Source organism: Nocardia sp. NPDC051911 (genome assembly GCF_040681035.1).
Classification (GTDB): Bacteria; Actinomycetota; Actinomycetes; order Mycobacteriales; family Mycobacteriaceae; genus Nocardia; species Nocardia sichangensis.
Window position 1 is genome coordinate 1 of sequence record NZ_JBFAXY010000001.1, and the last position, 221,264, is coordinate 221,264.

Here is a 221,264-nt window from a genome sequence, read left to right on the forward strand (position 1 = left end):
GACCCGAACAACGCACCGTCCTGGAACAACACGCCGAACAACTTCCGGATCTCGTACAGCTCCTTGTTCGAACACGTCGTGATATCCGTGCCATCAATGAAGATCGAACCACGTTCCGGGCGCAGCAGACCGATCAGCGACTTCAAGAACACCGACTTACCGGTACCCGACGGCCCCAGCAACGCACTGACCTCACCCGAAGGCAACGTCAACGACACGTCCTGCCAAATGCGCTGGGAACCGAAAGACTTGGTCACACTCTCGGTCCTGACCTCGACGCCCACGCCAACCTCCACAAATTCTCAGCGAGCTGCCCACCGGCGAACCGCGCGCTCGGTCATCGCGGTCCGTCACGTGTGGGTTCGGTCACTGTAACTCATGGGACAGATCGGGCACACCCCAACCTGACTGCGTAGTAACTCCGCAATCCTTTCGGTATCGGCGATAGCGGCGGGATTGCCAAAAACGCGAACGGGCGATCCCCAAAGGGGACCGCCCGTTCGGCGTGTTCGGTCGTGAATTACTTGACCGAGACCTTGGCGCCGGCCTCTTCCAGCTTCGCCTTGGCGGCCTCGGCGGCATCCTTGGCGACCTTCTCCAGGATCGGCTTCGGGGCGCTCTCGACCAGGTCCTTGGCTTCCTTCAGGCCCAGGCCGGAGACGATCTCGCGGACCACCTTGATGACCTGGATCTTCTTGTCGCCCGCACCCTCGAGGACGACGTCGAACTCGTCCTGCTCCTCGGCGGCCTCGGCCGGAGCGGCGGCACCGCCGACGGCGGCGACGGCGACCGGAGCAGCCGCGGTGACCTCGAACTTCTCCTCGAACTTCTTCACGAAGTCCGACAGCTCGAGCAGGGTCATGTTGCCGAAGGTCTCGAGCAGTTCGTCAACGTTGGCCATTGTTGTGTTCCTTTCGGTAGTTGATGTCTATATGCGGGCGAGTCGTGCCGCACGGGTCTTACTCGGCGGCCGGTGCGCCTTCTTCGGCCTGCTTCTTCTCCTGCAGCGCGGCGGCCAGGCGGGCCACCTGCGAGGCGGGAGCGTTGAACAGACCGGCGGCCTTGGTGAGGTTGCCCTTGAGCGCGCCCGCCAGCTTGGCCAGCAGCACCTCGCGGGTTTCCAGGTCGGCGATCCGCTCGACCTCGGACACGGACAGCGGAGCGCCGTCCATGTAGCCGCCCTTGATGATGAGCGCCTTGTTGTCCTTCGCGAAGGTCTTCAGGGCCTTGGCCGCGTTGACCGGCTCACCCGTGATGAAGGTGATCGCGGTCGGCCCGACGAACAGTTCGTCGAGACCTTCCACGCCCGCCTCGGCGGCGGCACGCTTGACCAGGGTGTTCTTGGCGACGGAGTACGTGGCGTCGGCGCCGAGCGCGCGCCGCAGCTCGGTGAGCTTGCCGACCGACAGGCCACGGTATTCCGTGACGACGGTGGCCGTCGAGCTCTTGAACTGCTCCGCGATCTCCTCGACCGCGGTGACCTTCTCGGGTTTTGCCATACTTCGCCTCCTCTCTGATTGGTCGGTTCGTATACGCGAACTACCGATCAGGGGCCGGCGACAAAACAAACGCCCCGAACGCAGAGCGTTCCGGGGCGCAACAGAAAACCGATCCGGTGCGTATCCGGATCAATTCCCAGCCTCGGCTCTCCCTGCGTGGGCCGCCGGCAATGTCGCCGGACCTTCGACCGAACCCATACGGGATCGGCGACCAACGGTCTTCGGTAGAACGGATTGGGTAGCGATCGAACTCGTCGATAACTGACTTCCAATGTACCTGCATGGGTTCCCATCTGCCAAAACGGGCCCCGGCAGACGTCTGCTCGCAACCACTCGGCCGTCGAATCGTTGTGCCGCGACTCACTTTTCCGCGGTGCACACCCGTGCGCCGCCTGGAATGCGATGCCGCGGTCCGCGTCGGCGAGTGGTGTTTCTCACGAAGTCGCGGTCGCGGCATGCCGCGCGAGACCGCGCAACACGGCCGTGGCGCCGGACCGGAATTCAGGGTCGGCGACCAGTCCGTCCGGGCCGACGCCCTCGCGCGGCACAGGGAGTCGTCGGCAGGCATCCGGATCGATGTCGGCTCCGACGTAACCCAGCACGCTGCGCAGTGTGGCGGTCGCGCCGTCACCGCGACCCTCCGGCGCGACCGTGATCCAAGCGACCGGCTTGCCGTAGAGATCACCGGCGCCAACCGTCCAGTCCAGCAGGTTCTTCAAACTGCCCGGCAAAGTGCCCGCGTATTCGGGCGTGGAGAACAGCACGGCGTCGGCGCGCGAAAGTTGTTCGCGGAGCGCGACTACCGCGGGATGAGCGGTGCCGTCGTCGTCCGGAGCGAAAGCGGGCAGATCCGCGAGCCCGTCGTACCAGACGGTTTCGACACCGTCCGGGGCGATCGCCGAGACGGTTCGTAGTGCGGCGGAATTGGTGGAGGCGGCGCGAGTACTACCGGAGATCAACAGAACGACGGTCACATCCACCCCAACCACGCCGTCGGGCGGATTAGTCCTCGAACGCGCAACGGCGGGAACGCACAATGCGTTCCCGCCGTTGCCGCGGCTCGCTGCTGCTTACGCGTCCTCTTCCAAGAGGTTGCGGGTGCGGTTCGGGTCCACCGGGATGCCCGGTCCGGTGTTCGTCGAGACCGTCACCTTCTTGACGTAGCGGCCCTTGGCGGTCGACGGCTTGGCCCGCAGGATCTCGTCCAGCGCGGCGCCGTAGTTCTCCACCAGCTTGCTGTCGTCGAAGGACGCCTTGCCGATGACGAAGTGCAGGTTGGCCTGCTTGTCGACACGGAAGTTGATCTTGCCGCCCTTGATGTCGTTGACGGCCTTGGTCACATCGGTGGTGACCGTGCCCGTCTTCGGGTTCGGCATCAGGCCGCGCGGGCCGAGGACACGCGCGATCCGGCCGACCTTGGCCATCTGGTCCGGGGTGGCGATCGCGGCGTCGAAGTCCAGCCAGCCGCCCTGGATCCGCTCGATCAGGTCCTCGGCGCCGACGGCATCGGCGCCCGCGGCCTCGGCCTCGGCGGCCTTCTCGCCCGCGGCGAACACGATGACGCGGGCGGTCTTACCGGTGCCGTGCGGCAGGTTGACCGTGCCGCGGACCATCTGGTCCGCCTTGCGGGGATCCACACCGAGACGCACGGCGACCTCGACGGTCGCGTCGGTCTTGGTGGTGGCGGTCTCCTTCGCCAGGCGCGCGGCGGCCAGCGGGGAGTAGAGCTTGGTGCGATCGACCTTCTCGGCCGCGGCGAGGTACGCCTTGCTTCGTTTTGCCATGATTCTCTGTCCTGTTCGATCGATAGTTCAGACGTGGTTATCGGGCCTGGCCGGCCCTCCCACCGGGGAGCGGTTCCGCTCAGCCCTCGACGGTGATGCCCATCGAACGCGCGGTACCCGCGATGATCTTGGCCGCCTGCTCGATGTCGTTGGCGTTCAGATCTTCCTGCTTGGTCTTGGCGATCTCGCGCACCTGGTCCATGGTCACCTTGGCGACCTTGTTGCGGTGCGGCTCCGCCGAGCCCTTCTGCACGCCGGCGGCCTTGAGCAGCAGCTTGGCGGCGGGCGGGGTCTTCAGCTTGAAGTCGAACGACCGGTCCTCGTACACCGAGATCTCGACCGGGATGACGTTGCCACGCTGCGACTCGGTCGCGGCGTTGTACGCCTTGCAGAACTCCATGATGTTGACGCCGTGCTGACCGAGCGCGGGGCCGACCGGAGGGGCCGGGTTCGCCTGGCCGGCCTGGATCTGAAGCTTGATGATCCCGGCGAGCTTCTTCTTCTTGGGGGGCATCTTTCTTTCCTAGGTGTTGGTGTCCCTTGCTCTTTGCAAGTCTGGTGTTGCGATCCTCGCCCGGGGCCGGATTCACCCGGCCGCCGACAGAGCTGGTCTAGATCTTCGCGACCTGGGTGAACGCCAGCTCGACCGGGGTCTCGCGGCCGAAGATCGACACGAGCACCTTCAGCTTCTGCTGCTCGGCGTTCACCTCGGAGATGCTGGCGGGCAGCGTCGCGAACGGGCCGTCCATGACGGTCACCGACTCGCCGACCTCGAAGTCGACCTCGATGACCGGCTTCGGCGCGATCTCGCCGCCCGCGGTCTCGGGAGTCGCCGCAGCGGCTGCCGCGGCGGGCTTCTTCTGCTGCTGTGCGGCCGGAACGAGGAACTTCACCACGTCATCGATGGACAGCGGCGACGGGCGCGAAGTGGCGCCGACGAAACCCGTGACGCCGGGGGTGTTGCGCACCGCGCCCCACGACTCGTCGTTCAGCTCCATGCGGACCAGGATGTAACCGGGCAGCACCTTGCGGTTGACGTGCTTGCGCTGCCCGTTCTTGATCTCGGTGACCTCTTCGGTGGGCACCTCCACCTGGAAGATGTAGTCCTCCAGGTCCAGGTTCTGCACGCGGGTCTCGAGGTTGGCCTTCACCTTGTTCTCGTAACCGGCGTAGGAGTGGATGACGTACCACTCGCCGGGAGCGCGCCGCAGCGCCGCCTTCATCTCGGCGACCGGGTCGGCGGGCTCGGCATCGACGGCGGCGGCAGGGGCGGACTCAGCGGGCTCCGATTCCTCGACCGCGGGCTCGTCGGTCGCGAACTCCTCGACGGAGTCGGTGGACTCGGCCACCGTGTCGTCGGCCGGGAACTTGTCGTGTGTGTCGTTCTCCGGGGTGCTCACTGGGGCACTCGCTTCCTGTGTCGTCACGTACATCCTCTGCGTGCCGGGCCGGGCGCGCGGCGAAATCACTCCACCCGTCTCCGCCCGGGATCGGCTACCGGCGTCGGCGTCGTTCAGCTAGCCGAACAGCCAGTTGACACCCTTGATGAACGCCAGATCCAACCCGCTGATGAACGCGACCATGAAAATCACGAACACCAGAACAACGCTCGTATAGGTGACCATCTGCTTCCGGTTGGGCCAGATCACCTTGCGCAGTTCCGCGATGACCTCACGCAGGAACTTGAGCAAACGCTTGAACGGATTACCCGACTTCTTGCGTTCGGCCCGATCGGTCGCCTTGGTTGCCTTCCGCGACGGACGGTCGAGCGTGGCGATAGCGCCCGTGTCGACCTCCGAAGACCCGGCACGGGCCCGCCGCGCGGACCGCTTTCCGCTCGGCCGTGTCGCTGCGGCGGTGTCGTCGCCTTCGTGGGCGGCATGTGCGCCGCGGCGAGTGTCCCGCTCGTCGCTCACGCCTTCTCCTCGCTGAGCTCGGTGCCGTCGTGCGCGATGCGCGCTGTGCCAATGGCTCGTTCGCTACGCTCGCTCACGTCGATCCTCTCTCGTCGCTGGCATCCAGGGCAGGGGCGACAGGACTTGAACCTGCAACCTGCGGTTTTGGAGACCGCTGCTCTGCCAGTTGAGCTACGCCCCTTTGGTCGGACGATGTTTACTGTCCAACCACTGTTCGATATTCAGTTGTGCCCTGGTGTCACACAACACGCGCGCCGCTCCGGCAGTTGCCGGCCCCGTCGGCGAATCCTCGCGGATCGCCTGGAACCAGCCCCTCAGAGCAGCGCGCAGCGGCTGGCGACCCCAGAAACCTGAGTGTACGTTACCGTCCGCGCCATTAGCCAATCCGGGTCGCTGTGCCTGGTCAGGCCAGCTGCACCGTCGCGGTCGCGCGGCCGAAGATCTTCTTCCCCGCCGCCTTCGCGACGATGGCCACGACCGCGGTCTTTGTCTCCGGATCGACCGACTTCACCTTACCGGTGTACTCGACTTCGGCGGCCTCGTCGGACCCGACGTAGACCGGGCTGGTGAAGCGGACGTTGTACTCCTTGATCGCGCCCGGGTCGCCCAGCCACGAGGTGACGAAACCGCCACCGAGGCCCATGGTCAGCATGCCGTGCGCGACCACGTTCTCCAGGCCGACCAGCTTCACGACCTCGTCGCTCCAGTGGATCGGGTTGGCGTCACCGGAGACGCCCGCGTAGTTCACCAGATCGCCGCGGGTGAGCCGGACGACGCGGGTCGGCAGCTCGTCACCCACCGAGACGTCCTCGAACCCGATGGCGTGCTTGGTGCGCACACCGTCCACGGGCGGCACGACCGGCGCGGGCGCCTGGGTCACCGCGAGCGAGCGCGGACGATGCCCCGGCGCGTCCTCGCCGATGCCGTGCATGAGCACGTTTCGGACGGCGGCGTTGAGGTTCGGGTCGATATCGCCGCCGCTGCGGCCGACGAGGGTGGTGTAAGTGGTGAGCACCAGTTCGTCGTTCTGCGCGGTGACGATATTTTTGGTCACGATGATGTCGCCGCCGAATGCCTGCCGGAACGAGTGCAGGTGGACATCGCAGGTGAGCTGGTCGCCGACCTTGATCGGGCGATGGAACTCGAGGATCTGGTCGGTCTGCATGATCTGGCTGAGGTCGTAGCCGGTGACGACCTCTTCGAACAGTTTGCGCTGGGCGAGAATTCCGACCAGGGAGATGAAGGTAACCGGCGCGAGCAGGTTGTCGTACCCGTACTCCTGCGCCGCGTCCTCGTCCCAGTGCACCGGGTGGTAGTCCTGCACGGCGCGGGCGTATTCACGCACCTTCTCGCGGCCGACCTCGTAGTAGTCGTCGACGCGGTAGTGGTGACCGACCATCGCCGCGGCGTTCGCCGCGGGGTCGAGCGCCTCGCTCGTCTGGACCGCTTCGTCTGTACCGGTGTTGATTGTCACGGGAGGACTGTACCTATCTGACCCCGTCACCCGGAGTCTGTGGAGCGCTCACCACCGCACCCACACCGTGAAATGCGTCAGGGCCGGACAATTGTCCGGCCCTCGCGGTGCCACGGCCCGAGATACCGGGAGCGACTCCCGGCGCTACACCACGCGGTAGTTCACGCGTGGATGACTAGCGGGATTCGCGGTGCGCCCGGTGCGTGCCGCAGTTCGGGCAGAACTTCTTCAGCTCCAGGCGGTCCGGATCGTTGCGCCGGTTCTTCTTGGTGATGTAGTTGCGGTGCTTGCACTGCTCGCAGGCCAAGGTGATCTTTGGCCGGACATCGGTGGACTTCGCGGCCACGATATGCCTTCTTTCCGGTACCTGATGGGCTTGATCGGTTGTGGTAGCGATGGCCGGACTTGAACCGGCGACACAACGATTATGAGTCGTTTGCTCTACCGACTGAGCTACACCGCCACGGCGTCGCATTGCCATGGTGCCGAGCCCGCACTATCGGGAGCGATGCCGAGTCGGTCACCACCGGCAATCCGGCGAGCCCCCTAACGGAATCGAACCGTTGACCTTTTCCTTACCATGGAAACGCTCTGCCGACTGAGCTAAGGGGGCATGACTACTTCCGCACCGAGCCCCAAACACTCGACCTCAGCGCGGTGAAGTCTTGAACGAGGTTACACACTCACCGCTCCCACCACCAAACCGTGTGGTCAGAGACGTATTTTTCACCCGCGGGGACACGGAATTCCACGCGTCGCCAGGGCTCGCACCCACGCCGGCGCCGCTCGCGACCGCGTTGAGCGCACAAACCGACCCCGCAGGGCTGTCGGGTTCACGCAGACCTCGGAGTGCGCGGCCTCGAAATGCACGGCGTATGAGATCGGCCGATCGGCACACACGGGCACCCGAACACCCGTGACCGACGCCAATCCGGCAATCCCAGAATCAAACGAAACGCGTGTGACCAATGCAACCACTGGAAGGGGGTCCCGGGGGGCGAAGCCCCGCCGGGCGGGGCGTGGGGGTTGCACCCCCACAAGACATTACGAAGCGAGCCCTGTACGCGCTTTCTGCGTACAGGGCTCGCCTAGTGAGCGGAGTGGCAGGTGTAGGATTCGAACCTACGTAGGCTTTCACCGACAGATTTACAGTCTGCTCCCATTGGCCGCTCGGGCAACCTGCCTTTCGCGCATTGTTTCGCGCGCTGAGCAGAATACATCGAACCCGCACCCTGAATGCAAACCGGCTGGCTATCGGCCGTGCGACGCGACTACCCTCGGGTCTCCGGGTAGAACTGACGGGGGCTGGAAGCGTCCGGTTCAACTCACCCGTCGGACCATCAGAACAGGAGCGCAGCGTGGCTGATTCGTCTTTCGATGTTGTGAGCAAGGTCGACCGGCAGGAGGTCGACAACGCCCTGCATCAGGCGGAGAAGGAGCTCAACACCCGCTACGACTTCCGCGGCACCGGCGCGTCGATCGAATGGTCCGGCGAGGACAAGATCGTCCTCACCGCGGAGGCGGAGGAGCGCGTCAAGGCCGCGCTGGAGGTGTTCAAGGAGAAGCTGATCCGCCGCGACATCTCGCTGAAGGCGTTCGACGCGGGTGAGCCGGTCTCCTCCGGCAAGGTCTACAAGATCACCGGTTCGCTGGTGCAGGGCATCGACTCCGAGCACGCGAAGAAGATCTCCAAGAAGATCAGGGACGAGGGCCCCAAGGGCGTGAAGGCGCAGATCCAGGGCGACGAGCTGCGCGTGAGCAGCAAGAAGCGCGACGATCTGCAGGCCGTCATCGCCCTGCTGAAGGGCGAGGATTTCGGGATCGCGCTGCAGTTCGTCAACTACCGCTGAGCGCCGGGTCCGCAGCGCGGCCGGGTCGGTCGCGTTCAGCGTGTCCACGAGGGTGCTAGAGGGGACTGCATGTCGACCGAGGAGCGGGCCGGACTCGGCGTGGACGAGGGCATCCGCACGTTGTTGCTGCTCATGCCGCGCGTGGTCGGACGGGCCAAGAAGTTGGGCGTTCCCCCGGAGCTGGAATCCTTCTCGCTGGCGCCGCGGCACCTGTCGTTGCTGGCCAACCTGGTGTTCGACGGCCCGACCACGGTGACGGATCTGGCCGCCCGGCTGGAGGTGGCGCCGACGACGGTGAGTCTCATGGTCGGCGAACTCAGCAAGCAGGGTGTGCTCGAACGCGGCACCGACCCGGACGACCGCAGACGCACCATCGTCGCCATCGCATCGGCGCACGAGCGATCCGTGCACAAATGGCTGGGACGCAGCGCTCGCGCCTGGCGTACGGTGCTCGAGCCGCTCACGGCGGACCAGCGGAAGTTGTTCGTCGATACGTTCCGCGCTTACGAAGACCAACTGGCCTCGGACGACTGAGGCCGCCGGGCTCAGTACCGGCGGGGACCGCCCGCCATCTCCTCCAGCCGGGCGATGCGCTCGTTCATCGGCGGGTGCGTGGTGAACCAGCGGGCGACCCGCTCACCCGGACGGAACGGGTTGGCGATCATCAGATGCGACTGCGACGCCAGCCTCGGTTCGGGCGGTAGTGGGGCGGTGTGGACGCCGCGTTCGATCTTCCGCAGTGCGGAGGCGAGGGCCAGCGGGTCGCCGGTCAGTTCGGCGCCGGATTGGTCGGCCTGGAATTCGCGCGAGCGGGAGACGGCCAGCTTGATCAGCGTGGCCGCGATCGGGCCGAGCAACGACACCAGCAGCACGGCCAGCACGTTCGGCCCCTCGCCGTTGCGGTTGCCGCCGAACATGGACGCGTAGACGGCCAGGTTGGCCAGGCCGGAGATGACGGCGGCGAGCGCACCCGCGATCGAGGAGATGAGGATGTCGCGGTTGTAGACGTGCGACAGTTCGTGGCCGAGCACGGCCCGCAATTCCCGCTCGTCGAGAAGTTGCAGGATGCCGCTGGTGCAGCACACCGCGGCATGGCGCGGATTGCGTCCGGTGGCGAAGGCGTTGGGCGCGTTCGTGGGGCTGATGTACAGCCGCGGCATCGGCTGGCGCGCGATGGTGGCCAGCTCGCGCACGATCCGGTACATGACCGGCGCCTCCAGCTCGCTGACCGGCTGCGCGTGCATGGCCCGCAACGCGATCTTGTCGCTGTTGAAGTACGCGTAGGCGTTCATGCCCACCGCGAGCAGGATCGCGACGACGAGGATCGTCGGGTTGCGGAACAGCGCGCCGATGAACACGATCAGGGCCGACAGGCCCACCATCAGCCCGAAGGTCTTCAGCCCGTTCGCAAACCCGTGCCCGTGCATACGTCTCCCTTGCCGCTCCCCCGTTCACCGAGTCGCCTTACAGCAGATAAACGATAGAAGCTCCAGGCAAAGTTCCGATGAATCCGCGCCCAGCCGAAATCAGCCGGCGGAAATCAATCCTCGCCGACATGCGCCCCGGCTCATGAGCGGCGGACCACTCAACCCACGCGTTCGATGGTGTAGCGGACCAGCCGCTCCAGCGCGTCGTTCGCGGGGCCGCCGGGCAGGGCGGACAGCTCGGCGTAGGCGAGGTCGGCGTAGCCCTGGAGCTTCTCCTTGGCCAGCGCCATGCCGCGGGAGTCGGCGAGCAGGTCGAGCGCCTCTTTCACCTCGTCGTCGGTCTCCAGCGGACGCGCGAGCAGCTTGCGCAGCCGGTCGCCGTCGACGCCCTCCTCGCGCAGCGCGTACAGCACCGGCAGCGTGTGCACACCTTCACGCAGGTCGGTGCCAGGGGTCTTGCCGGACTGCTCGGAGGCGGAGGAGATGTCGATGATGTCGTCGGAGATCTGGAAGGCGGTGCCGACCGCGTCGCCGAGGCGGGCCAGTCGCTCGACGTGCTCGGCATCCGCACCCGAGAAGGTGCCGCCGAAGCGGCCTGCGGCGGCGATGAGCGAACCGGTCTTCTCCCACACCACGCGCAGATAGTGCTCGACGGGGTCCTGGGATTCGCGGGCGCCCATGGTCTCGCGCATCTGACCGGTGACGAGTTCGGCGAAGGTCTCGGCGATGATGCGCACCGCGTCGGGACCGAGGGTGGAGGTGAGCCGGGACGCGTGCGCGAACAAGTAGTCGCCCGCGAGGATCGCGATGTTGTTCCCCCACCGCGAGTTGACGCTCGGCGCGCCGCGGCGCATCGGGGCCTCGTCCATCACGTCGTCGTGGTACAGCGTCGCCAGGTGCACGAGTTCGACGACGGTGCCCGCGGTGACCAGAGCGGGATCGGCGGGGCGCGGGCCGAGCTGTCCGGTGAGGATGGTGAAGAGCGGACGGAATCGCTTGCCGCCGGCCTTGGCCAGGTGCAGCGCCGCCTCCTGGAGGAATTCCGCGCCGTCGGACAGCTCGTCGACGAGGAGTCTCTCCACGTCCGCCAAGCCGTTGCGCACGGTGTCGGCCAGCCCGACGTCACCGAGATCGACCCCGGCCACGACCGTGCCCGCGTCGCTCCCGGCTTCGCTGTGCCCGCCGTGCGCCGTGTCCATGATTCGCTCGCTGCGCTCGCTCATGGCCGATGTGCTCATTCCTTCTCCCAGCGATGCGTCCGACCCCACGGTAGAGAACCTAGCGTGTCCCCGCCGGATGGCCCATGAACACCGTCACTCTGTGGCGGATCGTCCACTGCCGCACCGCCTCGATGGTGACCGTCCACGACGCGAGCGCGACCGCCGTCGACATCGGCGAGACGGCCCTGCGAGTATGGACCGCATGGGTTCACCGGAAGCGAGTCCCGCGCCCGACGAGGACGCGTTGCCCAGCCGGGCCGAGGTGCTGGTCGTCGGCGCGGGCCCGGCCGGATCGGCGTCGGCGGCCTGGGCGGCGCGGGCCGGACGCGACGTAGTGCTCGTCGATTCCGCCGTTTTTCCCAGGGACAAGACCTGCGGTGACGGGCTCACCCCGCGTGCGACCGCCGAATTGGAGCAGCTGGGGCTTGGCGAGTGGGTGCGCGCGCACGTCGTCAACCACGGCCTCCGGATGTCCGGCTTCGGCCGCGAAGCGCTGCTGAACTGGCCGGGCGGTTCCTTCCCCACGTACGGAAGCGCGGTTCCCCGAACCGAACTCGACGACAAGTTGCGCGAGACGGCGGTGAAGTCGGGCGCGCGCATGGTGGACGGGACGAAGGTAATGGATGTCACCCGGGAGGGTGACCGGGTCACGGGTGTGACGGTGCGTACGGCGGGCGGCACGCGCACCATCGCCTGCCGGACGCTGGTGGTCGCCGACGGGGTGCGTTCGCCGATCGGGCGGCTGCTCGGCCGCGTCTGGCATCGGCAGTACGCCTACGGCACCGCCGCGCGGGCCTACATCAAGTCCGGCCGCAGCGACGACCAGTGGATCACCTCGCATCTGGAGTTGCGCGACGCCTCCGGCGAACTGGTTCCCGGCTACGGCTGGGTGTTCCCGCTCGGCAATGGCGAGGTGAACATCGGTGTGGGGTCGCTGGCCACGGAACGTCGCCCCTCGCACATCGCGTTGAAGCCGCTCTTGGCGCACTACACCGCGCTGCGCACCGAGGAATGGCAATTCGAGGGCTCGCTGCGCGCGGTCGCCTCGGCCCTGCTGCCGATGGGCGGGGCGGTCTCGAACGTCGCGGGGCGCAACTGGGTGCTGATCGGCGACGCGGCGGGGTGTGTGAACCCGCTGAACGGCGAAGGCATCGATTACGGCTTGGAGGGCGGCCACATGCTGGCCGGCCTGCTGGACGAGCCCGACTTCACCGCGATCTGGCCGCAGACCCTGCGCGCCCGCTACGGACGCACGTTCTCGGTCGCCCGGCGGATCGCGGGCCTGGCCACGCACCCGCGCATGGTGCCGCTGGGCGGTCCTCCGGTGATGCGGTCGAAGTACTTGCAGCGCACCGCGGTCCGGGTGATGGGCAATCTGGTGACCGACGAGGACGTCGACCTGACCGCGCGGGCGTGGCGGATGGCGGGCCGGGCATCGCTGCGCTTCGACGAGCGTCCGCCGTTCGCTTAGGGACGAGGGCGGCGCGATGGGCGGACAACGAGCGCGCGGCTTGCCCGCGCTGTATCTGCTCCCGCATCTGCGCCGGGCCAGGGACCTCGCGGACCGCCATTACGCCGACCCGCTGCATCTGGAGGAACTGGCGGCGGCCGCCGGGGTGTCGAAATACCACTTCCTGCGCGCGTTCGCCGCGGTCTACGGCCGCACCCCCGCCGTGTACCTGGCCGAGCGGCGCATCGAACGCGCCCAGGACCTGCTGCGCTCGACCAATCTGACGGTCACCGAGGTGTGCATGCTGGTCGGCTACAGCAGCCTCGGCTCGTTCAGCAGCAAGTTCCGGCAGTTGGTCGGGGTCACGCCGTCGGAATACCAGGCGAAGTTCGCCGACGGCGCTCCGCGTATCCCCGGCTGTTTCGTTTTCATGCACGGGCTCTCCGACCGCGAGCCGCCATGCTGACCGAACGGCGCAATTTCGGAGAAGCCGGTGGCCCCGCGCCCGCCATAGCGTGGACCGCATGACGACGATTACGAACGTTTCCCTGGTGACGGTGTACGTGACGGACCAAACCGCCGCGAAAGAGTGGTACGTCGACAAGCTCGGCTTCGTCGAGACCAGCGATGTCACGATGGGCGACAACGGTTTCCGCTGGGTCACCGTCGCGCATCCCGCGCACCCCGAGCTGGAGATCACGCTGATGCTTCCCGGCCCGCCGCTGGACGAGAACTACGCCGACGCCGTCCGGCGGGCGCTGGCCAACGGCACGCACGGCTCGCTCGGCCTGCGGACCGAGAACTGCCAGAAGACCTTCGAGGAACTCACCGCCAAAGGGGTGGAGTTCGTGCAGCCGCCCGCCGAACGGCCCTACGGGACCGAGGCGATCATCCGGGACAATTCGGGAAACTGGCTGGTCCTGGTGGAGCCGAAGGAGTTCTCGCCGCAGGACTTCGCCTAGGCCGCGACGGCGTTGCCCCGGCGCGCTGGGGCAACGCGGGCGCTCACGCGGTCGACTCGGCGGACAGCCAGTCCTCGATGCTTTTGCGCTCGCCCTTCAGCACTCGGTGGAGCAACTGCTCGGCGAGTGGCTCGATCGCGCCGCCGACCACGAGAACCTTCACCCGCACGGTGCCGACGACCTCGATCTCGGAACCTTCCGCGGTGGAACGGATCTCGTAGGACCCCGACATCGCGGTGTTGATGCCGCCGGTGGAGACCTCGAAGGTGCCTTTGGCGACCTCGCCGACCAGCGGCTGCCAGTTGTCGGTGCGGGAGAAGGTGAGTTCGCTCCTGAGCACCTTGCGGACCAGCGCTGGCACCTTGTCCTCGGGAGCCTTCTCGGTCATATGGATGCGAATGGTGCCCGCGCCGTCGGGATGCGACAGGTCGACTGTCGCCGTCTCCGCCTCGGCGAAGCGGGACCGCCAGACGTCGTCGGTGATGAGTGCCCGGTGGAGATCTTCGACCGGGACTGTGTACGGCACGGTGAAGCTGAATTTTCGGGACATGGCCGCCACCGTAGCCGAGCCGATCGGTAGCCTGTGGCGGTGTCGGAAACCAGCCAGTTCACCAGGCGGCCGATCCGCCTGCGACGGGCCAGGATCGGCGTGTTGATCGCCGCGACGGCGGTGAGCGTGCTCGTCGGGCTGCTGGTGCTGGCCGCGTGGCGCAACGATTATCTGATCAGCTCGGACAAGGGCAGCACCACGGCCGAGGTGCTCTCGGCGGGACGGCTGCGCTCGGCGGTCATGTACGTCACACCGGACGGCGAGACACACAATCCGAAGGTCGGCGTGCTCTATCCGACCAACTTGACCGCGGGCGAGCGGATTCGTGTGGAGTACCGCCGCAGCGACCCGGACCTGGTGCGGGTGGAGGGCCGTGACGTGCGCGTCGCCGTTCCGCCCGCGTTGTCGGTGATCGTCGTGGTGTGGCTGCTCGCGCTGCCCGCGCTGTGGTTGCTTTTCCGCGCGGGTAGGCGCGGTCCCGCGCCGGTGGTCAGGCCCGCTCCGCAGGCCTGAGATCCGCGTCACCGGGAAAGCGGTCGGGGTTCCGATAGTTCGCCGGATCTTTCCGTGCGCTTCACTTCGGCGTGGCGGCGTGGCGCGGTGTAGCGGTCACGCTGGGAGCGTGCGTGTAGCGATCGTCGCGGAGTCGTTCCTGCCGAACATGAACGGTGTCGTCAACTCGGTGCTGCGGGTGCTCGACCACCTGGACCGGAACGGGCACGAAGCGCTGATCATCGCGCCGGACACCCCCCGCGGACAGCCCGCCGCACCGCGCCACTACGAGCGTTTCCCGGTCCACCGGGTACCCGCGGTCATGGTCCCGAAGGTCAGTTCGCTGCCGGTCGGGCTGCCCCAGCCGGGCATCGTCTCGGCCATCGAGGACTTCGACGCCGAGGTGGTTCACCTGGCCTCTCCGTTCCTGCTCGGCGCCGGCGGCCTCGGCGCGGCATTGCGGCTGGATCTGCCCACTGTCGCGGTGTATCAGACCGACGTGGCCGGCTTCGCCAAGAGTTACGGGCTCGGGCTGGCGAGCCGTGCCGCCTGGGGCTGGACCCGGCGCATCCACGAGGGCGCCACCCGCACGCTCGCCCCGTCCCGGGCCGCCGCCGAGGACCTGGCCAGGCACGGCATCCCGCGCGTGCACCGGTGGGGGCGCGGCGTCGACATCGCGCGGTTCACGCCGAGCGCCCGCTCCGCCGAACTACGGGACGCCTGGCTCGCGGGCCGGGACCGCCTGCTGGTGGGCTTCGTGGGGCGACTCGCACCGGAGAAGCACGTCGAGCGACTCGCGGTGCTGGCCGCCGACCCGGACATCCAGCTGGTGATCGTCGGCGACGGGCCGGAGCGTCAGCGGCTGGCCCGGCTGATGCCGACCGCGGTGTTCACCGGCGAACTCGGCGGCGGCGAGCTGGCGCGGGCGTACGCCAGTCTGGACGTCATGGTGCACGCGGGCGAACACGAGACGTTCTGCCAGGGCGTGCAGGAGGCGCTGGCCTCCGGTGTCCCGGTGATCGGTCCCGACGCGGGCGGTCCCCGCGACCTGATCGCCCACTGCCGCAACGGCTATCTGCTTCCGGTGGACCGGTTCGGCGAGTTGCTGCCCAGCGCTGTCGGGGCGCTGCACGATCCGGAGCTGCGGACCCGGTTCGCCGGGGCGGCGCGGAAGTCGGTGCTGTCGCGGACTTGGCCCGCCATCTGCACCGAGTTGATGGGCCACTACACGGAAGTGACCGGCGCGCGGATTCGGTTGCCGCATACGGCATGAACCCGGCCGAAGCGTGACGGAGGTATCCACGCGCCGCGCTCGGTTCGTAACAGACCGCGAGTTAGGGTCTTCCCGTGCCGAAAACGCAATCGAACCGGGCCTCGTTGGACAAGCAGCCGCGCGAAGTCGCGGCGATGTTCGATGGCGTCGCCCGGCGCTACGACCTGACCAACACGGTGATCTCCGCCGGACAGGATCGCTATTGGCGCTGGGCGACCCGCAAGGCGCTGGCGGCACGGCCGGGCGAGCGGCTGCTCGACCTCGCGGCGGGCACCGGTGTATCCACCCTGGAATTGCAGAAATCCGGCGCGTGGTGCCTCGCAGCCGACTTCTCCAAGGGCATGCTCAGCGCGGGCCGGTTCCGCGACGTGCCGATGGTGGCGGCCGACGCGATGGCGCTGCCGTTCGCCGACGACTCCTTCGACGCGGTGACCATCTCCTTCGGGCTGCGCAACGTGGCCGACACCGACCTCGCCCTGCGCGAGATGCTGCGGGTCACCAAGCCCGGCGGCAGGCTGGTGGTGTGCGAGTTCTCCGCGCCGGTGCTGCCGGTGTTCCGCACGGTGTACCTGGAGTACCTGATGAAAGCGCTGCCCAAGGTGGCGCGCGTGGTCAGCAGTAATCCCGAAGCCTACGTCTACCTGGCCGAATCGATCACGGAGTGGCCCAATCAGCGCAGGCTGGCGATGCGGATCGCGGCGAACGGGTGGTCGTCGGTGAAGTGGCGCAACCTCACCGGGGGCGTGGTTGCCCTGCACCGCGCCTACAAGCTGGACTGAGCCGGAGATCTGGATCACACCTCACCGATCGATCCGGGAGCGGTGAGGAGGAATGTCACCTGGCGATAACGCGAGGTAAATCCGGCGCAATCGGCGGTCCGCATGATCGGAGACATGACCGATCCAGTGACCGGCCGCGGCGACGGCACCGCCCGAACGGCGTGCTCGTACTGCGGCGTCGGCTGCGGGATAACGGTGTCGACCGCCGCCGACGGCGCGGGCAAGCCGGTGATCGCCAAGGTCAGCGGTGACAAACTGCATCCGGCGAACGCCGGCAGGCTGTGCACCAAAGGGGCGACCCACGCGGAGTTGATGCGCACTCCCGGACGGATGGAGACCGCCTACCGGCGCTTCGAGCGCGGCCAGGTTCCGGTGCCGTTCCCCGTCGACGAGGCCGTCCACGAGGCGGCCACTCGGTTGCGCGCGATTCTCGACGAACACGGTCCGGACGCGATCGCGCTGTATGTCTCCGGGCAGATGTCGCTGGAGGCGCAGTACCTCGCGACCAAACTCGCCAAGGGTTATCTGCGCACGGTGCACATCGAGGCGAACTCGCGGCTGTGCATGGCCAGCGCGGGCACCGGGTACAAGCAGTCGCTCGGCGCGGACGGGCCGCCCGGCTCCTACGACGACTTCGAGCACGCGGACCTGTTCTTCGTCATCGGCGCGAACATGGCCGACTGCCACCCCATCCTTTTTCTGCGGATGGCCGATCGCCTGAAGACGGGCGCGAAGCTCATCGTGGTCGACCCGCGCCGCACCGAGACCGCCGCGCGCGCCGACCTGTTCCTGCAGATCGCGCCCGGCACGGATCTCGCGCTGCTCAACGGGTTGCTGCACCTGCTGGTCGCAGGCGGCCACATCGACGCGGAGTTCATCGCCGAGCACACCGAGGGCTGGGACGCGATGCCGGAGTTCCTGGCCGACTATCCGCCGGAGCGCGTGGCGGAGATCACCGGACTGGCCGAGGCCGACATCCGGACCGCGGCCGAATGGATCGGCGCGGCGGGCGAGTGGATGTCGCTGTGGACGATGGGACTCAACCAGTCCACACACGGCACCTGGAACACCAACGCGCTGTGCAACCTGCACCTGGCCACCGGCGCGATCTGCCGTCCCGGCAGCGGGCCGTTCTCGCTCACCGGGCAGCCGAACGCGATGGGCGGGCGCGAGATGGGGTACATGGGCCCCGGCCTGCCCGGCCAGCGCAGCCTGCTCTCCGCCGAGGACCGCACGTTCGTGGAGACCGCGTGGGAACTGGCGCCCGGCACCCTGCGCACCGAAGCCGGGCCCGGCACGGTGGAGATGTTCCGTGAACTGGCCGAAGGAACGATCAAAGCGGCCTGGATCATCTGCACCAACCCCGTCGCCACGGTGTCGAACCGGAAGACCGTGATCGCGGGGTTGGAGGCGGCCGAACTGGTGATCGCCCAGGACGCCTACACCGAGACCGCGACCAACGCCTACGCCGACCTGCTGCTCCCCGCCACGCTGTGGGCGGAAGCCGACGCGGTGATGGTGAATTCCGAACGCAACCTCACCCTGCTGCAGCAGTCGGTCCCGCCCATCGGCGACGCGCGGCCGGACTGGCGGATCATCGCCGACGTCGCCACCGCCATGGGATTCCCCGGCTTCGACTTCGCCTCCAGCGCCGAGGTGTTCGACGAGATCAAGCGGTTCGCGAATCCCGCCACCGGCTACGACCTGCGCGGCGTGACCTATGCGGCGCTGCGCGAAGGGCCGATGCAGTGGCCGTGCCCGGAGCCGGACCGCAGGCGCAACCCGATCCGTTACGTCAACGACGGCGTCAGCCAGACGCTGTTCATCGACGAGAACGGCCATCGGCCCCGGCTGGCCTTCGCCACGCCGAGCCGCCGCGCGGTGTTCTGGCCCCGGCCACACCTGCTGCCGGAGGAGATGCCCGACGACGACTACCCGTTCCTGCTGAACACCGGTCGCCTGCAACATCAGTGGCACACGATGACCAAGACCGGCAAGATCGACAAACTGACCAAGCTGAACGGCACGCCGTTCGTCGAGGTGCATCCGGCCGACGCCGAGCGGCTCGGTCTGCGCACGGGCGACCAGCTCGAGATCGCCTCCCGCCGTGGCCGTGCGGTGCTGCCGGTGCAGGTCAGCGACCGGGTGCGGCAGGGCGACTGCTTCGTGCCGTTCCACTGGAACGACGAGCAAGGCGAATACCTGACCATCAACGCGGTCACCAACGACGCGGTCGATCCGGCCTCGCTGCAACCGGAGTTCAAGGCCTGCGCGGTGGCGCTACGCCGGGTGGCTTCCGTGCCGCGGCCGCAGGCTCCCGCCGCGCTGCCCGCGGCTCAGGCGGCGCACCCGCTGGCCGCCGTGCTCGGCCTCGACAGCGGCACCGCCCCCACGCTCAGCGAGACCGAGCGGATCTACCTCAGCGGCTATCTGGCGGCGCTGCAAGCGCTTCCGGTGACCGGTCAGCCGGTGCTTCCGGAGACGGCGCCGATGTCCGCGCACACCAGGCTGTGGGTCGACGGGCTGCTGGCCGGGATGTATTCACGTAGTGCGGCGCCCACGACGGACACGGGCGCCGCCGCCCGCACGGTCACCGTGCTGTGGGCCTCGCAGACCGGCAACGCCGAAGAGTTCGCCGCCGCCGTCGCGGCACATCTCGCCGAGCACGAATTCACACCGCGCCTATCGGACCTGGACTCCTGCGATCCGGGTGCGCTCCAGGGCGACGTGCTGGTGGTCAGCAGCACGTTCGGCGACGGAGGGCCGCCGGACAACGGAGCCGATTTCTGGGATCGGCTGGCCGACAGCGTCGTGCGGCTGACCGGTGTGCGTTACGCCGTGTTCGCGCTCGGCGACTCCTCCTATGACGACTTCTGCGGTTACGGTCGCAAACTCGACCAGAAATTCGCCGAACTGGGCGCGACCCGATTGCTCCCGCGCGTCGACAGTGAACCCGACTACCAAGACGCGGCACAGCGCTGGCTCGATGACGTGCTCGCCGCCTTGGGCGACGGCCCGGCCGAGGACCCCGCCGATTCGCCGGTGACCGGTGCGGCCGCGCCGAGCCGACCCACGCCCCGTGGCGGCGGGGTGGCCACAGTGGAGTCGCCGAGCATGGCCCCGGCACTCGGTCGCACCCGCACCGCACCGTTCACCCGGGCCGCGCCGCTGCGTGCCGCACTGGTGCGCAACGAGTTGCTCTCCGCCGCGGGATCACCGAAGGAGGTGCGCCGCTTCGCGTTCGATCTGCGCGGCTTGGACGCCGCGTACGAAGTGGGCGATTCGCTGGGCGTCTGGCCGGTGAACAGCACCGCTCTGGTCAGCGAATGGCTATCCGCCACCGGGCTGGACGGTCGCCGCGTCGTGGAAGTCGACGAGCGCGAAGTTCCCCTGGCCGATGCGCTGCGCACGCACTTCGACATCACCAAGGTCGGTCAGGATCTGCTCGGCTTCCTCGCCGAGCGCAACGCCAGCGGCAAACTCGCCAAACTGCTACGCCGAGACAATCGCAACGAGCTGGCGAACTACCTGTGGGATCGGCAGGCCGTCGACGTGCTGCGCGATTTCCCTGTGCGGGCCGATCTGGTGGAGTGGCTCGGCACCCTGAAAAAACTGCAGCCGCGCCAGTATTCGATCTCGTCGAGTCCGCGGGTCAGCCCGGATGAAGTGGAGCTGACCGTCGGCATCGTGCGCTACGGCGACCCGGCGGCCACCGGCTCGGCGGCGCGGCGCGGCGGCGTTTGCTCGACCTTCCTCGCCGATCGCGCCGACCTCACCGACACGGCGGTGCCGATCTTCCTGCAGCGCGCACCGCATTTCCGTCCTCCGGCCGACCCGACCGCGCCGATGATCATGGTGGGCCCCGGCACCGGCATCGCCCCCTTCCGCGGATTTCTTCAGGAGCGCAGGGCCCTCGGCTGCACCGGACGCAACTGGCTGTTCTTCGGCGATCAGCACGCGGCGCACAATTTCTACTACCGCACCGAGCTGGAGGACATGTTCCGTTCCGGCTTCCTGACCCGGCTCGACCTGGCCTTCTCCCGAGACCAGCGCGAACGGATCTACGTGCAGCACCGCATGATCGAGCACGGCGCCGAGCTGTGGTCCTGGCTGCGCGACGGCGCCCACTTCTACGTCTGCGGCGACGCCAGCCGCATGGCCAAGGACGTCGACGACGCGCTCCTGCGAATCGCCCGCATCCACGGCAAACTCGACGAGGACGGCGCACTGGCCTTCAAGAAGCAACTCATCGCCGAGAAGCGCTACGTCCGCGACGTGTACTGACCGACCGTATCGCCGGGCCCACAGCGCCCGATTCAGTGATCGGCATCACACCATGGAACGCGGTCGCACTCCGCTCCGTCAAGAAACACGACGGGTTCGAAGCGACCGTCACCGACCGCCGGGGGACGAGGCCGCCATGGAAGATCCGACACACGACGAACTGACGGACTCCATCGTTCGAGCCGGGACGTGGGAAGGCTTGAAAATCCAGGTATTGCATGGCGTCCCACACATTGTCGAACGCAACGAGGCGGCGCTGACTCCGCCGATCGCCATGCGGTTCTCGCCCGGCACGCTGCTCGCGTACTACCGGCGTATCGCGCAGGACGGTTCACGAGGCAGCGCCACAACTTCGTGGGACTGGTGGATGGTCCTGATGTCCACCCACCTCGGCGAGGCGATATACGACCTGGACCGCATCGACGGTCCGGCCGTGATCACGATCGGCAAGTTCGGCTTCACCGCGACGCCGATCAGAGGGGGCTGACCGCCCGCCGTCGAATACTTGCTCACACCGCGGGCGGGTTGAGCCGGGTGAAGTCCGGGAGGCGGTAGTACGGGTAGTAGGGGTAGGGCGGGGTGGTGGCGCTGGCTTTGTCCAGGCGGGCGATCTGGTCGGCGTCGAGTTCCCAGCCGATCGCGCCGAGGTTCTGGCGCAGTTGCTCCTCGTTGCGGGCGCCGACGATGACCGTCGCGACGGTGGGGCGGCGCAGCAGCCAATTGAGCGCGATCTGCGGGACCGTCTTGCCGGTTTCGACGGCCAGCTCGTCGAGGACGTCGACCACGTCGTAGAGCTTCGCGTCGTCCACCGGAGGGCCTGCCTCGGCGGTCCGGTGCAGGCGGCTACCTTCCGGAAGCGGTTGTCCGCGGCGGATCTTGCCGGTGAGCCTGCCCCAGCCGAGCGGACTCCAGACCACCGCGCCTACGCCCTGGTCGCGGCCGAGCGGCATGAGCTCCCATTCGTAGTCCCGCCCGACCAGCGAGTAGTAGACCTGGTGCGCGACGTACCTGGTCAGCCCGTTGCGATCCGCCGCGGCAAGGGATTTCATCAACTGCCACCCCGCGAAGTTGGACGCGCCGACATAGCGGATCTTGCCCGCGCGCACCAGATCGTCCAGCGCGGCGACGACTTCCTCGACCGGCGTGCCCGCGTCGAAGGCGTGCAGCTGGAACAGATCGATGTAGTCGGTGCCCAGCCTGCGCAGCGATCCATCCACCGCACCGATCAACCTGGCCCGGCCGGAACCGGCGTCCCGCGGACCCGGTCCGGTCGGCAGCGTCGCCTTGGTGGACAGCAGCACCCGATCGCGTCTGCCCTTCACGGCGGCGCCGAGCACTTCTTCGGAGGCACCGTCGGAATAGACATCGGCGGTGTCGAACATGGTCACGCCTGCGTCCAAACTGATGTCGACCAGCCGTCGCGCCTGTTGGGCATCGGTATCGCCCCATGCTCCGAACAGCTCGCCGCGACCGCCGAAGGTGCCCGCGCCGAAGCTCAATGCCGGGACGTGCAGACCCGACGCGCCGAGCCGCCGGTACTCCATTTGCGTCTCAACCGTCCGAACGTTCACTGGACCACCCTCCTAAAGGGTCTGTTGTTCCATTAACGCTTCGGACGGTACACCCCTTCGCGCGTAAATGAAACTGGAGTACCGTTACGGTCATGGATGACGCGACCCCCGGCTCCGTCCGGCCCGGCGGACGGACCGCCCGGGTCCGCGCGGCCGTACTGCGAGCCGCGGGCGACCTGCTGACCGAACGCGGCTTCGCCAACTTGGACCTCGCCGAAGTCGCCACACGCGCCGAAGTCGGCAAGACCACCGTCTACCGCCGCTGGCGCACACCCACCGGCCTGATCGCGGACCTGTTGGTCGACATGGCCGAGCAGTCGCTGCCGCACGCCGACACCGGCTCGCTCCTCGGCGACCTCACCGCCAATGCCCGCCTGGTCGCGAAAACCCTGTCCGATCCTCGCCAAGGCAGGCTCTTCCGCGCCGTGATCGCGGCCGCCACCTGCGACGAGTCCACCGCAGCCGCCCTGCGCCGCTTCTACGACGTGCGTCTCACCGAATGGTCGGTCTGCGTGGCGGCCGCCATCGCGCGCGGCGAAGCGCCCGAGCGCACCGACGCACGCGCGGTGCTGTCCGCGGTGTCGGCACCGCTGTACTACCGGCTGCTCGCCAGCGGCGATCCGATCGATGACATCGTGGCGGACCGAGCCGCCCGCGCCGCCGTCGATGCCGTACGGGCGGGCACGTTCGTGTCCGCCGCCGACTAGCCGAGCACCGCTCCCCGGTCACCCGCGGTCCAGTCGGCGCGGCGACCGGTGAAAGCGAGGACTCGCTCCAAGGCGGTGGCATCGGGCGCGACCGGCACCACCGGCCCGAACAGACCCGGCACCCCTTCGGCGGGTGTGCCGCGCAGCATGTCCAGCAAGGTCGCCAGATCTTCGGCGGCACACGAAAACGGCTGACCGGTGGCCTTCGCGAGATCCCAGCCGTGCACGACGACCTCGTCCAGCGCGATCCTGGCCATCACCGGGGCGGGCTCGTTCACCCCGCCCGCCTCCGTGTTGCCGTCCCAGGCCGCCGGCTCCCGCCACGCCGCCACCAAGGCATCGAGCTGAGCCGGAATGCGCTCGCGCCAGTCCTCCGCCAAGGCGCGCTCGGCGGGGGCGCCGGGCGCGACGGATCCGCCGACGGCCTCCTTGGTCGCCGACTGACGGAATGCCTCGGTCAGATCGACTACGTGGGCGAGCAGATCGCGGACCGTGGTGTCGGCGCACGGTGTCGGCGCCGTGAGCTGGTCGTCGGCGATGCCGCCGACGACGGTCGCCAGAGTGGCGGCCGCGGGCTCGAAATCGAACTCGGGATTCATCGGGCCTCCTCAGGTGTGGGACGTCTCCGGAAATAGAGACGGAGCGAGACGCCGAAATTGAGCGGCGAGTCGTTCCGCAATCAACCCGTAGCGGCGAAAAGCCCTGGAAAAGCGGATAATTGAAAGATGAAGGGTGATCGGGTGGAGATCGTCGTCGACGTCGGCGACGGGTCCCGCAGTTACGAGATCGCGGCTACCCGAGCTGGTAGGCGGGTCGAGGTGAGGATCGCGCGAGGCGTGGTCGAAGTCAGCGAAGTGACGCGATCGGGGACGGCCGTGCGGACCGCGCGGTTCATGGCCGGGCGCATGCTCGCGCTGGTCGAACACCCCGCGGACGCGACGGCGGCGCGGGTGGGCGAAGCGCGACAACACTGAGCGCCGGATGCTTGCCGTACGCCCGGACCGCGGGCATCCTCGATGCAGTCCGAGTTGATCGTCCGCCTCGATTGCGGCGTGCCACGACGGGTATGCCGATGGAGAGGCCTACGCGGAGAGGAGCGCACGATGTCAGATCCCCTTGCCGACGCGATCCCGGAGGCCGATCTCGCCGAGCAGTCCGTTCCGGCGTATCCGGAGGAGCCAGTGCTCGCCGACGAGCCCGAGCAGGACGAAGCCGTCGGACGGGCGACTCCGGAGCGCGACACCTTCGAGGCGAACCCGGCGGACGTGATCGAACAGTCCATCGCGGTCCCGATCGATGACGAACCCGAGGACGAATCCGGCTACTGACCCGGTCAGGGCTGGATCTTGGCCCGCACCGTCGCGTGCAGTTCCCGCAGGCTGGACCGCTCGGTGGCCACCTCGAGCACCCGTATGCCATGGGCGTGCCCGGTCAGCTCGACGGCCAGCTGCTGCGGATCGACCTGCCGGTGCGGAATGCGATAGGCGGCGCACAAAGCGGCGAGATCCATGCCGTGCGGGGTGCCGAAGACCCGCTCGAACACGCCCGCATATTGCGGGTCGCCCTGCTCGAGCAGTTCGAAGATGCCGCCGCCGTCGTCGTTGGCGACGACGATGGTCAGATCGGCGGGCCGCGGTTCGCCCGGCCCGATCAGCAGGCCGGACGCGTCGTGCAGGAAGGTCAGGTCACCGATCAGGGCGATGGTGCGCCCGTCGTGGTGCAGAGCGGCGCCGACCGCGGTGGACACCGTGCCGTCGATACCCGCTACGCCGCGATTCGACAGCACCCTGATCCCCGGACGCGGATGCGACACCAGCGCCGCGTCTCGCACCGGGTTCGAGGCGCCGAGCAGGAGTTGGTCACCGTCGCGCAGCGCGTCCATCACGACCGCGGCGACGTGCAGCCCCGTCGGCTTGGGGTGCCGCGCGAGTGCGCCACGCACCACTTGGTCGGCTTTCGCGTTCAGTTCGCGGCAGTGCTCGAGCCATTGCGCGCTGGGTGCGCCGACAGTAACGGCGCGGGTACCGGTGCCGACCACGTTGCCGGACACGTCGGGCCAACGCGGACCGGTGGTCAGCGCGTAGACCCGGACGTCCGGGTCGGCGAGCACCTTCGATACCTGCCGGTGCAGGGTCGGGCGGCCGGTGATGATCGCCTGCGTCGGCCGCAACAGCGGCAGCACGAGGGGATGCAGCGCGGGACCGTGCATGGGGGCGGTGGGTTCGGCGACGGTGGGCAGATTCGCCAGCTCCGGCCGCAAGCCTGCGCCGTGTCCGGAGATCACGACCGTGTCGGGCGTGAGGTCGAGATCGAGCGGCACGTCCAAGGTGGCGTATTGGGTGTCGGTCCAGGCGCACTCCCCCGCGCGGCCCGCCGGAGCCGTCTCACCCGGTTTCAAGTCGGGGACCAAGGGCTCGCGCAGCGGGACATCGAAGTGCACCGGGCCCGCGTTGCCGGAGCGGGTACCGCGCGCCGCCGCAAGCACTCGGCAGACCGCCGAGCGCCACTGGCTGTTCTGCCGGCCGTAGGGCGGATGCTCGGCGTCGCCCGGCTCCTCCTCCGCGAGACCGAGCGAGATGGTGGCGCGAACCTGGCTGCCGAACAGGCCGAACTGTTCGACGGTCTGGTTGGCGCCGGAGCCGAGCAGCTCGTATGGCCGGTTCGCGCTGAGCACCACCAGCGGGACCCGAGCGTAGTTCGCCTCCAGCACGGCAGGCCCGAGATTGGCCACCGCGGTACCCGAGGTCATCACGACCGGGACCGGGAGCCGGCTCGCGATCGCGAGCCCGACGGCGAGGAAGCCCGCCGTTCGCTCGTCGATCCGCATGTGCAGGCGCAGTCGCCCGGCCGAATCGGCGGCTTGCAGGGCGAATGCCAGCGGAGCGTTCCGGGAGCCGGGGCACAGGACGACATCCCGCACGCCCCCGCGCACGAGTTCGTCGACGACGACCTGCGCTTGTGCTGTAGACGGGTTCACGCCTCCAGACTGGCAGACAGTCAACTAGAAGTCCGCGCCGGGAGGCTCGCAATCACACTGTGTCGTCGCACACGGGCCCATTCGCGGCCGGGCTCGCGTCCGAGTGCCGCCGCGTACGCGACGAAGTCGCCGGCGGCGGTCGCTCGGACGCGAGTCACAAAATCATCCAGCGTGCTTCTGGATCAGGTCGCCGACCCGCGGCAGCGCCTCGATGACGTTCTTCTTCGCCGAGGAACGCATCGAGGAGTAGACCTTCTGCAGGGCAGGGCGGCTGGAGGACTCGGCCCGGGCGTCGGTGACGGCGAGCAACGCCTCGGCGACCTCATCGGACTTGGCGACGAGCAGATCGGCGAACTTGCCGGAGCCCGACGCCGTGTACTCCTGCCAGAACGGCTCCAGCTGCGCGACCAGTTTGGGCGCCAACGACTCCAGCGCATCGGGCACGATGGACGGGCTGATCTTCTTGACCGCCGCGTAGCCACCCTTCACAGCCAGGCCGGACGCACCACCCTTGTCCGACACCTCGGCGTCGAGAACCTCGACGGCATCGGCAAGGAAAGCCGGGCGCTTCGCGTCGTCGAGCAGGGATTCAGACAGTGCTGCAACCACTTTCAGGTTCCTCCGGATCGGTATCGATGAACGAGCGAGGGCAACTATACGTGCCCGCGCCAGCATTCACCCGGCTACGGCTGCCACGGTAGCAACTCGACCATCAGACCTTCGCAGTCCGCGAGGAGATCGCCCTGCTCATCGAGCAATTCGGCGGTGATAAAAGTTTTTCGCCCTTCGATCCGATCGACCCGTCCGCGAACCGTCAGTTCCGTCTCGAGCGGAGTGATCTTGCGGTAGTTGACGTGAAGATACGCGGTGCGGCTGATCGGCCGTCCGGCGTAATGCACGATCATGCCGAGCAGATCGTCGAACAGCAGCGGCAGCACACCGCCGTGCGCGGCGCCGTTGCCGCCGAGATGGAAGCGGCGGAACACACCCGTCATCTCGATGCCGTCCGGCCCCGCCTCGACCACCCGCCACGGCAACAGCAGAAGGCTTCCCCGCCCGGGCAATTCGACCGCGCGGCCCGCCGGCCCATGCAACTCGGGGGCGCGGTAGGGCTCGAGCAGGTCGATCAGCTCGCGGGCTTTGGCCTGCGCGGCCCCGAAGACATCGTCCGGTGCGTTCGCGCTCACCGCGAGATCCTGCAACGTCCGCATGGCTTCGATGAACCCGCCGAAGTTCGGCCCGACCTTCGCGGGTGTGACCTTCGGAAACCCGCCGTGCTTCTCGTACCGGGATCCGTCCACCGCGCTCCGGTCTATAACCGGTTTCACTCGCTCGCTCATACTTGCACGGTAACGCGTAGTTTTACACCGTCAAATCGAAGTCCGGCCAACCTCGCGCGAATGCCCGGGTTCGCGGGGCCTCGACCGCACCGCTCGCCTCCGCCGCCGCTGGATCGCAAGTCCGGGTCGTCGACGTTTCCCGGGCCCGACCACGACTTTCAGGCGAAGCGAGACCTAGCATTGCCCGGTGACGTTCAATCCGAAGCTGTGGCGCCCCGTTCCGGGATTCGAGAACCTGACCGACATCACCTATCACCGGCACATCGAGCAGGGCACCGTGCGTGTCGCGTTCGACCGGCCGGAGGTGCGCAACGCGTTCCGCCCGCACACGGTCGACGAACTCTACCGGGCGCTCGACCACGCGCGGATGACTCCGGACGTCGGCGCGGTGCTGCTCACCGGCAACGGGCCCAGCCCCAAGGACGGCGGTTGGGCCTTCTGCTCCGGGGGTGACCAGCGCATCCGCGGTCGCAGCGGATACCAGTACGCCAGCGGCGAGACGGCCGACACGGTCGACCAGGCCCGCGCGGGCCGCCTGCACATCCTGGAGGTGCAGCGGTTGATCCGTTTCATGCCGAAGGTGGTGATCGCGCTGGTGAACGGCTGGGCCGCGGGCGGAGGTCACAGCCTGCACGTGGTCTGCGATCTGACCTTGGCCAGTCGCGAGCACGCCCGGTTCAAGCAGACCGACGCCGACGTGGGCAGCTTCGACGGCGGCTACGGTAGCGCGTACCTGGCCAAGATGGTCGGCCAGAAGTTCGCCCGCGAGATCTTCTTCCTGGGCCGCCCCTACACCGCCGAGGAGATGCACCAGATGGGCGCGGTGAACAAGGTCGTCGACCACGCGGAGCTGGAGGACGTCGCGCTGGAGTGGACCGCCGACATCAACGGCAAGTCCCCGCAGGCGCAGCGCATGCTGAAGTACGCGTTCAATTTGCTGGACGACGGACTGGTGGGCCAGCAACTTTTCGCGGGCGAGGCGACCAGGATGGCCTACATGACCGACGAAGCCGTCGAGGGCCGCGACGCGTTCCTGCAGAAACGCAAGCCGGACTGGACCCCGTACCCCTGGTACTTCTGACATGGACATCCTCAGCAGCCGGATCATCCTGCGGCCCGCCGACTACCAGGCCACGCTCGCGTTCTACCGGGACGGGCTGGAACTGGCCATCGCGCGGGAGTATCCGGGCGGCACGGTCTTCTTCGCGGGACAGTCGCTGATCGAGGTGGCCGCGCACGGCGGGTCCGGAGAATCGTCGTCGTTCGAGGGCGCGATCTGGCTCCAGGTGCGCGACCTCTCCGCCGCCGCCGTCGAACTGGCGCTGAAGGGCATCGCGATCGATCGCGCCCCGGTCGAGGAGCCGTGGGGTCTGCACGAGATGTGGATACGCGATCCGGACGGTGTGCCGATCGTTCTGGTGGAGGTTCCGCCTGCCCATCCGATCCGGCGGGATTCCCGCTGGCAGGCGTCGTAGCAACGGTTCCATTCGGTAGTTCGGCGGGCCGCACCGAGTTGCCAACGCGCCGACCGGCGAGGACGATAACGCTCGGATGGCCACCCGACCGCCGACGTCCGGGCCGGCTGTGTCCGTGTCCCGTCCGACGAGTGAATCGCAGTCTCGATGCCTGTCCCACCTGAGCCCCGATCCGACCGGATGGCCGCGCTACGGGCGCGCCACTCCGGCATACCGACCCGTTCCGCACGCGGCGGCGCGGGCATGACACGATCCCTACCGTGAGGGAGTGCAGCGAGCGAGCCATGGGCACAGCGGCTCTGGGCACCACCGAGCCGGGCGAGCGGCGAGGCATGGCATGACCAAGAAACTGCGTACCTTGCCGATGCCGACCGGGTCCGGTCTCGGCGACGTCATGCCCCACCTACGGGAGGCGCTGGAAGGTAACGGGGCCGCCTGGCTCCCCATTCCCACCAGCGATCGGCGCGAGGCGAGGCGCCTGAGCGACGCTTTGTCGCCGGGCGAGCCGATCGACGAGGACATCGCTCTGGTGGTGACCACCTCGGGCACCACGGGCATACCGAAGGGCGCGATGCTCAGCTCGTCGGCCCTGCGCGCCAGCGGCACCGCTACCCACGACCGGCTCGGCGGCCCCGGCAACTGGTTGCTGGCCCTGCCGACCCATCACATCGCCGGTATCCAGGTGCTGTTGCGCAGCATCCTGGCGGGGACCGAACCCACCGTGCTCGACGTGTCCGGCGGATTCCTGCCCGAGGCCTTGGCGGGCGCCATCTCGGGTATGCGCGGGGAGCGGCGCTACACGGCCCTGGTGCCGACCCAGCTGATCAAAGCGTTGGAGTCGCCGGTCGCCGCCACCGCGCTGGCCGAGCTCGACGGTGTGCTGGTGGGCGGCGCGGCCACTCCGCTGCCGGTCTACGAGCGCGCACGCGCCGCGGGCATCACCGTGGTGCGCACCTACGGCATGAGCGAGACCTGCGGCGGCTGCGTGTACGACGGCGTGCCGCTGGAGGGCACGAAGGTCCGTATCGAAGAGGGCCGGGTGGTGCTGGGCGGCGCGATGATCGCCTCCGGCTACCGCAATCAGCCCGACCATCCCGCCTTCGCCGAGCCGGGCTGGTTCCGCACCGAGGACGCGGGCACCTTCGACAACGGCGTCTTGAGCATCACCGGACGGCTGGACGAGGCGATCACGACCGGCGGCCTGCTGGTGATCCCGCAGGTGGTCGAGGCCGTGCTGATCAACCACCCGGCCATCAGCGAGGTGGTCGTCCTCGGCTTGCCCGACGAACGGCTCGGCCAGCGCGTCGCGGTCGCGGTGATCCCCGCCCCAGGCGCCACCCCCAGCCTCCCCGAGCTGCGCGAATACGTCTCCGCCGAACTGGACTCCATCGCGGCCCCCCGCGAACTGGCCGTCCTCGACGAATTCCCGCTCCGCGGCCCCGGCAAGCCCGACCGCGCCAAGCTCCGCGAATACCTCTTGGCCGAGTCGACCCGCTAGCGGATCGCCGGGCAGCGCACGCGTCCGGCGAAGCTCTCTCGTCCATGGCTAGGTGCGCAAGTGGCGGCTCAGATCGCCCGTCAGGTGAATATGAACCCGGCGCTCCACGAATCGCCACTGCCCGTCGACGCGTTCGAAGCGGTCGTGGTAGCGGCCTGCCGCCACGGGTTGTAAGGGAAAGTCCGGGAGAGCCTGGAAGACGGTGACGTCTCGACGCCTTCCCGGCCCCTGATCGTCGTACCGCTGCCGACGAAGACGCCGTCGGCGAACAGCGCGCCGACACCGGCGAAATCCCCGGCGTCGACCAGTTCCGCGTACTTCATGATCAGGTTCGTCACGGCAGTCGTATCACCGGCTGTGCTCACATTCGTGAGGGTAGCGCCGGAAACCAAGCCAGCGCCGTGCAAGAGCCGTGCAAGTCGAGGCATCCACAGTTGTCCACATGACTTCTTTCGCACCAACTTCAGCGCTCGCCGTCGAGGCGGACGGCCTGGTCAAGGTGTTCGGGGAACAGCGGGCCGTCGACGGCGTGAGCCTGGCGGTGCCGCAGGGCTCGGTGTACGGCGTGCTCGGACCGAACGGCGCAGGCAAGACCACGACCATCCGGATGCTCGCGACCCTGTTGCGACCGGACGGCGGCAGCGGACGCATCTTCGGCCACGACGTGGTCGCCGAGCCGACGGCCGTCCGCTCGCTCATCGGCGTCACGGGACAGTACGCCTCGGTCGACGAGGACCTGAGCGCCACCGAGAACCTGATCGTCTTCTCCCGACTGCTCGGCCTGAGTCGCGTCGACGCCCGGCGCAAGGCGGCCGAGCTGCTGGAGGAATTCGACCTCACCGAGGCGGCGAACAAGCCGCTGCGGCACTTCTCCGGCGGTATGCGACGCCGCCTCGACCTGGCGGCCAGTCTCATCGCGACGCCGCCGCTGCTGTTCCTCGACGAACCGACCACCGGGCTCGACCCGCGCACCCGCGCCCAGATGTGGGAGACCATCCGCCGCCTCGTCCGCGAAGGCGCGACGGTGCTGCTCACCACCCAATACCTGGACGAGGCCGACCAACTGGCCGACCGCATCGCGGTGATCGACCGCGGCAAGGTGATCGCCGACGGCACGGCCGACGAACTGAAGGCCTCCGTGGGCGGTTCGTCGCTGCATCTGACGCTGGTCGATCGCGGCCAGCTCGACGAGGCGCGCCGCATCGTCGGCGATTTCCTCGGGGTCGAAGCGCAGATCACCCCGGAGGCCGGGCGGCTCACCGCGCCGTTGACCGACGCCGGAGTCACCGCCGATCTGCTGATCCGCCTGCGCGAGTGGGAGATCGGCATCGATGAGATCACCGTGACCAAGCCGAGCCTGGACGAGGTCTTCCTCACCATCACCGGCCACCCGGCCGAGGACACCACCGACGATTCCGCGAAAAGCGCGGCATGAGCGTCCGGACCGCAGGCAGCAGCCTGCGTGACCACGCCGGATCCCGCGCACGCAGAGAAGGAACACGACCATGACCACCATCACCGCGACCGAGACGCGCCGAACGGCGCCGACGAAGATCCCCGAAGTGAGCAACCACGTTCCGCTCGTCCAAGCGGCGGCGAACTCGTTCACCATGGCCTACCGCGGCCTGCTGAAGATCAAGCACAAGCCCGAGCAGCTGTTCGACGTGACGATCCAGCCGATCCTGTTCACCGCCCTGTTCGCCTACATCTTCGGCGGCGCCATCGGCGGCAGCGTGCAGGACTACCTGCCGGTCCTGATTCCCGGCATCCTGGTGCAGACCGTGGTGCTCACCTCAGTCGTCACCGGCACCCAGTTGCGCGAGGACATGGACAAGGGCGTCTTCGACCGGTTCAAATCCCTCCCGATCGCCCGCGTCTCGGCGCTGGCCGGCGCTCTGCTGGCGGATATGGTGCGCTACGCCCTCGCCACCGTGCTCACCATCGTCGTCGGCGTCGCCATCGGTTATCGCCCGGAGGGCGGTGTGCTCGGGGTCGTCGCGGCGGGTCTGGTCATCGTCTTCTGCTCGTTCGCGATCAGCTGGATCTGGGCGCTGGTCGGGGTCACCGGCAAGAGCGCGGCGGGCGTGCAGGGCATCTCGATGATGATCATGTTCCCGCTGACCTTCATGTCCGGCGCCTTCGCGCTGGTGAGCACGATGCCGGGCTGGATGCAGGGCCTCAATCACGTGAACCCGGTGTATTACATGGTGAACACGTGCCGCGGGTTGATGAACGGCGCCGCCTTCGGCAGCGATCTGGCTTGGTCGCTCATCGGCTCGCTGGTCGTCATCGCGATCTTCGCCCCGCTCACGGTCAAGGCGTACATGCGCCGCGCGTGACCGATCACCGCACCACAGCGGGCCGGGTGACATCGTCACCCGGCCCGCTTTCGCTGTGCTGCCGCGCACGACCGTTCGACTCCTCGCGCAAACCAGATCACCGCCGTCGACTGATCAGCGAGCGTCGACCAGTCCTTGCAGCAATTCCATGATGCGATCCGCGGACCTGTTCCGGCGCAGGTGGCCGAGGCGGCGGCGGGCTTCGGCGACCGGGCCGGGACCGAGCTTCGCGGTCGCCGCGTCCAAGTGCCGTTGCCACCGCATCGAAGGAAAGTCCTGTCGGCAGACGACGTTCGGGGCCAGGATGAGCAAGTCGAGCCCCACCGTGACCTCGCGGTCGACGGCGATGAGATACGAGCCGATCGCGCAGGCGACGCCGCCGATCTGCGGCAGGTCGCGGTACTGGGTCATGGTCGGCAGAGCCGTCTCGGCAAGCTGCGTGTGCAGAGTCGCGTCCGGGTCGGCAGCGCCGTTTATCACCTGCGCGGCGAGCGCCGCCGCGGCCAGCATCAGGGCGCCGGGCCCGGGGCCGAGCGCGTTGTCCGGCCAGCCGAACAGTTCCAGCGCGCGTTCGTAGCGAGTGAACCCGCCCGCGGTGTCACCTTCCGCGAACGCCAACTCCGCCGAGCTCTGCATCACGGTGGACAGCAGCCGGTTCTGTCCGAGGGACGAGTTGTCCAAGTCCGGCGTGCCGAACGCGAGATCGAGTTCCCGCCGCGCCTGCTCCAGCTCGCCGATTCCGACCAGTGAAGCCACCAGCAGGCTGCGGATCTCCACCGTGTCCTCGTAGGCGCCGAGCCGCTGCAACACCTCGAGCGCGCGGCGGTAATAGGTCACCGACTGGTCGTAGCGGGCGATCTGTCCACAGACCTGTCCGAGGTGCCTGCTCACCATGGCCACGCTCCAGACGTTCTCGCGCCCGAGCACCTCCAGCGCCTTGATCGCATCGATGGTGGAGCCGCGCACATCGCCGAGGTTCTCCCGGATGTTGGCTCGCAACAACAGCGCCGAACCCCTGGTCTCCGGATCTGCCGAACGCGCCGCCTCGGCGAGGAGCCTGCTGAAGCCGCGTCCGTCGGCCCTGGTGAGCACGACCCGGGCGATGAATCGGCTGTTCTCGGTGAGTTCGACGGGAAGATGAAGCAATCGGCGCACGCGCCTGCGGAGCACGGCGATCTCCCTGGCGCTGCCGTTGGTGTAAGCGAGATGCAGGAACGTCATCTGGTAGGTGACGAGCACCAGATCCGGACGCGGACCTTCCGGCCCGAAGTCGGCCGGCTCCAATTCGATGACCCGCTGAGCCCAGGCGATCACTTCCAGGTGCGATCCCCGGATGATCCACAGCGTGGCGACGACCGGGAACACCGTGTAGGCCGTCGCGGCATCCCGCCTTTCGATCGCGCAACGCAGCGCGGCGAGCAAGTTGTCCACCTCCGCCGCCACGGAGAGCGCGAGGTGGAACTGATCGCCGGTCATATACCGGCTCGCCACGTCATCGGCGTAGTCCTTGGCCCACCGCATCATCCGGGTATCGACCGATTCCGGCTCTCCCGCCGCGGCGGCCAGCTGCTCTTCACCGTATTCCCGCACCGTCTCCAACATCCGGTAGCGGGTGCCGAGCACTTCGTCGTCCAGCACGGTGAGCAGCGATTGGTTGACCAGGCCGTCGACGGCCGCGGCGACATCGACCACGTCGGCTCCGCCCGCGACCGCCTCGGCCGCCGACAGCGTGAAACCGGCGGGAAATCGGCACAACCGGCGCAACGTGGCTTGCTGTTCGGTGTCGAGCAGGTTCCAGCTCCAGTCGATCACCGCGTGCAGCGTGCGATGCCGTTCGGGCGAACTGCGATCGCCGTGGCGCAGCAGCGCGAACCGATCGGCCAGCCGCTCGTTGATCTCCTCGACGCTCATCACGCGCACGCGGGCCGCCGCCAGTTCGATGGCCAGCGGCAGCCCGTCGAGGGTGTGGCACAACTGGGCGACCACGTCCGGATCCAGCCGGACGCCGGGCCGCACCGCCCTGGCGCGCGCGGCGAACAGCTCGGTGGCGGGCGAGCCCGCCGGATCGATGGTCAGCGGCGGCAAAGGATAGACCGTCTCGGCGGTGATGGTCAGCGGCGAACGGCTCGTGGTGAGCACGGTCAGCCTCGGTGCGACGCCGATCAGATCGGCGACCACCACGGCGACGGCGTCGATCAGATGCTCGCAGTTGTCCAGGATCAGCAGCATCGAGCGCGCCGACACCGCGTCGTGCAGCCGCCCGCGCAGATCGACGATCTGCCCGGAACGCAGCGTGGCCGCGTCGAAGGTGACCTCGCTGAGCCCGAGTACCGCGGCGATCGCCGCCTCGATCTCGACCCTGGCTTCGTCGCCTTCGGCGCGCACCGACGCCAGCTCGACCAGCGCCACCGGACAGGTGGCGGCCGCCTGCCAACCGATCTCGTTGGCAACCCTGGTCTTGCCCGCACCGCCGGGGCCGAGCACGGTCACCACCCGGGCATCGCGGAGCAGCTCGATCAGCTCGGTGATGTCGGCGGCCCGGCCGAGCAGTGCGTTGGGCGCGGCACGCAGGCCGATCGCGGCGAGGTGCGGTGTCGGTACGTCAGCGGCCGAGGGTGTCGCCTCGGCCGCGAGCCCGCTTCGGGAACCGCCGTCTTCGCTCGCCGCGCTGCCCGAGCGCGGCGGCGCGACGCGGCCTATCCGCTCCCCACGCAGGATCGCCGTATGCATCTCGGTGAGCGCGGGCCCCGGGTCCGTGCCGAGTTCCTCGGCCAGCCGGTAGCGGAAAGCGGCGAACGATTCCACCGCCTCGTTGGGCCGCCCCGCCGCCGCCAACAGGCGCATCAGGGTCTGCTGCGCGGGCTCGTCCAGCGGTTCCGCGGCGGCGCGCAGCCGAGCGAGACGCAAGGCTCCATCGACGTCGCCGCCGTCCTCGCGTGCGGCGAGTTCGAGTTCGTCCAGTTCGGCCAGACGCCGCCCGGCCGCTGCGCGAAGCTCGTCGGCGAGGTCGCCCGGCGGCAGATCCGCACCGGGATCCCCGCGCCACAGCCCCCGCGCCCGGGTGATTTCCGCCAGGCACCCCGGAAGGTCTCCCGCCGCGCGCAGCCCGTGCGCCCGCGCCACGCGCTCGCCCACCGAGGACAAGTCGACCTGATCGGCGCCGAGGGTCAACCGATAGCCCGCAGGGCCGATTTCCAGCGCGCCCTCCGGCAGCGCCGAACGCAACCGGGAAACCTGGGTGTGTAGCGCGTTCATCGGCGAGCGCGGCGGCTGCTCGCCCCAGACCTCCTCGATCAGGGCCTGCGCGCCGCGGCTGCGACCCGGCCGCAGGGCCAGGGCGGTGAGCAGCAGCCGGGAGCGCGCACCGGGCAGCGGCGTCAGCGTGCCGTCGCGGCGCAGCGCGACCTCGCCCAGCAAGGCCACCACGACCGATTCGCCTGCGGGCGTCGTCACTGCTCGACTGTGGCCGTGCGGGCCGCTGTGCTCCGGAAACATCCCGCGGTCATCGTAGGCGAGCAGACCCGAGAAGCTCGACACGAATTCTTTGCCGCGACTGCGAGCGGTCGGTCGCATAGTGTGACCCCCATGGCTGAGTTCGAGGTGGTCCGATCGGCCGTGATCACGGCCGACCCCGCGCGCGTGCACGGGCTGATCAACGATTTCCACAAGTGGGTCGAGTGGTCGCCGTGGGAGGACCTCGACCCGCAGCTCCAGCGCAGTTACTCCGGCGCGGAATCCGGCGTCGGCGCGCGCTACGCCTGGAGCGGCAACCGTAAGGCAGGTGCGGGCAGCATGGAGATCGTCGGCAGCGCCGAGCGCGAGATCGGCGTGCGCCTGGAGTTCATGAAGCCCATGAAGGCCACCAACATGGTGACCTTCATCCTGGACCCGGTCGAGACCGGCACCGAAGTGACCTGGCGGATGACCGGCCGGCAGACCGGGCTGATGGCCGTCATCGGCAAGCTCATCCCGATGGACAAGTTCGTCGGCCGGGATTTCGAGAAGGGACTCGCGCGGATGCAGGAGGCGGTGACGGCCGAAACGGCCTGATCGCCGTGCGCGGGCTGAGGACGGACTACGTCCGACTGCGCCGATTATGCGGAACCTCCGCCTTCGCTGCGGCCATGCGCGAGCTGAGGACGGACTCCGTCCGACTCTGCCGATTATGCTGCGAACATGGCTACTGCAGCGCAATGGATCGAGGGCGCGCGACCCCGTACCCTGCCGAACGCGATCGCCCCGGTGCTCGCCGGGACCGGCGCCGCCGCGTCGATCGATGGTGCGGTGTGGTGGAAAGCGATTCTCGCGCTGTTCGTTTCGCTGGCGCTGATCATCGGCGTGAACTTCGCCAACGACTACTCCGACGGCATCCGCGGCACCGATGACGTCCGGGTCGGCCCGCTGCGCCTGGTCGGGCAGAAATTGGCCTCGCCCACCGCGGTGAAGACCGCCGCGATCGTCAGCTTGGTCGTCGGGGCCGTCTTCGGCCTGGTGCTGGTGCTCACCAGCGCCTGGTGGCTGCTGCTCGTCGGCGCGGCCTGCCTGGCCGGCGCCTGGTACTACACCGGCGGCAGCAAGCCCTACGGCTACAGCGGATTCGGTGAAGTGGCGGTGTTCGTCTTCTTCGGCCTGATCGCCGTGCTCGGCACCCAGTTCGTGCAGGCGGGCCGGATCGACTGGGTCGGTGCGCTGCTGGCGATCGCGGTGGGCGCGTTCTCCAGCGCCGTGCTCGTCGCGAACAACCTGCGTGACATCCCCACCGACACCGGGTCCGGAAAGGTCACACTCGCGGTCAAACTCGGCGATCCGCGCACCCGCACACTGCACCTGGCCCTGCTCACCGTCCCGTTCCTCGTGACGTTGGCGCTGGTGGCCCGCACGCCATGGGCACTGGCCGGGCTGCTCGCGATACCGCTCGCCGTCCGCGCCAACGCGCCGGTGCGCGGCGGCAAGGGCGGGCTGGAACTGATTCCCGCGCTGCGGGATTCCGGCCTGGCGCTGCTGGTCTGGTCGGCGGTCACCGCGCTGGCGGTCGGGCTGGGTTAGCGCGGCCCTCGCGGTCGCGGATCGCGCCGACCAGGTGGACTCGATGGCGCGATGCGCGATCGAGCGTCGTCCGTTCGCGGCGGCGCGGACTAATCCTCGTCCGGAACCAGGATGCCGAGCACCCAGTTCACCAGCGAGACGATGATGCCGCCGAACACCGCGGCCCAGAAGCCCTCGACGCGCAGGCCGTAATGGCTGAATGCTCCGGTGATCTCGGCGGTCAGCCACAGCATGAGCGCGTTGATCAGAAGCAGGAACAGGCCGAGCGTCACGATCACCAGCGGTAGCGACAGCAGTTTCACTATCGGCTTGACCAGGGCGTTCACCGCCGTGAACACCGCGGCCACCGCGAGGACCACACCGATCTTGGCGCCGTTGCCGCCTTCCGGAGCGAGAATGTCGATCTTGTCGACCCAGACGGCGGCCAGCCAGATGGCCACCGCGTTGATGATCAACCGAATCACGAGCTGCATGGCCCAATGCTAGGCGTCGGAGGCGGACACACGCCGCTGGAAAACACGAACTCCCGCAGCGCATGTCCGCCTGCTCAAGCCGCACGGTCGAGCAGGGCGTGCACCTTGGGCCGCAATTCACCGATCGCGTCGGAGCCGCCGAGCAGGCGCACCGTCGTCTGGTTCGGGGCGCGCAGGATGCCGAGCAGCATGTGCCCCGACTCGATGGTCTTGTCCTTGCGACCGAGCGCCTCACGCAGGGAGAGCTCGAGCACCTTCTTCGCTTCCTTCGTGAACGGAATGTGCCCGTAGTACCCACCGCGGCTCCACGGGAACGGCCCACGGCGCGGGTCCGGCGCGGCGCGGTCGAGCGCGTCCTCGCCGAAATGCGTGTCCAGCGACTCCCGGACGGCGTCCAGATCAATGCCGATGGAGCGCAAGGCCTCGGCGTCCTCGGGGCCGAGCGGTATCCCGTTGCCCTGCTCGGCGAGCGCGCTGCGCACGCCGTCGCGAGTGAGTCCCGCGTCCGCGAGCAACGCTGCCAATTCCGGCTCGGCATGCGCGAGCACACCGAGCAATACGTGCTCCACCTCGATATTCGACGCGTGGAGTTCGCGCGCGTCCTCCTGGGCGACGATGATCGCCGTGCGCGCAGACCTGCTGAACCGCTCGAACATCAGCGGATCCTGCCTTTCCGGTTGTACTTCTGGTGGACTGCTTGCCTGCTGACCTCGAGCGCCTCCGCGATCGCTTGCCACGACCAGCCCTGAGCACGGGCGTTGGCCACCTGGATCGCCTCGAGACGTTCGAGCAGCCTGCGTAGCGCGAGCACCGCGCGCAGCCCGACCTTCGGATCGGGGCTGCCCGCGGCCGCCGCGAGTGTGGTTGCTTCCGTCATGACGTCAATTTTGATTGACACATGCTCGCGATGTCAACAAAAATTGACAACCGCGGGCGCGATTCGACCCCGTTCCGCCTCAGGCGAACAAAACCCCTGGCCGGGGCACGAACCGATCAGGCGTCCCAGATTCCGGTCGCCACGAACTTCTCCAGGACAGCGGTGGGCTCCGCGAGCTCCAGCCCCTGGGACGCCACCCACGCGTCGTCGAAATACGTTCCGGCATAGCGATCCCCGCCGTCACACAGCAGGGTGACGACACTGCCGCCGCGCCCTTCGGAGAGCATCTCGGCGATCAAGGCGAAAACGCCCCACAGGTTGGTGCCGGTGGAGCCGCCGACCCGGCGGCCGAGCCGCACGCTCGCGAACCGGGCCGCAGCGATAGACGCCGCGTCGGGCACCTCGAACATGCGGTCCACGATCTGGCCGACGAACGAGGGTTCCACGCGGGGGCGGCCGATGCCTTCGATCCGGGAGGGCATTCCGGTCTGGTAACCCGCATCGCCCGTCTCGTAGCCGCCGTAGAAGGCGGAGTTCTCCGGATCGACCACGGCCAGCTTGGTCGCATGCCTGCGATACCGGATGTAGCGGCCGATCGTGGCGCTGGTGCCGCCCGTGCCCGCGCCGACCACGATCCACTCCGGCACCGGATTGGTCTCCAACGCCATCTGCTGGAAGATCGACTCGGCGATGTTGTTGTTGCCGCGCCAGTCGGTCGCGCGCTCGGCGTGGGTGAACTGGTCCATGTAGTGACCGCCGCACTCGGCCGCCAGCCGCGCCGCCTCGGTGTACATGTCCGGCGGGCGTTGCACGAAATGACAGCGCCCGCCCTGCGCCTCGATGAGCGCGATCTTCTGCGGAGAGGTGCTCGCGGGCATCACCGCGACGAAGTCCAAGCCGAGCAGTTTCGCGAAATAGGCCTCGCTGACCGCCGTCGAACCCGAGGACGCCTCCACCACGGTCGTCCCCTCGCCGACCCAGCCGTTGCAGATCGCGTACAGGAACAGCGAGCGAGCCAGGCGGTGCTTGAGGCTGCCGGTGATGTGGGTGGACTCGTCCTTGAGATAGAGCTGGATGTTCCACTCGGCGGGCAGCGGGTAGCGCAGCAAGTGGGTGTCCGCGCTGCGCTGGGTGTCGGCGTCGATCAACCGCACCGCGTTGTCGACCCAGTCGCGCGGAGCGGTGTGATCGCAGGACTTCACGAAGAAGTCCCGGACTCCGGCGGAGCGGGCGGCTCGTCGCCGCGCAACCGCGCCCGTAGCTCGGCCTTGTCGCGGCGCCTGCGCTCGTCGACCAGGGCGATGTCCTCGTTCACCTTGGCCCGCAGCCGCTTGAACAGCACCAGCGACAGCGGCATCGCGATGATGAGCGCGAACAAGGCTGCGACCACGATGGGGATGTCCACCGACACCAGTCGCGCGGCCAGCACGATCAGCGCGGCGAGCACTACCACGAGACCCAACCTGGCGACGGTGTAAAGGGCCAGATTGCGGGCCAGACGACGACCAGCGCCAGCCGTTTGCTGTCCGGAAGCACCTTTTGGTGGATTCGCGTCACGCACATCCCTCAGCCTATGCGAAGCTGTTGCCCGCCCCCGGTGCACGCCCAACAGCCGGGGGTGGGGCGCGCATCCGTTTTGTCTATTACCTCCCCTTTACCAACTGTAGGTGGTTCGAGTACCTAGGGGTTTCAGTGCGACGATGGCGCCATCTGATGAGGGAACTGTCGAGAACGGAGAGGTTTGCTATGACTGCGATCACCGTCGGCGGCCAGGACACCCTGCTGACTCCGGGCCAGGTTGCTGCCCTGTTCCACGTCGACCCCAAGACCGTGACGCGCTGGGCTCACGCCGGGCGCCTCGGGTCGCTTCGCACACCGGGCGGACATCGCCGGTTCCGCGAATCGGAAGTACTCCAGCTGCTCAAGTCGTTGACCACCGAAGCGACCGCAGCACGCTGATCGCAGGGCGCGCGGACCTGTCGTGCTCGGGTCCGCGCTCGCCCGCAGACCATTTTCGCGTCTGCGGTGTGCTGGAGTCACGTCCGCGGCTACCCTCGTAATCAGGAGGTGAGCGACGTGACGTACCTGTTGGCACTCATCGCGGTGGTGGCAATAGCGGTGTTGTGCTGGAAGGCGTTCGGCCCCGAGCGGACTGGACCCACTGCCCCGCAATCGCGTTCACCACGGCGCAAGCGCGTCATCGGACCCGACGACGACCCGGAGTTCCTCTGGCGACTATCTCGCCAGCACCGTGACGGCGAGTCCGGTTCCGCCGAGCGTTGATCTTCGAAGTACCCGCGCGATAGCACGCGTCCAGCGGTATCCGGCGTTCGCGCGATTTCATCGCTCTGCCGTGGCGCCGTCCCGGCGGGGGCCGAACCTCCACCCTCGACGAACGCCACGACGATCGACAACCCGGTCCGGGTGCGGCAGGCGCGCTGCGGTGCGCCTGCCGCATCCGATCCGCGCCATCGATCAGGGTTCGCCGTTGACGACCGCCATCAGCGCGTCGGTGAACGGCTGTCCACCCTGAATGGCTCCGCCCGCGATCGCGCCGACGACCAGGCCGATCGGGCCGGTGATGATGCTGAAGAAGCCCAGGCCGATCAGGGCCCCGAGCAGTCCGCCGAGCAGCGCGCCGCCGACCACGCCGACCACGTTCTGGTTCAACTCGGCGATGAGACGGTTCATCGAGCTGATCGGCTGCATCTCGCCGATCTCCTTGGCGCCTGCCACCGGGGTGAGCGCGAGACGCCGTCCGCTGTCGCTGATTTCGTGCGCGACCGACAGCTTGCTGCCGGAAACCTGGAAGGTGAGCGGCACTTCGGCCACCACGGCCCCGGTATCGGAGGTCAGCTTGATCTTGGTGCCGTCGTCGGCCACCGCGAAGGTGCCGTGCTCGACGGCGGTCGAGATGGCTCCGGTCTCGCGTGAGACCGTGGTGTGGTAGTCGACCCCCTGCTCTACCCCGGTTGTCGTGATCTCACGCTCCGGTTCTACGGGTTTCGCGTTCGCGGCCCCCGCTGTGATGCCCACTGCGGCAACCGCGCCGAGCGTAATGGCGGCAATAGTGCCGAACTTCATTCTGGAATTCCTTCTCACCGAGACACCGGCTCCGGAGGCCGGATGGCGTGTGACTGTACAGCGCCCGTGACTAGTTTCCAGACTTGGCGACCGGCACACCTGATCGCGAAGTTCGTTATCCGATCGTGATCACACCGGGCCCGGATACCGACACGTACGTGAATTCCCAGCGCGGATCGCTACGCCTGGGAAGGAAAACTCGACGCGGACGTGCCGCGTAGTGTAAGCATGGCGTGGTCTTCAATCCGCAAGATTCACAACTTCGGGTCGCTAGGTGGGTCGAAGGGTTCACAGCTCTGGAGGACGTACGTGTCGCGCCAACGTGTCCGCGCCGGTATCACCCTGGCCGCCTTCATGGTCGGGACCGGACTGGCGGCCACCATCGTGGTCGTCGCCGCGCTATCGATGTCCGGCCCCGCCGATGAGCCGGCCAAGGCCGCCGCTCAGAACGCCGCCGCGGCAACAACCTCGGCTCCCCCGCCGACCACCGAGGAGCCGCTGCCGACCACCACGGAAGCGCTGCCGACCACGTCGGCGATGCGCGGCGCGTCCAACAAGAGCGCCACCAGCATGCAGGTGAACATCGGCGACTGCGTACAGCTCGGCGGAGCAGGCGCGATCGACAAAACCGCTTGTGGCAGCCAGAACTCCGTCTACAAAGTCGTCGATAAGGCACCGGCGAACGCCACCTGCCCCACCGACGCCGACCACACCTACAACGAAACTTTGCACGGGGCGACACAGGCCGCGCTGTGCCTGGACATCGACTGGGTCGTCGGCGGCTGCATGGAACTGACACCCGGCAGCCCCAAGCGTCTCGACTGCGCCGCCCACACCCCTGGCGCGGTCCGGGTCATCGACATCAAGCAGAACACCGTCGACGTCAACGCGTGCGGGTCGGCCGACAGCGGAATCGTCTACCAGCAAAGGTATTTCGTGGTTTGCGTGGCGCGGCTGTAGGTGCCGTTACACCTCCGCGATACGGACTTTCCGCCCACGAGGGAGCCGCGACTTTGCGGCCGATTAACAGACATTCGAAGTCTTGTGTCCCTTAAGGCGAGGCTCGGAACGTTATTTGTTCTGCCGGTGGGGAATTCGCGTGCTGCCACTCGTGCGTTACAAGCGTCGTAAACCAGCGGCGATCTCACACAATTCGGGCCGCACAGTCTGAAACGTGCGCATTCAATTATTTTCGCGCAATCGCGCCAATAAAAACCCTAGTTTTCCGCGAAATACTCCAGGCGTGCGCTCGTCAGCCCACACCGTCGAGTGGCAGGCCCATGAGCACCGCGTCCCACAGCTCGCCGCTGCGGCGTCGGTAATGCCCGCGCAAGACGCCCTCGACCTCGAAACCCGCTCGGTCGTAGAGCGTCATCGCGCGCTGATTGTGCGGCCATACTTGCAGACTCACCTTGTGGGCGCCCCGATCCCGCGACCAACTGATGACTTGCTCCAGCAGCACCGGCCCGATGCCACGTCCCCGCCGATCCGCCGCGACCATCATGCCGAAGGCCGTGACGCCAGGTGTGCCGAAGTAGACCGTCGCCGTGCCCACGACGCATCCGTCGATCTCCGTCACGAACACACCGCGCTTCTCGTCGCCGAGATTCGCTCGGATCTGCCGTGCGGCGTCTTCCTCGTCCAACGGCGCTTCGGCCCCGATCCATTTGCCCTCCGCTGCCACCGCGACGCGCAGTTGGACGATCCCGTCGACATCGGCTTCCTCGGCGACACGAGCCGTGGGGCCGGTCAGCGACCGCGGTCTCGCCGACGGGCGGCTCGGGGCGAGCCGCGCGTACACGAACATGTCGCGACGACTTTCGCCGACTTGCCGCCACCCGCGCAGCAGCCCCTCACGCCGGAATCCCGCCCGCTCGGCAGTCCGGATGGAGGCGGTATTCCACGGTTCCACGTAGAGCTGCACCCGGGCAACGGCCAGTTGCTCGAACGCCCAGTCCGCGACCGCCCGCAGCGCGTGGGCGGCCACCCCCTGCCCACGAGCGGACCGCACCAGCCAATACCCGACCGATGCCCGGCCCTCTCCGAGATCCTTGGTCCAGACTCCGATACTGCCGAGCGGCTTACCGTCCGTCGCTCGCGCGATCACGAAGGGGTACCCGCTTTCGCTCACGGATCGTTCCCACTGCCGCTCGACGAACTCCGTCGCCGCTTCCTCGGTGTACATCGACGGCACAGTGGTGATCAACGGGATCGTGTCGTCGTCCGACGCTTCCCGAACCAGGTCGAGATCCGCAGACGACATCGACCAAGGTCGAAGAACCAATTCACCTGCCACTGCGATCATTTCCGGCACGCGGCGCATCCGGTCCGTTTCCGAGTTCTTCCCCACCAGACGATGATCACCGTCCGCGGCCCCGGGCGCTAGCGGGTTCGACCGTGCTGGTTCGAGACGAGCCTGACGAGAATCCCAAGGTCCCGTAGCCTCGGGCCATGAGCACAGATCTCGGGGAACGCTTGCGATCTGTTCGCAAGCGGAGCGGTCTGACGCAACGTGAACTCGCACAGAGTTCAGGGGTATCGCTATCTCTGATTCGCAAGATCGAACAGGGCGAGCGCGATGACACTCGCATACAGACACTTCGACGGCTGGCCGTCGCGATGAGCTGCCCGCTCTCGACTCTTCTCGGGCCCACCCCCCGCCGACCCGAGACCGAAAGCGGCGAACTCTGGCTTCCAACTCGGCGAGCTCTCGTGTCGAGCGCAGACGGACACGCGGTCGAAATGCCTACGGAGCGGAGCGTGAACGAGTCGCTTGTCGCAGCGGTGAAGCTCTACCACGACAACGAGTACGACGAATTGAGTCGGCAACTTCCCCGCTTGATACTCGATGGACGCGCCGCGTCGCCGCTCATGCGGTCCCGGATCCTGCAACTGGTCGGGTCGGTGCTGGTCCAGACTCGGCAACTCCAGCCAGCGAGAACCGCCCTCGAGCAGTCACTCCGGGATGCCGAATCGACCGGGAACGCGCTCGATTCCGCGTCGGCAGTGATCACTTTGTGTTGGCTGCTTCTTGTAGAACGGCAGTTCGAGCAGGTCCGCGCCTTGGCCGTGTCGTGGGCTGACCGTGTCGAGCCGCGTCTGTCGGTCGCCACCACACGGGAGCTGTCGACCTGGGGGTGGTTGCTGTTGCGTGGCTCGGCCGCAGCGATACGCGACAACCGGCCAGACGAGGCGGACGAAATGATGCGCCTCGCGAACGCGGCAGCGGCAGCGGTCAAACGGGATTCGGGTAATTATCACCAGTACTGGACGACGTTCGGACCTGCCACGGTCGCCATGAAGCGGGTCGAGAATGCCATCGTGGACGACCGTCCCGACCTCGCGTTACGCCTGGCCCGCGACGTGCCGTCAGGGCTGCGCCCGACCTCCGACAACCGGAACAGGCATCTGCTCGATGTCGCCGCAGCACACATCGAACTTCGAAGCTATGACACCGCGTTCGATGTTCTGGTTCAGCTGTCCCGCGAGGCCCGCCCGTGGCTGATCGAACAACGGTCCGCCAAGGATTTGCTCGGCCGGATCATCACCAGACGGCGCACTCTGACACCTGAGATGCGAGATCTCGCTGATCTACTGCGACTGGAGTACTGAAGCTTCGGCTCTCGATGGCACTTTCGCCGGTCGGTCTGCCGAGAGTGCCATTGTTGACCACGTTCTCGGCCTGTGACGCTTTCTCCGGCCCCGACGCCGGGGTGAGCCGGCCGCTTCGAAATCCCGGCCGCACCAGTACAGCTATCACCGCTGGCGGGTGCTGTGCCCTCGGCGTCGGGTGCTTTCCAATCGGATCGCAGGGAGGCGCAGGGGATGGATGCGAGCAGTCGGCAGGGGTTGTATCGGGCGGGAGTGCCTGAGCTGGAGCGGATCGCGGCGTATCTGAAAGACGCGTCGACGCCGTTGCGTGGCTCGCTCACATATACGCACGGCGCACTGGCCATCGGGATGCGGTGCGCGGCGGTCGCGGGGGCAGACGCCGTGAACGATCGAGCGACGATCGAGGCGCTCGCACGGCGGCACGGTTACACACTGGCCGCGATCTATGTGGTTGCGCCGCACACGGTATCGCCGGTGGCGGCGGCGCGTGTGTTGGAAATGGTGCACGTCGCCCGCGCGAGTGCGGTGATAGTTCCGGGGATGACGCATCTGGGCGGCTCGGTTCCGGCCGACTTCACGCGAGTGTGCAGCGTGATCATGCCGGGACACGTGATGCTCGGCCGCGCCCTGTACCCCACCCCGGCGCCGTCGGGGGACGCGGAGGCTCAGTCATGAGCGCGCCAGGCATCGAAGGCTTCGATCTGGCAACCCCATCCGGGCGGTGCGCGTACTACAAGATGATCTGTCAGCTGCCTGCCGAGGTAGAACCCGAAGCACTCGGCCGAATCGTGGTGCGAGCAGGTTCGCTGGTGTGGGGTGTCTCGGTGCCGGAGCCGTTGGGGCGGGCAGCGACGGACCGGTTGCGCAGCGGCGGATACGGTCTCGGCCCGATCATTACGCACCCGCATTCCCTGACCTGGACATTCCTGGTGCGGCCTGATCTGCCCGACGAACCTCGAATCTTCGCGGGCCTGTTCCGGGATCGCGTGAAGGTGATCCGCGACGGCGGATTGATCGCCCTCCCTTCCCCGGCCGACAGCAACGCCGCATACCGCGCATGGCTCGAGGTTCCCTGCGACACCTACCGGCCCTCAGGACGGCTGGTGGTGGATGCAGTGCAAGCATCCCTGCTCACACGCGCGGTCAGGACAGGCCGATGAACTCGCACGGCGAATCGATCACGCCGCCGATTCGCAGTCTCATGACCGGCCGCACCCAGTCCCCGCACCCAGAGGAACCCGACGTACACCTTTCGGTCTACCTGCACGACCAACGAATGGACTTCGCCGCATGCCTGACCGCCGCATTGGTATTCGTCCAGGACTGGAACGCCCGCCACCGCCCCGGCGCGGTAACCGTCCTCCCCGGCGACCCCACCGGCCTCCCCCGCCTCCCGAACGAACGGCTCTACCTCGAATGTTGACAAGGCCAGCCGGTGCCCGTCGACACAGAGAAGGGATCGAGTCACTCAAGGGAACCGAAGTCGTGGCTGGTGCGTCAAAGCATGTTGAAAAGCAATGAAGTTGGCAGTCAGGACTGCGCGCTACCACCACCCGCTGGAGGCGATGGAGCCGTATCGGGCCGCTGACGCGCCATCACCGAGAGAGGCAAGATCATCACCGCCTACCCAGGAGGAGCCTGTGGTGGAAAAGTCTGATCCGAATCTGGCTGAACTCACCGATTCGGTGATTCGTGCCGGTAACGAGTGGGGATACCAGATCGGCCGCGACAACGCAGGTCGGCTGCTACTCACGGCTGTAGGCGAATCACCGGTGGTTCCCCCCGTAGAGTTCCGCTTCACCGACCAGGAACTTCATGACTACTATTCGCGCCTCGCGGCGAAAGCTGGAACTCCCAATGGCGAGAGCACGCCGTGGAAGACGTGGATGGTTCTGATGTCGACTCACCTCAGCGAGGCCGTCTACAAGGCGGGGGTGCTCAACCGGCCATGCGCCATCGTGATCGATAGGGCTGGATTCTGGGCCGAACCGGCGTAGCCAGCGGATCGAGCTACCTCACGCATCACCGAGCAGGAACTCGATGGATCGCAACTCTTTCCATGCCGCCAGTTCCTCTGTCGTCAAAGCATACCGAGCGGCGAGCTCCCCGATCTCCTCTCGTATCAGCCCTAGACGCCGCAGGGCCTCTCGATGGCGCGAACGAAGTCCTGCGGCCGTGCTGGGTTCAATCGTGACTGTCATCAGCGAAACACCGTCCTTGCTTCGTCGACCGTCTCCGCTCACTATGCCCACACCTCATTCTCTGATCAGATCGAAGAAACCCTTGGGATTACCGCGACAGCAGGCTCTATATGAGCGCACGAACGTGATTCCGGATGGGTGGGTGGAACACTTCGTCGACCAAGGAGGTAACTCGGTGCCCGATCCAGACGCCGACGGCCGGTTCGATCTGCTGCTGTACCGCACGATTCCGTTGGTCCTCGCCCCGGCCGGTACTGCAGTCGGCCCCCGGGTGCGGGGAGTGGTACGCGCCAACTCCGGACATGCCCGGATCGTGCTGTCGCCGACCGCGACGATTGTCTCAGGAATCGCCGTGGATTACGAATTATCTTCCGGCACAGGCCTGCTCGATGTTCCTGGCGCTGTCGACCACGCCCGGTTCACCGTCGCGCCCGCTGTCACACAGCTACTGGCTGACCACGAGGACCAACCGCGTGACAGCCACGGCAACACCGTCCTCGCCGCGGCCGATACCGGGTTCGACTACACCGCCGAAGCCGATTCCGGTGACCAACGCCTGTTCAGTCTGTTCAGCCTCTTGGTCGGTGGCGGCCTGCCCTGGTTCGCCGACGACTACACGTTCGCAGGATTCCTGTACACCGACGCCGACACCTGCCGCATCTACATCCATGTCACCCGCACGGACCGCACCTACGGCATCGACCTGGCCGTCAGCGGCACCGACGGCCGCCCGACCGGATACGCCTACCTCGCCCAAGAACTGGCACCGCTGGTGCGTACCGGCGACCTCGCTCGACAGCCGGTTCTCGACGACACCGACGACTACTGCGACAGCGTCGTGGACCTGCGCGCCTGGATGGGACCGGCGGGGTCCGGAGCCTCCAGTACTGTCTGACCACTGAGTGTGAGCGGAATGGGCGAAGCATCACGGCTAAGGCCGCGTGGCCCTCGGCCGTGCCCCGGTCGAGTTCGTCCCGGACGATCTCCTTCGCCCGTTCCGCAAGGTCGGGTTCGGCGAAGGCGATGCCATCACTGTGGAACGTGCAGGTCCGGCCTCCTCCTGCACCAGGGCGATCGATGATCAATGATCGCGGCTGCCACCGTGATGGGGCGAGCCGACCTGACGTCAGAATTCGAGTTCGGTCCATGGGATAGCGATCGCGAACGGGCGGTCGAACTCGATACCGTCTCGGTTCTGGTGGGTCCATTCGGCCGCGAGGATGTAATTAGCGGCACGGAGCGGATGGACTCCGTCCGGGAGTTGCGCATGGCCGATGTCGAGACCGTAAGCGCGAACGGTGGCGATCGCGCTGACCTCACGGGCCAACGTCACCTCCCAGTACCAAGGGATGCCAGCGCTGGCGTACCGACCTTTCTTGGCTTCGATGTCCGTCTGCGTGTTGGACGGGGACAAGACTTCGCCGACCAGGAGGACATCGCCTCCCCGTACGTCCTGATAGGGCGATTCGAGACAGCGGTGAACGAGGAAGTCCGGGGTCAGGAAGTTGGACTTGCCGGTGCGTCCCAGGAAGACGTTGGTTTCGAAGTTGACGCGCCAGCAGTGTTCCGGCCGGTCCGCCATCGACTTTCGCGCACAGCGCTCGAGGGAGTTGGTCAGCCGACGGGTGAAGACCTGGTGTTCGCCGGGCCCGCGTCGTACCCAGACCACGCGACCGTCCCACAACTCGATCTGCTCCGCGATCTCCTCGGGGAGTCGCTCCAACTCCTCCCAGGTCATCGACTCAGGGAGGTCCGGCCGTTGGATGTGTGGCACCGACATGCCGCAATGGTAGCGGCCTATGCAGGGGTCAGAACGCCCCTCAGTTCAACCCCGCATACGAATGCAACCCGCTGATCACCATGTTGATGATGAACAGGTTGAACAGCATCGCGACGAAGGCGGCGATGTTGATCCAGGCGGCCTTGGTGTCGCGCCAGCCCGAGGTGGCGCGGGCGTGGAGGTAGGCGGCGTAGAGGACCCAGGCGATGAAGGAGCAGGTTTCCTTCGGGTCCCAGCCCCAGAAGCGGCCCCAGGCGGCTTCGGCCCAGATGGCGCCGAGGATGACGCCCGCGCCGAACAGCGGGAAGCCGATGATGGTGGCCTTGTAGGCGAGCCGGTCGAGGGTGCGGGCGTCGGGCAGGCGGCGGGCGATGGCGCCGAGCACATTGGCCGACTCCTGGCCGTCCGGCTGACGCAGGCGGTAGAGGAAGAGCATGCTCGCCACGCCCGCGAACAGGAAGACGCCGCTGCCCACGCTGACGATGGTGACGTGCACCGGCAGCCAGAACGACTTCAACGCGGGCACCACGGGTGCGGCGTCGGCGTAGAGCACCGTGCCTGCGAGGAACAGCAGGATCAGCACCGGCACCAGCAGGAAAACCCACATGGCGCGGTAGCGCTGCTCGCGCAGGAGCGCGATCCCGACCAGCACGGCGGCCGCCGTCGCCATGGTGACGAACTCGTACATGTTGCCCAGCGGGAAGCGGTGCGTCGCGAAGCCGCGCAGCACGATCGAGCCCACGTGCAGCGCGATAGCCACCATGAGCACCGAGAACGCCATGTTGCCCAGCCGCTCCGACAGCGGCCGCCCCTCGGGCTCGCTGACGCGGCCGGGTCCCTGCGGTGTCGATCCGCCGCCCACCGTCACCAGCTCGCGCTCGGAGACCTGGCGGCTGCGCGCCGTCGCGTACTGCCAGATCAGCAGCACCAGCACCAGCGCGTACACCACGATCGCCGTCTTGAAGGCGAAATCGCTGTACCTGGCGATGGTCTCGTCGATCGGCATCGTCACTCTCCCGTGGTCTCGGCGTGCTCATCGAGCAGGCGCGCGCGTAGCCGGTCGAACTCGCCGCCCCAGCCCGCCTGGTCGGTCCTGGCGAGCCCGCCCATCTCTACTACAGTGCGTCGTTGGTCCACGGTACCGGCTGTGTCCTCGGCCGGGTAGACCCGCACCCAGATCCGCCTGCGCTTGATCAGCAGCGAGACCAGCAGGCCCGCCATCATCAGCAGCGCGCTCACCAGCACCCACTGCTGGGCCGGGTCGTGCGAGACCTGGAGATTCACGAACTCCTGCGCGCCGTCGAAGGTGACCTTGGTGCCGTTCGGCAGCGTTGTCGACTCGCCGGGGCGGAGATTGACCCTGGCCTCCTTGGCGAGCCTGCCCTGCTTGACCTGCTCGGGATCGAGGGCGAACAACGATTGCGGCTTACCGGTGTCCAAGCCGGTGTCGCCGCGATAGATGTCGACCGCGACAGCGGGATCGTTCATCGCGGGGTACGCGGAGGACAGCAACGATCCGTGGAACATCGCCGTGGGCGCGAACAAGCCCTCGATCGCGATCTGGTTCTTGCGGCGCTCCTCGTCGGTGGCGTACATCCCACCGGGCGGGTCGATCCGCAGCACGCCGCTGGACAGGAACGTCGAGGCGTCGTCGGGCCGCCACTGAATGGACTCGGTGCGGGTCTGGCCGTTGGGGAAGGTCACCGTGAAGGTCGGCGCGTAGCCGTGTCCTTGCAGGTAGAGCCGGTCACCCGCGACGCGGAGCGGATGGTTGACCTGCACCCTGGTGTCGCGCCAGGTGTTCGTCCGCAGATCGTCGCCCGCCTGGTAGGAGAGGTTCGCGGTGAACATCTCCGCTTGCCCGTTGGTCAGGTAGTCGGCCTGGAAATCCTTCACCCGCACACAGACCGGGGTCATGCCGGTGCCATCGTTGACGTTGCCCGCCTTGAACGAGTCGAACACCGCGGGCGAGGTGGTGCAGAAGCCGGGGCCGTTGTTCGCCAGCACGATGACGCTGCCCTCGTAGCCGAACAGCTTGCCCATCGCGATGGCGACCAGCAGCCCGACCAGCGCGAGGTGGAACACCAGATTGCCGAGTTCGCGGGTGTAGCCCTTCTCCGCGGACAGCGCCAGTTCACCCTCGCGGGGGCCGGGGCGGACCTCGGTGCGCCAGCCGCGCAGCTGGGCGCGGGCGTGGTCGATCAGCTCCTGCGGCGACCGCTCGACCCGGGCCGCGTAGTGGTGTGGAAGCCTCGTCAGGTTGCGCGGCGCGCGCACCGGCGGTGTGCGCAGAGCGCGGTAGTGGTCGAGCGTGCGTGGCAGGATGCAACCCACCAGTGAGATGAACAGCAGCACGTAGACGGCCGTGAACCAGAAACTGGAGAACACGTCGAACAGCTCGAAGCGGTCCATCCACGGGCCGAGCGTGGGCCGGCTCGCGATGTACTGCTCGACCTTCTGCTCGTTCAGGTTCCGCTGCGGCAGCAGCGCGCCGGGAATCGCGGCGAGGGCGAGCAGGAACAGCAGCACCAGGGCGGTGCGCATGCTGGTGAGCCCGCGCCAAGTGTTGCGCAGGAACGCCCAGGCCCGCCCGATCAGCGATTGACGCGGCGGACGCTCGGGGCTTTCGATCGTGGGGTGGTCGGTCACGGTCATATCGGCAGGGTCACCTCGGAGACGAACGCGTCCCGCACCCAGGCGACGAACTGGTCCCACGCCCCGGTGACCAGCGCGGCGCCGACCGCGACGAGCAACATGCCCCCGATGATCTGAATGGTGCGGGAATTGCGGCGCAGCCACCCGACCCCACGCAGCGCGCTCGCCGACCCGAACGCCAGCACCACGAACGGCAGACCGAGGCCGAGACAGTAAGCGATGATCAGCGCGACCCCGCGCACCGCCGTGGTCCCGTCGGTGCCCGCGGCCACGGCCATGACGCCCGACAACGTGGGGCCGAGGCACGGCGTCCATCCCAGCGCGAACACCCCGCCCAGCAGCGGAGCGCCCATGAGGCTGGTGAGCCTGCGCGGTTCCATCCGGGTGTCGCGCTGCAACGCGGGCACCAGGCCGATGAAGACCAGGCCCATCAGGATCGTCACCACACCGCCGATGCGTTGCAGCAGTTCCCGATTCACGTTGAGGGTCTGGATGACGCCGAACACGGTCGCGGTGGCGAGCACGAAGACCACGGTGAAACCGGCGACGAACAAACCGGCCGCACCCGCGACCCGCATCCGTCCCGACCGAAACGGCCGCGCGGCAGTCGCGACGCGTCCGCCGGTGGCCTCCGCCACCGTGGCAGGCGGCGCCTCCGCGCCGACGAGTCCGGCCAGATAGGACAGGTACCCCGGCACCAGGGGCACCACACACGGCGAGGCGAACGACACCAGACCCGCGAGCAGGCACGCGCCGAGCGCCAGCAGCAGCGGCCCGGAGGCCGCCGTCTGCTGGAACGAATCACCGACTGCGGCGAGCACCATCACAGGTCCTCCCCGGTACGCGGCGCGGTGCGCGCGAGGGTCACACCGAGTCCTCCCGCGTGTCCTCGGACGATCGTCCGGCGCCGCGGCGTGGCGCTACCGTGCGCTCGGTGGCCGCGGGTTCCTCGGCCGCGTCGAACGCCGGGAAGTCCAGCAACGACTCGGCCGCGACGCTGCGCGGCACGGTGGCGATGCCCGCCCACCGGTCGTCGACGGCCCATCCGCCGCCGATTCGTCGGGCGCCCTGCCGTGGCCGACAGGCACGCAGGTGGCGGGTACGACGGTCGCGATTCACTGTGATTCCTCCGCGGCGATACTTTCGACCACTGACTGCAGATCTTCGGCCAGCAGGGACCGCAGGAATACCGCGGCGACCCGGTGTTGCCGGTCGAGGACGAGCGTGGTGGGGATGACACTGGTAGGGAAATTCCCGCCGAGCGCCAGGAGCGTGCGCATCGACGGGTCGTAGACGGACGGGTAGCCGACCTTGTTGTCGACCACGAAATCTTGGGCCTTGTCCTGTTGCGGGTCGCGGACGTTGATGCCGAGGAAGGCGACGCCTTTGTCCTTGGTCGCTTCGTAGACCTTTTCCAGGGCGGGCGCCTCGGCGCGGCACGGACCGCACCACTGGCCCCACAGGTTGAGTACCACGACCTTGCCCGCGTAGTCCTCCACCGAGGTGGTCTTGCCCGCGGTCATCAGGTCCGGACCGGCGAGTTTGCCGATGGTGCCGCGCGCGGCGGGCGGGTCGTAGCGGATGTCGGTCTTGCCGCCGGGCGAGACGAATTCGAAGGTGCCGCCCGAGGCCACCGCGTCCGAACCGGTCGAACAACCCGCGAGCGCGGCGATCAGCGCCACGCACGCGAGCAGAGCCGGCAGCACCCGCCCGGCGCGCGCCGAAGGCGGGATGGGGAACGCGGTGCGGTGCGTCATGCGCCGTGCACCGAGGGGTCCGAGCCGCCCGCGGGCTCGGAGTAGACGATGTCGACCAGCGTGTCGCCGTGATAGACGAGCGAGGTCAGCGAGGCGAGCGAGCACTGCCGTTGCCGGGGGTCGTGCCATAGGCGCTGGCCTTGGAGGAAACGCCGAAGCGTCCAAACGGGTAGCTGGTGGGAGACGAGCACGGCCTCCCGCCCGGCCGCTTCGACCCGGGCTTTGTTCACGGCCGCCAGCATGCGGTGCGCGATCTGGAGGTACGGCTCGCCCCAGGACGGGGTGAAGGGGTCGCGCAGCTTCCACCAGTGCCGCGGCTTGCGCAGCGCGCCGTCGCCGACCGAGACGCGCAGGCCTTCGAAGGTGTTGCCCGCCTCGATGAGGTTCTCGTCGGTGCGCACGATGACGTCGTGCTGCGCGGCGATCGGCTCGGCGGTCTCCTGAGCACGCTGCAGCGGCGACGCGATGACCACGGCGATGTCGTGATCGGCCAGGGTCCGCGCGACAGCGGCGGCCTGCGCACGGCCCGCCACCGAAAGGCTGAAGCCGGGCAGGCGGCCGTAGAGGATGCCGTTCGGGTTGTGCACCTCGCCGTGGCGCAGGACGTGCACGATCGTCTCGATCGCGGCGGCGCCGCCGTCGTGCACCCGGTCGGTGGCGCTGGTCCGCGCGTCGGCGTGCTCCGCCGCCTCGGTTCCATTGGTCTCGGTCTCGGCCGGAGCCGGCTTGTCCCCTTTACGCGCCGCGACGACCTGCGCGTCCGACGACGCGGCAGCCGCGAACTGGGCGCCCGCGTCGACCAGGCTGGATTCCTCGGATCCTGGCTCGGCGGTCTGCGTCCCCGCGCTCGCGGCGGCGAACTGCTCACCAGCGTCGATCACGGTCGCGTCCGCGGCCGGATCGACCGCGACGGCGGTCGCGCCGTGCGTCGCGGTCACCTCCGGCGCGGCGGACGGCTTGGCCGGCTCGCGCCGGTCGGCATCGGGCTGATCGAGGTCGGAGGTCACGCGCGGGATCCTTCGGGGGTGGCGGCCGCCGCCGCGTGCGCGGCGGCGGGCAGGGCGGCAGCGATACGGTCGAACGCGTCCTCGTCGAGCGCCGCGGAGACGAACCACGCTTCGAACGCGCTCGGCGGCGCGTACACGCCACCGTCGAGCAGGGCGTGGAAGAACGCTGGATAGCGCCAGGTCTCGCTCGCCTTGGCGGCGGCGTAGTCGGTGACCGGGCGTTCGGCGAAGAACACGCTCACCATATTGCCTGCGAACTGGACCTGGTGCCCGACCCCCGCGGCGGTCAGCGCCGAGGTGAACAGCTCGCCGAGCCGCCGCGCGTTGCAGTCCAGCGCGGCGTACACCGCCTCGTCGGCCGCGCGCAGTGTGGCGAGGCCCGCGGCCACCGCGACCGGGTTACCGGACAGCGTCCCGGCCTGGTAGACCGGCCCGAGCGGCGCGAGGTGGTTCATGATCTCGGCGCGACCGCCGAACGCGGCCGCGGGCAGACCGCCGCTCATCACCTTGCCGAAGGTGTAGAGGTCGCCCGCGACGCCTTCCCGGCCGAACCAACCCGCGGCGCTGACCCGGAATCCGGTCATCACCTCGTCCATGACGAGTAGCGCCCCGTGCTCGGCGGTGAGCGCGCGCAGTCCCGCGTTGAATCCGGGCAGCGGCGCCACCGCGCCCATGTTGCCCGCCGCCGCCTCGGTGATCACGCAGGCGATCTGACCCGGGTTCGCGGCGAACGCGGCGGCGACGGCGTCGATGTCGTTGTAGGGCAGCACGATGGTGTCGGCGGCCTGCGCGCCCGTCACGCCGGGCGAGGTGGGCAGCCCGAGCGTGGCGACGCCGGAGCCCGCGTCGGCGAGCAGCGCGTCGACGTGGCCGTGATAACAACCGGCGAACTTGATGATCTTGGTGCGTCCGGTGTAGCCGCGGGCCAGCCGGACCGCGCTCATCGTCGCCTCGGTGCCCGAGTTCACCAGCCGTACCCGCTCCACCGGCGTGACCCGCCGCACGATCTCCTCGGCGAGTTCGATCTCGGCTTCGGTCGGCGCGCCGAAGGACAGACCCCCGCTCGCCGCGCCGCGCACCGCCTCGACTACCGCCGGATGCGCGTGGCCGAGGATCATCGGCCCCCAGGAGCAGACCAGGTCGACGTACTCGTTGCCGTCCGCGTCGACGAGCCTCCAGCCGTCGGCCGAGGCGATGAATCGCGGTGTGCCGCCGACGGATCGAAATGCCCGCACCGGAGAGTTGACGCCACCCGGAATCACCGAACTCGCCCGGTCGAAGAGCTGAGCGGAAACCGGCACAGCTGCACTGGTCACGCGCGGAGAAGAACTCACGAGTTCCAGTCTCTCAGCACCGGAAAATCGGCTTGACGACAGGGTGTAGTGCAGTGATGCAGGCCGCAGCCGCCCGGCAACACGCCGAGGTGGGGTTCGCGCGAATTTCGATCGCTGAACGGTTGCCGGTGCGTAGTCTCAGCTCACATTCGTCCATCGTTCGGGAGGGTCTGCATGCGGATTGCCATCGTCAGCGTGGGTGTGCTCGCCGTCGTCGCGGGGGCCGCAATGGCACTCGGCGCCGGATCCGCCGCCGCGCAGCCGCTCGATCAAATCGACGACGTGCGGCTGGCCATCCCCTTGGACCACACGGCGACCGCAGCGCTGGCCGGCGGGCCGATTCCCGCCGTGGTCACCATGTTCGTCCCGCCCAGCCGGATCGGCGCCGGACTGAAGAACGACTCCGCGATCTACCGCGACGACCGCGGTGCGGTGCACGCCACACTGCGCCAGGTGGTGCTGGAGGCGGCGGGCCATCCGGACGGCACGGTGACCGTCTACCTGAACGCCCCCGGCACCCGCGACGGCCGTGTGCTGGACATCTACCAGCACTGGAACTGAACGGGCGCCGGGCCGCCGCCGTCAGGCGTACATGCAGGGGACCTGCGCCGACATCGTGTGCAGGAAGCACATGAACCCGTTGTAAGGGCCGGCGGATCCGGAATCCGGCACCAGGATCGGCGCATCGACCGGGTTCGCGTCCTCCAGTGGCAGTCCCAGGGTCGCGCCTGCGGGCGCGGCCCCGAGTCCGAGGGCGGCGGCCACGGCAAACGCGGCACAAATCTTCACGGCGAACCGGTTCATCGAACACTTTCCTTCATCGACGCACGTACCAGATACGGCCGAAATACTAACGGCCCCAGGGCCATTCCAACCAAAGCGCACGGTCGGCGGGCGTCGGGCGCCGAACCGGGGGCGGTAGCACGGTAACCCGCCTGCGCGCGGTCCGCAGCGGTTAGCAGGCAATCCGTGGCTACGTGATGCCCAGACAGAACGCGGCGAAGCCGGTCGTCACCAGGCACGCCAACGGCGTCGGCAGCGCGTGCAGCAGCGGTGCCGGCGGCGTGGCCGCGAAGGCGGGTGTCACCGGAACAGGCTCTTGCGGAACGGTTTCGGCGGACGCGGTGGCTGGTACGGCTGCGGCCGCGCCGATCACACCGGCCGCCACCGCACCGAAAAGTGTTCGCTGGACAGTTGGTTTCATGTGATCGGCGTTCCCGCTACGCGCGGCATGAAACGACCGCAGACGAATTCGCGTCGATCAGCGCACGGCTCCGGCGCCACGCAGTCCACGCGCGAGCCGGGCCGCGGCGTCGATGGCGAGCACACCGGCCACCGCGACGAGCAGCGTGGCCAATAGCCACCAAGGCGCGGCATAGCGGATCGCGGTGAAACCCGGGGCGTCGCCGGACGGCGGGAAATCGGTGGTGCGCATGCCCGCGCGTGCGCTCAACGCCGCCCCGATCAGCGCGAGCACGAACAGATCCACTTCCACCAGCACCGCGACCAGCCAGCGCCTCATCGGTCCACTCCGTCCGAACTGCGTTGAACGGCCTCGGTCAACGCCGCGCGCAGCGCCTTGTGGTCTCTGGCCCAGGCCTGCACCAGGCTGCCGTCGGCCAGCCGCAGCCCGATGCCGGTACGGCGGCGCGGCACGCCGCTCAGCTCACCGAGCGCCCTGGCCGACTCCCACTCTTCGTCGTCCCAGGAGTTCTCGTCCCGTTCCGGCATGACCTCCGCGATCGAGCTCAGCGGGAGCGACTCGGTGCCCGAACGCAGCGTCTCCGCGGTGAGTTCGACGCCGACGTGCCGTTTGCCCGCGACCACTTGCAGTGCGACGAAACCGGCGATCAGCGCGGCACAGAACAGCAGGGCGAACCAGTGCACGTCACCACCGGTGACGAGTTCCAGGACGAGAACGGCCAGGCACAGGATCGGCCCGTAGGCTACGGCGCGCCAGCGGGCGCCCGGCTCGGTGAACAAGACGGCTTCGGCGGTCACGCCGGAGCCCCCGCGGCAGCGTGGACCAAGGCGGAGAGCGGAATCAGCGACTCAAGCCGGGCAGCAACAGCACGGCGACGGTCAGCACGGCGAACAGAATCAGCAGACTCAAGACGGCCAGATCCCGCCGAATGCTGTGCGGCTGCTGGATCACCACTCGCATCGATGCCTCCGATCCTCCGGAGCCATTTGCCGAGTTCGCGCGCGTAATAAGCGCCAACGAACGGCAGACGACTACCGGTTTCCACGTCCACTGTGACAACCCTCACCATACATGCCGGACTGTCTCGGACAAATTGGAAACCTGTTCCATTCAGAGCCTCAACGCCTGCCCGGCTGGAAGTAAGCGGTGGCTTCGGGTCGGTGGGACAGATAGATGGCGCCGACCGCGAGCACGCCCTGCACGATGGAAGCACCGCCCGCGACGAGCGAGGCCGTCCCGGTCACCGCGTCGATGGCCAGCAACGCGCCGACGCCGATCACCACGGACCAGGCGCCGAGGACCGTCAGCACGGTGCGCGCCCACGGTTTGCCACGCCCGAACTGGTGCACGATCACCAGAGCGAGCGCGGACAGACCGAGCCCGATCAGCACCACGACTACGTAGACCAGCGACACCATGAGCTCGGCGCTTGCCATCGTGACCTGCGGATCTTGCGTCCTGGCCTGCTCGAAGACCTGCTCGGCGAACGTGCGCCGCTGATCCAGGGCAGCGACGATCGAGGCGATCAACTGCACCACGCCGAATCCGACGACACCCCACCACAGCTGCCGCGCGGTACCGACATCCTCCGGCATCGGGGGCCGGGCCGAGCCCGCGGCGAACGGTCCCGCCATATTCGTCACGACAGCCAGTTCGCGGCCTCGGTCGCCCAGTAGGTGAGCACGAAGTCCGCGCCGGCCCGGCGAATGCTCAGCAGCGACTCGAGGACGGCGCCGCGGCGGTCGATCCAGCCGCGCTCGGCGGCGGCGGTGATCATCGCGTACTCGCCGGAGATCTGGTAGGCGGCGACCGGGACCGTCGAGTGATCGGCGACCTCGCGGAGAATGTCCAGATACGACATGGCCGGCTTGACCATGACGATGTCCGCGCCCTCGGCCAGGTCCAGTTCGAGCTCGCGGATCGCCTCGCGCCGATTTGCCGGGTTCTGCTGATAGGTGCGCCGGTCGCCTTCCAGCGAGGAAGCGACCGCTTCCCGGAACGGTCCGTAGAACGCCGAAGCGTATTTGGCGGAGTAGGCCAGGATGCCGGTATCGATGCGCCCGGCCGCGTCCAGACCGCGCCGGATCGCGCCTACCTGGCCGTCCATCATGCCGCTGGTGCCGAGCAGGTCGGCGCCCGCCTCGGCCTGGGCGAGCGCCATCTCGACGTAGCGGTCCAGCGTCGCGTCGTTGTCGACCGCGCCATCGGCCGCGAGCACACCGCAGTGCCCGTGATCGGTGAACTCGTCCAGGCAGGTGTCGGCCATGACCACGGTCGAGTCGCCCACCTCGTCGGCGAGGGCGCGCAGGCCGCGGTTGAGGATGCCGCGCGGATCGCTGGCCGCGCTGCCTACCGCGTCCTTGTCCTCCGGACGCGGCACGCCGAACAGCATGATGCCGCCGACACCCGCCGCGACCGCCTCGACCGCCGCCTTGCGCAGCGAGTCGAGCGAATGCTGCACCACGCCCGGCATGGAGCCGATCGGACGCGGCTCCGCCAAGCCGTCGGCCACGAACATCGGCAGCACCAATTGCCGTGGTTCGAGCGTGGTTTCGGCCACGAGACGGCGCAGAGCGGGAGTACGGCGCAACCGCCGTGGGCGGTCCATTCCGGTCATGAATCGCACGATACGCCCGGCGCGATCCGCTGTCGCGAGCGCCCGTGGCCCGCTCCGCGACGCGGGCCCGACCCTCTGGGACAGCTGCCGCGCGTTACCCGGCGATCACTCATGCCATCCGAGTGATAACAGTGTGCGAAATCACACATTACCCCCCTGACGAAGGCGCATACTCCGACTAGGCGAGACCCGCTGGGGGACAAGCATGACCGATCCGCACATCGACATCTCGCTGGCCAGAGCCGCCGACTTCGAGTCGTGGGCGGCGGTGTTGCTGGCCGACTGGTGGCCCGTGCTCACCGACGGTCTGCCTCCGCCCGCGTTCATGCTGCGGGTCTGGCGTGCCACCGACGCCACCGGCCAGAACTTCGCCGTGGAGTTCGTCGCACGACAATCGGCCGCGCCCGAGGTGATGCCGGGCGCGCACGTCGCCTTCCGGATGCTCGGCATCCGGCCCGACGAGCCCGAGTGGATACGCAGCCGGGGGACGCACCTGGCCGGCGGCACCGAGGACGCCATCGTCCAGTTGCGCTTCTCCGACACCGCCCGCTGCGTCTTCCTCCGCCTGCAGAGCAGGCCGTGCCAGGTGACGGAGGCGGCGGGCCGACGACTGTGCGCAGGGGCGGAGACCAGCCTCCGGTTTCCGGACACCACTTCGGGGCCGCTGGACGTGCGCGTGGCCCGCAACAGCGCACGGCATCTGCTCGCCCAGCACAGCGCACGGCACGCCACCCCGGCCGACCCCTTACAGCTCGGGCCGCCGCAGCGGGTCGCCGACATCGGCTGGGCCTTCATCTTCCCGTGGTCGACCACATCCTGGTACCTCGACGGCTCGGTACCCACGCTTCCGCCGGGCAGCCGGGGGCCGATCGTGGTCGTCAAGGACACCGGACACACCTGGCTGCTGGACAGCCTCCGCAACTACGACGCGCAGCTGACCGCGTACGCGCACGCCAACGGGTACCGCGTCCCGATGGAACAGGCGCGATGATGGACGGCGTGGTGTTCCGCGAGACGGGCTGTTGAGATGACCGAGCCGCCGAGCGAGGTCGAGTTGGTCGCCATGCAACGGCGCGCCGAAGCGCTGTGGCACGCGGGCGACGCGGCGGGCGCCGAACGCTGGCTGCGCCGGGCCGCCGCGGGTGGCAGCGCGCCGGCGATGGGCATGCTCGGCGCGCTGCTGGGAGCCGACGGGCGGATCGGCGAGGGGATCCACTGGCTGGAGACCGCCGCCGGCCGCGGCAACGAAGCGGCGGGGATGCAGCTGGGCCTGCTGCACACCGAGCGCGGGAATATCGATGAGGCGGAGCGCTGGTTGCGGCCGGCCGCCGAGCGCGGGTTGCCGGAAGCCCTCTGCAATATGGGCGTCATCGCCAACCGGCGTGGACGCGACGAAGAGGCCGAGCAGTGGTACGAACGAGCTGTCCGCGCCGGAAACCCCACGGCCATGCGCAGTCTCGGCTTGCGCTTGGCGCGCCGCGGCGAATTCGACCGCGCGATCGACCTGCTCACCGAGGCCGCGCGGCGGGGAAGGACCGATGCGATGGCGGTGCTCGGCGCCTTGCATCTGGACCGCGGCGAGCCGATCGAGGGTGAGCGGTGGTTGCGCAAGGGCGCCGAAGCGGGCGACCCGGACTCGATGTTCCACCTCGCGCTATTGCTGCGCGCCGCCAACACCCCCTACCTCGCAGGCGATTTCGCCGACCCCGAGGTGCTGCGGACCGCCGCCGCCATCGCGACCGGCCGCACGCCGGCGCAGCGGGAAGCCAGGCAGTGGCTGGAACGCGCGGCCGCGCTCGGCCATCCGCAGTCGATGCGACTGTTGCACGATCTGTGAGCCACTGGACGCTCGAAAACCCTTCTGGCCAGCCAAGTTTGTCGGTCCCCCCGGGTACAATCGAAGGTACGTTCGAGGGGGCTCGCCCGCCCCCGATCGCCACGGGAGGGATGCCAATGCGCACACCACAAACCGTTCTCATCGATCGCCCCTACACCCCTTTGCAGAAGCGCCCGCTGCCTCCGGGCCGCCCCAAGGCGTGGTACGTCCTGCACAACCGGCGGCTCAAGGCGATGCGCCTGGCGATCGCACTGCTCGACTCCGGCGTCTACGCACCGAGTTACGCCACGAACAAGCGAATCAGGCACACCGCCGAGGTGATCGGCATCCGCCCACCCTCCGACGCCACCTGCTCCATGGTCCGCACCTTGATGCGCAGACGGTACTGAGATCCGATCGCTGGTTCGGGTCGCGGTCGCGAAGCCGCATAAGCGAGCCTTCGCGACCGCGAATCACCCCTGACGCGCCCAGCGCACCGCAACCACGTCTTTCGAGCGAAGCGAGACCGGGCCGCGAACACCCAGCGCCGCAGGCGCTGGAAAGACCGACACAGCAAAACTACCTACTGCGGCGGCTCTTCTTGCGCGGCGGCGGCAGGAGTCCTTCGGCGCGCAGCCGGGCCGCGTGCTCGGCCAGCGCTTCGACCAGGGGACCGACCTGGGCCACATCGGGCTGCACGTCAACGCGCAAGCCGAATTCGATGGCGGTTTCGGCGGTCTTGGGGCCGATGCAGGCCACGATGGTGCGGGCGTGCGGCTTGCCCGCGATACCGACCAGGTTGCGCACCGTGGAGGACGAGGTGAACAGGACCGCGTCGAAACCGCCGGTCTTGATCATCTCGCGGGTCTCCGCGGGCGGCGGCGAAGCGCGCACCGTGCGGTAGGCCGTGACGTCGTCGATCTCCCAGCCGCGATCGCGCAAGCCCTCGGCCAGCGTCTCGGTGGCGATGTCGGCGCGCGGCAGCAGCACCCGGTTCACCGGGTCGAACACGTCGTCGTAAGGCGGGAAGTCGGCCAGCAGGCCCTCGGAGGACTGCTCGCCGCTGGGCACCAGCTCGGGGTTGATGCCGAACGACCGCACCTTGTCGGCGGTGGCCTCCCCCACGCAGGCGATCTTCACACCGGAGAACGCCCGCGCGTCCAGACCGAATTCGGCGAACTTCTCCCACACCGCGCGGACCGCGTTGGTGGAGGTGAACACCACCCACTGGTAGCGACCGTCGACCAAACCCTTGACCGCGCGCTCCATCTGGGCGGGGCTGCGCGGCGGCTCGACCGCGATGGTCGGCACCTCCATCGGGATGGCGCCGTGCGTGACGAGCCGTTCGCTCATCTCCGCGGCCTGGTCCTTGGTGCGCGGCACCAGCACGGTCCAGCCGTACAGCGCGCGCGACTCCCACCAGGACATCTTCGAGCGCTGCGCGACCACCTTGCCGATGGTCACCACCAGCGGGCCGACCAGTTCGGAGGCGGCGCTGTTCAGCGTGGCCAGAGTGGCCTCGATGGTGCGCTGCTGACGGGTGGTGCCCCGTACCGTCACCGCGACCGGGGTCTGCGGCGCCATGCCGTGCTCGACCAGGGCGCTCGCGGTCTCCGCGAGATGACCCGAGGTCGAGTGCAGGACAAGCGGGCCGGGCGCGGCCGCGAGCGCGGCCCAGTCGACCTCGCCGCGCACGTCCGCCTCGGTGTGCCCGGAACCGAGCGCGATGCCGGCGTAGCTGGGCACCGCGGAGCCGTTGGGCAGGCCGGGCAGCACCTCGAAGACCATGTGCGAGCGGGTGACGGCGTTGACCTCGGCGATCACCGAATCGGTGGTCAGCGGGTCGCCCGCGACCACGCGCACCACGTCGTGCCCGGCACGCGCTTCGGCGATGAGCGTCTTGGCCACCTCGGCCGGCTCGCCGAGCGCGGGCCGCACGTCGACGGGACGTTCGCCGTCGGGCCCCGGCTCGACCGAGGTGCCGATCAGGGCGAGCACACCCTTGTCGACATCCGGGTCGGTGAACGCCAGCGTCGCCCGCCCGATGACCTCACGGGCCCGCACCGTGAGCAGCGCCGGGTCACCCGGACCCGATCCGACGAAAAGGATGCGACCGGGGTGCTTCTTCGTGGCTCGGCTCATGCCTGCACCTCGCTTGCGCTCGGCTCCGGCATACCCGAAGGCACGGTGCCTATGCTTCCGCTCATCGGCTGTTCTCCATTGGGCTGGGGTTGGGCAAGTCTGTGGCGGGCGAACTCACCGCCCGGGTGGGGGAACCGTCGTCCGGTTCGGTGGCGAGCAACTCGCGCGCACCCATGTCGAGCAACTCGCGGGCAAGTGCGCGGCCGAGCTCGGCGGCGTCGTCCGGGGCGCCGACCACCGATGCGCGCAGCACGTCGGATCCGTCGACGGCCGCCGCGCACGCGCGCAGCGACAGCTCGTCCACGATCCGCCCTTCGTCGTCGAGCGATTCGACCACCTCGGCGAGCGCACCGATCGGTGCGGTGCAGCCCGCCTCGAGTTCGGCCAGCAGCGACCGCTCGGCGACGACCGAGGCGCGGGTGGCCGCGTCGTCGAGGCCGGAAAGGATCTCCACCAGCGCGGTGTGGTCGCTGCGGCATTCGACCGCGAGCGCGCCCTGCGCGGGAGCGGAGAGCATCTGCACCGGCTCCAGCGACTCGGTGACCGCGTCCAGCCGATCGATGCGGGCCAGTCCGGCTCTGGCCACCACCACGGCGTCCAGCTCGCCCTCGCGGACCTTGCGCAGCCGGGTGTCCAGGTTGCCGCGCAGCGGGACGATGTCCAGACCCAGCCCGAGCGCCCGCAACTGGGCGGCGCGACGCGGCGCGGAGGTGCCGACCTTGGCGCCCGCGGGCAGCTCGCCGAGGACCAGTCCGTCGCGCGCGACCAGCGCGTCACGCGGGTCCTCCCTGGGCGGGATGGCGGCGATGGTGAAGCGCGGGTCCTGCGCGGTCGGCAAATCCTTGTAGGAGTGCACGGCGATGTCGATCGCGCCCGCCGCCAGCTCGTCGCGTAGCGCGGAGGTGAACACGCCGACGCCGATCTTCTGCACCGGGTCCGACGACAGGTCACCGGCGGTCTTGATGACGACCAGCTCGGCGGGTTGCCCGGCCGCGATCAGCGCGTCGCGCACCGTGCCCGCCTGGGTCAGCGCGAGCAGGCTCCCGCGGGTGCCGATCCGCCACGGGGCACGAGTGCCTTCCGCGGTGGCGTTGCCTTCTCGGTGAACCATGGTCATGCCGTCTGCCCCTGTTCCTCGCCGCGATGGCCCGCGGTGAAGTCGTCGGCCAGCGCGATCTCCCCGTCGGCCAATGTGATCTCGGCGCGGTCGTCCGCGAGCGCGGTGATCTCCATCGGCGCGGCGACCGCCTGGGCCGCGCCCGGCTTCAGTTCGAATAATTCGCGCAGCGCCTCGGCGTAGCTGTCGCCGCCCGGCGTGGAGGCGAGCTGCTTGACCCGCACCGTCGGCGCGTGCAGCAGCTTGTCGACCACCCGGCGCACCGTGCGCGCGACCTCGTCGCGTTCCGGGTCGGCGAGGCCGGGCAGCCGCGAATCCAGACGCAGCAGTTCGGCCTCGACCACCTCCGCCGCACGCTGGCGCAGCGCCGCCACCGTCGGGGTGACCTCGGCCATCCGCTGTCCGGCGAGATACTTCGCGAGCTCGTCGGCGACGATCGATCGGGCGGCCGCCGTGTCGTCGGCGGCGGCGCCCGCGGCCGGATCGCGCTGCAAGGTCTCGATGTCGATGAGTGTGACGCCGGGCAGTCCGGCCACGGCGTGCTCCACATCGCGCGGCAAGCCGAGATCGCAGAACACCAACGGCCGGTCCACCGTGGCGAATTCCTCGCCGCGCTCGCGGTCGGTGAGCGCGCGGTGGGTGTCGGCGAGCGTCACGACCGCGCCGACCGCGCCGGTACAGGTGACCACCACGTCGGTCGCGGACATCGCCTCGGTGAGCCGGGACAGCTCCATGGCCTCGGCCTCGACGCCGTGCGTCCGCGCGGTCTCGGCGAGCCTGCGCGCCCGCGCGATGGTGCGGTTCACCACGATGATCCGGCCGATCCCGGCTCGGGAGAGATGCGCGACCGCGAGACCGCCCATGGCCCCGGCTCCGACCACCGCGGCGGTCCGGCCGGCCAGGGGGCCGAGCACCTGCTGCGCACGATCGAGCGCGACCGACACCACCGACGCGCCCGCGCGGTCGATGCCGGTTTCGGCGTGCACCCGCTTGCCGACCCGCAGCGCGTGCTGCGCCAGCTCGTGCAGGGTCCGCCCGACCGCGCGCTGCGCGTCGGCGGAGGCGTAGGCCCCGCGAATCTGGCTGAGCACCTGCTGCTCGCCGACCACCATCGAGTCCAGGCCACTGGCGACCGCGAACAGATGCTCGGCGGCGGCCTCGGAGTAGCGGACGTAGGCGTGCTTGGTCAGATCCGGCATCGGCAGGCCGGAGTGCTTGGTCAGCAGATCGCCGATCTCGGCGAGACCGCCGTGGAAGGCGTCGACCACCGCGTAGACCTCGACCCGGTTGCAAGTGGAGACGATCATCGCCTCGGACACATGACTCGAGGAGATCAGGCGGTCGATCAGCTTCGGCCGGTCGGTGTCGGTGACGGCCACCTTCTCCAGCACGGGAACCGGCGCGCTGCGGTGCGAGATGCCGACGAGGAGAACGCTCATGCCGTCACCGTCCCGGCACGAACGGAATCCTCCGCCGTGCTGTACTGCATGATTCGCTCGCTGCGCTCACTCATGGTGTGACCACCGATCCCTTGCTGCTTGGCTCCGTTGCCGTATGCGAGGTTGCCGTATGCGGGGTTGCCGAGTGCTGGAGTGCCGGATGCGAAGTCGGCAGGCGGTGCGCGATGCGACCCGACCCGGCGTGCGCGACCGGCAGCGGAGCCTGCTCCGCGTTGCGCACCCGTTCGAACGACAGCATCTGCATCTCGACGGCCAGGTCGACACGACGGACCTCGACCGTGGCCGGTGCGACCAGCTCGCAGGGGGCGAAACTCAGAATCGACTGCAGTCCGAACGCGACGAGCCGATCGCACACGTCCTGGGCCGCGTCGTCGGGAACGGTGATCACCGCGATGGTCGGCTCCAGCTCGGCGACCGCCGCGGCCAGCTCCGCGACGTCGCGCACCACCAGTCCGGCGACCGGCATGCCGATCACCGCGGGGTCGCTGTCGAGAATGCCGACCACGGTGAAACCGCGCCGCTGAAACCCGCCGTAGCCCACCAGTGCCCGGCCGAGGTTTCCCGCGCCGACCAGCACGACACGGTGGCCCTGCGACAGACCGAGCACATCCTCGATCCGGGAGCGGAGCTTGGCCACGTCGTAGCCGACGCCGCGAACGCCGTTGGGGCCGAGGAAGGATAGATCCTTGCGCAATTTGGCCGAATTGACACCCGCCGCGACAGCCAGTTCCTCACTCGATACGATGGCAACACCGTCGTCGGCCAACATGGCGAGGACCCGAAGATAGGTAGCCAGCCGCGCGACGGTTGCCTGCGGGATGTCCTTCTGCAGAGCCCTGCCGGAGACGCCGCCTGGCGCCTCATGCTGCTCTGTCACGTCGTCGGCTCCTCGTCCCGGGCCTCGGGCTCCGGTTCGTCGCTCGACCCTTCTGACCCGGGGGCGGTCCGGTGCCATGGTGTCGAAGTTTCGGATTTCGGGGCGGCTCCGCAGCCTCGGCATGCGGGTCGCGTTGCCACCACCGTAACTGCTTGTGAAGCCCTGCACAAAGTCGGTGAAATTGGCCTCATTTTCCGCTGCGACCAGCACAGTGGCCGAATCGGACGGAAAACGGCGCGCTCAGCGCTCCAGGTCGGCCCGCAATCGAGTCTCGTCGACATCGAAATAGCTGTGTTCGCGGCCGTCGAGCAGGACGACGGGAAGCCGGTCGCCGTACTCCGCGCGCAGGCCAGGGTCGGTAGCGGCGGCTTCGTCGACGTCGACGGTCGCCGGTTCGAAACCGAATTCGGCGCAGATCACGCGCAGCTGTTCCAGTGCCGTCGCACACAGTCCACAGCCCGCGCGAGTCAGCAATGTCACCGAATGTGTGTGATTGGTCATGACCGGAATTCAATCAGCGGCCGGAACGCCATGCGGGCTCGGTGCGCGCCACGCGATTGTGTCGCGCGCCGCCTTCTGCCGTGACTGTCGGCCGATCCGGCTACTGTTGACATGGTTCGCGCGACGGGCGGAGGTACTGGTGCCGGAACGATCGAAGGTGGCGAGGGCCGGATTCATCGCGGGACGATTCGGTGAGTTTCCGGCGCGGTGGAATCTGAGCCAGATGGGCCAGGGTCTGCAGGACCAGCTCGCCCGCATCTCGCGCAGCCCCTTCGGCCCGACTGAAGAGGAATTGCGGGCCAATCTGGCCGGTGAGGCGAGCGCGGACGCGGCGCTGACCCTGCACGACGCCGAGCTCGCCGCGGGCGAGGTGGAGGCCGCTGGTCCCGAGGCGCCGCGGGACCTGACCGCGGCGGCGTTCTTCGACGTCGACAACACGATGGTGCAGGGCGCCTCGATCGTGCATTTCGCCCGCGGTCTGGCGGCACGCAAGTACTTCAAGACCTCCGATCTGGTGGATGTCGCCTGGAAACAGGTGAAGTTCCGGGTCACCGGCAAGGAGAGCAGCACCGACATGGCCAGCGGCAAGGAGAAGGCGCTGGCGTTCATCGCCGGGCGCTCGACCGCCGAACTGGCCGCGCTGGGCGAGGAGATCTACGACGAGATCATCGCCGACAAGATCTGGCCCGGCACCCGCGCGCTCGCGCAGATGCACCTGGACGCGGGCCAGCAGGTGTGGCTGGTGACCGCGACCCCGGTGGAGCTGGCGCAGGTGATCGCGAAGCGGCTCGGGCTCACCGGAGCGCTGGGCACCGTGGCCGAGAGTGTCGACGGGAAGTTCACCGGCCGCCTGGTTGGCGACATCCTGCACGGACTCGGCAAAGCGCATGCGGTGCGCACCCTGGCGATCCGCGAGGGCCTGAACCTCAAGCGGTGCACCGCGTACTCCGACAGCCACAACGACGTGCCGATGCTCTCGCTGGTCGGCACCGCCGTCGCGATCAACCCGGACTCGGATCTACGCGAGGTCGCCAAGAACCGCGGCTGGGAGATCCGCGACTTCCGAACCGGCCGCAAGGCGGCAAAGATCGGCGTACCCACCGCCCTGGCCCTCGGCGCAGCGGGCGGTGCCGTAGCGGCGGCGGTAACCCGCCGCCGCGACGGTCACTAGCGCATCCGCTACCCCGTGAAAACGTTGCGGCGTTTGGTGAGCAGTTTGTAGAGCGTCTGCTGGATGGTCTCGCGCACTTGGTCGGTGACCTCGAACATGGTCATCGGGTCGTCGGCGGCCTCGGGCTCGTACGGCGCGGTCGGGATGGGGGCGCCGAATTCGATGTACCACTTCGACGGCAGGGGCACCGCGCCCAGCGGGCCGAGGTGCGGGAAAAGCGGCGTCACCGGGAAATACGGGAGACCCAGGAGCCGGGCCAGCGGCTTGAGGTCGGCCAGCTTCGGGTAGATCTCCTCGGAGCCGACGATGGAGCACGGGATGATCGGCACGCCGGTGCGCACCGCGGCGGCGACGAAGCCGCCGCGACCGAAGCGCTGCAGCTTGTAGCGATCGGTGTACTGCTTGCCGACGCCCTTGAACCCTTCGGGGAACACGCCGGTCAGCTCGCCGGAGCGCAGCAGCCGTTCGGCGTCCTCCCGGCAGGCCAGCGTGTGGCCCGCCCGGCGAGCCAGCACCCCGAGCACCGGCGTCTCGAAGATCAGGTCGGCCGCCAGCAAGCGCAACGCGCGCTGCTTGGGATGCCGATCGTGCACGGCCAGCTGCAGCATCAGACCGTCGATCGGCACGGTGCCCGCGTGGTTGGCCACGATCAGCGCGCCGCCGGCTTCCGGGAGATTGTCCATGCCGCTGACCTCCACCCGGAACCACAGGTCCGACAGCGGACGCAGGGCGGGCAGGATGACCGACTCGAGCAGATGCTCGTCGAAACCGAACTCGTCGACCTGGTAGTCGCCGGTGAGCCTGCGGCGCGCGAAATCCGCGGTCTTGGAGATCTGCTTGCCGAGCGCGCCGCGCAGCATGCCCGACAGCGACTGGGGCGCGGCGGGCGCGACCGCCGCGCGCCGCTCCACCAGCGACGTCACCGGACTCGAAGCGGCCAGCCTGCGTGGCGCCGGCCGCTGGCGCGCCTCGATCTGGAGGTCGTGGAGTCGGATGACTTTCGCTACGTCGTTCATTGGTGTGCTCCCGTACCGGCCCCGAGCAGGCCGAGCAGTTTGTGTTCTGCGGCGTCGATCCACGCTGGATCGACCACGGGCCGCAACGCTGCGCCCCCGATGAAGTCGTCGAATGCCTGCACCGTCGTCCAGCGCGGCACGAACCCGAATTCGGTGCGCATGCGCGTGGTGTCCAGGCCACAACCGAAGTGGAAATAGTCGAGCTGTTCGGCGGAGAACTCCCGCAGCACCGGGCCCATGAGCAGGCGACCCGCGGTGCGGAACACCGTGAAGGGAACGGGCAACTCGATCCGGCCCGCCCGCCGGACCGCCTGCGACAGCGAGAGCGCGCCGTCGCCCGCGATGTTGTACGTGCCACCTGCCGCGCCGCGCGCCGCGTGGGTCAACGCGGCCACCGCGTCCTCCTCGTGCAGCAGCTGCATTCTGGCGTCCCGGCCGAATACGGTCGGGGTCACCGGCGAACGCAGATATTGCGCGCCGCGGGCGGCCAGCCGCGGGCCGACGATGGGGGCGAATCGCAGAATTGACGTGGCGATATCGGGGCGCCGCCGGGCCAGCCCGCGAACATAACCCTCTATATCGATCATGTCCCGCGCGAAGCCACCGCGCGGCGGTGTACGCGCGCTCATTTCCTCGGTGAATTTCGCGGGATCCTTGGCGCTGCAACCGTAAACCGCCGACGAGGAGCGCAGCACCACCCGGCGCACCGAAGCCACCTTCTGGCACACCGCGAACAGCTGCATCGCGCCGAGGACGTTGTAATCCTTCATCACCGCGCGACCGCCGCCCGCGGGCGGGCGCGTCAGCAGCGCGGTGTGCACCACGGTATCCACCTCGCCACCATCGATCACCTTACGGATCAACGGATTTCGAATGTCCGCCCGGACGAATTCCGCGCGGCCCATGCGCCGCTGCAACTCTCGGCTCGGCGTCATCGTGTCGACGGCGAGGATCCGCTCGATCGCGGGTTGCTGGGCGAGGCGGGCGACGACCGTGCCGCCGAAGAACCGGCTGGCCCCGGTGACCAGCACGACCTTCGGCGCGTACACTTCCCGACCCTCAGAACTCACCGGCACCCGCTTTCCCTTGCCAGCCGCCCTTGTGATTATTCCCAGTGCCCAGCGTAGCGGTTACCTACCCGCGCACCGAGAGTATTAACCAGGATCTAACGATGACTTCAGTCACGTGATACAAACGGTGATTCCAAAATTTCAAGTTTCAAATAAAAGAGCCCGTCACCTATTGGTGACGGGCTCGCGCAGCTACCACGCAGCGATGCCTACTTGCCGAGTTTGCGCCGCTGAACACGCGTGCGGCGAAGCAGCTTGCGGTGCTTCTTCTTCGACATGCGCTTGCGGCGCTTCTTGATCACAGAACCCATAGGGTTGTCCTCGCGTTCTCTCTACTCGGCGCGCACGCTGCCCGTGCGCGATTGCCGGACGCCCGTCTGCCGCGCCCCGGCCGACGGGCCGGGGTCACTCGGCAAGCCTCACGCCCCGTGTTCGCGCCGCCGGATACCACGGGGCAACGAACAACGATGCCACCGGCGGGCGAACACGAACCGAGGAGCTATCGTACCGTCACGCCCCAGCGGTACCGAAACCGCCTCATCCGGCGTCGAAATAGGACGTTTCCAGATAGTCGTGCACCGCCTTGGCGTGCACCCGGAACGATCGTCCGACGCGCACGGCGGGCAACTCGCCCGAGTGCACGAGCCGGTAGACCGTCATCTTGGACACCCGCATCAGACTCGCCACTTCGGCGACGGTGAGAAACTGGGTGCCGCCGCCGAGTACAGGTTGCCCCTGTGTCGCGGCCTCACGCTGTGCGCGGGAATTCCCCCGACCTGCTGCGGGACCGGAGCCGCCGGACGCTCCGGAATTCGCAGACATCTTGTTCGCAGACATCATTGCACCATTGACCTCCGGCACGTCCGCGCCGCCGGCTTCCCCACCGGCGGAACAGACACGCACGTGCTCCTTGAAGCTTAGCGGGACCAGTGGTGTTACTGCGACGGGTGTGAGAAATCGGGTTTTCCGATTTCGAACAGACCGGTCACTCCGCTGATGCGCCCTGTTCGACCGACCGTTCCTTCGATGCGAAGAGGGCTTCCCAGAATGCCGAGCGTAGTCCTCCGCGCTCGAGTTCGCGGATCGCGGCCGCGGTGGTGCCCGCGGGCGAGGTCACCGCGGCGCGCAACTCCGCCGCGGTCTGGGTCGAACTGTCCAGCAGGGCGGCCGAGCCGACCATGGTCTGCACGACGAGCTGGGTGGCCACATCCCTGGTGAGCCCGAGGCCGACGCCCGCGTCCACCAAGGCCTCGACGACCAGGAAGAAGTAGGCGGGCCCGGATCCGGACACCGCGGTGACGGCGTCCATCTGGCTCTCCGCCACGGTGACCACCTTGCCGACCGCGCCGAGCATCTCGGTCACCAGTTCCAGATGCCGCTCGCGCGCATAGCGCCCCGGCGCGATGACGCTCATCCCCTGCCCCACCAGCATCGGCGTATTCGCCATCACCCGCACCACGGGGAACCCGGCGGGCATTTTGCCCTCCAGTCGAGCGGTCGGCACACCGGCCGCAAGCGACACCAGCACCTGATCGCGGTCGCTGCCGATCTCCGCCTTGCCCAGCGGCGCGAGCACGGCGTCCACATCGCCAGGTTTCACCGCGATCACCAGCAGATCCGCGCCGACCGCGGCATCGGCGAGGTCGTCGGTGACCCGGACGCCGAAGCGGTCGGCGAGCTGATGGGCCCGTTCCCGATGCGTCTCCACGACGACCAAATCCTTGGTCAGCCGCCCGGACTCCAGCAACCCGGCGACCAACGCCTCCCCGATGCGCCCGCCACCGATCACCGCAATTCTCGTCATGGGCCTCAAGGCTAGACGGCGCGCGCGGCGGCTCAGCGCTGGGGAACGAGCGCCAGCTGACGACTCTGCGCGACGACCGCGCCGGTCGAGTCCAGCACCAGCTGATCTTCGTCGAACATGCGCTCGCCCACCTCGTGCGTGGTGGCGACGATCCGCAGCCAGCCCGGCGCGGGCCTACGACGCAGGTAGGTGGTCATCTGCACGGTGGGCGCCCAGCCGAAGTGGCCGAGGTTCATCGGGACCGGCGGGCTCATGTCGGCGCTCATCATGGCGAAGTACATCGCGACGTCCGGGTCCTGCTCGTCGCCCGGTCGCGGACGAATCCACAGCCGCAGGCGCGGCTCGCCCTTCGCGCCCGCGAGGAAGCGGGCCCAGTCGCGGTCGAGATAGATGTCGGCGCCTCGGCCGACGTGCACGATGTCGCCCATCTGGGAGCCGGGCTCGTAGCCGATGGCATCGGCGGGCGGCTCCGTGGGCATGTCGGAGTGCTCGGGCGCGTAGATCGGGTTGGCGTCGTCGAGGCGGCTGAACGTCAGCGCCGTGCGCACCAGGACGCGGCCGTTCTGGACGAGGTCGGCGTCGGCCAGGCAGATCTGGCGACCGATCTTCCGCAGGCGCACCTCGTATTCGACCTCGCCGGGGTTCGGCGCGCCGAGGAAATCGGAACTCGCGGCGACCGGCGCCATCCCGACCAGCGCTGGATCGGCGGCACGCAGCCAATTCGTCGCCGCGGCCGCGCTGCCCGCGACCATCGTCCCGCCGTGCACCTTCGGGCCGATGGTCCAGATGTCGTCGATGAAGCCCAGGTAGCGGCCGGTGTCCGGGGTCCGCGGCGGCGCCGGTTCCAGCGCGCACACCTGGCTGAACGGTGCGTCGGTCGTGGCCGCCGGGCCGAATTCGGCCGTCAGCTCCGTCGTCATCCTCACTCCTGTCCTGCGTCGACCGCACCCGATGGCGTCGTTCGCGGCCTCGCGACCACACTGTCGGCAACGGGTTCGTACAACGTACAACGCAACCGGCGACCGACCCCATGGCCGCATACCGGAGTAGCGACGAGCGTCACATCGGCGGTTCGGGCGAGCTGTGCCGCGCGCCGGCGGGAGTGGGCGCGGCGGCCTCGGTCAGATGCTTGCGGGCGAAGGCCAGCGTGCGATGCAACATCTCGGCCCGCTCCTTGGTCGTGCGCGCGTTCTGCGTGTTGATCTCGGCGACGACCTGGCCGGTGAAACCGCTGCGGACCATGCTCGCGCACACTTCCACGCACGGCTGGGTGCCATCGCCCGGAACGAGATGTTCATCGTGCGCGGCGCCTCGGCCGTCGGCCAGGTGCAGATGGACCAGACCCGCGCCCATGCGGGCCGCCAGCGCCAATGGGTCGGCTCCCGCGGTGGCGGTATGGGACAGGTCCAGGGTGTAGTGGCGGAACCCGGTGTCGGTCGGGTCGTAGGAGGGGCTGAAGGCGGTGAGCGCCGGACCCGGGCCACGGCGCTCCAGGCGGCGCACCGCGCCTTCGCGTCGGCCGAACAGCGTGTCCGCCCGCATCGGGAACATGTTCTCCACCGCCACGATCACCGGGCTGCTCTCCTCGAGCTCGGCCACCTGCGCCGCGAACCCGGCCGCATAGCGGCGCTGCCAGCGGAACGGCGGGTGCACGACGACAGTGCCCGCGCCGAGCGCCTGGGCGGTGTGCACGCTGCGCTCGAGCTTGGCCACCGGATCCGAACCCCATACCCGCTGCGAGATCAGCAGGCACGGAGCGTGCAACGCGAGCACCGGAACGCCGTATCTGCGCGAATACGCCTGCACGGTGGCGATGCTCTGGCTGGCGGGCTCGGCCCAGACCATCAGCTCGACGCCGTCGTAGCCGAGTTCGGCGGCGTAACGGAACGCGGCCTCCGTGTTCTGCGGGTACACCGAGGCGGTCGAGAGCCCCACCCGGATCTCCCTCGGCCGGGAGGCGCCCCCGGTATCTCCTGGCGATCCCTCGCCTGTACGCGACCCGGTCTCGTTCGCCTGCCCGATATTCGCCACGACTTGCTCCATGCTCAGTTCGTGCTGAGAAGAAAGGCCAGTGGCCCCAGGGTGACGAAGATGCCCACGACGACGGCGATCACCGTGCTGAGGATGTCGTCGGTCCTGCGCAGGATCCGCACGAGGGCCACCAGGCCGAGAATCACGATCATCGCCAGGGCCAGCGCGACCCAGGGGAGCATCTCCCACATCCGCTCGAAGCCCTTGAACAGCAGCATGCCCGCGACGGCGGCGCCGGTGCTCTGGCCGCCGAGGATCATCCACTGGCGCCGGTTCTCGTCGTCCTCCGCCTTCTTGACGGCCCGGGACCGGCGCGAGGTGGCCCGGCTGGTGACGCGAGGTTCGTCGACGATGTCGTCCTCGTCGTCTTCGTCCTCGTCCAGCGCGATCGGCTCGTATACGTCGGTGACGCCGTCCAGTTCCGCGGCCTCGGCCGCGGCACGCCTACCGCGACCGCCTCTGCCGTTGCGCGCCGCCGCGCCGCGTTCGGCCCGGTCGACGCCGTCGCGCAGCAGGTCGCCCGCGACCGTCTGGCCGGAGAGCAACTGCTGATCCTGGCTGGCCAGCGACCACGCGGCGGTCGGGATGCCGACGGATTCCGGCGCGGAATCGGCCTGCGGCTTGTGCCGGCGGGCCGACCAGGCCGGTAGTCCGTTCTCGCCGACGCCCTCGCGGCGGGCTGATCTTCGATGTGCCTCCTGCTGCGGCTCGGGCGGAGCGGGCCTGGTCGGCTTCGGTCTCGGATCGGGCGGCGGCGGAAGGGGCAGCGGTTCCGATTCCGGGGCGAAACCGCCGGTGGACGGGGACCAGGCCGCGGTGGACGGACCGAGATCCTCGGCGGCTTCCGCGGCCTCCGCCGCTCTGCGCCTGGCCGCGCGCCCGCCCCTGGCGCCGTTGCGTTCGGGCAGCGGCGAACGGCCGAAGCCGGGTGCGTCCCGCTCTCCGTGGCCGTTGCGGGCCGGTTCACCGACCCCGCGGTCGGACAGCGCGTCCCGGCCGAACGGCTCGGGCGGGGCCTCGTGCCAGGACCGTACCTCGGTGGCCTCTTCTTCGGGTTCCTCCCGCCTGCGCCTGCGCCCCGAGCGCGGGGGCGTCTCGGGCACACCCGCCAGTGGGTCGGGGGCGTACGGACCGGGCGCGACCGAGAACAGATCGGACACCGGAGTATCCGGCGACAGCGGATCGAAGGACGTGCCGTGCCGCGAAGAGGGCATCTCCCGGCCGGGCATGACCCGGTTGGATCGCCCGGGCGGCGGATCGGCCTGCGGCGGGTCCGGCTGCGCGTAACCGGCCAGCGGGTCGTACATCGAAATCGGGCCCGACATGGGCGAATACGACGACGGATCGGGCTGCGGCTCGGGTGAGTAGGAAACCGGTTCCGGCGCGGGCGGATCGAACGAGGGGGCCGCGTAGGCGGGCTCCTCCGCGTCGGAATCCGGCGCCGCGTGCGCGGAGTGGCCACCGCCGTCCCGGATGACCGGCAGGTCGCCGGTCAGTTCGGCGACGGAGATGCCACGGCCACTGCGGCGACGTCTGCCACCGCCGGACGAGCCTCCGCTCTGCTGGCCGTTACGCGCCAGCAGTTCCGCGACCGACAGCTGTTTGGAATCCTCGCTCATGACGACACCGTCCCGATCGAGCCCGGCGAAGGCGCGCCGCCGGGCGCGGGCCGACCGTCACCGGTCGCCGTGCCCGCTGAGTACGTTGCTTCGGGTCCACCATTCATATCGGTATCCAGTTTGCGCAGGATCAGCCCTTCACGCAGCGCCCACGGGCAAATCTCCAAAGTATCGAGCGAAAGTGCCCGCATACTCGCCTCCGCGACCAGTGCGCCGGCCACCAATTGCTGTGACCGATCGGAACTTACGCCTTCCAATTCTGCACGGTCCGCCGCCGTCATCCGCGAGATGAACGCAATCAGTTGGCGCAGACCCGAGCTCGTGAGTGTACGACGCACCCGCGGACCCGCCGCGGAGGGTGCCGCTCCGGTGAGCCGTGCCAGCGACCGGAAGGTCTTCGAGGTGCCAACGGCGAGATCGGGCTTGCCCGGCTCGAGCAGCTTCTTCGCCGGTACCACCAGCTCGGCGTCGAGCCAGTCCCGCAGCACGGCGACCCGGCGCTTGCCCGGCGGGTCCTCGCGCAGCCACTCCCTGGTCAACCGGCCCGCACCCAGCTGCAAGGACAGCGCGACGTCGGGTTCCTCGTCGCCGCCGTTGGTCATCTCGAGCGATCCGCCGCCGATGTCCAGGTTGAGAATGCGCCCGGCGCTCCAGCCGTACCAGCGGCGCACCGCGAGGAAGGTCAGCCGCGCCTCGTCGACGCCGGACAGCACCCGCAGGTCGACTCCGGTCGACTCGCGCACGCGACCGAGTACCTCCTCGGAATTGGCCGCCTCCCGCAGCGCCGAGGTGGCGAACGGCATCAGTTCGACGCATCTGGACGTCTCGGCGATGCTGGCGAATTCGGCCACGGTGTCGATCAGCCGCTGCGCGCCCGCCTCGGTGATTCGACCGGCGACGTCGATGTTCTCCGCGAGCCGCAAGGTGGCTTTCGTCGAGCTCATCGGCAGGGGGTGACCGCCACGATGCGCGTCCACCACGAGCAGGTGAACGGTATTGCTTCCGACATCGAGTACCCCAAGCCGCACATGAACACGGTACTGGGTGGTGTGGCACTTCAGCCCAGGCGACTGAACTGTTAGCGTCCTATTTCGTGACGGTAGGCGCATCACCGAGCAGCCCGACCCGGCCCCGACCAGCGGGGAAGATCGACCCGGCCCCGGAAGTCGATCCGGACTTTCCCCGTGAGTGGATCGAGTTCGTAGATCCGGCAAATGACGAGCATCTGATCGTCGCGGATCTGACTTGGTTGCTGTCGCGGTGGACGTGCGTGTTCGGCACCCCGGCCTGTCAGGGCATCCTGGCCGACCGGCCGGACGACGGCTGCTGCTCGCACGGCGCGTTCCTCTCCGACGAGGACGACCGCAAACGACTGAGCCGCGCTGTGAAGATGCTCACACCCGAGGACTGGCAGCTGCGGGACGAGGCGACCAACGCGCAGGGCAAAGTCACCAAGAGCGGCTACCTGGAACTCGACGAACTGGACGACGAGCCCGCGCTGCGCACGCGCCGGTTCGACGGCGCGTGCATCTTCCTCAACCGTCCCGGCTTCGCGGGAGGCATCGGCTGCGCCCTGCACTCCATGGCGCTGCGGCGCGGCATCGAGCCGCTGGAGGTGAAGCCGGACGTGTGCTGGCAGCTGCCGATCCGCCGCACCCAGGACTGGGTGGACCGGCCCGACGGCGTGCAGATCCTGCGCACCGTGATCACCGAATACGACCGCCGCGGCTGGGGGCCGGGCGGCGCCGATCTGGACTGGTACTGCTCCGGCTCTCCCGACGCCCATGTCGGCAGCAAGCCGGTGTGGCAGTCCTACGCACCGGAGCTGACCGAACTGATCGGCGCGCCCGCCTACGCGGAGCTGGCCAGGCACTGCAAGCGCCGCGAGGGCCTCGGCCTGATCGCCGTCCACCCGGCGACGGTGCACGCCGAGCGGATGCGCGAATCCACGGATCCGTTCGCCTGACCAGTTTGCCGGTCGGGCGCTCGGTCGGCCGCGGTCGGCGGACCGATTCGCCGGGCGGTTCACCCCGTCGCCATGCGAGCTTTACCCGGATCGGGTTTGATGTGCCGTTATGTCCAAGAAAGTTCTCACCGCGGCCACCATCGCCCTGGGCGCCGCCCTCTCGCTGACCGGAGTAGCCCACGCCGAGCCGAACGGCGACCCGCACAAGTTCTTCGACTTCACCACGGAGTTCGTGTCGGCCACCGATCCGGCCGCGGTCAACGCCAAGGCCGCGGGCAAGCTCCTGATCGCGAGCCCGTACGGCACCTCCCACACCATCGCCTGCCGCGGTACCAACACCGTCGATCTCTACGACTGCATGCAGGAAGACGATCTGGGCTGGATCACCCTGCAGAAGACCGAGACCCCCCTCGGCACCACGTGGATCTACGTCCCCTGACACACCGCTGAACGCAACGGCCGAGAGCACCGCAGTGCTCTCGGCCGTTGCGGGTTCTCGCCGCGCGGAGCGCTCACGCCTCCAGTTTGTAGCCCAAGCCGCGCACGGTGACCAGGTGTTCCGGCTTGGCCGGATCCGTCTCGATCTTCGAGCGCAGCCGCTTGACGTGCACGTCGAGGGTCTTGGTGTCGCCGACGTAGTCGGCGCCCCACACGCGGTCGATCAGCTGGCCGCGGGTGAGCACCCGCCCGGAGTTGCGCAGCAGGTATTCGAGCAGGTCGAACTCCTTGAGCGGCAAGGTGACCGGCTTACCGTTCACCATCACGGTGTGCCGGTCGACGTCCATCCGGACCGGACCCGCTTCCAGCACGCCGCTCTCGTTGGAGCCCTCCAGCTCGTCGCCGGCGCCTCGGCGCAGTACGGCGCGGATGCGCGCGATGAGCTCGCGGGCGGAATACGGTTTGGTGACATAGTCGTCGGCGCCCAGCTCCAAGCCGACCACCTTGTCGATCTCGCTGTCGCGCGCGGTGACCATGATCACCGGGACGCCGCTGCGGGTGCGCAACTGCTTGCACACGTCGGTGCCGCTCATGCCGGGCAGCATCAGGTCGAGCAGGACGATGTCCGCACCGGACCGGTCGAACTCGGCGAGCGCGGACGGCCCGTCACCGACGACGGTGACCTCGAAACCCTCCTTGCGCAGCAGGAACGCGAGCGGATCGGCCAGCGACTCCTCATCCTCGACGATCAGAACACTCGTCATCTGCGTGCCTCCACACCATTCGGTCGGCCCGGTCCCAGAGGACGCGGGCTTGTTTCATTCGTGCCAACCACGGCGTCGTCGTGGTCGTCGTCGGCGCCTGCTTCGTGATGGGCGGGTATGCGCAAGGTGAACGTCGATCCGGTGCCCAACTTGCTCCACAGGGTGATTTCCCCGTTGTGGTTGGCGGCCACGTGTTTGACGATAGCCAGGCCTAGACCGGTGCCGCCCGTCTGGCGCGAACGCGCCTTGTCGGACCGGAAGAATCGCTCGAACACCCGCTCCTGGTCCTCTTTGGCGATGCCGATGCCGCGGTCGGTGACCGCCATCGCCACGTGATCGCCGCGCAGTGAGCGGCTCACCGACACGTGGGAACCGGCCGGCGAGTAGGCGATCGCGTTCTCCACCAGGTTGGACAGGGCGGTGACCAGCAGGGTTTCGTCGCCGAGCACCTCGAGCCCGCTCGGGCGGTCGGTGCTGACCGTGATCCCGGCGGCTTCGGCGGCGGTGCGGGAACGGTCGACCGCCTGCATCACCACGGTGTCCACGTCCACCACCTCGAGTTCGGGCAGTTTCTCCGCGCCTTGCAGGCGGGAGAGCGCGATGAGCTCGGTCACCATCTTGCCGAGGCGGCGGGATTCACCGAGCACGCGCTGACCGAAGTGTCGCACGGCGTCGGGGTCTTCGGCGGATTCCAGCAAAGCTTCGGCCAGCAGGCTCATGGCGCCGACCGGGGTCTTGAGTTCATGACTGACGTTGGCCACGAAGTCGCGGCGGGTGGCCTCCATGCGCGCCTGTTCGGAATCGTCGTCGGCGAACAGCACGGTGAAGGTGGTCTCCTCGCGCGACAGTTGCCTGGCGACCCCGCGCACCGCGATGCGGCCGCGGCCGGGGACCGGATTCTTGGCGGTGAGGTCGAACTCCGCGGATTCGCCGGTGGCCAGCACCTTCTCCACCGCGGCCCAGGCCCGCTCGTCGAGCAGGCGATTGCGGACCAGGCCGAGTTCCTCCGCGCGCGGATTGACCAGCACTACGTCGCGGTATTCGTCGACGACCGCGATCCCGCTCTCGGAGGCGAGCACGATCAGGTCGAGAACCTGGGACATGGTGAGACCGGAGTCGGCCTGCCTGCGCGCGGCCTGCCTGGCATTCACATACGGGATCAGTAGCCCGCCGACTGCCAGGCCGACGACAGCCGCCAAGATGGCCAGCAGCACGGCCTGGGGAACACTCACACTTGAATCGTACGGTCGCCGACCGGTCGGCCAACGCGGGGTACACGAAGTTTCGCGCAGGTCATAGGCCCTTCCGGCCCCGTTAGCCGCATGTTTACGCGCTGTTCGACGTCACGTATCCGCCTCGTATTCACCGAGCGGCCGGTTTTCTTCGTCGTCGGCCTCGGCCTGGGCCGCGTTCACCGACGCACCGTGCTTGTCCACCCACTCGCCCAGGGCGTAGATCGGGGTCAATAGGTCCACGCCCGCCTCGGTCAGCTCGTATTCGACCCGCGGCGGGGCCTCGGCGTAGCGGTGCCGGCGCACCAGCGTCATCTGTTCCATCCGGCGCAGCGTCTGCGTCAGCATCTTCTGACTGATGCCGCCGATGGCCGCGCGCAGCTCGCCCGGACGCATCGGCCCCCCGCGCAGCAGGTAGACGAGCACCGGTAGCCAGGAGTTGCCGAAGATGTCCACACCCATCCGGGCCGGGCAGTCGGATTCGAAGTCGCCGTAGGGCGCGTATTCCACCCGCTCGGCGCTGACCGGGTCGATCGGTACTGCGTTCACGGCTCCAGCTTGCCAGCGCCGTTGCGCACCTCCGGGTGCCTTTCGGATTTCCTAGCGTCGTCGTCGAACACATTTCGAGTCAGGAGTTCGAATGCGAATCGGAATCATCGGCGCGGGCGCGATGGCGCGGGCGCTCGGCGGCGGCTGGAGCGCGGCGGGGCACGAAGTACTCATCGGCGCCCGCACCGCCGCCGCCGCGGCGGAATCGGCGGCCTCGATCGGCGGGCGCGCCGGGAGCATCACCGACGCGGCGACGTTCGGCGACGTCGTGCTGCTCGCGTTACCGGTGCCCGCGCTGTCGGAGGTGCTGCACGCGACCGGAGAGCTGCTGGCCGGACGCACGGTGGTCGACTGCACCAACGCCTTCGCCCCGGATGCGGCGGCGCCGGAAGGAGCCACCGCCTTCGTCCTGGCAGAAGACGCTGTCGCGGAACGGGTCGCTGCGCTGGCGCCGGGAGCGCACGTGGTGAAGGCCTTCAACCTGTGCGCCGCCGAGGTGTGGCAGGCGAAGGCGCGCGTCTTCGACGAGCGCCGCCTGGCGGTGCCGCTGTGCGGTGACGACGAGGCCGCGCTGCGGGTGGTCGCGGGGCTGGCGGAAGACCTGGGATCGCGGGCGCTCCCGGCGGGCGGGCTGCACCGGGCCCGGTACCTGGAGGCGATGTCGGTGTTCACCGTCGGTCTCTGGTTCGCCGGGCACGACGCCCGCGCGATGTTCCCGCCCGTGGAGGCCGCGTTCGCCGTCGTCGACTGACCGCACGACGATGAGGCCGGAGCGTGCACCCTCGCCCATACCCCGCGACGTCGATGCGCGGGGTGCACGCCCGGACCCGCCCCGGATCTACCAGCCCGGATTGCCGCTGACCGGGATGTTGACGAAGCTCGGACGGCCGGGGTCCAGCTCCAGATGCTGAGGCCGCAAGCCGGTGTCGATCAGCATCGGCAGGATCGGCAAGCCCTTGGGGAAGTTGCCCGCGTAGACGTCGACGCGCAGGCGGTGACCGGGTTGCAGGATCGCCTCGGTGGCGGGCAGCGCGATGTCCAGCGTGGTCACCTCGCCGGGGACCGTGGGCTGCCGCTGCTCCAGCGAGGTGTACGGCCGCGGATCGGTGTAGTCGCCGTTGGCCGACTTGCTGCTGTTCGCCTCATCGATCGCCCGCAGCGAAGCCATGAGCTGACCGGACGACAGCACGCTGGACTGCCCGTCCGGCGCGACATCGTTCACCGTGACCACCCAGTACCCATCGGCGGCATCTTGAACGGTGTTGAGCCGCACCGCGATCCGCCCCGAAATCGTGGTCGGCTCGCCGACCGGGGCGCTGGTGAAGGTCAGCCCGTTGAGTTCCTCGACCCTGGAGTCCTTCGCACAGCCGTCGATGACCGAAAGCACACCGGCACTGCCCTGGGCGGCGTCGTTGGAACACAGGCTGGTCAGGCCGGGCGCCACGGTCAGACGCGCGGGCTCGCCGGTGCCCGTGGCATCGAGCGAACCGTCGTAGCGGCTGTTCGCGGTACCGCTGGCGGCGGCGGACAGGTACATCCTGCGATGCACCGCCTGCCCCGGATTCGCGGCGGCGGTCGACGCGGCGAACGAGTCGGTGGTGATCCAGCCACCGCCCTGCTGACGCAGGGTGATCGGGCCGTACTGCTCGATGCCGTTGTCGATGTCTTTGAGCCACCGGTCGAACCACGCGCGCTGCAACACATCCAGCCGCGGCGGCAGGCCCGGCTTGCCGTACTCGTTGCCCGAGTTGAGGTGATAGGTGTTGCCCATCAGCAGCTGCTTCTGGCCCGGCGGCAGCGGAATCTCGTTGTAGATCTTGGATTCCGAGTAGGTGAACAGGTCGTGCCAGCCGCCGGTGACGAAGGTCGGCGTCCGGATACCGCTGGGATCACCGAGCCAGTCCTGGCGCGGGCCGGAGCCGTCGGTCAGCAGTTCCTTGGCGCGCGGGTCGAGATCCTCGATGCGCGCGGTGGTGTAGACGTTGAGCAGGACGTCCATGAAGGTCAACGGATCGCGGGCGCGGTCGGCCAGCCACGTGGTGTCCAGTTGCCCGTTGAGCACCGAGGCGAGATCGGGAATCAGCTTGAGCCCGTTGACCGCGGTGAGCCACAGCGGGATGAAGTTGAAGCCGAAGCCGCCGCCGGGTGCGAGCACGTCGTTGACCAGGTCGCTGCCCGGCACGACCGGGAAGATCGCCTGCAAGGCGGGCGGGCGCTTCTGCGCGACCTGCACCTGATTGATCCCGGAATAGGAGATGCCGTTCATGCCGACGCGTCCGTTGGACCACGGCTGCCGGGACGCCCAGTCGATCACCTCGAGCGTGTCCTGTTGTTCGCGTCCGCGCAGCATGTCCCAGACGCCCTGAGAGAAACCGGTGCCGCGCACGTCGACGACCACCTGCGAGTAGCCGCTCTTGATCAGTTGCCGGTCGACGGTGAAGTTGCGCAGTTCGCCCCCGCCGAACGCCTTCGTCAGGTCGGTGACGCCGGACAGCGGCGTGCCGCTCATGTCGATCTGCCGGAAGAATTCGATCAGCGCGTCGGACAGGCCGGGGATCGACTGCGCGTGATCGGCCAGATTCGACACCAGCTTGGTGTACGGCGTGAGATTGACGATCGTCGGCGTAGGGGTGTCGACGGGGCGGCCGGAGGCGTCCGCGGGCCGGTAGACGTTGCCCTTCAGGACTGTTCCGTCACTCATCGTGATGGGGACGTCCCACTGGATGTTGATGTTCGGGTACTGCTGCGGATCATCTTGGGTGGCAGTCCAAGCCGCTCCGGCAGCGCCGCCGTCCGGGCCGGTGGGCGGCGCGACGGCATCGGCGCCGGCGGCGAGCAAGGGGACGAGCATCGTGACGGCAACCGCCGCCACCGTGGCCCGCAGCGCGTTCTTCATCGGACGTGATCCACCTCTCGGCTGGTCGAACGACCAGAGTGTACCTACTTACTTGCCGGTAGAAATAGTGGGTAACTTAAATCGCCGACATAGCGCCGCGGATCGACCGGCATCCCTCCGGCGTGTCGCACGGCAACACCTCATCGAAACGACGACGCGCTGCCACCCGGGCGGGTGACAGCGCGTCGAGAGTGCTCGGTATGCGGGTTACTTGCCGCCCTGACCGGCGACGGCGGCGGCGCCCGCGGCGGCCGCCTCCGGGTCGAGGTACTCGTGCGGGCGCACCGGGCGCAGGTTCTCGTCCAGCTCGTACCGCAGCGGGATGCCGGTGGGGATGTTCAGGCCCGCGATGTCCTCGTCGGAGATCTGGTCGAGGTGCTTGACCAGCGCGCGCAGCGAGTTGCCGTGCGCGGCGACCAGCACGGTCTTGCCGGACAGCAGGTCCTTGGAGATGGTCGACTCCCAGTACGGCACCATCCGGTTGACCACGTCGAGCAGGCATTCGGTCTTCGGGACATCGATGCCCGCGTAGCGCGCGTCGCCCTCTTGGCTGTACTCGTTGGCCGGGTCGATCGGCGGCGGCGGGGTGTCGTAGCTGCGGCGCCACAGCATGAACTGCTCGTCGCCGTACTTCTCCCTGACCTGCGCCTTGTTCTTGCCTTGCAGCTCACCGTAGTGGCGCTCGTTGAGCCGCCAGTCCCGGATCACGGGGATCCAGTGCCGGTCGGCGGCGTCCAGCGCGATGTTCGCGGTGGAGATCGCGCGACGCAGCAGCGAGGTGTAGACGACGTCCGGCAGGATGCCGTGCTCGGCCAGCAGTTCCCCGGCACGCTTGCCCTCGGCGATGCCCTTGTCGGTCAGGTGCACGTCCACCCAGCCGGTGAACAGGTTCAGGGCGTTCCATTCGCTTTCGCCGTGGCGCAGCAGCACGAGGGTGTACGTCATGCGGCCATCCTCCCATGCGCGCTGCGCCGGGTCGCATCGGTTCCCGCCTCCGCCGCCCCGGTCCTGGCGCGAAAGCGCGATGTCAGACCGGTTCGTCGGCGGTGTGCTCCGCGGCGAGCACGCCCGCGCCCGCCAGGGTGGCCCCGTGGGTGATCTCGGAGAGTTCCACGCGCAGTCCGCGCAGGAATTTCAGCCCGGCGTGCGCGTCCACCGCGGCCCGCAACGGATCCCACAGCGGCGCACCGGATTGCGCGAACCCGCCGCCGATCACCACCCGGTCGACGTCGAGCAGGGCGGCGGCGGAGGCGACCGCCGCGCCGAGCGCGGTGCCCGCCCGGTGCAGCGCGGCGACGGCGATCTCGTCGCCCGCGTGCGCGTCCGCGGCCAGCCGCACCCCCGTGGCGCCGGGCCAACCCTGCTCGCGCGCCCAGCGCACCGACGACATGCCACTCGCGACCGCCTCGACGCAGCCGCGGCCGCCGCAGCCGCAGGGCGTGTCCCACCCGGGCACGACGATGTGACCCACGTGCCCGGCGTTGCCGGTGCGCCCGAGCAGCACCTTGCCGCCCGCGACGATCCCGCCGCCGATGCCCGACGACACCGTCATGGCCAGCGCGTCGGGCACCCCGCGCAGCGCGCCGAGGCGATGTTCGGCCAGCGCGAGACAAGCGCCGTCGATGGCGAAACGAATCGTGGCGGCGGGAAAGAGTTCCCGCACGGCGGCGACGATCGGGAATCCCGTCTTCCACTCCGGGATGTTCAACGGACCCGTGACGCCGGTGCGCACATCCACCGGCCCGGCCGCACCGATACCTACGGCGCTGACGCGTTCCGGCCCCGCGACCGTGCGCAGCAGTTCGCGACAGACGTCCCACACACCCGCGTCCGGCACGTCCACCCGGCGCACGTCGCGCACCTCGGCACCGGGGCCGACCACCCCGGCCGCGAACTTCGTCGCGCCGATGTCCAGAGCGAGAATCGCCAATGCCGTCCCTTCGCCGATCCGAGCCACCTGCGATTGTCACCCGGGAACCGGACGGGGCGACGACCGGCTACGGCTTGTCGGCGGAATCGACCAGATGCTCGAAGGCGCGCAGGTTCTGCAGCGACTCGCCGCGCGAGACGCGCCACTTCCATTCCCGCCGAATGGATTCGGCGAAGCCGAGTTCCAGCAGCACGTTGAAGTCGGCGTCGACGGCCTCGAGGATCTGGCCGAACACCCGGTCCAGTTCGTCGGCGGTGACGGAGTGCGCGGACATCCGGCCCACCAGATAGATGTCGCCGACCCGGTCGAGGGTGTACGCGACGGCGTAGAGCCTGCGGTTGCGGCGCAGCAGGAACTTGTACACGCCTTCGAAGTTCTCGTCGGGCTTGCGGCAGACGAACGCTTCGAAGCGGACCCCGTGCTTGCCCACCGTGACCATCACCGTGGTCTTCAGTTTGCGCTCACCGGGCAGGACGACGACGAAGGTCTCCTCCCCCGGCCGGGTGTATTCGATCTCCCTGTCCCGCAGCGTCTCATCGATGAGCCGCGCGGTCGTCTGTACCTCGTTCACCGGCGCACTCCCATCCGGCGCCGCCACAGCGCCCGCGATCTCGCCTGACTGTTCTCGCCGAGCAGGGCGGCCGTCCGCTCCGCGGCGAGACCGGTGTGGTCGTCGGACACCCGGTCGTAGGCATCCTCCCGCACAGCGCTGTGCGCCAGGCCGCGTCCGCCGAAAGCCGCCCGCTCGTCCCGGAAACCGGCCATGGCCGCGGCGTAGCTGGCGAGCAGCCCGTCGGCCGTGTGCGCCCAGGAGAAGTTGGCCGCGTGCGCGACGGCCTGCTCGCCCATCCGGTGCAGCCGGTCCGGGTCGTCCAGCAGGTGGCGCAGCGCGTTCGCCCAGTCCACGGTGCGGTGGCCGGGGACGAGCAGGCCGGACACCTCGTGCCGTACGGCCGTGCCGAGACCGCCCACGTCGGCGGCGAGCACCGGGGTGCCACTGGCCTGCGCCTCGATCGCGACCAGGCCGAAGGACTCGTTGTAGCTCGGCACCGCGACCAGATCGGCGGCGCGGTAGACCAGCACCAGCCGTTGCGGCGGCTGCGGGGGCAGGAAACTGACCCGCTCGGCGATGCCGAGTTCGGCGGCCAGATCGATCAGCGCGTCCGGCCGCTCCAGCCCGCTGCCGGACGGGCCGCCCACGATCAGCACGCGCAGTTTGCGCTCCGGGTCGGCGCGCAAGACCTCGGCCGCGGCGCGCACCAGCACATCGGGCGCCTTCAGCGGCTGGATCCGGCCGACGAACGCGACGATCCGCTCGTCGGCGGCCAGCCCGAGCGCGGCGCGGGCGGCGGCCTTGTCACCGGGGCGGTAGCAGGTCAAGTCGGCACCCGGCGGGACGACATCGATGCGCTCGGGGTCGGCGCCATAGAGTTCCACCAGCTGGCGGGCTTCCTCAGCGGTGTTGGCGACCAGGCGGTCGGATTCGGCGATCACCTGCTTCTCGCCGATCTCGCGGGTCGCCGGTTCGGGACAGTCGCCCTCGGCCAGCGCGGCGTTCTTCACCGCCGCCAGGGTGTGCGCGGTGTGCACCAGCGGCACCCGCCACCGGTCCCTGGTCAGCCAGCCGACCTGGCCGGACAACCAGTAGTGCGAGTGCACCAGGTCGTAGTGGCCGGGCAGGTGCCTGGCCTCCTGACGCAGCACCTCCGCGGTGAAGGGGCACAGCTGGGTGGGCAGATCGTGCTTGTCCAGCCCCTCGAACGGGCCTGCCACCACGGTGCGCACCAGCACGCCGGGCGCGGCCTCCTGGACCGGCGGGACGTTCGACGCGGTGGCCCGGGTGAAGATCTCCACCTCGGTGCCGCGCCGGGCCAGCTCGACGGCCGTTTGCAGGACGTAGACGTTCATGCCGCCCGCGTCGCCGGTGCCCGGCTGAGCGAGTGGTGAGGTGTGCACCGATAACACGGCGATACGGTTCGGCCGTAGGTCCAGGCGCTGACTCACACTATCCATAGTGCACGTTGCGTTCCCCGGCCCAGACACGCTATCCGCGGCAAGTGAGAGCTATCACAGAGCAGACATGAATCCGATCACAGACTCTCGATGAACGCGCGCACCTCGGCGACGAACCGGGAACGGTCCTCGATGAACAGGCCGTGCTGGGCGTCCTCCCAGAACGACACACGCGCGTCCGGCACGGCCTCGGCGATGTAGCGGCCGTTGTCGACGGGAACGACCCGGTCGGCGGTCCCGTGCAGGACGAGCACCGGAACGTCCAGTGTGCGCAGGGTCTCGGTGTTGTCGACGGTCCGGTAGAACAGCGCTTTGCGCACCGCGGGCGGGGTGGCGAGACTGGCCCCGAACAAGCGCTGCGCGTCCGGCCCCTTGTCCGCGCCCGGTCCGGTGTTCGCATTGCCGAACACACCGAAGGCGCGCACCGCCCGCCCCGCGCTCTCCTCGAAGACGCCCGGAATCGCCTCCCGCATCATGCTGCCGGTCGCCGCGCCGGGCACACCGGGGCCGATATTCGCCATCGAGCCGGTGTAGACGACGCCCGCCACGGCGCCGGTGCCATAGGCGGTCAAGTAGTCGGTCAGCACGATCCCGCCGTAGGACCAGCCGAGCAGCACCGCCCCGGACGCGATGCCCTCGGCCGCCAGCACCGCCGCGACGTCGGCCGCCCAGTTCTTCGGATCGTCGTAGCCCGCCGCGGGCGCGTCGGAGTAACCGTGGCCACGCAGGTCGACGGCGACCACCCGCATGTGCGCGGCGAGGTCGTCGGCGGCTCCACCCCAGCAGCGCAGATTCGCCGACCAGCCGTGCAGCAGCACCAGCGGCCTGCCGTGCGCCGGGCCGCTCACCCGGTAGACGATGTTGGTTCCGTCCGCGCTCACCACGTCCCGAATAGCCATGCACCGAGGCTAACCGTGCTCGCGGGACCGCCAGGACCCGGCAAACCTCGCGCACCTAGGATCTGTTCGCATGAGCACTCGCACCGCCGTCGTGACCGGAGCCAGCTCGGGGATCGGGGAGGCCACAGCCCGTGAGCTGGCCGAGCAGGGCTATCACGTCTACGTCGGTGCGCGCAGGCTCGATCGCCTTGGCCGCCTCGCCGACGAGATCGGCGGCACCGCACTGGAACTCGACGTCACCTCGGACGAGTCGGTGCGGGCGTTCACCGAAGCGGTCGAGCGCGTCGACGTGCTGGTCAACAACGCGGGCGGCGCGAAGGGCCTGGCTCCGGTGGCCGAGGCCGACCTGGACGACTGGCGCTGGATGTGGGAGACCAACGTGCTCGGCACACTGCGCGTCACCAAGGCGCTGCTGCCGAAGCTGATCGCCTCCGGTGACGGGCTGATCGTCACCGTCACGTCGGTGGCCGCGTTCACCGCCTACGACAACGGCGCCGGGTACACCTCCGCCAAGCACGCGCAAGCCGTGCTGCACCGCACGCTGCGCGGAGAGCTGCTCGGGCAGCCGGTGCGTCTCACCGAGATCGCGCCCGGCGCGGTGGAGACCGAGTTCTCGCTGGTGCGTTTCGGCGGCGACGCCGAACGCGCGGCCAAGGTGTACGAGGGCATCGATCCGCTGGTCGCCCAGGACATCGCGGAGGTCATCGGGTTCGTCGCGTCGCGACCGGCGCACGTCGATCTGGACCAGATCATCATCAAGCCGCGCGACCAGGCCGACGCGGGTCGGTTCGCCCGCCGCACTTCATAGCTGAAGCGCATTACTCGTTCGGCAGCGCCGGCCCGGCCGCGAATCGCTGGGCCTTCGCTGTTCGCCCGTAGCCGTTAACATCCGAGAAGCCGCACGCGTAAGGACATCGGATGGGAGTGATTCGGCTCATGTTCAAGGGCTTCAAAGAGTTCCTGATGCGCGGGAACGTCATCGATCTCGCGGTCGCCGTCGTCATGGGCACCGCGTTCACCTCCGTGGTGACCTCGGTGACGAAAGGTGTCGTCAATCCGCTGCTCGCGGTGTTCGGCAGCACCAACCAGCTGGGCCTCGGCGTGCAGCTGATCCCCTCCAAGCCCGCCACCTTCATCGCCGTCGGCCCGATCATCACGGCCGCCATCGATTTCTTCATGGTCGCCGCGGTGCTCTACTTCGTGCTGATCCTGCCCATGAAGACGATCAAGAATCGCTTCGGCACGCCGAAGGCGGCCGAGCCCACCCAGATCGAACTGCTGACCGAGATTCGCGACCTGCTCGCCGAGCGGCACGAGGCGGTCCGCGCCCAACGCCAGGCCGACCGAGAGGTCGAAGAGGAACACGCCGACGACGCGACCGAAGAACAGAACGTGAAGGTGCGCTAGACCCGGTCAGCGCGCCCCCGCGGGCTGCGGGGGCAGCGGTGTGGCGGAGACCACGGCGGACGGCGCGCCCCGCAACGCCGACATGGTTTTCCAGGTGTCCCAGTCGATGGTCCAGTCGTAGAGGTCGCCGTCGGCGGCCGAGAGCGGGATCGAGGTTCCGGTCACCTCGACCGGATCGCCGTACAGGGACGTGGGGAAATACGCCTGGGCATCACCGGGCGACAGATTGATGCAGCCGTTGGTGACGTTCGCCGAACCTTGCGCCGACAGCGATTCCGGGTTGGCGTGGATGAATTCGCCGTTGTTGGAGATGCGTACCGCCCAGCGTTCGCGAACATTGGTGTAGAACGGCGGGTTCGACATCATGAAGTCTTCGTACTTCTCGGTGACCACGTGGACACCGGAACGAGTCACGTTGCGCGCCTCGTTGCCCTCGCCGTAACTGACGGCGAAATCGAAGACCGTCCGTCCGTCGCGGACCACCTGCATGCGGTGACTCGGGGCGCTCGCCTTGACGATCTGGCTGCGGCCGATGCGGAAATCGGTGGTCAGATCGGAATCGCCGTAGTTGCCGCCACCGAGGTCGAGGCCGTAGAGGCGGGCCGAGACGTGCACGGCGGTCCCCGGTGTCCAGTAGTTCTTCGGACGCCAGTGCAGGCGGGAGCCGCCGTCGTCCGGGAACCAGGCCCACGCGCCCTCGGTGGGCGGGTCGGTGGTGATCGTGAGCGCCTTCTCCACCGCCGCCTTGTTCGTGACGGACGACTTGAACTGCAGGATGATCGGCGCCGCGATGCCGACCTCCTGGTTGTCGCCGATGTTCAGGGTCGCGGGGACGGTGCTCTTGGGCTTCAGGGTGTGGAACGAGCCGTCGATCGGGATCGGCTTGCCGTCGGCGCCGACGGCGGTGCCGGACCAGGCGTAGGTGGCGTCGTAGCCGAGCGGCTCGGTGATGGTGTAAGCGCGCCGGTCCGGCGCGAGTTCGCCGCGGACCTGCTTGCCCGCGACGTTGGTCAGCGCGACCTGATCGATCGTGCCGTCGCTGATCGTCACCGAGACCGGCGTTGTCGGGTTGACGTTCGTGGCGTCGGCGGCGGGGGTCAACGTCGCTTTGGCGATCGGACCGGCAGCGGGACGCGGCTTTCCGGAGCCGCGGTCTATCGTGCAACCGGCCACCAGAGCGACGACCACGAGCAGGAGGGCCGACACCACGGCAACCGATCGGCGGATCATCGTGCGGTGGTTCACTTCGTCGAATCTACGCGCGGCGCGCGCGCCGACCCGTCGACGCAGCGTGTGGTGTCGGCCTCAACGGGTCAGAGGGTGAGACCCACCGTGACCGGTTCGGGTTCCAGCCGGATCCCGAAACGCTCGGCCACCCCGTCGCGGACCGTCCTGGCCAGCGCCACCACATCGGCCGCACTGGCGCCGCCGCGATTGGTCAGCGCCAGTGTGTGTTTCGTCGACAGTCGGGCGGGCGCACCGTCGCCGGGGAAGCCCTTGGCGAAACCGGCCCGCTCGATGAGCCAGCCCGCGGAGAACTTGACTCCGTCCGGCGCCGGATAGGTCGGGACCGCGACGTCGCCCAGATGAGCGGCGATCGCGGCGCGCACCTGGGCCACCCGCTCCGGCGCGACCACCGGATTGGTGAAAAACGAACCCGCGCTCCAGGTGTCGTGGTCGGCCGGATCGAGGACCATGCCCTTGCCCGCACGCAACCGCAGCACCGCTTCCCGCACCTCGGCCGCGGGGCGGGACTCGCCGTCCGCGGCGCCCAGCGCCGAGGCCAGCTCGCCGTAACGCAGTGGCACGCTGGAACCGTCTGCGCGCAGCGCGAAATCGACCGCGAGCACGACGGCGTCGTCACGGTGTTTGAGCACGCTGGTGCGGTAACCGAAACCGAGTTCCGCGGGCTCCACCCACCGGATCTCACCGCTGGCGCGATCCAGCAGGCGCACCCGGCGCAGCAGATTCGCCACCTCCGCGCCGTAGGCGCCGACGTTCTGCACGGGCGTCGCACCCGCCGAACCGGGAATGCCGGACAGACACTCCAATCCTCCGAGACCCGCCTCGACCGTCGCCCGCACCACGGCGTCCCAGTCCGCGCCCGCCTCGGCGACCACGCCGCCGTCGCCGATCTCGACGCCGCCGGTGGCGATCCGCACCACGACGCCGTCGAAGCCGTCGTCGCCGATCAGCAGATTCGAGCCACCCGCGAGCAGCAGCACCGGGACACCCGCCGCGTCCAGCGCACGGACCGTCGCGACCAACGCTTCGGTCGTCGCGCATTCGGCGACCTGGGCGGGTCCACCCACTCGCAGCGTGGTCAGCTCCGCCAACCGCACGTCGGCGCATAGCCGCGCGCCGGTATCGGCGAGGAGATCCGAGGGCACCACTCGTGAAGTTCGCACGATGCTAAACGGTAGCGTGCGCGCCGACAACTACACGCTGGTGTATCAGCCCGCGAGCGGATCGGATAGCACCGCTCGGGCAGCTCGAATGCCGAACAGCAGCGGGTGCGCTGACAGCTACATGCTGGCATTCTCCGCCCGCGAGCAGATCCGACAGCATGACTCGTGTGACTCGAGCGCCACACGGTAGCGTGTGGACCCATGGCTACACCGCTGGCGTACACGGCCCGCTACACCCATCCGACCGCCGCGGTGCGCGCGGCGTTTGCGAACGACCAGTACTGGAAGGATCGCATCGCGGAGGTCGGCGGCCCCAATGCCCGGCTGGAGTCGGTCACCATCAGCGGTGACGAGGTGCGCGTCGAGATGGTGCAGGCCATCCCCGCCGAACAGCTCCCCGCCGCGATCACCGCGGTGCGGCCCGGCGATCTGATCATCCCGCGCGTCGAGCACTGGACCGGGGACCAGGCCACCTTCGAGGCCCGCGTCGAAGGCGCGCCCGCCGAGGTCCGCGGCGCCATCGCGTTGGCCGCCGACGGCTCCGGCGCCGTCACCACGGTCGACGGCACCATCGAGGTGAAGATTCCGCTGTTCGGCAGCAAGATCGAGAAGGCGATCGCCGAGCACCTCACCGAACTGCTGAAGAACGAGGCGGAGTTCACCGGCAAGTGGCTCACGGCGCACTGACCGGTCTCGAGATCACGGTCACTGTTCGACGTCACATCGTGCGGTCCCGGCCTTCGTGTCAGTTCCGCACTCCACCCGCCCATCGAGGTCGGCGCCGCCGGACCCAGTAACGTGTGAGCCCATGGCACGCCGATTGGACTACTCCGCCCGCTATCCGCTGCACACCACAAAAGAGCTGTACGCGGCGCTGTCGAACCGCGATTACTGGGACGCGCGGATGGGCGAGATGCGGAAGTACACCCCCGGCAACGAGGTGGTCCGGCTGGAGGCGGGCGACGACGGGATCACGGTCGAGCTGCACCACGTCCTCCCCCGCGACATGCTGCCGGAAATCGCGCAGACGGTGATGCGCAAGGACATGGTGATCACTCGCAAGGAGTTCTACAGTCCGTACGCCGCGGAGGAGACCACCGGCAAGTACTCGGCGTCCATTCCCGCAGGCCCCGGCAGCCTCGGCGGCACCATCCGCCTGTTCCCCACCGACACCGGCTGCACCATGCGCTTCTCGTCGGAGGCGAAAGTTTTCATCCCCATGGTGGGTCCGCGCCTGGAACAGCTGATGCTGGTGAACCTGGTCGACCTGTTCCGTGGCGAGGCCGAGTTCACGGTTCAGTGGCTGGAAGAACAACACCCCACTCGCTGACCAAGCCGGTCGGCAATATCACTCGTGGCACCACCGCCGTCAATCGTCTCCGCCGCAGCGACCGCTGGCTGATCAACGACGAATTCGTCGCCGACCGGTTGCGCGGTGCGCCCGATCCGCTGGTCGTCGATCTCGGGTACGGCGCGAGCCCGTGGACCACGTTCGAGCTGGCCGCTCGGCTGCGCACGATCCGCGCCGACGTGCGCGTGGTCGGATTGGAGATCGACCCGCAGCGCGTGGTGCCCGGCCGCGACGGCGTCACCTTCGCACGGGGCGGATTCGAATTGGCCGGGCTGCGGCCGGTTCTGGTGCGCGCCTTCAACGTCCTGCGGCAGTACCCGGAAGCGGCGGTCGGCGAGGCATGGTCGACGGTGCTGGCCGGGCTGGCGCCGGACGGGGTGCTGGTCGACGGCACCTGCGACGAATTGGGCAGACGCTGCGCATGGATCCTGCTCGACCGGGACGGGCCGCGCTCGCTCACACTGGCCTGGGATCCTTTCACCGTCGAGCGTCCCTCCGACCTCGCCGAACGCTTGCCGAAGGCGTTGATCCACCGCAACGTTCCCGGTGAACCGATTCACGCGCTGCTGACCGCCGCCGATCGCGCGTGGGCCCACGCCGCGCCGATGGCACCATATGGCCCCCGGGTCCGCTGGCGCGCGGCGGCGCGGGCGCTGCACGCGGAAGGCTTCCCGATCCGCCACTACCGCCGCCGCCTGCGCGACAGCGTGCTCTCGGTGCCGTGGTCGGCGGTCGCGCCGCTCGGTACGAGCTAGCGCGGTTTCGTCACGCTACGGCAAGCGCCTGATATACCCGTCGCGCGGCGCGCGGCGACAAGCGCGCACCCGCGTCGGTGATCTCCTCGCCCGCGCACCGGTGGATCGCGACCGCGTCGGCCACCACCTCGTTCAAGGCGGACTGCCCGATATCGGCCTCGGCCAAGTCGAGCACCGTGCGGACCGGCGTCGTCACCAGGAACGCACCCGCCGATTCCACGTCGGCGCCTGCCAGCGTTCGGCGCACGACCACCAGCCGCGGCGTCACCGGCGGACGTCCCGCACGCGCCGACAGGTGCAGGAACCGCGGGCACAGGCTGCCGAGCCCGTGCAACTCCGCCGCACTCTGATGGGAGACGACCGCGGCGCCGTCGAACCAGGCCGCCCACATCGCGTACTCGTCGAGCGGGCCGTCCGGCCACCCGGCCAACCGGAGCATGCCGACTCCGGCCCTCGTCACCGAACCATCGCCAAGGGCTGCTCGCACCCGCGCTCCGCACCCGGTGCGCAGCACCTGGCGAGTCGTGAAGAAACCGGCGTGCCGACCGGCCCAGCGGCGCAGAACACGCCATCCTTGTTCCGCGGATCCGATCGCGCGGCTTGCCTCATCGCCGGCCATGGGCATCAGGCTACGCTCGATTTTTGTGCTTCATGTCACATTCGAACCCCTCACGACCTCCTCAGAGACGGCACAGAAAGGTCGGGAAGAATTTTGGCCATGAGTACGAACGCAACCTCGCCCTCGACGATCAACCGGCGGACCCTGCTGATCGCCCTGACCGTGGTAGCGATTCTGCTCGCCACGGTCTTGGTCGGCGGCGAGGCCTACGCCAGGCACACGGTGTCGAACTGCATCAGCTCGCAGTTCGAGAAGGAGATGGGGTCGAAGATCGACGTGAGCTTCGGGCCCAAGCCGATGCTGCTCACCTGGATCGACGGCAAGGTGCCGACGGTCAAGGTGAACAGTGCCGACACCAAGTTCGGTCCCGCCGTCGGGATGGTGGTGCACGCCGTCTTCCGCGACGTCGACGTCGCCGACCAGAACGGCAGCGAGATCGGCAGTTCCTCGGCCGACGTCACCTGGAGCAACGAGGGGATCAAAGAGACCCTCGGCGGCATGGTCAGCGGGGTGAGTTCCTCGGCGAGTACCGGCATGCTCACCCTGTCGGTGCTCGGCGGCTTCGCCGAACTCCAGTTGAAGCCGCAGATCGTGAACGGCATGGTCAAGGTGGAGACGATGTCGGCGGAGTTGCTCGGCATCGGCCTGCCCTCCGACCTGGTGCAGAGCATCGTCGACCTGTTCACCAAGAGCCTGCAGAGCTACCCGCTCGGCATGGCGGCGACCGACCTGAAGGTCACCGACTCCGGCGTCGACGTCCACCTCTCCGGCGGGCGTACCCAGCTCGAGCAGGCGGGCAACGGCTCCGACACGCGCTGCTGAACGCGCACCGCCGCACGGCCTCCGGGCCTTGCGCTTTGACGGTCAGCTCGGGAAACCATCGAGCACTTCACGCGATTTCGACAGCCCGAGCCGGGTCGCGCCCGCCGCGATCAGCTCCGCGGCCGCCTCGGCGGTCCGGATGCCGCCACTGGCCTTGACGCCGAGCCTGTCGCCGACCGTCTCGGCCATCAACCGCACCGCGTGCGCGCTCGCGCCGCCCGCGGGGTGAAATCCCGTGGAGGTCTTCACAAAATCGGCGCCCGCGCGTTCGGCGACCCGGCACACCTGCACGATCGCTTCGTCCGGCAGCGCGGCGGACTCGATGATCACTTTCAACAGCGCCCGATCCCCGATCGCCTCGCGGACCGTGACGATGTCGGACAGCACCGCCGTGTAATCACCCGCGCGAGCCGCGCCGACATCGATGACCATGTCCACCTCGGCGGCGCCCTGATCCACCGCGAGCCGCGCCTCGGCGCCTTTGACCAGCGAATGATGCTTCCCCGAAGGGAATCCGGCGACCGTCGCGACCACCAGTCCGGGCGCGCGCACCGGCAACATGGACGGCGACACACAGATCGCCAGGACGCCAAGCGTCCGTGCGTCTTCGATCAACGCGCCGACCTGCGCGGGCGTCGCCTCCGGAGCGAGCAGCGTGTGATCGATCATGGCGGCCACTTCGGCCCTGGTCAGCGACGTGGAACTTGCCATGGGGTGAGAGTCTGGCACACCGGAATCGAATTCCGTTGCGCGCCTGGCGGCAGTTCGCGCACACTCGTAGCTGATGGCGCATCGGACAACGTGACGCCACGGTCGCTGACTAACGTGTGCGGATGGGCCCTACTTCGTTCGGGAGGAGACGACCGTGCTGATCCGTCGCGAACGCGTCGACGACGCCGCTGCCATCGCGGCGGTGCATCGCAGCGCATTCGCACCGCGCTATGCCCCCGCCGCCGCGTCCGGTGGCCGCCCCGGCGCCGACCCGCCCGAGGTCGACCTGGTCGCCCAGCTGCGCAGTGACGAGGGTTGGATCCCGACGCTCTCGCTGGTGGCGATCGAGCACGACAGCGTGGTCGGCCACCTATGCTTGACCAGAGCCGCCGTCGGCCCGTTCCCCGTGCTGGCGCTCGGCCCGATCGGCGTTCTCGCCGACCATCAGGGCGCCGGAGTCGGCTCCGCCCTCATGCACGCGGCGCTCGGCGCCGCGGACGCCCTCGACGAACCACTGATCGGCCTGCTCGGCAGCCTGGAGTTCTACCCGCGCTTCGGTTTCGTCCCCGCCGCCCGCCTCGGCATCACCCCCGACGACCCGTCGTGGATCAGCCACTTCCAGGTCCGCTCCCTCTCGGCCTACGACTCCCAGATCGCCGGCGAATTCCACTACGCCGAACCGTTTTACAACCTCTGAGCACCACCGCTCGACTCGGACGCATACGGGACAGGCGACCTGCGCCGCAGACGAACGGCCCGGGCGCTAGGCCCACGGGTCGATGACGGGCACCCCGGCAGCTCGGAACGGCGCGGTATCGCGAGTGGCGACGGCCATTCGAGCGGCGCTGGCCGTCGCGGCGATATAGCCGTCGGCAGTCCCGATCGCCGCACCGGTGGCGCGCGCAGCCGCCATGAGTTCGGCGTACACCGCAGAGGTGGTCAGGTCGAAAGCGAGTATTCGCTCGGCGAACAGAGGCAACACGCGTGTTTCGAACCTGTCGCGCAGTGTGTCTCGCCGCCTGCCCGCAGGCATCGCGGCAATTCCGAACCGGAGTTCGGCCACAGTGACAGCTGACAGGTACAAAGTGCGCAGAGGTTGAGCATTGATCCAAGCGACTACACGCGAGTCCGGAGCCTTGCGCAGCGGTTCGGAGATGACGTTGGTGTCGAGAACGATCACTCGAACTCCATGGGAGGGATCGGCCGTCGGTCACGGGCGTTCAGGGCGTCGAACTCGTCATCGGTGAGTTCGATCTCACGACCGATCTCCGCCAACAACGACCCGAGTTCGACCTGTGCCACAGGCGTGACGGCTTCGATGAGGATCGCGCGGACTTCCGCCTCGGTACTGCGTCCATGCTGGGCCGCGCGCACACGCAGTGCCTCGCGTACCTCGTCGGGTAGATCACGAACGGTCAGCCTGGCCATATCCACTCACCCACTCCGAGTCGACGGCAATAGCGTCATTGCCTTCATTGCCTTCAATCATAGACGGCGATCGCACTCGGAGACACCTTGTCGAGCGCTCGGCGAAGGCGCGGCGAATGCCCGGCGGTGCACCTGGGAGGATGAACCCCATGAGTTCCGCTCCACCCGTCTCGGACGAACGCCGCTACGTGCTGACTCTCGGCTGCCCGGATCGGCCGGGCATCATCGCCCGGATCACGTCGTTCATCGCCGAGTTCGGCGGCTCGATCGTGGAGGCGGGGTATCACTCCGACGCGGATACCGGCTGGTTCTTCACGCGTCAGGCGATCAGGGCCGCGACGGTGCCGTTCGGCATCGCGGAGCTGCGTGACCGGTTCGCCGGAGTGGCGGCGGAACTGGGGCCGGAGAGCGAATGGCAACTGCTGGACTCCGGCGCGCGCCGTCGCGCGGTACTGCTGGTCAGCAAGGACGGCCATTGTCTGCACGATTTGCTCGGACGCGCCGCAAGCGGTGAACTGCCCGCCACCATCGAGGCGGTGATCGGCAACCATCCGGATCTGGCGGCGATGACCGAGGCGCACGGGGTGAAGTTCCATCACGTGCCGTTCCCGAAGGACCCGGCCGAGCGCGGTCCCGCGTTCGAAGAGGTCCGCGCCCTGGTGGACGCGCACGATCCGCACGCGGTGGTGCTGGCGCGGTTCATGCAGGTGCTGCCGGCCGAGTTGTGCGAACACTGGGCGGGCAAGGCGATCAACATCCATCACAGCTTCCTGCCCTCGTTCGTCGGCGCTCGCCCGTACCACCAGGCTTTCGCCCGTGGCGTGAAGCTGATCGGAGCAACCTGCCACTACGTGACCCCGGAACTGGACGCGGGCCCGATCATCGAGCAGGACGTCATCCGCATCGACCACGCGGACGAAGTGCGCGACATGGTCCGCCAAGGTCGCGACATCGAGCGGGTGGTTCTGGCGCGCGGGCTGCGCTGGCATCTGGAGGGCCGCGTCCTGGTGCACGGCCGCCGGACGGTCGTCTTCTCCTGACCGGCGCGAGCGGCTGGGCGCGTCAGCCCGCGAGGTCGGCGCGGCTGGACTTGCGCGTGGCGGCGAGGACGCGCGCGAGTTCCTCGTTGAACCGCACGTAGGCCTCGGCGTTGCCGAGATGCCCCGTGGGCAGCACCTGATAGCGCGCGAGACTGCCGGTCTGCCGGAGCATTTCGACGATCCGCTCGGAGTGCACCGGCGGCGTCATGTCGTCGAACTGCCCCGAGATCACCGTCGTGGGGACCACCAGATTCCGGGCCGACTCCCCGACATCCATCGTGGCCAGCAGGAATCCGAACTTGGCGCGCACCCGCGCGGGACACGACCGCACGATGGCCATGCTGAAATCCAACAGCTCGCCTTTGGCCGCGGTGCTGAGGATCTGACGCGCGAACAGCCAGCGCACCGGCGCGATGGGCGGGAAGACCATCGGGGCGCCGAGCCCGAGCCTGCCGAACAGGAACGGCAGCGGCACCTTCAACTGCAGCAGCCGCAGCGGACGGTTCAGCAGCGGCACGACCGTCGTCTCCAGGATCAACCGGTCCGCCGCGGTATTGGTCAGCAGCACCGCGAGCGCCTGATGCGCGACCCGCTCGGGATAGCGTCCCGCCCAGGCCTGCAGTGTCATGCCGCCGAGGCTGTGGCCGACGAGCACGGCCCGCTGCCCGGGCGCGAGCGCGGCGTCGAGCACGGCGGCCAAGTCGTCGGCCAGCAGCTCCATGGTCAGCTCGCTCGACCCGTATTCGCTCTCGCCGTGACCGCGCTGGTCGTAAGCGATCACCCGATAGTCACCGGCGAACGCGTTGATCTGCGGATTCCAGTATTCCAGGCAGCAGGTCCACCCGTGGACGAGCACGATGACGGGGGCATCCGACGGGCCGTAGGCGTGTACGCGCAGCCGGACGCCGTCACCGGTCTGGACCGGAATCACCTCGCGAGGCGCGGTCGGCGGGTTGAACGCGGCGGTCTGGTAGGTACGCGACCGCAAGTCGGCGCTGTGCGCGTCGCGCCAGCTCCGGAGCAGGCCCCGGAAGCTCGTCAACGCGGTCGGCAGCATGGCACGCATCGGACACTCCTTTGTGTTACTGCTAGATACAGTAACCCCGATTTGCGCCGCTTGCTAGTGCAAGCACCCTTACCTGTCGGCGAACTCCGCCCTCACCAGCGCGGACCCCGCTGCACCTCGTCCACCTTGGGCCGGACGTCGGCCAAGTAGACGCCCGTGGCGATGATCGCCGCGAAGGAGAGCAGGCCCAGACCCGCGGGGGAGAGCAGGAGCACGAGCACAGCCGCCCCGAGAATCGCCAGCCAGATCGGCTTGGTCAGTTTGTCCACCGCGGTGAACGCGTCCGGACGCTGACGCACGGCGTGGATCAGCGCGAAAATCGTCGCACCGAGCGCCGCCAGCCACAGCACCAGCAGGATCATCCCGGTCAATCCGTGCACCATATTCACCTCACCCATCATAGAAGCAACGCCCTCGCACACCAGGGGTGCGCGAGGGCGTCGAATCGCTTCAGCCGCGGGCCGTTCAGGGCTTCTTGGGAGCGGCCTTCTTGGCCGGAGCCTTCTTGGCCGCGGGGGCCTTCTTGGCCGGAGCCTTCTTGGCCTCACCGTTCACGACCGGAGCCGGGGTGGCCTCGGTGGTCACCTCGACGACCTCGGCCTCGACGACCGGCGCCGGGTCGATCTCTTCGTCGGCCGCGAGCTCGGCCTCCTTCGCCGGGCGGCCGATCAGTCCGTTGACGCGCCCGAGCACGTCCTCGGCGCGGCTGACCGCGTCGCCGTACAGCGTCTCGACCTTGCCGATCCGCTCGTCGACGACCTGGTTGGCGCGCAGCCGCTCGATCGTCTCCTCACCGCGGACGGCGAGGTCGGCGTAGATGTCCAGCGCCTGCCGGTAGTACTTCTCGGCCAGCGCCCGCAGCTCCTCGGCGGTGAACCGCTCGCGCAGTTCGGCGAGGTCGTCCGGCAGCTCCGACGGCAGGCCGGACAGCCGCTCACGCAGCGACTCGAACCGGTCCTGGACGTCGGCGGGAACGTTGGCGAAGCGCTCGCGCGCCTCCTCCACCCGGGCCTGCACCTCGGTGGCGGCCGCACGCTCGCGCACCTGCGCGAAAACGTCGTTGACGGCGGCGTAGAGGGCGTCACCCGCGCCGACGGTGGCGAGCAGGGGCTTGGTGACGGTGGCGTTCTTCTCGGTCATGGTGTTTCGTTCTCCTGGCGTGGCGGAGTTTCGGTTGTCGTGCGCGGAACGTCGCTGTCCCATACGTCCCCCCCTACCTCGTTTCCTCCGTTTTCCCGGCGAAACGATTCATAGATGTCCAGCAGCACCTGCTTCTGCCGCTCACTGATGAACGTGTCGGCGAGCAGTGCGTCCCGGACCGGACTGTGCGGCCGCTGCTCGAGATAGCCAGCCCGTACGTACAAGACCTCCGAGGAGACCCGCAGCGCTTTCGCGATCTGCGTGAGCACTTCGGCGGACGGATTTCGCAGTCCGCGCTCGATCTGGCTGAGATACGGATTGCTCACCCCCGCCAGCTGGGCGAGTTGACGCAACGAGACTTGCGCGGCTTCCCGCTGCGCCCTGATGAAGCCTCCGATGTCGTGCGCCGCACTGACGACGCGACCCCCTCGTTCGCCGATGCCGGACGAATGCTCGTCCGATCTCTCGGTGTACTCGGCGGAAACCTCGGGCTGGTCAGCCATCACTCACCTTCTGGCGGTTGTACGAATTCGATTCTAGGTCAGGGTGCTAGCTATTGCAAGCAGTCTGCTAGCAGCGTTTCGGCAAACGTTCCGCACGCCGCGGATCAACCGCCGAACATCAAGTGGGAAATCGTGTAGATCGTCAGTCCGGCAAGCGAACCGACGACGGTTCCGTTGATGCGGATGAATTGCAGATCCCGGCCGACCTGCAATTCGATCTTCTTGCTGGCTTCCTCGGCATCCCACCGGGCAACCGTGTCGGTGACCAGGGTGCTGATCTCACCGGCATAGTTTTCCACCAAGTAGCGCGCGCCGCGATCGATCCAGTTGTCGACCTTGGCCCGCATGTCCGCGTCGTCGCGCAAGCGCTCGCCGAGCTGCTGCACGTTCTCGGCGACCTTGCGCCGCAGCGTGCTGCTCGGATCGTCGGCGGACTCCAGGATCAGCCGCTTCGCCGCGCGCCAGGTGGCCGACGCGAGTCCGGTGATCTCCTCCCGGCCCATGATCTGCGCCTTGATCCGCTCCGCCTTTTTGATCATGGCGTCATCGAATTGCAGGTCCTCGGCGAATTCCTCCAGGAACCGGTTCGCGGCGAGACGGACCTCGTGCTCCGGATTGGAGCGGACTTTCCAGGTGAACTCGACCAGTTCCCGGTAGATCCGTTCGGAAAGCAAGATGTTGACGAATTTCGGCGCCCACTGCGGCGCGTCCCGCAACACGATCCGATCGATCGTCTCCTGGGATCCGAGCGCCCACTGGTGCGCGCGCTCGGCGAGCAGATCCAGCAACGCCAACTGCCGGTTGTCGGCGAGCAGTTCCGCCAGCACCCGTCCGATCGGCGGACCCCACAGCGGCTCGGCGATCCGCTTGACGATGGTGTTGTCGATGACCTGCTCCACGTCCTCGTCGCGCAGTACGCCGACGACGGCGCGCAGGATGGTCGAGCTCTCCTGCGCCACGCGCGCGGCATGACCCGGATCGGCCATCCAGCGCCCGACCCGCCAGGAGATCTGCGCCGAGTTCACCTTGGCCGACACCACCTCGGGCGCCAGGAAGTTCGTGCCGACGAACGTACCGAGACTGGCGCCGAGCTGGTCTTTCTTCCGCCGGATGATCGCCGTGTGCGGGATGGGCAGGCCGAGTGGATGACGGAACAGGGCGGTCACCGCGAACCAGTCCGCCAGGGCGCCGACCATGCCCGCCTCCGATGCGGCCCGCAGGTAGCCGACCCAGTCGCCGCCCGCCCCGCGCGATTCGGTCCAGCGGCAGAACAGATAGATCGCGGTGGCCAAGGCGAGCAGCCCGGTGGCGAACGCCTTCATCCGCCAGAGGTCACGACGCTTGGCCGCCTCGTCGAGCACGGCGGCGAAGCCGAGGGGCGCGGCGGCGTCTCCGGCGCGGTCGCCCCGGGCGTTCAGCACCGCGGTGTTGCCGGGAGCTTTCTCCATGCCTCCCATTCTGCTGTGCGCGGCGAAGTGAGCGAGCGGGGTGAGTGCCTGCGCACAAACCGGACGGGCCGGGCGCCGGACACGCCCGGACTGTGGTTCCTACCGCATCCGGGCTCAAAAGCGCATATCACGGGTATCGGGGACCTAAGCTGGTAGCTACCGGAGCACTTACGAACGAGGGAGCCCACGCTGTCCACCGAAGACCTTGTCGATGTCGGCGAGCGACCGTCGGCGGTGCGCGGCGGCCGGATGGACGGCCGCAAGCGCCGGTGGCGGCAACACAAGATCGACCGCAGGGAGGAACTCGTCGACGGCACTCTCGCCGCCGTGCGCGCCCGCGGCAGCAACGCGGGCATGGACGAGATCGCCGCGGAGATCGGCGTCTCCAAGACCGTGCTCTACCGCTACTTCTCCGACAAGAACGACCTCGTCCACGCGACCATGCAGCGGTTCATCGAGACCACGCTGATGCCGCGGGTGTACGGCGCGATCAGCCTGGACGCGGACGAATACCAGCTGGTGCGCTCGGCCCTGGCCGAGTACGTCGGCACGGTCGACGAGGACCCCGAGGTCTACCGCTTCATCATGGGCAACGGCTCGGCCGACCAGTCCTCGCTCGCGGAGTTCGAGAAGCTTTTCGCCGAGGTGGTGTGCGCGGTGATCACCGATCGCGCCAAGGACCGGGGCGTGGCGACCGAGGGCGCCGCGCTGGCGTCGTACGTGCTGGTCGGTGGCATCCAGCTGGCCACGCACTGGTGGACCACCAACAAGTCGCTGTCCCGCGAGGACGTGATCGATTACCTCACCATGCTCGCCTGGAGCGCCATCGAGGGCATGGCCCGCGCGGGCGGTTCGCCCGCCGCGTTCAACGCGCAGCAGCATGTGCTGCCCGCCCCCGAGACGCCGGCGCAAGACTGAATCGAGCCATCGGCCCTGGTGCTAGCTGGAGCGCTTGCAAAAGTTCACCAGCACTCTCGACTTTGCCGAATCCTTGGCTAGTCTGAACCCGAGCGGTGCGCCGAGTGCGTTGCGTCACCGCAGGCGCCGTACTCGACGGCGGTCCGTGCGGGTGTCCCGCACGCTGCCGCCCGCGTCCGTCGCTCCGACCGCGGCACCAACGGAGGTACCTCGATGGCGAAGCAAGTACCGACCTCTCGGCTTGCTCGTGGCACGAAGCTGGGCGCGGTGGCAGCCAGTTCGGTGCTTCGCACCCAGCGCGCGCGGTTGACCATGCGGGGCAGATCCGAGGCCGTCCGGGCGAAGATGGCCGAGGAATCGATGATCCGCACCACCGAGCAGGTGGTCACGGTGCTGGGCACCATGAAGGGCGTCGCCATGAAGCTCGGCCAGATGATGTCGGTGCTCGATCTGGATCTGGTGCCAGAGGACCATCGGGAGCGGTTCCAGAAACGCCTGGCCGTGCTGCGCAACGCGGCCCCGACGGTCTCCTTCGCGGCCATGCGCCAGGTGATCGAGGACGATTTCGGAAAGCCGCTCGACGCGGTCTTCGCCGAGTTCGACGCCGAGCCCGTCGCCGCCGCCTCGATCGGCCAGGTGTACCGGGCGCGACTACACGACGGCCGCCAGGTCGCGGTGAAGGTGCAGTATCCGGGCATCGATGCCGCGGTGCGCGCGGATCTGAAGAATCTCGCGATGTTCCGGCGCGTGCTCCAGTCCGCGATGCCGTGGGTGACGCCCGCGGTGCTGGACGAGCTGCGGCTGAACATGGAGGCCGAGCTGGACTACCGGGCCGAAGCGGCCACCCAGTTGCAGATCGCCGAGTTGTACGCCGGGCATCCGTTCGTCATCGTCCCGCGCTCGCTGCCGGAGTTCTCCACCACGCGGGTGCTGGTCACCGAATACGTGGAGGGCAAGGGCTTCGAAGAGATCCGGCAGCTGCCCCAAGCGGAGCGCAACCGGATCGGCGAGATCATCTACCGGTTCTACGTGGGATCGCTGTTCACCTTCAACGAATTCTGCGGCGACCCGCATCCGGGCAACGTGCTGCTGGCCGACGACGGCCGGGTCGGCTTCCTGGATTTCGGATTGTTCAACCGCATGGACGCCGAGCACGTGCAATTCGAGCTGGTCTGTCTGCGTGCCGCGGCAGAAGATCGCGCGGAAGACCTGCGCGAGTTGATGATCCAACGCGGCGTCATCGATTCGCCGCAGGAGATCGGCGCCGAGGAGTGCCTGGAATACGTACTGGCCGCCTCGGAATGGTGTCTGATCGACGAGGAACTGACCATCACTCCCGAGCTCGCCAGCGGCGCCTTCCTGCTCGCGGTCGATCCGAGGGCCAGCGAGTTCACCGGTATGAAGCAGCAGAATCTGCCGCCGGAGCACCTCTTCTCCCGCCGCGCCGACTTCCTGACCTTCGGCATGCTCGGTCACCTCGGCTGCACCGCGAACTGGCATCGCATCTCCAGGGAATGGCTCTACGACGAACCACCGGTCACCGAGCTCGGCCGGGCCCATCACGCCTGGCTCGCCGACCGCCCGCGCGCCGCGCCGCAACGGCCGCGCAAGAAGACCACCAAGTAGCCGCCGAACGGCGGCACGACCGCAGAACGGAAGACCATGGCAGACACACGGGAATTCGACCTAGTGCTCTTCGGCGCGACGGGTTTCGTCGGCAAGCTGACCGCGGAATATCTCACCGAGGCCGCGCCGGAATCCGCGCGAATCGCGCTGGCGGGACGATCGCTGGACAAGTTGACCGCCGCACGCGACGACCTCGGCTCGACGGCCGCGAACTGGGGTCTGGTGGTGGCCGACTCGACAGACCAGAGCGCGCTCGACGAGCTGGCGGCGCGCACCAAAGTCGTGGTCACCACCGTCGGCCCGTACCTGCGCTACGGGATGCCGCTGGTGGCGGCGTGCGCGAAGGCAGGAACCCATTACGCCGACCTCACCGGCGAGCCGCTGTTCATCCGCGACGCCATCGACAACTATCACGAACAGGCCGTCGCCACGGGCGCGAAGATCGTGAATTCCTGCGGCTACGACTCGATTCCGTCCGATCTGAGCGTGTATCAGCTCTACCGCCGCACGGTCGAGGACAACACCGGTGAGCTCGTCGACGTCACGCTGGTGGCTTCGCTCAAGGGCGGCGTCAGCGGCGGCACCATCGATTCCGGCCGCGCCATGATGGAGGCGATCGCCGCCGACCCGGCCAAGGGCAAGGTGATGTCGCACCCGTACTCGCTGAGCCCGGACAGGTCGATGGATCCCGACGTCGGCCGCCAGTCCGATCAGGCGCTGTCGCGGGCGAGCTCGATCGATCCCAGCCTGGACGGATGGGTCAGCACGTTCGTCATGGCCGCGCACAACACCAAGATCGTGCGCCGCAGCAACGGCCTGCTCGGCTGGGTGTACGGCAAGAACTTCCGCTACCGCGAAGTGATGAGCGCGGGGAAGTCCCGGGTGGCGCCGCTGGTAGCGGCGGGCATGGCGGGCGGCATCGTGGCGGGCATGACCGCGGGGGCGCTGTTGTCGCGGGCATCGGCGGGTCGCAAGCTGCTCGATCGCGTGCTGCCCAAGCCGGGCACCGGACCGAGCGAGCAGGCCCGCAAGAGCGGCTGGTTCAGCATGAAGACGTTCGCGCACACCACCTCGGGCGCGAAGTACGTGGCCACCTTCTCCGGCACCGGCGACCCGGGATACCAGGCCACCGCCGTACTGCTCGGCGAGAGCGGTCTGTGCCTGGCGTTCGACACGGAGAAGCAACCCGAACTCGCGGGCATTCTCACCCCGGCCGCGGCGATGGGCGACGCCCTCACCGAGCGACTGCGCGCGGCGGGCATGACGATCACCGTCGACCGCGCCTGAGGGACGCGCTCCGGTGAATCTCGCACGCAAGACGATGAATGCCCCCGCGCTCGCCGCGGTGTACGAACGCGCCTGGCGGCCGGCGCTGTTCTATCTCGCCAGTGGGCGGACGACCGCGTCCGACCGCCGCGACGCGGTCACCGCCCTGCGGCTCGGCGGCGCGCAGAAGGTGCTCGACATCGCCTGCGGACCGGGCAATTTCACCCGATACCTGAGTGAGGCGCTGTCCGGCGAGGGCTATGCGATCGGCGTGGACTACTCGGAGCCGATGCTGGCGCGCGCCGTCGCGGACAACGCCGGACCGCGCGTCGGGTATCTCCGCGGCGACGCGCGCAGGCTCCCGTTCGCGGACGGAACCTTCGACGCGGTCTGCTGTTTCGGCGCGCTCTACCTCATTCCGGACCCACTCGTCGCCGCTCGCGAGATGATTCGCGTTCTCGCTCCCGGTGGCCGGATCGCCATCACCACCAGCCACCGGGCGGCCAACCCCATCGGTGAGATGAGCCGCGTGGTCGGCGGTTTGAGCGGGCTGCGGGTGTTCGGCGCCCGGACCTTTCCCGCCCTGTTCGCCGAGGAGGGTTTGGTGGAGATCGACCAGCGGGTCCATCGCCTGCTCCAGTACGTCAGCGCGACGAAGCCCGCGCACTAGACCTCCGCGGTGACGGCCCGGATCAGGAACTCGAGCTTGTCCACGGTCCGATCGAGCGGAAGGGTGCTGCGCTCCACCCGGCACATCGCCACCGTGCCCTCGACCGCGGCGACGATCAGGGTGGCGGTCCGCTCGGCGTCGGCCTCGCTCGCGCCGTGGTCGCGCAACGACCGCGTCAGCAGGCCGGTCCAGTTCTCGAACGCGGCCGCGGCGGCCCGCTGCGGCTCGTCGTCGTCCCCCGGGCCCTCGATCGCGACCGCGAGCACCGGGCAGCCGGCCTGGAAATCATTGTCCGTCAGAACCTTCCGCCACATGTCGACGAACGACCGCAATCCCGCGACCGGCCCGGCGGGCAGCCCTTGCGCGAGTTTGCGGGCGGCCAGCGCATCGGCGAAGCGCACGGCTTCGGCCGCCAGCTGCGCTTTGCCGCCGGGGAAGTAGTGGTAGGTGGATCCCAGCGGAGCCTGGGCGTGCTTGGCCAGTTCCCGCACGCTGGTCGCGTTCAGACCGCGGCGGCGGATCATGTCGGCCGCGCCTGCCACCATTCGATCCCGCGCCTGCGGCGTTTCGGCCACCTTTCTCCTCCCATGTTCATGACGACTGTCATAGCCTATCGCGCGCAGGCGTGCGCGCGGCCGTGGGCGGTGGAACGTGACCCGCCACGCGCGGTCAGCCGATGTCATGCAATACCCGGCGCTGCGGGTCACCGGTATCGCAGCCGGTTCCGACGACCAACGCGGTGACGGCGGGCGGGTGCGGGCCGTTGAGCAGGATGAGCACCGCGTCGCCGCCCTGGAACGCGATGTCGGCCGAGCCGAGGACGGTGCGGTCGAGCCCGTTCGCGTGGACACAGCGTTGCAGCGCTTCGGGGTCGGAGAGGGAGCCGCTGACGGCGTGGCGGCCCAGCGCGCCGAGGGCCATGGTGGCGGTGACTTCGTCGTTTCCGATGGCGGGTCGCGCGGTGGGGGCTGGGTGGTCACGGCCGTCCATCGCCGAGATGGCCGAGCCGGCTGCGGCAAGGGCGACGATCGCCGCGGCTGCCGCGGCGAGCCAGCGCGCCCTGGCGCGGCGGTGCTCGTCGACAGCGACCGAGGGAGCCGCGCCGCGTTGGGAATATCCGATATCGAGCCGGGCCTCGCCCGCCCGCCCGCCCGCGATCGCGTGGACCGTGGTGTCCTGGGGTGATCGGAGCGCTTCGATGAATTCGGTCAGCCGGGCGGTGACGTCCTCGGGCATGGAGTGGATGACGCGTTCCTCCCGGCTCAGTGCACCCAATTCCGCGCTGATCTCATCCAGCCCGCGCAGATACCGCACCGCCTGCGGATCACGCGAGACGATCGGCCACAACTGCTCGCGCTGCGCGGCCGTCACATTGCCGGCATGCAGATCGGCCAGCAACCCCGGCGGGAACGGAGGCTGCGGCACCGTCCGGGTCGCCATCGCACCTCCGTTGTTCGCGTCCGACATCGCACCGATCCCCTCACCCCCAGGCCCGCCTGTGCATCGTTCAAAAGGTCGTCACTGTTATTGGACGCATCCCGACTGCTCTCGGTTCCCCGGATCGCCGAGAAAATCCAATTGCTTTTTCAACCACTGCCGCGTATGGACGCACCGGCTTCGATCGTCCCATCGGGCACGGCGAGCAACCGCCCGCAAGCCGCTGTAAACAGCTCGGGGACAACGGATCTGTCACGCTCCCGGCGAATGCCAGCTAGCCTCACTCCACAAGATCGCGTATTCCAGCCAGAGGACCCCGCCATGAACAGTCCCCTACCCACGCCCGCGTCCGCCCGAGGAGAGGCCACCGGGGATCTACTCGCGGGAAGGACCGCCGTTGTCACCGGGGCGAGCCGTGGCATCGGCCTGGCGATCGCGATCAGGTTCGCGTCGGAGGGGGCGAACGTCGCGATGATCGCCCGCACCCAGGAGCCGCACCCCAAGCTGCCCGGCACCATCCACACGGCCGCCGCGGAAGCGGAGGCCGCGGGTGGCGCGGTACTGCCGCTGGTGGCGGATGTCCGCGACGACAAGGCGATGGCGGAGGCGGTCGATCGGATCGCAGAGCGCTTCGGCGGCATCGATATCCTGGTCAACAACGCGGGATCGGTCGATCTCACCGGCGCCGAGCAGATCGGCATGCAGCGTTACGACCACATGCAAGCCGTCAATCTCCGCGCGCCGTTCCTGCTGTCCAAGCTGGCGCTGCCGCATCTGCGCGCCTCGGCGACGGCCGGGCGGAATCCACATATCCTCACCCTCTCTCCGCCGCTCAACATGAACCCCGAGCACGTAGGCAACGGCGTGGCCTACACCGTCTCCAAATACGGTGTCAGCATCGCCACCGTCGGTCTGGCACACGAGTTCCGGCCCTACGGCATCGCCGTGAACTCCCTGTGGCCGCGCACGAAGATCGACACCGCCGCGGTGCGCAATCTGCTCGGCGGCGCGGAAGCCGTCGCCGCGTCCCGCAACCCGTTCATCTGCGCGGACGCCGCTTTGCTGATCGTGACCAGCCCCGCCGCGACCTACACCGGCCGGCTGCTCCTGGACGAGGATGTCCTCGCTTCCCATGGCCGCACCGATCTGGACCACTACCGAGTCGTACCGGGCTCCGGCGCGCTCGCCAACGACCTTTTCATCGACGCGTAGAACACAACCGCGGAGATAGCCGAAGCACGCACCCGCACTGACTTTTCGGCCTCGAGATCAGCTTGTTCCGCAGGCGTCGGCAGGAACCGCCGCGACCCACGGTGCGCGTAAGGCGATCCGCCGCGGTGGTGGCTCGCCGATGTCACGGCGCGGACGGGGCGGTCCCGAGATCGACCATGCGGTGCAGGATCGCGGGCGCCAAGGCCAATTCGAATTCGGTTCCGCTGCTTTCGAACACGAAGGCCAGGAAGTCGTCGCGCGGTACCGGGGCCAAGCGGACCGAGCACTGCTCCCCCACGACCACCCAGCCGCCGACGGTCAACTGATCGGACATCGCCCCTCCCACCCTTCGATACTTCCGACAAGTGGACTATGCCAGTTGCGGCACAGGGGTGTCAACGGCGGAAATCGGTCGCTGACCTGGCCGGATACTCGCGCTCCATGATCGGGCGGCCGGGCGGGTGGACGCTCTGGCGGTACTCCAGCGCGACGCCGCGGACGTCCAGACGGATGCGGTGCACGACCAGCACCGCCGCCGGATGCGGGAGCGCGAGACGGCGGCGTTCGTCATCCGTGGCCAGCCGGGCGCCGACGCTCTCGCGCACGACTGCGGCGGCGCGGCCGATCACGGCCTCCAGATACCGCACGACTCCGCCCGGCACGGGCACCGTCCCGTGCACCAGCGTGGCGGCCGCGGCGAATTCACCGGGATACCAGCATGCGACCAGCCGAACCGCCCCGGAGCCGTTCTCGTACAACAGCTTCACACTGATCACCGGACTCGCCGTTGGGAGACCGAGCGATTCGGTGACCTCCTGCGGTCCTTCCACCATTTCAGCTCCCAGCACGGTCACCGAATCGGGCTGGGACGCGGACGGTCCGTATCGGGGCGCGCTCTCGCGCATCAGCGCCGAGCGTTCGGCCACGTAGGTGCCCGACCCACGACGTGACGTGACGATTCCCTGCTGCCGCAGCGTGTTCAGCGCCTTGGCGGCGGTGGGCCGGGCGACCTTCCAGCGGACGGCGAGTTCGCGCTCGGACGGCACCTCGGCGCCGGGAGCCAACTCCCCGCGCTCGATCAGATCCCGCAGATGCCCCGAGATCTGCAGATACTTCGGGACTACGCCATCGATTCCGGCCACCGGTCGCCTTCCCCACACCGCCCCTCGGACCGCTGGTCAGTGTAACAACGGCGGAGACGGGCGCAGAGGCCTTCACACAAGCCCGTACCGAGGCGGTCCGCCGCGCTGAACCGCCCGGTAAAGTGCGAATCCAGTACAGCGCGGTACGAACAGGACCGAGCGGAAGGGGGCTTCCACGTGGCGGTACCCGATACCGGACAGGGGACGGCGCGCGAGCTGTACGCGGCGGCCATCGGCGCGGGCGGGAGCGAAAGGTTCGAGCTGGACACGGCGGTCGCGGAGAATCTCGCCGCCGCGTGCGACCAACTGGTCGACGATCTGGGCCGCGCGATGGCGGGCGAACACCTCGTCACCGAGGTGACCGGCTTCCCCGATCTGCCGACCGGGCACGGCCTCACCCGCGGGTTCTCCGCCAAGGGAAGGCAATACCTGGACACCCTGGCCGCGTTCCAGGAAACGGCGCTGCTGTTCAAGGCCGCGTATCTCGCTGCGGCCAATCGGCTGGCCGACGCCGAGGCGGCGAATCAGGCCGCACTGCGGCTGGTCGCCGACTATCTGGAGCCCCGTTGAGCGCGCACCCGCGCGCCGGGACCGACTGAGGGGGACGACGGATGGCAGACTCCACGGCACGCGCCGCCGCCGACGGCATCCGGCAGGAACTGGCCGGATTCACCGACGACGCAACCGATCCCGCCTACGCGCCGGATCGGGAACTGTTCGGCGCCTACACCCACCAGCAGATCTGGGAGCTGGTGCACGAAGCGCTCGATCCGGCCGCATTGGGCCGGATCGCCGCGGCATGGCAGGCCAACGCGACCGCGGTGGCCGAAGCGTTCCAAGCCTTCTCCGATGCCACCAACCGGGAATTCGCGCGCTGGTCGGGCCGGGCAGCCGACGCCGCGGTGAGCGCGACCAGGCAGTTCGTCCGCGCGGGCGGGGATACGCACGACGTGTGCCGGGCGGTCGCTCGGCTGATGGAGTTGAATAGCGATGCCGCGCAGACGGTCCGGGGCGCGATCGCGCCGCCGCAGCGGTATCGGCCGCTGGCGGACCCGGCCGCAGAAGCGGTTTACGGTGGAAAACGTAGGATGGAACACGATAGTGCGGCGGCAGACATCGAAGCGGATGTCCGGGACACGATGACTTACGTCTACACCCCGACGATGCCCGCCACCGGCGACCGCGTTCCCCGATTCCCCCGGCCGCAGGAAGGTTCGGCGGCCGACAACGCACCCGGCGATCCGGATTCCGCGCGCGGAGGCGGCGCACGGTGAAATGGGTGCTCACCCCGGACGAGTTCACGCATGTCTGGACGAATGAAACGAGCCTGGACCGTAGGCCCTACCCGGTCAACATGGTCCCTTCGGCCACCGCGCGGACCGAGTCGGAGTACCACGCCCTCCATCTGCCGCAGCGCTTCGCCCGCCAAGCCGATCCTGATCTCGCCGCCGCGCTGGTGCTCTGCGCGCGCAACGACGCGACCACCATCACCGTCTCGGGCGAGCGTTCGGCGCTCTCGCGCAACGGCAGCGGGTCCGAGACCGAACGGATCCTCGCGTTCGCCGCGGTGGTGCACAACCACGCGGGCATCCTGGTCGCCACACCGGACCGGGTGACCGTACAGATGTGCCACGCCCGTGCCGTGGGCGAACGCTTGGTGCAGATCATCGGCTCGGCGCGACCGGGCAAGCTCGCCCCGATGCGGGAGCCGCAGGACGCGGTGCTGAATTCGGATCGCACCGAGCCGTTCGTCACCAACGGTCATCGCGGCGCGGCGAAGTTCCGCCAAACCCTGCGTAAGCCGGTGGACGGGCGTGGCTTCATCACCGTCACGGTGGAGCCGGAGAACCCGATGTCCCCGCCCACCCGCCATCGCACCTGGCTGGACTTCACCGGCGACGGTCGCTACTTGCTCACCACCGCGCACGATCTCATCCTCACCCCGGTGGCGGACGAGGAATTCGCCACCCAGTTACTGCGGCTCGCGCAAGTGTGACGTGGCCGAACCGCCACGCGGTTAGGTTGGAGCCATGCCGAAATTGTGGACGGTGCCGCCCACCGAGGCCATGCGAGCCGATGGCTTGCGCGTAGCCGAGCTGGACACCTCCGGGACGCCGGGGTTCACCGGCGGCAAGAAGGCGGGCGTGCCCTTGCTCGCCGAACGCGCCCAGGTGCTGTCGGATCTGCAGGAGAAGCTGTACGCCAACGGCCGGGCCGGCGGCGACCGGCGCAACGTGCTGCTGATCCTGCAAGGCATGGACACAGCGGGCAAGGGCGGCATCGTCCGGCACGTCATCGGATCGGTCGATCCGCAGGGCGTGGACCACGCCGCGTTCGGGGTGCCGACGCCGGAGGAGAGCCGCCATCACTATCTGTGGCGCATCCGGAAGGCACTGCCGCGCGCGGGTCAGCTCGGTGTGTTCGATCGCTCGCATTACGAGGACGTGCTCGTGGTGCGGGTACACAATCTGGTGCCGCCGACGGTGTGGGAGCCGCGCTACGACGAGATCAACGCGTTCGAGCAGGAATTGGTGGACGAGGGCACCTCGCTGGTGAAGGTGGCCATGTTCGTCTCGCTCGACGAACAGAAGCGGCGTCTGGCCGAGCGGCTGGAACGCACGGACAAATTCTGGAAGTTCAACCCGTCCGACATCGACGAGCGCGCGTTCTGGCCCGCTTACCAGGACGCGTACCAGGCGGTGCTGGACCGCACGTCCACCGAGTACGCGCCCTGGCATGTCGTGCCCGCCGACCGCAAGTGGTTCTCCCGCCTCGCCGTCACCGAGTTGCTGATCGCGGCCCTCGAGCGGCTCGACCTCGACTGGCCCCCGGCGACCTTCGACGTCGAACAGCAGAAGCGGCGGCTGGCGCGGGCATAACGTCAGCGGACCAGCGGCCTGACCTCCTCCGCCACGAAGCGGATGAACGCGGCCGGGTCGGTGTCGTCGGCGGTGGTCTGCAGGACGACCGTGTCGGCGCCCGCCTCGGCCAGCCGCGTGACGGCTCCGGCGACCGCGTGCGCGTCACCGGCGACGCCCGCGCCGGGCGCGTGCTCCGGCGTCCGTTCGGCGGCCAGGCGAGCCTCGGCGTCCGGACCGGTCACCGCGAGTAGATTCGCGATCACCTCGTGCCGGTCGGTGCGGCCCGCGGCGGCGCGACCCGCATCGATCAGCGTGCGGGCGGCGCGTACGCCGTCGGCGTCGGTGACGGAATCGAGCAGGGTGCCGTCGGCGTGCTCGCCGGACAGCCGGATCGACCGTGGGCCGCGCGCGCCCGCGTAGATCTTCGGCGCTCGAGCGGGCGGCCAGTCCAGTGCGACGGCGTCGAGGTGCACGTAGCGCCCCGAGGTGGTGACCCGCTCACCGGCCAGTAGCGCGCGCAGCGCGGACAGGTGCTCGCCGAGCAGGGTCACCGGCGACTCCACGCGTGCGCCGACTTGCCCCATCCAGCTCTGGACGCCGTGCCCGACACCGAGGATCAGCCTGTCGGGGAACAGCCGATGCAGCGTCGCCGCTTCCATGGCGGTGAGCGCGACGTTGCGCAACGGTACGGGCAACAGCCCGATGCCGACGCGCAGCCGTTCGGTCCAGGCCAGCGCGGCTGCGGCGGTGGCGATCCCGCTTTCCAGAAAGCAGTCCTCCCACAGCCACAATTCCTCCAGCCCCGTCGTCTCGGCCACGCGGGTCGCCTCGCGGAGCAGTTCGGGGGGATTTTGCGGGCGGAACACAACACCGAGAACAGTCATCCCACCATTCATACCGCCTGCCCCCGGCCGGTATCGGCGCCTTCCGAAGCGCCGCTACGCCCTGTTTTACGGAATCTCTCAGGTAGGCCGACGATGATGGCGGCTGTGGGCCGATCACGCGGGGAGATGGTCGGCGGATCTACGATCGTGGCGGCAGAAACCGTCCGGCGAGCGAAAGGCGTGGTGAGCGCACGGTGAGCAAGAACCAGGGTGGGAAGTCGAACCCGCTGCTGGCGGCGGAACGCGCCGACCGCAACCGCAAGATCTTGATCCAGGTGGGCGTCGCCGCCGTGCTCGTCGCGCTGATCGCGGCGATCGGCATCGGCATCGCGGTGAAGAAGGCGCACAAGGACGATCCCGGCCCCACTCCGTCCATCGCCGCCACCGGCACCGCGAATGCGGGCCCCGTACCCGCCTCGATCACCGACAACGGCGCCGTCCGCGTCGGCAAGCCGGACGCGAAGGTCACCGTGCGGGTCGTCGCCGACCTCCAGTGCCCCGCGTGCAAGGCCTTCGAGGCGGCCAATGGACAGGTGCTCGAGGAAGCGGTGGCCAACGGCACCGCGGTGGTCGAGTACAACATCATCGCCTTCCTGGACAAGGCGTCCACCACGCGCTACTCCTCGCGCGCGGCCAACGCCGCCTACTGCGTCGCGGAGGCCGACCCGTCGAAGTACCAGGCCTGGCTGAAGACGATGTTCGCCCAGCAGCCCCCGGAGGGCGGCGCGGGCCTGACCGACGATCAGCTGGTCCAGATCGCCAAGAGCGCCGGTTACACCGACGACGCGATCGCCCAGTGCATCACCGACCACAAGTACGACAAGTACGTCCAGGCCCGCACCAAGGAAGTGCTGGACAGCGGTATCCAGTCGACCCCGTCGGTGTTCGTCAACGGCAAGAAGGTCGAGTCCAGCCAGCAGGTCTTCGGCGCAGGCGGTCTCGCACCCGTGATCAGCGCCGCCGCGGGCCAGTGATCACCGCGGGGCCCCGGGCCGCGTGGGTCCTGTTGATCGGTGGGCTGGCCGGCTGGCTGGCCGCCGTGGCGCTGACCGTGGAACGGTTCAAGCTGTTCACCGATCCCGGCTACACGCCGTCGTGCAGCATCAACCCGATCCTGTCCTGCGGGTCGGTGATGGTGACCGATCAGGCCGCGGTTTTCGGGTTCCCGAACCCGCTGATCGGCATCGTCGGGTTCACGGTCGTCGTCACGCTCGGCGTGCTGTCGGTAGCCGGGGTCGGCTTCCCGCGCTGGGTCTGGGGCGGGCTGTGGCTGGGCACCCTGCTCGGGGTCGGCTTCATCTGCTGGCTGATCTTCCAGAGCCTGTACCGGATCAACGCGCTGTGCCCGTACTGCATGGTGGTGTGGGCGATCATCACGCCGCTGCTCGCGGTGTGCACCGATCAGCTGTGGGGGCGCTCGCGCGGTCCGCTGGGGGTGCTCGCCGAGTGGCGCTGGACGATCGTCGCGCTGTTCTACGCGGTCGTGCTGCTGCTGGTGTTCCTGCGCTTCCAGGACTACTGGCTGTCGCTGGTCTGATCCGGATCAGTTCGGCGGCCCCGCGACCAGCGCCACCGGCACCGTGCGCGCGCCGCCCGCGCCGGTGACGCCCAATCGGACGGTCTCGTTGGGCTTGCGCCTGTTCAGCGCGATGCGCAGCGACTGCGCGTTGCTGACGGTGTGGTCGTCGAGCGAGGTGATCACGTCCCCGGCGGCCAGACCGGCGGTATAGGCGGGCATGCCGTAGATCGCCATGTCCACACGCGCTCCGGTACCGGCCGGAAGCGCGTTGGAGACGAGCACGCCGAGCGTGGCCGTTGGGCCGATGTGCACGGTGTCGGTCGGGGTGCCGGAGCGAATCTGCTGGACCACTCGCATCGCGGCATCGATCGGCACCGCGTAGCCGTTGGCCGGGTGGTCGGCCGTGCGCGCCCCGTCGCCCGACGCCGCCGCGATGACGCCGACGACGGACGCCTTGTGATCGACCAGGGCTCCGCCGGACTGTCCCGGCGTGACCGCCGCCGCGACCTCGAGCATCCCGTTGAGCGCCTTGCGCGACAGATCGGCGGCGTTGATCGCCACGATCGCGCTGTCCAGGTCGGTGAGCGGGCCGTGCACCGCGGTGGGCGTGCCGCCGGTCCCGCCCGCGTTGCCGATCGCCAAGAGCTCCTCACGCAGCCGCAATCCGGCCGAACTGCCGATGGTCGCGGTCGGCAGCGCGTTGGCCGCGGCCAAGTCCAGCAGGGCGATGTCGGCGTCGGCGTCGTAGCCGAGCACCGCCGCGTCGTAGACCTTGCCGTTGCCCACGTCGGTGACGGTCACGGTGTCCGCGCCCTTGACCACGTGGTGGCTGGTGAGCACCTCGCCGTCGGCGGTGAGGACGATGCCGGAGCCCGCGGCACCTGGCCCGGATCGCTCGGCAGAGGCGTTGATGTTGACCAGCGCCGGGCGCACCACCGCGGTGACGAGTCCCGCGTCGAGCGGCTCGGGCGGGACGAACGCGACCGAGGCCGCCGTCCCGGCGGGGCCGGGCCGGTCGCGGTCCGGGAGATCGCCGCGATACCCGAGGAACGCGGCGACCACGAGCATGAGGGTGACGACCAGCACGAACACCCGGCCACCACCGGGCGCGCGACGCGCCCCGATCCACTGCTGCCGTTTTTCGTCCATGGCTCTCCCGCCTCGGCCGAACCTCCCGAATCCATTGTCGCCGGTGCGCGCCGCCGAAGATCATCGAACCGTGCAGCCCGCCGGAAAAATAGCTCGTGAGCGTGCCTTTTCCGTGTCACAGTTGGCAACCGCACCCATGCGACGGTAGGCATGTCCTCATGAGTACTGCCGCCGCCTATGCCCTGTCCACCGCCGATGGCTCGTTCGAGAAGGTCACGATCCACCGCAGGGACCTGGGTCCACGCGACGTGCTGATCGACATCAAGTTCGCGGGCATCTGCCACTCCGACATCCACACCGCCCGCAACGAGTGGGGCAGAACCCGCTACCCCTGCGTGCCGGGCCACGAGATCGCGGGCGTGGTCGCCGCGGTCGGATCCGCGGTCACCAAGCACCGGGTCGGCGACCGCGTCGGCGTCGGCTGCATGGTCGATTCCTGTGGGGTCTGCGCGCCCTGTCTCGCCGACGAGGAGCAGTACTGCACCGCGGGCGCGACCATGACCTACAACACCCCGGTCGATCCGGCGGTGGAGCCCGGCGGCCATACCCTCGGCGGGTACGCCACGCAGATCGTGGTGACCGAGAACTTCGTGGTCGCCATCCCCGAAGGGATCGGCCTGGACGTCGCGGCGCCACTGCTGTGCGCGGGCGTCACGCTGTACTCGCCGCTGCGGCACTGGGGCGCTGGGCCGGCCAAGAAGGTCGCGATCATCGGCATGGGCGGACTCGGCCACGTCGGGGTCAAACTCGCGGCCGCGATGGGCGCCGAGGTCACGGTGCTGAGCCACTCGCTGAGCAAACAGGACGACGGCAAGCTCTTCGGGGCCACCAACTACTACGCGACCAGCGACAAACAGACCTTCCGCGAGTTGCGCGGCCGGTTCGACCTGATCCTCAACACGGTGTCGGCGAACCTGCCCATGGACGACTATCTGCGCCTGTTGAACCTGGACGGCACCCTGGTGGTCCTCGGCCTGCCCGAGAAGCCCCTGAGCGTCAAGGCGCTCAACCTCGCCGGGTACCGCCGCTCCCTGGCGGGCTCGATGATCGGCGGCATCGCGCAGACGCAGGAGATGCTGAACTTCTGCGCCGAGCACGGCATCGGCGCCGAGATCGAGCTGATCGCCGCCGACGAGATCGACGGCGCCTACGACCGGGTGGTGGCCAGCGACGTGCGCTACCGGTTCGTCATCGACGTCTCCACCATGTGAGCCCGCTCGCTCCACCGGTGCGGCCGCGCGGTGTCGTGCGCGAACCGGTCGTCGCGTGGGTACCTTGGCCTTGTGCCTGCGGAGGACGAAGACGAGACGCCACAACCGGCCATCGCCGCAAGCGGCATGCCGCCGTGGCTGCCGCGCGCGTTCCTGCTCGCCGCGGCGACGGTCACCGGGTTGCTGGCGGCCTTCTGGGTGCTCGAGCGACTGCGGAGTCTGCTGACGATTCTGCTCGTCTCGCTGTTTCTCGCCTTCGCGATCGAACCGGCGGTGAACTGGCTGGCGCGGCGCGGCATGCGGCGTGGTCCGGCGACCGGATTGGTGTTCCTCGTCCTGACCGCACTCGTCGTCGGCTTCTTCTGGACGCTCGGAGCGCTGCTGGTCGAGCAGGTCACCACGTTGGTGCAGCACGCCCCCGAATACGCCGACCGCGGCGTGGACTGGATCAATCACACCTTCCACAAGGACCTGTCCAGTACGGACATCCAGAAGTACGCCACCGACTGGAGCTCGACCCTGGAGGGCTACCTCACCGGATTGGCGGGCAACGTCTGGGGCATCGGCACGGCCGCGATCGGCGCGCTCTTCCAGATCCTCGGCATCCTGCTGTTCACGTACTACTTCGCCGCCGACGGCCCCCGGATCCGCACCGCCGTCTGCTCGCTCCTGCCGCCGCGCCGCCAGCGGCATGTGTTGCGCGCCTGGGACATCGCGGTGGACAAGACCGGCGGCTACATCTACTCGCGCGCACTGCTCGCGCTCGCTTCGACACTCGCGCACTACGTCATGCTGCGGCTGCTGGACGTGCCGTCGGCGTTCGCCCTCGCGCTGTGGGTCGGTGTGGTCTCGCAGTTCATCCCCACGGTCGGCACGTATCTCGCCGGTGCGCTTCCGGTGATCGTCGGTCTGGTGCACGGGCCGAGCACGGCGCTGTGGATCCTCGGCTTCATCGTGCTCTACCAGCAGTTCGAGAACTACGTGCTGCAACCGCGCATCACCGCGACCACCCTGGACATGCACCCCGCCGTGGCCTTCGGCGCGGTGCTGGCGGGCGCGGCGCTGCTCGGCGCCACGGGCGCGTTGCTCGCCATTCCGGTCACCGCGACGGTGCAGGCGTTCTCCGGCGCCTACATCCGCCGCTATGACGTCCCGGCCGACGTAGAGGCCGACATCGATCGCCGGACCGGCTCACCCAAGCGCCGCCGGAAGTTCGCCAGGAAGTTGACCATTCGCCTGGCCGACCGTCACGAGCCGCCCGCGGAGTGAGACCGCGACCGGAGCCGATCGCGGGCGTCGCCGGCCTGTCGAGTTCGTACCCGCCCCATCCCGCTTGCGTCGTGGCATCTGCACTGGCAGGCCATCGGAGGGAACCGGCGACGGCGCGTGGCTAGGCGGCGCGAACGGCGGCCAACGTCCGGGTCAGCGCCTGGCTCACCGCGCCCAGCTGCGACCGGCTGTGCCGTGCGGTGTCGTACTCCACCTGGATGGTCATCCGGTCGCCGACCGTGAACACCGTCAGCTTCGGCGGCATGCCCACCGTCATGGCGAAGACGTCGTCGCGGACGATACGCAGTCCCGGTGGGGTCGAGAACGCGGGCAGGCGACCGATATTGGAGATGGCGAAGGTGTTCGGCGAGGAGAACAGCGCGGCGGTCACCGGGTCGGTGACCCGCTGGGCGGCGAGCATCACCAGCAGTGCTTCTCTGCGCTCGACCGAGGCGCGCATGCCCGACGCCACCGTATGCGCCAGCGCGATCGGATCGGCTTCCGGTTCTACGAGCGCGTAGGTGCCCACTCCCGACACGCAGTTCAGTACGGTGCTCGCGGGCAGCCGCGGCACGAGTTCCGCGCGCACGTCGACCGCGTGACCGCAGATCATCGGCAGCGCTCCCGCCGACGGCTCCAGCTCCGCGCGGAAGGCGGCGAGCGCCGCTCCGGTGACCAAGCTGTTCACCGAGACACCGTGGAGGCGGGCGGCGGCGATCACCGCGGCGGTCTCGCTCTCGTCCAGTTCGATCCGGTCCAGGGTCAACCGGTTCGGCCGGTGCGCGCCGTCGCCGAGCTCGGGCAGGTGCCGTGGCGCGAGATCCGGGCTCATCATGGCCACGCCCGCGCTCATCAGGTCGAGCAGGCCCGCGACCTCCTCGTCGGAGACGATCCGCGCCAGCCCGGTGTCCATTGCCTCGGGCAAGCGTTGATCCGGATTCGCCTGTGGCGCAGGCGCGCCCGTCACCTGCGCGGTGTAGCGCTCCCACAGCTCGGCGAGCAGCGCGAAAGCGGATCTGCCGTCGGCGATTCCGTGGTGGATGACCAGCACGATCCGATCGTGGTCGCCGTCGCGCAGGAGATGCGCGTGGAACAACCCGCCGGTCCAGTCCTGGGGGGTGTTCACCAATTCCAGGTACTCCGGCTCGCCGCCCCCGGTGATCGTCAAGCGCGGCCGATAGGACTCGTCGCGCCGGAAGCATTTCGCGCCTTCGGCGTCGATCACCTGGCTGCGCAGTAGTGGGTGCGCGGCCGCCAGTTCGGCGAGGACGCGGCGCAGCGCGGACACGTCGAGGACGCCTTGCACGGTCGAACCGATGAACAGCGGCATGCCACCCACCGGGATGCTGCCGATTCTGGTGTCGGAGCCGAAGTAGCTGCTTTCGAAGGGGGACAGGGGGCGGTGATCGGTCATCATCTCGTTCCTTCTCGTGCGGACGCACCCCACCATACGTACGTTTCAAACGCTTGTCACATACGTCTGTTTGAAACTTACGTTATAAACGCACGTATGGCCCCTTGCTAAGGTGCTGGAGTGGGAACCCGCGAAGACCTGCTCGCCGCGGCCAAGCAATGCTTGGCCGAGCGCGGCTACGCACGCACGACCGTGCGCGAGATAGTCGCCGCCTCCGGCAGCAACCTGGCCGCGATCAACTATCACTTCGGCACCCGGGACAAGCTGCTCAACCAGGCGATGATCGAATCGAGCGCGGAGGCGGTGCAGCGAATCGCCGAGGCATTGCCGCAGGACGACCTCGTTACGCCCGCGGCGCGCCTGGAAGTCTTCTGGCGCAAGCTCATCGCGTCGTTCACCGAGGACCGGCCGCTCTGGTCAGCGAATATCGAAGGCCTCGCGCAGGCGCTGCACTCCCCCGAGGTACGCGCGGAGCTGGCGACCGCGGAGGAACACGCGCGCCAGCAGCTCTGGCAGTTGTTCGGCCCGAGCCGCGGCGCGGAGGCCGACCGCGCCGTGGGCGCGGTGCTGCACGCGTTGATCGGCGGTCTCATGGCCCAGTGGCTGGTCGATCCCGACCACGCGCCGTCGCCCGACGAGCTGATTGCCGGATTGCGCACGTTGGCCACCGAGATCGGCCCCGACTGAACCGTCTCGCACCGGGCCTATCCCACGCCACGGGTAGCCATGAATCGCGCGCCGATGTAGAACTCTCGGAAAAGGATCCGCACCACTCGGTGCCGAGGCTGGAATGGGAACAATGCTGAAGCGGCCGCCGGACCTGGCCTTCGACCTCGGCAAGATGCACCGCAGGCGCAACGACGTGGCGGCCGCGCGCGAGGCGTTCCAGATCGCGATCGCCTCCGGCCATCCGAACTGGGCGCCGCTGGCCGCCGCGGAGCTGGGCGGACTGCTGAGCGCGGCGGGTGACAAACCGGCCGCGGAAGGCGCCTACCACGTCGCGGTCGATTCCGGCCATGAGGACGCCGGGCCGCGCGCGGCCTACAACCTGGGCCTGCTGCTGGCCGAGCGCGGCGACACGGCGGCAGCCGAGGCGATGTACGAGCGCGCCGCCGAATCCGGCCATCCCGACGCGGCGCCGCGGGCGTGGATCAATCTCGGCTACTCGCGCGCCAAGCGCGGGGACTCGGATTCGGCGCGCACGGCCTACCAGCACGCGATCGACGCGGGCCCCGGCGACATCGCCCGGCTCGCCTTGTCCAACCTGGCCTACCTTCTGCGCTCCGAGGACGATCTGGACGGCGTGAAGGCCGCCTACCGCGCCGTCATCGACGGCTGGCCGGAGGATCAGTCGCTCATCGTCGCGGGCGATCTCGTCCAGCATCTGAGCGAGGCGGGCGATCTGCCGGGGGCCAGGGAGGTGAGCCGGTCCCTGGCCGGTTCGGACGATCCCGCGGTGGCCGCGCGGGCCAGTTTCGATATCGGGGTGTTCAGCGAACAACTCGGCGAGCCGGACGTGGCGCTGGCGGCCTTCCAGCGCGCACTCGATTCGACGGACGCGGAAGCTCGCGTCCGGGCGGCGGCCGCGCTCGCGCCGATCTACCACGAACGCGCGGCGACCGTGCTGCGCGAGACGGACTGGGCCGGGCTGGCGCACGCCCACGGATCCGCGAGCGATGCCCCCGCCATGCTCGCCGACCTGATCAGCGCGGCTGTCGAGGACCAGGCGCGCGGCATCGTCTTCCTGTACTCCGCGGTGCTGCACCAGGGTTCGATCTACTCGGTCACCGCGCCCGCCGCCGAAGTCGTGCTCGGCGCCCTGCTGCACGAGCGCACCGACGTGACCTATGTCCGCGCCTGGCTGCGCGATCCGCAACCGCTGCGCTTGGAGCTGCTCAACTGGTTGCACGAGGTGATCGCCACCGCGGCATGGCAATCCGCCGCCGAGGACGACGCCGAGCTCGCCCCGGCCGACCGTACCGCCGCAGCGGCCTGCTTGGCACTGCTGCCGCGCGTGCGGGCCGCCACGGCGGCCGCGCTGGCGATGGCCGAGGTCGAAGCGGTGGCCAATGCCGCGACCGAGGTGCTCGCGACGCTCAGCGCGCTGCCTGCCGTCAACGAGTGATCGCGCGCAGCACTGCCGTGACCGACTGTTCGGCGAGTTCATCGGTCAGCGGTAAGTGTCCGAACAACGCCCGGTAATAGATCGGCGCGGCGACCGCGTCCAGCACGAAATCCGGATCGATGCCCGGGTCCACTTCGCCGCGCGCGATGGCCGAGCGCAACGCCGTCGCCGTGGTCCGCCGCCGCGGTTCGAAGACCGTGGCCAGGAAGTGGGCGCGCAACCGCTCGTCACCCGCCAGGTCCGCGACCAGCGCGGGCAACACCCGGTGCAGCGACGTATCACGCAGTGCCGCGACCAGATCCCGCATGGCGCGGTTCAGGTCGGCGCGCAGGTCGCCGGTGTCCGGGGTCGGTCGCAAGCCGAGCATTTCGGCGACGACGTCGACCACCAGGTGCCGCTTCGACGGCCATCTGCGGTAGATCGCGGGACGGTGCAGACCCGCACGGGCCGCGACCTGCCCGATGGACAGGTCCGCGTATCCCACCTCGTCGAGCAGTTCCCGCGCGGCGGCGAGCACCGCGGCGTCGATGCGGTCGTCGCGGGTTCGTCCCGCCATCAGAAGACCGGTCGCGGCATCAGCACGACGCGCCAACCGTCCGGATCGGGAAACGTCAAGCCGCCGTTGGCCGCCCAGAACGGATTCTCGGCGGGCACCGGCTCGACGCCGAACTCACCGAGCCGCTGCGCCACGTCGTACATGTGCGACTCGCTTGTGAAGTAGAGCACCAACAGGTTCTCCCGGCTCGGCGCATCGCCGGGGCTGCCGTCCACATGCGTGGTGAATTCCAGGTGGTATCCGGCCCCGGGCAATCCGAGCATCACGCCGTCGTAGCCCGCGTGGTCGCGGAATCGGTAGAGCTCGCGCAGGCCGAGCCCGTCGACGTAGAACCGCACCACTTCCTCGAGCCGGTCGGTCGGGCGGGCGATCCTGACCTGCGCGACGCGCAGTGACTCCGGCCAGCCGTTGTCGGTGTCCATAGTTCAACGATACAGTACGAACTGTACTGAAATATGTCTCGGAAAACACCGAGGGCCGCCCCCGTTCGATCGAACGAAGACGGCCCTCGGCGCGTTCCGCCTCAGCTCACTCGGCGGACTCCACCCGTCTGCGGATGCGGCGCGCCGCCGCGACCAAGTTGCGCAGCGACGGCTCGAGCTGCCAGTAGTGCCTGGTCTTCAGGCCGCCGTCCGGATTCGCCCACAACCGCTGCGGCGTCACCGCTTCGGCTGCCGCCGTGAGCAATTCGTCCAGCTCGTCGATGTCCGGGATACGCGCGGACCGGCTCTCGTACACGCCGGGGCCGACGCCGTGGCTGAGCCCGTGCCCCGAGCCGCAGTCCTCCTTCAACGCACGCAGCACCCATTCGATCGAGCGCGTCGCGACGATGGCGGTGACGTCGGCGTCGAGTTCTTCGATCGCCTCGACCACCTCGGCGCGGCCGGAATACCCGATGTGCGTGTGGATCTGCGTTTCCGCCTGCACCCCCGAGGTGGCCAGACGAAACGCGCCGATCGCCCAGCGCAGGTACTCGGCGCGCCCCTCCGGGCGCAGCGGCAGCATCTCCCGGATCGCGGGCTCGTCGACCTGGATGATCGCGATGCCCGCCTTCTCCAGGTCCACCACTTCGTCGCGGATGGCCAGCGCCACCTGGTCGGCGGTCTCGTGCAGCGGCTGGTCCTGCCGGACGAACGAGCGGGCGATCATGGTGACCGGCCCGGTCACCATGCCCTTGACCGGCCGGTCGGTGAGCGACTGCGCGTAGGTGATCCACTCCACCGACATCGGCGCCGGGCGCGACACGTCGCCGTAGATGATCGGCGGCCGCACACAGCGCGATCCGTACACCTGCACCCAGCCGAAGCGGGTGGTCGCGAAACCGTCGAGCAGCTCGGCGAAATACTGGATCATGTCGTTGCGCTCGTGCTCGCCGTGCACCAGCACGTCCAGGCCGATGTCCTCCTGCAACCGGATCGTCGCCTCGATCTCGGCTTCGATCCGCTTGCGGTACTCCTCGTAGGACAACCTGCCCTCGCCGAGCTCGTAGCGCGCCTGGCGAATCCGGGCGGTCTGCGGAAAGGAGCCGAGCGTGGTCGCAGGCACCGGAGGCAGGTTCAGCTTGCGCTGCTGGGCTTCCCGGCGCACCTCGTAGGGCTCCCGCGAGCGCATGTCCGAGGTGATCGCGTAGACCCGTTGCCGCACCGCGTGCTTCTGCTTGAAGTGCACCTCGGTCGGCCGCTTGCGCCACTTGTCCGACGGGCCTTCGGTGAGCGCCTTGGCGAGCGAGACCACCTCGCCCACCTTCTGTTTCGCGAACGCGAGCCGATCGGCGACATGCCCCTCGATGTCGTATTCGACCAGCAGGTCGTAGGGCACGTGCAGCAGCGTGGTCCCGGTCGAGACGACCAGGTCCGGGCACACCTGCGCCAGTTCGTTCAGGTATTCCAGCGTGACGTAGCGGTCGGCGCGCCACACGTTGCGGCCGCTGATCACGCCCGCGTACAAGCGCTTGCGGCGGATGCCGGGCACCTCGGCCAGATCCTCCGGGCGCATCCGGTGACTGGCGAGGTCGAGGCCGATCGCCTCGATGTTCGTGCTCGCGAGAATGGCCAGCGCCTCACCGAAATCGCCGTACTGTCCGGTGACCAGGATGCGCGGACGCAGCGGGGCCCTGCCCAACCGGTGATAGGCCGATTCGAACGCGGCCAGTTCCGCGGGCGTGCGCTCGCTGGTGAACGCGGGCTCGTCCAGCTGCACACAGGTGGCGCCGCGCTTGGCGAGGATCTCGAACAGTTCCTCGTAGACCGGCAGCAGCTTGTCCAGCAGGCTCAGCGTGTCGAATCCGCCCGACTCGCCGGGGATGTGCCCGGCCTTGGACAGCAGCAGCAGCGACACCGGTCCGAGGACCACCGGCCGCAGTTCGATGTCGACCGCCTTCGCGCGGTCGAATTCGTCGAGCAGCGCCTCGGGGTGCAGCGAGAACTCGGTGTCGGCGTCCATTTCCGGCTGGCGGTAGTGGTAGTTCGTACCCAGGAACCGGACCAGCTCGAGCGGCGGCAGGTCCGGACGGCCGCGCGCCATCAGAAAGTAGAAGTCCAGCGGATGCAGGCCCTCGCGATACGGCTCGAACCGCTTGGGCACCGCACCGAACAACAGCGCGTTGTCGAGCACGTGATCGTAGAACGAGAAGGTATTGCCCGGCACCTGGGTCAGTCCGGTAGCGGCCAGCTCGTTGAACTGGGTCTCCTGGATCTCACGGCCGACCGCGAGCAACTTCTCTCGGTCGAGCGAACCGTGCCAGTAGGCCTCCAGGGCCCGCTTGAGTTCGCGGTGCGGCCCGATCCTGGGATAGCCGAGGATGCTCGACCCGTAGCCGTCGGTCACGTTCACCATGAGCGGGATACCTTCTTTCGATCACCTGCGCGGCCCTTGCCGGGATCGACGGATCGACCCGGCGCTGCGCTCCGGATACCCAGCCGAGCCGTCACCATGGCCCGGCTGTTGTGCAGCTTATGCCGATTGCCGTCAACGGCCCGGCGACACCGATTTCTGGTCGACTCCGCGTCGAGGTTCGCCGGCGCCGTTTCCTACCGGTCGCGGCCCGTCTCACGTCCGAGTGTCCGTTGCGCCTTCGCCACGGGCGCGGGCAACGGACGCTCGGACGCGAGACTTCAGAGATCTAGCGATTGTTGTATTGGTAGAAACCCGCGCCGGTCTTCTTGCCGAGCAGTCCCGCCTCGACCATGCGCATCAGCAGCGGCGGTGCCGAGTACAGCGGCTCCTTGAACTCGCCGTACATCGAGTCGGCGATGGACTTCACGGTGTCCAGGCCGACCAGGTCGGTCAGCGCCAGCGGGCCCATCGGGTGGGCGCAGCCGAGCACCATCGCCTTGTCGACGTCCTCCTTGGTGGCGAAGCCGGACTCGACCATCCGGATCGCCGACAGCAGGTACGGCACCAGCAGCGCGTTGACCACGAAACCGGAGCGGTCGGCCGAGCGCACGACCTGCTTGCCGAGCACGTCGCCCGCGAACGCCTCGGCCCGCGCGGAGACCGACTCACTGGTCTTGAGCGTGGTGACCAGCTCGACCAGCGGCAGCACCGGGACGGGGTTGAAGAAGTGCATGCCGACCACGCGCTCGGGGTTCGCCGTGGCGACCGCGATCTTCATGATCGGGATGGAGGAAGTGTTGGAGGCCAGCACGGCCGAAGGGTCGGTGACGACCTTGTCGAGCTCGGCGAAGATGCTCGTCTTCACCTTCTCGTCCTCGAGCACCGCCTCGACCGCCAGCTGACGGTCGGCGAAGTCGCCGAGGTCGGAGGTGAACCGCAGCCGCCAGGCGGCCTGCTCGCGTTCGCGCTCGGTGATCTTGCCGCTGCTCACGCCGCGATCGAGGGACCGCAGGATGCGCGCGCGGCCCGCCGCGGCCAGTTCCCGGGTCTGCTCGTACACCAGTACGTCGACGTGCGCCCTGGCACACACCTCCGCGATTCCGGCGCCCATCTGGCCGGCGCCGATGACACCGACGCGTTGGATCTTTTCGCTGCTCACGTCCCGCTCCTGCTGGGTTGTCTGGCTCTGGGGTGGCTGGTCTGCGAAGGTGTCGCTCCGGTGTGAGCGCGCCCTTCGATGGTCCAAGGTATAGGGATGCCCTCCCCGCCGGGGCTGTTCAGCGGGGAGGGCAGTACACCCCTACCGGAGTAGAGGATTGTCGGTTTTCACGTCGGGAACCTCACTTCCCTTGGCGAGCACCAGTTGTGTTTTTCGAACGGCTCAGTGGAACTGGCCCTCTTCGGTGGAGCCCTTGAGCGCCGCGGTGGAGGTGTTCGGGTCCACGGTGGTGGCGATGGTGTCGAAGTAACCCGCGCCGACCTCACGCTGGTGCTTGATGGCCGTGAAGCCACGCTCGGCGGCGGCCTTGAACTCGCGCTCCTGCAGGTCGACGAAGGCGGTCATGCCCTCGCGGGCGTAGCCGTAGGCCAGGTCGAACATGCCGTAGTTGAGCGAGTGGAAGCCGGCCAGGGTGATGAACTGGAACTTGAAGCCCATCGCGCCGAGCTCACGCTGGAACTTCGCGATGGTCGCGTCGTCCAGGTGCGCCTTCCAGTTGAAGGACGGCGAGCAGTTGTAGGCCAGCAGCTGGTCCGGGAACTCGCCACGGACGGCCTCGGCGAACTTGCGCGCGACCTCGAGGTCCGGCACGCCGGTCTCCATCCAGATGAGGTCGGCGTAGGGGGCGTAGGCCTTGGCACGCGCGATGCAGGGCTCGATGCCGTTCTTCACACCGAAGAAGCCCTCGGGGGTGCGGGTGCCGTCCAGGAACTCACGGTCGCGCTCGTCCACGTCCGAGGTGATCAGGGTGGCGGCCTCGGCGTCGGTGCGGGCGATGATCACCGACGGCACGTCGGCGACGTCGGCGGCCAGACGCGCGGAGGTCAGGGTGCGGATGTGCTGCTGGGTGGGGATCAGCACCTTGCCGCCCAGGTGGCCGCACTTCTTCTCGGAGGCCAGCTGGTCCTCCCAGTGCACACCGGCGGCGCCGGCGGCGATCATGGCCTTCTGCAGCTCGTAGGCGTTCAGCGCGCCACCGAAGCCGGCCTCGGCGTCGGCGACGATCGGGGCCAGCCAGTTCTGAACCGAGGTGTCGCCCTCGACCTTGGCGATCTCGTCGGCGCGCAGCAGCGCGTTGTTGATGCGGCGGACCACGGACGGAACCGAGTTGGCCGGGTACAGCGACTGGTCGGGGTAGGTGTGGCCGGACAGGTTCGCGTCACCGGCGACCTGCCAACCCGACAGGTAGATGGCCTTCAGGCCGGCGCGGACCTGCTGGACCGCCTGGTTGCCGGTGAGAGCGCCGAGGGAGTTGATGTAGTCCTCGTTGTTGACGAGATCCCACAGGATCTCCGAGCCGCGGCGGGCGAGGGTGGCCTCCTCGACGACCGTGCCCTGGAGCTTCGACACCTGCTCCGCGGTGTAGTTACGGGTGACGCCCTTCCAGCGCGGGTTGGTGTCCCAATCCTTCTGGATTTCCGCGGTGGTCCTCGGGGTGCCGGTGGTCGACATCTGTGACTCCACTTCCTCGTTCGGTGCTGCCGCCCGGTCGAGCTACGAAACAGCTCGTACTGCTGGAGCGGCGATTTGCAGGCTTGCTAGGCCCTTGGGGTGTACTTCCACACGATGGCACATGAAGAAATAGGCGTCTACCTGTTGTTAGTGTGAATCTGAGCTAGGTTTTCCGCCCTCTTTGCTAAGTCTGCAAAATTTGCCCTCGAATTGCAGTAGTGCAATCTACCGGCCGGTAGCTCTGACGTGGGATTTTAGCGTAACGCTCGTACTGTTAGCGATCGGCGAGCGGCCCCCTTATCCCGGCTCCGCCATTCCCAACTGTGAGGACCTTCACAGGACCACTGTGGCCCACGCCACGCGTCGATCACCGGCTCCGATCGCCCGGCTTCCTCGGTTCCGAACCCGGAGCGTGTCTCTCCGCCCGCCATGCGCGCTCCACAGCTGCCCGCCATGCGCGCTTCGGCACCCGACCATGCCCGCTTCGGCACCCCACCATGCGCCCCCAAAAGCCGTCAGTCGGATTCCTCGGACCATCCCCATAGCCGGTGTCGTCGCGCGGAGTCCGGCGTCATCCGCCCGGCCGCGACCAATGCCGCGAAGGCGGCGCGCTTGCGGGGACAGTCGTGTTCACGATGCAACTGCATCGCGCGATGAGCGTCCGCGAGCGTGAATGTTCGCCCCGGCCGGTTACACGTCCACGCCTCGGGCCAGGTCACCGACCGCAACGAACAACGGGCTCGGGTGGCCCCGCGCGCGGGGCCGGGACGGCGTGGCCGGGCGATCGGCCAGACACACGCGATCCCGACCGCGGCGAACGCGCCACCCCCGACCACGGCGAGAACGCTCTGCACTATGTGCCACACGCCCACGGCCGCTCGCCTTCCACGGCGCAGCTGTTGTCTGCGTCCGGTGTAGACAGCGCCGGCCGCGCGAGCCCGTCGAGCACCTGTTGAAAGGTCACCACGTCCGGCGTCCCCTCGAGCGCCGGTCCACGCTCGCTGTGGTCGATGGGGAAGGCGATACCGCGACGATGAGCCCGCTCTCGCGGGCTGAACTGCTGCGGCACCATCCGGCCGCTCTGCACCAACGTGCAGTAGGCGACCCACTTCCAGGCGCACTGCTCGATCCGGCAGGCACGATGACGCTGCATCTGCTGGTGCGCCACCTCGAGATCAGCGGATGCGCAGGCGCGCGGCGGAACGACGATCACGTGTCGATTCATCACGCCGCCCCTGCTCCGACCCTCGGCCCAGCCTGCGCCGACCGCGCCCAAGTGCACTGCGGGCAAACAGTTTCCAGATCGAACCCCGCGTCACAGACCAACGCGGGCCGGTTGTCCACATGCTCGAGATCGAAAACAACGATCACCTCGATCTCTAGCCCGCCCGCGATCGCGAGCACGTACCCGATCGGATCATCGACATCGACCGGTGGACGAACCGTATAGACGTATCGGTAGCCGAGCGCGAGAGCATGCCGCTGCACTGCATCGGCATGCCGTAGTGCGTCCGGGCCGGACACGTCGTTGCGAACGAGCCCGATGGCCTTCGGCTTTCCACTTACCTCGTTCCGTGATGAAACGACGCTACGCGCATGTGTCATGGTGCCCCCAGAACCTCGTCGATGTGTTGACTTCGGGGCGTCCGGATGACCAGTAGTTCCAAAATGTTTCGGCATGGTTGGCACCCGAACGCTGTGATTCAGCACACCATCGCCCGATACAATGAATCGAGCCGATCTGGGATTCCCAAGCGAACTCGTCCCAAGTCGCAGGATCGGTCCCAGATCGCAGCTGCGGAGCGTTCCAACTCCGCCTTCCATCAATCCCGAATCCGCAGGGGGTGCAATGAGTTCGACCGGTGAAGACGAGGCCTCAACCCTGCCCAGGCGACAGCTCGGGCGGTTTCTCCGGGAAACGCGCGAGGGACAGGGGCTCACAATCGACCAAGCCGCGCAGCTGGCCGAACTGAGCAAGAGTGGACTGCACCGCATCGAAACGGCACAGGTAGCAAAAGTGAAGATCCGCGAGGTCAAAGCCCTCTGCGAGATCTACGGTGTGGATCCCCCGGCCACTCGCCGCGCGGTGGAACTCGCCGAACAAGCGCAAGTCAAAGGCTGGTACACAGCTTTCGGTGGTCTGTTCACCGACACCTTCAACATGTACGTAGGACTCGAGGCGTCTGCACGTCGACTGGTTATTTACCACGAGCAGATTCCAAGGCTACTGCAAACGGCCTCCTATGCGCGAGCGGTGATCAGCGCGTTCTACGCGGATGACGCACCAGAACATATCGACCGGCGCGTAGAACTTCGGATGAAGAGGCAGGCGATCGTCACTCGCAAGTCCCGCCCGCTCGAGCTGGAGGTTTTGCTGCACGAGTCGGCGCTGCACCGGGTCATCGGTTGTCCGCGAGTCATGGCGGCTCAGCTGCGGCATCTGGCCGAGATGAGCAAGCTGCCGAATGTCACCGTGCGGGTGCACCCATATGCCGCTGGCATGGTGTGGGGCATTCTGCACGGTCAGTTCGTTGTCCTCGACTTCGGCGTCGATCACAAGGGTAGGCCTGCGGAGCCGCCGATCGTCTTCCTTGAAGGCGGCCCGAGTGCGGACGTTTACCTCGAAAAGGCGGATGAAGTGCGGAAGTACTATGAACTCGCTGCGGCCATCCGGACGTCGTCGCTGGATGAAACCAGATCGCGAGACCTGCTGAGGCGGGTAGCAAGGAGCTACGAGGCGTGAAGACCGACCTATCCGGGGCGAAGTGGTTCAAAAGCAGCCACAGTGAGAGCGGGGGCCAATGTGTCGAGGTCGCCTGGCTGGGCAACACCCATGTCGGTGTCCGTGACTCCAAGAACTCCACTGGGCCAGCGTTGATCTTCACACCCTCCGATTGGGATGCCTTCACGGCAACTATCACCGATGGTGGATTCATTTTCTCTAAGTGAGCACGCTTCCTGCTCGCCGACACGCGGCCCGAACTCTGGCATGCATTCTCAGGTACGGGCCGCTCGGCCCGCCCGACTATTCCGGCTCACGAGTGGCACATGAGCGAGAGCCCCTCTCGCGTTTTGCCGCAGCCTTGTGCCACTCGTGGCGGAAGATGGCCGATCCGAAGGGGGCGTGTTCTCTCGAGGAGTGTTCGGCCCTATGGGCGAATGGCAGGATGGGCATGGTATAGACGAAGCAGTGCGAGGCGCACGGTTGCTGGCCGCTGATATCGAAGAATCCTTGGGGTTATCGGCACAGATCAGCACCGAGTACACCGAGGACTGGCGGAGATTCGGCGAGCAGTCCGATCGCCCGGTACCGAAAGCTTGGGTGAGCATTGGAGTGCCGGATGCAGGCACCTCCGCGGCGCTCGACCCCACCAAGTCGGGCAGCGGCACGGCAGAGGGCTTCGCGATGGAGTTGGTGCGAATCCTTCAGGACGACATTCAGATTCACATAAGCGAGCCGTGGCCGAAGGACCCCACTGCCAGCGGCCGGGCGCTGGAACCGACCGAGCGCGGTTGGCGAAGCCGAACGGATCCCGGGTATCTCGTGCCGTACGGCAGGCTGGGCCGCTGAGCGGGCATGCGCATGGGCATTGTCCCCGACCTGGGCGCAGGATCAGTCCGTCTGCGGCAATGATGTAGCGAGCCGGACTAGGCTCTATCCCGCCAATAACGTGTGGTTCGACAAGATTTCGCCGACCCGCGCGGCCCATCCGGCCGGATGCGTCAGATTCCCGTTGTGCCCGCCGGGAAATTCCACCACCGGCACGCCGCGCAGTGCCGCCAACTCGTGGGCGGCCTTGTAGTCGAAGACGTGCTGTGGGGTGGTGTGCCCGCAGGCCGGGACGACGCGCACTGGCGAGTGGCGCAAGGCCGCGACGTCGAGGTGGTCGGCGCGGATCGCGGCGAAGTCATGTCCGAGGAAATATTCGAAATTCGCGGCGCGCTCGGGGCCGAGCGGCGGTGCGGTGACGCCGGGTTCGCGATCCTGGCTCTCCGGATCGATCCCCAGCGTCCGCACCATCGGAGCGAGCGCTGCCTGCCAGCCGAGCTCGGCGAACACCCGCTCGCAGTGTTCGAGTTCGCCCATTTGGGCGGCGCGGTCGGCGGCGGCGAGCAGCCACGGCGTGACGGGCTCGTGCGCGACGAGAGTGTGCAGCCGGTCCGGGTGCTCGACCGCCAGATGCAATCCGATGGCCGCGCCCATGCTGCACCCGAGCATTGCCACGGGCTCGTCGGTCAACGTGGACAGCAGGCGATAGACATCGTCGGCGTGCGTCGCGACCGAGGCGGGAGCGCCCGGATCGCGAAGGACGCTGCGGGACAGTCCGCGCCGGTCGTAAGTGACGACGGTGAAGCGCCGCTCCAGATGACGGACCAGATCTTCGCTGCGCCGCGCGTCCCCCTCGCCGCTCTGCGAGATCACGAGCATCGGGCCGCTGCCGCGAACTTCGTAGTACAGGTCGGCTCCGGGGACTTCGAGAGTGCCGGTGGCAATCGTGTTCATGCGGACCAGGCTAATCCATCAATTCAGATACATCAACTCTGATGCATCTGAATTGATGTAAAGTTCTCCGTCGTGGACGGAGTCGAACTGTTCCTGCTGGGCCGGACGTTGATGAAGATCGGCGAGGAGGCGCTGCCGACGGCGGGACTCGGCGGCGGACACCGCCCCGTGCTCGTCGTGTCGAGCGACATCCTCGAGCACCCGGACAGCACCGTGGGCGAGATCGCCACCCGCACCGGATTACCGCAAAGCGCGGTATCCACCGCCGTCGCCAGACTCAAGGAGGCCGGTGCGATCACCTCGACGGTCGACCCACGCGACCGCCGGCGCACCCTCGTCCGCGCGGCCGACCATGCCTCACCCCGAGTCGCCGAAATACGAGCAACACCCGTGGACGACGCGGTGGCAGCGGCACTGGCCGACAACGACCCGGCCGCACTACGCGAGGTGCTCGACGCGCTCACGACGCTGACCCGCCACCTCCGACCACGCGAACCCCGCACCGACCTCTGACGCCCGCCACGAGCCGCCCGACGACCGGCACATCAGCGAGAGGTCTTTTCGCGTTTCGCCACAGCCATGTGCCACTCGCGACGCGTCAGGGAAGGTAGACGCAGCCGCCCATGCCGAGGTAGCTACGGATCGAGCAGATCAGATTGTTCACTGTTTCGCCCGAGCCGGAGGATGAACCAGTGCTGAGCGGGTCGGCTATCGCGGCGGGCGCGGTGGCCATGACCGGCAGTGATAGGGCGGCGGTGACCAGCACGGTGGCCGCGATTTTCTTCGTCATGTTTTTTCCTGCCGTCATGAACGCGAGAACTAGTTCCGGCACTCGTCTTCACTGTCGCCACGAAGCATATGAATGACTGAATGCCGGTGATAGCCCCCACTTTTCGCGTCTCACCTCGGCGTGCGCACCTATCGCTTTCCGGCTCTGAAAGCCAACGCTCATATGATGGTTCGGCTACTTCGTTGCTGGGTTGCGGTCCGGGCGAACTCAAAAGGATGCAACCGGTGGGTGCACCGCGCGCCAATGTCGCGCTATGTCGATGCGGCGGGTGATCCAGACCTGGTCGTAGGACTGGATGTGGTCGAGTAGGCGTTCCAAGGCGGCGGTGCGGGCGGGGCGGCCGATGAGGCGGCAGTGCAGGCCGATGGACAGCATTTTCGGATTACCTTCCGCCCCTTCGCGGTAGAGGACGTCGAAGGCGTCGCGGACGTGTGCGAAGAATTGTTCGCCGGTGGGGAAACCGGCGGGCGAGGCGAATCGCATGTCGTTGGTGTCCAAGGTGTAGGGCACCACCAAGTGGTCGCGGTCGAGCACCCGCACCCAATAGGGCAGGTCGTCGGCATAGGAGTCGGCGTCGTAGGCGAAACCGCCGTGCTCGACCACCAGCTCTCTGGTGTTCGGCGAATCGCGGCCGGTGTACCAGCCCAGCGGCGGTGAGCCGGTCAGTTCGGTGAGGACGCGCACCGCCTCGGCCATGTGCGCACGCTCGGTGTCGCGGTCGGTGAGCTGGTAGGACTTCCAGCGCAGACCGTGGCAGGCGATCTCATGGCCCAATTCGCCGAAGGCGGCCACCGCCTCCGGGTTGCGTTGCAGAGCTCGGGCGACCGCGAAGATCGTCAGCGGCAACCCGCGCCGTTCGAAGACGCGCAGCACTCGCCACAACCCGGCGCGTGAGCCGTACTCGTAGAGCGACTCCATGCTCATGTGGCGGTTCGGAAAGGCTTCGGCGGGAGTCATTTCCGACAGGAACGTCTCAGAGAACTCGTCACCGTCGAGGACGTTGTTCTCGCCGCCCTCCTCGTAGTTGAGCACGAACTGGACCGCGATCCGCGCCTCTCCCGGCCACTGCGGGTCCGGCGGACGCGGGCCGTAGCCGACGAAGTCCCTCATCAGCGCGCCTCACGAAAACACTGCTCGGTACGCGCTGCCGATGCCCGCGTGTTCATGTGCCGAGCTCGCCCCGCAGGCGCAGCTCCACACCGTGTGGACGCCCACGCGTACATACGCCGAGCAGGCGCGGCCCGACACACTGCCGACATTCGCCCGCTCATGCGCCGAGCTCTCCGTACAGGCGCAGCCGCGCCAGCCCGCCGTCCGGGTAGATGTCCAGCCGCACCTCCTCCACCGACGCCGCCATCGGCGCGATCGGGAACCGGTGCCTGGTGTCGGGTTGGAGCGGGGTGCGCGGCAACAACTCCAGCTCGGTGCCGTCGTTGGTGCGACCGGTCAGCCGGGCGGCGCCCGGACTGTTGCCCAGGAAGTAGGACGTGTCCAGCTCGGCGAGCCGGATCAGTCCCGGCCCGGCCAGGCGGATGCGCACCCAGTCGTTGCCGTCGTCCCTGCGGCGGGCGGTCTCCCAGCCCTCACCCATGGACCGGGCCCAGCCGGGATACAGCAACTGGTTCGGCGAGCTGTAGAAGCGATTGGAGCAGTCCAGCACCAGCGCGCCGTTCTCCAGCGCGGCCAGGTCCAGCGGACCGAGGCCGAGCAGGCGCGGGTCGGGCCGTCCTTCGCCGTGCACCCGCAGCCTGGCCACGCCGCCGTCGGGGTGCATGGTGAGTTTCACATGCGTCCAGCGCTTCTCGTTCTCGACGGCGAAAGGATTGCGGTGGTCGCCCGCAATCGGCGAGCGATCGACCAGCATCACCCAATCGTCGCGTGCGGCGATGGTTTCCGCGGGCGGATAGTCCTCGACCTCCAACGCGGACACCGAGACGGCGGGCGGGTAATTGCCCTTGAACCACGCCGTGTCCACCACGATCCCGCGGATCACGCCGGGCACGCCGAGCCGCACGATCGCGGCGTCGTCGCCGGGTTGCCCGCGGTGTCGGCGGGTCTCCCAGCCGTCGTAGATCTGTCCTTTGTGCCCGAAGTCGGACGGCCGGTACTGGGCGGGCCCCGGGTTGATCAGATTCTCTTTCTCCGCGAAGAATTCGTCGTTCGCCCAGATCACCGAACCGCCCAGCGGCCGGACCGCCAGGTCCGGCAGCAGCGTGAATTCGTCGTCGTCGCCCCGGTCACGCATCGCGTCTCCTGTGTCGTGCGGGATCGTCCCGTTCGGATGGCCGATCACGGCGCCTCCGGTATCGGCGCGCGTGCCGCCAGGGCTCGCAGAACCGTCTCGGTGAGTTCCGGAGTCCCCGCGTCCGGGCGGGCACCGCAATCGATGCCACGGAGCACCGTGGCGGCCAGCGCTTCCGCGGTGGCGGGCTCGTCGACGATGTCGCCGCCGCGTCGAGCGACGTAGTCCCGCAGGCGCGGCACCGCGACGTCGATCGCCCGGCGGAAGAAGTCGTAGGTGGCCAGCCAGCGGGTGACCAAGTGACCCGGATGCATGTCCCAGCCCTGGTAGTACCCGCGCCGCAACGCCCGGGCAACCAATCGGTGGTGGTTGCGCAGCGCGGCCTCCGGGTCGGCGTCGGGCACGATCTGGGTGGAACCATCGCATACCCACACCCCGGTCTGCGCGGCCGCGACTTGCATGACCGCCTTGGCGTAATCGGCGGCCGGGTGGTCGAGCGCCTGATCCGGTGCGGCGACCCCACAAGCGGCGGTGTAGTCGTACGTACCGAAATGCAACGCGCTGCATCGTCCTTCGGAGAGGGTGAGCATGGCGGCCACCGGCGCGGTGCCATCCGCGGCCAGGATCGCCTGCGGGCTCTCGATCTGTAGTTCGAAGCACAGGCTGCCCTCGGCGATGCCGTACCCGCGTTCCAGCCCTACGCACAGCTGCACCAGGGCGGGAACCTGCTGCGCCGCACGGATCTTCGGCACCGTGAAGACGAACCCCTCGGGCACGCCGCCCGCGCCCTCCAACACGAGGCCGAGCGTGCGCAGCGCGCGGCGACGCTCGCCGCCGCCCAAACCCTTCATCCGGATGCCGCTGCTCGCCGGGCCTCCGGGGCGCCGTGCCCAGGCAGCCAGCACCGCGCCCGCCGCCGTGGCCGCGCGGTCCTCCTCGGCGTCGGCGCGCAGGCCGTAGCCGTCCTCGAAGTCGATGCGCAGATCCTGGACCGGGTCGGCTTCCAGCCGTTTGCGCACGTCGGGAAGCGAATCGGTGCCGTCGAGAGTGGTCAGCAGATCGTGGTGGCGGTCGAGTAGTTCGACCGCGGTCGCGCCCCATTCCCCGGGAGTCTCCTCGGTGACCCGGTCGGCCGGGACGTACACGGTGTGGATCGGTTGCGAGCGACCGTTCGAGCCGGGGTATCGGCGGCGCAGCTCGGTGTCGACCGCGTCGAGCATCGCCTCTATCCGGGCGCGGACGTTCTCCGGCACCTTCGTCATCGTGATCCCTTCTCCCGCAGGGCGGCCCAGACCCGGTCCGCGGTCATCGGCAGCCCGTACAGCCGCACGCCGACCGCGTCGCGGATCGCGTTGGCCAGCGCGGGCGCGACCGGGTTGTACGGCGATTCGCTCATCGACTTGGCCCCCAACGGACCGAGCGAGTCGGACGTCTCGGCGAAGTAGACCTCTGTGCGCGGTACGTCGGCGAATTGCGGTATGTGGTAGTGCCGCAGGGTCTGCGCACCCACCACACCGTGCGCGCTGCGCATGTCCTCGTACAGCGCCGTGCCGATGGCCTGAGCCGCGCCGCCCTCGATCTGCCCGCGGCACTGCACCGGGTTGAGCACCGTCCCCGCGTCGGCGGCCTGGATCGATTGGAGGATGCGCACCGCCCCGGTGTCCGGGTGCACGGCGACGCGGAAAGCGTGCACGTTGAAGCTCACCGACCTGGGACTGCCGTCGTGCTCGGCGCGCGCGGTGAGGTCGCCACCGGTCAGCAGTTCGGCGGCGGTGAGCAGCCGGTCGCCGCAGTGCACGCCGCCGGAGTTCAGCGCGCAGTCCCGCTCGGCGACGCCGGTCAGTTCCGCCGCCCTGGCCAGCAGAAGCCCGCGCAACGCGCACGCCGCCGCGTAGACGGCCTTGCCCGCGACCACGATGCCGGTGGAGCCGAACGCGCCGGTGTCGTGGTCCACCAGGTCGGTGTCGCCGTGCCGGACCACGATGCGGTCCACCTCGGTGTCCAGCGCGGTAGCGGCGAGCTGCGCGTGCACCGTCGTCGTTCCGTTGCCGAATTCCGCCGTGCCGACCCGGATCTCGTAGCGGCCGTCGGGCAGCAGCGCGGCCGTCGCGGTCGACCGGTGACCGCGCGGCGGGACGGTCGCGATCATCGCGGCGGCCATGCCCGTACCCACCCGCCACTCCGGGCCGGGCGCGTGCACGTCGTTGCCGCGCAGCAGCGCTCGTTCGGCGAGGTCGAGGCATTGGTCCAGGCCGTAGCTGCCGAACATGAGGTCGCTCTCGTTCACCGCGGCGCCGACGAACCGGTCGCCCGGCACTACCGCGTTGGTGCGGCGCAGTTCGAACGGGTCCATGCCGAGCGCGTGCGCGAGTTCGTCGAGAGCCGACTCCACCGCGAAGATCACCTGCCCGAGGCCGTATCCGCGGAACGCGCCGGAGGGGACGTTGTTGGTGTACACCGCCTGCGCGTCGACCCGCTTGTTGGCACAGCGGTACAGCTCCACCGACTCACCGACGCCGTGATACATCACCCCGCCGCTGTGATTACCGTACGCGCCGGTGTCGGCGAGCACGTCGACGGCCAAGGCGGTCAGCACACCGCGCGCGTCGGCCCCCGCCGTCACCGCGACCCGCATGGGATGGCGGCAGGTCGCGGCGGTGAATTCGTCGGAGCGCGTGAACTCGTATTGCACCGGTCTGCCGGTGCGCAGCACGGCCAGCGCGATCAGGTCCTCGGCCAGCATCTCCTGTTTCGCGCCGAACCCGCCACCGACCCTGGCCGCGAATACCCGCACCTGCGCGGACGACCGGCCGAACAGGCGGCACAATTCGTCGCGGACCAGGAACGGGACCTGGGTGCTGCACCGGATGACCAGGCGTCCGGCGTCGTCCAGCCAGCCGACGCCGCCGTGTGTCTCCAAGTGCACATGCTGACCCCGCGGCGAATCCCAGACGCCGCGTACGACATGCGCCGCGGCAGCCAGACCCGCGGCGACGTCACCCACCTCGCCGTGCAGTTCGGCGACCAGGTTGCGGCCGGGATCGACGATCCGGGCCGAGGGGGGCTTGTCGCCGTGCAGTTTCGGCGCGTCGGGGCGCAGCGCGTCCTGCGGATCGAACACCGCGGGCAGGACCTCGTAGTCGACCTCCAGCAGACGGCATCCCTCGCGGGCGATCGCGACGCTGTCGGCCACCACCGCGGCCACCCGCTGCCCCACGAAGCGAACCGTGCGGTCGAGCACGTAGGTGTCGTCGGGGTCGTCGGTGCGCAGCTCGTGCCGCGCGGTGGAGAACGGCACGTCCGGCGCGTCGGCATGGGTGAGCACCGCGTACACGCCGGGTAGTGCCTCGGCGGCGGTGGTGCCGATCGAGCGGATTCGCGCATGCGGGTGCGGGCTTCGCAGCACCGCGATGTGCAGCGGCGCGGACGGTGGCGCGGTGTCGGCGTCGCCCGGTCGCGGCAAGTCGAAGGTGTACGGTTCGCGTCCGGAGACGATGCGCGGCCCGGCCGGGGCGCCCGCTCCCACGATCGGCGCGGCCGGATCCGGTGCCACGGCGGCAGGATCGTCCGGAGTGAGCTGCTCGCCCAGCGCGGCGCGGATGGCGCGGTAACCCGTGCAGCGGCAGAGGTTGCCCTTCATCAGCTCGGCGAGTTCGTCGCCCGACACGCCGGCCTGCTCGTCGGCGGCACACCCGAGCCCCGCGGCCGTGACCACCATGCCCGCGGTGCAGAACCCGCATTGGAACGCGGCGTCGGCGACGAACCGGCGCTGCACCGGGTGCGGATGCTCGGGCGTTCCGAGTCCGGCGGCGGTGGTGACAGCGCGTCCGGCGGCGCGAAACGCGGGAAAGACGCAGGAGTGCACCGTCATTCCGTCGACCAGCACCGAGCAGGCCCCGCAATCGCCCGTGTCACAGCCCTTCTTCACCGCCAGGTTGCCGCTGTCGCGCAGCGCCGTCCGCAGGCACTGACCCGGCCGCGCCGCGATGTCGACGGTCCTGCCGTCCACTTCGAATCGCATCAGCTTCCCCGCAGTTCCGCGGCGACCTCGTCGGCGAGCACTCCCGAGACATGCCTGCGCCACTCCGGCGACCCGTGCGGATCGTCGAACCACAACGCCGAGTCGATCGTGTGCATGGCATCGCGCATCTCGCCCTCGGAGGGCGGGGCGGCGAAGTCCAGCACGACGGGCCTGCTCGTGGCGGCCGTGATCGTGACCGCGCTACGGCCACTGCCTTCCCTCCGCCCCATCACGACGGCGCCGGAGCGGCCGAGCGGGGCGAGCGCGATCTTTCGAAAGCTGGTGCGGGCCAACAGACTCGAGCGCGGCAGGCGAATCGAGCGCAGCACGTCGCCGGGGCGCAGCGCCGTACGACCCGGACCGAGGACGAACTCCCGCATCGGAATCTCCCGATCGGCGCCGTCCGCGGCCCACACCAGCGCCGTTCCGTCGAGCGCCACCAGCGCGCCGAGCACCGCACCCGCGGGCAACGCCAGGCAGACGTTGCCCCCGACGGTCGCGGTGCGCCAGATCTTGTGCGAGGCCAGCAGCGCCCGGCAGGACCGGGCGAACAGCGCGGTCCCCGGCCACGGGTCGCGCAACACCCCCGTCCCCAACTCACGGCCCGGCGCGGCTCCGGCGAACTCGGCCAGGGTGCAAGTCGCGGCGATGTCCAGTCCGCCATCCACGATCTCGAACGCGGGCCACCCCAGGCCGGTGATGTCGACCAGGCGCAGCAGCTGATCCTGCGGCTCGGAGAACAGGAAGGTTCCTCCGGCGAGCACCGCGGTGGACGCACCGAGCACGGCCAGGTCTTCGCGCTCGCGAGCGACCACCACCTCGCGAATCGTGTCCAGGTCCACGTCTCACCTCGTTCCTGCCTCTCCGTCACCGTAGAGCCAGTCGGTTGCCGCCGTATTGCGCGCGACGCACGTCAGATTGCGCGGCCGTTACCTCGCCGCGCGACGGGCGCCCGCGCCCGGGAACCGCCCCGGCCGCGCGCTTACGCGGGCGTGCCGTCCGCGACACCACGGCTCGCGCCCGCCTACCGGCCGTCCGAGCCGACACTGCTTCAGTATTGCTCGTCCGGCCTGACCAGGCACGACACCCCGCCCAGATCAGCGTGACGATTCTCCTCGACGAACGGCTGGGCGACGATATCGCCACCGCACCCGGCATTCCCGCCACGCCCAACTACGCGGCTGGGCGAGAGTGCCGCGCGCCGCGGCACCAACTCCCGGCCCGGCCACACCGACAGCACCGCCCGGTTCCCGATGCTGCTCGCGGCACAGTAAGGCAGGTGGGCGAACTCCCCCGGCCCACGTCCCCCGCTTCGACCGGCACAGGCCGTACGGCGACAGCACCCGCTGCCGGTAGGCCGATCCCGCACTCCGGCAGGGCCGCCGAGGGCTGCTGCGCGCGAGTCGCTCACCCCGCCTTCGCGAGCAGCTTCGCCTGCGCCCGCGCCACCTCGGCGGCGACCACGTCGGTGTCGACCGTCCGCACCTCGCCGTCGCGCACCACCTCGCGCCCGTTCACCAGCAGCGCCGCCAGCGGTGGAGGCGAGCCGAGCACCAGTGCGGTCACCGGATCCGCGATCCCGGCGTGCGCGGCGGTGTCCAGCCGCCACAGCGCCAGGTCCGCCAGCTTGCCGACCTCGATCGAACCGATGTCGGCGGCGCGGCCGAGCACCCGCGCGCCGCCCATGGTGGCCAGTTCCAGCGCGGTGCGCACGGTCATCGCGTGCGGGCCGCCCCGATTGCGCGCCCACAGCAAGGCGTGGCGCGGCTCCTCGATCATCGAACCGGCCTCGTTGCTCGCCGCGCCGTCCACGCCGAGCCCCACCGCAACGCCCGCGCGGACCAGGTCGGCCACGCGGGCGATGCCCGCGCCGAGCCGCGCGTTCGACGTGGGGCAATGCGCCACGCCGGTACCGGTCTCCGCGAGGGCGGCGAGCGCGTCGTCGTCCAGGTGGACGGCGTGCGCGTACCAGACGTCCGGACCGAACCAGTCCAGCCCCTGCAGGTACCGCGCGGGCGTACAGCCGAAGGTCGCCAGGCAATAGTCCTGCTCGTCGATGGTCTCGGCGAGGTGGGTGTGCAGCTGGACCCCGAGCTCGCGGGCCAGCGCCGCCGACTCGCGCAGCAGGTCGGGGGTGACCGAGAAGGGCGAACACGGCGCGAGCGCGATCCGCAGCATGGCGTCGGACGACGGGTCGTGCCACCGCGCGACGGCCTCCGCGCTCGCGGCGAGGATGTCGTCCAGGCGTTCCACCAGGTGATCGGGCGGCAGGCCGCCCGCGCTCGCGCCCAGATCCATCGAGCCGCGACAGGGATGGAACCGCAGGCCCACCTGCGCCGCCGCGGCGATCTCGGCGGCGAGCGGGTCACCGCCGTCGCGCGGGAACACGTAGTGGTGATCGGTGGTGGTGGTGCACCCGGTGCGCGCGAGAGTGGCGAGCGCACCGGTGGCGGCCACGCGCACCCCGTCCTCGTCGATGCCCGCCCAGACCGGATAGAGCGTGGTGAGCCATTCGAACAGCGTGTGGTCGGTGGCCAGGCCGCGGGTGATCCATTGGTAGAGGTGCTGGTGGGTGTTCACCAACCCGGGCGTCAGCAGGCAGCCGCGCCCGTCGACGTGCCGCGCGTCCGCGCCGAGGTCCGGCGGATCCCCCGCGCCGACCGCGTCGATCCGGTTGCCCCGCACGACGACGTACCCGCGGGCGTACTCGGTCCCCTGGGCGTCGACGGTCGCGACGGCGCAGTCCGCGATGACGGTCACCTGCTCCACGCGGGACCCGCTTCCGGCGCGTCGGCCCGCGCAACGGTGGCGTGGATCAGCCCGTAGGGGCGGTCGTCGGCGTGGTAGACCTCCCCGTGGTTCTCGATGCCGAAGCGGCCCAAGTCGTAGTCGAAGTGATGCTTGTTCGGCGCCGCGAGCCGGATCTCGGCCAGCACCGGATACGCGGTCAGCGCGGCCTTGCCCATCTCGAACAGCGTCTGCTGCAACGCCTTCGAATGCAGCGTCGCGAAGGTCTCCACCAGCCGCGCCCGCACGCCGGTGTAGACCTCGTCCCAGTCGATGCCCGCGCTGCTCGCGAAACGCCATTCGGCGATCAGTGACGTAGCCAGCATCCGATCACGGGTCGGCGCGAGCACGGTGAACTCGTCGTTCAGGAAGTCGGCGAACTCCGAGCCGGTCGACTTGAGGATGATCAGGTCCTTCACCCCGCCGACGACCCAGGCCCGCCGCTCGGCGCCCTTCCCCGCCACGGTGACCGCCGCGGTGCGCACTTCCGGTCCCTGCCGCACCCAGGTGTGATCATGTTCCACACCGTCGACCGTCACGCGCTGCCAGGCGTATTCGTCGACCTCGATACGCGCGCTGCGCACCGGTTCGATCTCGGCGACGAAATGATCGGCCAGCGCGAGCGCGTAGCCCTCGATGGCCCGCAACCCGGGCCGCTTCGCGAAGGCATAGGCCGTCTGCTTCTGTGAGTCGGTGGGCAGGACCTTCGCCTGGTCGCCCGCGACGTACGCGTCGGCGAAATCGCCGCGCAGCACCGTGGACACGTTCACGTCGCGAATCTCGTGCCGTGCGCTCTGCCGGTGGATCCGGACGACCCGGTTCTCCGCCTTGCCGTATCGGTGGTCGGTCAGCACGATGGGCCCGGTCAGTTCCATGCTCAGCTCCCTCGATAGGTGGAAAAGGCGAAGGGCGACAACAGCAATGGGACGTGATAGCGCCGTTCCTCCGTCACGGCGAACGCGATGCTCACCTCGGGATAGAAGGTCTCCACCCCCTGACCCGCGAAGTAGGCGCCGGTGTCGAACACCAACCGATAGGTTCCGGCTTCGAGCGCTTCGCCCAATGCCCGGATTCGCCCGTCCGCGCCTGTTTCGCCCGAATCGAGCTGCCGCTCCTGCTGGTACAACGTCACCGTGACACCCGCGGCGGGCACGCCGCGCACCGCGTCCAGCACATGGGTGCTCAGCGTGCTCATGACAGCTCCGCCAGCAGCGCCCGCAGCCGGATCCGATTGATCTTGCCCAATTCTGTTCGCACGACCTGCCTTTCGGTCTCGGGATCATTGCGTAACCGGGCAGTGAGCAGCGCGAGCAGCTCCTCACCCGACTTTCCGCTCGCACACACCAGGTAGATGTGCCCGAACCGTTCCTCGTATGCGCGGTTGCCCTCGGCGAGCGCCGCGCGTACCGCGTCGGCCGCACCCGCCACTCCGGCCTGCTCCCGCGCCGAAGCGGCGGAATGCGGTCGTTCGCCGATCCTGGGGTGACCTGCCATGGCCGAGTCGAGCTCGGACTCCGGCAGCCGTGCCAACGCTCCGTCCGCCGCCTCGAGCAGCGCCTCGACACTCCGGTACGGACGGCCCGCGACCAGCGACCGCGCGAACTCCGGCGACGAGCAGCAGCCGAGCGCCGCCCGGTAGGCCGCGTCGGCGGACAGCGCGTCGAACGCCGCGATACCGCGTCGCTGATCCGTCATCGGACCAGCATCGAATACGACCGGACGAGCCGCCACCGGAAGCGGAGGGATCGCCTTCGGCGTGTCGCTCCGGAACCACGCCTGAGCACCGGTTTCCCATCATGCGGCGCAGACCGGCCGGTATTACCTTTGAGGCATGGCCGACCCTGATCGCCCCGCCGTCGCACCCTGCGCGGGCGTCGTGCTCGCCGCGGGCGCCGGAACCCGCTACGGAAAACCCAAAGTGCTCGCCGAGGACGGCGCCTGGCTACGGTCCACGGTCGCCGCGCTGCGCGGCGGAGGTTGCGACCCGGTCATCGTGGTCCTCGGCGCGACCGGCCCGACGCCGGGGATCGTCGACCTGCCGCCGGGCGTACGGCACGTCTGGGCGGCGGACTGGGCGACCGGACTGAGCGCATCGCTACGGGCGGGCCTGATCGCCGCGGCCGGCACCCCCGCGCGCTACGCCGCGATCATGCCGGTGGACACCCCCGATGTCGGCGCCGACGCGGTCGCCCGGGTGCTCGCCGCCGCGCTCGCGGCACCCAGCGGTCTGGCACGCGCTGTGTTCCACGACACACCTGGACACCCTGTTGTTATAGCCCACAAGCACTGGAATGCGGTTTGTGGGTCGGCCGCAGGAGATTCCGGCGCCCGCACCTATTTGACCGGCAGAAACGATATGGTGTGCGTCACGTGCGACGATTTGGCGACGGGCGTCGATCGTGACTTCCCGGCCACGACCGCACGGTGATCGGAGCTAGCTGATGCGGGACATCGTCGACGACCTGTTGCGGGTGTGGTACTCGGGCCGGACCGGCGGACTCGGCACCATCGTGCGCACCGTGGGCTCCGCGCCCTTACCGGTGGGCTCGGCGATGCTGGTCGACCCGGACGGGGGCGTCTACGGATCGGTCGCCGCGGGCGGGCTGGAGGACATCGCCTACGAGTCCGTGCTCCAGGCCGCGCGGACCGGCCGCCGCGCGATGCACCGTTTCGGCGTGGCCGGCGGCGTGGACGGGGGCGCGCACGGCGAGGGAATGATGGACGTCTTCACCGAACCGTTCTCTCGAAGACACTTCCCGGAGTTCCCGGAGGTCGCCGCCGAGATCGCGGCCCACCGCAGGGTCACCGTCTTCACGGTGGTGTGGAACTCCGATGCCGACCTGATCGGCCAGCACCTGATCACCGACAAGCGGCACGCCACCGAATTGGTCGCGCTACCCGATTCCGATGTCTTCGTCGCCTCGTTCGCTCCGCCGCCGCGCCTGATCATCTTCGGCGCCAATTCCTTCGCCGCCGCACTCACCGTGCAGGCCAGGTTGCTCGGTTACCGAGTGACCATCTGCGACTCTCGCCCCAATTTCGCTACGCCGGAATCGTTTCCCGGCGCCGAGGTGGTGGTCGACTGGCCGCACCGCTACCTCAACATCCTCTCCTCGGCAGGTGAAATCGACAGCAGCACAGCCATAGTCGTGCTGTCGCACGATCCCACATTCGAAATTCCACTACTCACCGTGGCGCTGCGACTACCCGAGGTCGGCTATCTCGGCGCCATGGGGTCACGCCAGGTGCACATCCGGCGCATGGAGGACCTGCGCGCAGGTGGTTTCGGCGAGGAGACGCTGTCGCGGCTGCACTCGCCCGCGGGATTCGACATCGGCGCACGCACCGCGCCCGAGATGGCCGTCGCGATCGCGGCCGAACTGCTGGCCGCCCGCGCCGCGCAGCCGGTGCGAGCGGTCGATCCGTACAGCGGCGAAATCCCGATCACGCCGAAAACCGCTGTGGGTCTCTGATCATTTCAGGCCGGGGTGCTCGGCATACACCTCGCGCAATACGGACAGGTCGAACAGTTGCGCGGCCTTGATGTCTATTTTCGCGGCACGCAGCGCGGCGATGTTCTGTTCGATCAGGGCGTCGGTCATCGAGAGCAGTCCGCCCGTGGCGGTATCCGCCGAAACCACTAGATCGTTCTGCGCGACAGCCTCTTTCGTCTGCTCGGCGAGATCGAGCTTCTGATCCTTGCCGTACACCTCGACCGCGAGCCGGGCCGCTTCGGCCGGATCGGCCACCGCGTCCTTCCAGCCCTTGATCTCGGCGGCCAGAAACGCCTTCAACTTGTCGCGCTCTTTGTCGATGGTGGACTGCGCGACCGTGAGCGTCTCGGCGACCAGCGGCAGATTGAAGTCGGCGAATAAGAAGTGTGTGTTCTGGAAGCCCTTGGCCGCCAGCGTGATCGGTTCGTTCGTCACGTAGCTGACCCATCCGTCGACCTCCCCGTTGGCCAGCGGGGTCGGGTCGAATTGGGCGGGCACGACGGTGACATCGCCCGGCTTCAACCCGTTGGCGGTGAGCAGCGCGTTGAAGATCAACTGGTTGGTGTCCTGCACACCGATCTTGCGGCCCTTCATGTCCTCGGGCGACTTGATCGGTTTCGCCGCGGAGGACACGATCGCGAACGGGTTCTTCTGATACGTGGTGGCGACGATCTTGGCGGGCAGGCCCTCCAGGATCGCGGGTGCGGTGGTCTGCGGCGCGGACAGGCCCAGCCACACCTTCCCGGTATCCAATCCGGCCTCTACCGACGTGCTGGCCGCGCCGCCCGCGATCAAGTCGACCGAGCCGAAACCCGCCTCCTTGAAATAGCCTTTCGAGTCGGCGAAGTATTCGCCCGCGAATTCGATGTTCTTCAGCCAGGAAAGCTGCACCGCGACGCCGCCGTATTTCGATCCGTCCGCGGTGGTACCGCCCGGCGAATCACCGGAGCTCCCTCCGCAGGCGGCCAGTGCGCCCGCACCGCCGAGCGCGGCGCCGGCGAATGCGGAGTAACGGAGGAAGGAGCGTCGGTTCAGGTGCCCGAACGTGGAGCGGTGCGCGGGTGTCATGGGCCGAATCTAAGCGCAGCGCGTTTCATTCTCTTTACTTTGGCGTTCCGAGCGAGGAATTCGGTTCGGTCAGAGTCGTCCCGCTTCCGGTCCGAACCGGGCCAGCACCAGGTTCTCCACGACACCGACGATCGCGTAGAGCGCCACCGAGACCAGCGTGACGATGACGATCGATGCCCACAACTTGCTGTACTGGAACGTGGGGATCGCCCGGATCAAGCCGGCGCCCAGGCCGGTGCCGCTGCCGAGCCACTCACCGAGCAACGCGCCGATCAGCGCACCCGGCACCGAGATCCGCGCGGCGGCGAACACCGAGGGCAGCGCCGCGGGCACGGCCACCATGCGCAGCCCGGTCCACCGCGATCCGCCGTACGCGGCCACCAGTTCCAGCGCCTGCCGCGGCGCGTTGCGCAATCCCGCCATGATCATGACCAGCGCGGGGAAGAACACCACGATCGCGGCGAGCACCGCGACCCCGGCCTGGCCGCGGCCGAACACCAGCACGATGATCGGCGTGAGCGCCACCAGCGGAACCGAGCGCAGCAGCATCGCCACCGGCAGGAAGGTCTGCTCGATCGCGGCGAACGACACGAACAGCGCGGCGACCACCAATGCGGCGAGCATGCCCGCGCCGAACCCGAGCGCCGCGTCACGCAGCGTGATCTGCAGGTCGTCCAGGATCGCCTGCCGCGCGGTCGCGGCGTTGGGCGCCGTCACCAAGTAGGTCCAGATATCGCCGGGCGTCTTGCCCACCCGCGGGCCGACCTGCGGAAACGCTTTCAGGAAGACGTACCAGATCACCAGCATCAGCACCAGCGATGTGCACAGCGGGAAAAGGAAGATCCCGATCCGTCGCAGCAGATTCATCGGACCTCCCCCGTGACCTGGTGCAGCGCAACGCGCGTGGAGATCTTCATCGCGCCTCCCGGACGGTCCAGGGCGCGGCCAGGCGGGCGGCCAGCGCCACCAGCGCGTAGCCGAGTCCGGCCAGCGCGGCGGCCGCCAGCGCCATGCCCCAGGTGCGTGGCACGTTGTAGGAGGTCTGGGCGGCGGTCAGCGCCACCCCGATGCCGCTGTCCACGCCACCGAGGTACTCGCCGATGATCGCGCCGAGCACGGCCGACGGCGCGGCGATCTTCAACGCCGCGAACGTGCTCGGCAGCGCCGAGATCGCCTGCACCCGGTACAACTGCTGCCAGCGTCCGCCGCCGTAGGCGCGCACCAGCTCCAGGCTGGTCCGGTCGGCCGAGCGCAACCCGGCGACGGTGCCGACCATAGTGGTGAAGAAGCAGTACATCGCGGCAAGGAAGACCGTCGGGGTGCGTCCGCCGAACACCACAAGGATGATCGGGCCCAGCGCGAGCAGCGGAGTGCAATAGCTCAGGATCGCCAACTGGGTCGCCAGCGACTCGATCGGCGGGACCAGCACGATCAGGACGGCCAGGGCGATGGCCAGGCCGTTGCCCCAGACGAATCCCTGCAGCGCGCCGAGCGCGGTGATCCGGAAATTAGGGCCGTACAGGCCCCATCCGTCGGAGTACATGGTGTGCAGCACCTGCCAGGGACTCGGTATGGTGCCGCCCGCTACCTCGAACGCCGCGAGCGCCCACCACACCGCGACCAGCCCCAGCACGCCGAGCACGCCGCCGAAGCGCTTCACGCCGTATCCCCTGTCCGCCGGACGCACGGCTGCCGCCGCAGCGGCCCAGTGCGCACGCTCGCCCGCTGCCAGCCCGGCTTACGGTGCCGCACACAGCGTTCCGGTTGGTGCTCGTTCATGCGACGCCTCCTTTTCCGGCGGTCCCGAACAGCAGCTCGGACAGATAGTCGTGCAGCTTGTGGAATTCCGGTGTCCGCATCATCTCGGGCAGCCGTGGACGCGGCAGATCGATCTCGACCAGTTCCAGCACCCGCCCCGGCCGCGGGCTCATCACGGCCACCACGTCGGACAGGAACACCGCCTCCGCGATGCCATGGGTCACCATCAACGTCGTCGCGGGCTTCTCGGTCCAGATCCGCAGCAACTCCAGATTGAGCCGCTGCCTGGTCATGTCGTCCAGCGCTCCGAACGGTTCGTCCAGCAGCAGCACGGTGGGCTTCACCACCAGTGCGCGCGCGATCGAGACGCGCTGGCGCATGCCGCCGGACAGCTGCGCGGGCTTGGCCTTCTCGAAGCCGTCCAGCCCGACCAGGCGGATCAGGTCATCGATCTGCCCCGGCTCCGGCGTGATGCCCGCGACCTGGAGCGGCAGCGCGATATTCGACGCCACCGATCGCCACGGCAGCAGCGCCGAATCCTGGAAGGCGATGCCGAACGCGTGCTTGCCGCGCAGTTCGGCGGGCGTCGAGCCGTCGATCAGCGCCTTGCCCGCCGTCGGCGTCTCCAGGCCAGCGAGAATGCGCAGCACCGTCGACTTGCCGCAGCCGGACGGACCGAGCAGCGACAGGAACGCGCCCTGCTCGGTGTGCAGATCGACGCTCGCCAGCGCCTGCACGGTTTTCCGCCCGACCCGGAAGGTCTTGGTCAATCCGCTGAGATGAATTCCGGTCCCCCCGGCGGTATCGCTCTCCGTGCTCATGACGGCCACCATAGGAGCACCCCGTTGCACGGACATTGCGAATGGCGTCGCCAGATTGCGCAATCGTTACGGTCCGCACCGCGCATTTCCGATCGCGGCGATCCGAACGGATGAGATACGCCCCGCCGCGGGTTACACGACAGGTGAACCCGATCCTCACGCTGCTCGACGCCAAGCTGCACATCGCGGGCTCGGAGATCCTCTGGCGCGAGGTGGTCGGCAACGGCTTCGGCTTGGCTTCCGCGATCGGCGGCATGCGGCGGCGGGTCTGGGCCTGGCCCGTCGGCATCGCCGGGAACGCGCTGCTGTTCACCGTATTCGTCGGTGGGGTGTTCCACACTCCGCAGCAGCTGAACATGGCCGGACAGGCCGGACGCCAGCTGATGTTCATCGCGGTCAGCGTGTACGGCTGGTGGAGCTGGTACCGGCACGCGGCACGCGGGACCGCGCTCGAGCACCGCGGCGTCGACCCGCGCTGGGCGAGCACGCGCGAACGCGTCGTCCTGGTGGTGGCGATGCTCGCGGGCACGGCCGTTTTCGCCCAGCTCTTCGAATGGCTCGGTTCCTACGGCCCGTGGGCCGAGGCATGGATCTTCACCGGCTCGGTGCTGGCCACCTACGGCATGGCCAGGGGGCTGGCCGAGTTCTGGTTGATCTGGGTCGCGGTCGACCTGGTCGGCATTCCACTGCTGGTGCGTGCGGGCTACTACCCGTCGGCGACGCTGTATCTGGTCTACGCGGGATTCGTAGCCTGGGGATTCCTCGTTTGGGCGCGAGCCATGCGCCGACCCACCGGCGCCGATACGCCGCTGAATCGATTCAGCACCGCCGATCGGTGACCGGCCGGCACCCGGTCCATCAATCAGTAATTCGTTCGCTACCAGCCTGATCCGGCCTTCACGCCATTCCCAATACTGGGAATATATGCGGTGCCACATGTTTGCCACACTTGCGAAGAAGCCCAAAACCGCACAGAGCCCGAGTTGCTCGACATCCCGATGACCGCGCCGCACCACCGCTGGTAGGAACGATTTCCGGCATGTGAGCGTCAAGATCCGCGGGCCTGAGCACTTCGGCCCGCGGAGGAACAGCCAGCATGACATCGCCATACATCCGCGATATCCGACTGATTGCCAATCATGTACTGGCGGTCCCAGAATGCTTCACACCACACTATGTCTCCTCGGCGTGCGCGATGGAGTTCAGTGCAGTACCCTGCGCGAATCCGTATACAAGCGAATTCGTGGCATCCCCGGACGGCGGGCCGTTCTCGTCAATCGTGTTCCGCGGCCCGCGCACGGGGGCAGTCGGTTCACATGCCCTGGTGATCATGCACGTCGCGATGGACGTCCGCATCACCCGCGCGGATATGGCCGGGATCTTCGAACTCCCGATGGAAAACACACGGGTCGACCCGAGGATTCCGCCCGAAGGAGCGGTTTCGTTCACCTCTGAGCATGGGGCGAGAAAGCTGCGCATCAGATTCCATGCCCGCTCGCAACTCCTCAGAGACATATCCGTACACGAGAACCGTGGACGAGCTCGGAGCCTCGGCAGCGGTAGCCCGGAATGAGACGTCTCCGCGAACTGTTCCTGAACCTGACGACCGGCCTACGCCGCGATCTATCGAGATACGCGAATGCCGCATCGCACAATGTCCATAATCTCAGCGGAGAAGTCAACCTGACCGTCGCCAAGTCAATTGACGCCGATCTCGCCGGTCGGGATGCCATCCGACGGGAAACCCTGGAAATCCCGGAATACCAGAAACGTCTACAGCGGCTCGGCTACTCGACGTCCGTAGAGACCGGGCTGGGCGGAGAAGTCGACGAAATCGCCGGGTTGTCCGAGGACCTCATTCGTCAGATCCAGGACGTACAGCAGTTCGGATGGACCATTCGCTACGGAAAGAGAGGGGACGGAACCTATGCCGACTACGACGAGAAGGCTGTTGTTCTCGATCGCAATATGGAAGGCAACGCCAGAGCCTCCGCCGATGCGCTCGCACATGAGATCGACCATGCCCACCCCGGTAATCCGCATAACGACGCCCCCTCGCCGCCGATGGGCCGAACGCGAGAGCAATGGGTGGTCGATCATGTGGACCGGTCGCTGCGGAACGAGGGCCATGCCGTCATGTCACAGCTCGCCATACGCCGCCAGATACTCGAAAATGGCGGGCCGGACATCAATCACAGCGTCTCGGGGAAATACCGCAGGATTTACGAGAGATATCGCGGTGGAGAGTTCTCCCACGACGAGGCGGTACAACGAATAGCTGATCACTATCGCTTCGAGAGAGGAAGCCACAGCAATATGTCGTACGGCCAGAACTTCCGTCAGTGGTACGAAGATTATTGGGACACTTGGATCGCGCAGACGGCGTGAGCGCCTACACCACGTCGACCCGCACGCCCGCCGCCCGGATCGCCTGCACCGCCCCCGGATCCGCGCCGGTATCGGTGACCAGCACCTGCACCTGCTCGATGCCGCAGATGCGGGCCAGTGCGGTGCGCTCGAGCTTGTCCGCGGTGGCCACCACCAGCACCCGGCCGGAACGCCGCACCATCTCGGTGGTCACCCCGGCCTCGTCGATGTGCCTGCACTGGGCGCCGCCCTCGACGGAGATCGCGTTCACGCCGAGCACGAGATCGTCGAGCCGCAGTTCGGCCAGCGCCCGTTCGGCCAGCGGCCCGTGCAGCTCGTAGGACTCGCGCCGGGCCACACCGCCGAGAACGATCGTGCGCACGTGTGGCCGCAGCACCATCTCCCCCGCGATGTTCAGCGCGTTGGTGACCAGAGTGAGCTGTTCGTCACCGGCCGATCCGAGATCCGTGCGCACGGCCAGCGCCCTGGCCACCGCCGTGGTGGTGGTGCCGCCGTTCATCCCGACCACCGCGCACGGATCGACCAGCGACGCGGCGTGTTCGGCGATGCGCTGCTTGGCCTCGCCCGCACTCTGCCGGTAACGCGCGGGCAGATCGTAGGCCACCGAGGTCGCCACCACACCGCCGTGCGTCCTGGTGGCCAGCTGCTGTTCGGCGAGCGCGGTGAAATCGCGACGCACCGTAGCGGCGGACACACCGAGCCGCTCGGCGGCCTCCTCCACCGAAAGCCGCCCGGATTCGGCGAGCAATTCCAGCAACCGGTTCCACCGTTGCGGACGATCCGACGGCCCGGTCATCTCACACCGCCCCGCTCGCGCGGGCAACCTGCTGTTTCGGCGAACACGCGAACAATATGAACACACGCACCCACCGACCGCGGAAATCCGCACGGCCGACACCGGCCCCGCTCAGAACACATCGGCCTCGACGGTGGGCCGGGCCGGAAGCGCCGCGGTAGCGGGAAGACGCCCGTCTTCCGCACCCGGATCGCGCGCCTGGGAAAGACCGGAATTCACGAAGTAGGCGATCTCTTCGCAGATCTCGTCCAGACTCACCGCCGAACCCGGCGACGTACCCTGCACCAATTCCTGGGCGAGTGAGGTGACCGCGCCGATCACGGCCAGCGCGAAGAGATCGAAACGCCGCGGACCGGTTTCGCCACGGCCGACAGCGCGTTCGGCCTCGCTGATCAGCAGCGCCGACAGCAGACCACGCTGCTGCCTGCGCCACTGCTCCACCGCCGTGCTCACGCCGACCACCTCGACATAACAGACCCGCGCGGACCGGGCGTCGGCGCACGTGACGCTCAGATAAGCGCGGAAACTCGCTACCACGCGGGTGGGCAAGGGCTCGTTCTCGGTGGCCGCCAGTGCGGTCAGCGCGCGTTCCAGCGCACGGGAGGTGATGCGATTCGCCAGGGCGATGAGCAGCGCTTCGCGGCTGCCCATGTCCTCGTAGAAGCTGCGCGTGGAGACGTTCGCCACGGCGCAGAGGCGCTCGATCGAGGTGGCCGCGTATCCCTGGGTGCCGAATAGTTCGAGAGCGGCATCGATCAGGCGGGTCTGCCGCTGGGCAACCCGCTGTTCCTTGGACAGCCCGCCGTAGCTGCGACCGTCCTTGGGTCCGTGATCCCGCCGTGTCACCTCTCGATGCTACCGCGCGGCTACCTTCCATCAGCGCGCCGAACGGTGGCGGCGCGGCGATTCCGTCATCCCGGTGCGCCAGTTCTCGCAGGCTATTTCACGCTTCCCGCGGTCAACCCCGCCACCAGACGCTTCTCGATGAGAGCGAACAGCAGCACCACCGGGACGATGCCGACGGTGGAGATCGCGAACACGTATTGCCACGCGGTGTCGTACTGGCCGACGAACTTGGTCAGCGCCACCGACAGCGGTTGGTTCTCCGGCGTGGTGAGCACGACCAGGCTGGCGGCGAATTCGTTCCAGCACGCCACCACGACGAAGATCGTCGCCGTCACGATGCCGGGCCACACCAGCGGCAGGCTCACCCGGACCAGGATCTGCCCGCGCCCGAGCCCGTCGAGCATCGCGGCTTCCTCGATCTCCACCGGGATCGCGGCGAAGAAACTGTGCAGGATCCACACCGCGAACGACAGGTTGAACGCGGCGTTCACCAAGATCATCGCCAGCCAGGTGTCGTTGATGCCGAGCGCGAAGAACTCCCGGATCAACCCGGTGACCAGCACCGTCGGCTGCAACATCTGGGTCACCAGCACCACGCCGAGAAACACCAGGCGCCCCGGAAAACGGTGCCGCGCCGTGTAATACCCGGCCGGAATCGCCACGGCCAGCACCAAAGCGGTGGCGCAGACCGCGATGATGATCGTGCTGGCCAGGTTGAACGGAAGCGGCGTCTCGGGGGTGTCCCACATCGTCGCGTAGTTGTCCGGATGCCAGGACTGCGGCAGATACGTCGGCGGGATGCGCAGGATCTCGGCTCTGCTCTTCAGCGAACCGAGCACCATCACGACGAACGGCAGCAGGAACACCGCGGCGAGCACCACGCCGACGGCGGTGAGCTCCCAGCGGGGTCGTGCACGCCGCGCGGGCGCCGCCGGGGCGGGCGGCGTCGCCGTGGCCTGCTCGCGTACCTCCACCCGCGTCGTCATCGGTCGATCTCCGCGGTCGGACGGACCAGCTTCACGTAGATCGCGATGACGACGACGATCAGCGCGAAGTTCAGCACGCTCATCGCCGCGGCGGTGTCGACCTGCTGGTTCTGCCGGATCAGCTTGAAGGTCAGCGTCGTCGTGGTGTCCGCCGAGAAGCCTGCGATGCTTCCGGTGATCACTTGCAGGATCGGCAGCGAGTTGAACACGTTGATGATGTTGATGATGGTCGCCACCGCGATCGCCGGACGCAGCTGCGGCAATGTGAGATGGCGGTAGCGCTGCCAGGCGCTCGCGCCGTCGACCCGCCCCGCCTCCTCGATCTCCGCCGGAATGGCTTGCAGTCCGGCCAGAATCGTGTAGGTGGTGAACGGCACCGAGACGAACACCGCGACGCCCATCGCCACGAGGAACGCCTGCGTCGGCTGCTTGGTGAACCCGTATCCGCGGTCGAGCAGGCCGATGTCCACCAGGAACCGATTGGCGATGCCCACGTCCGGATCGAGCATGTAGTAGAAGATCGTGGTCGTCATCACGACCGACGCCGCCCACGGCACCAGGATCGCCATCCGTACCGCGGCGCGGCCGGGGAACTCCTTGTTCAGGAATTGGGCCAGCGCCACGGACAACGCCAGCGTGACCAGCACGACGCCGACCACCCAGACCACCGTGTGGACCAGCACCGAGCCGAGTTCCGAGATGTCGAACAGCGCCCGGTAATTGGCCAGTCCGGCGGCGCCCCGGTCCTGGCCGTAGGCGCTGAGGTCCCTGGTGCTGGTCCACAGCATGTAGCAGGCCGGGAAGGCGACAACGGCCGCGATCAGGACCAGTGACGGCCCGATCCACGGCAGTGCCGCCAGTACTCCTCTGCGCCGCACGCTATTTCGTTGCTTCCTGGATCCGTTGCAACACCTGAGCGGGGTCGGCGCCCTGTGCGATGGTGCCCATCTGCTGGCGGATCACCCCTTGCGCCACGGCCCATTTCGGGTTGTTGCTCGGATAGAACCTCGCGACCGGAAGCGTGGCGGCGAACGCCTTCGTCACCGGGTCCTCGGCGAGGGCGGTGGCGGCACTGTGGGTGATCGGGATGAAGCCCTCGTGCTTGACGAAGTCCGCGTATACCGCCGCCGAATAGAAGTAGTCGAGGAACTTCTTGATCGACTCGGCCTTGGCGCCGTCCTTCTTGAACGCCATCAGATGATCGGCCACCCCGAGCGTGACCGGGTTCCCGGTCTTGGTCGGCGAAGGCGCGGTCGCGTACCGCAGACCCGGATTCTTCGCGGTGATCTGACCGATGGTGGGCGGCAGGGCTTCGATCATGCCGATCTTGCCCTGGATGAAGGCGTTGATCACGTCCTTGCGGTCGGTCGCGCCCGGATTCGGCTGCGTCGCACCGGCGTCGATCAGCTCACGCATGGCCCGCACCCCTTCCAGGTTCTCCGGGGTGTCCACGGTGACCCGGTCGCCGTCGGCCCACGAGCCACCCGCGCCGAAGGTCCAGATGGAGGTTTCGCCTTGCGCCTCCTCGCTGCCCAGCGGGAGCCCGTACCCGGAGACGCCGCCGCCCAGCGCCTGAATCTTCTTCGCCGCGTCGGTCAGCTCGGCCCAGTTCTTCGGCGGCCGGACGATGCCCGCTTTCTCGAACAGTTCGGTGTTGTAGAACAGGGTTCGGGTGGAGGCGAACAGCGGCAGCGCGTATTGCGTGCCGTTCAGCGCCGCGTTCTGCGCGAAAGCGGGCTGGATGTCGGCCAGCACCGGCGCGGAGACGATGTCGGTCGCCGGGTAGAGCAGGCCGTCGCCCGCGAAGCTGGCGTAGGCGTCGATGTTGAGGATGTCCGGGGTGGTCGACTGCGACTGGAGCTTGGTGCGCACCACGTCGTTGATCGAGTTCCACGACTCCATCTGCAGATCGACGGTGATGCCCGGGTTCTGCTTCTGGAATTCGGCGATGATGCCGTCCCACAGCGCCTTGGTGCCCGTGGCGCCGTCGCTGTAGGCGGGAGCGAGGAAATTGATCGTGGTAGCCGAGTCCGCACCACTTTTCGAACCGAACCCACAGGACGACAGGGCCAGCGCGACGCCGGTGACCATCGCGACTCCGGCAAGCACGCGGTGGAATGGTCTTTTCACGAGCAGAACCTTTCAGATTTACCCACCCGGCGCCAGCGGAGCCGCCGATGATGGGAGGACACACCGTCGGTGCACCTCAATCTAGCCCGAATTGTGATCATATGTGACCGTTTTCGTCTGAAATTTGACATAAACGATCATCCAGAGTGAAGCTGGTTGCGTGCCTACGCCTGCCGACCACACGCCGCAGCCGCATCTGGTCACCGAAGTGGCCACCCAGCCGGACGATTGGACGCACGCCGCCGCCGTCGCGGCGGAACATCGCGCCGTACTGCCGAAACCGGGCGAGCGGGTCGCGGTGATCGGTTGCGGCACGTCGTATTTCATGGCGCGCGCCATCGCGGCACTGCGCGAGGGCGCGGGTCATGGCCTCACCGACGCCTGGCCCGCCAGCGCGGTCCGCGCTCGCGAGTACGACCGCTACCTGGTGATCTGCCGCTCCGGCACCACCACCGAAGTGGTGCGCGCGATGCGGGACATCCCGGCGCACGTCCCTCGGACGGTGATCTGCTCCAGTCCCGGCACGCCCGTCCTCGAACTGGGCGACCCGATCCTCATCGACCAGGTCGACGAGCGGTCGGTGGTGCAGACCCGCTTCGCGACGACCACCCTCGCCATCCTGCGCAACCACCTCGGCGAAGACCTCACCTCGGTGATCGCCCGAGCGCGCGCGGTGCTCACCGAGGATCCCGCCGAGTCGCTGGCCGCGGTCCGCCACGCCGAGCAGATCAGCTTCGTCGGTATGGGATTCGCGGCGGCCATCGCCGAGGAGGCGGCGCTCAAGCTGCGCGAATCCTGTCAGTCCTGGACGGAGGCGTATCCGGCGACGGAGTACCGCCACGGCCCGATCGCCATCTCGGCGCCCGGCCGGGCGGTCTGGGCGTTCGGCCCACTCGAGCCGGGCTTCGCCGACGACGTCGCCGCCACCGGCGCCCACCTGGAGCATCGCGACATCGACCCGATGGCGGACCTGGTCCGAGTGCATCGGCTCTGCCTCCTGCGTTCCGCCGACCTGGGATTGGACCCCGACCACCCGCGCGGCCTGAATCGCTCGGTGGTTTTGAAGTCGTGACCGAGGGCCTGCGGTGAGCATTCGCCGTACCGCGCCGGGTGCGGACGGCATCGTCGCGCCCGCAGCCACACCGTCGGCCTCGAGTCGACTCGAACTCGTGACATCACCACAGGCCGCATGCGCACCGTCGCGGGAGCCACCACGAACTACTGTGCCGAGGATGGGAACCGAGCAGCCGCGTGCGCCGTCGGGTGCGTCCGTGTCCGGATCGCGCGGCGCGGAGACGGACCGCGCCTGCCCCGGCGACCGGCCGACCGCGCGGCGAGGTTCGGCCGGGCAGCCCACGGACATACTCGGCGCAGCGGCGCGGGCGCTGCCGGACGACGCGCTCGTGCTCGGCATGGATGTCGGCGGCACCACCATCAAAGGCGAGATCACCGACGCGGGGGGCGCTGCGCTGGCCGTGGGCACCGTGGCTACACCGCATGGTCCGGCCGCGTTCGATGCCATGGGCGAGCTGGGCGATCGGTTACTCGGGGGACTCCCGGAATCCGACCGCCGCCGGGTACGTCGCGCCGCTGTCGTGCTGCCCGGCATCGTCGACACCGCCCGGTCGGTCGCCGTGTTCAGCAGCAACGTCGGCTGGCGGGACGTGCACGTGGGCGACCGCTTCCCCGAGCGCTGGGGTGTACCGACGCTGATCGAACACGATGTCGCCGTGGCCGGTTGGGCGGAATGGCGGTACGGCGCAGGGCAGGGCCACGAGAATGTGTGCGTCGTCATTCTCGGCACCGGTATCTCGGGCACGCTGTCGGTCGGCGGGAGGCTGGTGCGCAGCAGCTACGGCCAGGTCGGCGAGTACGGGCACGTGCCGGTGCGGCGTGCGGGCGGATTGCCCTGCCCCTGCGGCAATACCGGATGCGTCGAGACGGTCGCCTCGGGCGCGGCCATCGCGCGGGCCTACACCCGGCGCACCGGACGCGAGACCGGCGGCGCGGCGGAAGTTTTCGCACTCATGTCCACCGACCCCGACGCCGCCGCCGTCGTGGCGGACGCGGTCGACGCGCTCGCCGACGGTCTGGTCGGCATCGTCCACGCGGCCTGCCCCGAACTCGTCGTCCTCGGCGGCGGGCTCGCCGGAGCGGGCGCGGCGCTCACCGACCCACTGCACCGCGCCCTGTCCGACCGGCTCCGCCTGGTCCCCGCTCCCCGAGTCGTCCTCGGCCGGTTCGGCGCACGCGCGGGCTTGGCAGGCGCCGCCCTCTTCGCCCGCAGCGGAGCGTTGACATGACGTCACCCGCGCGGCCGGCGAACCGAGGACCCCACGTCTCGCCGAGCGTGCCTCTCGACAAGGGCCCCGCGCGGGTCTTCAGGGCCGGATCGTCGTACGAGCGACCGCGCGGCGGCTCGATGGCAGCACAGCCCGGCCACATGGTCGGCACCGCGAGTAGCGCCAGTGATCCTGGGTCCAATCCCGTCGAGACGGTTGCCGCCGGACACGGTGACCACCTGCGCGCCTCGAACCCGTGCGGCGCGGTCCCGCACCCGACGACGTACCGCTTCCGGATCATCCCGGCCGCCCGGCCGTTCGTCGACAGTCGCGCACGGCAAACTTCAGCCAGCACAGTGGACATCCCTATCCAGCAGCCGGTCCGCGCGAGCCGAGGGGCACTCGAATGACAGCACACACACAGCTCATCCGGGGGCGCATCGTCTCGGCGAGCGTCACGGTGGACGACGGCGTAGTGATGGTGTCCGGGGATCGGATCGACGCGGTGCGGTCGTTCGCGCAGTGGCGCGCGACGCATCGCGATTTACCTGAGCCGCCATTTTCGGGAACCGTGCTGCCGGGGCTTGTGGACATTCACAATCACGGCGGGTTCGGGTACCGGTTCGATACCGTGCGCGGTGAGCAGGCCCGCGCGGCGGCGCAATCGCACCATGCGCGCGGCTCGACCACCGTGGTGGCGAGCGTGGTCACCGGCCCCGCCGCGGAAATGGTGGCGCAGACCGCCACCTTGCGCGAACTCGCCGAGGAAGGCGCGCTCGGCGGTATCCACGTCGAGGGACCCTTCCTGTCCGAGGCGCGCTGCGGGGCGCAGGACCCGCGATATCTGTGCGACCCCGATCTCGGGTTGACCGACCGGCTGCTGGAAGCGGGTGGCGCGCACCTGCGCGCGATGACGCTCGCGCCGGAACGTCCCGGCTACGCGGCCGTCGCGCGGCGGCTGACCGACAACGGCGTGGTGGTCGCGCTCGGCCACAGCGACACCGACTACGCGTCGTTCCGGAACGCGCTGGCTCCCAAAGGATCAGGAAGCCTCGTGACGCACTTGGCGAACGGCATGCCACCGCTGCATCACCGGAACCCGGGCCCGGTCGCCGCGGCGCTGGCGGCCGCCGCGGGCGGTGACGTGACGGTGGAGCTGATCGGCGACGGCGTGCACGTGGATCCGGGCTTCGCCGCGCTGGTATTCGCGACCGCGCCGGGGCGAGTCGCGCTGGTCACCGATGCCATGCAGGCCGCGGGGCTCGGCGACGGCGAGTACCAGCTCGGTCCGCAGCCGGTGACGGTCCGTGCCGGCGTGGCGCGCATCGCGGACGGCTCGATCGCGGGCGGCGTCAGCACCCTGCTGGAATGCGTCGCGCGGGCCGTGCGCGACGCCGGCGTCCCGCTGCGCGCGGCGGTCCTGGCGGCCACCTCGGTTCCGGCCGCCGCGCTCGGGCTCGCCGACGTCGGTGACCTGCGGCCCGGCTATTTCGCCGACATATTGACAGTCCGTGACAATCTCCACTTGCGTGGGGTGCTCAGACGTGGACAGTGGTTGAAGTGATCCTCACCGTGACAATGAATCCCGCGTACGACATGACCTATCGCGTCGAACGCTTCGAACGCGGGCAGGCCCACCGAGTCCGGTCGGTGGAGCAGCGCATCGGCGGCAAGGGCATCAACGTGACCCGGGTGCTGAATCAGCTCGGCAAGTACGCCAGGGCCACCGGGTTCTCCGACCACGCCTTCGCGGCCGCCGCCGAACTGGAGATGCCGGTCGACTTCGTGCACGCGCTGCCCTGGGTGCGCCGCACCGTGGTGATCAGCGAATCCGAGGACGGCACGGCCACCGCGCTCTGGGAGCCGGGTGCGCGAGTCTCCAATCCGCATGCCGCCGAACAGTTGTCGGTCCGGGTGGCGGGACTGCTCCCGGAAATCGCCGGATTGGTCATCTCCGGGTCGCTGCCCGGCGGCATCGAACCCTCCCTGCCCGCCGAGATCGCCCGCACCGCCATCGCGGCCGACGTGCCCACCATCTGCGACGTCGACGGCGAAGCGCTGCGCTTGGCCGCCCAGGTGCCCGGCATCGTGCTCACTCCGGACGAGACCGAATTACAGCGCCTCATCGGCACCCGGCCGACGACCGCCGACGACATCGTCATCGCCGCGAAGCCGCTGATCGACAACGGAGTGCGCGCCCTGATCGCGACCCGCGGTCCCGAGGGGATCGTCGCGGTGACCGCCGACGGCGCGTGGACCGGGGCGCTCGCCGAACCGCTCGCCGGAAATCCCACCGGCGCGGGCGATGCCGCGGTGGCTGCGGTGATCGCCGCCCTTTCCTCCGAATCGCGCCCGGACTGGGCCGCCCTGCTCGCCGACGTGGTCGCGACCTCCGCGGCCGCCGTGGTGGTTCCGGTGGCCGGTGAGATCGATCGCTCCCTGCGCACCCGCCTTACCCCCACCGTTCTGGTTCGGGAACTGGACATCTCCACACCGCAGAAGACTTCTCCATGACGGCCGAGCCGGTTCGCCGCTGCGCGCGAACGTGCGGAACGCTCCCGCGATGCGGGCGAGCCGGGCGATCCCGCGACCCTGGTCGCTTACGCGGCTCGCATGGCGAACCACATGCCGCGTTCACCCGCCGACGACCTCGGCATGCGGCGAGCCGGTCACGGACGCACAAGCCGGTCCCCAACGCATCCGGTCGCGCCTCCGCCGTAAACCCTGTACGCCGCTCGCCCTTGAAAGCACGCAACCATGCCGCTGACCTCGATACCGGATCTGATCGCCACGGCCCGCCCCGGCGGACTCGGCGCCTTCAACGTGATAACCCTCGAGCATGCCGAGGCGATCGCGGCCGCCGCGGAATCGGCGAGAAAGCCGGTGGTGCTGCAACTGTCGGAGAACACCGCGCGCCATCACCGCGGCATCGCCCCGCTGGCACTGGCCTGCCTGCGCATCGCCGCCGACAGTGAGGCCGCGATCGCGGTGCATCTCGACCACGCCACCAGCACCGAATTGATCCATGCCGCCGTCGATCTCGGCATCCGCTCGGTGATGTACGACGGCTCGGCCCTCGACTACGCCGACAACCGCGCCGCCACCGCCGCGATCACCGCTTGGTGCCACGAGCGCGGTGTGCACATCGAAGCCGAGCTCGGTGAGGTGGGCGGCAAGGACGGCGCCCACGCGCCCGGCGCACGCACCGATCCCGACGAGGCGGTCGAATTCGTGACCGCTACCGGCGTCGACGCACTCGCGGTCGCCGTCGGCTCCTCGCACGCCATGCACACCCGCACCGCCGAACTCGACAACGACCTCATCGCCCACTTGGCCGCGAAGGTCCCGGTCCCCCTGGTGCTACACGGCTCATCCGGCGTCCCCGATCACGGCCTGCGCGCCGCCGTCGAACACGGCATGACGAAGATCAACATCGCCACCCGCCTCAACATCCGGATGACCGCCGCCATCCGCGCCCGCCTAGCCGCAGCCCCCGACCTCTCCGACCCACGCGAATACCTCACCCCCGCCCGCACCGCCATCCAGTCCGAAGTCGAACACTTCCTCCACCTCCTCGCCGGTTGACCGCCACGAGTGGCACACCATCGAGGCCTCTTCTCGCGTTTTGCCACAGCCATGTGCCACTCGCGAGATTTGTCGGGGGTGGTGGGGAGGATGGGGGTATGGGGGAGATCGGGGAGGTTTTTCCGGGGAGTTGGGCGGTACGCGCGGGGGTGGTAAGCGCTTGGGAGTTGCGGAATGACTTCGAGCGTGTGTTTCCGGATGTTTATGTCCGGAAGGGGATTCGGCTGGATGCGCGGGGGCGCGCGCAGGCGGTCGCGCATTGGGTCAAGGGCACCGGGATTCTGGTCGGGTTCTCCGCGGCGGCTATGCATGGGACGCAGTGGCTGGACGATAAGCCCGCCGAGATCGCGCTGTCGACTCGTGCCCGGCCGCCACGGCACGTGCTGGTCTATCGGGACGCCATACCGGCGGACGAAGTATGCAGCGTCGGCGGATTCCGGTGCACCACACCGGCGCGGACCGCGTTCGACCTGGCCCGACGCCTCGACTTCGACGAGGCGGTCGAAGTCGTCGACGCCCTATGCAACGCGACCCGGCTGACCACCGCGGACATCGAACGGCTGGCCGAACGGCACCCGCGCGCACGCGGCGCCACGAGCTTGCGCCGAGTTCTGCCCTACATCGACGGCGGCGCCGAGTCCATCCAGGAGACGCGTACGCGCTTGCTGCTGCGGCAAGCAGGACTGCCCGCGCCGGAAACCCAGATCCGTATCCATGGCCCGGACGGAATGACCCTCGCACGCCTCGACATGGGCTGGCGCAAATGGCGAGTCGCCGTCGAATACGACGGAGCCCACCACTGGACCGACCGCGACCAGCGCGCCTGGGACATCGACCGCAACGCCGCCCTGGAATCCCTCGGCTGGACCCTCATCCGAGTAAGCGCCGCCCTCCTGACCCACCGCCCCCGAACCATCACCGCCCGGGCCCTGGACGCCCTCCGCCGGCACGGCGCCGACATCTGACGAGTGGCACACCATCGAGAGGCCTTCTCGCGTTTTGCCGCAGCCATGTACCACTCGTGGACATGAGCGGCCGGCGACGCATGCGAGGGGGCTGCGCCGCCGGCCGGTTCCAGTGGTGGGCAGGGCAGTTGCCCACCGGTAAAGCTGTCGATGGATCGCTTCGCATCGACGGGAACACTCTTCCGGATGGAGCTGTGTTATGGGTGTCGTGAAGCTGAGAGTCTGCTGGGAGACGTGTCAGGTGAGGTCGGCGGTGCGGATCGCGGAGGTGAATCCCGCCCACTGGGTCGGCGTGAACGCCAGCGTGGGCGACGCGTCCGGCGCTCCTTGGAACTTACTGTCCCGGACCAGCACCAAGGCCCCGTCGAAACACACTTCGACGCAGGCGGTGCTGTCGTTCGAATGTGATGACTTGAACCAGCAGGCCGCGCTCCCCATACCGATCACGCTACAACGCGGCGAGTCTGCGTTCGATCAACGTTATGGACTCGTTCTGCGAGAGCGCGTGCTCGGCGAGAGTGGTAGCGAACATGGTCGCGAGGTGGCGCACCGGTTCGCTCTCCTCGATCACCCCGAGATGGATCAGCGTCTCGGTCCACGCCACGTCGGGTAGGAGTGCATTCTCGAACCCGAGGAGGTGGAACGACGCACCGCTGAGCAGCACACCGCCCGGCGCGTCGAAGGGTATGACACGAATGTCGATCGTGTCCGCATGCGTCTCGGTAATCGATAGCAAGTGGCGCAACTGGTCTTCCAAGACAGCCTCGCCTCCGGTGCGCTGGGTCAGCGCGGCCTCGTTGACGATCGCGGTGACCTGCAGCGGCTCTGATTCGGTGAGTCGTTTCTGGCGTCGCAGGCGGACCTCTACCCAGCGATCGATTTCCACTTGCCGAATCCGCGCCCGGTCGTTGGCGATCACCGCCCGCGCGTAGTCCTCGGTTTGCAGCAGACCTGGGATCAAGATGCTCGTGTAAGTCCGAATGCTCTGCGCCCCGTGCTCCAACCCGTAGAGGCGGATCACTTCGTCCGACAACAACTCCGCGTACTCCGACCACCAGCCGCGTCGCTTCGCGATGTCGCGGAGCCGCAACATTTCCTCACGTTCGTCCTGGTCGAATTCGAGCAAGCTCATCAACTTTCGCAGCTTGTCCTCGGCCAGGACGCGTTCTTTCTCCACCTTCGACCAATACGACAACGTGAAGCCGAGTTCCTTGGCGATGACGGACGCGGAGACGTCGAACTCGGTGCGGCGGCGCTTGATCCGGAGCATAAGCTCCCAGCGCGCCACCGTGGGCGAGAGTGGTGCCATCGTCCGATGCGTCCTTCCGGCTCCGGCTGTTCGTGCAGATGACCGTACCCGGATCCACAGGCGGTCGAGTTTGTCAAATTGACTTGTCAACTTGACCTATCGCACTGTCGCGCCTACGCTTCTTGTGTTGCGCATCACAGCGGGGGCTTTCGACAGAACCCGCTCCGGCGGGGAGGGGGTTCTGATGTCCGTGCACGTCGTCGACCGCATGTGGATCGTGAGCGATCGGACGCCGCATCAGGCGCGGCGGGTCAGTGACGACGCGTGGGTGGTGTCCTATCTGCGTGGCCGGATGGTGAACACCGAGCAGGCGACGGCGGCTATCCAAGCGGCGGAGATGGTTTCGCTGACGGAGGAGTTGGTGCGCCCAGTCGGGCTCACCGCGCTGGAAGCGGTCGGCCTCGTCGTCCTCGAATCGCCGTGGGACACCGCGCCGTTGCGCACTCGGTTCCGATTGCCGCGTCCGGGCGGGCGGCATCGCCGATGATCCTTCAGGTGACGCCCGGCGCGAAAATTCGATCCAGGGGGTTGACGCAGTGGAACCGCTGCCCACCAAAGAGCTCGTCCTGAAGGCTTGCCGCATGGCGCCGCATCGCGCCCACCCAGTCCTGGAGTCGGCTCACCTACTCGCGGGATTACACCAGCGCCGCCTGCGCTGTGCACCGGGCGGGACGAACGAGATCGACCAGCACCGCGCCCGCCTCGTGCTCGTCATCGACCGCTGGGTCGCCACCGAGACGTCACCGCCGCACGGCGGCGCACACATGCACACCGAAACCGTGGGCATGGTGGTCGATCGGCTCGCGCAGTTCTCCGCCAGCGCGTACGACATCCTCTCCGGCGCGCCGGAATGGGCCGTGCACAACGCCTGGGAGCGCCTCGCCGAACTGTCGCTGGGCTATGAAGATCTCGCCTACGAGGTCGCGGCGGGCGTGCGCCGCCTCCCCTATCTCAGCGGCCCGCGCGAACACCCGTGATCAGTCCTCGCCCGGCCACGCATTGGCCTCGACCCGGGCGCGCACCCGCGCCACGTCGGCTTCGGACGGCATGTCGTTGGTGATCTTGGTGATCATCACCTGGATGTCGGTCTGGTCGATGTCCGCGCCGCCGGAGCCGGCCAGCTCGGCGGCGATCCGGGCCACCTCCGCGTCGGACAGGCGGCGGCGCAGCAGGGCGAGCAGCGGGATGTAGTCGGCTTCCGGGACCCCGTCCGGGTATCCCACCCGCAGCCAGCTGATGATCGCGTGCAGGAAGGGAGGCATCGGCGGCGGCTCGGGTCAGTCGGAATCGGCGGGCGGATCGGCCAGCGGCCAGCCGCCGGCGGCCAGATGGGACGCGACGCGAGCCACGTCATGCTCGTCCGGCTGCTCCTTGGCGAGCCGCGCGATGGCCTCCTCGATCTCGGTGTGCGTGATCTCGCTGCCCGAGTTCGAAGCGACCAGTTCCTCGGCGATCGCGACCACCTCGTAGTCGGTGAGGTGCCGGTGCAGCACGGCGAACAACGCCACGTAGTCCGACTGCGGCACGCCCTGCGGGTAGCCCGCGCGCAGCCAGCCCACGACTTTGCCGAGCAGTTTCGGCCGAACCGGGGCTGGTTTCACTGGATCGGTCACGCTGGCACTCCTTACGCCTGCCCGAACAGATGGATGCCGAATTTGGCCGCCAGGAACGCCTTCGCCGTGTACAGAATGCCGGTGACGATCGCAACGACGACCAGCACGAAGCAGGCAAGCGCGACCGCGAGGGCCGGATAGTTACGCCGCACCGTGCCCGCGTCGGTGGTCGCGGTCATCGACCAGAACCGCACCCCGAGCGCGAAGATCATCGGCAGACCGGCGCCCAGCACCAGCCCGGCCACGATGACTTTCCACAGGGCGTTCAGATTGGTGACGAGAGTGTGCACGCCTGGTCCTCCTACACCTGGGCGGAGCGGTTGGAGTCCGCCGACGTGGTCCGGCCGCCCGTAGGCGGCGCGGTCCGATCGTCCGTGACCGGCGTGACCGCGGACGGATCGGCCCCCTCGCCCGGCCACTCGTTGACGTTGCCGGTGTGCACCGGATCGCGCCGCGACCGCAGGTACATCAGCGTCGACAACCCGACCAGCAGGGCGAAGACCACCAGCACCCCGGCCAGTCCGCCGATGACGTGGGCGATGCCCCAGCAGATCGCCCCGGCGACCGCCGCGAGCGGCAACGTGAGCAGCCATGCGACCACCATGCGCCCCATCACGGCCCAGCGCACCTCGGCGCCCTTGCCCAGGCCGGTGCCGAGGATGGAGCCGGTCGCGGTCTGCGTGGTGGACAGCGGCAACCCGAAGTGGGCCGAGGTCAGGATGATCGCGGCCGAGGCGGATTCCGCCGCGAGCCCCTGCGGCGAGTCGATCTCGACCAAGCCCTTGCCCAGCGTCCGGATGATCCGCCAGCCGCCGAGGTAGGTGCCCGCCGCGATGGCGAGGGCGCACGCGGCCATCACCCACAGCGGCAGGTCGTCGTCCTTGGTGAGCGTCCCGTGCGCCACGAGCGCGAGGAAGATCACGCCCATCGTCTTCTGCGCGTCGTTCGTGCCGTGCGCCAGCGAGACCAGCGAGGCGGAGCCGATCTGGCCCCAGCGGAATCCCTCGGTGACCTTGCCCTCCTCGGCGCCGCGCGTGATCCGGTACACCAGCCACGTGCCGATCGCCGAGATCAGCGCGGCGACGATGGGCGCGAGCACCGCGGGCAGGATGATCTTGGTGACCACGCCGTCCGACCCGGACGCCCAGATCACCCCGCTCCAGCCGAGCGCGGCCAGCGTCGCCCCGATCAGACCGCCGAACAGCGCGTGCGACGAACTCGACGGCAGGCCGAACAGCCAGGTGAGCAGGTTCCACAGGATTCCGCCGACGAGGCCGGCGAACACGATGACGATCAGGTCCTGGCCTCCGACGGCGTCGAGTCGCACGATGCCCTTCGCCACGGTGGCGGCGACGGCCACCGACAGGAACGCGCCGACCAGGTTCAGCGCCGCCGAGAGCGCGACCGCCACCCGCGGCCGGAGCGCGCCGGTGGCGATCGAGGTCGCCATCGCGTTGGCGGTGTCGTGGAAGCCGTTGGTGAAATCGAATGCGAGCGCCGTGACGATGACGATCAGGAGAACCAGTAATTCGACGGTCACGCCTCCAGTGTGCTGCACCCCCGGACGGCACAGTCATGCCGGTTACCGGAACTTCGTCCGGCCTCCGTGCACTAGTCTGATCCGTCCAGGTCAGCCGGTCCGGGTGCAGTGTGGGGCGACGGGCCGACCGGCGAACCGGTCATCGATCCACGAGTTGGCGCCGGGGATGCCGCTGAGTCCGACGAGGAAGTGTTCGCCGAAATGGACCTGGAAATCCACCTGCGTTCCGGCGCCACACCAGTCCGCGTAGAGCTTCTCCGCGCCGGCCAGCGGCACCCACGGATCGTGCGTGGCGTGATACAGGAACACCGGCACCGTCGGCGCGCTCGCACCCAGCCGATTGGCGGCCAGGATCTCCCTCACCATCGGCAGGTCGGTGGGCGCGGCGGCATGGGTGAGCGCCTGCACCGGAATGGGCGCCACGGCGCCGCCGAACTCCTCCGCGGTCATGCACAGGTCCTTGCCGACCTGAGCCAGCCGCCAGCCGTCGTCGTTCATCAGGCCGAGCAGCTCGGGGTACTCTCGCGCCAGTCCGAGGGTGGCGGCCAGGAAGACTCCGGACGCGGCGTTGCGTCCGTTCATGGTGGACAGCAGCATGTCGAAGTCGGCGGGGACACCGCCGAACGCCGCACCCACCAGATTCAGCTCGGGCGCGTATCGCGGGGCCAGTTGTGCGGCCCATCCGCTCGCGATGGCGCCGCCGGAGTATCCGGTGACCACGGTCGGCGCTTCCGGTCGCAACCCGAACTCCGGCGTGTTCACCACCGCCCGGATCGAGTCGAGCACCGCGTGCCCGGCCATCAGTCCCGCCGCGTACGCCTGCCGCGGGCCCTGATGGTCGGGCACGAGCACGGCGTAGCCCTTGGACAGCGGAATCTGGGCGGCCCAGAACTCGGCTGTCGGCTCGTTCCTGAGTTTGTAGGACGGTGCGCACCGATGCCCGAGCGAGTCGATCGCGGCATTGAACGACAGCACCGGACGCGGCCCCGGTCCGTTCCACGGGGCCTGCGGCACGAGCAATGTCGCGACCACGGGCACCGGCAGGTCCTTCGAATCGGTGGACCGGATCAACAGTTCGGTCGACCGCAACGGGAACGCGGTCAGGCCCGTTCCGCCCGCACGGGACGCGAGAATCGCTCCCGGAGGCAGGCTCTCGAAGCCCGGCGGCGGCGTGTAGAAGGGATCGTCCAGCGGCGTGGGCAGGATTCCCGGATACTCGCGCGACGGCGTGAGGAACTGCTCGATCGGATTCGCCCGCACGGGCGTACCGACCGCACTCACCGCCAAGGCGCCCAGGAGTGCCGCCAACAGCAGGACATACCGTCCGCACAGCGATTTTCGCATCATCCCACCCGCCCGCCGATTCCTTGTCCGGAAGCACGAACCGGCCGGACCACTGCGTTGTGGGGGCCATCCGGAACCTTGCGCTGCCCATACTTACAGTGGCTCGACGTGCTCGGCACGCCCGACACGCGCCCGGCGCGGGAGCGACCACGCTTCACATCACGGCAGTAGTGCCCGAATGGTATCGATGGTGTCCGCGTCGGCGGGGTCTTTGTCGGGGCGATACCGCACCACACGAGCGAAACGCAGAGCGACACCGCCGGGGTAGCGGGAACTGACCTGCACGCCGTCCAGCGCGATCTCGACGACGAGTTCCGGCCGCAGGTACACGGTGTGCTGATCACGCGAGCGCTCGTGGCGGGGGAATTCGTCGGTCTGCCACCGCAACAGCGCGTCGGTGAGTCCTTTGAAGGTCTTGCCCACCATGACCGGCTCGCCGCCCTCCGGGTCGCGCGCGCCGAGATGGAGGTTCGACAGATAGCCCGTGCGGCGGCCGTAGCCCCATTCCGCGCCGAGCACGACCAGGTCGAGGGTGTGCGTCGGCTTGATCTTCTGCCAGGCCCGGCCCCGTCTGCCCGCCGCGTACGGCGCGGTCAACGACTTGACCATGACGCCCTCGTGCCCCGCGGCCAGCGCGGCGTCGAAGTATTCCGCGGCCGCATCGGCATCCGGCCGCAGCAGCGCCGGGATGGTGTGCTCGGCGGCCACCTTCGTCAGCGCGGCGCGCCGCTCGGACAGCGGAGCGTCGAGCAGGTCCTGCCCGTCCAGGTGCAGACAGTCGAAGAAGTACGGATGCAGCAGCAGCTCCCTGGTGGAGCTCACCTCGGCGAACCGGCTCATGGTCTCCTGGAACGGACGCGGCCGTCCGGCGTCGGTGAGCGCCAGCGTCTCCCCGTCCAGCACGACGCTCGTGCAGTCCAGGCCCGCGACCAGCTCGACGAGTTCCGGAACGCCTGCGGTGATCTCGCGCAGCGTCCTGGTGAAGATCCGGACCCGGTCGCCGTCCCGGTGCACCTGAATGCGCGCGCCGTCCAGTTTGTGCTCGACGCTCACCTCGCCATGGAACTCGAGCAGCGCCTCGTCCAGCGTCGCACCGGGCGAGGCGAGCATGGGCTGGATCGGACGACCGACTTCGAGCCGGAACTCCGCGAGCGCCGCGGCCCCGCCGGTGAGCGCCGCGACGGCGGTGACCGGCAGGCGGCCCGACAACATGTACGCCCGGCGCACCGCATCGGGCGGCACGTCCGCGGCGACCGCCACGGCTTCGGCGACCAGGGCGGTGAGCGCCCCTTGGCGCAGTTCCCCGGTGAGCAGGCGTACCAGGAAGCCCTGCTCGTTCGCCGTCGCCGCGGACCACAGCGCCGCGAGCAGCTCCTTGCGCCTGGCCGCGGAACCGGCGCCGGAGACAACGGCCAGCTCGCTGAGCGCCGCGTGCACCGCCGACACGGTGAGCGTGGGCACCGGCGCGGGCGCGTGGTCGAGCGTGGTGAGCGTGCGCCACCCCGTACCGATCCGCCCCTGTGCCAGTTCGCCGGACGCCCAGGCGACCACGGGCACGAGCTCCTCCGGCGCGGCCGCGGTCAGCAGCGCGGCGAGCGTCGCGATCTTCGTCTTGCGCGACCTGGTCGCCCGCACGGTCTCCGAGGCCAGCACGACATCCGAGAACAACACCCTGCCGACGGTAGCCGCCGGGTACGACACCTGTCCGCGAGGAGTGTTAATCGGAAATTGGCACGGATGCGAAAGCACCCATAAGCTGGACGCATGGCCAAGACTTACGTCGGCGCTCGGCTGCGTCAACTGCGGACCGAACGCGGACTGAGCCAGGTCTCGCTGGCCCAGCAGCTGGAGATCTCGGCGAGTTACCTGAACCAGATCGAGCACGACGTGCGCCCGCTCACCGTGCCGGTGCTGCTGAAGATCAGCGACGTGTTCGGCGTCGACACGACCTTCTTCTCCGCTCAGGACGACACCCGGCTCATCGCGGAACTGCAAGAGGTCGTGATGGACGAGGAGCTGGGCATCGAGGCCGACGCCCAGGAGATCGCGGACATCGTCTCGGCGCACCCGAGCATGGCCCGCGCGCTGGTCAACATGCACAACCGCTACCGCAACACTTCCGCCCAGCTGGCCGCCGCCACCGAGGACCGGTTCGCCGACGGCGCGGGCAGCGGCGCGATCAGCAAGCCGCACGAGGAGGTGCGCGACTACTTCTACCAGCGCCAGAACTACATCCACGAGCTGGACACCGCCGCCGAGGATCTCACCGCCCGCATCCGTTTCCACGGCGGCGACGTGAACAGCGAGATCGCCAGGATCCTGCGCGCCCACGACGTACGGATCATCGAGCGCATCGACCTCGGCGAAGGCGTGCTGCACCGCTACGACCCGCAGACCCGCACCCTGGAGATCGCGCCGCACCTGTCCGGCGGGCAGCGAACCTTCAAACTGGCCGCCGAGCTGGCCTACTTCGAGTGCGGCGAGCTGCTGGAGAAGCTGGTCGAGGAAGGCAATTTCGCCTCCGAGGACGCCCGCAAGCTGGCCATGCTGGGGCTGGCCAACTACTTCGCCGCGGCGACGGTGCTGCCGTACACGCATTTCCACGAGGTCGCCGAGGACTTCCGCTACGACATCGAGCGGCTGTCGGCGTTCTTCACGCAGAGCTACGAGACCATCTGCCACCGGCTTTCCACGCTGCAACGGCCGTCGCTGCGCGGCGTGCCGTTCTCGTTCGTGCGGGTGGACCGGGCGGGCAACATGTCCAAGCGCCAGTCCGCCACCGGTTTCCACTTCTCCGCCAGCGGCGGCACGTGCCCGCTGTGGAACGTCTACGAGACCTTCGCCTACCCGGGCAAGATCATGACCCAGATCGCCCAGATGCCCGACGGCCGCAAATACCTCTGGGTGGCGCGCACGGTGGAACGCCGCGCCACCCGCTTCGGCCAGCCGAGCAAAACCTTCGCCATCGGTCTCGGCTGCGAATTGCGGCACGCGGCCCGCGTGATCTACGCCGACGGCATCGATCTCGACGAAGTGCAGCCGACGCCGATCGGTGCGGGCTGCCGAGTCTGCGAACGCGCCAATTGCCCGCAGCGCGCCTTCCCACCCCTGGGCAAAGTGCTCGACATCAGCGAACACCGCAGCTCCGTATCGCCGTACGTGCTGAAGTAGTCCCACCGGTTCCGTAGGTTGTCGCTATGGCCGGTGATTCGCGGTACCCCATGCCCGCGTCGATCGTGCTGATCGCGACGCCGGAAGGTTGGCGGCACAGCGTCCTGGACACGCGGGGCGGGATGCTCTGCGGTCGGCTGGCGCAGATCGCCGCTGACGCCGCGCCGGAGCAGGCGCGCGCCGCGGCGGTCGCGATGCTGCGCGACGTGGCCCGGGAATATCACGACACCGAAATCGAAGTGGTCTGGAATGGTCCGGAGCCCGAAAAAATGCTGACAGCTCAGGTGATTTCGTTGCGGCACCGTCCCTGAACGAACATCCGGCCGGTATCGGAGCACCGATACCGGCCGGACATCCTATTCGCTCAGGCGGCCGTCGACCTCTGCATGCGGAGACCGATCCCCGTCATACCCAGTGCGGCGACGAGCAACAGGGCCAGCGTCCAGGCGAGGGTCGCGAAGCCGTGGGGCGCCGCGGCGGCAGCGACCAGCGGGCCGATGGTCGCGCCCACGTAGAAGGAGAACATCGCGACGGACATCGCGGCCGCGCGGGATTCACCGCCCAGTTCACCCGCGCTCTGCAGCACGGCCGGCGCGATGATGCCCAGTCCGCCGACCAGAACGGCGAGCAGCACGGCCAGCACGGCCGGGTGAGTTCCCTCGAAGGTCGCGACCACCATCGCCGCGGCGGCGATCAGCACGCCCAGCGCGATCTGACCGTGCTTGGACAGCCGGGCCAGCGGCACCGCGAGCAGGGGAAGCGCCACCATCACCGGCAGCGCGCCCGCACGCAGCGCGAGCAGTTCGCCCGCGCCTCGAACCACTCCGGTCAGTTCGAGGCCGGTGTACACCCCGACCATCACCGCCATGCTCATCGCGCCCGCGATCAGCATCGGCACCAGCGCCCGGATGCGCAGCACCGCCGGAATGGCGGCGTAGCTGTGCCGCAGCGGCTTGTCCCGGCCGGTGGGCGCGTCGGCCAGCAGCGCGGACCGCAACACCAGCGCGAGCACGGCGAAAGCGATCGCGGAGGCGACGAACACGGTGCGCCACGGCAATGCGGCGACCATCCACTGCGACACGATCTGCGCGACCACCGTCGCCGCGAGGAACGACGTGGCCACGGACATGGTGGCCACGGCACGGTGTGCGGGAGCGATGCGGGTCGCCACGTAGGCCATGATCGCGGGCGGGATCGAGCCGACCACCAGCCCCTGCGCCACCCGCAGGCCGACGGCCAGTGGAGCGCTGAACGCCAAACCGGTCAACAGTGTGACCGCTGCGGCCACCAGCATCCCGGTGACGAGCACCCGGCGGTGCCCATAGCGATCCGACAGCGGCCCGAACAGGACGAAGCCGCCGGCGTAGCCGAAGGCGAACGCGCTGATGATCCAGGTCATCACGGCGGGACCGACGCTCCAGTCGGCCCGCATAGCGGTGAAAAGTGGGATCGGAACGTACATCTGGCCGGTCGCCAGCAGTGCGGACAAGACGAAAAAGGGCAGGGTGCGCCCGGTGTGGGCACGCGACGAGACGACTCGGGTGCGCGTCCGGACCGGAGCCACGGACTGAAGAGTGGGCATTGCCATGGGTCGAAGGTAGGCCCTGGCGAGCCGCGTTGTCAACCAAATAGTTGGTTTAATGGAATGGTAAAGTGTCCGTCATGACCGCCACGATGAAACGCAGTGACGCGACCAGGCAGGCCCTGTTGCGCGCCGCCCGCGACGAGTTCGCGCAGCACGGGCTGGCCGGCGCGCGGGTCGACCGGATCGCGGACGCGGCGGGTGTCAACAAGGAACGCATCTACGGACTGTTCGGCAGCAAGGACAAGCTGTTCGACGTCATCCTGATCGACACCCTGCGCGAGTTCATCGACGTGGTGAAGCCGCTGGCCGACACCGAACCCGGCGCGTACGTCGGCAAGCTGTACGACTACCACCGGGACAACCCCCAGCTACTGCGCCTGATGCTCTGGGAGGCACTGCATCGCGGCGCCGACGCGCACGACATCGACGGCTGGCGCGCCGCGCACTACGTGCGCAAATTCGATCGCGCGCAGGAACAGTTCGACGTGGACTCCGCGAACGCGGGCCGCCTGCTGCTGGCCCTGTGCGGCCTGGCCAATTGGTCACTCGCCGTTCCGCAGACCACCAAACTGCTGCTCGGCGAGGCCGCCGCGGAGGATGGGAACGCCACCCGCGCGTTCCTGATGGAGTTCGCCAGGGCGGCGATGCGCCGCGACGCGGCCCCCGGCGAACGGGAAGCACGCCTGCCCGAGGTCGAGCTGGTCAATGACTTGACCGCCGACGACGAGCCGTCCGGAGTCGACCGAGCCGCCCAGCGTCTCCGCGACGCCCAAGCCGCCGCCGACGCCGCCCGCGAAGAACTCGCTACCGCCCTACGCGCCGCCCACGCCGCAGGCGCGAGCGCCAACCACCTCGCCCGTCAGGTCTCCGGCACCCTATCCCGTCCCGTGGTGCTCAAGCTCCTGTCCCAGCCCGAACCCTGAACGCCGCGAGCGACATCACTCGCCCGAACAGCGGACTCGATGCCGAGGCCCGAGACTCGACGCGCCCAGCGCACCGCAACTACGTCTTTCGAGCGAAGCGAGACCGAGCATGCGCCGTTCGCGGCCCGGCTCGCGTTTGCGGGGCCGTCGCGTAGGCGACGAAGGAGCAAGCGGCGGCTGCGCAACGCGAGCCACAAGAGGGCCGCGAACACGCCGCGACAAAGTCGCGGCCGATTAGAACGCACTTTCTTCGAGGTTCATGATGTCGTTGTCCAGCGTCGCGACGATTCCGCGCACCGCGCTCAGCGTCGGCAGCGCGTTCTTGACGAAAAAGCTCGCGACGGCGACTTTTCCGGCGTAGAAAGCGCGGTCCTTCTCCGGTGCGTCGGCGGCCAGCGCGGCGGCCGCGATCTCCGCCTGGACCAGCAGCCGCCAGCCGATGAGCAGATCGCCGACCGCCAGCAGGAAACGCACCGAACCAAGACCCACCTTGTACAACTCGGTGGGCTGCTGCTGGGCGGCCATCAGGAAGCCGGTGAGCGAGGCGGCCATGGCCTGTACGTCCTCGGCGGCCGTGCGCAGTAGTTCGCGTTCGGTGTCGAACCGCCCGGTCTTGGCGTCCAGGAACGCCGCGATCCGCGCGTTGACGTGGCCGAGCGCCACACCTTGGTCGCGAATGACCTTGCGGAAGAAGAAGTCCTGCGCCTGAATGGCGGTGGTGCCCTCGTACAGCGAGTCGATCTTCGCGTCCCGGATGTACTGCTCGATCGGGTAGTCCTGGAGATATCCGGATCCGCCCAAGGTCTGCAACGATTCCGTCAGGTACTGGTAGGCCCGCTCCGAACCGACTCCCTTGACGATCGGCAGCAGCAGATCGCTCACCCGGTGCGCCAGCTCGGGGTCGGCGCCCGAAACGAGCTGCGCCACATCGGCGTTCTGATGGGCGGCGGTGTACAGATACACCGCCCGCAAACCCTCCGCGTACGCCTTCTGCATGGCGAGCGAACGTCGGACGTCCGGGTGCTGGGTGATGGCCACACGCGGCGCGGCCTTGTCGGTCATCTGCGTCAGATCCGCGCCCTGAACGCGCTCCTTGGCGTAGGTCAGCGCGTTGAGGTAACCGGTCGACAGGGTGCCGGAGGATTTGACGCCGACCATCATGCGCGCGTTCTCGATCACCTGGAACATCTGCGCGATGCCGTTGTGCACGTCACCGACCAGCCAGCCCTTGGCGGGCGTGCCGTGGCCGCCGAAGGTCAACTCGCAGGTGGGCGAGGACTTCAGGCCCATCTTGTGCTCGACCCCGGTGACGTACACGCCGTTGCGGTCGCCGAGTGCCAAAGTCTCGGGGTCGAAGAGGAACTTGGGCACGTAGAACAGCGACAGCCCCTTGGTGCCCGGCCCGGCGCCCTCGGGACGGGCCAGCACCAGATGGAAGACGTTCTCGGCGGTGTCACCGACTTCCGCGCCGGAGATGAAGCGCTTGACACCCTCGATGTGCCAGGAGCCGTCCTCTTGCCTGATCGCCTTGGTGCGCCCGGCGCCGACGTCGGAACCGGCGTCGGGCTCGGTCAGCACCATGGTGCCCTGCCAGCCCTTCTCGAATCCGAGCGTGGCCCAGTGCCGCTGCTGCTCGGTGCCGACCTCGAACAGCACGGACGACATGACCGGGCCCATGTTGAAGAACGACGCCGACGGATTGGCGCAGGTGATCATCTCGGCGACCGACCAGACCAGCGTCGCGGGGGCCGGGGTGCCGCCCATGCCCTCCGGCATGCCGAGCCTGCTCCAGTCCGCGTCGCGCACGGCGGCGACGGTCCTACGGAGCGGCTCCGGAACAGAGATCGAGAAAGTGGCGGCGTCGTAGACGACCGGATCGCGGTCGGCCGCCGCGAAGGAGTCCGCTACCGGCCCCTCGGCCAAGCGCTTCACCTCGGACAGGATCTCCCGGACGGTGTCGGAATCGAGGTCGCCGTAGGCCCCGGTATCGAGCAGCTTGTTCAGCTCGAGCACTTCGAACAGGTTGAACTCGATATCCCTCAGGTTCGCCTTGTAGTGGCCCACCTGGTCCTCCTCGACTCGAGTCCGCGGCCCGCCGCCGCGGCATGGGACGGTTCAGACGTCGTACGAATCGAAGCGTGCCGTATCGCGGCGACGCTACGCAACCGTAGCCACATCCGCCCCGGCCAGCGGGTTTGCCGGGATCTCACAACTGTTCACCATCCGTTCACAGGAAAGGTTCACATCGGCGAAACAGACGAAACGGACTTGTCATCGAGAGATATTCCGGCGCAACAACTCCTGTCTACCGTTCCTTCACGAATACAGCCGTTGTATACAGCCCCGTCTACAGCCGTGAGCGGGGCGAAGACGGCGGTGTTCGACGCGGCGTCCTGCCGACGCCGCCGCGATACCTGATGAGGAAAGGGCTCGCCCCATGCCAAGTTTCCGTGCCACCCATCGCTCCGGGCGTTTGGTGCGAGCGATGGCGGTACCCACCGCGGTCGCGCTCGCCGGCCTGTTGCTGACCGCCTGCGGCGCGAAGGACGACGCCTCGACCACCGGCTCGGGCGCCGCGTCCTGCGTCGACACGTCGAAGGACACGATCAAGGTCGGTTCACTGCACTCCCTGTCCGGCACGATGGCCATCTCCGAGGTCACCGTCGCCAACTCGACCAAGCTCGCGGTCGACCAGATCAACGCCGCGGGCGGCGTGCTCGGCAAGAAGATCGACCTGGTGCTAGAGGACGGCGCCTCGGACCCGAAGACCTTCGCGGAGAAGGCCGAGAAGCTGATCAGCTCCGACTGCGTCGCCGCGGTGTTCGGTGGCTGGACCTCATCGAGCCGCAAGGCGATGAAGCCGAAGTTCGAGAGCCTGAACTCGCTGCTCTACTACCCGGTGCAGTACGAGGGCCTGGAGGACAGCAAGAACATCTTCTACACCGGCGCCACCACCAACCAGCAGATCGTCCCGGCCCTGGACTACCTGAAGCAGAAGGGCATCACCTCCCTTTACCTTGTGGGCAGTGACTACGTCTTCCCGCAGACCGCCAATCGCGAGATCAAGGCGTACGCCGCCGCCAACGGCATCGAGATCAAGGGCGAGGACTACACCCCGCTCGGCTCCACCGATTTCTCCACCATCGTGAACAAGGTTCGCGCCGCGAAGGCGGGCGCGGTGTTCAACACTCTCAACGGTGACTCCAACGTCGCGTTCTTCCGCGAGTACACCAACGCGGGCCTGAAAGCCGCCGAGATGCCGGTGGTCTCGGTCTCGATCGCCGAAGAGGAAGTGGCGGGCATCGGCGCGCAGAACATCGCAGGCCAGCTCACCGCGTGGAACTACTACCAGACCGTCGACAGCCCGGTGAACCGGAAGTTCGTCGCCGACTACAAGGCCGCCTTCGGCGCCGACAAGCCGACCTCGGACCCGATGGAAGCCGCCTACGCGTCGGTCTACCTGTGGAAGAACACCGTCGAGAAGGCGAAATCGTTCAAGGTCGAGGACATCCAGGCCGCCGCCGACGGCGTGACCTTCGACGCGCCCGAGGGCCTGGTCACCATCAACGGCGCCAACCACCACATCACCAAGACCGCCCGTATCGGCGAGATCCGCCCTGACGGACTGATCTACACCGTGTGGGACTCCGGCAAGGCCGTGACGCCGGACCCCTACCTGAAGTCCTACGACTGGGCCAAGGGCCTGAAGTAGTCCGCGGCTGTCCGCGGCCCAGCTACCGGTGCCCGCCCGGCGACACAGTCGCGACGGCGGTCACGCGGAGCGCGTAATGAGGGGGGCCGCGGACAGCATCGGACCGGCGCAGGCATCGCAGGCCCTGCGGCAACACGCCGCGACGAAGTCGCGGCAAATCCAACACAGGAGCCTTCCCCATGGATGTTGTGATCGGACAGCTCTTCACCGGGCTGAGTCTGGGATCCATTCTCTTGCTCGCCGCGCTCGGTCTCTCGCTGACATTCGGTCAGATGGGCGTGATCAACATGGCGCACGGCGAGTTCATCATGGCCGGTTGTTACACCACTTATGTTGTGCAGAAGGTGATCTCGTCGGCGGGCGTCTCGCTCGTCATCTCCTTGCTGATCGGTTTCCTCGTCGGCGGACTGTTGGGCGCCGCGTTGGAGATGGGCCTGATCCGCTGGATGTACGACCGGCCGCTGGACACCCTGCTGGTCACCTTCGGTGTCGGCCTGGTGCTGCAACAATTGGCCCGCGACATCTTCGGCGCACCCGCCAAGAACGTGATCGCGCCGGAATGGCTCAGCGGCGGCGTCACGATCCTGGGCGCGGTGGTGCCGAAGACGAGAATCTTCATCCTGGTCCTCGCGGTGGTCGCGGTGACCGCGCTGGCCGCGGTGCTCAAGACGACGCCGCTGGGTCGCCGTATCCGAGCGGTGGTGCAGAATCGCGGCCTGGCCGAAACCTCCGGCGTATCCAGTCGTTTCACGGATATCAGCACGTTCTTCATCGGCTCGGGCCTGGCGGGCGTGGCCGGTGTGGCGCTGACGCTGATCGGCTCGACCAGCCCGACCATCGGCCAGAGTTACCTGATCGACGCGTTCCTCGTGGTGGTCATCGGCGGGCTCGGTCAGATCAAAGGCACGGTGATCGCGGCGTTCGCGCTCGGGCTGCTCAATTCCTACATCGAATACTCGACCACCGCGTCCATCGCGAAGGTCATCGTCTTCGTCGTCATCGTGATCTTCCTGCAGGTCCGCCCGCAGGGTCTGTTCACCGTCCGGACAAGGAGCCTGGCATGACCACGCTGATACAACGGTGGCGCGCGCACTCCTCGCTCGGCGCGCTGGCCGGATTCGCCGTCGCCGCCGTTCTGTTGTTCGCGGTCGCGCCCGCCCTGCTCAGCGATTTCCGGCTCAACCTGCTTGCGAAGTTCCTGTGCTTCGCGATCGTCGCGGTCGGCATCGGATTGGCTTGGGGCCGAGGCGGAATGCTCACCCTGGGACAAGGTGTGTTCTTCGGCATCGGCGCCTACATCATGGCTATGCACCTGCAGATGGCCGACGCCGCCCGGCTGGGCAACGACGTGCCGGAGTTCATGGAGATCGCGGGCATTCGCGAATTGCCTTCGTTCTGGAAGCCGTTCGCGTCGGCTCCGGTTGCGCTGATCGGCATCCTCGTGCTGCCCGCTCTGATCGCCGCGGTGCTGGGCTACGGCGTCTTCAAGCGCCGCGTGAAGGGCGCCTACTTCGCCATCCTCAGCCAGGCGCTGGCCGCCGCGCTGGCCATCCTGCTGACCGGTCAGCAGAGCATCGGCGGGTTCACCGGCCTGTCGGATTTCCGCGCGTTCTTCGGGTTCAAGCTGTCCGACCCGGTCAACCGGCGCATGCTGTTCTTCTTCGCCGCGGCCGCGCTGCTGGTGGTGGTCGCGCTGGTGCGGCAGTTGATGCACAGCCGCTACGGCGAGTTGCTCGTCGCGGTGCGCGATCAGGAGGAACGGGTACGTTTCCTGGGCTACGATCCGGCGAACGTCAAGATCGTCGCCTACGTGGTCGCCGCGTTCTTCGCGGGCATCGCAGGCGCCCTGTTCACCCCGATCGTCGGCATCATCTCCCCCGCCGATATCGGCGTCGTCCCGTCCATCGCGTTCCTCATCGGCGTCGCGATCGGCGGCCGGACCACGCTGCTCGGGCCGGTGCTCGGCGCGATCGGCGTGGCGTGGGCGCAGACGGCGCTGTCGGAGGAGTTCCCCTCGGGGTGGACGTATCTGCAAGGCGTGCTGTTCATCGTGGTGGTCGGTTTCGTTCCGGCGGGTCTGGCCGGATTGTGGCCGATGCTGAAAGGCCTGCTGGACAGCAGGCGTTCCGCGCCCGCACCCGCGACGGTGGTGGTCGAGGCGCTGCCGGAATCCGCGACGGAGAAGGTGGAATCGCGATGACCGAGACGACGCACGAACCGAAGCTCGGCGGCAACGCCGGAATGTCCAGCGAGTACCTCGAGATCCGCGGTCTCTCGGTGAGTTTCGACGGTTTCAAGGCCGTCACCGACGTCGATCTGACGGTGTTGCAGGGCGATCTGCGCTTCCTCATCGGCCCCAACGGGGCGGGCAAGACGACGCTCATCGACGCGATCACCGGACTGGTCCCGGCGACCGGCTCCGCGCAGAAGACCGGTGTGGAATTGCTCGGCCAGAAGGTACACCGGATCGCCCGGCTCGGTGTCGGAAGAACGTTCCAGACCGCGAGCGTGTTCGAGCAGCTCAGCGTGCTGCAGAACCTCGACATCGCCGCGGGCGCCGGCCGTTCGGCGCTCACCATGCTGCGCCGCCGCAAGACGGTGCTGCCCGCGATCGAGGAGGCGCTGGAGACCACCGGCTTGGCCGACCTGCGCGACAAACCCGCAGGGGTGCTCGCACACGGGCAGAAGCAATGGCTGGAGATCGGCATGCTTCTGGTGCAGAACGCGTCGGTGCTGCTGTTGGACGAACCGGTGGCCGGGATGAGCGCCGAGGAGCGCGAGGAAACCGGCAATCTGTTACGCCGCATCGGCGGCGACCGGGTGGTCGTCGTGGTCGAGCACGACATGGATTTCATGCGCGCCTTCGCCACCTCGGTCACCGTCCTGGCCGGCGGCAAGGTGCTCAGCGAGGGAACCGTCGAACAGGTGCAGGCGGACCCGAAAGTCCAGGAGGTCTACCTCGGCACCGCAGCGGCCGTCGGGACCGAGCTGGAGGACGCGTCGATCGCGCCGAGCCCGGAGTCACCCCAGAAAGGGGACAGTGATGCTTGAACTCACCGATATCCACTCCGGTTACGGCCGCACCGAGGTGATCCACGGCGTCTCGGTGACCGTCCCGGACGACAGCGTGGTCGCCATCATGGGGCACAACGGCGCGGGGAAGACCACGTTGCTGCGCACCGCCGTCGGGCTGATCGGCACGAAGTCGGGCCGGATCGAGTTCGACGGGGAGACCATCACCAAACTGTCGCCGTCGCGCCGGGTGCGCCGCGGGATCGCGTATGTGCCGCAGGGACAGCAAAGTTTCCCGCAACTGACCACGGCGGAGAATCTGCAAGTGGTCGCCGACGGCCGCAAACGGGGCAAGGCGTTGATCGATGAATCGCTGGACCTGTTTCCCGCGCTGCGCGAGCTGCTCACCCGGAAGGCGGGCCTGCTGTCCGGTGGCCAGCGCCAGCAACTCGCCATCGCGCGGGCGCTGATCACCGAGCCGAAACTGCTCATCCTGGACGAGCCGACCGAGGGTATCCAGCCGTCGGTGGTCGCCGAGATCGAGCGCACCATCATCGATCTCACCCGGCGCGGCGGGCTGAGCGTGCTGCTGGTCGAACAGCACATCGGCTTCGCATTGCAGGCGGCGCAGCGCTACTACGTGTTGCGATCGGGCCGGGTGACCTCCACGGGCGCGGGTGGGGCGGGCGCCGAGCGCGAAGTCCGCTCGGCGATGGCGATCTGAGCGCCGCCGTGGCCCGCGACAGGGGCCGGATTCCGTTGCGCGAGCAGGTGTACGACTCGTTGCGCCGGGATCTGGCCACCGGAGCCATCGTGCCGACCGAACGGCTCGGCGAAGAACGCCTCGCCGAGGCGTACGGCGTGTCGCGCACGCCGGTGCGCGAGGCGCTGGCGCGACTGCAAGCGGACGGACTGGTCGAGCGGCTCGCCGACGGCCTCTACCCGTACCGTCCCCGGCTCGACGAACTCGATCACCTCTACGAGTTGCGGCTCGTACTGGAAGCCAGGGGCATGCAACGCGTGGCCCCGCCCGGCGAGGCGCCCACGCACGATCTGGATCTCGTGCGCACGGAACTCGACACCTGGCGCGCACTGCGCGACGCCCCACCCGAACCGGGCCCCGCGCTGGTGGCCGCCGACGAACACTTCCACACCACCCTGCTCACAGCCGCGGGCAACGCCGCGCTCGCCGACGCGCTCACCGCCGTGCACGTCCGGGTGCGTCCGGTGCGCACGCTGGACATGCCGACTCCGGAACGCATCGCCACGATGACCGCCGAGCACATCGCGATCGCCGAACACCTGGTGTCCGGGGCGGTGGACGCGGCGTTGGCGACGCTCACCGCCCATATCGACACCTCGCGAACGCATGTGCTGGCCCGAGCGCAGTACGCCATGCGCCTGACCAAACTGGGCCGCGCCGTGCGGGATTGACCGTTCAGCAGTGCTGCTGGAAGGGGTAGCACTGGGTGGGCCGGTACGCCGGCGGCGACGGCGTCGGACTCGTCGTGCCGGTCGCCGGGATCGGCTGGGCCGAGTCGTGCGCCAACGCGGTGGCGATCACGCCGAGCACGAACAGGACCCCGACAACGGCGATCACGATGACGGACCAGCCCGCATAGGCCTGGCTTTTCGTCGCGACGCCCGCCGTCGGCTCGACTCGCGGCTTCGGTGTGCGCGGGATGGTGGTGACCGGTTCCGGCGCGTTCTCCTCGAAGCCCGCCTCGAGGAGCTCCGCGCGGGACGGCGCGATTTCCGCCAGGCCGAGCGCGCCGCACGCGCCGATCACCCGGTCCGCGGTCCAGTCGCGCGGTCCCGCGGAGAAACCCTCCAGGTAGATGCGTAGTTCGGTCGCGTCGGTGACATTCCCGACGACCACGTCCAACCCCGGACGCAGATTCGTGCGCGCCGGGCGCACCACGGCGCCGCGGAAGGGGACGAGCACGACGGCGCCGCTGATGTGTCCCGGGTCCTGCAACGCGCGCTGGAGCATGTGCTTGACCGCGTAGATGCCGTGTTCCACGCGCTCGGCGGGGCTTCCGTTCTCCGGGTCGTCCAGCTCCACCGGCGCGTCGCTGATCGTCCACGGCCCTTCGGCCGGTGTGCTCAGGATGCCGCTCTGCCTGCGCTGGAACCCGTGCACCTCCAGCACGGTCAACCCGCGCGGGGTCCACACCACCGCGTCGACACGCCGGTTGTCCGGCTCGAGATCTATCACGGCGAGGCCGGTCGTCGGATACGACCTCAGGCACGCGACGAATTCCCGCTCAGCGCCGGACAGCTCCGCTCCCGGCCTGATCCTCACCAGCATCTTTTCCCCTGACGACCTGTTGTCCACACCTGACGCCGCGGAAACGCGCTGCGGCCGCGGCGACCCGCACCGGTACTGATGATGACGGGGTACCCCGCTGAAAACCACTGGAAAGCAAAAGAATGGTGGCGCGCCGGACGGGATACTGCCAAGTAGGCTCTCATCTCGGTCGGCACCGACGCCGGCCGCACAGACCACGCGGAGGTGGCAACCGGCATGGTTTCAGCGCTGCAACCACGCATCTCGCCCGGACGGCTCCGGGAACTCGGGGCGCTCAATTGGGTTGTCTGGCAGGTGCTCTCCCGCGCCGCGGGCACCCACGACGCCCATTTGTTCAGCACGCTGGGCCGCACCCGCGGCCTGTTCCGCGGTTGGCTGCACTTCTCGGGCAAGCTCATGCCAGGCGGGCGGCTGCCCCGCCACGAGTCCGAGCTGGTCATCATCCGGGTCGCACATCTGCGCGGGTGCGAGTACGAGATGGACCATCACATCCGGCTCGGCCGGCGCGCCGGGGTGACGAGCGAAATCCTGGAGCGGCTGCGCAAAGGCCCCGAGGCGGCGGAGTGGTCGGACAAGCACCGCGCGCTGCTGGCCGCCGTGGATCAGCTGGTGGAGACCCGTGACCTCGACGACGACACCTGGGCCGAGCTGGCGAAGCACTACGACGAGCGCAGTCTGATCGAGATCGTCCTGCTGATCAACCAATACGACGGGCTGGCCGCCACGATCACCGCCCTGCGCATCCAACGCGACGGCCTCTAGTCGGACCGGCCCTCGATACGGCGGGCCAGACCGTCCAGCACCAGCGTCAACCCGAACTCGTAGGCATGGTCGGCGCTGTAGGCGGCGTCGTGCGCCTGGCCCGCGGCCGTCCCGACGCGCGCGGCGAGCGGGTACCGCCGCGCGTCGAAGACCTGCGCCAGCACCGGCGCGGCCCGCTCCCACCACTGACCGTCGGACATGGCGCTGTCGGCCGCCGCCCGCGCGCTGTCGATGGCGATGCGGGCGACGGACGTGACGAAGCCGAGCACGAAGGTCAGAGCGGCGTCCATCGCCAGGTCGTCGAGGCCGAGGTCCGCGAAGGCCTCCAGCTCGTGGTCGTATTTCGCGGCGAGGCCCGGCCCGAGCGGTGGCCGGGTGGTCGGCAGATACGCCACCCACGGATGACGGGCCAGCAGGGCGCGGTTCTCGGCGGCGATCCGGGCGACCCGCTCGCGCCAGGGCAGACCGGTGAGGTCGGCGCGCTCCATCCGCGCGTACACCGTGTCCAGCATCAGGTCGATCAGTTCGGATTTGCCCGGCACATAGGTGTAGGTGGCCATGGGAGTCAGGCCGAGCCGGTTGGCGACCGCACGCATCGTGACCGCTGCGATTCCCTCCACGTCGGCGATCTCGATCGCGGCGGCGACGACCGCATCGACGCTGCTGCGCTGTTTCGGCCCCCGGCCGGTGCCCGGCTCCGACGGAATCCGCCACAGCAATTCCAGCGTGCGCACCGGGTCACCGGCGCCGCTGCGCTCCTTCGGCTGTCTCATCGCTCGCCTCCTCAACCGCCTCGCTTCCCCGATGGTATCGATGTGACGCACCTCATAATGCGCAGTGCCCATCAACTCCGTACAAAGTACAGTGTACTTAGTACGGAGTTTTTCCGCCGAGGAGGGCCCATGCACATCACCGCTTCCGCCATCTCGCTCAACGTTCCCGACCCGGCCGCCTCGGCGCGGTTCCTCATCGAGCACCTCGGCTTCGAGGAGAAGATGTCGGCCGACGGGTTCGTCTCGCTGGACCGCGACGACGCCGGACTGAACGTCATCTACCTGCGCACCGGACTGGCGAGCTTCAAACCGCGGAGCGCGGCGGGCAGCGCGGGCGAAGGCCTGCTCGTCGTCTTCGTCGTCGACGACATCGATGCCGAATACGCCCGGCTGCGAGCCGAGGGCGTGCCGATCGTGACGCCCATCGAAACCGAGGAGTGGGGCGAGCGGTACTTCCAGATGAGCGATCCGAACGGGATCATCATCCAATTGGTGCAGTGGGTCTGAGTTGTGTCCGAGCGGCTCGGATGATGTCAGGCGAGCGCAGCGCGGAAGACGTCGACGGCGGGAGTCGCCGGGCGGCCGAGCAGTCGCGCCAGGTCGCCGGAGCGGACGTCGAGGATGCCTTGTGCGATACCGGCGTCGGCGTCGGCGAGCGCCTCGGCGAACTGGGCGGGCAATCCCGCCCCGGTCAAACCAGCCGCGTAGTCGGCCTGCGGAAGGTTCTCGTAGCGCACCGGCTTGCCCGATGCCTCCGAGATCGCCTCGGCCAGTTCGGCATAGGTGAGCCGGTCGTCGCCGCCGAGTTCGTATACCCGGCCCGCGTGGCCGTCGGTGGTCAGCACCCGGGCGGCGGCTTCGGCGTAGTCTGCCCGCGCCGCGCCCGCCACGCGACCTTCACCCGCCGCGCCGTGCAGCACGCCGGACTCCACCGCGTGCGCCAGACCGCCCAGGTAGTTCTCCCAGTACCACCCGTTGCGCAGCACTGTGTGTGGCACAGCCGATTCGGCGAGCACCGCTTCGGTGCCCTTGTGTTCCTGCGCGAGAATGAGCGGATTGTCGGTCGCGCCGGGAATGCTGGTGTAGGCGAGCAATTCCACACCGGCCCGCTCAGCGGCGCGAATGACGTTGGTGTGCTGCGCCACGCGCGCGCCGAACTCGTTACCGGAGACCAGCAGCACCCGGTCGACACCCGCGAGCGCCCGGTCCAGCGCGGCCGCGTCGTCGTAGTCGGCCTGCCGGACGTCCACGCCACGTTCGGCCAGGTCGGCCACCTTCGCCGGGTCGCGCACGATCGCCACGACCGGTGTCGATCCCACCTTCAACAGCGCGTCCACTACGAGCCGGCCGAGCTGTCCACTGGCCCCGGTCACCGCGACGGTCATGACTACCTCCAAGATCGCATCTTCGAATAGCACTAACTATTCGTAAGCACTATGCACCTTGTAGACACTGCCGTCAAGTTGGGTACTATCGAAGTATGTCCACCCAGCGCATTGCCTCGGCGGACGCCGACGATCCCACGCTGGAAGCCGACGTCTTCGCCCGGAACTGCACGTCGCGGCCGGTCCTGCAGAACGTCGCCAGTCGTTGGGGCACCCTGGCGCTGGTCGCGCTGCGCGAGGGGCCGTACCGGTTCAGCGCCTTGCGGCGGCGGGTCGACGGCGTCAGCGAGCGCATGCTGTCGCAGACCCTGCAGGCCCTGGAACGCGACGGGATGGTGCACCGCGAGGTGCAGGAGACCATCCCGCCCCGGGTCGAATACACCCTCACCGACCTGGGTGTCGAGGTGGCCGACCGCTTGGAGGCGCTCATCCGGGTACTGGAAACCAACATGCCGCGCGTGCGCGAGGCGCAGGCCGCCTACCACCGCGACTGACGGGAAGAGACCAGCGTCACCACGGGTTACACGGGCATGGAACTCGCCGCCGCAGTCGATTTCGCCCGCGACCACCGCAGGTCCGTGCTCACCACGATTCGCCGCAACGGACGACCGCAACTGTCCAACGTGCTGCACGTCGTCGGCGCGGATGGCCGCATTCGCATCTCCATCACCGCCGACAGGGCGAAGTACTACAACCTCGTCCGAGACCCGTGGGCGGCGCTGCACGTGACCCGCGACGATTTCTTCGCGTATGCCGTCCTCGAAGGCACGGTCGAACTCACCCCCGTCGCCGCCGAGCCAGACGACCCCACCGTCGACGCACTCGTCGACTACTACCGCACCGCCACCGGCGAGCACCCCGACTGGGACGAATACCGCGACGCGATGGTCACCGACCGCCGCGCCTTGGTGTTGTTCACCCCGACTCACGCCTACGGCATGCTCCCGGCCGCCGGGTAGCCGAACGAATCCTGCGCCACGAACACCGACGCTCCGGCGCATCGCCTCCGTCGGCGCCTGCGGCCGCGCGGGCATAGCCCACTTGCCCCGCACAAGGCGAAGCAGGGCGGCCCGTCCGGCTACCCGAGCCGGGCCGAGAGCGCCCACGACTGGGTGGCGAGACAGACACCGGATCGGCGCGTGGGCGCGCGTAGCAGTAGCGGATACGCCGTACCCCGCCCCACCTCGCGGCGGCTGATGTGCGCCGCCGACCGGACCTCGCCGCGCCGCCGACCGGCTCGGCTCCGCGGTCGGCGCGGGCTGCGAAATCCGCCGTCGCCCGGCAGCCCCGCGCATCGACCGCCGTCGACGACGGCCAGTGCGCCGGGCCGGTCGGATCAGCGGGACATGAGATCGGACACCGTGACGAATTGGTATCCCGCGGCACGCAATTCGGTGACGATGCGCGGGATGGCGGCGATCGAGGGCTCCGCGTTGCCGTGCATGACATGCAGCAGAACGATCGACCCGGGGCGGACCTTGCCGAGCGTCTCGGCGACGATGTCGTCCGCGGTAACGCCGGCCCGGCCGGAATCGGGCTCGACGTCCCAGGTCACGGTGACGCGGTTGTGCTCGGCGAGATAATGCGGCAGCTCCCACAACTTCTTGCCGTAAGGCGGACGGAAGGTGATCGGGCCCACGTAACCCGTCTGCATGATCTCGGTGTCCGTGCGCTCCACTTCGTCGCGGACCGTGCCGGGCGTCACGAAGACCATCCGCCGATGCGAATAGGTGTGATTGCCGATCTCGTGGCCCGCCGCGGCGATCGCCCGGCCGTACTCCGGGTGTTCGGCGAGATCACGCCCGTTCAGGTAGAAGGTCGCCGGAACCTGCGCGTCGGCGAGGACTTTCAGCACCTCGGGCGCGCGATCGGACGGCCCGTCGTCCAAGGTCAGCGCGACTACCCGCGCGTCGGTGTCCACCCGGCTGACCACGTGACCGGCCAACTGGAAGGTGCGCGCCTTCATCAGGTAGAAGGTGCCCGTCCCCAGCAGCACCACCACGACGAGCACCGGCACACTTCCGATCAGCCACCTGCGAAACATGCACGCTGTATAGCAGAACGCTCGCACCGATGCCGACCACCGACGGCCCTACCGGCGCGGAAACCCCTGCCGGATAGCGAAAAAGGGCGTGCGATCATCGACCGCACGCCCTTTCGACGCGAAGGGATCAGAAGTTGATCATGTGGCCGGCCAAGCCGTGGAAGGCTTCCTGGAGGGCCTCGCTGAGCGTCGGGTGAGTGTGGACGTTGCGGGTCAGCTCGTTGACCGTCAGGTCCCACTTCTGCGCGAGGGTGAGTTCGGGCAGCAGTTCGGAGACGTCCGGGCCGATGAGGTGCCCGCCGATCAGCTCGCCGTACTTGGCGTCGGCGACGAGCTTGACGAAACCGGTCGGGTCGCCGAGGCCGTGGGCCTTGCCGTTCGCGGTGAACGGGAAGGTCGCGACCTTCACGTCGTAGCCCTCGTCACGGGCCTGCTGCTCGGTCAGGCCGAAGCTGGCGACCTGCGGCTGGCAGAAGGTGGCGCGCGGCATCATCCGGTAGTCGCCGAGGGGAACGGTCTCCGCGCCCGCGATGGTCTCGGCCGCGACCACGCCTTGGGCCTCCGCGACGTGCGCGAGCTGCAGTTTCCCGGTGACGTCGCCGATCGCGTAGATGTGCGGCACGTTGGTGCGCATGTAGTCGTCGATCCCGATCGCGCCCCGGTCGGTGACCACGACGCCCGTGGTCTCCAGGCCGTAGCCGTCGACGCGCGGGGCGAAGCCGACGGCCTGCAGCACCTTGTCCACGGTGACGGTCTCGATCGACCCGGTCTTGTTGTCCTTGATCGCGACGGTGACCTTGGCGCCGTCGTCCTCGATGGACTGCACGGCCGCACCGGTGGTGATGGTGATGCCGAGCTTCTTGTACTGCTTGGTGATCTCCTTGGAGACGTCCGCGTCCTCGTTCGGCAGCGCGCGATCGAGGAACTCCACGATGCGCACGTCGACGCCGTAGTTCTTCAGGACGTAGCCGAACTCCATGCCGATCGCGCCGGCGCCGACGATGAGGATCGAGCCGGGCAGGTCACGGGTGAGGATCTGCTCCTCGTAGGTGACCACGTTGGCGCTGAGCTGAGTGCCGGGCAGCAGCTTGGTGACGGTACCCGCCGCGATGATCGCGTTGTCGAAGGTGATCGACTCAGTGCCGCCCTTGGTGAGCTCGACCGAGAGCGAGTTCGGGCCGGTGAAGGTGCCCTTGCCGTCGAACTCGTCGATCTTGTTCTTCTTCATCAGGAAGTGGACGCCCTTGACCCGGCCGTCGGCGACCTTGCGGCTGCGGTCGAAGGCGACCCCGAAGTCGAAGTTCACCTCACCGGAGATGCCGAAGGTCTTCGCCTCCTTGGTGAAGATGTGGGCGAGCTCGGCGTTGCGCAGCAGCGCCTTGGACGGGATGCAGCCGACGTTGAGGCACACACCACCCCAGTATTTCTGCTCGACGATCGCTGTTCGCAGGCCGAGTTGAGCGGCGCGGATAGCGGCGACGTATCCGCCGGGACCAGCGCCGAGAACGACGACATCGTAGTGGGAAGTCACGACCCGAGCCTAACTCCGCAGCGGGTAGTTCACCCACCCATCCCCCACCACAGTGAGGCGTGGGCCACACCCGTCAGCTACGCCAGACCTGACGGGCGACGCGGCGGAAGTTTTCACCGAAGATCGCGGCTCGGTCGGCGGAGGTGAAGCCACGCTGGGAGAGGGCCGCGTCGAGGGTGGGGACTTCGGAGGGGCCGAGGAGGTCTTCGGGCGGAGTCCAGTGCAGGGGCCCCCATTGGGTGTACGCCTCGGAGAAGGCCTCGGGGTTCTGCTGTAGTTCGGCGTTGAAGTCGTCGGCGTCGAAGGAGTAGTCCGAACCTATGCCGATGTGTTCGATCCCGACGAGCTCGACGCCGTACTCGATGTGGCGGGCCATCGCCGCGATCCGCTCGGCGCGCTCGTGGGGCGCGTTGCGGCCGAGGAAGATGCCGACGCCGTTGATGCCGATGACACCGCCGGTCGCGGCGCAGGCGCGCGCTTGGTCGTCGGTGATGTTGCGCGGGTGGTCCCACAGCGCGGCGAAATTGGAGTGGCTGTAGATCATCGGGACAACGCTCAGCTCGGCCAGCTCCAGCCCGGTGCGCCGGGAACAGTGCGAACCGTCGGCGAACATGCCGACTTCGTTCAACGCGTGAACGAGATCGCGCCCGTAACCGGTCAGCCCGGTGTCCACGGTGTCCAGGCAGCCGCAGCCCGCGGCGTTGGCGTGGTTGTAGGCGGGCAGCAACGACCGCACGCCGAGGTCGTAGAAGCGAGCGACGTTGTCCAGGTCGCCGCCCAGCGGCCCGGCGTCCTCCAGATCGAAGGCCAGCGCGATGGTGTCCGCGGCCCCGATGTCCGCCACGGTCTCGACGAGGCGGAACCGACCGTCCGCCATGGCATCCCGGCGGAATCGATCCAGCAGCGCCATGGAGTCCGCGGTCGATTGCCGGGAGTAGCCGACGTTCACCGACAGATACGATCCGGCCGGGTAGCGCGCGAGGTCGCCGATGCGCGCGGCGGGCGACAGCGGCAGACAGCAGTGCTGTTCCCAGAGAAAGGGCGGCAACCTCGAACCTCCTGGTCGGATCCAGCCTCGGAGCAGCGATCCTACTGTTGGCGCCGAGCGAGCACAGGCGCGCAGCGAACGCCGGGCCGCCGAGCCGCCGTGCCGTGACCGAGTTGCCGCGACCGCCAACACTTTTCGCCCTCACCCACCGGTAACGAGGCATCCACCTGGACCGATGCATGTTATACATCAATCCCTCCTGTGCCCGAAGGCGGTGCGACCATGCGTCGCTTGCTTCTCCTGTTCGTCTCCTTCGTGACCCTCGCCGGTCTTTTCGTCGCCCCCGCCCCGGCTTCCGCCGCCCCGGCGTGCGCCTCCGGCTGGGGTTCGATACCCAAGGTGAGCCGAGCCCGGATGCTCACGCAGCTGACCGGGATCCGCGCCGGACGGCACGACTGCTTCGACCGCCTGGTGCTCGACATCGCCGGTCCGGTGACCGGTTATCACGTCGGCTACGTCGAGCGAGTGGTCATGGACGGCTCCGGCGCACCCGTCACGCTGCGCGGCGGCGCGTTCCTGAGCATCGCCGTCTACGCCCCGGCCTACGACGACGCGTTCAACCCCACCTACACCCCCGCGAATCGGGCCGAACTCGCCGACGTGCGGGACTACCGGACCTTCCGCCAGGTGGCCTGGGCCGGTTCCTTCGAAGGTCAGACCAACGTCGGATTGGGCACGCGCGCGCGATTGCCGTTCCAGGTGTCCACCCTGGCCGGGCCGGGCAGCGGATCGCGCATCGTGATCGATGTAGCGCACTCCTGGTGACCCCGCGCCGCGCGGCTCGGCAACAATGTGGGGATGAGCGGCGTTGAGCGGAATGTGACCGATCCCTACCTCTGGCTGGAAGAAGTGACCGGCGAGCGCGCTCTGGACTGGGCTCGCGCGCACAACACGGTCGTGCGCGCCCGGTTCGCCGACTCCGATCGCTTCCGCGACCTGGAGCGACGCATCCTCGACATGCTCGACACCGACACCAAGATCGCCTACCCATCCCGCCGCGGGCCCTGGCTCTACAACTTCTGGCGGGATGCCCAGCATCCGCGCGGCCTCTGGCGGCGCACCACGTTCGCCGAGTACGCCGAGGACGCGCCGGACTGGGACGTGCTGATCGACCTGGACGCGGTGGCCGCCGACGAGGACGAGAACTGGGTGTGGGGCGGCGCGGCGGTGCTGCGCCCGGAACAGTCCCGCGCGCTGATCAGCCTGTCGCGCGGCGGCGCGGACGCGAAGGTCGTCCGCGAGTTCGACATGGAGCGCAGGGTGTTCCTCGATCCGGCCGATGGCGGGTTCTTCCTGCCCGAGGCCAAGTCGGAGATCCGCTGGATCGACATCGACTCGGTGTACGTGGGCACCGACTTCGGCCCTGGCACACTGACCGATTCGGGATATCCGCGCATCGCGAAACGCTGGCGGCGCGGTACCGCGCTGGAGGAGGCGACCACCGTCTTCGAGGGCGAGAGCGGCGATGTCGCGGTCTCGGCGGGTTACGACCGCACGCCGGGTTACGAACGGCACTACGTCGGCCGCGCCACCGACTTCTTCAACGAAGAGGTCTACCTGTTGGAGGACGACGGCGCCCTGCGGCACCTCGACATCCCCACCGACGCCAGTGAGTCCTGGTACAAGGACTGGCTGCTGGTGCGGCTGAAGTCGCCGTGGGAGGTCGGCGGCACGAGCTATCCCGCGGGCGCGCTGCTGGCCATCGACTTCGAGAAGTTCCTCTCCGGCGCACGGGAATTCGAGGTGATCTTCACCCCGGACGCGCACACCTCGCTGCACGGCTACGGCTGGACCGAGAACCACCTGCTGCTGGTCACGCTCGAGGACGTGCAGACCAAGCTCTACGTGCTGACGCCGGGATCCGACGGCTGGCGCCGCGAGCCGCTTGCCGATACCCCACCGATGGCCACCACCAGCGTCCTGAATCTCGACCCGCTGGAGAGCGGCGACGAGTTCATGCTCAACACCAGCGGCTTCACCACCCCGGCGACGCTGCTGGCCAGTGCCGTCGGTGGGCGCACCGAGCGGCTCAAACAGGAACCCGGATTCTTCGACGCCGACGGGGTGGAGACCGAGCAGTTCTTCGCCACATCCGACGACGGCACGCCGGTGCCGTACTTCGTGATCCGCCATCGTGACCGGAAGGCCGCGCCGGGGCCGACGGTGATTTCCGGCTACGGCGGTTTCGAAGTGTCCCGAACCCCCGCATACAGCGGCGCGTCCGGCATGGGCTGGTTGGAGCGCGGCGGGACGTGGGTGATGACGAACATCCGTGGCGGCGGCGAGTACGGACCGCAGTGGCACACCTCGGTGCAGAAAGCGAACCGGCACAAGGTGTACGAGGACTTCTCCTCGATCGCGAAAGACCTCGTCGCGCGCGGCATCACCACCGCGGACCAGCTCGGCGCGGTGGGCGGCAGCAACGGCGGACTGCTCATGGGTGTGATGCTGACCCGCTACCCCGAATTGTTCGGCGCCATCGTCTGCCAGGTGCCGCTGCTGGATATGAAGCGCTACCACCTGCTGCTCGCGGGCGCTTCGTGGATGGCCGAGTACGGTGACCCGGACAAACCGGAGGAATGGGAGTACATCGGCAAGTACTCGCCCTACCAGAACGCGCACGCCGACCGCGCCTATCCGCCGATCCTGCTCACTACCTCGACCAGGGACGACCGGGTGCACCCCGGCCATGCCCGCAAGATGGCCGCCCTGCTCGAGGAGCAGGGCCACGAGTTCTGGTACCACGAGAACATCGAAGGCGGCCACGGCGGCGCGGCCGACAACAAGCAGTCGGCCTTCCAGGCGGCGCTGATCTACGAGTTCTTCACCCAGATGCTGATCGAACGACGCGGCTGACGGATCGACGCGGAGCAACGCTCAGCGGTCGCGCAACCACTTCTCGATCTGGTCGACGGTGCTGGTGTACTGCCGGATCCAGCCGTTGTGGCCCAGTGGTTCCGGCTGGCGCCAGCGCGTCACCTCCGCGTTGGGCAGCTTCTCCAGCAGATGCTCGGCGGAGCTGGGCGGGGTGAGGTCGTCGCCGGTGATCGTGATGGACAGCACCGGGAGTTTCAGCCGCGCGATGCGCTCCTCGTAGTCGATGTCCGCGCCGACCGGAACGAACCGGCCGGTGCGCGCCAGCCGGGCCCAGTCGGAGATCAGCACCTTGGACTGGCGGCCGAAACCCATCGAGACACGGTCACCGGGCCAGAAGCCGGCCAGGTTGGCCGTCAGCGAGATCGCCGCGGTGCCGACCAGCATGCCCGGACCCGAAAGTCCCCGATAGCCACGGTAATAGGGGGTGCCGGAGGCGACCAGGATCAGCCCGCCGAGCCTGCCACGGACGCGCGCGGCGTACATGACGCCGAGCTGGCCGCCCATGCTGTGACCGAGCAGGTACGGCGTGCTGTCCGGAAACTGCTCGCGGACCACCTCGAAGATCGCCGGGAAGTCCACCGAGACCAGTTCGTGGTAGCCGAAGGTGCTGGCGGAGCTCGGCTTCGGCCTGCTGTCGCCGTTGCCGCGCAGCTCGCCGATGGCCACGTCGAACCCGCGCGCGGCCAGTCCCGAGGCGAACAGTTCGTAGTAGCCCCCCGGAACGCCGAGCCCGGGCACGATCACCAGCACCGGTCGCGGCGTGTCCGGACCCACCGCGTGCCGGTGCGGCCCCCCGGCGGGGATCAACCGCACCGGGACCGTTGTGCCGTCCGGCATCTGGATCGGAACTGTTTGCATCCCCGCACGTTACCGCGCTCATCGCGCCCGATCCCGCAGGCCGGGACGCTATGCGCGGACCGCGCCGATGATCACCCTGCTGAGCACCCGGATCACGTCATCGAGCGGCGGGCGCGGCTCCGCGCCGCTCCACGAGTCGACCACATAGTTGACACCGCCGATGATGGCGAGCATCCGCATTTCGTAGTCGCCCGCGGGTATCTCACCGTGCAGGGCGGCGTCTTCGGCAGCGCCGGCCAGCAGCGAACCCCACTCCCGGCGCACCGCGAGACGGAACTTTTCCACCTTCGGGCCCGCGCCGACCACTTCCACCAGGGCGACGCGTGCCTTGCGCGGATCGGAACCGATGGATTCGACGTAGGCGCGAACCGCGGCGTCGATGACGTCCAGGGCCTTCGCGCCGGACTTCGCGTCCAACGCTTTCTTCACGGCGTCCCGCGACTCCCGGTCGATCTGCTCGTACAGCTCTAGGAGCAGGGACTCGCGCCCGGTGAACTCCTCGTAGAACTGTCGCGAGGAGAGTCCGGCGTCCTTGCATATGGCGCCGACCGAACTGTTGGCGTAGCCGTCCCGCGCGAAGACCGTCAGGCCTGACTCCAGAAAACGCGCACGCCGCTGACGTTGCCGGTCCTCCACGGGTTGCCCGGCATACATTCGACCCGTATTCGCATCCTGTGACATTGGGGCAGACAATACAGAAGGGCCCGAACTCATCGTCACGGATCGGGCCCTTCGTTACAACCCTCGACCAATCTACGGTTAGCCGAAAGTTGGCTGAGCAGTTGCTACCTCATCAAATGGTCGCCGGACAGAAGCCCGGCGACCATAGTAGCTTGCGCACAAGCACTCTTTTCCACGGATCGAGCATTCGGCAACTCCGATCTGGGCCGTAGGAGATTTCTTGTCACTGGCTATTTGCCGGAACAGACGATACCTAGCAGCGTCGCGCTTGCGGGCAATTTTAGAGGGAAACTGTAGAATTTTTTGTTTCATTCCGATTCGTCGGTTACGGCGAGTTCGCCGGCTCCCACCGAACCGCCCAGCAATTCCGGCAGATCGACCACGGAATCGATGACGTGATCCGGCGCGCGGTCGGCCGACGCCAGCACGCCCGGCCGGAATTTGCCGGTGCGCACCAGCACGCCGGTCAACCCGACGTCCTGCGCCGCAAGCACATCCGAGTACAGATCGTCACCGATCATCACGACCTCCGCCGGCTCGAGGCGCATCAGCCCCGCGGCGGTCCGGAAACCGGGGGCCGCGGGCTTGCCCACCACCTCGATGCGGGCATTGCCCGCCGCCTCCAAGCCGGGCAGATACGCCCCCGCGTCGATACGCAATCCGTCCGCGGTCGCCCAGGTCAGTCCGCTGTGCATGGCGACGACGGGCACGCCGTCCAGCATCAGTTCCGCCACTCGACTCAGTGCGGCATGGGTGAATTCCGCTCCCGCGCCGCCGATCACGACCACGTCCGGATGTTCCTCGTCGAGCCGGAGACCGGCGAGGTCGGCATCGATGTCGCCGTGGTTGAGCACCCAGACGGCGGCGCCGGGGTAGCGCCCGCGCACGAACTCGGCGGTGAGTCTTGCGGCGGTGACGATCTCGGCGGGTTCGACCTCGATACCCGCGCCGCACAGGCGTTCCGCGATCTCGGCGCAGGTACGCGAAGTGGTGTTGGTCAGAAACGCCCGGCGCAGTCCGCTCTCCCGGATCCGGCGCACCGCTGCGGCGGCGCCCGCGATCTCCCGCCAGGAGGTCACCAGGACGCCGTCGATGTCGTAGAGCACGCCTCGGATCCGGACGCGGTCAGGCATGGTTTCAGCGTACGACCGACCCGATGGCCCGGCATGCCGACTTAGGGTGTTCCCATGATGAAGGCGCTGCTCTACGGACTCGGCACGGCCGTGCCGCTGGTCTTGGGCGCTGCCATCGGGTCGCGGTGGCAACTGCCCAAGGCGGTGCTCGCCTCCCTGATGGCCTTCGGCGCGGGCACGATGATCGCGGCGGTGTCCACCGAGCTGTTCGAGCCCGCCTTTCGCCAGAACGCGACGATCGCCGCGATCGCGCTGCTCGCGGGCGCGGGGGTCTACGTGGTAGCCGATCACCTCATCGAGAACAAGCTCGGTCCCCGCGCGCTCGGCTGGGCGCTGATGCTGGGCGCGGTGCTGGACGGCGTCCCGGAGAACACGGCGCTCGGCGTCACACTGACCGGTGGCGGCGGACTGGTGCTGCTGGTGGCAGTGGCCGTGGGTAACGTGCCCGAGGCGATCAGCGGAGCCGCGCTGATGCGCGACCAGCACGGCGTGGCGCGGCACCGCGCCCTCTGGCTGTGGACGGCGACCGGCGCGGTGCTCGTACTGGTCACGATGCTCGGAAACGCGTTGTCGGACAACTTGTCCGAGACCCACATCGGCGCGGTGCAAGCGTTCGCCGGCGGTGCCACGATCGCGGTACTGGCCGACTCACTGATGCCGGAGGCCTACCGAGAAGGCGGCTGGTGGGTCGGAATGGCCACGGCGGCCGGGTTTCTCGTGGCTTTCATCTTGCGCTGACCGGCGGCGGTCGTCAGCGCCGCGCGCCGCTGATGACCGCGTCCAGCAGGCCGGGGAAGCGCTGATTCAAATCTTCGCGCCGTAGCGCGACCAGCCGATTGCGGCCGGAGACGAACGTCATCGTGACGCCCGCGTCCCGCAGCACCTTCCAGTGGTGCGAGGCGGTGGCCGCCGTGATCTCCACATCGAACTCTCGGACATTGCAGCTCAACGGTTCCCGTTCCCCGGCGAGCGCGCGCACCAGTTCCAGGCGCACCGGGTCGGCGAGCGCGCTCAGCACGCGGACCAGATCGATGTCGGCGGTACTCGGCTGCGGCAGCGTACGCATCTCCATTCCCCGATCATTTGACAACAATCGAATTGTATCTCACGCTCATCCTATGATGTTTCGACAACCATCAAATAATCTCTACCGGTCGCTCCTCCCGCTCGCCGTGGGCACTTTCGTGCTCGGCACCGACGGCTTCGTACTCAGCGGCCTGCTTCCGCTGATCGCCGCCGATCTGCACGTCTCCGTGTCCACCGCCGGGCAGCTGACCACGATCTTCGCCTGGACCTACGCCATCGCCGCACCGCTGATCGCGGCGGCGACCGGGTCCTGGGATCGCCGCGTGCTGCTCGGTGGCGGCACCGCGCTCTTCGTGGTCGGCATGATCGGGCAGGCCGCCGGGGAGAGCTTCGGCGTCATGGCCGCGGCGCGCGTCGTCGCGGCCATCGGGGCGGCGGCCTTCCAGGCCAACGCGTACGCCGTCGCCGGCGTCGTCGCCGATGAAGCCCATCGGGGGCGGGCACTGGCGATCGTGACGGCGGGCATCACGCTGTCCAGCGTCGCGGGCGTGCCGATCGGCATCTTCGCCGAGCGCTGGATCGGCTGGCGCGGCGTGCTGTGGGGCATCGCGCTCGGCGGAGCCATCGCCGCGCTGCTGGTATTGCTACTGCCACGGGTGACCCTGCCGAGCACGGGACTGCGCGCCCGGATCGGCGTGCTGACCCGTCCGCCGGTGCTGCGGGTGCTGATCGTGACGACAACGCAGATCACCGCCGTCTACACCACCATCGTCTACCTGCCCGTGGTGGTCGCGGCATCGGTGCCGCAGAACATGCTCGCCTGGCTGTTGCTGGCCATGGGCATCGGCCAGGTGATCGGCAACGCTCAGGCCGGGCGGGCGGTCGACCGCTACGGCCCGCAGCGCACGCTGACGGTGGGACTCGCGGGCGCGCTGGTCGGCCTCGCACTGCTCGGCGTGGCCGTACATGCCGCGTGGGCGGTGTTCGTGGTGCTCGCCATCACCGGACTGTTCGGTTCGGCGATCCTGGTTCCGCAACAGCATCGGCTGTTCGGCATCGCCCATGACGCGCCCACCGTCGCCCTCGGCTTGAACGGATCGGCCATCTACCTCGGCGCGGGAATCGGGTCGATCATCGGTGCGACCGTGCTGGATTCCTCCGGCAGCCAGTGGCTCCCGTGGACCTCCACGCTCATCGCATGCCTCGCCCTCGCCCTCGCGCTCCAGAAGACCCAATCCCCCACCAGGGCTCCAGTTCCGGCATGAGCTACCCGTCGCCGGGATCGGGCGGGGCACTCGCCATACCGCGTGCCCCGCTACCGGCGACTAAGCGGCAGGGCCGGGGCGGATCGAGTCCAATCGGTCGGCACAGCGAGTCAGCAAGTCCTGCAAAGAGGCTCGCTCGGCGTCGGTGAATTCTTCGGCCAAGGCGCGTTCGACTCGGACGGCGCGGGCGTCCGCGTCGCGCATGACCGCCGCGCCCTTCTCGGTCAACGTGGTCTCCAGGACGTTCTTGTGCCACGGGTGCGGGGTGCGCTCGATGAGCCCGCGGTCCTGCAGATTGCCCAGCACGGTGTTCATCGAGGGCGGGGTGACGCCGCAGAGCCGGGCCAGGGCGGCGGCGGAGATACCGGGATTCTCGGCGAGGAACAGCAGCGCGGCGTATTGGGGCACGGTGACGCCCGCCGGTTTCAACGCGGCGTTCTTGGCCGTGTTGAGGGACTGCTCGGCCCGTTTGAGGTACGAGCCGATCCGTTCGGCGGCGGGCATCGACGTCATAAGCGCATGGTATCCGCACGTCTTCTTGTTTCAGTCTTGACTGATATTAGAGTTCTAACTTAGATTCGAGCAAGATAATTGATGTGAGCACATTTGCATGCATGATCTCTAAGAGGTAATCGATGCCCCACGCACTACCCCTCCGCCTGCTGTCGATCCTGGCCGCAGTCAGCGCCTGCCTCCCGCTCGTCGCCTGCGGCACCAGCGACGAACCGAACACTGCCGTCCACACCGCCTACGAACTGCCGGGCGACCGGGCCTACCCCGAGGGCATCGCGGTGGACGCGCGGACGGGAGACAGCTACGTCGGCTCCTACACCACCGGCGCCGTCTATCGCGCGACGCAAAACGCGCACCGAGCCGAGATCTTCCTCCCCGAAGGCGCGAACAACCACAAGACCGCCAACGGGTTGAAAGTCGACACGGCCGGACGGCTGTGGGTGACCGACTCGACAACCGGCGTCGCGGTGTACGACATCGCGACCCGCGCGCTGCTCGCCGACTTCACCGTGCCCGGAAGCGAGCCCCGCTTCGTGAACGATCTCGCCATCACCCCGGACGGCACGGCGTATCTGACCGACAGCACACGCGCGCTCGTCTATCGCGTGACACCCGATCAACTGGCCGCCGCCAGAGCGCAGGGTGGGCGAGCCGAACTGACCCCACGGTTCGACCTGCACTCCGCGCTGCCGCCGATCGAGCCGGGCGGCTTCAGCCTCAACGGCATCGTCGCCGATCCGGCAGGCCGCTATCTGCTCACGGTCGACATGCCGCGCGGCGACTTGTACCGCATCGCGTTGACTCCGGACCCGAATCCGATCCGCAAGGTGGCCTTGCGCGGTGGCGATCTGCGTCAGGGCGACGGACTGGAACTGCGCGACGACACCCTGTGGGCCGCGCACAACACGACCAACACCATCAGCCGCTGGACCCTCTCCGACGACGGCGCCACGGCCACGCTCGCGCAGCAACGCACCGACGAAGCCCTGTCCATCCCCACCACCCTGGCCCGCGCCGGTGACCGGATCCTGATCGTCTCCTCCCAATTCGACAAGGGCGGCCCGATGGCCCCCGGCACCCCGAAGACGCCTTTCACCGTCGTCACTCTCGACGGAATCTGACCCGGAACGCCGGAAGCCGGCCCACCTCGCGGTGGACCGGCTTCCGGTTCGAAATGTGTTGCCGGGTGGCCGGACTCAGAAGTCCATGCCGCCCATGCCACCGGTCGGGTCGCCGGCGGGAGCGGCGGCCTTCTCCGGCTTGTCGGCGACAACGGCCTCCGTGGTCAGGAACAGAGCCGCGATCGAGGCCGCGTTCTGCAGCGCCGAACGGGTGACCTTGACCGGGTCGGCGACACCGGCGGCCAGCAGGTCCTCGTACTCGCCCGAGTCGGCGTTCAGGCCGTGACCCGCGGGCAGGTTGGCGACCTTCTCGGCGACCACGCCGGGCTCGAGGCCCGCGTTGAACGCGATCTGCTTCAGCGGAGCCGACAGCGCGACCTTCACGATGTTCGCGCCGGTGGCCTCGTCACCGGCGAGCTTCAGCTCCTCCAGCGCCGGAGCCGACTGCAGCAGGGCCACGCCACCACCGGCGACGATGCCCTCCTCCACGGCAGCCTTCGCGTTGCGGACGGCGTCCTCGATGCGGTGCTTGCGCTCCTTGAGCTCCACCTCGGTGGCCGCGCCCGCCTTGATCACCGCGACACCGCCGGCCAGCTTGGCCAGACGCTCCTGCAGCTTCTCCCGGTCGTAGTCCGAGTCGGAGTTCTCGATCTCGGTACGGATCTGCGCGACCCGGCCCTTGATCGCCTCCGCGTCGCCCGCGCCCTCGACGATGGTGGTCTCGTCCTTGGTGACGACGACCTTGCGCGCCTGGCCGAGCAGCTCGACGCCGGCGTTCTCCAGCGACAGGCCGACCTCTTCGCTGATGACCTCGCCACCGGTCAGGATGGCGATGTCGGCCAGCTGAGCCTTGCGGCGGTCACCGAAGCCGGGAGCCTTCACGGCGACCGACTTGAAGGTGCCGCGGATCTTGTTGACCACCAGGGTGGACAGGGCCTCGCCCTCGACGTCCTCGGCGATGATCAGCAGCGGCTTGCCCGCCTGGATGACCTTCTCCAGCAGCGGCAGCAGGTCCTTGACGGTGGAGACCTTCGAGCCGACCAGCAGGATGTACGGGTCCTCGAGGACCGCTTCCTGACGCTCCGGGTCGGTGACGAAGTAGCCGGAGATGTAGCCCTTGTCGAAGCGCATGCCCTCGGTGAGCTCCAGCTGGAGACCGAAGGTGTTGCTCTCCTCGACGGTGATGACGCCTTCCTTGCCGACCTTGTCCATGGCCTCGGCGATCAGCTCACCGATGGACGCGTCGCCTGCCGAGATACCGGCGGTGGCGGCGATCTGCTCCTTGGTCTCGACCTCCTTGGCGGTGTCGAGCAGCTTGGCGGTGACGGCCTCGACGGCCTTCTCGATGCCGCGCTTCAGGCCCAGCGGGTTCGCGCCGGCCGCGACGTTGCGCAGGCCCTCGCGCACCAGCGCCTGGGCGAGCACGGTCGCGGTGGTGGTGCCGTCGCCCGCGACGTCGTCGGTCTTCTTGGCGACTTCCTTGACCAGCTCGGCGCCGATCTTCTCGTACGGGTCCTCCAGCTCGATCTCCTTGGCGATGGACACACCATCGTTGGTGATCGTGGGGGCGCCCCACTTCTTCTCCAGGACAACGTTGCGACCCTTGGGGCCCAGCGTCACCTTGACCGCGTCGGCGAGGCTGTTCAGACCCCGCTCGAGGCCGCGGCGGGCCTCTTCGTCATACGCAATTGTCTTGGCCATGGCGTTGTTGAGATCCTCCATGTGTATGGCTGACACACAGGACGACCGCCGGTTGGGTCGCCCCAGTTACGCTGGCCAGGTTCGGTGCCCGCGACGGACGACCGAGGGTGTCTAGGGAACCCGGTCTCACCGTCCCGACCTGGCACTCACAGGTCGAGAGTGCCAAAAGCATTTTTAGCACTCAGGGGTGCCGAGTGCAAGGTCCGCGCGGGCTAGGGGCGGTCGTCGACACGGAGCACCAGCGCGACGAACGCGTCGGTACGGCGTTCCTCCGGGGTGCGGGGCTCGCCGTCCTCGACGGTGACGAGCTCGGCGTCGTGCAGCAGCAACTCCGCCTCCACCCGCATGATCGCGCGAATGAACGGCGGGGCGACGTCGGGCGGCAGGTCGCCGTTCACCACGTAGCTGCCGTCCGGTTGGGACTCGGTGGACACATACGAAAGCGCGCGCAGCAGATCTGCGCGCCGTTCCCCCGCTATTAGGTCGGAATCCGTTTCATCCGCCATTGCTATAGCTTAGCCGCCAGTGGTTCACATCTTCGGCCGGACGATTCGCGCCGCCCGGCGCCGACGATGAAAGAGCAGGTCACACCACCCCTCCTGGGGACAGGGTGAACCAGGCACCGCGCCGAGGCGGCCGGGGCGGCGTAGATTCCGGGTGGACCATGATCAACCTCAGCCCGGAAGGGGACGCGGGTGGACGACCTGCCGTTCGATTCGCTCTACCGGCACGGCTTCGCCCGGGTGGCGGTCGCGGTACCCCGGATCCGGGTGGCCGACCCCGCCTACAACGTGGAACAGACCGTCGAGCTGGCCACGCAAGCCGCGGCGGCCGGGGCGGTGCTCACGGTGTTCCCCGAGCTGGGCCTCTCCTCCTACACCGCCGACGACCTGTTCCACCAGGACGCGCTGGACGCGGCGGTGGAGGCGGCGCTCGCCAGGGTGGTCGCGGCGAGTACGGACATCGACACGGTGCTCGTGGTGGGCGCGCCGCTGCGGGTGCACCACCGGTTGTTCAACTGCGCGATCGTGATCTGCCGGGGCATCGTGCTCGGCGTGGCGCCGAAGAGCTACCTGCCGAACTATCGGGAGTTCTACGAGAAGCGTCAGTTCGCGGCGGCGCGGGAGGCGCTGGAGGATCACGTCACCGTCGCCGGGCACCGGGCGCCGTTCGGATCCGACCTGTTGTTCCGCGCGAGCAATCTGGACGACTTCGTCTTCCACCTGGAGATCTGTGAGGACGGCTGGGTTCCGTTGCCGCCCAGCGGCTTCGCCGCGCTGGCCGGGGCGACCGTGCTGATCAACCTGTCCGCGAGCAACATCGTGATCGGCAAGGCGGACTACCGGCGGTCGCTGTGCACCTCGCATTCGGCGCGCTATCTCGCGGCATACCTGTACTCCGCCGCGGGGACCGGCGAGTCGACCACCGACCTCGCCTGGGACGGCCAGGCACTGATCTGCGAGAACGGCGACCTGCTCGCGGAGGGCGAGCGGTTCTCCGATCATCCCCAGCTGGTCACCGCCGACCTGGACCTGCGCCGCCTCGCCGCGGACCGGCTGCGCACCACCAGCTTCGCCGACAACGTGCACGACCACCGCGACCGGCTGACCTCGCTGCGGCACATCGACGTGCGGCTGCCCGTCCCCGAGGCCCCGGTGGCGCTGGAGCGCGAGCTCGCGCGCTTCCCCTACGTCCCCGCCGACCCCGCCTTGCGCAACGAGCGCTGCGCCGAGGTGCACCACATCCAGGTTGAGGGCTTGAGCACGCGATTGCGCGCCACCGGCACGCAGCGCGTGGTGATCGGGGTCTCCGGCGGCTTGGACTCCACGCAGGCGCTGATCGTGGCGGCCAAGACGATGGACCGGCTCGGCCTGCCCCGGGAGAACGTGCTCGCCTACACCATGCCCGGCTTCGCGACCAGCACCAGGACCAGGACCGACGCGCACCGCCTGATGGCCGCCCTCGGCGTCACGGCGCGCGAGATCGACATCACCCCATCGGCGACGCAGATGCTGCGCGACCTCGGCCATCCGGCCGCCGACGGCGCGCCGGTGTACGACATCACCTACGAGAACGTGCAGGCGGGCGAGCGGACCTCGCACCTGTTCCGGCTGGCCAATATGCACGGCGCGCTGGTGGTCGGCACCGGCGACCTCAGCGAACTCGCGCTGGGCTGGTGCACGTTCGGAGTCGGCGACCACATGGCGCACTACAGCGTGAACGCGTCGGTGCCCAAGACGCTGATCAAGTACCTGATCGCCTGGGCGGTGGACACCGAGCAGTTCGGCGCCGAAGCGAACGAGGTGCTCTCGTCGATCCTGCGCACCGAGATCTCGCCGGAGCTGATTCCGCACGAGGACTCCTCCGCGCCGGCCCAGAGTTCCGAGGCGACCGTCGGCCCGTACGAATTGCAGGACTTCCACCTCTATTACCTGTTGCGCTTCGGCTACCTGCCCAGCCGTATCGCCTACCTGGCCTGGCACGCCTGGTCCGATCCGGCGACCGGCCGCTGGCCCGATCTGGTCCCCGCCGACCAGCGCAACGCCTACGACCTCGCCACCGTCAAGCACTGGCTGGGCGAGTTCCTGCGCCGCTTCGTGCAGACCAGCCAGTTCAAGCGCTCGACGCTGCCGAACGCGCCGAAGGTCGGCTCCGGCGGCTCGCTCTCGCCGCGCGGCGACTGGCGCGCGCCGAGCGACGCGTCCGCGGCTGCCTGGCTGGACGAGCTCGCCCGCAACGTGCCGGATGCCTGACCGGCGCGGTGTCCGACGCCCCGGATAGGGCCCGACGCACCCCTGCCTATGGTGGCTGCGTGAGTGAGAGATCCGGCTGGGATGCCATCGACGGTGCGTTGCGGCCGCTGTACGGCGACATCGAACCCTTCCATTGGGCCTCCGACCACCCGTGGTCGCTGGGCGGGTCCGACCCTCTCGACGGGATCAGCGCCTACTCACGCACCGATCCGATGCCGCACTGGCACTACGTCAGTTATGGGATGACCGAGCTGTACGAGAAGGAGTGGGACAACCCGGCGGAGTCCGGCTGGGGCTTCGAGTTCACCTTCCGCTTGGCGCGCGGGCCCGAGGACACCGAGCCGCCCGTGTGGCCGACGAGCTTCATGCAGAACCTCGCCCACTACGTCTTCCAGTCCGGCAAGTGGTTCGAACCGGGGCACACCATCAAGACGAACGGGCCGATCGCGGCCGGCCACGCGGACTGCACCAATCACGCGGTCTGCTTCACGACGGACCCGGAACTGGGCGCCATCGACAGCCCGCACGGCCGCGTGTTGTTCCTGCAGATCGTCGGGTTGACCATGCGGGAATACCGCGCGGCGCAAGGCGGGCGCGCCCTCGCACTGCTCGCCGAGCTGGAACCGCGACTACCCCTGTTCGTCACCGACATCCATCGCGAACCGTTGGTTCCCGAGCCGAAACCGCAAGCCCTCTGGCCCCGATGGGGCGGCGGCCTGGCCGGACGAGGGTGATCACGCCGCCTGCGTCGCGCGGTGTGCGATCGGAACGGCCGGGCGTGGTCCGCGGATACCGGCTCCCCGCGTGCGCAGCGCCCTGCGATGGCGCGCCCGCGCGGCGTGCGCGCACCGCAATCCGTTGACGACGTTGCGAATCTCGTGCGCGGCAACCGATCGCCGGGCCACGCCGATCACCAGCAAGAGCACCGCGAGGGCGAGCGCGGTCCGCGCACGGAACTTCCCGTCGCCCATCGGAATCAGGACTTCTCGGTCTTGATAACCGCGAGCAGCTCGCCCAGATGCGCTTCGGCGCTCGCCTTGTCGACGCCGAGATCACTGAGCAGACCGGCGCCGTTCTCCTGTTCCAGCAGCGCCAGCAGCATGTGCTCGGTGCCGATGTAGTTGTGCCCCAGCCGAAGCGCCTCACGGAAGGTGAGTTCCAGGACCTTCTTGGCCTCCGCGCCGAACGGGATCAGCGCGGGGACGTCCCCCTCGGCCTGCGGCAACGACGCGGAAGCGGCGGCGGAGATCACGTCGACGGACACGCCCTGGTGGACGAGTTCGTGCACCGCGAGACCTTGGGGTTCGGTGAGCAACCCCAGCACCATGTGCCCGAGGGAGATCTCCCGATTGCCCGCGGTACGCGCGGCCTCCTGCGCCGCCATCACGACCGCCCGCGCTCGCGGGGTGAAACGGGCGAAGCCCGCGTTCGGGTCCATGGCCGCCGCGGCGGCCGGATCGGGCACCTTGGGCACGAACCGCTTCTGCGCCGCCTGCTTGGTGACGCCCATGCTTGCGCCGATATCGGTCCACGAGGCGCCGGAGCGCCTGGCCTGGTCCACGAAGTGGCCGATCAGGTGGTCGGCCACTTCACCCAGGTGATTCGCCACGACGACGGCATCGGACAGTTGTTCGAGCACATTGTCGGGACGGGCTTTCTTGATGCCGTCGATCAGGTCGTCGAGGCGGAATTGTTCGGTCATGCGTCAACCATAAGTTGACGATGCCTTACCGTCAACCGTTAGTTGACGATGCGACTCACGGGCGCGCAGACCAGGCCGCGCCGCGCACGATGCGTTCCTTCACCCACGCGGCCGTGCGCCCGGTCAGCACCGTCCTGGCCGGTGCGTCGTCGGCGCGCACCGCTTGGACGACCCCGTCGCCGCGACCCAGGCTGAGGCACTGGAGCACATAGCGGAACCGCAGCTCCTTCGGCTCACGACCACGCATCAGGGCGATGGCGGCGTCCGCCGCGTGCTTGCCGGTCGGCAGCGCGGTGGCACACGCCATGCGCAGTTCGCGTCCGCCCGGCCCCGCGACCACGGCGGCGTCACCTGCGGCGAAAACGTCCGGGTGCGACACCGAACGCAAGGTCGCGTCGGTGAGCACCCGACCGTCGGAATTCACCGCCAGACCGGAGCGGGCGGCGAGGTCGGGCACCCGGAAACCGGTGGTCCACACCGTCGCGGCGGCCGCAACCAGTGAGCCGTCGGCCAAGCGCGGCCCCTCGGCTGTCACCTCGATCACCTTGGCGCCGGACCGGATCTCGACTCCGAGTCGCTCCAGCGTCCGCGTGATGTGCGCCTGCGCCCGCGCCGACAGCCAGGCGCCCGGCTCCTCCGACCCGAGCAGCATCACCCGGGACTCCGGATGCGATTCGGCCAGTTCCGCCGCCAGCTCGATGCCGGTGGCTCCGGCGCCGACGATCGCCACCGGTCCGCTCGCCACGGCCAGACCGCGCACGTCTTCCTGCGTGGCGACCGAAAAGGCGTGTTCGGCGACGCCGGGGACGCTCGCGAGATCGGCGACGCTACCGAGGGCGTAGATCAAAGTGTCGTAATCGAGTGCGGGCGCAGTGTCGAGCACCACCCGACGCGCGACCGTATCGATCTCCGTCGCCAGGGCTTGCACGAAGGCGATGCCCTTGCTTTCCAGCGATTCCCGCAGATCCCATGCCGCGATCCGCTGCCCGGCCGCCTGCTGATGCAGCCGTACCCGCTCGACGAAGAACGCGTGCGCGTCCACCACGGTGATCCGAGCGTCCCGCGCCGTGCGAGCGAGCCTGCGGGCCGCCGCCAATCCCGCGTACCCCGCGCCGAGAACGACGATCCGATGCTGTCCGGTCATTGCTGAGGCTCCTTTCGATCGGCCATCAACACTCAGACCGGACAGGGCCCCGATCCCTGACAGACCGGTGCCGTGAAGCGCGTCACAGCGGACGGCGAAGCCGGTCCGGCATTGTGTCCACCGCGCCCGCCGACCCGCTCGCCCCGGCGAAATAGGCGAGCTTGTCCGGATTCACGATCAACCGCAGCGCGGTGACCGCGCCGTCGGCCACGTCCACCGCGACCACGAGCAGTGGCGCACCGTTCACCCGTGCGACCGCGGCGGGCGCGCCGTTGACCTCCTCCACGACAAGCCGCATGCCGGGCACCTCCCAGCGCATGAGCCCGACGAGGTACCGCGCCACCTGCGCCGCACCTCGCACGGGACGGCGCGCCGCGTTCACCTTGCCGCCGCCGTCGGCCGTCGCGCTCACGTCGGCGGCGAGCATCTGCTCCAGCGACGCGACGTCGCCGTCGCGCGCCGCCTTCAGGAACCGCTCGACCAACTCGCGGGCATGGTCGGGCGTGATACCGAAGCGGGGGCGGTCCTCTCGTACCCGCAGGCCCGCCCTGCGGAAGATCTGCTGCGAGTTCGCCTCGGTGATATCGAGCATGTCGGCGATCTCGCGGTGCGCGTATCCGAACGCCTCGCGCAAGACAAAGACCGCGCGTTCGAGCGGGGTCAGCCGCTCCAGCGCGGTCAGCAGCGCGAGCGAGACCTGTTCGCGCTCCTCGACGGTCTCCAGCGGTCCGAGCTCGCCTCGCGCGGTCGGCACCGGTTCGGGCAGCCACGGCCCGACGTAGCTCTCCCGCCGGGCCCGCGCCGAAACGAGCCAGGTGCGGCACAGATTCACCAGCGCCGTGGTCAGCCAGGCCTCGGCGGAGCGGATACCGCCGCGGTCGGCGCCGTCCCAGCGCAGATAGGTCTCCTGCACCGCGTCCTCGGCCTCACCTGCCGAGCCGAGCATCCGATAGGCGAGCGCGAACAAGCGCGGTCGATGCCCCTCGAATTCCCGCAAACCGTCCGGCTCCATACGCACCTTCCTCCACCCGCCCGACGGACATGACCGTACCGCTCCCAGCGCAGCGCGCGGAGGTGCCGATGCGCCGATCCGGCGACACGGCGCATTGGCACGGCGAAGTGGAAGCGGCCGCTCCGGAAGCCGCCGCTAGAGCTCCGCGCGGGGCGGCCCATCACCGTTCTGGCGTTGCTTCGCCCCAGGTCGGCGCAGCCGCAGCCGGGCCGAGCCGCGGATCGCCGGACGCGGGATGGTCGGACGCGGAATCGCCGGACGACGGATGCCTGGCAGCCGCCGGTCCGCCCGTCGTTGCGCACGCCGCTCGGCGGGTTTGTGCGTCCAGGTCTCCGGACGCGCGGCCACCCAGCGCTGGGAATGCCAGGCGAACGGGATGTGGCCCAGATACAACGCAACCAGCACCAGCAGCAGCACGATCGGATACGTGACCAGCGCCGCGGCGGCGAGCGCGACCAGCACCAGCAGCCCGGCCGCGGCCTGCGGCGCCACCGACACCGATTTCATGGCCAGCGTCGGGATGGTGCTGACGCACAGCGCGGCCGAGAACACCGTCCACGCCGCGACCTCGTAGAAGCCGACCCACCAGCCGTCGCCGAACTGCACGAACAGGGCCACCGGCACCATCGCGATGAGCGCGCCCGCCGGAGCGGGCACACCGACGAAGTACTCCCGCGACCAATCCGGCCGGGTGTCGTCGTCCATCAGTGTGTTGAACCGGGCCAGGCGCAGCACGATGCTGACGGCGAACAGCAGCGCGACGATCCAGCCGACGCTGTTGCTGCTGAGCAGGGTCACGTACAGCACCAACGCGGGGGCGACGCCGAAGGAGATGGCATCCGACAACGAGTCGAGCTCGGCGCCCATCTTCGTGGTTGCGTCGAGCATTCTGGCCAGCCTGCCGTCGAGGGTGTCCAGCACGGCCGCCGCGCCGATCATGGCCAGCGCGATACCGAGTTTGCCGTCGAGGCCGAACTTCACCGCCGACAGCCCGGCGCACAGCGCCAGGATGGTGACGATGCTCGGCAGCAGGCGGACGGACCGCCGCCTGCGCCGCTGGGTGGATACCGCCGCTTCCATCACGCGTCAGCGGATGTGCCGAGCACGGCGAGCACTGTCTCGCCGCCGATGGTGCGCTGGCCGGGCTGCACGAGCAGTTCGGTGCCCGCCGGGAAGTAGGTGTCGACCCGCGAGCCGAAGCGGATCAGGCCGTAGGTGTCGGCGATGGTCAGCACGTCGCCGACCTGGGCGTCGCAGACGATCCGGCGCGCGAGCAGCCCGGCGATCTGCACCACGACGACCTGGTCGCCCTCCGGCGTCTGGAGCACCATGCTGTTGCGCTCGTTCACCGAGCTCGCCTCGGGCAGGTCAGCGGAGCGGAACTGGCCGGGCTGGTGCAGCACGGTGCGCACGACTCCGGAGACCGGTGTGCGCTGCACGTGGACGTCGAGCACGGACAGGAAGATGCTCACGCGCGGCAGCGGCGCGTCGCCGAGACCCAGCTCGGCGGGGGGAGCGGCCGTGTCGACCAAGGCGATCTCGCCATCCGCCGGGGCGACCACGACGCCCGGTCGGTTCGGCGGCACGCGACGCGGGTGACGGAAGAAGGTCGCACAGGCCGCGGCGGCGAAGAGTCCGGTGCGCCGCACCCATTTGCGCTTGCCGCCGACCACGGCGACCGCCAAGGGTGCGGCGACGAACGGAAGCCCGGCGGGATGCAACGGAGGGATCGCGTTGCGGACCAGATCGACGACGTGGCCGACTCCGGTGCGTTCAGGCGTGCCGGGCGGGGTGGGACGGCGGGCCACAGGCTCCTCTTTCGTGCTCGATGCAGACGGTTTGCGCCATATCGACGATAGGACCGGCGCAAGCGTTCACACCTTACGGGAAAGGAGCCCGTGGCACGCGGGGTCAGGACCTGACTCGGGCGCCGGTGACCAGTCGAACCAGGAACAACAGGATGACGGCACCGCCCAGACAGGTGAAGAAGCTGAACCAAAGGCCGCCACCCTCGACGTCGACTCCGAGCAGCTTCAGCAGGAACCCACCGAGCAGACCGCCGACCACCCCGACGACAATATTGAGCAAGATGCCCTGTTGGGCGTCCGTCTTCATGAACTTGCTCGCGATCCATCCGGCAAGACCGCCGATGATGATCCATCCGATAATCCCGAGACCGAGCATGGTGTCCTCGCATTCAGTTGGGCCACGCCTCGTGCAGCAGTGGCGTGCTTCGACGTGATACCCACCGATTGTCGGAATACGCGCGGCAGATGAGCGACTTTCAAGCTAATATGAGGAAGCCTCATGTCTGTTCGCCAATGGACAGTGGCTGATGAGGGACCGATTTCGATGCTTCGGGGCACCCCCGGCGGCGTCGCCGCAGGTACATAGGAGACGCAGATGGCTGCTCGAATCGCCCAGACCACCGGCGCTGAGCACACGGCGATCCTCGGGCTCGGCGTTTACCGCCCTGCTCGAGTGGTCACCAACGACGAGGTGGCCGGCCCGATCAACTCCAGCGACGAGTGGATCAGGACCAGGTCGGGAATCAGAACCCGCCGGTTCGCCGACGATTCGGAGACGATCCAGAGCATGAGCGTCGCGGCCGCGCGCGGCGCGCTGGAATCCTCCGGTATCGCGGTCGACCAAGTCGATTGCGTGATCGTTGCTACATCCACCCACCTGTTGCTGACGCCGGCCGCCGCCCCGCGCATCGCCACCGAACTCGGCATGAACGGCTCCGCCGCCTTCGACGTCTCGGCCGGGTGCGCGGGCTTTTGCCACTCGATCGCGCTGGCGTCGGATCTGGTCCGGGCGGGCACCGCTTCGCACGTCCTCGTGATCGGCGTGGAGAAGCTGACGAACACGGTCAACCCGAAGGACCGTTCCACCGCCTTCCTCTTCGCCGACGGCGCGGGCGCGGTGATCGTCGGCCCCTCCGACGAGCCGGGCATCGGCCCCACCGTATGGGGCTCGGACGGCACCCAGCACCACGCCATCCGGCAGGACAAGGACTGGATGGAGTTCTTCCACGAGATCGACGAGAAGGGCCTGGACGCGGTGCGGCCCTATCTGGCCATGGAGGGCACCGCGGTGTTCCGGTGGGCCGCGCACTCGCTGGAGAAGGTGTGCCGCGACGCCATCGACCGCGCGGGCCTGTCTCCCGAGGACCTGGACGCGATGATCCCGCACCAGGCCAACGGCCGGATCATCGAGATCATGGCCAGGGTGCTGAAGCTGCCCGAGCACTGCGCGCTCGCCAACGACATCGAGGAGGCGGGCAACACCTCGGCCGCCTCGATCCCGCTGGCCATGGAGGCGTTGCTGCGCAAGGGTGAGTCGAAGCCGGGCGACACGGCGCTGCTCATCGCGTTCGGCGCGGGCCTGTCCTACGCCGCTCAGGTCGTGAACCTGCCGAACTGGAAGTAACCGCTCCCACTCGCCGCGGCCGGGTCACGACATCTCGTGCACCGGCCGCGGCGAGCACCGCGCGCGGCGCCCCGTGCTCAGACGCCGGATTCGACCGCTGTCTTGACTTTGCCCAGAGTCTCGTTCATGCCGCGCACCAACGCCTCCTCGAACGGGATCTCGCCGCCCAGCGCGGCCTCGATCGCCTTACGGGAGAACCAGGTGGTGCCGTTGGGCACATCCCGCCGCTCGATCAGCCGCGTGCCGGACTCGGTCGGCTCCAAGGTGTAGCTCCACACGGTCCGGTTCTCGGTGACCCGGAACGCGAACGCCTTGTTCGGCTCGAACCGCACGATGCGTGAGGTGGTCGGCCAGAACTTCTTGCCGTCGCGATTGAGATTGAGCGTCCAGGTGCCCGCCTTGAGCGAGCCGAGCGCCACCATCCGCACGCACTGCGGACTGAACTCCCGCATCCGCTTCAGATCGGAGATCACCGCCCACACCTGCTCCGGGGGCGCGGAGATGTCGATGCTGGCTTCGAGATTTTTCGGCAACGCTGCCTCCGGGATACGAGCGACGGACCGACGACCATCCGTCCGAACGCGATGTGACGAGTCGCGCACATTTTAAACGCGCCGACAGTTGCGTCACATTTTCGCTACTCGCGCACCGGCCGGTGTAATGATCGGCGCACAATAACGGATACATGAAGCACAGACACCGCCTCCAACATTTCGGCGTCCAACGTGAGGTGATCGGCCGTGAAACTGCGCTCCCTGCTCCATCGTCGTCCGGCGGACCCGGTTCCGCTGCTTCCCGCCATCGAGCCGGAGGACGGGCGAAAAGCGCACGGCGCGTCGGTCTTTCCGCCACGTAGTGTTCGCGGGGCCGTGCAGGAAGAACGTCTGGAGCGTCTGCTCACCCCGCGTGAGCTCAATCTCGTCTTGCACCATCGCCTCTGAGCCCTCGGCGAACGCCCACGACAGACCGCGCCGCGAGGCTCCATACTCGACAGGTGACTTCACCCGCTGCCACGAAACCGGCCATCCTGAGCGTCGACGACGACCCGGGCGTCTCCCGGGCGGTCGTCCGCGACCTGCGCCGCCGCTACGGCGCCGATTACCGGATTCTGCGCGCGGAATCGGGTCCGCAGGCCCTGGACGCGCTGCGTGAGATGAAGCTGCGCGGGCAGCCGGTCGCCGTGTTGATCGCCGACTATCGGATGCCGGGCATGGACGGCATCGAATTCCTCGAGCAGGCGATGGACCTGCACCCCTACGCGCGCCGCGTGCTGCTGACCGCCTACGCCGACACCAATGCCGCGATCGACGCGATCAACGTCATCGACCTCGACCACTATCTGCTCAAACCGTGGGACCCGCCGGAGGAGAAGCTCTATCCCGTGCTCGACGGGCTGATCGACGCTTGGCGCAGCAGCGAGCATCGGCCCGTCACCGAGACCAAGGTGGTCGGCAATCGCTGGTCGCCGCGGTCGTCGCAGGTGCGGGAATTCCTCGCCCGCAACCAGCTCCCCTACCGGTGGTACCTGGCCGACGAGCCCGAGGGCGCGCGCCTGCTGGAAGCGGCGGGCGCCGACCCGGAGCGCTGTCCGGTGGTGATCACTTCCGCGGGCGACGCGCTCGTGCAGCCCACCGACAGCGAACTGGCCCAGAACGTCGGCCTGACCGTCGACCCGGCGGGCGAGTTCTACGACCTGATCGTGGTGGGCGGCGGTCCCGCCGGTCTCGGTGCGGCGGTCTACGGCGCGTCCGAGGGTCTGCGCACCGTGCTCGTCGAGCGGACCGCCACCGGCGGCCAAGCGGGGCAGAGTTCGCGCATCGAGAACTACCTCGGCTTCCCCGACGGCTTGTCCGGGGCGCAACTGGCCGACCGGGCCCGGCGACAGGCGGCGAAATTCGGCGCCGAAGTGATCACCACGCGCGAGGTAGTGGGGCTGGAGGTGAACGGGTCCGCGCGCACCGTGCGGTTCGCCGACGGCGGCAGACTGTGCGCGCACACCGTGATCATCGCGACCGGCGTCGACTACCGCCGCCACCCGGCGCCGGGCGTCGACGACTTCACCGGGCGCGGCGTCTACTACGGATCGGCGATGACCGAAGCGTCCGAGTGCGCCGATCACGAGGTCTACATCGTCGGCGGGGCGAACTCCGCCGGTCAGGCCGCGGTGTTCCTGTCCCGCAACGCGCGCACCGTGCACCTGGTGGTCCGGGCCGATTCGCTGGAACAGTCCATGTCGCACTACCTCATCCAGCAGATCGCGCAGATCGCGAACATCGAGGTGCACACCAACACCGAGGTGATCGCCGCCGACGGTGACGATCACCTCCAGCAGATCGTGCTGCGCAACAACAAGTCCGGCGCCGAGGAGAAGGCCGACGCGGAGCGGCTGTTCCTGTTCATCGGCGCGGCGCCGCAGACCGATTGGCTCGACGGCGTCGTCATCCGTGACGACGCAGGTTACGTGCTCGCCGGGCCCGACCTGATGGTCGAGAGCGCGCGCCCCGCGGGCTGGGAGCTATCCCGGCCACCGCATCACCTCGAAACCAGCGTGCCCGGCGTGTTCGTGGCGGGCGACGTGCACGCCGAGTCGGCCAAGCGCGTCGCCTCCGCCGTCGGCGAGGGCGCCATGGCCGTCATGCTCGTGCACCGCTATCTCGCGTAACCAGGAGGCCGCAGATGACTTCGAACCAGACCGCGGACCGCAGCAGCAGGTCGGTGTGCGACCCCGCCGAGCTGCGCACCCTGTTCCTGTTCGAGAAGCTGAACGACGAGCAGCTGGAATGGCTGTGCGCCGACGGCCGGATCGAGACAATCGAACCCGGTGTCGTCTTCCGCGAAGGCGAACCGGCCACCTGTTTCTACGTGTTGATGGATGGCGAGCTGATCCTCACCAAGCAGTCCGGCGGCGCGGAGATCGAATTGGTGCGCACCGAGCATCACGGCGCCTACGCGGGCGCTTGGATGTCCTACATCGGCGACAAGGTCGACCAGACCTACAGCGGGACGATGCAGGTGACGCGGCCGGCGCGGTTCTTCGTGCTGGACGCCGAGATCTTCGCCAGGATGATGCACGAGTGGTTCCCGATGGCCGTGCACCTGCTCGAAGGGGTGTTCTTCGGCAACCGCAACACCAACGCGCGCATCGGTGAGCGCGAACGACTGCTCGCGCTGGGTTCGCTGTCGGCCGGCCTCACCCACGAGCTCAACAACCCGGCCGCCGCCGCGGTGCGCGCCACCGCGGGCCTGCGCGAGCGGGTCGCGGGCATGCGGCACAAGCTCGCCATGATGGCGGAGGGCAAGTTCGATCCGTCATCCTTGGGTTCCTTGGTGCGCCTGCAGGAGGAGGCCGCCGCCCAGGTCGCGAAGGCTCCGGAGCTGACGCCGATGGAAGCCGCCGATCGCGAGGACGTGCTCGGCGAATGGCTGGAGGACCACGGGATCGCCGACGGCTGGAACCTCGCGCCGAACTTCGTGCAGGCCGGGTTCGACACCGACTGGCTGGAGCGGGTGGCCGCCACCCTGGACGGCTCGCCGGAGCAGGTGTTCCAAGGGGCCATCCGCTGGCTGAACTACACCATCGAGACCGAGCTGCTGATGAACGAGATCGCCGACTCGACGACGCGCATCTCCGCGCTGGTGGGCGCCGCGAAGCAGTACTCGCAGATGGACCGCGCCCCGTTCCAGGTGGTCGACATCCACGAGCTGCTGGACAGCACCTTGGTGATGCTCAGCCGCAAGATCGGCGACGGCGTGCACGTAGTCAAGGAGTACGACCGGACGCTGCCGGAAGTGCCGTGCTACGCGGCCGAACTCAACCAGGTGTGGACCAATCTCATCGACAACGCGGTGTACGCGATGAACGGTGAGGGCACGCTGACCATTCGCACCAGGAAAGAGAACGACTGCGCGGTCGTGGAGATCGGCGACACCGGGCCTGGCATCGCGCCGGAGGCCCGCAACCGGATCTTCGAGCCGTTCTTCACCACCAAGCCGATGGGCGAGGGCACCGGACTGGGGCTGGACATCTCGTTCCGCATCGTGGTCAAGAAACACAACGGCGACATCAGGGTGGACTCGGAGCCGGGCGACACCAGGTTCACCGTCTGGCTGCCGCTGCACCGCCCAGAACAGGATCGAGCCGGAATCGACACGGAAGGGCAGTCATGACCGAGCAGCTCGCGGGCATCGATCCCGCGGTACCGCCCAGTGGGCCGGGTTGCGCGGAGTGCGAGCAGCACTCCGGCTGGTGGGTGCATCTGCGCCGGTGCGCCCAGTGCGGGCATATCGGCTGCTGTGACACCTCCCCCGCGCAGCACGCCACCGCGCACGCGAAGAGCACCGGTCACCCGTTCATCCAGAGCTTCGAGCCGGGTGAGGACTGGTACTACAACTTCGAAACCGAAGAGATGTTCAGCGGCGGACCGGAATTGGCGCCACCGCACAGTCATCCCGCCGATCAGGGCGTCCCCGGCCCGCGCGAGCGGGTTCCCGCGGATTGGCAGGCACACATCCACTGATGCCGCCGGAACCGGTACGCTGCTGCCGACGCCGGGGCCTCCGGCGCCACGATCCACCCGGGAAAGCATCGGTATGAAACGAACTTCCGCCATCGTCCTGATCGCCGGGACGGTGGGTTTCCTGCTGGCAGGCTGCGGCGGAGGGGACGAGTCCACCGACGCGAACGGATTGCGCCAGGGCTCCGTGACCGCGACCGCGGCCGCCTCGGCCGCCCGCACGACGACCGCTCCCGGCACCGCGACGCCGAGCGGCCCGGCGGATACGGACGCCCCCGCCACGACGAAGCAGCGCGACCCGGCGCTCGGTCCGGCGTCGAGCACCACCTGCGGTGAGTTCCGCAAGCTCGACACCGACGAAGAGAAGGTCCTGATCGAGCAGATCCTGGCGGAGAACCCGGGCGGCCCGTTCGACGGCAGCCCGAATGTCGCGCTCGGCACGGCCAAACTGGTGTGCCTGGCGCCGAGCGTCGCCGACAAGTCGGTCGCGACCGCCGCGGGACTCGTCAAGAAATAGCCGAAAGCGTCGTCGTCCACCATTCCCGGACGGCGGACCGTGACCGAACGCGGGGCCGCGCGGCAGAATGGCACAGTGGCAGAACTGGCACTCACCGCCCGTCTGAACCCTTCGGCCGCCGATGCCCGGCGCGGGGTGGTCCGGCTGCATCCGGAGGCGCTGACGGCGCTGGGGTTGCGGGAATGGGACGGGATCATGCTG

General features: G+C 68.6%; 242 protein-coding genes, 4 tRNA genes and 3 pseudogenes (1 of these 249 running past the window's edge). 105 read left to right on the plus strand and 144 right to left on the minus strand.

The genetic code is table 11. The features are described 5' to 3' along the window. The 14 genes from AB0L97_RS00005 to AB0L97_RS00070 all read right to left on the minus strand — a co-directional run. Positions 1 to 284: ATP-binding cassette domain-containing protein (locus tag AB0L97_RS00005; RefSeq protein ID WP_364424244.1), on the minus strand; the 284-nt coding region annotated here is incomplete at its 3' end. A 236-nt stretch (positions 285 to 520) separates the two neighbouring features. After that, on the minus strand, positions 521 to 901 hold the full coding sequence (gene rplL, locus AB0L97_RS00010) for a 50S ribosomal protein L7/L12 (protein ID WP_043698929.1): 381 nt from the start codon (positions 899 to 901) through the stop codon (positions 521 to 523). A gap of 58 nt (positions 902 to 959) precedes the next feature. Further along, the gene (gene rplJ / locus AB0L97_RS00015; protein ID WP_355072042.1) at positions 960 to 1,499 is read right to left on the minus strand and encodes a 50S ribosomal protein L10; all 540 of its coding nucleotides are present in this window, start codon (positions 1,497 to 1,499) and stop codon (positions 960 to 962) included. 434 nt (positions 1,500 to 1,933) lie between these two features. Beyond that, a complete protein-coding gene (locus tag AB0L97_RS00020) occupies positions 1,934 to 2,473 on the minus strand; it encodes an NAD(P)H-dependent oxidoreductase (protein WP_364424247.1) in 540 nt (179 codons plus the stop codon). Between the two features lie 96 nt (positions 2,474 to 2,569). Next, complete coding sequence (gene rplA, locus AB0L97_RS00025; RefSeq protein WP_067810457.1) at positions 2,570 to 3,283, minus strand: 50S ribosomal protein L1; 714 nt, start codon at positions 3,281 to 3,283, stop codon at positions 2,570 to 2,572. Positions 3,284 to 3,362: 79 nt separating this feature from the next. Next, positions 3,363 to 3,797 carry a 50S ribosomal protein L11 gene (gene rplK / locus AB0L97_RS00030; protein WP_063051596.1) on the minus strand — a complete coding sequence of 145 codons (435 nt, stop codon included), beginning with the start codon at positions 3,795 to 3,797 and terminating at the stop codon, positions 3,363 to 3,365. Between the two features lie 97 nt (positions 3,798 to 3,894). Further along, positions 3,895 to 4,710, minus strand: coding sequence for a transcription termination/antitermination protein NusG (gene nusG / locus AB0L97_RS00035; protein WP_355072038.1), 816 nt, complete (start codon positions 4,708 to 4,710; stop codon positions 3,895 to 3,897). A gap of 90 nt (positions 4,711 to 4,800) precedes the next feature. Then, a complete protein-coding gene (gene secE, locus AB0L97_RS00040; protein WP_364424251.1) occupies positions 4,801 to 5,199 on the minus strand; it encodes a preprotein translocase subunit SecE in 399 nt (132 codons plus the stop codon). A gap of 108 nt (positions 5,200 to 5,307) precedes the next feature. Then, positions 5,308 to 5,380 (minus strand) — tRNA-Trp (locus AB0L97_RS00045). Between the two features lie 222 nt (positions 5,381 to 5,602). Next, positions 5,603 to 6,667: a fused (3R)-hydroxyacyl-ACP dehydratase subunits HadA/HadB gene (locus tag AB0L97_RS00050; protein ID WP_356963462.1), complete on the minus strand. Its 1,065-nt coding sequence runs from the start codon at positions 6,665 to 6,667 to the stop codon at positions 5,603 to 5,605. Between the two features lie 181 nt (positions 6,668 to 6,848). Beyond that, positions 6,849 to 7,019 (minus strand): 50S ribosomal protein L33, encoded by a 171-nt coding sequence (gene rpmG / locus AB0L97_RS00055; protein ID WP_011211653.1) that lies wholly within the window; start codon positions 7,017 to 7,019, stop codon positions 6,849 to 6,851. A gap of 41 nt (positions 7,020 to 7,060) precedes the next feature. Then, a tRNA-Met gene (locus AB0L97_RS00060) sits at positions 7,061 to 7,136 on the minus strand. A gap of 77 nt (positions 7,137 to 7,213) precedes the next feature. After that, a tRNA-Thr gene (locus tag AB0L97_RS00065) sits at positions 7,214 to 7,286 on the minus strand. A 488-nt stretch (positions 7,287 to 7,774) separates the two neighbouring features. Beyond that, positions 7,775 to 7,857: transfer RNA gene (locus AB0L97_RS00070), tRNA-Tyr, on the minus strand. 174 nt (positions 7,858 to 8,031) lie between these two features. Between AB0L97_RS00070 and AB0L97_RS00075 the strand changes: the two genes are divergently transcribed. Together AB0L97_RS00075 and AB0L97_RS00080 are read left to right on the plus strand one after the other, a co-directional pair. Further along, positions 8,032 to 8,523 (plus strand): YajQ family cyclic di-GMP-binding protein, encoded by a 492-nt coding sequence (locus tag AB0L97_RS00075; RefSeq protein ID WP_039802015.1) that lies wholly within the window; start codon positions 8,032 to 8,034, stop codon positions 8,521 to 8,523. A 69-nt stretch (positions 8,524 to 8,592) separates the two neighbouring features. Continuing rightward, a complete protein-coding gene (locus AB0L97_RS00080; protein WP_364424254.1) occupies positions 8,593 to 9,057 on the plus strand; it encodes a MarR family winged helix-turn-helix transcriptional regulator in 465 nt (154 codons plus the stop codon). Positions 9,058 to 9,068: 11 nt separating this feature from the next. Here the strand turns inward: AB0L97_RS00080 and htpX are convergent, their stop codons facing one another. After that, positions 9,069 to 9,950, minus strand: coding sequence for a zinc metalloprotease HtpX (gene htpX / locus AB0L97_RS00085; RefSeq protein WP_355072031.1), 882 nt, complete (start codon positions 9,948 to 9,950; stop codon positions 9,069 to 9,071). A 158-nt stretch (positions 9,951 to 10,108) separates the two neighbouring features. Next, positions 10,109 to 11,149: a polyprenyl synthetase family protein gene (locus tag AB0L97_RS00090; protein ID WP_355072144.1), complete on the minus strand. Its 1,041-nt coding sequence runs from the start codon at positions 11,147 to 11,149 to the stop codon at positions 10,109 to 10,111. A gap of 223 nt (positions 11,150 to 11,372) precedes the next feature. On the opposite strand from AB0L97_RS00090, the gene AB0L97_RS00095 reads away from it, so the two are divergent. From AB0L97_RS00095 to AB0L97_RS00105, 3 genes are read left to right on the plus strand one after another with little or no spacing between them, the layout of a single operon-like run. Beyond that, positions 11,373 to 12,641, plus strand: a complete 1,269-nt coding sequence (locus AB0L97_RS00095) for a geranylgeranyl reductase family protein (protein WP_364424256.1) — start codon at positions 11,373 to 11,375, stop codon at positions 12,639 to 12,641. 16 nt (positions 12,642 to 12,657) lie between these two features. After that, a complete protein-coding gene (locus AB0L97_RS00100; protein ID WP_364424258.1) occupies positions 12,658 to 13,086 on the plus strand; it encodes an AraC family transcriptional regulator in 429 nt (142 codons plus the stop codon). A gap of 58 nt (positions 13,087 to 13,144) precedes the next feature. Next, the gene (locus tag AB0L97_RS00105) at positions 13,145 to 13,582 is read left to right on the plus strand and encodes a VOC family protein (protein WP_067810448.1); all 438 of its coding nucleotides are present in this window, start codon (positions 13,145 to 13,147) and stop codon (positions 13,580 to 13,582) included. Positions 13,583 to 13,625: 43 nt separating this feature from the next. Here the strand turns inward: AB0L97_RS00105 and AB0L97_RS00110 are convergent, their stop codons facing one another. After that, positions 13,626 to 14,132, minus strand: a complete 507-nt coding sequence (locus AB0L97_RS00110) for a DUF2505 domain-containing protein (RefSeq protein ID WP_355072025.1) — start codon at positions 14,130 to 14,132, stop codon at positions 13,626 to 13,628. Between the two features lie 39 nt (positions 14,133 to 14,171). Between AB0L97_RS00110 and AB0L97_RS00115 the strand changes: the two genes are divergently transcribed. The 5 genes from AB0L97_RS00115 to AB0L97_RS00135 all read left to right on the plus strand — a co-directional run bounded on the left by AB0L97_RS00115 (position 14,172) and on the right by AB0L97_RS00135 (position 21,447). After that, on the plus strand, positions 14,172 to 14,645 hold the full coding sequence (locus AB0L97_RS00115; RefSeq protein ID WP_355072023.1) for a DUF3592 domain-containing protein: 474 nt from the start codon (positions 14,172 to 14,174) through the stop codon (positions 14,643 to 14,645). Positions 14,646 to 14,754: 109 nt separating this feature from the next. Next, positions 14,755 to 15,897 (plus strand): glycosyltransferase family 1 protein, encoded by a 1,143-nt coding sequence (locus AB0L97_RS00120; protein ID WP_355072021.1) that lies wholly within the window; start codon positions 14,755 to 14,757, stop codon positions 15,895 to 15,897. A 74-nt stretch (positions 15,898 to 15,971) separates the two neighbouring features. After that, a complete protein-coding gene (locus AB0L97_RS00125) occupies positions 15,972 to 16,676 on the plus strand; it encodes a demethylmenaquinone methyltransferase (RefSeq protein ID WP_355072019.1) in 705 nt (234 codons plus the stop codon). A 114-nt stretch (positions 16,677 to 16,790) separates the two neighbouring features. After that, positions 16,791 to 20,960: a bifunctional nitrate reductase/sulfite reductase flavoprotein subunit alpha gene (locus tag AB0L97_RS00130; protein ID WP_364424262.1), complete on the plus strand. Its 4,170-nt coding sequence runs from the start codon at positions 16,791 to 16,793 to the stop codon at positions 20,958 to 20,960. Positions 20,961 to 21,096: 136 nt separating this feature from the next. Beyond that, positions 21,097 to 21,447, plus strand: coding sequence for a hypothetical protein (locus AB0L97_RS00135; protein WP_364424264.1), 351 nt, complete (start codon positions 21,097 to 21,099; stop codon positions 21,445 to 21,447). A gap of 22 nt (positions 21,448 to 21,469) precedes the next feature. Here the strand turns inward: AB0L97_RS00135 and AB0L97_RS00140 are convergent, their stop codons facing one another. Then, entirely contained in the window at positions 21,470 to 22,504 is a 1,035-nt protein-coding gene (locus tag AB0L97_RS00140) for an aldo/keto reductase (RefSeq protein WP_364424858.1), read from the minus strand. Between the two features lie 119 nt (positions 22,505 to 22,623). Here AB0L97_RS00140 and AB0L97_RS00145 point away from each other — a divergent pair, with 119 nt between their 5' ends. Further along, entirely contained in the window at positions 22,624 to 23,238 is a 615-nt protein-coding gene (locus AB0L97_RS00145; protein ID WP_364424266.1) for a TetR/AcrR family transcriptional regulator, read from the plus strand. Here the strand turns inward: AB0L97_RS00145 and AB0L97_RS00150 are convergent. After that, positions 23,235 to 23,837 (minus strand): TIGR03086 family metal-binding protein, encoded by a 603-nt coding sequence (locus AB0L97_RS00150; protein ID WP_356962535.1) that lies wholly within the window; start codon positions 23,835 to 23,837, stop codon positions 23,235 to 23,237. The genes AB0L97_RS00145 and AB0L97_RS00150 overlap by 4 nt on opposite strands. A 126-nt stretch (positions 23,838 to 23,963) precedes the next feature. Here AB0L97_RS00150 and AB0L97_RS00155 point away from each other — a divergent pair, with 126 nt between their 5' ends. Both AB0L97_RS00155 and AB0L97_RS00160 read left to right on the plus strand, forming a co-directional pair. Next, positions 23,964 to 24,212 (plus strand): hypothetical protein, encoded by a 249-nt coding sequence (locus tag AB0L97_RS00155; RefSeq protein WP_356962536.1) that lies wholly within the window; start codon positions 23,964 to 23,966, stop codon positions 24,210 to 24,212. A gap of 129 nt (positions 24,213 to 24,341) precedes the next feature. Further along, entirely contained in the window at positions 24,342 to 24,566 is a 225-nt protein-coding gene (locus tag AB0L97_RS00160; protein WP_355072009.1) for a hypothetical protein, read from the plus strand. Between the two features lie 5 nt (positions 24,567 to 24,571). On the opposite strand, the gene menD is transcribed toward AB0L97_RS00160, so the two are convergent. From menD to AB0L97_RS00175, 3 genes are all read right to left on the minus strand, one after another. Beyond that, positions 24,572 to 26,215 (minus strand): 2-succinyl-5-enolpyruvyl-6-hydroxy-3-cyclohexene-1-carboxylic-acid synthase, encoded by a 1,644-nt coding sequence (gene menD / locus AB0L97_RS00165; RefSeq protein WP_356962537.1) that lies wholly within the window; start codon positions 26,213 to 26,215, stop codon positions 24,572 to 24,574. 162 nt (positions 26,216 to 26,377) lie between these two features. Beyond that, entirely contained in the window at positions 26,378 to 26,824 is a 447-nt protein-coding gene (locus AB0L97_RS00170; RefSeq protein WP_355072006.1) for a hypothetical protein, read from the minus strand. A gap of 74 nt (positions 26,825 to 26,898) precedes the next feature. Further along, the gene (locus AB0L97_RS00175; protein ID WP_355072005.1) at positions 26,899 to 27,555 is read right to left on the minus strand and encodes a PaaI family thioesterase; all 657 of its coding nucleotides are present in this window, start codon (positions 27,553 to 27,555) and stop codon (positions 26,899 to 26,901) included. A 187-nt stretch (positions 27,556 to 27,742) separates the two neighbouring features. Here AB0L97_RS00175 and AB0L97_RS00180 point away from each other — a divergent pair, with 187 nt between their 5' ends. From AB0L97_RS00180 to menE, 3 genes are all read left to right on the plus strand, one after another. After that, positions 27,743 to 28,636, plus strand: a complete 894-nt coding sequence (locus AB0L97_RS00180) for a 1,4-dihydroxy-2-naphthoyl-CoA synthase (protein ID WP_159841692.1) — start codon at positions 27,743 to 27,745, stop codon at positions 28,634 to 28,636. A 1-nt stretch (position 28,637) separates the two neighbouring features. After that, a complete protein-coding gene (locus tag AB0L97_RS00185; protein WP_364424271.1) occupies positions 28,638 to 29,030 on the plus strand; it encodes a VOC family protein in 393 nt (130 codons plus the stop codon). Positions 29,031 to 29,367: 337 nt separating this feature from the next. Then, positions 29,368 to 30,528, plus strand: coding sequence for an o-succinylbenzoate--CoA ligase (menE, locus tag AB0L97_RS00190; protein ID WP_355072003.1), 1,161 nt, complete (start codon positions 29,368 to 29,370; stop codon positions 30,526 to 30,528). Between the two features lie 48 nt (positions 30,529 to 30,576). Here the strand turns inward: menE and AB0L97_RS00195 are convergent. After that, positions 30,577 to 30,851, minus strand: a pseudogene (locus AB0L97_RS00195) (hypothetical protein). 119 nt (positions 30,852 to 30,970) lie between these two features. Between AB0L97_RS00195 and AB0L97_RS00200 the strand changes: the two are divergent. Both AB0L97_RS00200 and AB0L97_RS00205 read left to right on the plus strand, forming a co-directional pair. After that, positions 30,971 to 31,963 (plus strand): ATP-binding cassette domain-containing protein, encoded by a 993-nt coding sequence (locus AB0L97_RS00200; protein WP_355072000.1) that lies wholly within the window; start codon positions 30,971 to 30,973, stop codon positions 31,961 to 31,963. Between the two features lie 70 nt (positions 31,964 to 32,033). Then, positions 32,034 to 32,867: an ABC transporter permease gene (locus tag AB0L97_RS00205; protein ID WP_355071999.1), complete on the plus strand. Its 834-nt coding sequence runs from the start codon at positions 32,034 to 32,036 to the stop codon at positions 32,865 to 32,867. A 114-nt stretch (positions 32,868 to 32,981) separates the two neighbouring features. Here AB0L97_RS00205 and AB0L97_RS00210 read toward each other — a convergent pair whose 3' ends face one another. Continuing rightward, positions 32,982 to 36,320 (minus strand): BTAD domain-containing putative transcriptional regulator, encoded by a 3,339-nt coding sequence (locus tag AB0L97_RS00210; RefSeq protein WP_364424274.1) that lies wholly within the window; start codon positions 36,318 to 36,320, stop codon positions 32,982 to 32,984. Between the two features lie 132 nt (positions 36,321 to 36,452). On the opposite strand from AB0L97_RS00210, the gene AB0L97_RS00215 reads away from it, so the two are divergent. Together AB0L97_RS00215 and AB0L97_RS00220 are read left to right on the plus strand one after the other, a co-directional pair. Beyond that, a complete protein-coding gene (locus AB0L97_RS00215) occupies positions 36,453 to 36,917 on the plus strand; it encodes an SRPBCC family protein (RefSeq protein WP_355071996.1) in 465 nt (154 codons plus the stop codon). A 126-nt stretch (positions 36,918 to 37,043) separates the two neighbouring features. Continuing rightward, on the plus strand, positions 37,044 to 37,913 hold the full coding sequence (locus AB0L97_RS00220; protein ID WP_356962547.1) for a 1,4-dihydroxy-2-naphthoate polyprenyltransferase: 870 nt from the start codon (positions 37,044 to 37,046) through the stop codon (positions 37,911 to 37,913). Positions 37,914 to 38,002: 89 nt separating this feature from the next. Here AB0L97_RS00220 and AB0L97_RS00225 read toward each other — a convergent pair whose 3' ends face one another. From AB0L97_RS00225 to AB0L97_RS00245, 5 genes are all read right to left on the minus strand, one after another. Then, positions 38,003 to 38,386 (minus strand): phage holin family protein, encoded by a 384-nt coding sequence (locus AB0L97_RS00225; protein WP_355071993.1) that lies wholly within the window; start codon positions 38,384 to 38,386, stop codon positions 38,003 to 38,005. Positions 38,387 to 38,460: 74 nt separating this feature from the next. Then, positions 38,461 to 39,042, minus strand: a complete 582-nt coding sequence (locus tag AB0L97_RS00230) for a Clp protease N-terminal domain-containing protein (protein WP_355071991.1) — start codon at positions 39,040 to 39,042, stop codon at positions 38,461 to 38,463. Further along, entirely contained in the window at positions 39,042 to 39,263 is a 222-nt protein-coding gene (locus AB0L97_RS00235; protein WP_039802098.1) for a helix-turn-helix domain-containing protein, read from the minus strand. The genes AB0L97_RS00230 and AB0L97_RS00235 overlap by 1 nt, the downstream gene beginning before the upstream one ends. A gap of 116 nt (positions 39,264 to 39,379) precedes the next feature. Further along, a complete protein-coding gene (locus tag AB0L97_RS00240) occupies positions 39,380 to 40,465 on the minus strand; it encodes a PLP-dependent cysteine synthase family protein (protein ID WP_355071987.1) in 1,086 nt (361 codons plus the stop codon). Then, positions 40,462 to 40,761 (minus strand): DUF4229 domain-containing protein, encoded by a 300-nt coding sequence (locus AB0L97_RS00245; protein ID WP_364424859.1) that lies wholly within the window; start codon positions 40,759 to 40,761, stop codon positions 40,462 to 40,464. Before AB0L97_RS00245 ends, AB0L97_RS00240 begins: the two co-directional genes overlap by 4 nt. Before the next feature lie 248 nt (positions 40,762 to 41,009). On the opposite strand from AB0L97_RS00245, the gene AB0L97_RS00250 reads away from it, so the two are divergent. Together AB0L97_RS00250 and AB0L97_RS00255 are read left to right on the plus strand one after the other, a co-directional pair. Beyond that, positions 41,010 to 41,222: a BldC family transcriptional regulator gene (locus tag AB0L97_RS00250; protein WP_039802103.1), complete on the plus strand. Its 213-nt coding sequence runs from the start codon at positions 41,010 to 41,012 to the stop codon at positions 41,220 to 41,222. 117 nt (positions 41,223 to 41,339) lie between these two features. Next, positions 41,340 to 41,546: a hypothetical protein gene (locus AB0L97_RS00255; RefSeq protein WP_355071985.1), complete on the plus strand. Its 207-nt coding sequence runs from the start codon at positions 41,340 to 41,342 to the stop codon at positions 41,544 to 41,546. 192 nt (positions 41,547 to 41,738) lie between these two features. Here the strand turns inward: AB0L97_RS00255 and AB0L97_RS00260 are convergent, their stop codons facing one another. After that, positions 41,739 to 42,347 (minus strand): hypothetical protein, encoded by a 609-nt coding sequence (locus AB0L97_RS00260; RefSeq protein ID WP_356962556.1) that lies wholly within the window; start codon positions 42,345 to 42,347, stop codon positions 41,739 to 41,741. Positions 42,348 to 42,656: 309 nt separating this feature from the next. On the opposite strand from AB0L97_RS00260, the gene AB0L97_RS00265 reads away from it, so the two are divergent. Further along, on the plus strand, positions 42,657 to 43,307 hold the full coding sequence (locus AB0L97_RS00265) for a hypothetical protein (RefSeq protein ID WP_364424280.1): 651 nt from the start codon (positions 42,657 to 42,659) through the stop codon (positions 43,305 to 43,307). 292 nt (positions 43,308 to 43,599) lie between these two features. On the opposite strand, the gene AB0L97_RS00270 is transcribed toward AB0L97_RS00265, so the two are convergent. Next, positions 43,600 to 44,670, minus strand: a complete 1,071-nt coding sequence (locus tag AB0L97_RS00270; RefSeq protein ID WP_364424860.1) for a GNAT family N-acetyltransferase — start codon at positions 44,668 to 44,670, stop codon at positions 43,600 to 43,602. A 128-nt stretch (positions 44,671 to 44,798) separates the two neighbouring features. Between AB0L97_RS00270 and AB0L97_RS00275 the strand changes: the two are divergent. The 7 genes and pseudogenes from AB0L97_RS00275 to AB0L97_RS00305 form a co-directional block, all read left to right on the plus strand. After that, positions 44,799 to 44,990: pseudogene (locus AB0L97_RS00275) on the plus strand (helix-turn-helix transcriptional regulator); the annotation flags it as partial. Positions 44,991 to 45,107: 117 nt separating this feature from the next. Then, complete coding sequence (locus AB0L97_RS00280; RefSeq protein ID WP_364424881.1) at positions 45,108 to 45,959, plus strand: hypothetical protein; 852 nt, start codon at positions 45,108 to 45,110, stop codon at positions 45,957 to 45,959. A gap of 213 nt (positions 45,960 to 46,172) precedes the next feature. Then, complete coding sequence (locus AB0L97_RS00285; protein ID WP_364424282.1) at positions 46,173 to 46,634, plus strand: hypothetical protein; 462 nt, start codon at positions 46,173 to 46,175, stop codon at positions 46,632 to 46,634. Further along, positions 46,631 to 47,119 carry a DNA-directed RNA polymerase subunit beta gene (locus AB0L97_RS00290; protein WP_364424284.1) on the plus strand — a complete coding sequence of 163 codons (489 nt, stop codon included), beginning with the start codon at positions 46,631 to 46,633 and terminating at the stop codon, positions 47,117 to 47,119. Before AB0L97_RS00285 ends, AB0L97_RS00290 begins: the two co-directional genes overlap by 4 nt. After that, positions 47,116 to 47,382: a hypothetical protein gene (locus AB0L97_RS00295; RefSeq protein WP_364424286.1), complete on the plus strand. Its 267-nt coding sequence runs from the start codon at positions 47,116 to 47,118 to the stop codon at positions 47,380 to 47,382. The genes AB0L97_RS00290 and AB0L97_RS00295 overlap by 4 nt, the downstream gene beginning before the upstream one ends. A gap of 220 nt (positions 47,383 to 47,602) precedes the next feature. Continuing rightward, a complete protein-coding gene (locus AB0L97_RS00300) occupies positions 47,603 to 47,956 on the plus strand; it encodes a hypothetical protein (protein ID WP_364424288.1) in 354 nt (117 codons plus the stop codon). A 379-nt stretch (positions 47,957 to 48,335) separates the two neighbouring features. Further along, a complete protein-coding gene (locus tag AB0L97_RS00305) occupies positions 48,336 to 49,055 on the plus strand; it encodes a hypothetical protein (RefSeq protein ID WP_364424290.1) in 720 nt (239 codons plus the stop codon). Positions 49,056 to 49,286: 231 nt separating this feature from the next. On the opposite strand, the gene AB0L97_RS00310 is transcribed toward AB0L97_RS00305, so the two are convergent. The 8 genes from AB0L97_RS00310 to hemL all read right to left on the minus strand — a co-directional run bounded on the left by AB0L97_RS00310 (position 49,287) and on the right by hemL (position 56,693). Then, entirely contained in the window at positions 49,287 to 49,940 is a 654-nt protein-coding gene (locus AB0L97_RS00310) for a Uma2 family endonuclease (RefSeq protein ID WP_364424292.1), read from the minus strand. A 40-nt stretch (positions 49,941 to 49,980) separates the two neighbouring features. Continuing rightward, positions 49,981 to 50,946 (minus strand): c-type cytochrome biogenesis protein CcsB, encoded by a 966-nt coding sequence (ccsB, locus tag AB0L97_RS00315; protein ID WP_364424294.1) that lies wholly within the window; start codon positions 50,944 to 50,946, stop codon positions 49,981 to 49,983. A 2-nt stretch (positions 50,947 to 50,948) separates the two neighbouring features. Continuing rightward, positions 50,949 to 52,595, minus strand: coding sequence for a cytochrome c biogenesis protein ResB (locus tag AB0L97_RS00320; protein ID WP_364424296.1), 1,647 nt, complete (start codon positions 52,593 to 52,595; stop codon positions 50,949 to 50,951). Next, a complete protein-coding gene (locus AB0L97_RS00325) occupies positions 52,592 to 53,419 on the minus strand; it encodes a cytochrome c biogenesis CcdA family protein (RefSeq protein ID WP_364424298.1) in 828 nt (275 codons plus the stop codon). The genes AB0L97_RS00320 and AB0L97_RS00325 overlap by 4 nt, the downstream gene beginning before the upstream one ends. Before the next feature lie 40 nt (positions 53,420 to 53,459). Then, on the minus strand, positions 53,460 to 53,714 hold the full coding sequence (locus AB0L97_RS00330; RefSeq protein WP_364424300.1) for a hypothetical protein: 255 nt from the start codon (positions 53,712 to 53,714) through the stop codon (positions 53,460 to 53,462). Continuing rightward, on the minus strand, positions 53,711 to 54,352 hold the full coding sequence (locus tag AB0L97_RS00335; protein WP_356962575.1) for a TlpA disulfide reductase family protein: 642 nt from the start codon (positions 54,350 to 54,352) through the stop codon (positions 53,711 to 53,713). Before AB0L97_RS00335 ends, AB0L97_RS00330 begins: the two co-directional genes overlap by 4 nt. Then, positions 54,349 to 54,999, minus strand: a complete 651-nt coding sequence (locus AB0L97_RS00340; protein ID WP_355072138.1) for a histidine phosphatase family protein — start codon at positions 54,997 to 54,999, stop codon at positions 54,349 to 54,351. The genes AB0L97_RS00335 and AB0L97_RS00340 overlap by 4 nt, the downstream gene beginning before the upstream one ends. A gap of 356 nt (positions 55,000 to 55,355) precedes the next feature. Next, positions 55,356 to 56,693 (minus strand): glutamate-1-semialdehyde 2,1-aminomutase, encoded by a 1,338-nt coding sequence (gene hemL / locus AB0L97_RS00345; RefSeq protein WP_364424303.1) that lies wholly within the window; start codon positions 56,691 to 56,693, stop codon positions 55,356 to 55,358. 174 nt (positions 56,694 to 56,867) lie between these two features. On the opposite strand from hemL, the gene AB0L97_RS00350 reads away from it, so the two are divergent. Beyond that, entirely contained in the window at positions 56,868 to 57,254 is a 387-nt protein-coding gene (locus AB0L97_RS00350; RefSeq protein WP_355071956.1) for a hypothetical protein, read from the plus strand. A 21-nt stretch (positions 57,255 to 57,275) separates the two neighbouring features. On the opposite strand, the gene AB0L97_RS00355 is transcribed toward AB0L97_RS00350, so the two are convergent. The 6 genes from AB0L97_RS00355 to hemB all read right to left on the minus strand — a co-directional run bounded on the left by AB0L97_RS00355 (position 57,276) and on the right by hemB (position 60,514). Then, positions 57,276 to 57,497 (minus strand): hypothetical protein, encoded by a 222-nt coding sequence (locus AB0L97_RS00355; RefSeq protein ID WP_364424305.1) that lies wholly within the window; start codon positions 57,495 to 57,497, stop codon positions 57,276 to 57,278. A 169-nt stretch (positions 57,498 to 57,666) separates the two neighbouring features. Continuing rightward, positions 57,667 to 57,897, minus strand: a complete 231-nt coding sequence (locus AB0L97_RS00360) for a hypothetical protein (RefSeq protein ID WP_355071952.1) — start codon at positions 57,895 to 57,897, stop codon at positions 57,667 to 57,669. Positions 57,898 to 57,954: 57 nt separating this feature from the next. Next, positions 57,955 to 58,215, minus strand: a complete 261-nt coding sequence (locus AB0L97_RS00365) for a hypothetical protein (RefSeq protein WP_355071951.1) — start codon at positions 58,213 to 58,215, stop codon at positions 57,955 to 57,957. Beyond that, on the minus strand, positions 58,212 to 58,694 hold the full coding sequence (locus AB0L97_RS00370; RefSeq protein WP_355071949.1) for a hypothetical protein: 483 nt from the start codon (positions 58,692 to 58,694) through the stop codon (positions 58,212 to 58,214). The genes AB0L97_RS00365 and AB0L97_RS00370 overlap by 4 nt, the downstream gene beginning before the upstream one ends. Before the next feature lie 321 nt (positions 58,695 to 59,015). Further along, the gene (locus AB0L97_RS00375) at positions 59,016 to 59,531 is read right to left on the minus strand and encodes a hypothetical protein (RefSeq protein WP_355071947.1); all 516 of its coding nucleotides are present in this window, start codon (positions 59,529 to 59,531) and stop codon (positions 59,016 to 59,018) included. 5 nt (positions 59,532 to 59,536) lie between these two features. Then, the gene (gene hemB, locus AB0L97_RS00380) at positions 59,537 to 60,514 is read right to left on the minus strand and encodes a porphobilinogen synthase (RefSeq protein ID WP_364424309.1); all 978 of its coding nucleotides are present in this window, start codon (positions 60,512 to 60,514) and stop codon (positions 59,537 to 59,539) included. A 205-nt stretch (positions 60,515 to 60,719) separates the two neighbouring features. Between hemB and AB0L97_RS00385 the strand changes: the two genes are divergently transcribed. From AB0L97_RS00385 to AB0L97_RS00395, 3 genes are all read left to right on the plus strand, one after another. Further along, the gene (locus AB0L97_RS00385; protein ID WP_356962583.1) at positions 60,720 to 61,505 is read left to right on the plus strand and encodes a hypothetical protein; all 786 of its coding nucleotides are present in this window, start codon (positions 60,720 to 60,722) and stop codon (positions 61,503 to 61,505) included. Between the two features lie 36 nt (positions 61,506 to 61,541). Then, complete coding sequence (locus AB0L97_RS00390) at positions 61,542 to 62,351, plus strand: tetratricopeptide repeat protein (protein WP_364424311.1); 810 nt, start codon at positions 61,542 to 61,544, stop codon at positions 62,349 to 62,351. A 116-nt stretch (positions 62,352 to 62,467) separates the two neighbouring features. Then, the gene (locus tag AB0L97_RS00395; protein WP_355071939.1) at positions 62,468 to 62,740 is read left to right on the plus strand and encodes a hypothetical protein; all 273 of its coding nucleotides are present in this window, start codon (positions 62,468 to 62,470) and stop codon (positions 62,738 to 62,740) included. Between the two features lie 169 nt (positions 62,741 to 62,909). On the opposite strand, the gene AB0L97_RS00400 is transcribed toward AB0L97_RS00395, so the two are convergent. The 5 genes from AB0L97_RS00400 to AB0L97_RS00420 form a co-directional block, all read right to left on the minus strand. Further along, positions 62,910 to 64,472, minus strand: coding sequence for a bifunctional uroporphyrinogen-III C-methyltransferase/uroporphyrinogen-III synthase (locus AB0L97_RS00400; protein ID WP_355071937.1), 1,563 nt, complete (start codon positions 64,470 to 64,472; stop codon positions 62,910 to 62,912). 61 nt (positions 64,473 to 64,533) lie between these two features. Beyond that, positions 64,534 to 65,589 (minus strand): hydroxymethylbilane synthase, encoded by a 1,056-nt coding sequence (hemC, locus tag AB0L97_RS00405; protein WP_355071935.1) that lies wholly within the window; start codon positions 65,587 to 65,589, stop codon positions 64,534 to 64,536. Beyond that, positions 65,586 to 67,028: a glutamyl-tRNA reductase gene (locus tag AB0L97_RS00410; RefSeq protein ID WP_355071933.1), complete on the minus strand. Its 1,443-nt coding sequence runs from the start codon at positions 67,026 to 67,028 to the stop codon at positions 65,586 to 65,588. The genes hemC and AB0L97_RS00410 overlap by 4 nt, the downstream gene beginning before the upstream one ends. A gap of 70 nt (positions 67,029 to 67,098) precedes the next feature. Continuing rightward, positions 67,099 to 67,926, minus strand: coding sequence for a redox-sensing transcriptional repressor Rex (locus AB0L97_RS00415; protein ID WP_355071931.1), 828 nt, complete (start codon positions 67,924 to 67,926; stop codon positions 67,099 to 67,101). A gap of 240 nt (positions 67,927 to 68,166) precedes the next feature. Continuing rightward, entirely contained in the window at positions 68,167 to 68,427 is a 261-nt protein-coding gene (locus AB0L97_RS00420; protein WP_355071929.1) for a glutaredoxin family protein, read from the minus strand. 223 nt (positions 68,428 to 68,650) lie between these two features. Here AB0L97_RS00420 and AB0L97_RS00425 point away from each other — a divergent pair, with 223 nt between their 5' ends. After that, the gene (locus AB0L97_RS00425; protein ID WP_355072136.1) at positions 68,651 to 69,598 is read left to right on the plus strand and encodes an HAD-IB family hydrolase; all 948 of its coding nucleotides are present in this window, start codon (positions 68,651 to 68,653) and stop codon (positions 69,596 to 69,598) included. Between the two features lie 8 nt (positions 69,599 to 69,606). Here the strand turns inward: AB0L97_RS00425 and AB0L97_RS00430 are convergent, their stop codons facing one another. From AB0L97_RS00430 to AB0L97_RS00470, 9 genes are all read right to left on the minus strand, one after another. Continuing rightward, positions 69,607 to 70,614, minus strand: a complete 1,008-nt coding sequence (locus AB0L97_RS00430; RefSeq protein WP_364424315.1) for a lysophospholipid acyltransferase family protein — start codon at positions 70,612 to 70,614, stop codon at positions 69,607 to 69,609. Beyond that, positions 70,611 to 71,684 carry an NAD-dependent epimerase/dehydratase family protein gene (locus tag AB0L97_RS00435; protein WP_355071925.1) on the minus strand — a complete coding sequence of 358 codons (1,074 nt, stop codon included), beginning with the start codon at positions 71,682 to 71,684 and terminating at the stop codon, positions 70,611 to 70,613. The genes AB0L97_RS00430 and AB0L97_RS00435 overlap by 4 nt, the downstream gene beginning before the upstream one ends. Positions 71,685 to 71,893: 209 nt before the next feature. Further along, on the minus strand, positions 71,894 to 71,995 hold the full coding sequence (locus AB0L97_RS00440) for an AURKAIP1/COX24 domain-containing protein (RefSeq protein ID WP_003402602.1): 102 nt from the start codon (positions 71,993 to 71,995) through the stop codon (positions 71,894 to 71,896). A gap of 226 nt (positions 71,996 to 72,221) precedes the next feature. After that, on the minus strand, positions 72,222 to 72,521 hold the full coding sequence (locus AB0L97_RS00445; RefSeq protein ID WP_364424318.1) for a helix-turn-helix domain-containing protein: 300 nt from the start codon (positions 72,519 to 72,521) through the stop codon (positions 72,222 to 72,224). 148 nt (positions 72,522 to 72,669) lie between these two features. Beyond that, positions 72,670 to 73,488 carry a pyrroline-5-carboxylate reductase gene (proC, locus tag AB0L97_RS00450; RefSeq protein ID WP_364424320.1) on the minus strand — a complete coding sequence of 273 codons (819 nt, stop codon included), beginning with the start codon at positions 73,486 to 73,488 and terminating at the stop codon, positions 72,670 to 72,672. A gap of 32 nt (positions 73,489 to 73,520) precedes the next feature. Beyond that, positions 73,521 to 74,408 (minus strand): thioesterase family protein, encoded by an 888-nt coding sequence (locus AB0L97_RS00455; protein ID WP_355071921.1) that lies wholly within the window; start codon positions 74,406 to 74,408, stop codon positions 73,521 to 73,523. Positions 74,409 to 74,547: 139 nt separating this feature from the next. Next, entirely contained in the window at positions 74,548 to 75,423 is an 876-nt protein-coding gene (locus tag AB0L97_RS00460; RefSeq protein WP_364424322.1) for a sugar phosphate isomerase/epimerase, read from the minus strand. A 110-nt stretch (positions 75,424 to 75,533) separates the two neighbouring features. Further along, positions 75,534 to 77,138, minus strand: coding sequence for a hypothetical protein (locus tag AB0L97_RS00465; RefSeq protein WP_364424324.1), 1,605 nt, complete (start codon positions 77,136 to 77,138; stop codon positions 75,534 to 75,536). Beyond that, positions 77,135 to 78,166: a Ppx/GppA phosphatase family protein gene (locus tag AB0L97_RS00470; protein WP_355071917.1), complete on the minus strand. Its 1,032-nt coding sequence runs from the start codon at positions 78,164 to 78,166 to the stop codon at positions 77,135 to 77,137. The genes AB0L97_RS00465 and AB0L97_RS00470 overlap by 4 nt, the downstream gene beginning before the upstream one ends. Positions 78,167 to 78,231: 65 nt before the next feature. Between AB0L97_RS00470 and AB0L97_RS00475 the strand changes: the two genes are divergently transcribed. Next, the gene (locus AB0L97_RS00475) at positions 78,232 to 79,104 is read left to right on the plus strand and encodes a hypothetical protein (RefSeq protein WP_356962593.1); all 873 of its coding nucleotides are present in this window, start codon (positions 78,232 to 78,234) and stop codon (positions 79,102 to 79,104) included. A gap of 109 nt (positions 79,105 to 79,213) precedes the next feature. Further along, complete coding sequence (locus AB0L97_RS00480) at positions 79,214 to 79,543, plus strand: hypothetical protein (RefSeq protein ID WP_355071913.1); 330 nt, start codon at positions 79,214 to 79,216, stop codon at positions 79,541 to 79,543. 73 nt (positions 79,544 to 79,616) lie between these two features. On the opposite strand, the gene AB0L97_RS00485 is transcribed toward AB0L97_RS00480, so the two are convergent. From AB0L97_RS00485 to AB0L97_RS00495, 3 genes are all read right to left on the minus strand, one after another. After that, positions 79,617 to 80,306, minus strand: a complete 690-nt coding sequence (locus AB0L97_RS00485) for a response regulator transcription factor (protein ID WP_355071912.1) — start codon at positions 80,304 to 80,306, stop codon at positions 79,617 to 79,619. Continuing rightward, positions 80,303 to 81,538 (minus strand): ATP-binding protein, encoded by a 1,236-nt coding sequence (locus AB0L97_RS00490; protein ID WP_364424328.1) that lies wholly within the window; start codon positions 81,536 to 81,538, stop codon positions 80,303 to 80,305. Before AB0L97_RS00490 ends, AB0L97_RS00485 begins: the two co-directional genes overlap by 4 nt. Positions 81,539 to 81,649: 111 nt before the next feature. Further along, a complete protein-coding gene (locus tag AB0L97_RS00495; RefSeq protein ID WP_364424330.1) occupies positions 81,650 to 82,087 on the minus strand; it encodes a helix-turn-helix domain-containing protein in 438 nt (145 codons plus the stop codon). Between the two features lie 91 nt (positions 82,088 to 82,178). Here AB0L97_RS00495 and AB0L97_RS00500 point away from each other — a divergent pair, with 91 nt between their 5' ends. Further along, positions 82,179 to 82,838: an NAD(P)-binding domain-containing protein gene (locus AB0L97_RS00500; RefSeq protein ID WP_364424332.1), complete on the plus strand. Its 660-nt coding sequence runs from the start codon at positions 82,179 to 82,181 to the stop codon at positions 82,836 to 82,838. An 87-nt stretch (positions 82,839 to 82,925) separates the two neighbouring features. Here AB0L97_RS00500 and AB0L97_RS00505 read toward each other — a convergent pair whose 3' ends face one another. From AB0L97_RS00505 to AB0L97_RS00530, 6 genes and pseudogenes are all read right to left on the minus strand, one after another. Beyond that, on the minus strand, positions 82,926 to 84,983 hold the full coding sequence (locus tag AB0L97_RS00505; RefSeq protein WP_364424334.1) for a CocE/NonD family hydrolase: 2,058 nt from the start codon (positions 84,981 to 84,983) through the stop codon (positions 82,926 to 82,928). Between the two features lie 207 nt (positions 84,984 to 85,190). Further along, a complete protein-coding gene (locus tag AB0L97_RS00510) occupies positions 85,191 to 85,928 on the minus strand; it encodes a phosphoglyceromutase (RefSeq protein ID WP_355071904.1) in 738 nt (245 codons plus the stop codon). Between the two features lie 82 nt (positions 85,929 to 86,010). Then, positions 86,011 to 86,913: an ROK family protein gene (locus tag AB0L97_RS00515; protein WP_355072134.1), complete on the minus strand. Its 903-nt coding sequence runs from the start codon at positions 86,911 to 86,913 to the stop codon at positions 86,011 to 86,013. Positions 86,914 to 86,980: 67 nt separating this feature from the next. Continuing rightward, positions 86,981 to 87,484 (minus strand): YbjN domain-containing protein, encoded by a 504-nt coding sequence (locus AB0L97_RS00520; RefSeq protein WP_364424337.1) that lies wholly within the window; start codon positions 87,482 to 87,484, stop codon positions 86,981 to 86,983. Between the two features lie 203 nt (positions 87,485 to 87,687). Then, a pseudogene (mshA, locus tag AB0L97_RS00525) lies at positions 87,688 to 88,926 on the minus strand (D-inositol-3-phosphate glycosyltransferase); the annotation flags it as partial. Positions 88,927 to 89,003: 77 nt separating this feature from the next. Next, the gene (locus AB0L97_RS00530) at positions 89,004 to 89,825 is read right to left on the minus strand and encodes an alpha/beta hydrolase (protein ID WP_355071900.1); all 822 of its coding nucleotides are present in this window, start codon (positions 89,823 to 89,825) and stop codon (positions 89,004 to 89,006) included. Between the two features lie 70 nt (positions 89,826 to 89,895). Here AB0L97_RS00530 and AB0L97_RS00535 point away from each other — a divergent pair, with 70 nt between their 5' ends. Continuing rightward, positions 89,896 to 90,633: an SDR family NAD(P)-dependent oxidoreductase gene (locus AB0L97_RS00535; protein ID WP_355071899.1), complete on the plus strand. Its 738-nt coding sequence runs from the start codon at positions 89,896 to 89,898 to the stop codon at positions 90,631 to 90,633. Positions 90,634 to 90,743: 110 nt separating this feature from the next. Then, the gene (gene mscL, locus AB0L97_RS00540; protein ID WP_355071897.1) at positions 90,744 to 91,232 is read left to right on the plus strand and encodes a large conductance mechanosensitive channel protein MscL; all 489 of its coding nucleotides are present in this window, start codon (positions 90,744 to 90,746) and stop codon (positions 91,230 to 91,232) included. A 6-nt stretch (positions 91,233 to 91,238) separates the two neighbouring features. Here the strand turns inward: mscL and AB0L97_RS00545 are convergent, their stop codons facing one another. Continuing rightward, positions 91,239 to 92,462, minus strand: a complete 1,224-nt coding sequence (locus AB0L97_RS00545; protein ID WP_364424861.1) for an Ig-like domain-containing protein — start codon at positions 92,460 to 92,462, stop codon at positions 91,239 to 91,241. 83 nt (positions 92,463 to 92,545) lie between these two features. Continuing rightward, a complete protein-coding gene (locus tag AB0L97_RS00550) occupies positions 92,546 to 93,643 on the minus strand; it encodes a UDP-N-acetylmuramate dehydrogenase (RefSeq protein ID WP_364424862.1) in 1,098 nt (365 codons plus the stop codon). 198 nt (positions 93,644 to 93,841) lie between these two features. On the opposite strand from AB0L97_RS00550, the gene AB0L97_RS00555 reads away from it, so the two are divergent. The 3 genes from AB0L97_RS00555 (at position 93,842) to AB0L97_RS00565 (ending at position 95,746) form a co-directional block, all read left to right on the plus strand. Continuing rightward, a complete protein-coding gene (locus AB0L97_RS00555) occupies positions 93,842 to 94,327 on the plus strand; it encodes a DUF2505 domain-containing protein (protein WP_364424340.1) in 486 nt (161 codons plus the stop codon). Between the two features lie 121 nt (positions 94,328 to 94,448). Further along, positions 94,449 to 94,970, plus strand: coding sequence for a DUF2505 domain-containing protein (locus AB0L97_RS00560; protein ID WP_355071895.1), 522 nt, complete (start codon positions 94,449 to 94,451; stop codon positions 94,968 to 94,970). Then, positions 94,940 to 95,746 carry a class I SAM-dependent methyltransferase gene (locus AB0L97_RS00565; protein WP_364424343.1) on the plus strand — a complete coding sequence of 269 codons (807 nt, stop codon included), beginning with the start codon at positions 94,940 to 94,942 and terminating at the stop codon, positions 95,744 to 95,746. The genes AB0L97_RS00560 and AB0L97_RS00565 overlap by 31 nt, the downstream gene beginning before the upstream one ends. A 10-nt stretch (positions 95,747 to 95,756) precedes the next feature. Here the strand turns inward: AB0L97_RS00565 and AB0L97_RS00570 are convergent, their stop codons facing one another. Beyond that, entirely contained in the window at positions 95,757 to 96,365 is a 609-nt protein-coding gene (locus tag AB0L97_RS00570; RefSeq protein ID WP_355071891.1) for a hypothetical protein, read from the minus strand. A 99-nt stretch (positions 96,366 to 96,464) separates the two neighbouring features. Between AB0L97_RS00570 and AB0L97_RS00575 the strand changes: the two genes are divergently transcribed. Continuing rightward, a complete protein-coding gene (locus AB0L97_RS00575; protein ID WP_355071890.1) occupies positions 96,465 to 97,187 on the plus strand; it encodes a DUF2993 domain-containing protein in 723 nt (240 codons plus the stop codon). A gap of 42 nt (positions 97,188 to 97,229) precedes the next feature. On the opposite strand, the gene deoC is transcribed toward AB0L97_RS00575, so the two are convergent. Continuing rightward, positions 97,230 to 97,898 (minus strand): deoxyribose-phosphate aldolase, encoded by a 669-nt coding sequence (gene deoC, locus AB0L97_RS00580; RefSeq protein WP_355071888.1) that lies wholly within the window; start codon positions 97,896 to 97,898, stop codon positions 97,230 to 97,232. Positions 97,899 to 98,052: 154 nt separating this feature from the next. Between deoC and AB0L97_RS00585 the strand changes: the two genes are divergently transcribed. Next, entirely contained in the window at positions 98,053 to 98,595 is a 543-nt protein-coding gene (locus AB0L97_RS00585) for an N-acetyltransferase (protein WP_364424346.1), read from the plus strand. A gap of 66 nt (positions 98,596 to 98,661) precedes the next feature. Here AB0L97_RS00585 and AB0L97_RS00590 read toward each other — a convergent pair whose 3' ends face one another. Together AB0L97_RS00590 and AB0L97_RS00595 are read right to left on the minus strand one after the other, a co-directional pair. Beyond that, positions 98,662 to 99,078, minus strand: a complete 417-nt coding sequence (locus AB0L97_RS00590; RefSeq protein WP_364424348.1) for a type II toxin-antitoxin system VapC family toxin — start codon at positions 99,076 to 99,078, stop codon at positions 98,662 to 98,664. Further along, positions 99,075 to 99,326, minus strand: coding sequence for an Arc family DNA-binding protein (locus tag AB0L97_RS00595; protein ID WP_364424350.1), 252 nt, complete (start codon positions 99,324 to 99,326; stop codon positions 99,075 to 99,077). The genes AB0L97_RS00590 and AB0L97_RS00595 overlap by 4 nt, the downstream gene beginning before the upstream one ends. 149 nt (positions 99,327 to 99,475) lie before the next feature. On the opposite strand from AB0L97_RS00595, the gene purU reads away from it, so the two are divergent. Next, positions 99,476 to 100,366 (plus strand): formyltetrahydrofolate deformylase, encoded by an 891-nt coding sequence (gene purU, locus AB0L97_RS00600; RefSeq protein WP_355071886.1) that lies wholly within the window; start codon positions 99,476 to 99,478, stop codon positions 100,364 to 100,366. A 22-nt stretch (positions 100,367 to 100,388) separates the two neighbouring features. Here the strand turns inward: purU and AB0L97_RS00605 are convergent, their stop codons facing one another. The 5 genes from AB0L97_RS00605 to AB0L97_RS00625 form a co-directional block, all read right to left on the minus strand. Further along, positions 100,389 to 101,432 (minus strand): alpha/beta hydrolase, encoded by a 1,044-nt coding sequence (locus AB0L97_RS00605; RefSeq protein ID WP_364424353.1) that lies wholly within the window; start codon positions 101,430 to 101,432, stop codon positions 100,389 to 100,391. Positions 101,433 to 101,524: 92 nt separating this feature from the next. After that, positions 101,525 to 101,830: a DUF2516 family protein gene (locus AB0L97_RS00610; protein WP_350906782.1), complete on the minus strand. Its 306-nt coding sequence runs from the start codon at positions 101,828 to 101,830 to the stop codon at positions 101,525 to 101,527. Between the two features lie 67 nt (positions 101,831 to 101,897). After that, positions 101,898 to 102,572 (minus strand): heparin-binding hemagglutinin, encoded by a 675-nt coding sequence (locus tag AB0L97_RS00615; protein WP_355071883.1) that lies wholly within the window; start codon positions 102,570 to 102,572, stop codon positions 101,898 to 101,900. Beyond that, positions 102,569 to 103,075, minus strand: coding sequence for a helix-turn-helix transcriptional regulator (locus AB0L97_RS00620; RefSeq protein WP_355071881.1), 507 nt, complete (start codon positions 103,073 to 103,075; stop codon positions 102,569 to 102,571). The genes AB0L97_RS00615 and AB0L97_RS00620 overlap by 4 nt, the downstream gene beginning before the upstream one ends. A 104-nt stretch (positions 103,076 to 103,179) precedes the next feature. After that, positions 103,180 to 104,523 (minus strand): DUF445 family protein, encoded by a 1,344-nt coding sequence (locus AB0L97_RS00625; protein ID WP_355071879.1) that lies wholly within the window; start codon positions 104,521 to 104,523, stop codon positions 103,180 to 103,182. A gap of 249 nt (positions 104,524 to 104,772) precedes the next feature. On the opposite strand from AB0L97_RS00625, the gene AB0L97_RS00630 reads away from it, so the two are divergent. The 4 genes from AB0L97_RS00630 to AB0L97_RS00645 all read left to right on the plus strand — a co-directional run bounded on the left by AB0L97_RS00630 (position 104,773) and on the right by AB0L97_RS00645 (position 109,003). Further along, entirely contained in the window at positions 104,773 to 105,441 is a 669-nt protein-coding gene (locus tag AB0L97_RS00630) for a TetR/AcrR family transcriptional regulator (RefSeq protein ID WP_355071877.1), read from the plus strand. Between the two features lie 213 nt (positions 105,442 to 105,654). Beyond that, positions 105,655 to 107,067, plus strand: a complete 1,413-nt coding sequence (locus AB0L97_RS00635) for an AarF/ABC1/UbiB kinase family protein (protein ID WP_355071875.1) — start codon at positions 105,655 to 105,657, stop codon at positions 107,065 to 107,067. A 36-nt stretch (positions 107,068 to 107,103) separates the two neighbouring features. Then, entirely contained in the window at positions 107,104 to 108,354 is a 1,251-nt protein-coding gene (locus AB0L97_RS00640; RefSeq protein ID WP_364424358.1) for a saccharopine dehydrogenase NADP-binding domain-containing protein, read from the plus strand. A gap of 13 nt (positions 108,355 to 108,367) precedes the next feature. Next, on the plus strand, positions 108,368 to 109,003 hold the full coding sequence (locus AB0L97_RS00645) for a class I SAM-dependent methyltransferase (protein WP_364424360.1): 636 nt from the start codon (positions 108,368 to 108,370) through the stop codon (positions 109,001 to 109,003). Here the strand turns inward: AB0L97_RS00645 and AB0L97_RS00650 are convergent. Both AB0L97_RS00650 and AB0L97_RS00655 read right to left on the minus strand, forming a co-directional pair. Continuing rightward, positions 109,000 to 109,548, minus strand: a complete 549-nt coding sequence (locus tag AB0L97_RS00650) for a TetR family transcriptional regulator (RefSeq protein ID WP_364424863.1) — start codon at positions 109,546 to 109,548, stop codon at positions 109,000 to 109,002. The genes AB0L97_RS00645 and AB0L97_RS00650 overlap by 4 nt on opposite strands. Positions 109,549 to 109,672: 124 nt before the next feature. Then, positions 109,673 to 110,443, minus strand: a complete 771-nt coding sequence (locus AB0L97_RS00655; RefSeq protein WP_364424363.1) for a hypothetical protein — start codon at positions 110,441 to 110,443, stop codon at positions 109,673 to 109,675. A gap of 318 nt (positions 110,444 to 110,761) precedes the next feature. Here AB0L97_RS00655 and AB0L97_RS00660 point away from each other — a divergent pair, with 318 nt between their 5' ends. Continuing rightward, positions 110,762 to 111,652, plus strand: coding sequence for an SDR family oxidoreductase (locus AB0L97_RS00660; RefSeq protein ID WP_356962623.1), 891 nt, complete (start codon positions 110,762 to 110,764; stop codon positions 111,650 to 111,652). 142 nt (positions 111,653 to 111,794) lie between these two features. On the opposite strand, the gene AB0L97_RS00665 is transcribed toward AB0L97_RS00660, so the two are convergent. Both AB0L97_RS00665 and AB0L97_RS00670 read right to left on the minus strand, forming a co-directional pair. Then, positions 111,795 to 111,986: a hypothetical protein gene (locus AB0L97_RS00665; RefSeq protein ID WP_356962625.1), complete on the minus strand. Its 192-nt coding sequence runs from the start codon at positions 111,984 to 111,986 to the stop codon at positions 111,795 to 111,797. Between the two features lie 61 nt (positions 111,987 to 112,047). Continuing rightward, a complete protein-coding gene (locus AB0L97_RS00670) occupies positions 112,048 to 112,794 on the minus strand; it encodes a GntR family transcriptional regulator (protein ID WP_364424366.1) in 747 nt (248 codons plus the stop codon). A gap of 177 nt (positions 112,795 to 112,971) precedes the next feature. Here AB0L97_RS00670 and AB0L97_RS00675 point away from each other — a divergent pair, with 177 nt between their 5' ends. The 4 genes from AB0L97_RS00675 to AB0L97_RS00690 are packed head-to-tail and all read left to right on the plus strand — an operon-like array spanning position 112,972 to position 115,673. Then, positions 112,972 to 113,364 carry a hypothetical protein gene (locus AB0L97_RS00675; protein ID WP_355071864.1) on the plus strand — a complete coding sequence of 131 codons (393 nt, stop codon included), beginning with the start codon at positions 112,972 to 112,974 and terminating at the stop codon, positions 113,362 to 113,364. A gap of 41 nt (positions 113,365 to 113,405) precedes the next feature. After that, positions 113,406 to 114,068 (plus strand): hypothetical protein, encoded by a 663-nt coding sequence (locus AB0L97_RS00680; protein WP_355071862.1) that lies wholly within the window; start codon positions 113,406 to 113,408, stop codon positions 114,066 to 114,068. Continuing rightward, positions 114,065 to 114,790 carry an ESX secretion-associated protein EspG gene (locus tag AB0L97_RS00685; protein ID WP_364424369.1) on the plus strand — a complete coding sequence of 242 codons (726 nt, stop codon included), beginning with the start codon at positions 114,065 to 114,067 and terminating at the stop codon, positions 114,788 to 114,790. Before AB0L97_RS00680 ends, AB0L97_RS00685 begins: the two co-directional genes overlap by 4 nt. A 34-nt stretch (positions 114,791 to 114,824) precedes the next feature. Continuing rightward, a complete protein-coding gene (locus AB0L97_RS00690) occupies positions 114,825 to 115,673 on the plus strand; it encodes a polyphosphate kinase 2 family protein (protein WP_355071859.1) in 849 nt (282 codons plus the stop codon). Between the two features lie 2 nt (positions 115,674 to 115,675). On the opposite strand, the gene AB0L97_RS00695 is transcribed toward AB0L97_RS00690, so the two are convergent. After that, positions 115,676 to 116,551 (minus strand): LLM class flavin-dependent oxidoreductase, encoded by an 876-nt coding sequence (locus tag AB0L97_RS00695; protein ID WP_364424372.1) that lies wholly within the window; start codon positions 116,549 to 116,551, stop codon positions 115,676 to 115,678. Between the two features lie 182 nt (positions 116,552 to 116,733). Between AB0L97_RS00695 and AB0L97_RS00700 the strand changes: the two genes are divergently transcribed. Both AB0L97_RS00700 and AB0L97_RS00705 read left to right on the plus strand, forming a co-directional pair. Beyond that, entirely contained in the window at positions 116,734 to 117,513 is a 780-nt protein-coding gene (locus AB0L97_RS00700; RefSeq protein WP_364424374.1) for a thioredoxin domain-containing protein, read from the plus strand. Next, the gene (locus AB0L97_RS00705) at positions 117,510 to 118,076 is read left to right on the plus strand and encodes a vitamin K epoxide reductase family protein (protein WP_355071856.1); all 567 of its coding nucleotides are present in this window, start codon (positions 117,510 to 117,512) and stop codon (positions 118,074 to 118,076) included. Before AB0L97_RS00700 ends, AB0L97_RS00705 begins: the two co-directional genes overlap by 4 nt. A 6-nt stretch (positions 118,077 to 118,082) precedes the next feature. Here AB0L97_RS00705 and AB0L97_RS00710 read toward each other — a convergent pair whose 3' ends face one another. Beyond that, a complete protein-coding gene (locus AB0L97_RS00710) occupies positions 118,083 to 119,207 on the minus strand; it encodes a trypsin-like peptidase domain-containing protein (RefSeq protein WP_364424376.1) in 1,125 nt (374 codons plus the stop codon). Positions 119,208 to 119,365: 158 nt separating this feature from the next. Here AB0L97_RS00710 and AB0L97_RS00715 point away from each other — a divergent pair, with 158 nt between their 5' ends. Together AB0L97_RS00715 and AB0L97_RS00720 are read left to right on the plus strand one after the other, a co-directional pair. Further along, entirely contained in the window at positions 119,366 to 120,418 is a 1,053-nt protein-coding gene (locus AB0L97_RS00715) for an NAD(P)-dependent alcohol dehydrogenase (RefSeq protein ID WP_364424378.1), read from the plus strand. A gap of 72 nt (positions 120,419 to 120,490) precedes the next feature. After that, complete coding sequence (locus AB0L97_RS00720) at positions 120,491 to 121,687, plus strand: AI-2E family transporter (protein WP_364424380.1); 1,197 nt, start codon at positions 120,491 to 120,493, stop codon at positions 121,685 to 121,687. Positions 121,688 to 121,808: 121 nt separating this feature from the next. Here the strand turns inward: AB0L97_RS00720 and AB0L97_RS00725 are convergent, their stop codons facing one another. Continuing rightward, entirely contained in the window at positions 121,809 to 123,101 is a 1,293-nt protein-coding gene (locus AB0L97_RS00725; protein WP_364424382.1) for a hypothetical protein, read from the minus strand. Positions 123,102 to 123,221: 120 nt separating this feature from the next. Here AB0L97_RS00725 and AB0L97_RS00730 point away from each other — a divergent pair, with 120 nt between their 5' ends. Both AB0L97_RS00730 and AB0L97_RS00735 read left to right on the plus strand, forming a co-directional pair. After that, positions 123,222 to 123,788 carry a TetR/AcrR family transcriptional regulator gene (locus AB0L97_RS00730; protein WP_364424384.1) on the plus strand — a complete coding sequence of 189 codons (567 nt, stop codon included), beginning with the start codon at positions 123,222 to 123,224 and terminating at the stop codon, positions 123,786 to 123,788. 112 nt (positions 123,789 to 123,900) lie between these two features. Beyond that, entirely contained in the window at positions 123,901 to 125,226 is a 1,326-nt protein-coding gene (locus AB0L97_RS00735; protein WP_364424386.1) for a tetratricopeptide repeat protein, read from the plus strand. Here AB0L97_RS00735 and AB0L97_RS00740 read toward each other — a convergent pair. The 7 genes from AB0L97_RS00740 to AB0L97_RS00770 form a co-directional block, all read right to left on the minus strand. Then, positions 125,216 to 125,782 carry a TetR/AcrR family transcriptional regulator gene (locus tag AB0L97_RS00740; protein WP_355071845.1) on the minus strand — a complete coding sequence of 189 codons (567 nt, stop codon included), beginning with the start codon at positions 125,780 to 125,782 and terminating at the stop codon, positions 125,216 to 125,218. The two genes, AB0L97_RS00735 and AB0L97_RS00740, sit on opposite strands and share 11 nt — an antisense overlap. After that, entirely contained in the window at positions 125,782 to 126,204 is a 423-nt protein-coding gene (locus tag AB0L97_RS00745) for a VOC family protein (RefSeq protein WP_364424389.1), read from the minus strand. Before AB0L97_RS00745 ends, AB0L97_RS00740 begins: the two co-directional genes overlap by 1 nt. A 106-nt stretch (positions 126,205 to 126,310) precedes the next feature. Next, positions 126,311 to 128,617 (minus strand): 5-methyltetrahydropteroyltriglutamate--homocysteine S-methyltransferase, encoded by a 2,307-nt coding sequence (gene metE / locus AB0L97_RS00750; RefSeq protein ID WP_355071842.1) that lies wholly within the window; start codon positions 128,615 to 128,617, stop codon positions 126,311 to 126,313. A 286-nt stretch (positions 128,618 to 128,903) separates the two neighbouring features. Next, complete coding sequence (locus AB0L97_RS00755; protein WP_355071840.1) at positions 128,904 to 129,776, minus strand: 3-hydroxybutyryl-CoA dehydrogenase; 873 nt, start codon at positions 129,774 to 129,776, stop codon at positions 128,904 to 128,906. Positions 129,777 to 129,998: 222 nt separating this feature from the next. Beyond that, a complete protein-coding gene (gene aceA / locus AB0L97_RS00760; protein ID WP_355071838.1) occupies positions 129,999 to 131,288 on the minus strand; it encodes an isocitrate lyase in 1,290 nt (429 codons plus the stop codon). 853 nt (positions 131,289 to 132,141) lie between these two features. After that, the gene (locus AB0L97_RS00765) at positions 132,142 to 132,513 is read right to left on the minus strand and encodes a hypothetical protein (RefSeq protein WP_364424392.1); all 372 of its coding nucleotides are present in this window, start codon (positions 132,511 to 132,513) and stop codon (positions 132,142 to 132,144) included. Continuing rightward, a complete protein-coding gene (locus AB0L97_RS00770) occupies positions 132,513 to 132,893 on the minus strand; it encodes a hypothetical protein (protein WP_364424394.1) in 381 nt (126 codons plus the stop codon). The genes AB0L97_RS00765 and AB0L97_RS00770 overlap by 1 nt, the downstream gene beginning before the upstream one ends. A gap of 244 nt (positions 132,894 to 133,137) precedes the next feature. On the opposite strand from AB0L97_RS00770, the gene AB0L97_RS00775 reads away from it, so the two are divergent. The 3 genes from AB0L97_RS00775 to AB0L97_RS00785 all read left to right on the plus strand — a co-directional run bounded on the left by AB0L97_RS00775 (position 133,138) and on the right by AB0L97_RS00785 (position 134,859). Beyond that, positions 133,138 to 134,031, plus strand: coding sequence for a helix-turn-helix transcriptional regulator (locus AB0L97_RS00775; protein WP_364424396.1), 894 nt, complete (start codon positions 133,138 to 133,140; stop codon positions 134,029 to 134,031). Beyond that, a complete protein-coding gene (locus AB0L97_RS00780) occupies positions 134,028 to 134,237 on the plus strand; it encodes a DUF397 domain-containing protein (RefSeq protein ID WP_364424398.1) in 210 nt (69 codons plus the stop codon). The genes AB0L97_RS00775 and AB0L97_RS00780 overlap by 4 nt, the downstream gene beginning before the upstream one ends. 202 nt (positions 134,238 to 134,439) lie before the next feature. Then, positions 134,440 to 134,859, plus strand: a complete 420-nt coding sequence (locus AB0L97_RS00785; RefSeq protein WP_364424400.1) for a hypothetical protein — start codon at positions 134,440 to 134,442, stop codon at positions 134,857 to 134,859. A gap of 84 nt (positions 134,860 to 134,943) precedes the next feature. On the opposite strand, the gene AB0L97_RS00790 is transcribed toward AB0L97_RS00785, so the two are convergent. Then, positions 134,944 to 135,792: an alpha/beta fold hydrolase gene (locus AB0L97_RS00790; RefSeq protein WP_364424402.1), complete on the minus strand. Its 849-nt coding sequence runs from the start codon at positions 135,790 to 135,792 to the stop codon at positions 134,944 to 134,946. 72 nt (positions 135,793 to 135,864) lie between these two features. Between AB0L97_RS00790 and AB0L97_RS00795 the strand changes: the two genes are divergently transcribed. Beyond that, the gene (locus tag AB0L97_RS00795; protein ID WP_364424404.1) at positions 135,865 to 136,305 is read left to right on the plus strand and encodes a helix-turn-helix domain-containing protein; all 441 of its coding nucleotides are present in this window, start codon (positions 135,865 to 135,867) and stop codon (positions 136,303 to 136,305) included. A gap of 85 nt (positions 136,306 to 136,390) precedes the next feature. Here the strand turns inward: AB0L97_RS00795 and AB0L97_RS00800 are convergent, their stop codons facing one another. From AB0L97_RS00800 to uraD, 10 genes are all read right to left on the minus strand, one after another. Then, a complete protein-coding gene (locus AB0L97_RS00800) occupies positions 136,391 to 136,582 on the minus strand; it encodes a hypothetical protein (RefSeq protein ID WP_364424406.1) in 192 nt (63 codons plus the stop codon). Between the two features lie 207 nt (positions 136,583 to 136,789). Further along, positions 136,790 to 137,692, minus strand: coding sequence for an allantoinase PuuE (gene puuE / locus AB0L97_RS00805; protein ID WP_364424408.1), 903 nt, complete (start codon positions 137,690 to 137,692; stop codon positions 136,790 to 136,792). Positions 137,693 to 137,849: 157 nt separating this feature from the next. Beyond that, entirely contained in the window at positions 137,850 to 138,827 is a 978-nt protein-coding gene (alc, locus tag AB0L97_RS00810; RefSeq protein WP_355071820.1) for an allantoicase, read from the minus strand. A gap of 44 nt (positions 138,828 to 138,871) precedes the next feature. Continuing rightward, positions 138,872 to 140,086 (minus strand): aldolase/citrate lyase family protein, encoded by a 1,215-nt coding sequence (locus tag AB0L97_RS00815; RefSeq protein ID WP_364424410.1) that lies wholly within the window; start codon positions 140,084 to 140,086, stop codon positions 138,872 to 138,874. Next, positions 140,083 to 142,845, minus strand: coding sequence for a molybdopterin cofactor-binding domain-containing protein (locus tag AB0L97_RS00820; protein WP_364424412.1), 2,763 nt, complete (start codon positions 142,843 to 142,845; stop codon positions 140,083 to 140,085). The genes AB0L97_RS00815 and AB0L97_RS00820 overlap by 4 nt, the downstream gene beginning before the upstream one ends. After that, the gene (locus tag AB0L97_RS00825; protein ID WP_364424414.1) at positions 142,845 to 143,687 is read right to left on the minus strand and encodes an FAD binding domain-containing protein; all 843 of its coding nucleotides are present in this window, start codon (positions 143,685 to 143,687) and stop codon (positions 142,845 to 142,847) included. Before AB0L97_RS00825 ends, AB0L97_RS00820 begins: the two co-directional genes overlap by 1 nt. Positions 143,688 to 144,252: 565 nt before the next feature. After that, positions 144,253 to 145,614: an 8-oxoguanine deaminase gene (locus AB0L97_RS00830; RefSeq protein WP_364424416.1), complete on the minus strand. Its 1,362-nt coding sequence runs from the start codon at positions 145,612 to 145,614 to the stop codon at positions 144,253 to 144,255. Then, positions 145,602 to 146,507 carry a factor-independent urate hydroxylase gene (gene pucL / locus AB0L97_RS00835; RefSeq protein WP_364424418.1) on the minus strand — a complete coding sequence of 302 codons (906 nt, stop codon included), beginning with the start codon at positions 146,505 to 146,507 and terminating at the stop codon, positions 145,602 to 145,604. The genes AB0L97_RS00830 and pucL overlap by 13 nt, the downstream gene beginning before the upstream one ends. A 2-nt stretch (positions 146,508 to 146,509) precedes the next feature. Further along, positions 146,510 to 146,827 carry a hydroxyisourate hydrolase gene (gene uraH / locus AB0L97_RS00840; RefSeq protein ID WP_355071813.1) on the minus strand — a complete coding sequence of 106 codons (318 nt, stop codon included), beginning with the start codon at positions 146,825 to 146,827 and terminating at the stop codon, positions 146,510 to 146,512. Continuing rightward, a complete protein-coding gene (gene uraD / locus AB0L97_RS00845) occupies positions 146,824 to 147,327 on the minus strand; it encodes a 2-oxo-4-hydroxy-4-carboxy-5-ureidoimidazoline decarboxylase (protein WP_364424421.1) in 504 nt (167 codons plus the stop codon). Before uraD ends, uraH begins: the two co-directional genes overlap by 4 nt. A gap of 136 nt (positions 147,328 to 147,463) precedes the next feature. Between uraD and AB0L97_RS00850 the strand changes: the two genes are divergently transcribed. Together AB0L97_RS00850 and AB0L97_RS00855 are read left to right on the plus strand one after the other, a co-directional pair. Continuing rightward, positions 147,464 to 148,060: an NTP transferase domain-containing protein gene (locus AB0L97_RS00850; RefSeq protein WP_355071810.1), complete on the plus strand. Its 597-nt coding sequence runs from the start codon at positions 147,464 to 147,466 to the stop codon at positions 148,058 to 148,060. Between the two features lie 13 nt (positions 148,061 to 148,073). Then, positions 148,074 to 149,105, plus strand: coding sequence for an XdhC family protein (locus AB0L97_RS00855; RefSeq protein WP_364424423.1), 1,032 nt, complete (start codon positions 148,074 to 148,076; stop codon positions 149,103 to 149,105). On the opposite strand, the gene AB0L97_RS00860 is transcribed toward AB0L97_RS00855, so the two are convergent. The 4 genes from AB0L97_RS00860 to AB0L97_RS00875 all read right to left on the minus strand — a co-directional run bounded on the left by AB0L97_RS00860 (position 149,106) and on the right by AB0L97_RS00875 (position 152,773). After that, positions 149,106 to 150,194: an ABC transporter substrate-binding protein gene (locus AB0L97_RS00860; protein WP_364424425.1), complete on the minus strand. Its 1,089-nt coding sequence runs from the start codon at positions 150,192 to 150,194 to the stop codon at positions 149,106 to 149,108. It abuts the gene before it with no gap. Positions 150,195 to 150,263: 69 nt separating this feature from the next. Further along, entirely contained in the window at positions 150,264 to 151,061 is a 798-nt protein-coding gene (locus tag AB0L97_RS00865; RefSeq protein WP_355071806.1) for an ABC transporter permease subunit, read from the minus strand. Between the two features lie 46 nt (positions 151,062 to 151,107). Then, entirely contained in the window at positions 151,108 to 151,854 is a 747-nt protein-coding gene (locus AB0L97_RS00870) for an ABC transporter permease subunit (protein WP_355071804.1), read from the minus strand. Between the two features lie 115 nt (positions 151,855 to 151,969). Beyond that, positions 151,970 to 152,773 carry an ABC transporter ATP-binding protein gene (locus AB0L97_RS00875; protein WP_355071802.1) on the minus strand — a complete coding sequence of 268 codons (804 nt, stop codon included), beginning with the start codon at positions 152,771 to 152,773 and terminating at the stop codon, positions 151,970 to 151,972. A gap of 143 nt (positions 152,774 to 152,916) precedes the next feature. Here AB0L97_RS00875 and pnuC point away from each other — a divergent pair, with 143 nt between their 5' ends. The 3 genes from pnuC (at position 152,917) to AB0L97_RS00890 (ending at position 155,161) form a co-directional block, all read left to right on the plus strand. Beyond that, positions 152,917 to 153,612 carry a nicotinamide riboside transporter PnuC gene (pnuC, locus tag AB0L97_RS00880; RefSeq protein ID WP_364424428.1) on the plus strand — a complete coding sequence of 232 codons (696 nt, stop codon included), beginning with the start codon at positions 152,917 to 152,919 and terminating at the stop codon, positions 153,610 to 153,612. Between the two features lie 257 nt (positions 153,613 to 153,869). Beyond that, a complete protein-coding gene (locus tag AB0L97_RS00885; RefSeq protein WP_364424430.1) occupies positions 153,870 to 154,346 on the plus strand; it encodes a hypothetical protein in 477 nt (158 codons plus the stop codon). Further along, a complete protein-coding gene (locus AB0L97_RS00890; RefSeq protein ID WP_364424432.1) occupies positions 154,343 to 155,161 on the plus strand; it encodes a hypothetical protein in 819 nt (272 codons plus the stop codon). The genes AB0L97_RS00885 and AB0L97_RS00890 overlap by 4 nt, the downstream gene beginning before the upstream one ends. A 4-nt stretch (positions 155,162 to 155,165) precedes the next feature. Here AB0L97_RS00890 and AB0L97_RS00895 read toward each other — a convergent pair whose 3' ends face one another. The 5 genes from AB0L97_RS00895 to AB0L97_RS00915 form a co-directional block, all read right to left on the minus strand. After that, positions 155,166 to 155,957, minus strand: coding sequence for a DeoR/GlpR family DNA-binding transcription regulator (locus tag AB0L97_RS00895; protein ID WP_355071795.1), 792 nt, complete (start codon positions 155,955 to 155,957; stop codon positions 155,166 to 155,168). Between the two features lie 111 nt (positions 155,958 to 156,068). Further along, the gene (locus AB0L97_RS00900) at positions 156,069 to 156,803 is read right to left on the minus strand and encodes a TetR/AcrR family transcriptional regulator (RefSeq protein ID WP_364424434.1); all 735 of its coding nucleotides are present in this window, start codon (positions 156,801 to 156,803) and stop codon (positions 156,069 to 156,071) included. 92 nt (positions 156,804 to 156,895) lie between these two features. Further along, positions 156,896 to 157,789 (minus strand): carbohydrate ABC transporter permease, encoded by an 894-nt coding sequence (locus tag AB0L97_RS00905; RefSeq protein ID WP_364424436.1) that lies wholly within the window; start codon positions 157,787 to 157,789, stop codon positions 156,896 to 156,898. After that, complete coding sequence (locus AB0L97_RS00910; protein WP_364424438.1) at positions 157,786 to 158,667, minus strand: sugar ABC transporter permease; 882 nt, start codon at positions 158,665 to 158,667, stop codon at positions 157,786 to 157,788. The genes AB0L97_RS00905 and AB0L97_RS00910 overlap by 4 nt, the downstream gene beginning before the upstream one ends. Before the next feature lies 1 nt (position 158,668). Beyond that, positions 158,669 to 159,919 (minus strand): extracellular solute-binding protein, encoded by a 1,251-nt coding sequence (locus AB0L97_RS00915; protein WP_364424440.1) that lies wholly within the window; start codon positions 159,917 to 159,919, stop codon positions 158,669 to 158,671. A gap of 160 nt (positions 159,920 to 160,079) precedes the next feature. Here AB0L97_RS00915 and AB0L97_RS00920 point away from each other — a divergent pair, with 160 nt between their 5' ends. The 6 genes from AB0L97_RS00920 to AB0L97_RS00945 all read left to right on the plus strand — a co-directional run bounded on the left by AB0L97_RS00920 (position 160,080) and on the right by AB0L97_RS00945 (position 166,751). Next, positions 160,080 to 160,991, plus strand: coding sequence for a sugar isomerase (locus AB0L97_RS00920; protein WP_364424443.1), 912 nt, complete (start codon positions 160,080 to 160,082; stop codon positions 160,989 to 160,991). 160 nt (positions 160,992 to 161,151) lie between these two features. Continuing rightward, the gene (locus AB0L97_RS00925; RefSeq protein WP_364424445.1) at positions 161,152 to 162,222 is read left to right on the plus strand and encodes an ROK family protein; all 1,071 of its coding nucleotides are present in this window, start codon (positions 161,152 to 161,154) and stop codon (positions 162,220 to 162,222) included. Between the two features lie 385 nt (positions 162,223 to 162,607). Further along, positions 162,608 to 163,765: an amidohydrolase family protein gene (locus AB0L97_RS00930; RefSeq protein WP_364424447.1), complete on the plus strand. Its 1,158-nt coding sequence runs from the start codon at positions 162,608 to 162,610 to the stop codon at positions 163,763 to 163,765. Then, positions 163,753 to 164,715 (plus strand): hexose kinase, encoded by a 963-nt coding sequence (locus AB0L97_RS00935; RefSeq protein ID WP_364424449.1) that lies wholly within the window; start codon positions 163,753 to 163,755, stop codon positions 164,713 to 164,715. The genes AB0L97_RS00930 and AB0L97_RS00935 overlap by 13 nt, the downstream gene beginning before the upstream one ends. A gap of 243 nt (positions 164,716 to 164,958) precedes the next feature. Then, entirely contained in the window at positions 164,959 to 165,786 is an 828-nt protein-coding gene (locus AB0L97_RS00940) for a class II fructose-bisphosphate aldolase (protein WP_364424451.1), read from the plus strand. 98 nt (positions 165,787 to 165,884) lie between these two features. Beyond that, entirely contained in the window at positions 165,885 to 166,751 is an 867-nt protein-coding gene (locus tag AB0L97_RS00945; protein ID WP_364424453.1) for a DUF559 domain-containing protein, read from the plus strand. Positions 166,752 to 166,988: 237 nt separating this feature from the next. Here the strand turns inward: AB0L97_RS00945 and AB0L97_RS00950 are convergent, their stop codons facing one another. Together AB0L97_RS00950 and AB0L97_RS00955 are read right to left on the minus strand one after the other, a co-directional pair. Further along, positions 166,989 to 167,189 carry a DUF397 domain-containing protein gene (locus AB0L97_RS00950; RefSeq protein ID WP_364424455.1) on the minus strand — a complete coding sequence of 67 codons (201 nt, stop codon included), beginning with the start codon at positions 167,187 to 167,189 and terminating at the stop codon, positions 166,989 to 166,991. Positions 167,190 to 167,199: 10 nt separating this feature from the next. Beyond that, positions 167,200 to 168,060, minus strand: coding sequence for a helix-turn-helix transcriptional regulator (locus AB0L97_RS00955; RefSeq protein WP_364424457.1), 861 nt, complete (start codon positions 168,058 to 168,060; stop codon positions 167,200 to 167,202). A 184-nt stretch (positions 168,061 to 168,244) separates the two neighbouring features. Here AB0L97_RS00955 and AB0L97_RS00960 point away from each other — a divergent pair, with 184 nt between their 5' ends. Together AB0L97_RS00960 and AB0L97_RS00965 are read left to right on the plus strand one after the other, a co-directional pair. Further along, positions 168,245 to 168,547, plus strand: a complete 303-nt coding sequence (locus AB0L97_RS00960) for a hypothetical protein (protein WP_355071772.1) — start codon at positions 168,245 to 168,247, stop codon at positions 168,545 to 168,547. Positions 168,548 to 168,596: 49 nt separating this feature from the next. After that, positions 168,597 to 169,037: a DUF4254 domain-containing protein gene (locus AB0L97_RS00965; RefSeq protein ID WP_364424460.1), complete on the plus strand. Its 441-nt coding sequence runs from the start codon at positions 168,597 to 168,599 to the stop codon at positions 169,035 to 169,037. Here AB0L97_RS00965 and AB0L97_RS00970 read toward each other — a convergent pair whose 3' ends face one another. The 6 genes from AB0L97_RS00970 to AB0L97_RS00995 form a co-directional block, all read right to left on the minus strand. Next, on the minus strand, positions 169,038 to 169,322 hold the full coding sequence (locus tag AB0L97_RS00970) for a DUF3349 domain-containing protein (RefSeq protein ID WP_355071768.1): 285 nt from the start codon (positions 169,320 to 169,322) through the stop codon (positions 169,038 to 169,040). A 15-nt stretch (positions 169,323 to 169,337) separates the two neighbouring features. Then, on the minus strand, positions 169,338 to 169,673 hold the full coding sequence (locus tag AB0L97_RS00975) for a DUF3349 domain-containing protein (RefSeq protein WP_355071767.1): 336 nt from the start codon (positions 169,671 to 169,673) through the stop codon (positions 169,338 to 169,340). A gap of 11 nt (positions 169,674 to 169,684) precedes the next feature. After that, positions 169,685 to 169,963 (minus strand): hypothetical protein, encoded by a 279-nt coding sequence (locus AB0L97_RS00980; RefSeq protein ID WP_364424463.1) that lies wholly within the window; start codon positions 169,961 to 169,963, stop codon positions 169,685 to 169,687. Between the two features lie 11 nt (positions 169,964 to 169,974). Further along, positions 169,975 to 171,213 (minus strand): inorganic phosphate transporter, encoded by a 1,239-nt coding sequence (locus AB0L97_RS00985; protein WP_364424465.1) that lies wholly within the window; start codon positions 171,211 to 171,213, stop codon positions 169,975 to 169,977. Between the two features lie 90 nt (positions 171,214 to 171,303). Beyond that, entirely contained in the window at positions 171,304 to 172,557 is a 1,254-nt protein-coding gene (locus AB0L97_RS00990) for a lipase family protein (RefSeq protein ID WP_364424467.1), read from the minus strand. A 159-nt stretch (positions 172,558 to 172,716) separates the two neighbouring features. Continuing rightward, positions 172,717 to 174,228 carry an ATP-dependent DNA ligase gene (locus AB0L97_RS00995; RefSeq protein ID WP_364424469.1) on the minus strand — a complete coding sequence of 504 codons (1,512 nt, stop codon included), beginning with the start codon at positions 174,226 to 174,228 and terminating at the stop codon, positions 172,717 to 172,719. Between the two features lie 93 nt (positions 174,229 to 174,321). On the opposite strand from AB0L97_RS00995, the gene ramB reads away from it, so the two are divergent. Continuing rightward, positions 174,322 to 175,728: an acetate metabolism transcriptional regulator RamB gene (gene ramB / locus AB0L97_RS01000; RefSeq protein WP_355071757.1), complete on the plus strand. Its 1,407-nt coding sequence runs from the start codon at positions 174,322 to 174,324 to the stop codon at positions 175,726 to 175,728. Positions 175,729 to 175,778: 50 nt separating this feature from the next. Beyond that, entirely contained in the window at positions 175,779 to 176,039 is a 261-nt protein-coding gene (locus AB0L97_RS01005) for a hypothetical protein (RefSeq protein WP_364424472.1), read from the plus strand. Between the two features lie 53 nt (positions 176,040 to 176,092). On the opposite strand, the gene AB0L97_RS01010 is transcribed toward AB0L97_RS01005, so the two are convergent. Continuing rightward, positions 176,093 to 177,316 (minus strand): MFS transporter, encoded by a 1,224-nt coding sequence (locus AB0L97_RS01010; RefSeq protein ID WP_364424474.1) that lies wholly within the window; start codon positions 177,314 to 177,316, stop codon positions 176,093 to 176,095. A gap of 74 nt (positions 177,317 to 177,390) precedes the next feature. Between AB0L97_RS01010 and AB0L97_RS01015 the strand changes: the two genes are divergently transcribed. Beyond that, complete coding sequence (locus AB0L97_RS01015) at positions 177,391 to 178,236, plus strand: TetR family transcriptional regulator (protein ID WP_364424476.1); 846 nt, start codon at positions 177,391 to 177,393, stop codon at positions 178,234 to 178,236. A gap of 234 nt (positions 178,237 to 178,470) precedes the next feature. Here AB0L97_RS01015 and AB0L97_RS01020 read toward each other — a convergent pair whose 3' ends face one another. Beyond that, complete coding sequence (locus tag AB0L97_RS01020) at positions 178,471 to 180,300, minus strand: acyl-CoA dehydrogenase (RefSeq protein ID WP_364424478.1); 1,830 nt, start codon at positions 180,298 to 180,300, stop codon at positions 178,471 to 178,473. A gap of 373 nt (positions 180,301 to 180,673) precedes the next feature. On the opposite strand from AB0L97_RS01020, the gene urtA reads away from it, so the two are divergent. The 6 genes from urtA to AB0L97_RS01050 all read left to right on the plus strand — a co-directional run bounded on the left by urtA (position 180,674) and on the right by AB0L97_RS01050 (position 186,394). Beyond that, positions 180,674 to 181,948, plus strand: coding sequence for an urea ABC transporter substrate-binding protein (urtA, locus tag AB0L97_RS01025; RefSeq protein ID WP_355071748.1), 1,275 nt, complete (start codon positions 180,674 to 180,676; stop codon positions 181,946 to 181,948). Between the two features lie 179 nt (positions 181,949 to 182,127). Then, the gene (gene urtB / locus AB0L97_RS01030) at positions 182,128 to 183,012 is read left to right on the plus strand and encodes an urea ABC transporter permease subunit UrtB (RefSeq protein WP_356962700.1); all 885 of its coding nucleotides are present in this window, start codon (positions 182,128 to 182,130) and stop codon (positions 183,010 to 183,012) included. Then, positions 183,009 to 184,148, plus strand: coding sequence for an urea ABC transporter permease subunit UrtC (gene urtC, locus AB0L97_RS01035; RefSeq protein WP_356962702.1), 1,140 nt, complete (start codon positions 183,009 to 183,011; stop codon positions 184,146 to 184,148). Before urtB ends, urtC begins: the two co-directional genes overlap by 4 nt. Continuing rightward, complete coding sequence (gene urtD / locus AB0L97_RS01040) at positions 184,145 to 184,999, plus strand: urea ABC transporter ATP-binding protein UrtD (protein ID WP_355071744.1); 855 nt, start codon at positions 184,145 to 184,147, stop codon at positions 184,997 to 184,999. The genes urtC and urtD overlap by 4 nt, the downstream gene beginning before the upstream one ends. Then, positions 184,992 to 185,684 carry an urea ABC transporter ATP-binding subunit UrtE gene (gene urtE, locus AB0L97_RS01045; protein WP_355071742.1) on the plus strand — a complete coding sequence of 231 codons (693 nt, stop codon included), beginning with the start codon at positions 184,992 to 184,994 and terminating at the stop codon, positions 185,682 to 185,684. Before urtD ends, urtE begins: the two co-directional genes overlap by 8 nt. 8 nt (positions 185,685 to 185,692) lie before the next feature. Beyond that, the gene (locus tag AB0L97_RS01050; protein ID WP_356962703.1) at positions 185,693 to 186,394 is read left to right on the plus strand and encodes a GntR family transcriptional regulator; all 702 of its coding nucleotides are present in this window, start codon (positions 185,693 to 185,695) and stop codon (positions 186,392 to 186,394) included. Between the two features lie 4 nt (positions 186,395 to 186,398). Here the strand turns inward: AB0L97_RS01050 and AB0L97_RS01055 are convergent, their stop codons facing one another. Continuing rightward, the gene (locus tag AB0L97_RS01055; protein ID WP_364424483.1) at positions 186,399 to 187,271 is read right to left on the minus strand and encodes an NERD domain-containing protein; all 873 of its coding nucleotides are present in this window, start codon (positions 187,269 to 187,271) and stop codon (positions 186,399 to 186,401) included. Positions 187,272 to 187,499: 228 nt separating this feature from the next. On the opposite strand from AB0L97_RS01055, the gene AB0L97_RS01060 reads away from it, so the two are divergent. Further along, the gene (locus AB0L97_RS01060) at positions 187,500 to 188,033 is read left to right on the plus strand and encodes a carboxymuconolactone decarboxylase family protein (protein ID WP_355072125.1); all 534 of its coding nucleotides are present in this window, start codon (positions 187,500 to 187,502) and stop codon (positions 188,031 to 188,033) included. Here the strand turns inward: AB0L97_RS01060 and AB0L97_RS01065 are convergent. Then, positions 188,030 to 188,806, minus strand: coding sequence for a TetR/AcrR family transcriptional regulator C-terminal domain-containing protein (locus AB0L97_RS01065; RefSeq protein WP_355071737.1), 777 nt, complete (start codon positions 188,804 to 188,806; stop codon positions 188,030 to 188,032). The genes AB0L97_RS01060 and AB0L97_RS01065 overlap by 4 nt on opposite strands. A 129-nt stretch (positions 188,807 to 188,935) precedes the next feature. Here AB0L97_RS01065 and AB0L97_RS01070 point away from each other — a divergent pair, with 129 nt between their 5' ends. Further along, positions 188,936 to 189,313, plus strand: coding sequence for a VOC family protein (locus AB0L97_RS01070; RefSeq protein ID WP_355071736.1), 378 nt, complete (start codon positions 188,936 to 188,938; stop codon positions 189,311 to 189,313). 26 nt (positions 189,314 to 189,339) lie between these two features. On the opposite strand, the gene AB0L97_RS01075 is transcribed toward AB0L97_RS01070, so the two are convergent. Then, the gene (locus AB0L97_RS01075) at positions 189,340 to 190,191 is read right to left on the minus strand and encodes an SDR family oxidoreductase (protein WP_364424486.1); all 852 of its coding nucleotides are present in this window, start codon (positions 190,189 to 190,191) and stop codon (positions 189,340 to 189,342) included. A gap of 95 nt (positions 190,192 to 190,286) precedes the next feature. On the opposite strand from AB0L97_RS01075, the gene AB0L97_RS01080 reads away from it, so the two are divergent. Together AB0L97_RS01080 and AB0L97_RS01085 are read left to right on the plus strand one after the other, a co-directional pair. Further along, the gene (locus AB0L97_RS01080) at positions 190,287 to 190,685 is read left to right on the plus strand and encodes a helix-turn-helix domain-containing protein (protein WP_356962711.1); all 399 of its coding nucleotides are present in this window, start codon (positions 190,287 to 190,289) and stop codon (positions 190,683 to 190,685) included. A 36-nt stretch (positions 190,686 to 190,721) separates the two neighbouring features. Next, positions 190,722 to 191,150, plus strand: a complete 429-nt coding sequence (locus tag AB0L97_RS01085; RefSeq protein ID WP_355071731.1) for a PPOX class F420-dependent oxidoreductase — start codon at positions 190,722 to 190,724, stop codon at positions 191,148 to 191,150. A gap of 377 nt (positions 191,151 to 191,527) precedes the next feature. On the opposite strand, the gene AB0L97_RS01090 is transcribed toward AB0L97_RS01085, so the two are convergent. The 3 genes from AB0L97_RS01090 to AB0L97_RS01100 form a co-directional block, all read right to left on the minus strand. Beyond that, positions 191,528 to 192,235, minus strand: coding sequence for a polysaccharide deacetylase family protein (locus tag AB0L97_RS01090; protein WP_364424489.1), 708 nt, complete (start codon positions 192,233 to 192,235; stop codon positions 191,528 to 191,530). A gap of 127 nt (positions 192,236 to 192,362) precedes the next feature. Then, positions 192,363 to 193,766, minus strand: a complete 1,404-nt coding sequence (lpdA, locus tag AB0L97_RS01095) for a dihydrolipoyl dehydrogenase (RefSeq protein ID WP_355071727.1) — start codon at positions 193,764 to 193,766, stop codon at positions 192,363 to 192,365. 73 nt (positions 193,767 to 193,839) lie between these two features. Further along, complete coding sequence (locus AB0L97_RS01100; protein WP_364424492.1) at positions 193,840 to 194,814, minus strand: membrane dipeptidase; 975 nt, start codon at positions 194,812 to 194,814, stop codon at positions 193,840 to 193,842. A gap of 222 nt (positions 194,815 to 195,036) precedes the next feature. Between AB0L97_RS01100 and AB0L97_RS01105 the strand changes: the two genes are divergently transcribed. Together AB0L97_RS01105 and AB0L97_RS01110 are read left to right on the plus strand one after the other, a co-directional pair. Then, positions 195,037 to 195,579 carry a hypothetical protein gene (locus AB0L97_RS01105; RefSeq protein WP_364424494.1) on the plus strand — a complete coding sequence of 181 codons (543 nt, stop codon included), beginning with the start codon at positions 195,037 to 195,039 and terminating at the stop codon, positions 195,577 to 195,579. A gap of 33 nt (positions 195,580 to 195,612) precedes the next feature. Next, complete coding sequence (locus AB0L97_RS01110; RefSeq protein WP_364424496.1) at positions 195,613 to 197,670, plus strand: prolyl oligopeptidase family serine peptidase; 2,058 nt, start codon at positions 195,613 to 195,615, stop codon at positions 197,668 to 197,670. 21 nt (positions 197,671 to 197,691) lie between these two features. On the opposite strand, the gene AB0L97_RS01115 is transcribed toward AB0L97_RS01110, so the two are convergent. The 3 genes from AB0L97_RS01115 to AB0L97_RS01125 form a co-directional block, all read right to left on the minus strand. Next, a complete protein-coding gene (locus AB0L97_RS01115) occupies positions 197,692 to 198,549 on the minus strand; it encodes an alpha/beta fold hydrolase (protein WP_356962720.1) in 858 nt (285 codons plus the stop codon). A 48-nt stretch (positions 198,550 to 198,597) separates the two neighbouring features. Then, the gene (locus tag AB0L97_RS01120; RefSeq protein WP_355071720.1) at positions 198,598 to 199,230 is read right to left on the minus strand and encodes a TetR/AcrR family transcriptional regulator; all 633 of its coding nucleotides are present in this window, start codon (positions 199,228 to 199,230) and stop codon (positions 198,598 to 198,600) included. Between the two features lie 308 nt (positions 199,231 to 199,538). Further along, positions 199,539 to 200,363, minus strand: coding sequence for an HAD-IIA family hydrolase (locus AB0L97_RS01125; protein ID WP_355071718.1), 825 nt, complete (start codon positions 200,361 to 200,363; stop codon positions 199,539 to 199,541). 54 nt (positions 200,364 to 200,417) lie between these two features. On the opposite strand from AB0L97_RS01125, the gene AB0L97_RS01130 reads away from it, so the two are divergent. Next, entirely contained in the window at positions 200,418 to 201,101 is a 684-nt protein-coding gene (locus AB0L97_RS01130; protein ID WP_355071716.1) for a ZIP family metal transporter, read from the plus strand. Positions 201,102 to 201,114: 13 nt separating this feature from the next. Here the strand turns inward: AB0L97_RS01130 and AB0L97_RS01135 are convergent, their stop codons facing one another. Continuing rightward, entirely contained in the window at positions 201,115 to 201,435 is a 321-nt protein-coding gene (locus AB0L97_RS01135; protein WP_355071715.1) for a helix-turn-helix transcriptional regulator, read from the minus strand. A gap of 100 nt (positions 201,436 to 201,535) precedes the next feature. Here AB0L97_RS01135 and AB0L97_RS01140 point away from each other — a divergent pair, with 100 nt between their 5' ends. Then, positions 201,536 to 202,654, plus strand: coding sequence for an MFS transporter (locus AB0L97_RS01140; RefSeq protein ID WP_364424500.1), 1,119 nt, complete (start codon positions 201,536 to 201,538; stop codon positions 202,652 to 202,654). 60 nt (positions 202,655 to 202,714) lie between these two features. Here the strand turns inward: AB0L97_RS01140 and AB0L97_RS01145 are convergent, their stop codons facing one another. After that, positions 202,715 to 203,167 (minus strand): MarR family transcriptional regulator, encoded by a 453-nt coding sequence (locus tag AB0L97_RS01145; RefSeq protein ID WP_355071711.1) that lies wholly within the window; start codon positions 203,165 to 203,167, stop codon positions 202,715 to 202,717. A gap of 122 nt (positions 203,168 to 203,289) precedes the next feature. Here AB0L97_RS01145 and AB0L97_RS01150 point away from each other — a divergent pair, with 122 nt between their 5' ends. Beyond that, positions 203,290 to 204,288, plus strand: coding sequence for a superoxide dismutase (locus AB0L97_RS01150; RefSeq protein WP_364424503.1), 999 nt, complete (start codon positions 203,290 to 203,292; stop codon positions 204,286 to 204,288). Positions 204,289 to 204,363: 75 nt separating this feature from the next. On the opposite strand, the gene groL is transcribed toward AB0L97_RS01150, so the two are convergent. Continuing rightward, positions 204,364 to 205,989: a chaperonin GroEL gene (groL, locus tag AB0L97_RS01155; protein WP_364424505.1), complete on the minus strand. Its 1,626-nt coding sequence runs from the start codon at positions 205,987 to 205,989 to the stop codon at positions 204,364 to 204,366. Between the two features lie 212 nt (positions 205,990 to 206,201). After that, positions 206,202 to 206,495: a hypothetical protein gene (locus AB0L97_RS01160; protein WP_355071706.1), complete on the minus strand. Its 294-nt coding sequence runs from the start codon at positions 206,493 to 206,495 to the stop codon at positions 206,202 to 206,204. Between the two features lie 189 nt (positions 206,496 to 206,684). Between AB0L97_RS01160 and AB0L97_RS01165 the strand changes: the two genes are divergently transcribed. Both AB0L97_RS01165 and AB0L97_RS01170 read left to right on the plus strand, forming a co-directional pair. Beyond that, positions 206,685 to 208,742, plus strand: coding sequence for an NAD(+) synthase (locus AB0L97_RS01165; RefSeq protein WP_364424508.1), 2,058 nt, complete (start codon positions 206,685 to 206,687; stop codon positions 208,740 to 208,742). 59 nt (positions 208,743 to 208,801) lie between these two features. Then, the gene (locus AB0L97_RS01170) at positions 208,802 to 209,476 is read left to right on the plus strand and encodes a suppressor of fused domain protein (protein ID WP_364424510.1); all 675 of its coding nucleotides are present in this window, start codon (positions 208,802 to 208,804) and stop codon (positions 209,474 to 209,476) included. On the opposite strand, the gene AB0L97_RS01175 is transcribed toward AB0L97_RS01170, so the two are convergent. From AB0L97_RS01175 to AB0L97_RS01205, 7 genes are all read right to left on the minus strand, one after another. Further along, on the minus strand, positions 209,477 to 209,713 hold the full coding sequence (locus AB0L97_RS01175) for a hypothetical protein (protein WP_364424512.1): 237 nt from the start codon (positions 209,711 to 209,713) through the stop codon (positions 209,477 to 209,479). A 5-nt stretch (positions 209,714 to 209,718) separates the two neighbouring features. After that, positions 209,719 to 210,444, minus strand: coding sequence for a Clp protease N-terminal domain-containing protein (locus tag AB0L97_RS01180; RefSeq protein ID WP_364424514.1), 726 nt, complete (start codon positions 210,442 to 210,444; stop codon positions 209,719 to 209,721). A 55-nt stretch (positions 210,445 to 210,499) separates the two neighbouring features. After that, entirely contained in the window at positions 210,500 to 211,588 is a 1,089-nt protein-coding gene (locus AB0L97_RS01185) for an FAD-dependent oxidoreductase (protein WP_364424516.1), read from the minus strand. Positions 211,589 to 211,670: 82 nt separating this feature from the next. Continuing rightward, positions 211,671 to 212,600, minus strand: coding sequence for an RNA polymerase sigma-70 factor (locus tag AB0L97_RS01190; protein ID WP_364424518.1), 930 nt, complete (start codon positions 212,598 to 212,600; stop codon positions 211,671 to 211,673). 135 nt (positions 212,601 to 212,735) lie between these two features. Next, positions 212,736 to 213,680 (minus strand): phosphatidylcholine/phosphatidylserine synthase, encoded by a 945-nt coding sequence (locus AB0L97_RS01195; protein WP_355071694.1) that lies wholly within the window; start codon positions 213,678 to 213,680, stop codon positions 212,736 to 212,738. Beyond that, positions 213,680 to 214,408: a phosphatidylserine decarboxylase gene (locus AB0L97_RS01200; RefSeq protein ID WP_355071692.1), complete on the minus strand. Its 729-nt coding sequence runs from the start codon at positions 214,406 to 214,408 to the stop codon at positions 213,680 to 213,682. The genes AB0L97_RS01195 and AB0L97_RS01200 overlap by 1 nt, the downstream gene beginning before the upstream one ends. Positions 214,409 to 214,511: 103 nt before the next feature. Beyond that, positions 214,512 to 214,784, minus strand: a complete 273-nt coding sequence (locus AB0L97_RS01205) for a GlsB/YeaQ/YmgE family stress response membrane protein (RefSeq protein WP_356962735.1) — start codon at positions 214,782 to 214,784, stop codon at positions 214,512 to 214,514. A gap of 219 nt (positions 214,785 to 215,003) precedes the next feature. Between AB0L97_RS01205 and AB0L97_RS01210 the strand changes: the two genes are divergently transcribed. Further along, positions 215,004 to 216,032, plus strand: coding sequence for a beta-ketoacyl-ACP synthase III (locus tag AB0L97_RS01210; protein WP_364424521.1), 1,029 nt, complete (start codon positions 215,004 to 215,006; stop codon positions 216,030 to 216,032). A gap of 77 nt (positions 216,033 to 216,109) precedes the next feature. Here AB0L97_RS01210 and AB0L97_RS01215 read toward each other — a convergent pair whose 3' ends face one another. After that, entirely contained in the window at positions 216,110 to 216,565 is a 456-nt protein-coding gene (locus AB0L97_RS01215; RefSeq protein WP_364424523.1) for an SRPBCC family protein, read from the minus strand. Positions 216,566 to 216,772: 207 nt separating this feature from the next. Between AB0L97_RS01215 and AB0L97_RS01220 the strand changes: the two genes are divergently transcribed. The 6 genes from AB0L97_RS01220 to AB0L97_RS01245 form a co-directional block, all read left to right on the plus strand. Beyond that, positions 216,773 to 216,973 carry a hypothetical protein gene (locus AB0L97_RS01220; protein WP_364424525.1) on the plus strand — a complete coding sequence of 67 codons (201 nt, stop codon included), beginning with the start codon at positions 216,773 to 216,775 and terminating at the stop codon, positions 216,971 to 216,973. A 53-nt stretch (positions 216,974 to 217,026) separates the two neighbouring features. Next, on the plus strand, positions 217,027 to 218,694 hold the full coding sequence (locus AB0L97_RS01225; RefSeq protein ID WP_364424527.1) for an FAD-dependent oxidoreductase: 1,668 nt from the start codon (positions 217,027 to 217,029) through the stop codon (positions 218,692 to 218,694). A gap of 14 nt (positions 218,695 to 218,708) precedes the next feature. Next, the gene (locus tag AB0L97_RS01230) at positions 218,709 to 220,199 is read left to right on the plus strand and encodes an ATP-binding protein (RefSeq protein ID WP_364424529.1); all 1,491 of its coding nucleotides are present in this window, start codon (positions 218,709 to 218,711) and stop codon (positions 220,197 to 220,199) included. Continuing rightward, positions 220,196 to 220,549, plus strand: a complete 354-nt coding sequence (locus AB0L97_RS01235; RefSeq protein ID WP_364424531.1) for a UBP-type zinc finger domain-containing protein — start codon at positions 220,196 to 220,198, stop codon at positions 220,547 to 220,549. Before AB0L97_RS01230 ends, AB0L97_RS01235 begins: the two co-directional genes overlap by 4 nt. 73 nt (positions 220,550 to 220,622) lie before the next feature. Next, positions 220,623 to 221,063: a hypothetical protein gene (locus AB0L97_RS01240; RefSeq protein WP_355071679.1), complete on the plus strand. Its 441-nt coding sequence runs from the start codon at positions 220,623 to 220,625 to the stop codon at positions 221,061 to 221,063. Positions 221,064 to 221,138: 75 nt separating this feature from the next. Continuing rightward, positions 221,139 to 221,264, plus strand: partial view of an AAA family ATPase gene (locus AB0L97_RS01245; protein WP_355071677.1) — the 5' portion only. 2,139 nt of this gene lie beyond the right edge of the window; 126 of the gene's 2,265 nt are visible here — the first part of the coding sequence; its start codon is at positions 221,139 to 221,141; its stop codon lies off the right edge, out of view.

Bases quoted from the DNA above. Each gene is read 5' to 3' on its own strand.
- AB0L97_RS00715 (WP_364424378.1), top strand. From the start codon at position 119,366: ATGAGTACTGCCGCCGCCTATGCCCTGTCCACCGCCGATGGCTCGTTC.
- AB0L97_RS00620 (WP_355071881.1), bottom strand. From the start codon at position 103,075: ATGGCTGACCAGCCCGAGGTTTCCGCCGAGTACACCGAGAGATCGGAC.
- AB0L97_RS00960 (WP_355071772.1), top strand. From the start codon at position 168,245: ATGTCCGTGCACGTCGTCGACCGCATGTGGATCGTGAGCGATCGGACG.
- urtE (WP_355071742.1), top strand. From the start codon at position 184,992: ATGCTTGAACTCACCGATATCCACTCCGGTTACGGCCGCACCGAGGTG.
- AB0L97_RS01210 (WP_364424521.1), top strand. From the start codon at position 215,004: ATGGCTGCTCGAATCGCCCAGACCACCGGCGCTGAGCACACGGCGATC.
- AB0L97_RS00310 (WP_364424292.1), bottom strand. From the start codon at position 49,940: ATGTCGGTGCCACACATCCAACGGCCGGACCTCCCTGAGTCGATGACC.
- AB0L97_RS00400 (WP_355071937.1), bottom strand. From the start codon at position 64,472: ATGAGCCGAGCCACGAAGAAGCACCCCGGTCGCATCCTTTTCGTCGGA.
- AB0L97_RS00260 (WP_356962556.1), bottom strand. From the start codon at position 42,347: ATGAAGTTCGGCACTATTGCCGCCATTACGCTCGGCGCGGTTGCCGCA.
- AB0L97_RS00185 (WP_364424271.1), top strand. From the start codon at position 28,638: ATGGACATCCTCAGCAGCCGGATCATCCTGCGGCCCGCCGACTACCAG.
- AB0L97_RS00350 (WP_355071956.1), top strand. From the start codon at position 56,868: ATGCGGATTGCCATCGTCAGCGTGGGTGTGCTCGCCGTCGTCGCGGGG.
- htpX (WP_355072031.1), bottom strand. From the start codon at position 9,950: ATGCACGGGCACGGGTTTGCGAACGGGCTGAAGACCTTCGGGCTGATG.
- AB0L97_RS00710 (WP_364424376.1), bottom strand. From the start codon at position 119,207: ATGGACGAAAAACGGCAGCAGTGGATCGGGGCGCGTCGCGCGCCCGGT.
- AB0L97_RS00365 (WP_355071951.1), bottom strand. From the start codon at position 58,215: ATGAGGCGCTGGCTGGTCGCGGTGCTGGTGGAAGTGGATCTGTTCGTG.
- AB0L97_RS00510 (WP_355071904.1), bottom strand. From the start codon at position 85,928: ATGACGTACACCCTCGTGCTGCTGCGCCACGGCGAAAGCGAATGGAAC.
- AB0L97_RS01190 (WP_364424518.1), bottom strand. From the start codon at position 212,600: ATGGAGCCGGACGGTTTGCGGGAATTCGAGGGGCATCGACCGCGCTTG.
- AB0L97_RS00850 (WP_355071810.1), top strand. From the start codon at position 147,464: ATGGCCGACCCTGATCGCCCCGCCGTCGCACCCTGCGCGGGCGTCGTG.
- AB0L97_RS00770 (WP_364424394.1), bottom strand. From the start codon at position 132,893: ATGACACATGCGCGTAGCGTCGTTTCATCACGGAACGAGGTAAGTGGA.
- AB0L97_RS00440 (WP_003402602.1), bottom strand. From the start codon at position 71,995: ATGGGTTCTGTGATCAAGAAGCGCCGCAAGCGCATGTCGAAGAAGAAG.
- AB0L97_RS00430 (WP_364424315.1), bottom strand. From the start codon at position 70,614: ATGAACGACGTAGCGAAAGTCATCCGACTCCACGACCTCCAGATCGAG.
- AB0L97_RS01160 (WP_355071706.1), bottom strand. From the start codon at position 206,495: ATGGCGGATGAAACGGATTCCGACCTAATAGCGGGGGAACGGCGCGCA.
- AB0L97_RS00480 (WP_355071913.1), top strand. From the start codon at position 79,214: ATGTCCAAGAAAGTTCTCACCGCGGCCACCATCGCCCTGGGCGCCGCC.
- AB0L97_RS00425 (WP_355072136.1), top strand. From the start codon at position 68,651: ATGGGCCAGGGTCTGCAGGACCAGCTCGCCCGCATCTCGCGCAGCCCC.
- uraH (WP_355071813.1), bottom strand. From the start codon at position 146,827: ATGAGCACGCTGAGCACCCATGTGCTGGACGCGGTGCGCGGCGTGCCC.
- AB0L97_RS00860 (WP_364424425.1), bottom strand. From the start codon at position 150,194: ATGACACCCGCGCACCGCTCCACGTTCGGGCACCTGAACCGACGCTCC.
- AB0L97_RS01105 (WP_364424494.1), top strand. From the start codon at position 195,037: ATGCGTCGCTTGCTTCTCCTGTTCGTCTCCTTCGTGACCCTCGCCGGT.
- AB0L97_RS00640 (WP_364424358.1), top strand. From the start codon at position 107,104: ATGGCAGACACACGGGAATTCGACCTAGTGCTCTTCGGCGCGACGGGT.
- mscL (WP_355071897.1), top strand. From the start codon at position 90,744: ATGGGAGTGATTCGGCTCATGTTCAAGGGCTTCAAAGAGTTCCTGATG.
- hemC (WP_355071935.1), bottom strand. From the start codon at position 65,589: ATGACCATGGTTCACCGAGAAGGCAACGCCACCGCGGAAGGCACTCGT.
- AB0L97_RS01110 (WP_364424496.1), top strand. From the start codon at position 195,613: ATGAGCGGCGTTGAGCGGAATGTGACCGATCCCTACCTCTGGCTGGAA.
- AB0L97_RS00560 (WP_355071895.1), top strand. From the start codon at position 94,449: ATGGCACGCCGATTGGACTACTCCGCCCGCTATCCGCTGCACACCACA.
- AB0L97_RS00215 (WP_355071996.1), top strand. From the start codon at position 36,453: ATGGCTGAGTTCGAGGTGGTCCGATCGGCCGTGATCACGGCCGACCCC.
- AB0L97_RS00100 (WP_364424258.1), top strand. From the start codon at position 12,658: ATGGGCGGACAACGAGCGCGCGGCTTGCCCGCGCTGTATCTGCTCCCG.
- AB0L97_RS00220 (WP_356962547.1), top strand. From the start codon at position 37,044: ATGGCTACTGCAGCGCAATGGATCGAGGGCGCGCGACCCCGTACCCTG.
- AB0L97_RS00205 (WP_355071999.1), top strand. From the start codon at position 32,034: ATGACCACCATCACCGCGACCGAGACGCGCCGAACGGCGCCGACGAAG.
- AB0L97_RS00800 (WP_364424406.1), bottom strand. From the start codon at position 136,582: ATGACGAAGAAAATCGCGGCCACCGTGCTGGTCACCGCCGCCCTATCA.
- AB0L97_RS00650 (WP_364424863.1), bottom strand. From the start codon at position 109,548: ATGGTGGCAGGCGCGGCCGACATGATCCGCCGCCGCGGTCTGAACGCG.
- AB0L97_RS01055 (WP_364424483.1), bottom strand. From the start codon at position 187,271: ATGCTGGTGAGGATCAGGCCGGGAGCGGAGCTGTCCGGCGCTGAGCGG.
- AB0L97_RS01135 (WP_355071715.1), bottom strand. From the start codon at position 201,435: ATGGAGATGCGTACGCTGCCGCAGCCGAGTACCGCCGACATCGATCTG.
- AB0L97_RS00555 (WP_364424340.1), top strand. From the start codon at position 93,842: ATGGCTACACCGCTGGCGTACACGGCCCGCTACACCCATCCGACCGCC.
- AB0L97_RS00290 (WP_364424284.1), top strand. From the start codon at position 46,631: ATGAGCGCGCCAGGCATCGAAGGCTTCGATCTGGCAACCCCATCCGGG.
- AB0L97_RS01185 (WP_364424516.1), bottom strand. From the start codon at position 211,588: ATGACCGGACAGCATCGGATCGTCGTTCTCGGCGCGGGGTACGCGGGA.
- AB0L97_RS01180 (WP_364424514.1), bottom strand. From the start codon at position 210,444: ATGACCGAACAATTCCGCCTCGACGACCTGATCGACGGCATCAAGAAA.
- AB0L97_RS00665 (WP_356962625.1), bottom strand. From the start codon at position 111,986: ATGTCCGATCAGTTGACCGTCGGCGGCTGGGTGGTCGTGGGGGAGCAG.
- AB0L97_RS00445 (WP_364424318.1), bottom strand. From the start codon at position 72,521: ATGTCTGCGAACAAGATGTCTGCGAATTCCGGAGCGTCCGGCGGCTCC.
- AB0L97_RS00725 (WP_364424382.1), bottom strand. From the start codon at position 123,101: ATGACCGATCACCGCCCCCTGTCCCCCTTCGAAAGCAGCTACTTCGGC.
- AB0L97_RS00485 (WP_355071912.1), bottom strand. From the start codon at position 80,306: ATGACGAGTGTTCTGATCGTCGAGGATGAGGAGTCGCTGGCCGATCCG.
- AB0L97_RS00545 (WP_364424861.1), bottom strand. From the start codon at position 92,462: ATGATCCGCCGATCGGTTGCCGTGGTGTCGGCCCTCCTGCTCGTGGTC.
- AB0L97_RS00950 (WP_364424455.1), bottom strand. From the start codon at position 167,189: ATGGGGAGCGCGGCCTGCTGGTTCAAGTCATCACATTCGAACGACAGC.
- alc (WP_355071820.1), bottom strand. From the start codon at position 138,827: ATGCGTGACCGGGGCGACGACGACGAATTCACGCTGCTGCCGGACCTG.
- AB0L97_RS00955 (WP_364424457.1), bottom strand. From the start codon at position 168,060: ATGGCACCACTCTCGCCCACGGTGGCGCGCTGGGAGCTTATGCTCCGG.
- AB0L97_RS01065 (WP_355071737.1), bottom strand. From the start codon at position 188,806: ATGAGACAGCCGAAGGAGCGCAGCGGCGCCGGTGACCCGGTGCGCACG.
- AB0L97_RS00865 (WP_355071806.1), bottom strand. From the start codon at position 151,061: ATGAATCTGCTGCGACGGATCGGGATCTTCCTTTTCCCGCTGTGCACA.
- AB0L97_RS00905 (WP_364424436.1), bottom strand. From the start codon at position 157,789: ATGACGACGCGGGTGGAGGTACGCGAGCAGGCCACGGCGACGCCGCCC.
- AB0L97_RS00235 (WP_039802098.1), bottom strand. From the start codon at position 39,263: ATGACGGAAGCAACCACACTCGCGGCGGCCGCGGGCAGCCCCGATCCG.
- AB0L97_RS01230 (WP_364424529.1), top strand. From the start codon at position 218,709: ATGACTTCGAACCAGACCGCGGACCGCAGCAGCAGGTCGGTGTGCGAC.
- AB0L97_RS00745 (WP_364424389.1), bottom strand. From the start codon at position 126,204: ATGGACACCGACAACGGCTGGCCGGAGTCACTGCGCGTCGCGCAGGTC.
- AB0L97_RS00135 (WP_364424264.1), top strand. From the start codon at position 21,097: ATGGAAGATCCGACACACGACGAACTGACGGACTCCATCGTTCGAGCC.
- AB0L97_RS00355 (WP_364424305.1), bottom strand. From the start codon at position 57,497: ATGAACCGGTTCGCCGTGAAGATTTGTGCCGCGTTTGCCGTGGCCGCC.
- AB0L97_RS01010 (WP_364424474.1), bottom strand. From the start codon at position 177,316: ATGGCAATGCCCACTCTTCAGTCCGTGGCTCCGGTCCGGACGCGCACC.
- ramB (WP_355071757.1), top strand. From the start codon at position 174,322: ATGGCCAAGACTTACGTCGGCGCTCGGCTGCGTCAACTGCGGACCGAA.
- AB0L97_RS00790 (WP_364424402.1), bottom strand. From the start codon at position 135,792: ATGAACACGATTGCCACCGGCACTCTCGAAGTCCCCGGAGCCGACCTG.
- AB0L97_RS01125 (WP_355071718.1), bottom strand. From the start codon at position 200,363: ATGCCTGACCGCGTCCGGATCCGAGGCGTGCTCTACGACATCGACGGC.
- AB0L97_RS01205 (WP_356962735.1), bottom strand. From the start codon at position 214,784: ATGCTCGGTCTCGGGATTATCGGATGGATCATCATCGGCGGTCTTGCC.
- AB0L97_RS00095 (WP_364424256.1), top strand. From the start codon at position 11,373: ATGGGTTCACCGGAAGCGAGTCCCGCGCCCGACGAGGACGCGTTGCCC.
- AB0L97_RS00320 (WP_364424296.1), bottom strand. From the start codon at position 52,595: ATGACCGTGACCGACCACCCCACGATCGAAAGCCCCGAGCGTCCGCCG.
- AB0L97_RS01150 (WP_364424503.1), top strand. From the start codon at position 203,290: ATGCCCCACGCACTACCCCTCCGCCTGCTGTCGATCCTGGCCGCAGTC.
- AB0L97_RS00335 (WP_356962575.1), bottom strand. From the start codon at position 54,352: ATGACGCACCGCACCGCGTTCCCCATCCCGCCTTCGGCGCGCGCCGGG.
- AB0L97_RS01005 (WP_364424472.1), top strand. From the start codon at position 175,779: ATGCCCGCGTCGATCGTGCTGATCGCGACGCCGGAAGGTTGGCGGCAC.
- AB0L97_RS00175 (WP_355072005.1), bottom strand. From the start codon at position 27,555: ATGAGCGAGCGAGTGAAACCGGTTATAGACCGGAGCGCGGTGGACGGA.
- AB0L97_RS00295 (WP_364424286.1), top strand. From the start codon at position 47,116: ATGAACTCGCACGGCGAATCGATCACGCCGCCGATTCGCAGTCTCATG.
- AB0L97_RS00155 (WP_356962536.1), top strand. From the start codon at position 23,964: ATGAAGGGTGATCGGGTGGAGATCGTCGTCGACGTCGGCGACGGGTCC.
- AB0L97_RS00080 (WP_364424254.1), top strand. From the start codon at position 8,593: ATGTCGACCGAGGAGCGGGCCGGACTCGGCGTGGACGAGGGCATCCGC.
- AB0L97_RS00465 (WP_364424324.1), bottom strand. From the start codon at position 77,138: ATGAGCGAGGATTCCAAACAGCTGTCGGTCGCGGAACTGCTGGCGCGT.
- AB0L97_RS00925 (WP_364424445.1), top strand. From the start codon at position 161,152: ATGGGAACCGAGCAGCCGCGTGCGCCGTCGGGTGCGTCCGTGTCCGGA.
- AB0L97_RS01120 (WP_355071720.1), bottom strand. From the start codon at position 199,230: ATGTCACAGGATGCGAATACGGGTCGAATGTATGCCGGGCAACCCGTG.
- AB0L97_RS00895 (WP_355071795.1), bottom strand. From the start codon at position 155,957: ATGACCGGGCCGTCGGATCGTCCGCAACGGTGGAACCGGTTGCTGGAA.
- urtB (WP_356962700.1), top strand. From the start codon at position 182,128: ATGGATGTTGTGATCGGACAGCTCTTCACCGGGCTGAGTCTGGGATCC.
- AB0L97_RS00530 (WP_355071900.1), bottom strand. From the start codon at position 89,825: ATGGCTATTCGGGACGTGGTGAGCGCGGACGGAACCAACATCGTCTAC.
- AB0L97_RS00385 (WP_356962583.1), top strand. From the start codon at position 60,720: ATGACCGATCCGCACATCGACATCTCGCTGGCCAGAGCCGCCGACTTC.
- pucL (WP_364424418.1), bottom strand. From the start codon at position 146,507: ATGGAACTGACCGGGCCCATCGTGCTGACCGACCACCGATACGGCAAG.
- AB0L97_RS00885 (WP_364424430.1), top strand. From the start codon at position 153,870: ATGACATCGCCATACATCCGCGATATCCGACTGATTGCCAATCATGTA.
- AB0L97_RS01175 (WP_364424512.1), bottom strand. From the start codon at position 209,713: ATGGGCGACGGGAAGTTCCGTGCGCGGACCGCGCTCGCCCTCGCGGTG.
- AB0L97_RS00455 (WP_355071921.1), bottom strand. From the start codon at position 74,408: ATGACGACGGAGCTGACGGCCGAATTCGGCCCGGCGGCCACGACCGAC.
- rplJ (WP_355072042.1), bottom strand. From the start codon at position 1,499: ATGGCAAAACCCGAGAAGGTCACCGCGGTCGAGGAGATCGCGGAGCAG.
- AB0L97_RS01080 (WP_356962711.1), top strand. From the start codon at position 190,287: ATGTCCACCCAGCGCATTGCCTCGGCGGACGCCGACGATCCCACGCTG.
- AB0L97_RS00815 (WP_364424410.1), bottom strand. From the start codon at position 140,086: ATGACGAAGGTGCCGGAGAACGTCCGCGCCCGGATAGAGGCGATGCTC.
- AB0L97_RS01090 (WP_364424489.1), bottom strand. From the start codon at position 192,235: ATGTTTCGCAGGTGGCTGATCGGAAGTGTGCCGGTGCTCGTCGTGGTG.
- AB0L97_RS00145 (WP_364424266.1), top strand. From the start codon at position 22,624: ATGGATGACGCGACCCCCGGCTCCGTCCGGCCCGGCGGACGGACCGCC.
- AB0L97_RS00410 (WP_355071933.1), bottom strand. From the start codon at position 67,028: ATGAGCGTTCTCCTCGTCGGCATCTCGCACCGCAGCGCGCCGGTTCCC.
- AB0L97_RS00785 (WP_364424400.1), top strand. From the start codon at position 134,440: ATGGGCGAATGGCAGGATGGGCATGGTATAGACGAAGCAGTGCGAGGC.
- AB0L97_RS00140 (WP_364424858.1), bottom strand. From the start codon at position 22,504: ATGGAGTACCGGCGGCTCGGCGCGTCGGGTCTGCACGTCCCGGCATTG.
- AB0L97_RS00105 (WP_067810448.1), top strand. From the start codon at position 13,145: ATGACGACGATTACGAACGTTTCCCTGGTGACGGTGTACGTGACGGAC.
- rplL (WP_043698929.1), bottom strand. From the start codon at position 901: ATGGCCAACGTTGACGAACTGCTCGAGACCTTCGGCAACATGACCCTG.
- hemB (WP_364424309.1), bottom strand. From the start codon at position 60,514: ATGACCGGAATGGACCGCCCACGGCGGTTGCGCCGTACTCCCGCTCTG.
- AB0L97_RS00160 (WP_355072009.1), top strand. From the start codon at position 24,342: ATGTCAGATCCCCTTGCCGACGCGATCCCGGAGGCCGATCTCGCCGAG.
- AB0L97_RS00660 (WP_356962623.1), top strand. From the start codon at position 110,762: ATGAACAGTCCCCTACCCACGCCCGCGTCCGCCCGAGGAGAGGCCACC.
- AB0L97_RS00360 (WP_355071952.1), bottom strand. From the start codon at position 57,897: ATGAAACCAACTGTCCAGCGAACACTTTTCGGTGCGGTGGCGGCCGGT.
- AB0L97_RS01070 (WP_355071736.1), top strand. From the start codon at position 188,936: ATGCACATCACCGCTTCCGCCATCTCGCTCAACGTTCCCGACCCGGCC.
- AB0L97_RS00375 (WP_355071947.1), bottom strand. From the start codon at position 59,531: ATGGCGGGACCGTTCGCCGCGGGCTCGGCCCGGCCCCCGATGCCGGAG.
- AB0L97_RS00225 (WP_355071993.1), bottom strand. From the start codon at position 38,386: ATGCAGCTCGTGATTCGGTTGATCATCAACGCGGTGGCCATCTGGCTG.
- ccsB (WP_364424294.1), bottom strand. From the start codon at position 50,946: ATGCCGATCGACGAGACCATCGCCAGGTACAGCGATTTCGCCTTCAAG.
- AB0L97_RS01075 (WP_364424486.1), bottom strand. From the start codon at position 190,191: ATGACCGTCGCGGTGACCGGGGCCAGTGGACAGCTCGGCCGGCTCGTA.
- AB0L97_RS00690 (WP_355071859.1), top strand. From the start codon at position 114,825: ATGCCGAAATTGTGGACGGTGCCGCCCACCGAGGCCATGCGAGCCGAT.
- AB0L97_RS00150 (WP_356962535.1), bottom strand. From the start codon at position 23,837: ATGAATCCCGAGTTCGATTTCGAGCCCGCGGCCGCCACTCTGGCGACC.
- AB0L97_RS00605 (WP_364424353.1), bottom strand. From the start codon at position 101,432: ATGCGTGCCATGCTGCCGACCGCGTTGACGAGCTTCCGGGGCCTGCTC.
- AB0L97_RS00735 (WP_364424386.1), top strand. From the start codon at position 123,901: ATGCTGAAGCGGCCGCCGGACCTGGCCTTCGACCTCGGCAAGATGCAC.
- AB0L97_RS00130 (WP_364424262.1), top strand. From the start codon at position 16,791: ATGACCGATCCAGTGACCGGCCGCGGCGACGGCACCGCCCGAACGGCG.
- AB0L97_RS01145 (WP_355071711.1), bottom strand. From the start codon at position 203,167: ATGACGTCGATGCCCGCCGCCGAACGGATCGGCTCGTACCTCAAACGG.
- AB0L97_RS00230 (WP_355071991.1), bottom strand. From the start codon at position 39,042: ATGTTCGAGCGGTTCAGCAGGTCTGCGCGCACGGCGATCATCGTCGCC.
- AB0L97_RS01015 (WP_364424476.1), top strand. From the start codon at position 177,391: ATGACCGCCACGATGAAACGCAGTGACGCGACCAGGCAGGCCCTGTTG.
- AB0L97_RS01130 (WP_355071716.1), top strand. From the start codon at position 200,418: ATGATGAAGGCGCTGCTCTACGGACTCGGCACGGCCGTGCCGCTGGTC.
- proC (WP_364424320.1), bottom strand. From the start codon at position 73,488: ATGACGAGAATTGCGGTGATCGGTGGCGGGCGCATCGGGGAGGCGTTG.
- AB0L97_RS01085 (WP_355071731.1), top strand. From the start codon at position 190,722: ATGGAACTCGCCGCCGCAGTCGATTTCGCCCGCGACCACCGCAGGTCC.
- AB0L97_RS00250 (WP_039802103.1), top strand. From the start codon at position 41,010: ATGACTGCGATCACCGTCGGCGGCCAGGACACCCTGCTGACTCCGGGC.
- AB0L97_RS00970 (WP_355071768.1), bottom strand. From the start codon at position 169,322: ATGCCTCCCTTCCTGCACGCGATCATCAGCTGGCTGCGGGTGGGATAC.
- AB0L97_RS00820 (WP_364424412.1), bottom strand. From the start codon at position 142,845: ATGCGATTCGAAGTGGACGGCAGGACCGTCGACATCGCGGCGCGGCCG.
- AB0L97_RS00945 (WP_364424453.1), top strand. From the start codon at position 165,885: ATGGGGGAGATCGGGGAGGTTTTTCCGGGGAGTTGGGCGGTACGCGCG.
- AB0L97_RS00615 (WP_355071883.1), bottom strand. From the start codon at position 102,572: ATGACCGAGAAGAACGCCACCGTCACCAAGCCCCTGCTCGCCACCGTC.
- AB0L97_RS01235 (WP_364424531.1), top strand. From the start codon at position 220,196: ATGACCGAGCAGCTCGCGGGCATCGATCCCGCGGTACCGCCCAGTGGG.
- urtD (WP_355071744.1), top strand. From the start codon at position 184,145: ATGACCGAGACGACGCACGAACCGAAGCTCGGCGGCAACGCCGGAATG.
- metE (WP_355071842.1), bottom strand. From the start codon at position 128,617: ATGGTGAACGTGACCGACGGCTACGGGTCGAGCATCCTCGGCTATCCC.
- AB0L97_RS00395 (WP_355071939.1), top strand. From the start codon at position 62,468: ATGCGCACACCACAAACCGTTCTCATCGATCGCCCCTACACCCCTTTG.
- deoC (WP_355071888.1), bottom strand. From the start codon at position 97,898: ATGGCAAGTTCCACGTCGCTGACCAGGGCCGAAGTGGCCGCCATGATC.
- puuE (WP_364424408.1), bottom strand. From the start codon at position 137,692: ATGAGGGACTTCGTCGGCTACGGCCCGCGTCCGCCGGACCCGCAGTGG.
- AB0L97_RS01115 (WP_356962720.1), bottom strand. From the start codon at position 198,549: ATGCAAACAGTTCCGATCCAGATGCCGGACGGCACAACGGTCCCGGTG.
- rplA (WP_067810457.1), bottom strand. From the start codon at position 3,283: ATGGCAAAACGAAGCAAGGCGTACCTCGCCGCGGCCGAGAAGGTCGAT.
- AB0L97_RS00595 (WP_364424350.1), bottom strand. From the start codon at position 99,326: ATGGCCAGGCTGACCGTTCGTGATCTACCCGACGAGGTACGCGAGGCA.
- AB0L97_RS00535 (WP_355071899.1), top strand. From the start codon at position 89,896: ATGAGCACTCGCACCGCCGTCGTGACCGGAGCCAGCTCGGGGATCGGG.
- purU (WP_355071886.1), top strand. From the start codon at position 99,476: ATGAGTTCCGCTCCACCCGTCTCGGACGAACGCCGCTACGTGCTGACT.
- AB0L97_RS00630 (WP_355071877.1), top strand. From the start codon at position 104,773: ATGGACGGCCGCAAGCGCCGGTGGCGGCAACACAAGATCGACCGCAGG.
- AB0L97_RS00570 (WP_355071891.1), bottom strand. From the start codon at position 96,365: ATGGCCGGCGATGAGGCAAGCCGCGCGATCGGATCCGCGGAACAAGGA.
- AB0L97_RS00875 (WP_355071802.1), bottom strand. From the start codon at position 152,773: ATGAGCACGGAGAGCGATACCGCCGGGGGGACCGGAATTCATCTCAGC.
- AB0L97_RS00890 (WP_364424432.1), top strand. From the start codon at position 154,343: ATGAGACGTCTCCGCGAACTGTTCCTGAACCTGACGACCGGCCTACGC.
- AB0L97_RS00680 (WP_355071862.1), top strand. From the start codon at position 113,406: ATGGCAGACTCCACGGCACGCGCCGCCGCCGACGGCATCCGGCAGGAA.
- AB0L97_RS00390 (WP_364424311.1), top strand. From the start codon at position 61,542: ATGACCGAGCCGCCGAGCGAGGTCGAGTTGGTCGCCATGCAACGGCGC.
- menE (WP_355072003.1), top strand. From the start codon at position 29,368: ATGACCAAGAAACTGCGTACCTTGCCGATGCCGACCGGGTCCGGTCTC.
- rplK (WP_063051596.1), bottom strand. From the start codon at position 3,797: ATGCCCCCCAAGAAGAAGAAGCTCGCCGGGATCATCAAGCTTCAGATC.
- aceA (WP_355071838.1), bottom strand. From the start codon at position 131,288: ATGTCGACCACCGGCACCCCGAGGACCACCGCGGAAATCCAGAAGGAT.
- AB0L97_RS00325 (WP_364424298.1), bottom strand. From the start codon at position 53,419: ATGGTGCTCGCCGCAGTCGGTGATTCGTTCCAGCAGACGGCGGCCTCC.
- AB0L97_RS00740 (WP_355071845.1), bottom strand. From the start codon at position 125,782: ATGGCGGGACGAACCCGCGACGACCGCATCGACGCCGCGGTGCTCGCC.
- AB0L97_RS00855 (WP_364424423.1), top strand. From the start codon at position 148,074: ATGCGGGACATCGTCGACGACCTGTTGCGGGTGTGGTACTCGGGCCGG.
- groL (WP_364424505.1), bottom strand. From the start codon at position 205,989: ATGGCCAAGACAATTGCGTATGACGAAGAGGCCCGCCGCGGCCTCGAG.
- AB0L97_RS00110 (WP_355072025.1), bottom strand. From the start codon at position 14,132: ATGTCCCGAAAATTCAGCTTCACCGTGCCGTACACAGTCCCGGTCGAA.
- AB0L97_RS00635 (WP_355071875.1), top strand. From the start codon at position 105,655: ATGGCGAAGCAAGTACCGACCTCTCGGCTTGCTCGTGGCACGAAGCTG.
- urtC (WP_356962702.1), top strand. From the start codon at position 183,009: ATGACCACGCTGATACAACGGTGGCGCGCGCACTCCTCGCTCGGCGCG.
- AB0L97_RS00655 (WP_364424363.1), bottom strand. From the start codon at position 110,443: ATGGCGACCCGGACGGTGCCGCAGCCTCCGTTCCCGCCGGGGTTGCTG.
- AB0L97_RS00930 (WP_364424447.1), top strand. From the start codon at position 162,608: ATGACAGCACACACACAGCTCATCCGGGGGCGCATCGTCTCGGCGAGC.
- AB0L97_RS00505 (WP_364424334.1), bottom strand. From the start codon at position 84,983: ATGAAGAACGCGCTGCGGGCCACGGTGGCGGCGGTTGCCGTCACGATG.
- AB0L97_RS00775 (WP_364424396.1), top strand. From the start codon at position 133,138: ATGAGTTCGACCGGTGAAGACGAGGCCTCAACCCTGCCCAGGCGACAG.
- AB0L97_RS00765 (WP_364424392.1), bottom strand. From the start codon at position 132,513: ATGAATCGACACGTGATCGTCGTTCCGCCGCGCGCCTGCGCATCCGCT.
- AB0L97_RS00200 (WP_355072000.1), top strand. From the start codon at position 30,971: ATGACTTCTTTCGCACCAACTTCAGCGCTCGCCGTCGAGGCGGACGGC.
- AB0L97_RS00940 (WP_364424451.1), top strand. From the start codon at position 164,959: ATGCCGCTGACCTCGATACCGGATCTGATCGCCACGGCCCGCCCCGGC.
- AB0L97_RS00610 (WP_350906782.1), bottom strand. From the start codon at position 101,830: ATGGGTGAGGTGAATATGGTGCACGGATTGACCGGGATGATCCTGCTG.
- urtA (WP_355071748.1), top strand. From the start codon at position 180,674: ATGCCAAGTTTCCGTGCCACCCATCGCTCCGGGCGTTTGGTGCGAGCG.
- AB0L97_RS00270 (WP_364424860.1), bottom strand. From the start codon at position 44,670: ATGCGCCGCGTGCCGGAAATGATCGCAGTGGCAGGTGAATTGGTTCTT.
- AB0L97_RS00090 (WP_355072144.1), bottom strand. From the start codon at position 11,149: ATGGACACGGCGCACGGCGGGCACAGCGAAGCCGGGAGCGACGCGGGC.
- uraD (WP_364424421.1), bottom strand. From the start codon at position 147,327: ATGACGGATCAGCGACGCGGTATCGCGGCGTTCGACGCGCTGTCCGCC.
- AB0L97_RS00695 (WP_364424372.1), bottom strand. From the start codon at position 116,551: ATGAATGGTGGGATGACTGTTCTCGGTGTTGTGTTCCGCCCGCAAAAT.
- AB0L97_RS00575 (WP_355071890.1), top strand. From the start codon at position 96,465: ATGAGTACGAACGCAACCTCGCCCTCGACGATCAACCGGCGGACCCTG.
- AB0L97_RS00500 (WP_364424332.1), top strand. From the start codon at position 82,179: ATGCGAATCGGAATCATCGGCGCGGGCGCGATGGCGCGGGCGCTCGGC.
- AB0L97_RS01195 (WP_355071694.1), bottom strand. From the start codon at position 213,680: ATGGAAGCGGCGGTATCCACCCAGCGGCGCAGGCGGCGGTCCGTCCGC.
- AB0L97_RS01240 (WP_355071679.1), top strand. From the start codon at position 220,623: ATGAAACGAACTTCCGCCATCGTCCTGATCGCCGGGACGGTGGGTTTC.
- AB0L97_RS00625 (WP_355071879.1), bottom strand. From the start codon at position 104,523: ATGGAGAAAGCTCCCGGCAACACCGCGGTGCTGAACGCCCGGGGCGAC.
- AB0L97_RS00285 (WP_364424282.1), top strand. From the start codon at position 46,173: ATGGATGCGAGCAGTCGGCAGGGGTTGTATCGGGCGGGAGTGCCTGAG.
- AB0L97_RS00990 (WP_364424467.1), bottom strand. From the start codon at position 172,557: ATGCGAAAATCGCTGTGCGGACGGTATGTCCTGCTGTTGGCGGCACTC.
- AB0L97_RS00420 (WP_355071929.1), bottom strand. From the start codon at position 68,427: ATGACCAATCACACACATTCGGTGACATTGCTGACTCGCGCGGGCTGT.